The organism is Taklimakanibacter deserti, from assembly GCA_003574785.1.
On record QORU01000004.1, the window covers coordinates 1 to 228,208 of the forward strand.

A 228,208-nucleotide genomic window follows, 5' to 3' on the forward strand; every position below is an offset into this window, starting at 1 on the left:
GCTCACAAGCTTCTCGTCCGCCTCAATGCCAAAGCACGCGATGCGCGAGCGCAATATGCAAATGCAACTTGACACCCCAGATAGTCGCTCCCCGCCTCGAAGCCGTTGGGAATGGCGAGGATGACGAGGCGCGCGCCCGCGATATTGGCGGCGGCGAGCGTTTCGGCCTTGGCCGCATGGGCGGGGATGACTTCGATGCCCTTTTCCCGGAGCCCCGCCGCCCGCGGGCTTGCATCCTCGATGACAAGGAAGGCCGCCTCCTTTTGCTTGAGCGCCGCGCTCACGATGCTGCCGACGCGGCCATGCCCGATAAGCACGATATGGTCGTTGAGAGACGTGGCGGTGAGATCATCGTCCGGATCGGCGGGCGCGCTCGCAGCCCCGGCCGGCGCCTTCCGGTCGAAACGCGCCTTCCAGAGATCGAGCGCGGTGAAGGCCAGCGGATTGAGCACGATCGACAGGATCGCGCCGGCGAGGATGAGGTCGCGTGCCTCGGCCGGGATGAGCCCCAGATCGCGGCCCACATCCGCGAGGATGAAGGAGAATTCGCCGATCTGGGCGAGGCTCGCCGAGATGGTGAGCGCCGTCATTAGCGGATGACGGAATGCGAGCACGATCAGGAAGGCGGCAAGCGATTTGCCGATCACGATGACGAAGAGGGTCGCCACCATTGGCAAGGGATCGCGCAAGAGGCTCATCGGATCGAACAGCATGCCGGCCGAGACGAAGAACAGCACCGCGAAGGCATCGCGCAACGGCAGTGATTCCTCCGCCGCGCGCTGACTGAGCTGCGATTCGCTCAGGATCATGCCGGCGAAGAAGGCGCCGAGTGCCAGCGACACGCCGAAGAGCTTGGCGGCGCCGAAAGCGACGCCGAGCGCTATGGCGAGGACCGCGAGCCGGAACAGCTCGCGTGAGCCGGTATGGGCGACATAATGCAGAAGCCAGGGGATGAGCTTGCGGCCGACGATCAGCATCAGCGCCACGAACAGCGCCACCTTGACGAAGGTGAGGATGAGCACGCCCGCGAGACCGAGCCCCAGATACTCGGCGATGGGATCGGCATGCGACGCCTCGCCGCCCGATTGAATGACCTGGGCGAGCGCCGGCAGCAGGACCAGCGCCAGCACCATCGCCAGGTCTTCGACGATGAGCCAGCCGACGGCGATGCGGCCGCGCTCGGTCTCGAGGATGCGCCGTTCCTGCAGGGCCCTGAGCAGCACGACGGTGCTCGCCACCGACAAGGCAAGCCCGAAGACGAGGCCTGCCGCCGGCGCCCAGCCGAGCCACCAGGCTATGGCTGTGCCCATGGCGGTGGCGATGGCGATCTGAACGATGGCGCCCGGGACCGCTATCGCCCTGACCGACAGGAGATCCTTCAGGGAGAAATGCAAGCCCACGCCGAACATGAGCAGGATGACGCCGATCTCGGCCAGTTGCGGCGCCAGCGCCTGATCGGCCACGAAGCCCGGGGTGAACGGCCCGACCAGGATGCCGGCGACCAGGTAGCCGACGAGCGGCGGTATCTTGAACCGGTTGGCGATGGCGCCGAGGATGAAAGCGAGGCCGAGGCCGATGACGATCGTGGCGATAAGCGGCGTTTCATGCGGCATGCGGGACGAGTGGTCTCCCCTCTTGCTTGCGGGACAAAGTTGGATTATGGCCGCGCGTGCCCCGGCGGAACAAGCAAACTATGGCGTGATGACAATGAGTTGTGCGAAAAACCGCGATAGCCGCGGCGCTGCCACATTCGGTGGGTTAGACTGACGCCATACCCAAACCACCGGCTCTCTTCATGAAGCTTTCAAAGCTTATAGGCCTGCTTTGCGTGTCCTGCAGTACGGGCCTTGCCCATGCGGCCGACCTCCCCGAGGACTTGTCCGTTTATGCGGGGAAATATCCTTTTGACGTGGTGGACGGTTATTCTTTCTTCGAGAATCCAAAGGTCGTGGCGGCGCTCGACAACACGGCGGGACCCGGCACGGCGGACTGGGTCGACAATCTCGATGTCGGGACGCCGATAGCTCTACAGGAAGACGGGCTCATCGCTACGGTCTGCGAGGCGCATAATTGCGGCAACAACAATGCCGCACTGGCGATCTCGGTCGCGGGCCGGCTCATCGCCCTCTGTCTCTTCTCGAAAGAGGGCGATCTCGGCACGGTGCCGGGCCAGGTACATTGGATCGGGCTCAGCCTCGACCGTTATATCGATCCGCCCGACGAAGGCGGCGGCTGCCCGCGCGACGCCGATGAGTTCCTGGAAGCCTACAGCAAGGCGCTCCAGTAGAGCCGGCCGAAAATCTTAAGTTTAATGTCTGACGGGTGGGAAACCGGTATCCACTTTTCCCGATCAGGCGTAGAGCAAATCCCGCCAAAGTTGCAGACTTTGGCGATAAGGATCTGCTCCAACATATTAATCTGGCGCGATTCCTTTCGACGAGGTGATTCCACCTCGTCGGGAAGCGCGCTAGCTTCATTGAATCGAAATCTTAGGCATTGGCATCAAGTCTCTGATTTGACTCAAGTTCTGGACGAGGTGGGAATTGGCAGCGATGCAGTTGACCAGATGGCTTGGATGGGGCGCCGGGATCCTGTTGCTGTCCCTCGGCGCCCATGCCGAGACCACCGGGACGGAAGGCGACGCCACCTTGCTGCCCGGCTGCCAATGGAAGGACCAGACGATTCTCATCCACGGCAAGCCCAGTCAGCAGCTGAGCTTCCGCTACCAGGAATGCACAGCCAAGGACCTGCCCAAGGTCGTCTATGCGCTCAATGAGCGCGAGGAGCTGATCCAGTCCTGGGGCGGCGATCATGGCGGCCCGGTCGCGCGCTTCTGGCCCTTGAAGGGCGAGAAACCCTCCGTCTTGATCCACAATATCGCGGCCCCCTCGATCGATCCCAAGGAGATCGGACGCTGCGTCGTTCATCTCGACTTTGCGTCCAACACCTATAATTACGAGCCCAATGCGGCCTATATGGAAGAGCTGCTCGCCACCGACGAGCCCTTTGCCTCTTGCGGCGACTACGGCACGACGAATGACGCGATCCAGTATTTCGTCGTCATCGACAAAGTGCTGCTGGCCTATATGTGGCTCGGCCAGGACACGCCGTTCTTCGATCCGGCCAGCTTCAAATATGTGAATACCGAGAAGCCGGGCGTGGTGGAGTAGCCCGCATCGGCCTGGCCATCCATCCAGTCAACCGCAATAAGCCTTGCCGCTGCGCCGGTTGGCGAGATCGAGATGGAAGTGATCGTTGTGTTGCCGGTTGTAGCCCGGCCCGAGGACGGTCATGAACTCGGCGCAGGCGTCCTTGCGGATCTCGCGCAGGAAGGTTCTTTCATCGTCTTCGCCGCGCCAGCCCTGCTTGATCGTGATCTTGCGGCCGTCGGCGAGCGTGAAGCTCGATATGTCGATGGCGTTGCCGAATCCGTGCTCGCTCATGCGGGCACCGCGCTTGTTGTTGCGGGCCCGGCAGGAATAGGACCCGGCGATGTCGAGCGCGGTCACATTCTCGCCGAACGCCGCCTGCGCCGCCGGCTGGACAACGGCGCCCATCCAGTCGTGCAAGGGCTGGGTGACGCTGCAATTGAGGATGGCGGGCTGGCTGAGCGTGACGCCCGCCACCGAATACATGCGCCAGGGATTGGGCACCTGGCAGCCATTGCCTTCGTCGATCGGATCGAGCTTCTCGGCATCGCCCAGGATGCGCGGATCGGTGAGGCAGTAGATGGGAGGTGCGATGAGGCCTTCGGTCGTGAACTGTTTTGATCCATCGCCGCAGGCGGAGAGCATGGCGAGGACGGCCGTGCCGACGGAAAGCCCAACGAGCCTCTCGATACGCATGAACCAACTCCGGAACGCAACCGACCCGCCCGGAGGTTAGAATTTTAAGATTAATAGAGATTTCATGGCCGCCCTCGAGCCGGTCATCCCGTCAAAATAAGTTTAGGGGGGCCGGATCAGCCTTCCAAGGCATTCATGAGCTGCAGCAGGTCACCTCTGCGCTTGGACAGATAGGAGGTAAAGATGCTCCGCTGCATATAGATCATCGAGAAGCCGAGCACTTTCGCATCGGCGACCTTGTAGGTCTTGTTGCGCCAGACCAGCCGCCAGTTGACCGTGTAGGTCTGGCCCGACATCAGATAGATCCGGCTCGAGACCATGATATCCTTGCCGTCGGTCTCGGCCTCGCCCACCTCATATTTGGCGATCGGATATTGCCGCGACTGGTCGGCGAAATAGCGCGACATGAACACCGCCACACCGCGGAAATAGCGTGGCCGCTGGGCGGAAACGAGATTGGCCTTGTACTGGCCGAGCGAATAGAGCGCGATTTCGGGAACATCGGCATAGCGCTGGATGACGCTGAGGAAGGCGGAGACGGTTCCCTGACGGTGCGCCTCGAGCAGATCCCTGCCGACCTTCCTCATGAAGGCGACGGAAGGATGGTTCTTGTCGCCGGCAAGGGCCGTCGTTCCGGCGAGACCGGCGCATGCCAATCCGGCGCCCGCCTTGATAAAGGCGCGCCGCGAGAGGCTCTCCACCCTGCCCTTCGGAAACTCAGCCATGATTCGCCTTGATAGCCTTCTCAAGTGAAAAGACGTAACGGAATCGACTGTATTTCGTCAACTGCGGTCCTCACCAGCTTTCCGCGCTGCGCAATTCCGCGAACAGCTGCTTGAAATCGCCCTGGGAACGCTTCAGCACGTCGGTGAAGCGCTTCTTGAGCTGCAGCGACAACCACACGCCGCGGACATTGATGTCGCTCACCTGGCCCCCGCCCAGAATGCGCCAGCGCACCTGGCTCGTCGACCCGTTCTTGAAGCGCACCGAGGAGTTGACGATCGTCGTGTTGCCCTGCTTGCTGGAGGAATTGATCTCGATGCTCGAGCCTTGGAACTCGTCGACATAATAGACGAAGAAGGCCGCCATGTAGAACGACACCAACTTGACGAATTCCCCCGCCATGCTGGGCGGCAGGTCCTTGCGGTAGGGCCCGAGCGCCACGAGGCCCACCGAGCGCACATTGGTATTCTGGTTGATGAGGCTCGAGAAGCGCTGCCGCATCGCCGCCTTGCCCGCCCCGCTATTGGCGAGCCGGATGACGTTGTTGCCGACACTGGTGACATACTGCTCAGCGGGTGACAGCGCCTCAGCCTTGCGTCCGGCAAGCGTGGTCGTCGCCAGCAGCAATGCAAAGCCCATGAAGCCGCGGCGGCTCAACCGCCCGTGGAAAACCTTATCGCTCATTCCTGATCCGTCGAGTTGATGCCTCTCTCGCGCCGAGATTTCTGCCAGAAAGGACGGTCGCCAGGCAAGCCGGGACGTGATGAAGTTCCGATGACGGGGTTACTTCCGCAGATAGTCGAGGAGCGCGGAGATCTGGCCGTTGTTCTTCTTGAGAACGGAGACGAAATTCGTCTTCTGGGTCGATGCCAGCCAGATGCCGTCGACATTCACATCGAAGATGCGGAAGCCGCCGCCGCGCTTGACCAGCCGCCAGGTGACCGGCACTGAGCCGCCGCCACCGCCCATATTGAGAACACTCTTCACCAGGACGCTGTCGCCCGCATCCTTGGTGCCTTGCACTTCAAGGCCCTGGCCGGCAAGCTTCTTGGCATACTGCTGGAAGACCCTGGCGATATAGTTCTCGACCAGGCTGTAATATTCGGCCTTGACGTCATTGGTGAGGCTTTTGCGATAGGGGCCGAGCGAGTAGATCGCGATGGCCGCGATGTCGGCATTGGACCTGAGAAGCGAGCGGAACTGGCTGACCGAATTGGCCCGGGCGGCGGCGATGACGCCGTTGCCGACCTTGGAGACATAGCTTTCCGCCGACGTTGCCGCGAACACCAGCGACGGGGTCAACGCCAAGGGCAGAGCCAGAGACATGAAAAGACGACGGCTGAGGGGCCGGACGATGTCAGTCATGGTATCGATCCTCAATAGGGGTTGAGGGATTGCGGGATGGTTGATGGCGGCAGGCTGGAGGCGCCGGTACCCGGATTGTATCCGGCGGCTTCGTTGGCGATCTCGGCTTGCCGTTTCTGCGCATAGAGGTCGCGGACGCTGGCGTATAAATCGGGCGAATTTTTGCGCAGGCTGTCATAATCGTCGAGAATGGCCTCGCGCCCCGACACCACCTCGACGCCGATCGGGATCGAGCGCTCCCAGAAGGGCGCGTCATAGAGAATCCAGGTCATGGGATTGACCGCCGTGTCGGCGACCCTGCCGACCATGTCGCGCGGATTGCTGGGGCCGAGGAGCGGCAGCACGATATAGGGATTGCCATTGATGCCCCAGGTGCCGAGCGTCTGGCCGAAATCTTCGCGATGGAAAGGTTCACCAAGGCCTGTCGCATGATCGAAGATGCCGCCGATGCCCAGCGTGCTGTTGACCATGAAGCGCTTGATCGTGTTGGCTGCCGCTTCCGGATTGCCCTGCAATATGTCGTTGGTCAGCGTGACGGGTGTCGCCAGATTGTTGACGACGTTGGTCACGCCACGGCGTATCGGCGGCGGAACAATGGCGCGGTAGACCCGCGCGGCGGGCTCAAGCACCACGCGATCGACCACATCGTTGAAGCCGAACATCACGCGGTTGAAGCCTTCGAGCGGATCACTCTGCGTCGCGACGAGATCGCCGGGAACACTCTCGGGATCGCCGGTTGCGCCGCCGGTTTCATTCAGGTCCCCCGGCACCTGCACGCCATCGACGACATCGACGCCGGACACCGTGGCGGCCGGCTCGACGATCACGCGCTGCTTGGGATCGATCTCATAAACATACTGCTTGGGCTTGAGATTAATCTTGAGAACTTGCTGATCGGGATCGAACGTGAAGGCGTCCCCGGGATCGGTCTTGAAAACCTGCTCCTGGGGATCGATCTTCAAACCCGGCTGACGATCGGTCTTGGCAACCTGCTCCTTGGGATCGATCTTCAATGCCTGCTTGCTCTCGAGCTTCTTCGCCGCGAGCTGCTTTTTCTTCTTCTTGCTGCTCTGTTCATTCGACGCGAGGGAGAGGACGGTCTGGGTTATCCCAGCGCGCTCGGACTTGCGCTCCGCCGAGGCTGCAGCCGGCAGCAGCGCCAAAAGCGCAGCGCAGCAGGCGCATGTCGCCATGCGCCGCAAATGCACATTCTTCCGGTGGCTTACCGTCCGAAACATCACGACTCCCGCTTCCCCTCACCTTAGCGCATTTTTCCCAGAGCGCGACGACAATTTATGTGACTGTTCATGACTTCGATGGGACGTGAGTTAGGCCTTTTTTAGGTTAATACCATCCTAACGTTGATTTTGACATAAAGATATGTTTATGTGAGCATATTGAATGGATCGACCCATGGATGAACTTCTTGCCGGGATGCGCGCGATTGCCGAGACGACGCGGCTCAGGCTGTTATTCGTCCTTTCCCACGGTGAGTTCAATGTGAGCGAGCTGACCCAGATCCTGGGGCAGAGCCAACCGCGGGTGAGCCGCCACCTTAAGTTGATGTCCGAGGCCGGACTCCTCTCGCGGTACAAGGAGGGAAGCTGGGTGCTCTTCCGCCTGAGCGATGGGACGCGCGGCGCCGCCTTGGCGCGGGCCATCGTCGACTTGCTTCCGGGCTCCGATTCGGTGCTCGTCAGCGACATCGCCCGCATGGAGGAGATTCGCCGCCAGCGCGCCGAGAACGCCTCGGCCTATTTCAGCGCCAATGCCGCGAACTGGGAAAAGCTGCGCTCGCTGCATGTGAGCGAGGCGGCCGTCGAAGCCGCCATGGCCGAGATGGCGGGCGACGATACGCTGGGCAATTTCCTCGATCTCGGCACCGGCACCGGGCGCATCCTGTCGCTCTTCGCGCCGCAGGCGGCGCAGGCCACGGGCATCGATCAGAGCCGCGAGATGCTGATCATCGCGCGCGCCAATCTCGAGGCTTCGGGGCTGCGCCACGCCCAGGTGCGTCAAAGCGACATCTATGCCCTGCCCTTTCCAAGCGCCAGCGCCGACTTCGTGACCATCCATCAGGTGCTGCATTATCTCGACGATCCTGGCCGCGCCTTGATCGAGGCCTCGCGCATTCTCAAGCCCGGCGGTCGCCTGCTCATCGTCGATTTCGCGCCGCATGACCTCGAGCATCTGCGCGACCAGCATGCGCATCGCCGCTTGGGCATAGCGCCCGACATCATGGCCTCATGGCTGAAACGCGCCGATCTCAAGGTGATGCAGGAGAAGATCTTGCCGCCGCCCAGGAGCAACGGCTCGTCCGGGCTCACCGTTTCCCTGTGGCTGGCGAAACGCCCGGCCGAGGACATCACCAAAACCGGCCGCAGCGCCAGAAACCGAGTGGAAGGAAATCTGGCGTGAACAGCAAGCCGCGAGTGTCTTTCGAGTTCTTTCCGCCCAAGCCCGGTGAGCCTTCCGAGCAATTCTGGAAGGTCATCAAGCGGCTGGAGGAGATGAAGCCGCTTTTCGTCTCGGTCACCTATGGCGCCGGCGGCACCACGCAGGACCGCACCTTGGGCACGGTCAACGGCATCGTCGAGCGCACCTCGCTCCAGCCCGCAGCACATCTCACCTGCGTCGGCGCCACGCGCGATGAGGTGGATGAGGTTGTGCGCGGCTATTGGCAGGCGGGCATCCGCCACATCGTGGCCTTGCGCGGCGATCCGCCGGGCGGTGTCGGCGGCCGCTTCGTGCCGCATCCTGAGGGCTATCGCAATGCCGCCGATCTGGTGCGCGGCATTCGCGCGATCGCTCCCTTCGAGGTCTCGGTCTCGGCCTATCCGGAAAAGCATCCGGAGGCGGTTTCGATCGAGGAGGATCTGGCCTTTCTCGCCGACAAGGCCGAGCAAGGCGCGACGCGCGCCCTCTCCCAGTTCTTCTTCAACAATGCCGCCTTCCTGCGCTTCCGCGACCGCGTCTTTGCCCGTGGCATCAAGATCGAGCTGGTGCCGGGCATCCTGCCGATCACCAATTTCGCCAAGGTGAAGGAGTTCGCGACGAAATGCGGTGCCTTCCTGCCGCCGGCCCTCGCCCAGCGCTTCCATGGCCTCGATGCCGATCCCGAAACGCGCAATCTCGTGGCGGCCATGGTGGCCGCCGAGCAGATCGATTTCCTGCGCCGCGAGGGCGTGGAAAGCTTCCACTTCTATACGCTGAACCGCGCCGATCTCGTCTATGCGATCTGCCGCGTCGTGGGCCTGGGCGAAGAGGCCGAAGCGGCGTGAGTCCATGGCCGCCCATCGAGGCGGCCATCCAGATCAGCTCTTCAGGCAGTATTTCCAGTCTTCCATCTCATTGCGGCCCCACACCTTGGCGATGGCCGGATGCGCCGTCACGCGATTGTACATGGCGCGCAGATTGGGATGCTTCTTGAAGAAGGCGGGGACGTCGAAATTCCAGGTCGCCTGCATGGCGGCATAGATATCCGCCGCACTCATCTTGTCTCCAAGGATATAAGGCTTGTCGCCAAGCGCTTGCGCATAGATGTCCCATTCCCTGGCCATGCGGTTGAGCGCTGCCGATTTGACGCATTTGCCGCCGCTCTGGTCGCTCGTATAGCGGTCCGGATAATAAGCGGCGAGGCCAGTCATATAGACATTGGTGGCGAGATAGATCATCCAGCGCAGATAAGCGGCGCGCTCGGCCGATGTGGGCGGCGGAGCCAGGTCGGCTTCGCGGTGCGTGTCGGCGAGATAGAGCGCGATGGCCGCCGACTCGGTCATGATCGTGCCATCGGGCAGGATGAGCACCGGCACCTGACCCAGGGGATTGAGACGGGTGAGCTTCTCCGACGGTGCCTGGCCGTCGGATGACCGTTCGATGAGCTCGACTTCATAAGGCACCGCTGCTGCCTCGAGTATGGCTTCGATCGCAACTGAGCCCGATCCGGGGCGCCCATAAAGTCTGTACATGCAAGCTCCTCCCAAACCCCCGCTTATGGTGATTTTCCACAGTTCTGCGGGAAATGTCACTTGCATGTGCTGCATGGGCGTCTGAGAGTAATGCGGGGAATGGCAAAATGACGCGCAAGAGCGGACGTGGGGAAAAGAATCGGACAGCGGGCGACGCACCGGTGCGGTTTTCCTATTCGACGGCCGATCAATCCTTGCTGCAGCGCACCGTCATCCAGGCCATCGAGAAGATCGGCGGCCAAGCCAAGCTCAAGAAGCTCTATGACAACCGCAACAAGGAGCGTCTGCCGGGCGAAAGCTTCTTCGCCACCGCCTTGCGGCTGCTCCGCATCTCGATCGATACCGACCGCACCTCGCTCGATCTCTGCCCGGTGAATGGTCCCGTCGTCTTCATCGCCAATCATCCCTATGGCGTGCTGGACGGCATCAGCCTCGCCTGGCTGTCGACGCTGGTCCGGCCCGACACCAAGGTTTTGGCCAATTCGGTGCTCTGCCAGATTCCCGAGGCGCGCGACAATCTGCTGCCCGTCGATTTCGCCGGCACGCGCACCGCGCGCGAGACCAATGTGCGTTCACGCCTGACGGCGCAATCCTGGCTGCGGGCCGGCCACGCCATCGGCATCTTTCCGGGTGGCGGCGTGTCGACCAGCGAGCGGCCGCATAAGGGACCGGCTGTCGAATTGCCTTGGGCGCCGTTCACGGCGAAGCTCATCCGCGCGTCACGCGCCGTCGTCGTCCCTGTCTTCTTCGTCGGCCAGAACAGCCGGCTGTTCCAGCTCGCGAGTCACATCAGCGACACGTTGCGCCTGTCGCTCGTCTTCCGCGAGACGGCGCGGCGCATGGGCACACGCCTCACTATGCGGGTGGGTCCGCCCATCCCGTTCAGCGAGATCGCCCATATCGAGGACCGCGGCGAGCTGGTGAAAGAGTTGCGCCGGCGCACTTTCGCCTTGGCACAGCCCGGTGATATCAAGGGTGCCAAGCCCGACCACCATTTGCGCGAGATCCGCAAATGGGTGCCGAAGGAAGACGACTAGGCCCGATAGCGCAGCGCGTTCACCAGGAGGGCAAAGGCCGGCGAAGATTGCCGGCGGCTCGGATAATAGAGGTGATATCCCGACCAATAGGGGCACCAGTCTTCCAGCACCCGTTTGAGCTCGCCCTTCGCCAGATAGGGCTGCACCATTTCCTCCGGCACATAAGCGATCCCGAGGCCCGCCACCGCCGCATTGAGGATCTGGAAGATGCTGTTGAGGACGAGTTGGCCTTCCACGCGCACTTTCAGCTCGCGGCCATCTTTTTCGAACTCCCATGCATAGAGCCCGCCATAGGTGGGCAGGCGTAAATTGATGCAGGAATGTCCGATCAAGTCCTGCGGCGTCTTTGGTGGCGGGTGCCGGGCGAAGTACGATTTCGCCGCGACCGCCGCGAAGCGGACGTCGGGTCCGATACGCACGGCTATCATGTCCTTGGCGACCTGCTCACCGAAACGCACGCCGGCGTCATAACCCTGCGCAACGATATCGATCAGGCCATAGTCGACAGTGATCTCGACCTTGATGTCAGGATACTTCGGCAGGAAATCTGCCAGCTTTCGCCACAGGACTGATTGAACGGCATGATCGCCGGACGTGATCCGGATGGTCCCGGCGGGTTTCTCTCGCAACTCGCTCAAGGCTTCAAGCTCGGCCTCGATCTCATCGAACCGCGGCCCGACGCCATGAAGCAGGCGGGCACCCGCCTCCGTCGGAGAAACGCTGCGCGTCGTGCGGGTCAGCAATCGAACGCCGAGACGGGCTTCAAGCTCCCTGATGGTGTGGCTTAGCGCCGATTGCGAAACCCCGAGCTTCGCCGCAGCCCTGGTAAAACTTCGCTCCCGCGCAACGGCGAGGAAGGCGAGAAGGTCGTTGACGGTTCCGCGCGGCATTCATGAGCCTCTCTCATAAGTCCATGCGAATTATACCAGCTAATCGCAGGCCGGCCCAATTCCTAGATTTCGCCCTTGAACGATCACTCGAGTGTCGGAGACCCGATGAAAGTTTTCACTGCCATTCTCGCCGCCGTCTCGCTCGTCGCATCCGCACAGGCGCAGGAACGCAAAACTGCCGCGCAAAAAGTGGCGCCGGCCATTGTGCAGGAAATCACACCGGCGCTCGCAGCCTTTACCGATGAGATTCTCTTTGGCGATGTGTGGCGACGCCCTGAGCTCGCGCCCCGGGACCGCAGCATGGTGACCATTGCCGCTCTCATTGCCGGCGGCCATACCGCCCAGATGACCGGGCATTTCAATCGTGGCCTCGATAATGGGGTCAAGCCCGATGAGATCACGGCGACCATCACCCATCTCGCCTTCTACGCCGGCTGGCCGCGCGCGATATCGGCCGTTGATGCTGCGAAGGACGTCTTTGCCAAGCGCGGGATCGAACTCGACCAGCTTGCAGCGGAATCGAGCGAGGTTCTTTCTCTTGATGAAGCCGGCGAGGCGCAACGCGCCGTGGCCGTCGACGACCAGGTCGGCGCCATTGCGCCGGCGCTCGCCCGCTACACCAACAGTGTCTTGTTCGGCGATCTGTGGCGGCGCGCCGACCTCACGCCCCGCGACCGGAGCCTGGTGACGATCTCCGCGTTGATCGCCGCAGGCCAGAGCGAACAACTGCCGTTTCACCTCAACCGGGGCATGGACAACGGCCTGACCCAAATCCAGCTCTCTGAAGTCATCACGCATATCGCTTTCTATGCCGGCTGGCCGCGAGCGATGTCCGCACTGCCGGTGGCCAAATCAGTCTTCGCGGCGCGGACAAAGTGACTCCTGTGTCCGTAATGACGTGCAGTCCGGTTTTCATGAGCCCTGCTCATAAGAGCTATCGCGAACGGGCCACTAATTAAACCTGGAGATGAACCTCACATGTGCACGCACACTCGACGGTGAACGCGACAGGACTGATTGGCAGATGATGCAATCGGCAGGGAGAAAATTCTGTTCAACGGCGAATGTCCACGTCGTCGCCGCCTCCGCCCAAGAAGAGATTGGAAATCACGACATGCAAGAGTCTTCCGAAATCGAAATATCCCGGCGCGACCTGATGATCGGAGCCGCTGCCGCCGCGGTGACAGCAGCCGCCGCGCCCACGGCCAACGCTCAAGCCACTACTGTCGGAGCGCCCGCCATGCCGAAAGTCTCGTTCACCATAAACGGCGAGGTCCGCAGTCTGGCGCTCGACACGCGGACCACGCTGCTCGATGCATTGCGCGAGCACTTGCATCTTGCCGGCACGAAGAAAGGCTGCGATCACGGCCAGTGCGGCGCCTGCACGGTGATCGTCAATGGCCAGCGGATCAATTCCTGTCTGACGCTGGCGGTGATGCATGAAGGCGACAGCATCACCACCATCGAAGGGCTGGGCACGCCCCGCGACATGCATCCGATGCAGGCCGCATTCGTGAAGCATGACGGATTTCAATGCGGTTATTGCACACCAGGCCAAGTCTGCTCGGCGGTGGCCGTGCTTCACGAGATCGAGGCCGGCGTCCCCAGCCATGCGAGCGCCGACCTCATCGAGCGGCCGCAGGCGACGGCCGCCGAGATCCGCGAGCGCATGAGCGGCAATATCTGCCGTTGCGGCGCCTATTCCAACATCATCGATGCGATCACCGAGGTCGCCGGGAGGAAGGCATGAGACCCTTTACCTACGAGCGCGCCCACTCGCCTGCCGAAGCGGCGGCGCTGGCGTCGCGCACGGAAGGCGCCAAGTTCATTGCCGGCGGCACCAATCTGCTCGACTTGATGAAGCTCGAGATCGAGACGCCGACACATCTGATCGATGTGAACGGTCTGGCGCTCGACAAGATCGAACCGACGCCTGATGGCGGCTTGCGCATCGGCGCCTTGGTGCGCAACACCGATCTTGCCGCCGATGAACGCGTGCGGCGCGACTACGCCCTGCTCACGCGGGCCCTGCTCGCCGGCGCATCAGGCCAGCTGCGCAACAAGGCGACGACGGCCGGCAACCTGCTTCAGCGCACCCGCTGCCCCTATTTCTATGACACCAACCAGCCGTGCAACAAACGCCGTCCCGGCAGCGGCTGTGCCGCCATTGGCGGCTTCAGCCGCCAACTCGCGGTCATGGGCACCAGCGAGGCTTGCATTGCGACCCATCCGAGCGACATGGCGGTAGCGCTGCGTGCGCTCGATGCGACGGTGGAGACCGTACGGCCGGACGGCACGATGCGGTCCATTCCCATTGCCGAGTTCCACCGGCTGCCCGGCGATACGCCACATATCGAGACGGCACTCGCACCGGGTGAGCTGATCACCGCGGTCACGCTGCCCAAGCCTCTCGGCGGCACGCATGTCTACCGCAAGGTCCGCGACCGCGCGTCTTACGCCTTTGCGCTGATCTCGGTCGGCGCGATCGTGCGGCAGGATGGCTCTGGACGTGTGGCTTTGGGCGGCGTGGCGCACAAGCCCTGGCGCGTCGAGGCGGCCGAGGCCGACATGCCGCGCGGCGCCAAGGCCGTCACGGCGCAACTGCTCGCCGGCGCCAGGCCCACGCAGCAGAACGCATTCAAGCTGCGGCTGGTCGAGCGCACCCTCGATGCGGTCCTGAACGAAGCAAGGGGCTGAAGCATGAAGTTCGACACTCCCGCAATCAACAATCCGATCGACCGGCTCAAGGTCATCGGCAAGCCCACCGACAGGATCGATGGGCCGCTCAAGGCCACCGGCACGGCGCCCTATGCCTATGAGCGCCACGATGCCGTGTCCGATCCGGCCTATGGCTATGTCGTGGGCTCCGCCATCGCCAAGGGACGGATAACCGCGATCGACCTGACTGAAGCCAAGGCTGCGCCCGGAGTGCTTGCCATCGTCACGGCGGAGAACGCCGGCAGGCTCGACAAGGGCAGCTTCAACACCGCGAGGTTGCTCGGCGGTCCGGATATCGAGCATTATCACCAGGCGATCGCCCTCGTGGTCGCTGAGACCTTCGAAGACGCGCGGGCTGCGGCCCAACTGGTCCGTGTCGACTATGTCGCGGCACAAGGCGCCTTCGACCTCGCCGCGGTGAAGGATTCTGCAGCGCCTGCGCCTGGCTTTGGCGGCCCGGCCGATACCGCCACCGGCGATTTCGCCGGCGCCTTCACCTCGGCACCCGTCACGCTCGATGAGACCTACACCACGCCCGACCATGCGCATGCGATGATGGAGCCGCATGCCTCGATTGCCGCCTGGCATGGCGACAAGCTCACGCTCTGGACCTCCAACCAGATGATCGACTGGAGCACCGGAGATGTGGCGAAAACGCTCGGCATCCCTAAGGAGAATGTCCGCCTGATCTCGCCCTTCATCGGCGGCGGCTTCGGCGGAAAGCTTTTCGTGCGCGCCGATGCGATATTGGCGGCACTCGGTGCGCGCGCGGTGCGGCAGCCGGTGAAAGTAGCCTTGCCGCGGCCGTTCATGTTCAACAATACCACGCATCGGCCGGCGACGATCCAGCGCGTCCGCATCGGTGCAGGAACCGACGGCAAGATCACGGCCATAGGTCATGAAAGCTGGTCGGGTGACCTGCCGAATGGCGGACCGGAGGCGGCGGCCTATCAGACCCGCCTTCTCTATGCCGGCGCCAACCGCATGACTGCCACGCGGCTTTCGGTCCTCGATCTTCCCGAGGGCAATGCCATGCGGGCACCCGGCGAGGCACCGGGCATGATGGCGCTCGAGGTCGCCATGGACGAGATGGCCGAGAAGCTGAAGCTCGATCCAATCGAGTTTCGCATCCGCAATGACACCGAGGTCGATCCCGAAAATCCGGCGCGGCCCTTCTCGCAGCGAAATTTCGCCGAATGCCTGCGCACCGGCGCCGAGCGTTTCGGCTGGAACGGGCGCGATCCCTCGCCCAGCGCCATCCGCGACGGGCGCTGGCTGGTGGGCATGGGTGTCGCGGCTGCCTTCCGCAACAACCTGCTCACCAAATCGGCCGCGCGTGTCCGGCTCGACGAGCGCGGCATTGTGACGGTCGAGACCGACATGACCGACATCGGCACGGGCACCTACACGATCATTGCGCAAACCGCAGCCGAGATGATGGGCCTGCCGCTTGACAAGGTGGTCGTGCGCCTCGGCGACTCCACCTTTCCGGTATCGGCCGGCTCGGGCGGGCAATGGGGCGCCAACAACTCGACCGCGGGCGTCTTCGCCGCCTGTGTCAAGCTGCGCGAGGCGGTGGCGCAGAAGCTCGGTTTCAATTCCACCGATGCCGTATTCGAGGATGGTCGGGTCCGCTCCGGCAATCGCAGCGCCTCGCTCGCGGAGGCAGCGGGAAAAGACGGTCTCGTCGCCGAGGATACAATCGAATATGGCGATCTCGACAAGAAGTACCAGCAGTCGACCTTCGGCGCGCATTTCGTCGAAGTCGGCGTCGATGCTGTCACCGCGGAGATTCGTATAAGGCGCATGCTTGCGGTCTGCGCCGCCGGGCGCATCCTCAATCCCAAGGCGGCGCGAAGCCAGGTGATCGGCGCCATGACCATGGGTGCGGGCGCCGCCCTCATGGAGGAACTTGCCGTCGACAAGCGGTTGGGCTTCTTCGTCAATCATGATCTTGCCGGCTACGAGGTGCCGGTCCATGCCGACATCCCGCATCAGGAGGTCGTTTTCCTTGACGAGACCGATCCGCTTTCCTCGCCGATGAAGGCCAAGGGGGTGGGCGAGCTCGGCATATGCGGCGTCGGTGCCGCCGTCGCCAATGCCATCTACAACGCAACGGGGGTGCGCGTGCGCGACTACCCGATCACGCTCGACAAGCTCCTCGACCGCCTGCCGGGCATTGGATGAGCATATCCGCAGCGAAGGTCATGATCACTCGCAGGACCATGCTTGCCGCCGCGGGCGGACTGATGGCGGCGTCCGGAGCTGCCCATGCAATGCAACGAAGGATAGAAACCATGGAGATCAAGAGAAGCGGCTCGCAACCCTCCGCCGGCGGTCCCACGGAATACTTCACCGGCGCCGTGCGGATCGACATGCGGTTTCACCCTCCTTCGCTAAAGCTTCGGAGGGCTCCCGTCTCCAGTCCTGCGAAGCACTGGAAGGTGCGAAGCAGGAAGGCGAGCGAGCCGGGTCGTGTCGGCGGCGCCTTCGTCACCTTCGAACCGGGTGCCCGCACGGCATGGCACACGCATCCGCTTGGCCAGACGCTCATCGTCGCGTCCGGTTCCGGCTGGGTGCAGAGCGAGGGAGGTCCGAAGCAAGAGATCCGTCCCGGCGATATCGTCTGGATTCCTGCCGGTGAGAAGCATTGGCATGGCGCGACGGCCACCACGGCAATGACCCACATCGCCATCGCCGAGGCGTTGGATGGAAAGAGCGTCGACTGGCTGGAAAAGGTCAACGACGGGCAATACGGAGCTTGAGTTATTTCACGCAGACGATGAACAGTCGCGGAAAGCGCAAGAGCACCTTGCCGTCGCTCGCCGCCGGATACGCTTCGGCGATGCGCGTGCGATATCGGGCAAGATAGCCTTCGCGCTCATCCGGATCGAGCGGATCGATATAGGGCCTGAGGCCCGTGCCCTTCACCCATTCGACGATGCCGTCCGCCCCGGCGAGCGGGTGGTTGTAGATCGTGTGCCAGATATCGACCTGCGCCGCCTGCGGCTTCAGCGCGCCGTAATAGGTCGCAGGCGATGGCAGGCGATCGCGCGGCTGTCCAAGCTTCCTGAGCTTCACGGCCCACGGCCCTTCGGCGGCCGTTGCGCGCATGGCGACGTGCGAAGGCTCGTCCAGATTGTCGGGCATCTGCACCGCGAGCACACCGCCCTCCGGGAGTGTCGCAAGGAGACGGCCAAGCACCTCGAGATGGTCCGGCACCCATTGGAACACCGCATTGGCGAACAAGAGATCGGGCGCCTCCGTCGGCCGCCAGCTGGCGAGGTCGCCTTCGATGAAATGCGCATGCGGGTAGGATTGGCGCGCCTTCGCCAGCATGTCGGGCGATGAATCGAGGCCGACGATGCGAGCCTCGGGATAGCGCGCGATCAAAAGCTCGGTCGAGTTGCCCGGCCCGCAGCCGAGATCATAGACGAGGCGGGGCGCCTGCAGCGGCACTTGCGCCAGGAGATCGCGCGCCGCGCGCGTGCGCTCGTCGGCGAATTTGAGATATTGGGTGGAGGACCAGTCAGCCATGCCCTTCTATGGCATGGCTGACGGTTCGGATCACGTCGACTTTGGGCAGTCCAGCCACAAGCCCTGACTGTGATCTCTTCTCTTGACTCAGAATATCTTGTCGATCGGGAGTCCCAGCGCCATGGCGCCGGCATATTCGGCCTGCGGACCCGATTGCAGCGGGTGATAGCGGGCACCCTGGATGTCGCGGAAGTGCTTCTCGAGCTTCTGCGCCCGATAGAAGCCGGCCCCGCCCGCCGCTTCGATGGCGAGCTCCGCGACGCGCAGCACATTCTGGCCGACGAGCTGGCGGCCGATCATCACGTCATTGATCGTCTCCGCCGAAGGCGCATTGCGCCGCACCACGTCGAGCATCGACTGCCGCGCCATTTGCGCTGCCCGCAATGCGGTCTCCATCTCGCCGACAAGCGCCAGCACATGGCGGTCGGGCCGCCGCTTCTTGGCGAGGCCTATGGCGATGTCGCGCGCGCTCTCGGCGACCCCCAGATAGACGGAGTAGACGAGCGGAAAGGCGATGGTGGCGATGATCTGGAACAGCGGATGCCATTCGCCCGCCTTGCGCCGCAACGCGACCGCGGCATCGGGAACGACATGGCCTTCGATCATCACGTCATGCGAGCCGGTGCCGCGCATGCCGAGGGTGCGCCAATTGTCGAGCACCTTCACATGCGGCGAATTCATCGGGATGCCGAAATGCAGGACCTCGCCCGTCTCCGCGCAAATGGCCCCGGTCATCAGGAGATCGCCGAGGGGTGCGGCCGAGGTGAAGACCTTGCGCGCGGTGATGCGGTAACCGCCATCGACCTTCTCGGCCTTGCCGGATCCTGAGATCCAGTCGGATCCGCCGCTCGACAGCAGCATGATGCGCTCGCCTGCGATCCGCTTGAGCAGCGGCTCGACCGCCATTGCCTTCTGGTGCCGCCAGCGCCAGGCGGGGATGGCGACCTGATGCGTGTGCATGGAGAAGGCGAGAGCCGTCGAGGCGCAATGATGCGCCAGCACGCGCAGCATCTCGGCGAGCTCGTCGATCGATGCGCCGCCCCCGCCCAATTCCTGGGGGACGCCCGCTTCGACAAGCCCTGCGTCCTTGAGGGCCTTGAGATTGTCGGCGACGAACCGGTCTTCATCGGCATCGGCCGCAAAACCCTGGTCGAGCCTTTCTGCTAACTCGACAATGTCGAGCGATCTGGTGGAATGCATGGGTTGAACTTGAGCCATGATGACCTCGAACTGGGAAACGCCTCTCCGCCCATGATCATTCCATTGGCCTCCTCGCGCGGCTAGTCACGAAACTGTACTCCTTCCTCGATGGTGGGCGCTACCGGCCATCGGCGAGGTCCCAAAACTGTACTGGACACTGGCTCAGGGCCCATCGTAGCGTCCACAACCGAGGGCCCGGAGACGGGAGGACACAGGTGGAGCAAGGCAGTTACGGGCAGTTCTGCCCGGTCGCCATGGCGGCGGAGGTCTTCTGCACGCGCTGGACGGCGTTGGTTATGCGCGAGATCCTCTGCGGCAGCACGCGGTTCAACGACATCCGGCGCGGGGTGCCGCGCATGTCGCCGACCCTCCTCTCGAAGCGGCTCAAGGAGCTGCAGAAGGCGGGCATCATCCACACGCGCCGCGCCAAATCCTCAGGCAGCGTCGAATATGTGCTCACCCAGTCCGGCGAGGATTTGCGCCCGCTCGTGATGTCGCTCGGCATCTGGGGCCAGCGCTGGGTGGAATCGAAGCTGTCGCTCAAGAATCTCGATCCGACCGTCCTCATGTGGGACATGCGCCGGTTTCTCGATCCAACACCCTTGCCAGAAAGGCCTTGCACCATCCATTTCGAATATCCGGAGCTCGACGATGCACGCCGCCATTGGTGGCTGGTCATCGACAAGGGTGTCGTCGATCTGTGCCTTCTCGATCCGGGTCATGAGATCGATCTCACCGTCACCGGATCCTTAAGGGCGATGACCGCGATCTGGATGGGCGTCTCCACCGTCCAGAAGGAAGTGGAGGCTGGCGCGCTCGACCTTGTCGGCGATCCGAAGATCGCCCGCTCGATGCAGAAATGGCTGGGCCTCTCGCCTTTCGCCAAAGAGAAAAGCCGCGTCGGCGCGGATGCGGCATAGAGCATCGGCCCGAAAAGTTGCAGACTTTTCGGATAAGCCGATGCGCAAAACGACTCAACGATTCGCGAGAACGACGACGGCATAGACGCAAGGCTTGCCGCTCTCATTCTTGAACATGCAATCGGCCGGCGGGCCGAGCTCCAGGCAGTCGCCTTCGCCGAGCTCGTGGCGCGTGCCCCCCTCGACGAACACCAGCGATCCCTTCAGGACCCAGATCAATTGCCGCAGGAAGGCATAGGCCGAAGCCGGCATTGGAATTTCGGTTCTGGGCGGAAGCTCGATGCGCACGAGATCGAGCGGCATATCGGAGCGCGGCGACACATGCCGGCGCACATAGCCGCTTTGCGGATCGATCCACACCGGCTGGTCCTCCTTCCGCAGAAGCCGGCCTTCCTGCATTTCCGCCCGTGCCATCAGCGTCGACATGGTCAGACTGAAGGCCCCTGAAAGCTTGGCCAGCAGTGTCGCGGTCGGGCTGCTCTCGCCGCGCTCGATCTTGTGGACCATGGCGCGCGACACGCCGGAGCGTTCCGCAAGCTCGGTCAGCGACCAGCCCCGGCTTTCACGTTCGAGGCGGATTCTGGCGCCGATGCGGCGATCCAGACTATCCAATTTAGTAGACATATGTTATACTATAATAGACAATTCTACTGGAGAGCAAGATGCTTATCCGAGACGCCACACCTGACGACATTGCCGGCATCACCGCCATTTACAATGACGCCGTCATCCACACGACCGCCATCTGGAACGACATCAAGGTCGATGCCGCCAACCGCGCCGCCTGGCTTTCGGAGCGCCGGCGCCAGCTCTATCCGGTCCTGGTCGCCGTCGATGATCGCCAGACGGTGCTGGGCTATGCCTCCTTCGGCGACTGGCGCGCCTGGGACGGCTATCGCCACACGGTCGAGCATTCGGTCTATGTGCATAAGGACCGGCGCGGCTCAGGGATAGGCAAGGCGCTGATGGATGAGCTCATCCTTCGTGCCCGCTCCATCGGCAAGCATGTGATGGTCGCCGGCGTCGAAGGCCGCAACGAGACGTCGATCAGGCTTCATCGCAGGCTCGGTTTCGAGCAAGTCGGCCATCTCAAGGAAGTGGGCGCCAAATTCGGCGCCTGGCTCGATCTGGTCTTTCTGCAGCTCACTCTCGACACGCGGGACCGACCCGACAGGTGAGCTCTCCCGCCACCATCCTTCTTCTGATCATGGCCGGCGCCGCCCTGGTCGTGCAGAATCTCCTAATGGTCCGCATCACGCAGTCCGTCTCGACGGTTCTCATCACCCTGGTGATCAATTCGACCGTTGGCCTGACGGGCCTCGCCGCCCTGCTTCTCGCCCGCAACGGCCTGTCCGGCTTCGTCGAAGCGGCGGCCTCGCTGAAGGCTTGGGCCCTACTCCCGGGATTGCTCGGCTCGTTCTTCGTCTTTGCCGGTTTGCTCGGCTATCAGAAGATCGGCGCCGCATCGACCATCGCCATCCTCGTCTCGAGCCAGCTTGTCGCCGGACTGATCGCCGACGCGGCGGGATCAGGTGCTGGTGGTCTCAAGGCCAATATCGTCCCCATGATCGGAGCGATGTTCCTGGTCGCCGGCGTGATCCTTATCCTGCGGAAAGGCCTCTGAGCTACGATTCAACGGGGATCTGGGTCGCGACCACGCGCTCCACGGGCCGCTCGCTTTGCGCCAGCCCTTTGGCGACGCCGGCCCGGTCCGCCGCAGCTCTGTTCTGGCTGAGCTTGCGCTTGCCCTCGAGCCTCGTGATCGGCAGGCGCAAGCCGACAATGCCGCGCAGCTGCGCTTTGATGAAGGGCTCGGGCGCGTCGCTGACCGCCCAGGGTGCTGCGCGGGGCTTCTCGTGAAGCTCGGTGAGGCGCGTCACCACATCGAGCAGCCGCGCCGCATCGTCGAAGAACTCGATCGGCCCATAGGCATGGACCGCGCTGTAGTTCCAGGTCGGCACGACCTTGCCATGCTCGATCTTGGACGCATACCAGGAGGGCGTGACATAGGCGTCGGCGCCCATGAAGATGGCAAGCGCCTCGCCAATGGGCGGCATCGTCCATTGCGGATTGGCCCGGGCGACATGCCCGTAGAGAACGCCCTGCTCGCCTTCGGCCTCGACGAGGAACAGCGGCAAAGGCGTCGCGATCAGGCCCTCGGCCGTGGCGGTCACCAGATTGCTGAGGCGCGCGCCGCGCATCACCTCATGCAGGATCTGGCGATCGTCTTCGCGGAAGGCCGGCGGAACATACATGGCGGAGTCCTTTGTTTTCGCGAAGCTAGCGCGAAAGTGGACCGATATGAATCTCCAGTATTTGAAAATTTGAACAGGCCACTTTAAGGCGGCTATCTGGCGCCGGCGCCGGACGATAAGCTGGCAGCTCGACCACTTCGGGAGAACTCCATGGACAAGCCGGATGCACGGCAGGAAACCACGCTCTTTGCGCCCGGCGGCTATCGCTACATTCCGAGCGTGTTCCAATATTCCGCCGGCGTCATCGCAGCGCCCGGCTTCGACATGGTGCGCGTCAGATTGAGCGGCAATCCGCCATTAGCTCAAGGCTTCAGCCTTATCGAGCAGTTCGTCAAGCGGGAAGGCCGGCCCTTGGCCGCCTTCTGCGCCTGCGAATTGCGCTCGCCCGCACCTTTTGACGAAGCGGGTTTCCGCGCCTTCAACCGGCTCTATGTCGAGACCTTGCAGCGCTGGGGGATTTCCGATGGCGAGACCAATCCCGTGGCGCGCACCAATGTCTGTCCGGCGATCGATCCGCCCTCCGAGCCGTCATTCCATGCCTTCGCCTTTACCATCCAGCGTCCCACCGAAAGGCCGGGTTTCGTCGTCGCCGGCAGCGGCGAATCCGTCGAGGGAAAAGCGAACTACCGCGATCACATCATTCGCCTGGGCGATGTCAGCCCGGAGGCCCTGCGCGAGAAGGCGCGCTTCGTGCTGGGTGAAATGGAGCGCAGGCTCAGGCGCCTCGGCGTCGGCTGGGAAGCGACCAGCGCCGTCCAGGCCTACACCATCCACGATCTCCATCCCTTCCTGGCGGACGAGATCGTCCGCCGCGGCGCCGCGCGCTCAGGACTGACCTGGCATTTCACCCGCCCGCCGGTCGTCGATCTCGAATTCGAGATGGACTGCCGCGGCATGACCCAGGAATTGGTGATTTAGCGCGCGAACTGCTTGTACTTGATCCGCTTCGGCATGACCGAATCCTCGCCCAGCCTGCGCTTCTTGTCTTCCTCATAGTCCTGGAAGTTGCCCTCGAACCATTCGACATGGCTGTCGCCCTCGAAGGAGAGCATGTGGGTCGCGAGCCGGTCGAGGAACATGCGGTCGTGGCTGATGATGACGGCGCAGCCGGCAAAGTCTTCCAGCGCCTCTTCGAGCGCCGCCAGCGTCTCGGTGTCGAGATCGTTCGTCGGCTCGTCGAGGAGCAGCACATTGGCGCCCGATTTGAGCATCTTGGCAAGATGCACCCGGTTGCGTTGGCCGCCCGACAGCGTGCCGACCTTCTGCTGCTGGTCGCCACCCTTGAAGTTGAACGAGCCGGTATAGGCGCGCGAATTGATCTCGCGCTTGCCGAGATAGATGATGTCGTTGCCGCCCGAGATCTCTTCCCACACCGTCTTGTTGGGATCGAGCGAGTCGCGGCTCTGGTCGACATAGCCGAGCTTGACGCTTTCGCCGATCTGGACCGAGCCCTGGTCCGGCGTCTCCTGGCCGGTCAGCATGCGAAACAAGGTGGTCTTGCCGGCGCCGTTCGGCCCGATCACGCCGACAATGCCGCCGGGCGGCAGCTTGAAGGAGAGATCGTCGATGAGGAGCCGCTCGCCATAGGCCTTGGACAGGCCCTCGATGTCGATGACATTGTTGCCGAGCCTTTCGCCCGGCGGGATGATGATCTGCGCCGTCGTCGATTTGAGACGGGCGTCGTTCGCCTTGACCAGCTCATCATAGGCCTTGAAGCGGGCCTTGGATTTCGCCTGCCGCGCCTTGGGCGATGAGGCGATCCAGGCCTGCTCGCGCTCGAGCACTTTCTGGCGCGCCGCATCCTCGCGCGCTTCCTGGGCGAAGCGCTTGGCTTTCTGGCCGAGATAGGCCGAGTAGTTGCCCTCATAGGGAATGCCGCGGCCGCGGTCGAGCTCGAGAATCCAGCCCGTCACATTGTCGAGGAAGTAGCGGTCATGGGTGACGATCAGGATGGCGCCCGGATATTCGCGCAAATGATGCTCGAGCCAGTTGACGCTTTCGGCATCGAGATGGTTGGTCGGCTCGTCGAGGAGCAAAAGGTCGGGCTTGGCCAGCAGCAACTTGGTGAGGGCGACGCGGCGGCGCTCGCCGCCCGAGAGATTGTCGATCGAAGCCTCGCCCGGCGGGCAGCGCATGGCGTCCATCGCCTGCTCGACTTGGGCGTCGAGGTCCCACAGATTCTGGGCATCGATCTTGTCCTGCAGCACTGCCGCCTTTTCGGCATTCTCGTCGGAATAATCCGCCATCAAGGCATTATATTCATCGAGAATGGCCTTCTTGGCCGCAACCCCTTCCATGACATTGCCCAGCACGTTGAGCTGCGGGTCGAGCTCAGGCTCCTGCTCGAGATAGCCGACGGTGGCCCCTTCGGCCACCCAGGCCTCGCCCGAAAACTCGGTGTCGAGCCCCGCCATGACGCGCAGCAGCGTCGACTTGCCTGAGCCATTGGGCCCGAGCACGCCGATCTTGGCGTCCGGGTAGAAGGACAGGTTGATATTGTCGAGGACCTTCTTGCCGCCGGCATAGGCCTTGGAGAGGCCGTGCATATGATAGATGAACTGACGCGCCATCAGATTTCCGTTTACCGATGAATGGAGTTGGGCCGGCTTCTAACCGATGCCGGCCCCTGATGCAACGTTTACCAGGATTTAGCTAATGGTCCCCCTTCTCGGCCAAAAGCTTCTTCTGATAGCGGCTCTGGATGATGTCGACGATGACGAGAGCCACCACCACGAAATAGAAGGTGCTCTTGGCCATCGGCTCGATCGGATAGCCGAAAAAGCTGAGATGGGCGATGTGGCCGCCCTCCGACATCAGCATGACGCCGACCAGGAGGAGCACGAACAGCCCCAGGACCTCATACATCCGGTTCTTGGCGAGGAACGCCGCCACCCGCTCGGAGAGCACGACCATGAGCACGCCCGAGACGATGATGGCGAGCGTCATCACGGCGAAATTCTTCGTCAACGCCACCGCCGAGAGCACCGTGTCGAAGGAGAAGACGATGTTCATGATGAGGATCCAGACCAGCGCCGAGGCGACGCTGCGCATGGCCCGGCCATTGCTCTCGCCATGCCCCAGTTCGGGGGCGGCCAGCATGTGGTAGATCTCCTTGAGCGCGGTATAGAGCAGGAACACGCCGCCCGCGAGCACGATCACGCTGTGGCCGTTGACCGAGCCAGAGACCAGCGGCGGAATATCGATGCTGAACAGCGGATCTTGGAAGGCGCTGATCAATTGCAGCACGACGAACAGCAACGCGATGCGCAAGCCGATGGCGAGCACGATGCCGACCTGGCGCACATATTTCTGCTTGTCGGCGGCAACCCGCTTGGCCTCGATCGATATATAGAGAAGGTTGTCGAAGCCGAGGACAGTTTCGAGCGCCGTCAGCACCAGAAAGGTGACCAGGTTTTCGGCTGTGAAGAATTCGGCCATGAGTCAGCTCCCCGCTAGGCTGGCACTTTGTTGCCAGCCTAGCGGGGATGACGCAAGAGCGGAAAATCAGGCGGTGCGGCGCAGGACCGGCAGCGCAATCCAGGTGAAGAGCAGGATGGCGAGGAAGAACAGGATCGAGGAAATCGCCGTCACCGGTTCGATCGCGATATTTCCGGACAGAACGAAGAAAAGTGACACGAGCATGACGACGCCGCTGGCTGCCGTCAGCCAGAAATGGATCATCGCCAGCCGCGACCGGCCGATCTCGGGAAAGAAATGGTAGAAGAAGGCGAAGAAACCTGACATCAGCCACCCGGCCACCATCGCATGGGCATGGACCGGCATCTGGGTATGATCCTGGCGAATGGCCATGGCCAGTCCCAGAAGCATGCCACAAATGGCGTAGATGAGTGCAAGGATGAAGAAATTGCGCGCTGCGCCCGTCATGAAAAATGCCTCGTCCCTTGAGTGCCCCGATCGCGACAGGCCATAGCAGAAAACCGATTCGCCACACAGAATCTTATCCACGGAACCCGGATTCGAAATTGTTCCCGTCGCAATCGAGCATGCCCGGCATCGAGCGCAATTATCAGTATGGGAATTTAGGTTCCTCGATATCTGGCTGGCCGGTGCTATTTCAAAACTGAAAGGGAAAATACCGCTCTAAGAGCGGCGGATCATGTCGACGTACGAAAAGATCCAAGCATGCCTTGTACTGCGAGGCGTGAGAGATCTTTTGCGTCTTCATCTTCGCCTGATTCATTTGCCGTGAATGGCAAGAAGGGAGGATATTCATGTCTAACGAGGAACGTATCGCAAGTGCCTTCGCTCGCATCGGGAATCCTGTAAGCCGGCGCGTGTTCATGCAACTTGCATCGGCTGCCGGCATTAGCGTGCCGCTGGCCTCTGCAATAGGCGGGCTCGGCTCGCCGGCGTTCGCGCAGGGCAAAGGCAAGGCGGCGACCTGTGTCGCAACCCTGGCCAATGACTATTGGGCTGCTTTCATGAAAGGCTTCGGAGCAACGGTCTCGAAGCTGGGCCTCGAGAAGGTTGAGCTGTTTCACGACAACGACGCTGCGCGCGAGATCAGCCAGGTGCGAGGCCTGCCCACCCAGGGCGTGAACATGCTGATCAACACCGTCGTGGCGGCTGGCGAGGTGCCGATGATCGCCAAGCTCTGCCAGGAGAGCCAGATCTATTATTCGGCGATCTGGGAAACACCGGCCTGGTTCACTCCCTCGGACATCGGCGACTACTTCGTCGCCTATATGACCGCCAACTCGACGGAAGCCGGCTATCAGGTCGGCAAGGCGCTGTTCGAGTCGATCGGTGGCGAAGGAGAGGTTGTCCACATCAAGGGTCTTGCTACCCCCACCGATGACGCCAGAACTGCCGGGATGATGAAGGCCGCGGCGGAATTCCCGGGCATCAAGATCGTCGGCGGGCTGCGTGGTGACTGGGTGCGCGAAAAAGCCCGCACCGTCATGCTGTCCATGGTCACCGCCTATCCGAACATGAAGGGCGTGTTTGCCCAAAACGACTCCATGGCGCTCGGCGTGCTCAGCGTGCTCAAGGAACGGGGCTTGAAGCATGTAAAGGTTGCGGGCATCGATGGGCTATCGGAAGGCCTTCAGGAAGTCGCCAAGGGCGAGCAATTCGTCGCCACCAACACATCGCTGGCGCCGTACCAGGCAGGCTTCGCGACGGTCATGCTGTTCGACGCGCTGAGCGGGTGGAAGCCAAGCCTGCCCGAGCGGCTACTCTATACCGGCTCCCTGACCGCCACCGCCGAGACGGCGGCCTCGATCGACACCAAAATCTATCAGAGCGCCGAACTGCCCTTCGACTGGGCGAAGATGAGCCGCACATTGAATCCCGACAGTTGGGATCCCCAGAACAACATCTTCCCGATCGATCCCGCAACCCATTGGGCCGGGCAGGACGGGAAGGACAAGCTCAATGCCGCTTATGGCGACGCGGCCAAGTGGAAAACGGATTTCGACGCCACAGCGAAACTTTATGCCGATCGCTACAAGAGCGGACCGTTCAAGTGAACGTGCAGGAGATGGGCCGCCCGGGACACCCGGGCGGCCCTGCTACCCGAGCGCCGGCGCTTGCGCTGCGTGATATTTCAAAGACCTACCCGGGCACCAGGGCGCTTGCGGGGGTAAGCTTCACGTTGCAGCGCAACCAGATGCTTGGCCTCGTCGGCGAGAACGGTGCCGGCAAGTCGACATTGCTTTCGATCATCAACGGAACGGTCCGCCCCGATACCGGCACCATCGCCATCAACGGCGAGGCGGTCGGATTCGGCTATCCAACGGAAGCCGCCCGCAAGGGCGTCGCAACCGTCTTCCAGGAACAAGGGCTGATTCCGACCATCCCCGTCTTCGAGAATATCTTCCTTGGTCGCGAAGCCAAATTCTCCATCGCCGGCGGGCTGCGGCGCAGGGCAATGATCGCCGAGACACGTGCCGTGCTCGACGAACTCGAGGTCGACATCAGCCCGACCGTACTGACCGGCACGCTCTCTTTCGGCGAGCGCCAGCTTGTCGAGATCGCGAAAGCCTTTGCCTTGGCGCGCGTCTATCCGGTCCAGCCGATCATTCTTCTCGACGAACCGACCAGCGCGCTCTCGGACAATGAGGCGGCGAAACTGTTTGACGGTATCAAGCGCTGGCGCGCCCGCGCCTCCTTCGTGCTGGTGTCCCATCGGCTGGCCGATGTCTTCGCCGCCTGCGACGAGGTTGTTGCGCTCAAGGACGGTCAGGTCGTCGGCCAGAGGCCGATCGGCACGATCGACGAAACCGGCCTGCACGAATTGATCGTCGGACGCCAGCGCAATGCCGAATATTACCGCGAGACGATCCAGCGCGAACCGGGGGCAAAGGTGGTGCTGAAGACCACCGCCATCACCAAGCCCGGCCATCTGCGCGGCGTATCCCTGGAATTGCACGAGGGCGAGATTCTCGGCGTCGCGGGCGTGCTCGGCTCGGGAAAGTCGACGCTCGCCAAGATCGTCGCAGGCTCAGAAGCGCAAACCACGGGCGAGGTGACGGTCGGCGGCATGACCTTGAAGCGCGGCTCGCGACGCGACGCCATCCGCCACGGCATCGGCTTCGTACCCGCCGAGCGCAGCGTCGCCGGCATCATCGGCACCCATACGATCGACTGGAACCTGACGCTCCCCAATCTCAAGCGGATCGGCATCGGCCTGCTCGGATTGATCTCGCCGCGCCGCAGCCGGACGCTGACGCAGGAATGGATCCGGCGGCTGAAGATTCGCGCCCCGGGGCCATCGGTCACCTGTCGGACACTGTCCGGCGGCAACCAGCAAAAGGTCGTGTTCGCCAAATGGCTGGCGCGCGGCGTCAATATCCTCGTGCTCGACGATCCGGGCCGCGGCCTCGACGTCGGAGCCAAGGAGGACATCTACTCGCTCATGCGCGAGATCGCCGACGGCGGCGCGGCGGTGCTCCTCGTATCCGATAACCTGCCCGAACTGATCGGGCTCTCCAACCGCATCATGGTACTGCGCAACGGCATGGTCTCGGCGATGGTCGAGGCACGCAAGGAGGCCAAGCCCCGTGAGGTCGATGTCGTTTCGGCCATGCTTTGACGAAAATGGAACAGAATATCATGGTCCAGAAGCCGGCAACCACCGCCAAGGTGACCCGCGACATCGAGCTTCGCACGATAATCCTGCCGATCATCGCCATCGTGGTGCTGATCGCCTACTTCTCCTACGTCAATCCGCTGTTTTTCTCCTCAGCCAATGCGCTGAACATCGGCCGCCAATCATCGGTGCTTCTAATCGTCGCGTTGGCGGGAACGGTTGTGATCCTGATCGGCTCGATCGACCTTTCGGTCGGCGCCCTCGTGACACTTACCGGAATTCTTGCCGCACTGACCATCGACCGCTTCGGCATTGCCGGCGCAACCTTCGTTGGCCTTGGAATCGGAGCGCTGGTTGGGCTGATCAACGGCGGTCTCGTCACCATGCTGAAGGTTCCCTCCTTCCTGGTCACGCTCGGCATGCTGTCAATCCTGTCGGGCGTGGCCAACCAGATCTCCCAGGGCCAGTCGATCCTGTTCACGGACAGCCTGCTGCCGGATCTGGTCAACGGCTCCTATGTGCTCGGTATCCCGAACATCATCTGGTTCGCGCTCATCGCCACCGGGATCCTCACGGTTGTCGCCTTCCGCACCAAGCTCGGGCGCTATCTCTATGCGTTGGGTGGCGGCGAGATCGTCGCGGCCCATGCCGGCGTGCCGGTCACCTTCTACAAGATTCTCGCTTTCGTTCTGGCCGGCGCGATCTGCGGCCTGGCGGGCGTCATGCTCACCGGTCAGGTCGGCGCCGGCACGCCGACCGCCGGCAGCAGCCTGTTGCTGAACTCTATCGCCGCGGTCGTCATGGGCGGAACTGCCCTGTCGGGAGGAATCGGCGGTCCGCATCGGACGTTCCTGGGCGTGCTCGTCATCGCCATCCTGACCAACGGCATGGACGTGACCGAGGTGAACAGCTTCACCCAGGACATCGTCAAGGGCTTCGTGATCATCCTGGCGGTGTCGTTGACCATCGACCGCTCGAAATATGCTTTCATCAAGTGACGGGGAGAAAGCTCATGAAGGCGTCTGCGAAAAGAAGATTTGGCCGGTCGGGCCTCGAACTGACCGCCATGGGTTTCGGTACCGCGCCGATCGGCAATCAGTTCCGCCGGGTGCCGGAAGAAGATGCGCGCGCGGTGATCGGTGGCGCCTGGGACGCCGGCTTGCGCTATTTCGACACCGCCCCGATGTACGGACACGGCCTGTCCGAACATCGTCTCGGCGAGTCGCTGCGTGCCTATCCGCGAAATGACTACGTGCTCTCCACCAAGGTAGGCCGCAAACTAAAACCTGTGCCGGCAGGCGGGCTGACCTCGTTTTTCTGGGTCGACATGCCGCCCTTCGAGATCGAGCACGACTACAGTTACGACGGCTGCATGCGCTCCTTCGAGGACAGCCTGCAGCGCCTTGGACGGGCCCGCATCGACATCCTGTTCATCCACGACATCGATGTTTTCAGCCATGGCCCGGAACTGCAGAAGCAGCATTTCCGCACCGCCATGGACAGCGGCTGGAAGGCGCTGGAGAAGCTGCGCTCGGAAGGGCTGGTGAAAGCGATCGGCGTCGGCTGCAACGAGTGGCAGGTCTGCGAGGCGGCGCTGCGCGAGCGCGACTTCGATTGCTTCCTGCTCGCCGGCCGCTACACGCTGCTGGAGCAGGACGCACTCGACACCTTCCTGCCGCTCTGCGAAGAGCGCGACGTCTCGATTGTGCTGGGCGGCGGCTTCAACAGCGGCATTCTGGCCACCGGCCCGGTCAAGGGCGCGCACTACAACTACAGCGAGGCCGGGCCGGAAATCCTCGCGCGTGTGGCGAAGATCGAGGCGGTCTGCAAGGCGCACGATGTGCCGCTGAAGGCGGCCGCGCTGCAGTTCGTACTGGCCCATCCCGCCATCACGACCAACATTCCCGGCACCCGAACCAAGAAGCATCTCGACGAGAACATCGCCCTCATCGAGCACCCGATCCCCGGCGAATTGTGGGTGGATCTCAGGAAACAGGGCCTGGTGCGCGAAAACGCTCCGGTTCCGACCTGATGGCGAGGTTGATTTGCAAAAGGAGGATTGAACCATGGCGGAAAGACACAAAGGCGCGGTTGTCACCGGCGCCGCACGCGGCATAGGTCGCCAGATCGCAACAGGTCTGCTGCAGGACGGATTCGGCGTCGTCATTGCCGACCTCGACCCCATGGTCGGACAGGCGACGGTCGACGAACTCGCCAAGGCGCATGCCGGCCGCGTGATCTTCCACAAGGTGGACGTTTCGGATCGCGCTGAGGTCAAAGGCGCGATCGCGGCGTGCCGCAAGACGTTCGGCGGCCTCGACGTGATGATCAACAATGCCGGGTTCAACAAGCCGGAGCCGTTTCTGGAGGCGACGGAAAGCACTTGGAACGCAATCATGAACGTCAACGGTCTCGGCGTGCTGATCGGCATCCAGGAAGCCGCCAGGGCGATGATCGCCGACGGCACCAAGGGCAAGATCATCAACACCGCCTCGATCGCCGGCCGCACCGGCTTTGCCGACTTCGCCCCCTACTCGGCCAGCAAGGCGGTGGTCATCAGCCTGACCCAGGCTGGCGCTCGCGCCCTCGCCGCCAAGGGCATCACCGTCAACGCCTTCGCGCCGGGCGTGGTCGACACCCCGCTCTGGGAGAAGCTCGACAAGGATCTGATGGCGATGGGTGCGAGCTCCAAGCCAGGCGAGGCCATGAACTCGCTCGCCAGCCAGATCCTGCTCGGCCGCGTCGCCAAGCCGACCGACGTCGTCGGCACGGTTCGCTTCCTGTGGTCCGACCAGTCTGACTATATGACCGGCCAAGTCCTCCTGATCGATGGCGGGATGATCCTCCAATGAGCGGCAAGACGGGAGTTCTCACCGGCGCGGCCGGCGGCATCGGCCGCGCCACCGCCGAACGCTTCGCCAAGGAGGGTTGGTCGTTGGTGCTGGTTGACCGCACAGACGCGGTCAAGGAAGTGGCCAGGGACCTGTCCGCCGCCTCGGGCGCGAAGATCGTCGGCGTCGCCGCCGATGTCGCCAACCCCGCCGACTATGGCCTGATCGACGCCGAGATCGCGGCAATCGGCGCGCCGCTGAAGTTTCTCGGCTTGATTGCCGGCGTCCTGCAGGAGGTGGGCTCGATCGAGACGCTGGCGGTGGCGGAATGGGACCGCGTGTTCAGCATCAACACGCGCGCCAACTTCCTGCTGATCAAGCACTTCATCCCGGCGCTGCGCGCCGCGGGTGGCGCATCCATCGTCACCATCTCGAGCTGGTATGGCAAGAGCGGTCACGCATTCTTCGGTGCCTATTGCGCGTCGAAGGCGGCGCTGATCTCGCTGACGCATACGGCGGCCGCGGAGCTTGCAGGCGACAGGATTCGCGTGAATTCGGTCGCTCCGGGCAATGTCGCCACGAGCATGCATTTCGATGCGCTGCGCGAGGAAGCCGCCAAGCGCAGCATCACCTTCGAGGAGATGAAGAAAATCGAGTGGGACAAGATCCCGCTCGGCCGTGCGGCCGACCCGGCGGAGCTCGCTGCCGCGACAGCGTTCCTGGCCGGGCCGGACGGCGCCTATATCACCGGGGCGACGATCGACGTGAACGGCGGCTGCCTGTTCTCGTAAGAGGGCTCGGCGGCATCACGCCCGCCGGCACGACGAGAAGCCTCCGACGATGCGCCCCGGGTTTGAGCCGGACTGTCAGTGCGATCGTTTGCATCGCGTGGAAAGGAAACACCATGGTCAAGAGAGTAGATGTCGAATTCAAGTCGGAGGGCACGACCGTTCGCGGCTGGCTTTATCTTGGCGGCGAAGGCAAGCGCTCGCCGACCGTCGTGCTCGCCGGCGGCTGGTGCTATGTGCGCGAGATTGTGATGCCGACCTACGCCAAGGCCTTCGCCGAAGCCGGCATCAACGCTCTGATCTTCGACTATCGCAATCTCGGGGTCAGCGACGGCGACAACCGGCAGCATCTCGATCCGTGGCAGCAGATCCGGGATTACCAGAATGCCATGAGCTTCCTGGAGCGCCATGAGCTGGTCGACCCCGACCGTATCGGCGTGTGGGGTATCTCCTACTCCGGCGGCCACGCCCTGATTCTGGCCGCCATCGACCCGCGCGTTAGGTCGATCGTCAGCCAGATCCCCGTGATCGACGGCTACGAGAACATGCGCCGCGCTCACGGCACCATGGAATATCGTGCGCTTTGGGATCTCGTGCTGAAGGATCGGGCACTGCGCTACGACAAGCCCGGCCAGAGACTCTATTTGCCGCATGCGACGGAGCGCTCGGCAGAAGAGGTCTCGGCCTGGCCCTTCCCGGAGACGGTGCGCACCTTCCTTGCGATCAAGGCGTCCGAGGCGCCCCTCTACGAAAACCGCAGCACAGTGGAGTCCGTCGACCTGCTCATGAACTACGACGTCGGCCCGTTCGTAAAGCGCATCTACAACACGCCGACGCTCATGATCGTCGCGGAGGGCGATGACCTCACGCTGTGGGATCTCGAAATCGGTGCGTTCAACCAGATACCGTCGACGCGCAAGCGCCTGGAGATACTTCCCCACACCTCCCACATGACGCTTTACTCGGACAAGTCGAAGGTCGAGGTGGCAGCCGCCTTGGCGCGCGAATGGTTCGTGGAAACCCTGCAGCCCTGAAGCCCGGCGAGGCGATCACGGACCCATCAATGCCCAGGCGACGAGAAGGGCTGCGCCTGCCCCGGCGAGGCCGAAGCCCAGCACGAAGCGCATGCGATGCAGCATGATTCCTGAACGCACTCTTTCGGTATCGATTTCATCTTCCGGCATGGCGCAATCTCCGTTTCTTGGGTGGCGCGACGGAAGCCTTCTTTGGTTTCACTTGTACCGAACCCGGACAAAGGACCCAAAGAGAACTGGGACGTATTTTAGCCCTTAACGGGGTTTGTAGATAGGCCAACTCACCGTCGATCGAGACTCGCAGGCGCTTGCGTTCCGCATGGATGGCGATCTCGCGCCCCTCCAGGAAATCGAGCCGGCTGTTGCTTTCCCATTTGCCGAGGCTCGCTTGCGCCGACATGGCGAGAAGTTCCTTCCAGTCGCGCGTCTGCGCCGCGTAGATCGCGAGCTTGCCCCGCTCGGGCATTTCGCTGTGCGGTAGCCCACCCAGTCCTTCGACAAAGGGATTGTTGGCGATGATGAGCGATGTCGTCTTGAGCTTCACCTGGTCGGAATCGACCGTGAGCCTGAGCCTCATCCGCGGCGCCTGGCGCAAGAGCTTCCACCAGGTCTTGAGCCAGGCGAGTTTCTTGCCCAAGCGTGAATGGTAGCGTTGCCGCTCGCGGCCGGCGACGATGCGTGGATGCAGTCCCAGCGTGACGTGATGGACGAAAATCTCGCCATTCACCTCGCCGATATCGATAGGCCGCTTTTCACCCGTGAGCAGCATTTCCGTCGCTTCTTCGAGGTTGAGAGGAATGCCCAGCGCCCGCGCGAAAAGATTCATCGTGCCGAGTGGCAGGATGCCCAGGACCGTCTTATGGCCGGCGAAAAGGGCGGCTGCGGTGGAGACCGTCCCATCGCCGCCGCCCGCGAGCACCGTATCGCTGCTCTCGCGGGCATGCGTGAGGGCCTCCTTGATTTCAACGCCTCGGACCAACCTCACATCGACCTTGTGGCCATGAGATTTGACGATATCGACAATGGTCCGGGCCATCGCTTTGGCATCGCCGTCCCTGAGCGTGCCGCTGTCCTGGTTGAGAACCACGTCGACTTTCAGATGCCGTCCTCCGCATGTTGCGGAAAGTGAACGCCGGCAATCTGCAAAAGTTCCCTATAGGAACTACCGCGTATCGGGCCGCCCGATCGCTTCCGCCGTGACCTCGGCCTTGAGCAGACCATTGTCGTCCACGGCGTCGGGCAGATAGCTCTTCTCGATGCTGACCTTGACCTCGGCGTGGCTCGCGCCCATTTGCGCGACGGCGGCAAGCGCCTCCTGGCGCGCCAGCGTCTCGGCGGCGGCCAAGGCCTGAGCCCCCGAGCCCAGGCTCGTGGTGCCACCCGGGCCATGCAGGCGAAAGACTCCGCTGCCGTCGCCTTCGACCGTGACCGTAACATTGCGCGCCACGACGCCGGTCGCCGCCCCTACCGCATTGGCGACGTCGCAGAAATCCGGGAACACGACCTCCGCCGCGAGCCTTCGCCCTACTTCGCCGTAGTAGATCCGGACCGGCCCGCCGACGGCCACCACCGGAACTTGCGGACTGACCGCGATCCGAGTCAAGCCGAGCCCGCCCTGTCCCGAGCAGACGGCATCGAGCAAGGCATCGCCGCCGGTCTTGCGGCCGAGCGCCGTGTCGAGGATGACGCGGCCCGTGAGCCGCACCACGTCCGACCACACTTCCTCGCAAAACTCCTTCACCCGTTCGGGCGCCGGCATCTTCATCTCGCGGAAGCGCATCAGGAGCTGCGCCGCCTTCTCTGCCGCGGGTCCCGACCAGTTTGCCTGAAGGCCCAGCACATGCGCGGCATCGGAGGGCGTGAAGCCGCAAATCTGCACGAGACCCTTGCGCTTGAGCGCGGCGAGCGCCCGCTGCGCGCCCGACGACACCGCGACCTTGCGGATGGGTTTCGGGCGATCGGTGACGAGATCGAGGATCTCCTTCTCGCGCGCCGAAAGTTCCGATGTCGCCGGGGCTCCGCTCAAGCCGAAGGGATGGACCACGAAGCGGCCATGCATCGATCCGCCTTCGCTGTCGGCGATGTCGCTGTCGAGCATGGCGAGCACTTCCGGGAACCGCTCGGCGATGAGCGAGACCGGCACGATGCGCCCCGGGCCGACGATGAGCGTGCCATTCGGCCCGAAGCTGATCTCGGAATCGCCGCCGAGGCCGATGGTGCGGACATCGATGGCCTTGACCATGGTGCGCCAGCCGCCGACTTCCGCCCCCTCCTCGGTGACGCGCGGGCGACCGTTCTGCAGGACGCCGAGATCGGTGGTGGTGCCCCCCATGTCCGACATGATGAAGTCGCCGAGCCCCGACAGCCAGCGCGCCCCGACGAGGCTCGCCGCCGGCCCCGACAGCACCGTCTCGATCGGCCGCTTCGCCACCGTCTCGGCCAGCGCCAGCGTGCCGTCGCCCTTCACGATCATCAGCGGGCAGACGATCTTGAGGGAGGCCATGGCGCGTCCCACCGCCTCGATGAGGAGCGAGATGCGCGAGATGAGCCTGGCATTGAGGGCGGCGGTGAGCGCCCGGCGCGGCGCATCGAGTGCCGAGGAAAGCTCGGTCGACAGCGTCACCGGCTTGCCGGTCGAAGAGGTGATCGCCTCGCGGATCAGGTGCTCATGGGCGGGATTGCGCACGGCGAAGCTCGCGGCGACGGCGAAGGCGTCGCACTTGCCGCCGATCCGTTCGAGGGCCGCGCCGAGCGCCGCTTTGTCGAGCGCCACCCGCTCGTCGCCATTGTGGTCATGGCCGCCGGCGATGATCTCGATCGGCATGCCGGGAAAGGCCTTGGCGATGCCGGTGCGCTCGGCCATTTGCGCATCGAAGCCGGCGAGGATGACGCCGACCGAGCTGCCATGGCCTTCGACGACGGCATTGGTCGCCAAAGTCGTCGAGACCGAAACGAGCGAGATGTCTTCCGGCGCCAGCCCCTTGGGCAGGCTCGCCACCGCTTTGGTGATCGCCTCGGTGACGCCGATGGCGAGATCGCCCTTGGTGGTGATGGCCTTGGCCGAGGCGATCACCTTGTGATCGCGGGCGGCGATGACCGCGGCATCGGTATAGGTGCCGCCGGTATCGACACCAATGAAATAAGACTCTGAGGACATGAAGACAGGCCAGGCAATGAATGGAAGCTGGGCGCTAACAACCCTGCTCTCGCCTGTCAATGGCACCGGCCTCACAGGCTGGTTCAAAAAGCCCGCCTAACCGATTCAAAAACCTCAGGCATTCTCTTTGCCTGTCGCTTACTGCCGCTTTTGGGACGCTGCTGTAAGGCCATATGGCTCGGCGCGCGCTCACATTGCACCGGTGGAGGCAGCGCGATGACCGCTGGTAGCAGCAATAGACCTCGGCGCCTTGTTTCCCTGGCGCCCAATGTCTCGATGATCCTCTTCGCCCTCGGCGCCGATCATGTCGTCGTCGGACGCACGCAATATTGCGTGGCCTCCATTCGGGACTACCTCGACACATGGGGGGTTTCCGGTGAGGAGACGATTGCGCGCCTCGCTCACTGGGAGGCATTGCCGGATATGGGCGCCTGGCCCCGGGCGGATCACGAGCGCGCGGCGTCCCTTCGGCCGGACATGGTCCTCGCTTCAGGAAGCGGCCCGTTCGATACGCATGAGGCCAGTATGTTCGGTCTTCGGCCGGAGGCCCTGATCAATTTCGACACCCGCACATTGGCCGATCTCGATCGGCAGATCCTGACCATAGGCGAGATCGTCTGCAGGCCGGAAGCCGCCCGGGAACTCGTCTCGCAACTGGCGGCGCGGCGCGATGGGGTTCTGGCGCAACGGCGAATGCCGGCTGGCAGCCCGGCGATCCTCTTCGAATACTGCATCTGCATCAAATACCATCCCGATCCCGCACGGCGCCGCGCCAATCCCGGACGCTTCATCATGGTGGGCGGTTATCTGGCGGCGGAGCTGATCCGGCTCTGCGGCGGCAAGCCGCTCCTCGCGCAGCGAGGCGATGCCGTGGCCTGGGTCGATTTCAATTCCGTCCGGGATGCCAGGCCCGACATGATCCTCGCTTTCGACTGTCAGGACTGCCCCAATGCAATGTCGCATCCCGTGGCCAGGCGCCCGGGCTGGCCGGAGCTCAAAGCCGTCTCCGGCCATGCCGTCTATCGGCCGCGACGGAATATCGCCAATCCCAATCTCTGCTATCCCTCAGCGCTGGCCGAGCTCATGGAGCTGGTCACCATATGGGATGACGCACAGCCGAAGAACTTGATCAATCCGATCAACGGATCGATTTAAGCGATTCATTTGACTCGATTATCCGTGAGCCGACGATCAAGGCCGATGCGTCTTGACCGTCTCATAGATGAGCCTGAGACCCAGGCCGCCGATGACCAGCGCGGTCACCCGGTCGATCCAGGCTTTGGCTCTGACATAGGCCGAGCGTGGACGGTGCGATGAGAAGACGAAGCTGACGACCGCATACCACGACGTTTCGATGAGGAAAATCAACGGCGGCAAAGCGAGGATCATCCAGGCCGGCACGTGCGGCGGCAGCAAGGCCGCAAAGACGCTGGCATAGGCGACGGCGGTCTTGGGATTGCTGAGCTGGGTCATCAGGGCGACCGAGAAGGATCGCCGCAGCGAGTTGGACTTGAAGGCGGCCGTCTGCGGAATGGTGACGGGTTCACGCGCGCCGCGCCAGATCCGGATGGCGAGATAGATCAGATAGGCCCCACCGGCGAGCTTGAGCACCATATAGAGCCATTCGACCTGGGCGAGCAGCGCCGTCAGGCCGAGCAGCGCGATAGTGCCGAACAAGGCGCCGCCGAGCCCCATGCCGATGGCCGCGGCAAGGCCGTCGCTCCGCGACAGGGCGATCGATGTCCGCAGCACCATCACGAAGCTGGGGCCGGGGCTGATCGCCCCGATCAGCACGGCGCCGAGAATGGCCGCTATGATGCCGAGTTCGCTCATCACATTGTCGCTCCGATCTGCCAGGGCACATATTCATTGTCGCCATAGCCGAGCAGCTCCGATTTGGAGCGCTCGCCCGAGGCCACCTTCAGGATCTTCTCGAAGATCTCCCGGCCCTTCGTCTCGATCGGCACGCCGTCGAGGATGTCGCCACAATTGATGTCCATGTCGTCGATCATGCGCTCATAGATCGGCGTGTTGGTGGCGAGCTTGATCGAGGGCGTCGGCTTGCAGCCATAGGCGGAGCCCCGCCCAGTGGTGAAGCACAGGATATTGGCGCCTCCCGCCACTTGCCCCGTGGCCGAGACCGGATCGTAGCCGGGCGTGTCCATGAAGACGAAGCCCTTGGCGGTGACGGGCTCGGCATAGCGATAGACGGCGGTCATCGTCGTCGAGCCGCCCTTGGCGGCAGCGCCCAGGGACTTCTCCAGGATGGTCGTGAGTCCGCCGAGCTTGTTGCCGGGCGAGGGATTGTTGTTCATCTCCATCTGGTTGCGCTTGGTGTAGTCCTCCCACCAATGGATGATGTCGACCAGCTTTTCGCCCACCTCGCGATTGATGGCACGCCGCGTGAGGAGATGCTCGGCGCCATAGATCTCGGGCGTCTCCGACAGGATGGCGGTGCCGCCATGGCGCACCAGGATGTCGACCGCTGCTCCCAGCGCCGGATTGGCGGTGATCCCCGAATAGCCGTCGGAGCCGCCGCATTGCAGCGCCAGCAGGAGCTCCGAGGCCGGGATGGTCTCGCGTCTCACCCTATTGACGGTGGGCAGCATCTCTTTGATGGCGGCGACCCCGGCATCGACCGTCTTCTTGGTGCCGCCGGTCTCCTGGATCGTCATGGTGCGGAAGGTTTCGCTCTCGGTGACCTTATAAGCCTCCTTGAAGCGCGGGATCTGGAAGCCTTCGCAGCCGAGACCCACCATGACGACGCCACCCATATTGGGATTGGTCGCATAGCCCCAGCTGGTGCGCTTCAGAGTGTCGAAGATGACGCCGCGATAGTCGATGACGCAGCCATTGGCCTGGGTCAGCGCCACGACGCCGTCGATATTCGGATAGTCCTTGAGGATGCCTGAGCGGTTGATCTCCTCGGCCATGAATTTGGACGCCGAGGCCGAGCAGTTCACGCTGGTCAATATGCCGACATAGTTGCGCGTGCCCACCTTGCCATTGGCGCGGCGATAGCCCTGGAAGGTCGCCTGCTGCGCTGTGGGCAGGATGTCTTCCGGCTTTGCCTCGGTGCAATAAGCATAGTCGCGGGCGAAGTCATGCATCTCGACATTGTGCTCATGCACCCATTCGCCGGGCGTGATCGGGGTCTTGGCGAAGCCTATGACCTGGCCGAATTTGCGGATCGGTTCCCCTTGCGCGATCTTCTGGGTCGCCATCTTGTGGCCGCGCGGGATGCGCGCCTGGGCGACGGCGCCCGAAGTGCTGGCTCCCTTCTCGACATTGTCGACGGCAACGACGATATTGTCGACCGCGTTGAGTCGGATGACGCGGGGTTCTTTGCTGGCGGGCTCGACGATCTTCATGGGTGGCGGTTTTCTCAAGGGACAAGGGTTGAAAAGCTTTGACTTCCCCTCGGCATGTCCATACTAACATGTTAGCATGATTGCCAAAGGAAAATCCTACGATTTTCTTGAGAATATCCGGGGTGAGAAGCGCGGCGGCGCCACCGCCCGGGTGGTCGAGGCGCTCCGCAACGCCATCGTCATGCACGCTTTCGAGCCGGGCGCCGCCCTCGACAAGGCCAAGCTCTGCGAAAAGCTCGGCGTTTCGCGTTTTCCCGTATCGGAAGCGCTGGCCCGGCTCCAGGCGCAAGGCCTGGTCGAGATCCAGCCGCAGCGCGGCACCACGGTTTCCCTGATCCGCTTGTCGGACGTGCGCGAGAACATGTTCCTGCGCAAGGCGCTCGAGGCCGAGGCGGTGAGGCACCTTGCCGGCATGATCGATGGGGATACGCTTGACCGGCTGCACGCCAATCTCGCCGACCAGAAGCAAGTGGCGGCAGAGGGCGACAAGCAGGATTTCCACGCGCTCGACCTCGCCTTCCACGACACATTGCTCTCAGCCTTGGGCTTTCCGCGCGTCAAGGCGGCAGCCGAATCCGCAAGACTCGCCCTCGACCGCGTCAGGCTCCTCCTCGCCTCGCCCCGGCGCAATACCGAGACCGTGAAGGAGCATGAGCGCATCGTCGCTGGCCTCGAGCGACATGACGGCGCCCTCGCCGCTCTCGCCATGGGCGATCATCTCGATCAGGTGATGACGGAGCTCATGTCCTTCGCGCGCCGCGAGCCCGGGCTCTTCACCGATTGGCAGGACTTGGAAACGGACAGGATGTGATGCGGACAAAGACCTTCAAGGCGCCTTCGGGGGCAGCGATCAAATTCACCGAAATGGGTTTTGGCACGGCGCCGATCGGCAATCTGTTGCGCACGGTTTCCGACAAGGATGCGCAAGCCACGCTCGAGACGGCATGGCTTGCCGGCATGCGGTATTTCGATACGGCGCCTCTCTATGGAGCCGGCCTCTCCGAGACGCGCCTCAACCAGTTCCTGCGCGGCAGGAAACGCAGCGACTACATCGTCTCGACCAAGGTCGGGCGCTTGCTGCAGGTCTCACCGCCGAAAGAACGGCTGGGCATCGGCAAGTTCTTCGATATCCCGTCGCGCCGCGAGATCTACGACTACACCTATGACGGCGTCATGCGCTCGCTCGACTTCTCGCTCGAGCGGCTGGGCCTCGATTCCGTCGAGATCCTCTTCGTGCATGACATCGACATCTTCAATCACGGCACGGCCCAAGCGCGCGACGCCCATGTCGAGACGCTGATGAAGTCGGGCTACAAGGCGCTGGTCAAACTGCGCGACGAGAAAGTCATCAAGGCCTTTGGCGGCGGCATCAATGAATGGGAAGTGGCCGAGATCCTGACGCGGCGCGGCGACTTCGACATCTTCCTTCTCGCCGGGCGCTACACGCTGCTCGAGCAGAAAGCGCTCGCGAGCTTCCTGCCGCTCTGCGAGGAGCGCGGCATCGGCATCGTGCTGGGCGGGCCCTACAATTCGGGCATCCTCGCCACGGGCGCCAGGCCCGGCGCCGTCTATAATTATGCCAGGGCGCCGAAGCACATCCTCGAACGCGTGCGCCGCATCGAGGCCGTGTGCAAGCGCCACAAGGTGAAACTGCCGCAAGCCGCTCTGCGCTTCCCCCTCGCCCATCCTCGCGTCGTCTCGGTCATTCCAGGCGGCATCACGCCGGCGCAGGTCAAGCTCAATGTGAAGACCTTGGGCGCCAAGATTCCCAAGGCGCTATGGCGCGACCTCAAGGCTGAAGGCCTGATGGATCAGAGAGCGCCGGTGCCGAGGTAATGCTCTAAATCTCGCCGAAATACCGCGCCCTGGCCACATCGTCGGATGGCGCCTCGGGTCCTAACCCGGTGGCATCAGGGATGCGGCTTGGATCCTGCGCAAAGAGTGCAAATGCCCGCCTGCGGCGTTGGTCGGCCTCCTCGCCACGTTCGAACAACAAGGTTGTTTCCATGGCTTCGAGCCGCCGCATGCGTCCGTAGAAATCATCATGGTCATCCGCATAGGCTTGAGCCGCGGTCCGCCAGTTCGTGTCCGCGATCAACCGATCGCGTAGCAACCTCACATCGCGCAGGGTTCGCGACAGACCGCGTCCCCAGGTCGGATCGGTGGCCGCTGCGGCATCGCCGATCAGAACCACACCATCGCGGTAGGGCCGCCCGACCCAGCGATGCGATCCATCGAAGCTTGCAAAGGGCCCAACCTGCTGGGCGCGCTCGAACCAATGGCCTGGCGCACCCGCTCCCTGAAGCTGGCGGATCGTCTCTTCGACCGAATGTCGGCCTGACAGGCGCTTCGGCAGAGCATCTTTATGGTAGATCAGATAGATGCGATTACGCCCCGGCGCTATGCGCATCGCGATCACCATTCGTCCGCCGGCTGGATCATAAAAGAGGTTGATTGTGCTCGCTTGGGGTGGAGCGCTGCCCGCCAGAAACTCCGAACAATCGGTCTCGCCTTCCAGGATCATGCCGGCAATGATCAGTTGCTCAGGATCACGCTTGACCTCGAAACCGACAGGCGTTCGCAGCCGCGAGTCACGTCCGTCGGCGAGAACGACAAGACGTGCTGAAAGGCCGGCAGCATCGCTTCCGATGTGGACTCGGGCGGGCTCGCCGGGTGTGACGGCGGCAACCGCCTCCCCACGCCTGACCTCTGCCCCTAAAGCCGCTGCCTCGGCCAGCAGGACCTCTTGCATGGCGGGATGCGGGAAGGTCATGCAGCATGTATTGCCGGGCGTCGTCGCCACAAGATCGCGCACCAAAGCAGCGGCACCGGGTCTGAACCTCGAATAATAGGCGACCTCGATGGCGCAGCTTTTGAGGAGAAGGTTATAGATGCCGAGGCGCTTGGCCTCCAGGCTTCCCCACGGCATGAGGACTTCGCCTCGGATGCGGTCGCGAAACGGGTCCTGGTGTTCGATGATGAGTATCCGGGCCCCGAGCGGAGCCAATGCGATGGCGAGAGCTGAGCCGGCGAGGCCGCCTCCGACAATGATCAGGTCATAATTCACGCGCCCATGCCTCATCCACTCTAAAGGGATGATACACTAAAGCCGGTCCGTCCGATGATTTCCTGGGCAACCAGCTCATCGAGCGTGGTCAGATAGTCGTCAGCGATCCCGAGACCGGCTAGGCTCGTCATTGTCCGGTGAAGATAGGCGGCGCCCGATCCCCCGAAGCCGCAAGCACGCGCGAGCATGTGGGCTTGTTCTTCGATGGACTTCTCGACGAACATCCGGCTCCTGACGGGCTCCGCCCAACAGGCGAGCGCGCGCACCTTTCCCAAACTCGTGTCGGCCTCGATCCAGCGCACCGACTGGAGATCCTCATCGGTATCGACTTCGCGTCTGAGCAGCCGCACCAGTTGGCCGCGACGATCATCATGGGCGAGTTGCAGGACGACGCCTGAGCAAGTGCCACCTTTGCGCAACCCCATCATGAGTCCGGGTTGCTCGGGACTGCCTCGCCAACGTCTGATCTCCATGCAGAACTCGCGCCGCCAGCCCTTGGCCTCGGCAAGGTGCCTGGCCTCGGCATTGAAGGCCGGACTCCACAGCAGCGACCCATAGGCGAAAACCCAGAGGGGACCATCGCTCGCTTCGGCGAGAAATCTATCGGCGGCGGCCTGGTAATCGCCTTCCGAGAAATAAGCGAGCCCCGGCTCCGGACCCTGCTTCGGTTCAGGCCTCTCGCAAAAGGCAACGAGTTCGGGCGAAAGCCGTACCCGCGCTGTCGCTGAGCCATCGAGCATGATCAGTCCCTGCCCCGCCATTTTCTGAGTTCGTAGTACCACATGGCGTCGGTGTCCGAGAGGCCGATCAGATCATGTTCGATCCGGTCGAGCCGGCCTTCGGCCGGCATCGGAGCCCGCGCTGCCTCTTTCGCGAATCCGGGTCCCAGAAGGGTTGATAATAATGTCTGGATGTTCGCCATTGTCGGGGTTCTCCTGCTTGGCTAATGTTTCGCAGGGGAAGAATGCACAGGTTTCGTGAATTGCCCCGGAGTCCGAGCGTGAAACCTTGCCGCCAAAGGCCTGCTGGATGGTCGCCTTTCCGTGAATTCTTCATGAATTCCTATCCGGGCCGGGTGGTTTAGCCATGGCGATGTGGTCGTTGAGGCTCCTCGGAGGCTTCGCGGTCGAGCGGGCGGGTGAACAGGTCGAATTGCACAATCGCAAGGACCGGCTGTTGCTGGGATTTCTTGGCCTGCAATCCGGCCGGCCAGTGTCGCGCGACAGGCTTGCCGGTCTCCTATGGGCGGATCGGGCCGAGGAACAGGCTCGCGGCAGCCTACGCCAGTCCCTGGCCGCGTTGCGGGGCGCCTTTGGCAATGATGCGGACTCCGTGCTTCTCGCCGGCCGCGACAGCGTGAGCGTGAAGCCCTCAGCCTTCAACCTCGATGTCGAGGAGTTTGAACGGAGGGCAGCGGATATCTCGACCCTTGCCGCCTCTCCCATGCTCTATTCCGGTCCATTGCTCGATGGCTTCGAGGCGCCGAGCCCCGAATATGGCCAGTGGCTGTTACCGGAGCGGCAAAGGCTGGAAGACCTCGCGGCATCAGTGGTCGAGCGTCTCGCTACGACCGAAATGAGCCAGCAGGATCTGGCTTCAGCCGTCCGTCTGGCGCGCCGGCTGCTCGATCGCGACCGGCTCAGAGAACCGGTCTGCCGCGCCTTGATGCAGCTGCTGGTGAGAGATGGCAAGCGCACGGAAGCGCTCAAGCTGTTCGCTCAATGTGAAGCAGCTCTCACAGAGGAGCTTGGCGTCAAGGCGGCACCGGAAACGGAGAAAGTCTATCGCGATATCCTCGGCGCTGCGAAACCGGCTGAACCGATAGCGCTCGCCATGCCGGCCGAAGGGCGGCCGTCGATCGCGGTCATGCCCTTCCACAACATCAGTCGGGAGCCCGATCTCGATGTCCTGTGCGAAGGCCTCGCAGAAGACATCACGTCGGGTCTCGGCCGGTTCAGGCTGTTTTCCGTCATCGACCGCTTTTCCTCGGCCGAGATCGCCAAGACCACATCGGACGCTCAGGAGATCGGGAAGCGTCTCGGTGTCGATCTCGTGGTTCAAGGCAGTTTGCAGCGGCCGCAGGACTGTTTGCGCATGACGGTCAAGCTGGTCGACACCGCGACCCGCACGCAGAAATGGAGCGGCCAGTTCAACCTCAAGGCGGCCGACATCTTGTCCGCGCCGGACAAGATCATGGCGGCGGTGCTGCCAAGCATAAATGCGCAAGTCGAGAGCACATTGTTGGAGCGAAGCCGACGCAAGCCGACGCTGGCAGCCTATGAACATCTTCTCGTCGGCATCAAGCATCTCAGGGGCTATGAGCCGGATGACAATAAGCTGGCGATCGAGCATTTCGACAAGGCGCTCGCCGCCGATCCGGGCTTCGCACTCGCCATGGCCTATCGCGGCTTCGCCGACATCGTCTATCACGGTTACGAAGCGACCCCTCCTGATATCCTCGAGGCTGCTGTTGCCCTCATTCGCCGGGCCTCCGTTCTCGATCCCGACGAGCCGCGGATCTGGTGGCTGATGGGGATCGCTTTGACCTATAGCGGTGATCTCGATGGCGAAGAGCAATGCTATCGCAAGTCAGTGGAGCTCAATCCGAGCGATGCCAATGCGCTTACCGGTCTCGCCGTCCTGACGATGATGCGCGGAAAGCGAGAACTCGGATTGTCCATGTACAGAGAAGCGTTCCGGCTCAACCCCTATCACCCTGAGTGGTACTGGGTCGACTTCGGCAGCGCGCTCTATGTCTGCGAAAAATATGAAGAAGCGATCGAAGCTTTCAACCACAGGCGCAATCCGCGTGTGTGGGTGCTGTGCCGCCTCGCCGCCTGCTATGCGCAACTGGATCGGATGGACGAAGCAAGAGCCGTCGTGGAAACAATTATGAAGATGCGGCCGGGCTTCCGCTTGTTGCAAGAAAGAAAAGGCAAGTGGGGGTCCGATAACATAGCGCACTTCCGAGCAGGAATGATCAAGGCCGGCCTGCCGGAATAGGCCGGCAGCGCGTCACATCTGCCCGCTCTCGATCAGCGACTTCACCAGTACCGCTTCCATTTCATGCGACGCCGTCAGCCTGCGCCAGCGGTCGTCATCCATCGCCTCCGAACGCCAGGCGATAAAGGTCAGCACGCATTGATCATCGCCAAGTCCGACATGCCCACCGGGTACCACACGCAACTGGATGCGCGGCACGAGCTTCGAGGCTTCTGCTCCCAGATGATAGTCGATGATGAGACGCGCCTCATCCTTGTCGATGTGCACATAGATGAGGCTGCCGTCGAACAGGCTGGTGCCGAGCACGAGGTCGTCCGGCAATATCTCGGTCTTCCAGGTGCCGAAGGACCAGCGATGAAGATTGCGGACATCGCTCATGCGGGCGAAGACGCCTGCAGCCGAGCTCATCACCGTGACCGATGTGATATGCGACTGCCCGGCATTCATGTGGCGTACCCGTAATCCTGTTCGGCGGCCGCCTCGCTGACCAGGCCCGCATCGATGTCCGCCTTTATCGCCTCGGCGCCACGTTGCTGCGGCCGGCCGAAGCCGCCGCCGCCCGGCAATTCGACGACGAGGCTGTCGCCAACAGGCACGACGTGATTGCCCTTGTCCTTGAGCTTGGGTCCGCTGCCGAGATGGGCGCTGCCCTTGCGCCCGGGGCTGCCGCCTTCGCGTCCCCGGGCAGGATTGTGGATGCGGTCGAAGGTCGCCGCCGAGATGATGAACGGCGTCTTCTCGCGATTGGCGATCTCGATCACCTGGCCGAGCCCGCCGCGGAATTCGCCGGCGCCGCCGGAATCGGGCAGATACTGCTTGCGCTTGAAATAGAGCGGGCATTGCGCCTCGGTGATCTCGGCCGGTATGGCGCCGATGCCGGACGGAAAAGCGGTGGTCGAAAGCCCGTCCTTGCCGGGCCTGCCGCCGATGCCGCCCAGTCCCACATTCGTCACCTGGAAGCGCTGCGCCCCTTCCGTCTCCTTGGCGGAAACCTGCTCATGCGCGCTCGACAGCGATAGGATCCAGATGCTGCCGGCACTTTCCGCCTGCACCTTGCCCGGCAGCGCCTGCGCCAGGCAGCCGAAGGTCGCATCCGCCAGCATCTGGCCGATGACATGGCGCGCCGTGACCGGGCTCGGCCGGATCGGATCGACGCAAGTGCCGGCCTCGGTCACGAGATCGAAGCAGGAGAGCGAGCCGATATTGTTCGGCACATGGGGTGCCACTACCGCCTTGAGGCCGAAGACCGAATAGGCATGCGTATAGGTGCGCGGACTGTTGATGCCGCGCACCGAGGCGGGCGACGAGCCGGTGAAATCGATGGTGATCTTGCCCGCCTTGATGGTGAGCTTGGATTTGATCAGGATCGGCGCTTCATAGCCGTCGAGCGGCATCTCATAGGACCACTCGCCTTCCGGCAGCGCGCGGATCGCCTCGCGCGTCGCCTTCACCGATTGGGTGAGGATATGCTCGGCCAGCTTGTCGATGTCCTTGAGGCCGAATTCCGTCATCATGTCGATGAGGCGCCGTGCCCCCGTGTCATTGGCGCTGACCAGCGACAGGAGATCGCCTCGGACCTCGATCGGGTTGCGCGAATTGGCGAGGATGACTGAAAGCAATTCCTCGTTGATCTCGCCCGCCTTGCGCAGCATGAGATGCGGGATGAGGGTTCCTTCTTCGAACGATGAATACGCTCGCGCCGACATGCCGACGCCGCCGACATCGATGACATGGCAGGTCGAGGCGAAGATCGCGACCGGCTTCTTCCCCAAGAACACCGGCGTCATCACCACATAGTCGAAGAGATGGCCGGTGCCGAGCCAGGGATCGTTGGTGATATAGACGTCGCCCGGCTTCATGTCCTTGACCGGATACCACTGGAAGAAATGCTCGACCGCCGTCGCCATGGTGTTGACATGGCCAGGCGTGCCGGTCATCGCCTGCGCCAGCATGCGACCCTTGGTGTCATAGACGCCGGCCGAGAGATCGCCGGCCTCGCGCGTGATCGTGCCGAAGGCGGTGCGCAAGAGCGACTGCGCCTGCTCCTCGACGACGGCGATGAGCCGGTTCCACATGACTTGCGTGCGGATCGCGGCGAGCGCGTGCTTGGACATCAGCGGCCTCCCTTCGCCCGTTCAAGGACGATATAGCCCAGGCTGTCGATATGGGCCTTGAAATTGGACCCGACCAGCGTCGAGGTCTCGTTCTCGGCGATGATCGCAGGCCCCTTGATGCGTGCACCCGGCTTCATCTCGAAGCGCCAATAGATCGGCATGGATACGAGCTTGCCGACATCGGGATCATAGACCTGCCGCGACTTGCGGGGCTTGGGCGCCGCGGCCGCCTTCGGCCTGCCGGCGCGCTTCACCTGCGGCGGTGCCGAGGACACCGTCACCGACCAGGTCACGGCCTCGATCTCCATCTTGGGGATGATGAGGCCATAGAGCACCTTGTAGAGCTTCTCGAAGGCGGCCCTGAGCTTCGGGCCGTCGGAAGCCTTGAGCTCGCCCACTGGCAAGGGGACCCGGATCTCATGCCCCTGCCCGACATAGCGGAAGTCGGCGATGCGGAGCACCTTGAGCTTTTCACCAGCCACGGCGGGCTCCACCACGCGGCGCGCATCGCGCTCCATCGATCTGAGGAGCCGGTTGGCCGCCGCCGCGTCGAAATCATCGATCGCGATAGCCGCGCTGCGGGTGATCTCATAGGCGATCGGCGCCTGAAGGAAGCCGATGGCCGATCCGACACCGGCGCCGCTCGGCACGATGATCTGGTTGAGCCCAAGCTTTTCGGCGAGATGGCAGGCATGCAAGGGCGCCGCGCCGCCAAAGGCGATCATGGTGCATTGGCCGATGTCTTTGCCGCGCTCGATGGCATGGACGCGCGCCGCATTGGCCATGTTCTCCTCGACGATCTCGGTGACACCGGCCGCAGGCCAGATGCCGTCGAGCTTGAGGGGCACTCCGATGGCGTCCTGCAGCGCCTGCTTGGCACCCGCTTCGTCGAGCGCGATCTTGCCGCCGGCGAAGAAGGCGGGGTCGATCTTGCCGAGGACGACATTGGCATCGGTGACCGCGGGCTCGCTGCCGCCGCGGCCATAGGAGACGGGTCCGGGCGTGGAGCCGGCGCTGTCGGGCCCGACGGTGATGCGCCCGAGCTTGTCGACGCGCGCGATCGAGCCGCCGCCGGCGCCGATCTCGACCATCTCGATGACCGGGATGCGCACCGGCAGGCCCGAACCCTTCATGTCGCGATAGGCGCGCGCGATCTCGAATTTGCGCGCCCGTTCGGGCTCACCGTCGGACAGGAGGCAGATCTTGGCGGTCGTGCCGCCCATGTCGAAGGACAGAACTTCATCGAGCCCGCATTGCCGCGCGATGGTGCTGGCGAGGATGGCGCCGCCCGCCGGCCCCGATTCGACGAGGCGGATGGGAAAGCGCGCCGCGGTTTCGAGCGTGGTGAGCCCGCCGCCCGACATCATCAGGAACAAGGGCGCCTTGAAGCCGCGTCGCGAGAGCTCATCGCGCAGGCGCGCGAGATAGCCCGACATCAGCGGGCGCACATAGGCATTGGCGCAAGTGGTCGAGAAGCGCTCATATTCGCGGATCTCTGGGCTGACCTCGCTCGACAGGCAAAGGGTGACATGATCGTCCAGAAGAGGCTTGAGAATGTCGCGCACGCGTTTCTCATGTGCATCATGTGCGTAAGAATGCAGGAAGCCGATGGCAACGGCGTTGACCCGCTCTTCATTGAGCTTCCGGGCAAGCTCCGGGATGGCGGCTTCGTCGAGCGGCACCAGGACATCGCCATTGACGGCGAGCCTTTCGCGCACAGTGTAGCGCCTCGTCCGCGGCACCAGAGGTGCCGGCCGGTCGATCATCAGATCGTAATGGTCGAAGCGCTTCTCATAGCCCGTCTCCACCACGTCGCGGAAGCCTTCCGTGGTGATGAGGGCGGTCCTGGCGCCCTTGCGCTCGATCAGCGCATTGGTGGCGAGTGTCGTGCCATGGATGAAGACATCGACGTCTCGGGCGGCGACTTTCGCCTCCAGAAGCACGATCTCGATGCCTTCGAGAACGCCGAGCTCGGGTGCCGCCGTCGTCGTCAGCACCTTGCAGCTATGCCGGCGGTTGGCGGTTTCGAGAACGATGTCGGTGAACGTGCCCCCGATGTCGGCGGCAAGCTTGATAGCATGTCGTGCGGCCATGGCCTCTCCCTAGCTTGGAGCCGCGGAATTCCGCAAGAGCAAATGCCCCGTTGCCGCGATATTTTAGTTATGAAATAATATCGGGATGCTGGCCAAGCCGCTCACCCTCAAGGACGCCATTGCCCTCGATGCCGCCGATCCGCTCGCGCATTTGCGCGATCTGTTCGAGCTCAAGCCCGGCACCATCTTCATGGACGCCAATTCCATCGGCCCGATGCCGAAGGCCGTGCGGCAATCCGCCGAAGGCCTGCTCGACGACTGGGTGGCGCTCCGCCGCCGCGGCTGGAGCAACCGGCAATGGCTCGACATGCCCTCCAGGCTCGGCGATGCGATTGCGCCCATGATCGGCGCCGGTCCGGGCGAAGTGGTGGTCTGCGATTCGACCACCATCAATCAGTTCAAGGCCGTCGCCCACTGCCTGGCGATCAATCACCCGCGCTCCGTCGTCTTGAGCCAGAACGGGAATTTCCCCACTGACGTACACGTAATTCAGGGCATGATCGAAGCCTCGCGCGGGCGCCTGAGCCTGCGCTTCATCGATACCGAACAGGAAGCCATTGCCGCCATGGATGAAACCGTGGCGGTCGCCGCCTTGAGCCATGTCGACTACCGCTCCGGCGAGCGCTGGGACATGAAGCGCGTCACGGAGGCAGCCCACGCCAAGGGCGTGCTCACCGTGTGGGACACGTCGCATTCGGCGGGCGCCGTGCCAGTGGCGCTCAGGGAGAGCCGGACCGACATGGCGATCGGTTGCGGCTACAAATATCTCTGCACCGGCCCCGGCGGTCCGGCTTATATATATGCGCGTCAGGAGATCGCCGATGCCGTCTGGCCGGCGCTCGCCGGCTGGATGGGTCATGCCGACGTTTTCGGCTTCACCCGCGATTTCGCACCGCATCCGGGCGTCAAGCGCTTCATTGCCGGGACGCCGGCCGTCGCCGCCAATGAGCTGGCGAAAGCCCTCCTCGATATCTGGCCGAAGATCGATCCGCAAAAGCTCTGGGCCAGGCACAGATCGCTGACCGATCTCCTGATCCAATTGCTCGATCAGGAATGCGGATCCTTGGGCATCGAGGTCACATCGCCGCGCGATCATGACAGGCGCGGCGGCAATGTCAGCTTCCGTTCGCCGGGTGCGGGCTCGGTCGTCGAGGCGCTGATCGATCACGGTGTCGTGTCCTCCTTCCGCAAGCCCGACGCCATCCGCTTCGGCGTCAGCCCGCTCGTCATCTCGCATCAGGACATTCATGAAACCGTGGCGCGGCTCAAACGTATCCTCGTCGAAGACATCTGGAAGCAACCGAAGTACAAGAAAGTATCCGTGTGAGCGCGCGCCATCCGGTCTATGGACCCAATCCGTTCAAGCTCGGCATATTCTCGGCCAATGCCGATGGCGGGCTGACGCTGACCACGGTGCCTGAACGCTGGCAGGCGCGCTGGAGCGATATCGCGAAACTGTGCCGCATGGCCGATGCGGCGGGCATCGACTTCTTCCTGCCGATCGCGCGCTGGAAGGGTTTCGGCGGCACCACCAATTCGCGCGAGCATTCCTTCGAGACCTTCACTTTCGCCTCCGCCCTTGCCGCCGTCACCGAGAAGATCGGCATCTTCTCGACCATCCATGTGCCGATGATCCATCCCGTCTATGCCGCGAAGGCGCTGGCCACCGTCGATCACGTGAGCAACGGACGCGCCGGCCTCAATATCGTGGCGGGCTGGAATCCGGATGAGTTCGCCATGTTCGGCATCCATGCCGAGGCCGAGCGCTATGCCCAGGCGCTGGAATGGTATGAAGTGATCACCCGCATCTATAGCGAGCCGAAGCCCTTCGATTTTGCCGGAAAATACTATCAGCTCAAGAATGTCTCCGGTAAGCCGCAGCCGGTGCAGCGCCCGCGGCCCGTCACCTTCAATGCCGCCTTCGGGCCGCCGGGCCGCGATTTCGCCGCCCAGGCCAGCGACTTCCTGCTCACCACATTTTCCGAGATCGATGCCGGCAAGGCGCATATCGCGGATATCAAGGCGCGGGCCGAAAAATTCGGACGCACGCTCGGCGTCTTCGCCACGGCGCATGTCGTCTGCCGGCCCGCGCAGGCCGAGGCCGAGGCTTACTATGAGCGCTATGCGGTGACCGAAGCCGACAAGGGCGCTGTCGACTATCACATGACCCAGAAGCAGAAATTCGCCGGCTCGCATGACGAGGCGACCTTCCGCCTGCATGCCAAGCGCTTCGCCGGCGGCGCCGGCACCTATCCCCTCATCGGCACGCCGAGGAAGATCGTCGACGACATGGTGAAGATGCATCAGGCGGGCTTCGCCGGGACCACCGTGTCTTTCGTCAACTATCTCGACGAGCTTCCCTATTTCGTGAAGGAAGTGTTGCCGCTGATGCGCGACGCGGGATTGAGGGCGGCATGACGGCTGCCCTGCCTCAGGCCTATTTCAATCCGCCGCGCCGGCTGCCTTTCGTGCTGCCGACCCCGCCTCAGGGCAAGAAGCTCATTTCGCTTGCCATCAATGAAAGCCCCTATGGCTGCTCGCGCAAGGCCTGGGTCGCGGCGGAGGCGCGTTTCGGCAATCCCAACCGCTATCCCGACCCCTCGAGCGCCGATCTACGCCGGGCGATAGGCAAGCAATTCGCGCTCGACCCTGAGCGCATCGTCTGCGGCAACGGCTCGGAAGAGCTTCTCGATGTCGTGGCCCGCATGTTCGTGCGCGCGGGCGATGAGATCATCATGTCGCAGTCGGGCTTCTTCCAATTCGCCGTGGTTGCGGCAAGGCTCGGCGCCGAGCTGAAGCGGGCGCCCGAGAACGACTACATCACCGATGTCGACGGACTTCTGGCACTCCTCGGCCCCAAGACCAAGCTCGTCTTCCTTGCTGTTCCCAATAACCCGACCGGCACGCTTCTCCCGGTCGATGACGTCATCCGGCTGCATGAGAATTTGCCGCCTGAGATCGTGCTGGTGCTCGACCTGGCCTATGGCGAATATATGGAGAAGGTCGACCTCGACCGCCTGATGCGCTATGGCGGCGCAAAACCCAATGTCGTCATCACCCGCACCTTCTCGAAGGCCTATGGCCTTGCCGCCTTGCGCGTCGGCTGGGCGCTGGCGCCTGACTGGATGACGCCCGGCCTCAATCTGTTGCGCGGGGTCGGCAATATCAACGCCATCGCGCAGGCGGCGGCCGCGGCCGCCGTCGAGGACCAGGTCTTCGTCGACCGGGTCGTTGCCGAGACGACCGCCGAGAGGAGCTTCCTGGCGCGCCATTTCACGCGGCTCGGGCTCCATTTCGTGCCGGGCTACGGCAATTTCCTGCTGACCCGCTTTCCGGACGAGAAGAGGAAATCGGCGGCGAAATTCATCGATCTGGCCATGCGGGAGGAAGGCATCTGGCTGCGTCCGGTGGGCGAGCCGGGCTTTGCCAATTGGAGCCGTATCGGCCTGGGCAGCCGGGCCGAGAACGACCTTCTGGTGCGGCTGTTGGAAGAGTACCTGAAATGAGCTTAACTATGGGCAATCTAAAACCAGGGAGGAACTACATGAGGAAATCGGTTGTGACGGCGCTGCTTGCGGGTTTGCTCGCGGGCACGTCGATGGCTGAGGCCGCCGACACCAAGATCGGCGCCCTGATGGACGTGACCGGTCCATTGGCGAGCTTCATTCCGCCTTTGATGAATTCCGCCAATTTCGCCATCAAGCATGTGAATGACGGCGGCGGTCTCCTGGACGGCAAGGCCGTGCTCGTGGTCGGCGACAGCCAGGCGGCCTCGCAGCCGGCCGTGGACGCCGCGACCAAGCTCGTCAATGTCGAGAACGTTCCCATCGTCATGGGGGCGCTCGCTTCCGGCTCGACCATTGCCGCGGCGACCGCGGTGACGATTCCCGCCGGCGTCGTGCAGATCTCGCCCACCGCCACCTCGCCCTCCATGACCGACATGAAGGACGACGATCATCTTTTCCGGCTCGTGCCCAGCGACAACTATCAGGGCGACGTGCTCACCAAGATCGTGCTCGACGAGGGCATCAAGAAAGTGGCCATCACCTATGTGAACAACGATTATGGTGTCGGTATCGCCAACACCTTCAAGGCTGCCTATGAGAAGGCGGGCGGCACGGTCACGGCCTTCGAGAAGCATGAAGACAAGAAGAACTCCTATCGCTCCGAGATCGCGACCCTCGCCAAGGGCGAGCCGGAAGCGCTTGTCGTCATTGCTTACGCTTCGGGCTCCGGCTCGAAGATCGTCAAGCAGGCGATCGAAGGCGGTTTCTTCTCGCGCTTCATCGGCACCGACGGCTTGCGCGACGACCAACTCATCAAGGAAGTGGGCGCGGATGCGCTGAAGACGTCCTTCTTCTCGGCCCCGACCTCGCCCGACAAGAACGATGCTTCGGCCAAGCTGCATGAGGCTTTCAACGCCGAATATAAGGAAGGCGCCGACAAGCCCTTCGTCGACCAGACCTATGATGCGACTTTCCTGGCAGCGCTTGCGGTCGAGAAAGCGGGTTCGACCGATCGGGCCAAGATGAGCCAGGCTTTGCGCGACGTGGCGAGCGCCCCGGGCGAGGTCATTGGCCCCGGCGAATGGGCCAAGGCCAAGGAGCTGATCAAGGCCGGCAAGGACATCAATTATGAAGGTGCCGGCGGCTCTTATGAGTTCGACGCCCATGGCGATGTGACGGGCTATATCGGCAAGTTCATCGTCGATGGCGAGACTTACAAGCAGATCGCCATCTTCCAGTAGACACACCCTCACCCCCAACGGGGCAGAGGGAGGGGCCCGATGCGAAGCATCGGGAGGGTGAGGGGGAACGGACGGTGAAGTGTTCCTGCATCTGAACGAATCTTTTCACCGGATCCCCCTCACCCTAACCCTCTCCCCCGCAGGGGGAGAGGGGATTTTGGATAAAGACGGTTCGTGATCACTCTCGAAAACATCATCATGCGCTTCGGCGGCCTTCATGCCGTCGACGATGTGAGCTTTGCCATCGAAAAGGGCGTGATCACCGGTCTCATCGGTCCCAACGGCGCCGGCAAGACGACGCTTTTCAACATCATTGCCGGCCGCCTCTTCCCGACATCGGGCCGGGTGCTCCTGGAAGGCGAGGACATCACGCGCCTCGCTCCACATGAGAGGAGCCGCAAGGGCCTCGCCCGCACCTTCCAGATCCCGCATGAATTCGGCGCGCTCACCGTGATCGAGAACCTCATGGTCGCGGGAGATACAAGCCAGGGCGAGAGCGCTTTCAACGCCGTGCTGCGTCGCCGCCTGTTCCGCCGCGAAGAGCGCGCCGTCTACGAGCGTGCCCGCGACACGCTCGATTTCCTCGAGCTCAAGCATGTCACGACCGAGAAGGCCGGCAATCTGTCGGGCGGCCAGAAGAAGCTGCTCGAGCTTGGCCGCAGCTTGATGCGCGAGCCGCGTCTCATCCTGCTCGACGAGATCGGGGCCGGCATCAACAGGACACTGCTCGGCAAGATCGCCGAGAAGATCAAGCTGCTCAATGCCGAGCGCGGCTATACGTTTTGCCTCATCGAGCATGACCTCGATTATGTCTCGCGCCTGTGCGGCGATGTCATCGTGATGGCGCAAGGGTCGGTCCTGACGCGCGGCACGATCGATCAAGTGCGTCATGACGAGCGCGTCATCGAGGCTTATTTCGGCGGCGGCAAATACGAGGTGGGCACGTGAGCGCCCTCCTCTCGATCGACGGGTTGACCGCCGGCTATGGCGGCCTGCCGATCATCGACAATATCAATCTCAATGTCGCGCCCGGCGAGATCGTCCTCATCATCGGCCCGAATGGCGCCGGCAAGTCGACCGTGATCAAATCGGTCTTCGCGCTCACCAGCATCATTTCCGGATCGATCCGCTTCTCCGGGAACGATATCTCACGGCTCGAGACCCAGAAGCTGGTGCCTTTGGGCATCTCCGCCGTGCCGCAGACGCGCAACATTTTTCCCTCGCTCACCGTCAGGGAGAATCTCGACATCGGCACCTATGCATCGCCGCCGCGCAATCGCGCCGAGGTGGAAAACCGCGTGCTCAGCCTCTTTCCCGATCTCGAGCGCAAGCTCGACCAGCCGGCGGGCGAGCTCTCGGGCGGCCAGCGCCAGATGGTGACTTTGGGCCGCGCTTTGATGAGCGAGCCCTTGCTGCTCTTGCTCGACGAGCCGACCGCGGGCCTGTCGCCCGCCTATCTCGAGCGCATCTTCGATCTCATCCTCGACATCCGTAAAAGCGGCGTCACCATCCTCATGGTCGAGCAGAATGCGAGGCAGGCGCTGAGCATCGCCGACCGCGCCTATGTTCTCGTCAATGGCCGCAATTTCGCGTCCGACACCGGCTTGAACCTCCTTGCCAGTGACGAGATCCGTCGCTCCTTCCTGGGAGGCACTCGCCCCTCATGAAAATGAGCGAGCTATCTCTCGTATTCCCCCTCTCCCGTTGCGCAGCAATGGGAGAGGGTGCCCGACCTTGCTCCGCTGAAGCGAAGCAACCTTGCTGCGCCGAAACGAAGCCCCGGCTTCGCGAAGGCGAGAGGGCGGGTGAGGGCTCTTTGCTTCAGCGAGGAACGCTCATCGAGATTATCGCACACTGCGCGAAAGAGCCCTCATCCGGCCTTCGGCCACCTTCTCCCACGCTACGCGCGGGAGAAGGGAAACGACGGGGCCCCTCCTCATGATGGAGCTCATCAATTTCTATCTGATCCCCGGCCTGGCTCTGGGCTCCATCTATGCCTTGGGCGCGATCGGCATCTCGATGATTTTCGGCATATTGCGCTTTGCCCATTTCGCCCATGGCGATGTGATGACGCTCGGCGCCTATGGCACGCTCACCGCCGTGTGGCTGTCGGGCCTCCATCCCTTGCTGGCGCTACCCGTCGGCATCGTTCTCGCCGTCGCGGCGGTGCTGCTGGCCGACAAGATCTTCTACAAACCCCTGCGCGACCTGCCGACCATCTACACGGTGATCGCCTCCTTCGGCGTGGCGCTGATCTTCCGTTCGTTGATCCAGCTCATCTGGGGAAGCCAGAACCAGGTCTTCATCCGCGGCGTGCAGAAGCCGCTCGTACTCTTTGATATGATTCGCGTTTCGGTGCTTCACCTGGAATCGATCGCGATCATCGTCATCGCCGCGGTCGCGCTGCACTACTTCCTGACACGGACGAAGACCGGCCGCTCGATGCGCGCCGTCTCGGACAATCCCGAACTCGCCCGCGTCGCCGGTCTCGACACCGAGAAGGTGGTGCGCTCGACCTGGATCATCGGCGGCAGCCTAGCCGCCATTGCCGGCGTGCTCGCAGGTCTCGACACCAACATCCAGCCCAATCTCGGCTGGAACCTCATACTGCCGATGTTCGCGGCGACGATCCTGGGTGGCATCGGCAAACCCATGGGCGCGCTCTTGGGCGGCATGGTCATTGGTCTGATCGAGGAGCTTTCCGCCTATCCCTGGATCACGGATGAGCCCCTGATCAATCCGGGCTACAAGACGGCGACCGCCTTTCTGATCATGGTGATCCTGCTCATCTTCCGCCCGCAAGGCCTGCTCAAGGGGAGGCTCCTCTGATGGACCCGATAGGCCTTCTCTTTTATCTGGTCGCCTTCCTCATCGCCGGCGGCATCTATGCCATTCTCTGCCTCGCCCTCAATGTGCAATGGGGCTATGGCGGCCTGTTCAATGCCGGCATTGCGGGCTTCTTCGCGGTCGGCGCCTATACATCGGCACTCCTAACCGCCGCACCGGCGCAAACCCATCTCGGCGGCTATGAGCTGCCTGTGCCCATTGGCATCCTTGCGTCCGCTTTGATCGCCGGGATCACCGGCTGGGCGGTGGCCAAGATCTGCATCAGGCTCAAGAGCGATTATCTCGCCATGGCCTCGATCGGCATCGCCGAGATCCTGCGCATGGTGATCGTCAACGAGGACTGGCTCACCAATGGCAGCCTCGGCATCACCAATATCCCGCGCCCCTTCGACGGCCTGCTCCAGGGCCGCGACGCGGATATCCTCTATCTCGTCGTCGTTTGGCTGATCGTCGGCCTCGTCTATCTGATCTGCAACCGTCTCTATGACAGTCCCTGGGGCCGCGCCTTGCGCGCCGTGCGCGACAACGAGGACGCGGCGCGCGCCGTCGGCAAGGACGTCGATTCCTTCCGGCTGCAGACCTTCGTCATCGGCGCGGCGCTCATGGGGGTCGCGGGCGCACTCAGCGCCCATTATTTCCGCTTCCTGTCGCCCGAGGCGACCGAGCCCCTGCTCATCACCTTCCTCACCTGGGTCATGCTCATGGCGGGTGGCAGCGGCAACAACAAGGGCGCCATCATCGGCGCGCTCGCCGTCTGGGGCATCTGGTCGATGACCGAGATCCTGACCAACCGGCTCCCGGCCGAGCTCGCCACACGATCGTCCTATATCCGCATGCTGCTGATCGGTTTACTTTTGCAGTTCGTTCTGCAGAAATATCGCTCAGGCCTCATCCCCGAGCGCTCGCCGCCCGGCATCGCCTTCGACAAGGACCACGACAAGACCCATGGCTGACTGGATCAAACGCTTCTCGCTCAGCGGCAAGGCTGCTCTCGTCACCGGCGCCACCAAGGGCATCGGTCTCGACATCTGCAAGGTCCTGGCCGATGCCGGCGCCGACATCGCCGCCGTTGCGCGCGATGAGAAAGGTCTCGCCGAGGTGAAGACGGCGGTCGAGGCCCAGGGGCGCAAATGCGTGACCATTGCCGCCGATCTCGCGACTGCGGAAGGCCCGGTCGAGGCCGCGAAGACCGCGCTCAAGTCTTTCGGCACCATCGACATATTGGTGAACAATGCCGGCATCGCCTTGATCGACACGCTGCTCGAGGCCAAGGTCGAGGACTGGGACCAGACCATGGCGGTCAATCTGCGCGCCCCCTTCCTGCTCGCCAGGGAGCTGGCACCGAGGATGATCGCCCAGCGCTCGGGCAAGATCATCAATATCTCGTCTCAGGCCGGCGTCGTCGCCATTGATGGCCATGCCGCCTATTCCGCCTCCAAGGGCGGCCTCAACATGCTGACCAAGGTCATGACGTCGGAATGGGCGAAGCACAATATCCAGACCAACGCGATTTGCCCGACGATCATCTTGACCCCAATGGGCGAGCAGGTCTGGGGCGATCCGGCCAAGGGCAAGCCGATGCTCGACAAGACGCCGCTCGGCCGTTTCGGCAAGCCCCAGGAAGTGGCCGATTGCGTGCTCTATCTGGCCTCCCCCGCTGCCGATCTCGTCTGCGGCGAGACGATCCTCATCGACGGCGGGTTCACGTCGCTTTAGACGGGCGCTTCACTCACGGCCGTTCGGCTCATCGGACGAGCGAGACTCCTTCGTGAAATGATCCATCGCGGCATAGTGGGCTGCATCGTCATACTTCCGGCTGCTGTAGAAAACAGCGACCATGAGACCAATTCCGAGGGCGAAGGAGGCGATGACGCCGAAGATCAACGCTGCCGCGCCGTTACCAGTGAGGCCGTCGAAACCTCCGAGGATGTACGTCGCAAGAAGCACCAGCACGGACAGGAGCAAAGTCGCGACCACGGTGGAAGGGATCGACCGCTGCGTCAGAAAATCCCGGCTCGGTTTGTAGGGCGAGACCGGACCATGATTGAGCGTCATGGGAGGCTCCTTTATCGGTAAGAAATATCCATACAATATTGGTGCCCTTTGGCTCGTGATCAAAGGTAACCTGATAAATTGTATGGATCATCTCCATGCAATATGAGGCGCGGCAGAGACGCGGGAATCCTGAGAATTCGCATGCTATTGACCGTGCCGAGAGTTCCATAGAATACTCTGCTACTGGAGAGTTCTAGAAATTGCATGGATTGGATCCCTACAATATCGGAATGGTCAGGGCCGGTCTATCTGCGCGTCGTGGAGGCCCTCACCTCCGACATCGCCAGCGGGCGGCTGGTGCGCGGCCAGCAGTTGCCGACACATCGCGCATTGGCTGAGGCGCTCGACATTGATCTGACGACGGTCACGCGCGCCTATGGCGAAGCGCGGCGACGCGGCTTGATCGAAGCGCGCGTGGGGCAAGGCACCTTTGTGTCGGAGACCACCGCGCGCGCGGCGGCGAACATCCCGTTTCCGGTCAAGATCGATCTTTCGATGAATGTGCCGCCGCAGCCGGTCGAGGCCAATCTCGATATGCGCATTGCCAAGGGTTTTGCGTCGCTTCAGAGCAAAGCCAGCCTTTCGGCCTTCCTGAACTATCAGCGACCCGGCGGCAGCGATGAGGAACGCGACATCGCGGCCAGCTGGCTGCGCCGACGCATACCGGAGGCGAACCCAGCGCGTGTCGTCATCTATCCGGGAAACCAGGCCATCCTGTTCAACGCGCTGCTGTCGCTCACCTCCCCCGGCGACATCATCCTGACCGAGGCGCTGACCTATCCCGGGATCAAGGCGGCGGCCGCGAAACTGGGGGTCCGTCTCATCGGTGTCGCGATGGATAAGGAAGGCGTCCTGCCCGATGCGCTGATGAGCGCCTGCCGCCAACACCGGCCCAAGGCGGTCTATCTCACGCCGACCCAGCATAACCCGACGACGGCGACGCTCGGTGCCGAGCGCCGGCACGCCGTGGCTGATGTCATATCCAGGAGCGGGACGTTCCTCATCGAGGACGATGCCTATGGCCTCCTCGAGCCATCGGTAGCGCCAATCGCTACTCTGATTCCCGAGCGGACCTATCTCGCCGTTGGCCTGTCGAAGTGCATCGCACCCGCGCTTCGCGTATCGTTTCTGCTGGCGCCCGACGCGACCGGCGAGCAGACCATGCGGAGCAGCCTTCAGGCAACGGCGCAAATGCCGCCGCGATTGATGGTGGCGCTCGTCGCACACTGGTTGAAGACGGGCATTGCCGAAGAAATTGTCTCCGCGATCCGCAATGAAGCTGCCGGTCGCCAGAACCTCGCCAGGAAGATACTTAAGGGGATATCGTTCGCGAGCCGGCCAAGCGCGCATCATCTATGGCTGTCATTGCCGCGCCACTGGAATGCGTCGAGCTTCGCCTCCCACATTCTCCGGGCCGGCCTGGCCGTCGTCGCGAGTGATGCCTTCGCGGTGGAGCAACCTGCCCCGCAGGCGGTGCGCGTCTCGCTGGGTGCTGCGCGCAACCGCGCCGAACTCGCCCAGGCTCTGGAGCTTCTCGCTGCCGCGGTGACTTCGCCACCTGCAATGGATCAGATCGTATAGAGCTTAGACCGCGCCGCCGGGCCGCTTTGGCAAGCCGCGGGAGCTGGCTGGCATCGTTGCCATTGGCGGTCATGCCGGCTAGTCTATCTCGCCTCTGCCGCTTCCGATCTCGTCTGCGGCAAGACGCTCCTGATCGGCGGCAGGCTCGCCTCAGACCGCTCCTTGTGATTTTTGCGCCGGCTTCGTTCGACAACTGATTCTCAAGGGTGTTGCAATGGCCAAGAAAATCAAGCTGAACCGGCTGCGCCTCAAGGAGGCCGGCCGATCGGCCGACAAATACCTTTACTATGACAAGAAGGATATGACGGTCGCCTGGCCGACGCAGCGTGCGAAGGTCAGGCAGGATATGGTCGAGATATCGACGGCGGCCGATATCGAAGCGATGTCGAAATATGACTGGATCTGCGACAGCCAGAAAAATGGTCGCCATACCCGCTTTCGGCGGATCATAGGGAATTCCGGATATCATGGACCGCGCCTCGTCAGTGAGGGCGACTCGTGGTTCCTTCACCCGCTCCTCCTCGATGTCATCGACCATCTGCTGCGGGGCAGGAATCCGCTGGCCGTGTGGAGCACCGACTGCGCCGGGGACACGCTGAGCACCATGTGGAAGGATCGCAAGACCCGGGGCGAATATTGGAACCACATCTTCTGGAGCATTCCGCGCCCCACGATCATGCTGCTCAGTGCCGGCGGCAATGATCTTCTGGGCGGAGGCAAATTATACTTCCTGCTGAATGACTACAGGCGGGGAATGACGGCCGAGGACTTGATCAACAAAACCGAGGTTTCGAAGGTTTTGCCGCCGATCATGAACCTGTTCTCTGCGGTTCTGTCTGAGCTCGAACGGGACTTCCCGAGGATGCGCCTCATCGCACATGGCTATGACTATCCGCGACCGATGAACGACTTATGGATCGGTCAACCCATGCAGCGGCGCAGAATTCCCGCCGGCCAGTTGCAGCGCGCCGTGGTCAAGATCCTGATGGATATGTACAACACCACGCTGCAAAACACTCTAGCGAACTTCTCCCACGCCACCTACGTCAATCTGAGAGACGTGGTGCCGGCCAATGAATGGGATGATGAAATACATCCGAACGATAACGGCTTCGCAAAAGTCGCCGCGAAGATACGGACAGCCATCAACAATCTCTGATCAACGGTGATCGTCGCCAAGGCCGCCGGATACCTTGAGTTGCCGTAACCGCGCTAGTTTGTCTCTCCGGAAGGCTTGATGTCCGTGGCGATATCTCCCAGCGCGCGCTTCCGCGCCAGTCCGCGGTCGCGGTCGGAGACATGGATAAGTCCCGCGATCCGGCGCAGCAGCATGTCCTCATGGGGATCGATGACTCCGTCCGAATAAGCGACCTTCCACATCATCTCGATGATGTCGACGCGCTCGTCGCCGCTCAGGCGGTCATTGATCTGCCTGGTGAAGGAATAATACTGGGTCGATTGTTCGACCGCCCGCTCCGCTGCCTCGACCAGCGAATTGACCGCCTGAGGTGCCAGATTGAACTTGTTGGCCAGCAGGCGCTCGATGGTCGCCCGCTCGGCGGCACCGAAATTCTCATCCATGCGTGCCGCTTCGATCAGAAGGGCCGCCACCGCGTGTTCGATGTCGTCGGTGCCCCGGGCCACCGCAGGCGCTTCGCGGCCGCTGAGAAAATCAAGCAGTCGATCAATCATATGGTCTCCAATGACATGCCGGACGGTAATCCCTGATGTGGAGAAAATTGGGACGGCGGGAGGTCCGCGCAAGCTTCATTACGGATTTTTTATGGGAAAGGCCGGGTAATGTCACCCGCCCTTCACGGCGCCAGCCGTCAGTCCGGCGACGATCTGCCGCTGCGCGAACATGGTCAATACCAGGACCGGCAGCGTCACGACCAGGGCGGCGGCAGCCAGCGGCCCCCAGCTCACCTGCTCATAGGAGAGCATGTTGTAGACCGCGACTGGCAAGGTCCGCGTTTCGCGATTGGCGAGCACCACTCCGAAGACGAAATTGTTCCAGGAGAAGATGATGGCCAAGATCAGCGCCACCACGATCCCGGGCTTCGCGATTGGCAGCGCAACCAGGCGGAACACCTGCCAGCTATTGGCGCCATCGATGCTTGCGGCTTCCTCCAGTTCCATCGGCGTCGTCTCGAAATAGCCGATCATGACCCAGACGACGATGGGGACGGTCACCACCAGATGGATGATGATCTGCGGCCAGATCGTGCCGACGAGCCCTATCCACTGGAACAACAGATAGAGCGGTATGAGGTAGGACAGGCCCGGCGTCATGCGGGCGATCATCACGACGATCGCGGCCTTTTGGGCTTTCAGCCGGGCGATCCCATAGCCCGCAGGCACGCCGATCAGCAGAGCCAGAGCGGTCGCGGCCCCTGTGACGATGATGGAATTCCACAGATAGAGGAGGAAATTGTTCTCGCGGAACACTTGCGCATAATTCGACCAGGCGAAACGTTCAGGGATCAGGATCGGTGGATAAGCTCCATTGTCGATCTCGAATTTCAGCGACAGCGAGAGCATCCAGAGGAAGAACAGGACGGCCGGCGACACGACGACGAGCGCCAGGAAAAGCAGTCCGATGCGGTTGAACACGCGGTTGGTCATCTCCCTTCGGCCTCCGACCATTGCAGGCGCTGGCGCAGCATCAGGAGGATCAAGGAAAGCGCCACGATGATGACGAAGAAGATGATCGCCATCGCCGATGAGTAGCCGATGTCGTAGTAGGCAAAGGCGGTGTTGTAGAGGTAGATGTTGATCGTCTCGGACGCCGTTCCGGGGCCGCCTTGGGTCATCGCATAGATGATGTCGAAGCTCTTCAGGGCATCGATGGTGCGGATGATCGCCGCGACCATGATGAAAGGCGCGATCATCGGCAGTGTCAGGTGATAGAATTTCTGCCAGGCATTCGCGCCGTCGATTTCGGCGCTCTCGTAGGGCTCGCGCGGCAGAGAGGCAAGGCCACCCAGCACGATCAGCATGACCAGCGGCGTCCATTGCCATGTCTCCACCGCAACGAGCGAGGGGATGACGGTCGCGGGATTGAAGATCCACTCCTGCGCCGGGATGCCAACGAGCGACAGCAGGTAGTTGAGAACGCCGAGCTGGGGATGGAACATCATCGTCCAGACCAGCGCGATGGCGACGGGCGTTGCCATCATCGGCATGACGAAGATGCCGCGCAGGAAGCCGCGCCAGGGAAACTTCGCATCGAAGATGAGCGCGGCCAGCGTGCCGAGAAGCAAGGGCATGACCACCGAGAGCAGCGTGTACCATAGCGTATGGCCAAGCGACTCCCAGAACCTCGCATCACCCCAGAGGCGCAGATAGTTGATCGTCCCGACGAAGCTTCTGGGCTGGCCGAGCGTCCATTCATTGCCGCTCATCCAGATGGTGAAGGCCCACGGAAAGACGATGACCGCCAGCACCACGATCAAGGCCGGCATCACGAAGGGCCAGTAATTGGGAGCCAGCCTTGTCGGCCGGCGCCCCTGCTCGTAGGCGGCGATATCCGCCGTCCGGATGGCCCCCGCCATCAGGTCTTTTCGCTCTTCTCGAGCACCGGCTTGAACGCTTCGGTCGCCTTCTTCAGCTCCTCCGCCGGGTCTCCGCCGGCGATGAGGTTGGTCAGCGCCACGCCGAAGGTGTCGCGGAACTCGGTGACCGGCACGATGACCGGCAAGGCCAGGCGGCTGATGTCACCCGAGCCCGCGACCGCATCGACCCACTCGCCCGGCATGGTGACGCCGGAGCGAACCTTCTGATCGCCGAGGACCGACTTGCGGAAGGGAACGCCGGCGCCCGCCTGCAGGAGCCTCGCGCCCATGAGCGGCGAGACGGCCCACTGGCAGAACAGATAGGCGGCCTCCTTCTTCTCGCTGGCGGCAGTGACGGCGATGCCGTCGCCAAACGTGCCGGAAGCATGGGCCTTCGGACCCTTGGGCATGACGCCATAGCCGACCTTGCCGACCACACGCGACTTGTCCGGATTCTCGAGCGGCGGCGCAAAGCCGACACCGTCGAACCACATGCCGATCTTGCCCTGCAGAAACGCCGACTGCGATTCGGCCCAGTTGAAGCCGGCGACGCCGGGCGGTGCCGAAGTGGTCATCAACCGCTTGTAGAGTGCTGCCGCCTCGATTGCCTCGGGCGTTGTCGTCTGCAACTCACCCTTGTCGACCGCATATTTGTCGAAGCCCAGGAGAAGCGATGTCCACACCGGCACATTGGCATTCTTGAGGCCGCGCGCGACAAATCCGAAGGTGCCGGCATCCTTGTCGGTCAAGGCTTCGGCGGCCTTGGCCATGTCTTCGAAAGTTGCCGGATATGCGAGACCCTTGGCCTGGAAGAGGTCCTTGTTCCAGTAGATGATCCAGTAGTCGACCGAGAACGGCAGCGAATGCAGTGTCCCATCGGCGTTCTTGGCGAAGGCGAGGCCGGCATCGGCAAAGTCGCCCTCCGTCGTGGCCGCGTCGGTGAGCGAGGGATCCTTCAGGAAGCCACCGATATCGGCGAGCCACCCGCCCTTCTCGAACTGCCTTTTCTGCACGTGGTAGGAAAGATGGACGACGTCGAAGCTGGGCTTCCCGGAGGAGAGCTCGATGACCGTCTTCTGCCGCTGCTGTTGCTCGGGCGTAGCCTCGGCATTGACCTTGATGCCGGTCAATTCCTCGAACTCGGGCAGATATTTGAGCAGCGTGTCGCTGCGCGGACTTTTGACCAGATTGACCTCGAGCGTCTGGCCGGAGAACCTCTTCCAGTCGACTTCCGCAGAAAAGACCGGGCGAACCCCGATGACGCCGGCCGCGCCGAGGCCCGCTGCTCCGCCAAGAAAGTCGCGCCGTGTCGGCCTGAATGTTTTGATTGTCATTTTTTCCTCCATCTATCTTCGCAATTGATGTTACTGCCCCAGGAAATAGTTCGGAAGCGCCGTCGTCAGCGGCGGCCAGAGCGAAATCGCGGCAAGGACGACCAGCAGCGGGATGAGCCAGGGCACGATCGCCCGCGACATGGCCTCGAAGCTTATCCCGGCGATCTTCGAAGTGATGAAGAGCACGACCCCGACCGGCGGCGTGATGGTGCCGATCATCAGGTTGAGGACGAAAATCAGCCCGAACTGTATGGGATCGATGCCAAGCGTCGCCGCGACCGGCGTCAGGATCGGAATGAGGATCAGCATCGCCGCCAGCGCTTCCATGAAGCAGCCAATGAACAGCAGCAGCAGGTTGACGATCAGCAGGAAGAGCAGCGGATTGCCGAGATTGTCCGCGAACAATGGCGTGACCAGCTGCGGAATGCGGGCGATCGACAGGCACCAGGCCATGGCCGCCGCGGTCATCACCAGCGCCAGCACCGTCCCCGTCGTCTCGACCGTGTCGACGACGAGCTTCGGCAATTCACGGATGTCGAACTCGCGATAGACGAAAAGACCGAGGATGAGCGCGTAGACGGTGGCGACAGCGGCGGCTTCCGTCGGCGTCATGATGCCGGCCATCATGCCGCCGAACAGGATGACCGGCGTCATCAGGGCCCAATGGGCACGGCGGTAAGCGATCCAGAAGTCACGGAAACCGGGAAAGGCATGCTTGGGCATATCGCGCCTGATGGCCACGACACTCACCATTGCTGCCAGGGTGAGGGCCATTAGCAGGCCCGGAAGGACCCCGGCCAGGAACAGGCCACCAATGGAGACATCGGCGCTGACCCCATAGATGACCATAGGCAGCGACGGCGGAATGATCGGGCCGATCGTCGCCGAAGCCGCGGTAATGGCGGCCGCCGTCTCGGCGTCGTAGCCCTCGTTTTTCATCGCGCGGATCTCGAGCGAGCCCACCCCTCCCGCATCCGCTACCGCCGATCCCGACATGCCGGCGAAAATGACGCTCGCCAGGATATTGGCGTGGCACAGGCCGCCGCGCACCCAGCCGACGCAAGCCGTGGCGAAAGCAAAGATCCGGTCGGTGATGCCGGCCGAATTCATGATATTGCCCATGAGTACGAAAAGCGGTGCCGCCAGCAGCGGGAAGGAATTGACCGATTGCGCGATCTTCTGGGGCACGATGTCGACCGGCATGCCGGCGAGTGCCACGAAGGCGAAGGCCGCGAGCCCCATCGAGGCGAACATCGGCAGGCCTAGCATCAGTGCCGCGAGCCACACCACGAGGATTGTCAGCATGAGCTCCGTCATAGCGGCACCTCCGTCGCGACGACGAATCTGTGCTTGCCTTTGATCACCTCGATGATCTGCACGAGAGCCTGGAGGATGACGGCAAGACCCGCAATCGGCATGGGAATGTAGACGAGCGAGACCGACAGAGGCAGGCTCACCCATTCGACATCGATATTGCGTTGGATGAGCCCAAAACTCTTGACGAGCAGGATCATGCCCAACAGCGCCACCAGCACCTGGGCCGCGATCTCGGCCGCTTGCCGCGCGCGCCCCTTGAGACGGTCGATGATCAATCCGATGCGGATATGCGCGCGGCTGCGGCTGGCGATGATCCAGCCGACGAAGGCCGTCCAGACCAGTAGATACTGGGCAGCCTCATCCGACCAAGCGAGCGGCTCGCCGACCAGACGAAAGACCACCCCCAGAAAGACCGCGGCGAGCATGGCCAGCAGCAGCAGCACTGCTGCAGCTTCTATCACACGATCCGACCATTTCGACAAAGTGTTCAGCACCTTTCTCTCCAAGATTCCCCTTCTCCCGCGCGGCACGCGTGGGAGAAGGTGGCCGAAGGCCGGATGAGGGCTCTTTCGCGCAATGTGCTCTGATCGCGACGAGTATTCCTAGCTGAGACAAAGAGCCCTCACCCGCCCTTCGGGCACCCTCTCCCATTGCTTCGCAACGGGAGAGGGGAAATATGGGGACGGCCCTCTCGTTAAGATCGATCAGAGGGCCGCGAGGGAGTCCCAGGTGCCCTTGCCCCACTTCTCCTCGAATTTCGGCGGCAGCTGCTCGAGTACCGGCTTGCGGAAGCTTTCCACATCCGGCTCGATCACCGTCATGCCGGCATCCTTGAGCTTGCCGAGGAGCGTGCCTTCCTGGCTCGCGAGCTCCGCGTCCTGCCATTTGACGCCCTCGGCAATGGCCTCATCGAGTATGGCGCGGTCGGCCGGATCGAGCGCCGTGAGCGCCGCTTCATTCGCAATGATGAGGCGCGGCGTGATGATATGGCCGGTCAGCACCAGATATTTCTGCACCTCGTTGAGCTTGGCCGTGGCGATGGTCGGCAGCGGGTTCTCCTGGCCGTCGACGGCGCCCTGGCTCAGCGCCAGATAGAGCTCGTTGAAGTTGATGGGCGTCGCCTTGGCGCCCCAGGCTTCGGCCATGGCCCGGAAGGTGTCGACCGGCGGCACGCGTAGCTTGAAGCCTGCCATGTCGGCTGCCGTCTTCACGTCCTTCTTGCCGGTGGTGAGATGCCGCTTGCCGTAATAAGTGACGGCGAGCATCCGCAAGCCGCGCTTCTTGACGAGGTCGTCATTCATGCCGGCGAATTGCGGCGATGCGCCGACCTTGGCCATTTGCGCCGCATCTTTCCACAGATAGGGCGCCTCGATGACCGAGAGCTGGGGCAACAGCGCGCCCAAGGCAGCGGCACCGTCCGTCGTGAAGGCCAGCGCGCCCGAGACGACCGCATCCATCATGTCCTTGCCGGAGCCGAGCTGACCATTGGGGAAGGATTGGATGTCGATGCGTCCGGACGATTTTTCCTTGGCAATGGCGGCGATCTTGTCGATCATCTGCACCTGCGGATGCGTGGTGGCCAGCATGTCCCCCCAGCGGATGACCGTCTGCTGCGCCCGCAATAGGGTTGGCGCAAATACCGAGGCCGCCGCTGACACGGCCGCACCTGCCATCAATCCACGTCTTGTCGGCTTGTACATGTTGAGACTCCTCCCATTAGACTTCACGCTTTTTTTCAAATACTCAGGGCGCGCTGGCGTGCGATGCCGATATGCTCCGCCATGGCGTGCGCTGCTGCGTCTTCGTCATGGCGTTCGATCGCGTCGATGATCTTCATATGCTCGCCGATCACCTGTGGAATCATCCTCACATAGAGGCGCGTCTCCGCCAGCCGGATCAGCTTGATCTTGATCCAGTTGACCCGATAGGCATTGGAGATGATCTCATTGTTGAGATGATCGATCACCGCCTCGTGCAGCATGAGGTCGGTCGCTTCCGCCTCCTCCATCAGGCCCTGGTCTTCACCCGCATTGTGACGGGCAAGGATCGCCTCGTGCTTCAGCCTTATGTCGGCGATGAGATCGGATGAAGCGCTGCGGGCGAAAATGCGCACCGCTGATTCTTCAAGAAACAATCTGAACTGGAAGGCGTTGCGGACCAACTGGATGTCGACCTGCGGCACTTGCATGCCGCGATGCGGCGCGGTGCGGATCAGCCCTTCCGCTTCGAGCCGCGGCACCAATTCGCGAATGGCTCCGAGCGGCAACCCGGTGATGGCGACGAGTTGGCGCTGGGTGATGAACTGTCCCGGCTTGATCTTGTTGGCGAGCAGGCTCCGCGTATAGCCGACATAGGCCTGCTCGCGCAGTTTCAATGCTTCATGGCCCTCGCTCATGCGCGTCTTCGATCCTGATCCGGGGCAAGGAGCGCCTCATAGGAGCGCGTGAGCGTGCTTCGCTCAGGAGCCGAAAGATCGACCAGCGGCGCCCGCATCCGGGCATAGGCGTCATCGCCATGCATATGCGCGACGAGCGCTTTCACCGCCGGCAAAACCGGATAGGAGGTTATCAGATTGACGACCGGCACGATCAGGGGGTTGTCATTGCGGTCATGGATCACGTCGCGCAGGAGCCAGGGCGCGAGATTCGCCAGGCCGCAGATCGATCCTTGCGCTCCCTTGCGCATCGCTTCGGCGAGATATCGCTCCTCACCGACGAGGATCGCCAATTCGCCATGCGCGGCGAGGAAGGTCTCAGTCGTGGCCTTGTCGCCGGAAGAATCCTTGATCCCGGCAACCACGCCGGGAAAGGCTCGTTTCAGGCGGCCAACGAGATCGACCGACAGCGGGACGGCCGTTTGTCCTGGAATGTGATAGAGGATGATGCCGCGGGCGTCGCCGCCGATGCCCTCGATCACGCGCGAGAACCAGGCAAAAAGCCCGTCCTCGTCCGGCCCTTTGAAGTAATAAGGTGGTGCCAGCAGGAGGCCGCGCGCGCCGAAATCCAAAGCCAGCCGCGCCTGAGCGACGGCATCGACCAGCGTCGTCGCCGACACGCCGGCATAAAGCTGCTCGCCCGTCACACCGCTGCCGATCATCCCGCCCAACATGCGGGCGCGTTCATCGATGCCGATCGAGAAGCCTTCGCCGGTCGTGCCAAAGAGGGTGATGCTGTCTGAGCCCTTGGCGAGGACGTGGTGTGCATGGCGCAAGAGGCGCGCCAGGTCGACCGATCCTTCCGCGTTGAAGGGTGTGATGAGGGCGGTGGAAAGACCGAAGATGTCTTGCTTTTTCATGTGTAACTGCATAGTCATAACTTACTAACATGTTGCTCAGTTTTCTAGCTAAGGTCAAGTACCGAAACCTAAATTTGGAAGGTTTTCAACTGGACGCCTCGGGCGACCCGGTTCGGTGGTGTGCTCCGTCACGAGGCCGAGTTTACCCCTTCTGTTCAACTGCGACCTCTTCGTAGGCAGCCCCTTTGCCCACACACTGCCGAGCAGACAGGTGGGCCTGTCAGCGCCGTCCTCGAGAGCGATCAGGCCGACATGTTCGTTTCGCTTCCGTGCTGGCGACCAAGGCTTGTCATGGCAGCAGTGTCGCCGGAATATGCGATATACGGCGCCACCAATATCAATCTGCGCAACGTGGTGCCCGCTGACGATTGGCATGACGAGATACATCCCAATGACCGCGGCTTCGGAAAAACTGCCGCGAAATTGCGAGCGGCCATCTAGTATTTGCGAGTCATCGCGGGTTCGCCGCTAGCCGGCGCTCCAGGCGGCGCGACAGATCGGTCAAGGGATAGCATATGGCGAAATAGATCAGCGCCACCATCCCGTAGACCAGGAAGGGCTGGAAAGTCGCATTGGTCACGATCTGGGCGGTCCTTGTCAACTCATGGTAGCCGACAATCGAGGCAAGGGCCGTGCTCTTGACCAGTTGGACGAGGAAACCCACGGTGGGCGGTATGGCGATGCGCAGGGCTTGCGGCAGGATGACGAGGCGCAACTGCGCCAGGTAATGCAGCCCGAGGCTGGAGCTGCCGTCCCATTGGCCGCGCGGTATGGACTCGACGGCGCCGCGCCAGATGTCGGTGAGGAACGCGCTCGAATAGAAGGTCAGGCAGACCGCGGCGGCAAGCCAGGCCGAAACATCGATGCCGAGCCGCGGCAGGCCGAAATAGACCAGGAAAAGCTGCATCAGCAGCGGCGTGCTCTGGAACAGCTCGACATAGAGAGCGATGGTCCTTTGGACCCATTTGCCGAAGCCGAAGCGAAGCACGAGCAGGACCAGCGCCAGGATCCCGCCCCCGGCAAAGGCAATCGCCGAAAGCAGCAGGGTCCAGCGCCCGGCCAGCAGGAGATTGCGCGCTATGTCCCAGAGCGTGAAGTCGTTCATTGCGTCCGCCCGGCAAACAGGCTGCGTCCGGCGAGCGCCAGCAATCGCCGCAGCAGCAAGGCGAGGATCAGATAGATGACCGTGACGACGAGATAGGTCTCGAAGCTGCGGAAATTGCGCGACTGGATGAGATCGGCCACATGGGTCAGATCGACGACGGCGATCTGCGAGACCACGGCCGATTCGAGCATGGTGATGGTGATTTGCGCGACGAGAGCGGGATAGACAGTCGCCAAGGCCTGCGGCAGCACGATGAGCCCGAACACGCCGAGCCCATGCAGGCCCATGGCCCGGCCAGCCTCGGCCTGGCCGGGCGGTACCGCGTCCAATCCCGCTCTGATGATTTCGATCGCATAGGCAGTGAGATTGATGATCATCGCCAGGGCCGCGGCCGTGAGAGCGCTGAGCCTCAGGCCCAGACTCGGCAGGCCGAAGAAGATGAAGAACATCTGCACGATGAACGGCGTGTTGCGGATCAGCTCGACATAACCGGCAATCAGCCGCCGCACCCAGTCGTTCTTGCTGCGCGCGGCGGCGGCGCCGACGATGCCCAAGGCAATGCCGGCAACCGATGCAAGAGCCGTCAAGCCCAGCGTGACCGTCGTGCCTTCCAGGAATAGACCGAGATACTGGACCAGCGCTCCGAAATCGAGCTGATAGCCCATGCGCTAGCTTAAAGCTCGGGCGGCAGCGGAATGAACAGCCATTTCTTGGAAATGCCGTCGAGCGTCCCGTCCTTCTTCATCTGCGCCAGCGCTTCGTCGATTTTGGCCAGCAAGCGGTCCTCGCCCTTGTTGATGGCCATGGCCGAGGGCGAGTTCAGCAGCTGGAATTTCGATTCCGGTTGGCTGTCCGGCCGCTTGGCCAGGACCGCGGCGCCGACATCGTTGCCGACCACCATCAGCTGCACCTGGCCCGAAAGAAACGCCGAGATGACGCCATTGTAGTCGCTGAAGCGCTGGATATCGGTGCCTTGGGGCGCCACTTCGGTCAACGAAGTGTCCTCGAGCGTGCCGCGGTTGACGGCGACGGACTTGCCCACGAGATCAGGCGGCCCCTTCACCGCCAGCGCCTTGGGGCCGATGACATCGATCGAATAGGGCGCATAGGGTGCGGTGAAGGCCACCACCTTCTTGCGCTCGTCGCTCACCCCCACGCTGACCAAAAGGTTGAGCTTGTGCTCGGTGAGCGAGGGGATGCGGTTCTGCCCGGTGATGCCGGTGAGCTCAGGCGTCACGCCGAGAGCCTTCGCCAAGGCATTGATCACATCGATGTCATAGCCCTGTGGTTTGAGATCGGGGCCCGCCGAGGAGAAAGGTGGAAAGTCCTCGAATATGCCGACCTTGATGACGCCGGCCTTGGTGATGTCGTCGAGCTCGTCAGCCTGGGCGAAAGCCGCGCTCATGAACTGAACCGCAAGCGTTGCACATGCCATCAGCATGAGACGCCTGTGCAGTGACGCGATCATAAATCCCCTCCCCTGTTTGTATATTTGTTGGTTCGCCAGTCGTCGACCGGCTTACTCGACGTTACACCATTTCGGGTGGGATGTAAGTATCTCGAGCATCGGCCCGAAAAGTGCGTGCGGTTTTCGGGCAAGCCGATGCGCAAAAACAAAGAGATAGAGCGCCGGGACGATTCCTTGTGAACGTCCGGCGCTCTACGGCAACCAGCGGTTCATGAACTCGCCCGCTTGCGCCAGCGCTTTGCGTCCGTCCGCGAGCTTGGCATTCCAGAGCGGCCATGCATGGATCATCTGCGGCCAGACTTCCAAAGTGACCGCAACGTCGGCAAGGGCCAGCGCCGCCGTGAGGCGTGTCGCATCATCGAGCAGCGTCTCCGCCGAACCCACCTGGATCAGCGTCGGTGGAAAACCGCGCAGCTCCGAAAACAAGGGCGAGATTTTGGGATCGCTGCGGCTGGTCCCGGCCGGAACATAGGCCGCCGCCAATTCTTCGAGGTAACCCTTATGGATGATCGGATCGACCGCATCCTTGAGCGCAAGCGAGGGACCGGACATGGTCAGATCCGTCCAGGGCGAGATGAGCCAGGCGCATGAAGGCTGGGCCTCACCGGCGGCGCGCAGACGGTTGATCAGCGCGATCGTGAGATTGCCGCCGGCACTGTCGCCGCCGACGACGATTTGTCCGGGCGCAACGCCCTGCGCGATGAGATACCGCCAGGCCGTCATGGCGTCCTCATGGGCGGCGGGAAACGGATGGTCCGGCGCCAGCCGATAGCCGACCGCCAATGTGCGCATCCGCGCGGCCCGACCCGCTTCGGTCACCAGGCGGCGATGGCTCGAGATCGAGCCTGAGCAATAGCCGCCGCCATGGAAGAACAGGAGGACGCGGGAAGGATCGCTGCCGGGCGCCGTCGAAAACTCGCAGGCCAACCCGCCGAGGTCGACGGCCTCGAGCTTTGCGTCATCGGCGATCGGCCAGACCGAGCCGACTTCATCGAGCCTTTGCCGTCTTTCGGCCCAGCCCACCGGGCGCGGCTTCGAGCTCAGCAACGTGCGGATCGCGTCGATCTCATGATGTGCCAAAGGATTGCCGCTCCCTGCTCAGTTGCACTCAGTACGTCGCCCTTCCCCCCGAGACGTCGAATACGGCACCCGTCGAGAAGGAACATTCTTCGCTGGCGAGCCAGGTGACAAGGCTTGCCACCTCATCGACGAGGCCGAAGCGCCCCATCGGGATCTTCGACAGCATGAAGTCGATATGGGCTTGGGTCATCTGGTCGAAGATCGGCGTCTTGACCGCCGCCGGCGTCACGCAATTGGCCGTGATCCTCGTCTTCGCCAGTTCCTTGCCGAGCGATTTGGTCAAGCCGATCACTGCCGCCTTCGATGTCGAATAGGCCGGCGCATTGGGATTGCCCTCCTTGCCGGCGATGGAGGCGATGTTGACGATGCGGCCATACTTCTGTGCTTGCATATACGGCACGATGGCCCGGCAGCAATAGTAGACGCCGTTCACATTGATATCGATCACCTGGCGCCATTTCTCCGGCGGATAATCCCAGGTCGTCGCATTGGGTCCGGTGATGGCGGCACTCGTCACCAGCACGTCGATATGCCCGAAGGCCTTCACGGTCTGGGCCACGGCCTGGTTCACGCTGGTCTCGTCGCTGACATCGACTGCGACGGCAAGGGCGTTCCTGCCGAGCTTAGCTGCGGCATCCGACCCCGCTTTCGCATCCACGTCCCAGATCGCGGCCGCACCACCTTCTCCGAGGATGCGTTCGGCCACGGCGAACCCGATGCCGGAAGCACCCCCGGTGATGACGGCGACGCGCCCCTTGAATCTATCGGCAAACTGCATGCTACCCCTCGTCTTATGCAAGTGGCCGGGACAATTTCACGTGGCCGCCGGCAGTGCAAGTGATTAAACGCGTGACCGGCATTCCGGAATATGAGAAGCTGGCGATAAGTATGACAATTGGGAGGATCACATGAACAAGCCCGTTCACCCGGCACCCGCCGCCGATGCCAACGTCATCCGCGTCCAACAGTTCGAATCCCCGGCCGGCGTGCCTTTGCTTTCCACGCAGATGCTCGCCACCGCCGATGGCGAGCTCAATCGCGAGCTCAACCGCTTCCTGTTCGACCCGCCTTCCGATTCGACACTCCTCAAAGGCAAGCGGATCGCCATTTGCTGCACCAATGGGGTGGAAGAGGTCGAGATCCTGGGCGCCCACAGGTGGCTCTCCGAGCATGGCGCAACCGTCCATATCGTGGCGCCCAAGGCCGGTCCCTTGCCGCCGAGCTATGGCGTGAAGATGCCGCCCATTGCCGAGACTCATGTGCTCGCCATCCGCCTCATGGAGAATGGCGGCTGGCTCAAGATCGACCGCTATGTCAGCGAGGCCAAGGCGTCTGACTATGATGCCGTCATCCTGCCGGGCGGCTGCTGGAATCCGGACTTCCTGCGCGCCGACAAGGACGCCATCGCCTTCGTCCAGGCCATGCACGCGGCGGCGAAGCCCGTCTGCGGCATCTGCCACGGCCCCTGGGTGCTGATCAGCGCCAAGCTCCTCAAGGGCAAGAAGGCGACAGCGGTGTGGAACATCCACATTGATCTCGAGAATGCCGGCGCCACGGTGATCGACGAGCCCGTGGTCGTCGACGGCAATCTCATCACCGCACGCTTCCCCTATGACCTGCCGCGCATGGTCGATGCGCTGGTGAAGCAGCTGGTGAAGTAGTTTCCGAACGAACGTCATCCCGGCGAAAGCCGGGACCCATTGAATAAGCGCAAGCGGGCGGCGCCGATCGCGTGGATGGAATTTAGTCGGCCCCGACTTTCGTCGGGGTGACGGGATTTGCTACCTATCCCTTCACCTTCCACGTCTTCATCACGTCGAGCGTATGCGCAAAAGAGTGGATGCCGGCATCGGAGCCGAGGCCCGTGGCCACCAGCCCGGCGGCGGCCTGGGCGAACCGCAAGGCCGTCTCGAGGTCCATCTTGTGATGAAGGGCGGTGATGAAGCCCGCATCGAAGGCATCGCCGCAGCCGGTCGTATCCACTACCTTGACCTCATAGGCGGGTGATTTGAGACGTGTTCCGTCCTTATGCGCATAGAAAGCGCCGTCGCCGCCCAGCGTGAAGACGCAAGCCTCAGCCCCACGATCGAGATAGAAGCGGGCGCAGTCTTCAGCCGTAGACTGGCCCGACATGTCGTGCGCCTCTTCGATCGAAGGCATGAAATAATCGATGTAAGGCAAGAGCGGTCCGACGATGGCGAGCGTCTCAGGCGACGCCGCGATGAGATCGAAGGTGACGGTCCGCCCGCGCCTTTTCGCTTCCTTGAGCAAGGTGAGGCTCGCCGGCCCGTCGAGCTTCTTGAGGAGCCCGGTGCCGCCCAGATGGATGATCGGCGCGTCGAACACCTGGTCATAGGCTGACGCCGGGACGTCGAAATGATCGGAAGCGCCCCTCACATGGAGCGCCGGCCGCTCGCCATTCGGCCTCACATTGAGGATGGTCGCGGATGTGGGAATGCCGGGCAGCCGCTGCATGGCCGAGACATCGGCGCCATGCTTCTCGAGTGTCAGCAGCACCCAGTCGGCCTTCTCGTCGTCGCCGACGGCGCCCACCGCCAGGCTCTTGAGGCCGAGCTTCGCCGTATCGATGACCGTGCCGCCCGCGGTGCCGGCGACGGTCAGCCTGATCTCCTCGATGAAATCGACATTGCCGCGCTCGGGGATGCGGCTGACCGGGCGGCCCAATATATCGAGGATATAGAGCCCGATGACGGAGACGTCGTAGCGCATCTATTTGCGGCGGCCGAGCCAGGTGACGCCTGCGGCGAAGCACAAAGCGGCGACCGCCAGGGCCCAGACGAGCGGCTGCAAGTAGAAAGGCGGCGTCGCGAGCTGGACCTTGCCGGCGGTGGTGGCGGGATCGGGCGGCTTCAGAAAGAACACGCCATAGAGATGCGCGGCCGCAATCGAGATGAGGAGGACGATGCAGAAGATCATCGCCACCACCAGCGCCACGGTGATGATGGTCTTGATCTTCGTGCCGGGCTTCGCCAGCGGCAGCAGATTGTTGACGAGCCCGGCCAGGACAACGAGGCCCGATCCGATGGCGAAGAGTTTTAGGCTCAGCGGCTGGAAGATCAGGATCAGCGCCAATATGCCGAGCCCGATGATGAAGGCTTCGAGCCGCAAGGCGCCCGCGGGGCTCAAGATCTTGTCCGGCGTCCCGCTCATCCCCTCACCGCCTTTCCGTCTTCGCCGAAAATATGCGTCTGGCTCGGATCGGCGCGCAGATGGAGCTTCTCGCCGATCTTGAATTTGACGTCGCGCGGCACCACGACCCTTATATCGGAGGCATCCGGCGTGCGCGCATGGACGAGCGTCTCCGCCCCCATGGGCTCGATCAGCTCGGCATGGGCGATGATCGTGTCCCGGGCGCCCTGCCCCACCGGCGTGAAGGCCCGGGGCCTAATGCCCAGCGTCACTTGCGACGGCTTGAGCTTGGAAACCGCGGGATTGACTTCGAGCTCGACCCGCTCGCCGCCGAACTGGATCGTCGCCTTGGCGCCGGCGACGCCTTCGAGCTTGCCCTTGACCAGGTTCATTTGCGGCGTGCCGATGAAGCTCGCCACGAAGACATTGTTGGGCTTGGTGAACACCTGATGCGGCGTGCCGATCTGCTCGATGACCCCGTCGCGCATGATGGCGATGCGATCGGCCATGGTGAGGGCCTCGAGTTGGTCATGCGTCACGATGACGGTCGCCTTGGAGAGGCCCGACAGCACTTCCTTGATCTGGCCGCGCATCGAATGGCGCAATTCGACATCGAGCCGCGACAGGGGCTCGTCGAACAGGAAGCAGTTCGGATCGCGCACGATCGCGCGGGCCACGGCGATGCGCTGCTTCTCGCCTTCCGACACCTGCCCCGGCATACGCTCGAGAACGTCGGTCAGATGCAGGATCTCCGCCACCTTCTTGACCCGCCGGTCGCGATCGGGCTTGGCGAGTTTCTCGTAATGCAGCGGCATGGCGATGTTCTCGCCGACCGAGAGGGCCGGATAGAGCGCATAGAACTGGAAAACCATCGCGATGTCGCGCTTTTCCGGCGGCAATTCGTTCATGCGCTTGCCGGCGATGATGATGTCGCCGGCGGTCACTCTTTCGAGACCGGCGATCATGCGCAGGGTCGTCGTCTTGCCGCAGCCCGAGGGGCCGAGGAGGCAAACGACCTCACCGGCGGCGACACTGAGATCGGCATCCTTGACGGCGGTGAAATCGCCGAACCGCTTGGTGATCTTGCGGGCTTCGATGGTCGACATGCGTCTATCTCTTCACGGTGCCGAAGGTGACGCCGCGCAGCAGGTGGTTCTGCAGGAAGAAGGTCACCAGGAAGACGGGGATGAGGAACAGCGTTTCGATCGCCGCGAGTAGCCCCCACAGCACGCCGATGCCGCCGCCCGCCACCGCCTGGTTCATGGCGACCGGCACGGTGCGGGTGTCGACGCCGGTCAAGAGCAGCGCGAACAGGAACTCGTTCCAGGTGAGGATGAGGCCGAAGACGAAGGTCGCGGCGAGGCCCGCCAGCACTTGCGGCAGGCAGATCTTGAAGAACACCTTGACCTCGCTCGACCCGTCGATCCGTGCCGCATCCTCGACATCGGGCGACAATTCATCGAAGAAGCTCTTCATCATCCAGATCGTGAACGGCAGGTTGAAGGCCGTATAGAGCAGGATGATGCCGATATAGGAGCCGGCAAGGCCGGTGACCCGGAACATCAGGATGATCGGGATGATCACCACGATCGCCGGCAGCATGCGGGTGGTGAGGATGATGAAGAGATAGGTGTCGTTGCCCTTCAGCGCATAGCGCGAGAAGCCATAGGCCGCGAGCGTGCCGATCACCAAGGCGAGCAGCACCGAGGTGCCGGCGATGAAGATCGAATTGAAGAAGAACCGGTCGAAGCCGGTGCTCTCGACGGCGCCGCCCGTGGTGTAGGCGCGGGAAAAGACCGACGTGAAATTCTCCAATGTCGGCGTGAAGACATATTGCTCGGGGATGAGGCCGAAGAAGCTCGTCGGGAAGAACCGCGGCGGCACCGCCAGCGCTTCCGTCTGCAGCTTGAAGGAGGTGATGATGATGAGGAGCACGGGCAGGAAGTAGATCAGGCTGATGATCGCGGTGAGGAGCGTGTGGCCCCAGCCCGCCTCGCCCACGCCCGATGCCTTGCGGAAGCCCAGCCTTTCCCAGATCGAAGTCACATCAGCCATCGTTCAATTCCCCTGGGCGCGCCGGTTGGCGATATAGAGATAGAGATTGGTGAGCACGATCACCACGAAGAGCAGCAGATAGGAAAGTGCCGCACCCTCGCTGGTCTTGTTCTGCTCATTGGCAATGCGGATGACATGGTAGGAAATCGTCATCGTGTCATTGCCGCCCTTGGTCAGCAGGATGACGAGATCGGCGAGCTTGAAGGCCTCGATGGTGCGGAACAGCAGCGCCAGCATCAGGAGGCCGCGTATATAGGGGAAGGTGATCGTCCAGAAGCGCCGCCAGCTCGAGACCCGGTCGATGGCCGCTGCCTCATAGAGATATTTGGGCACCGAGACGAGACCGGCCAGCACCAGCAGCATGACGAAGGGCGACCACATCCAGGCATCGGCGAAGACGATGCCGGCGACGGCGCCTGCCTTGGTCGACATCAAGATGAACTGCTCGCCGTTCCAGGCCTTGATCGCCTGGCTGAGGAGGCCGAAGGTCGGGTCATAGTAATAAGAGAAGAACACGCCGACCGCGACCACCGAGAGCATCATCGGGGTGAGCACCAGGATGAGCAGGTATTTGCGCAACGGGAACTGCTTGGCGAAGAGCACGGCGAGCAGGAAGCCGACGATCATCTGGGCCGAGACGGTGAGCACCACGAACATCGCGGTATTGGTGAGATTGGCCCACAGTTCCGGCGCCTTGAGGTCGTTGGTGAGGAGCTGCTCGTAGTTCCTGAGGCCCACGAAGCGGATCGTCTGCTGGTTGCTCTGATAGGCGAAGAAGGAGAGGCCGAGCGACCACAGCAGCGGAAAGATGTTCATGACGAACAGCACCGCGATCGCCGGCGAAACCAGGAGGCCACCATAATAATGGCGGCGATAGGCATTGACGACGAAGGCGGCCGCGACCATCGCCGCCATGGCGCCCGTCACCCAGAAGGCGGCATTGGCCGGCAGGGCCAGTATGGCGAGGATGGACACGGCAAGGCCCACCGCGATCGCGAGCTTCCAATTGTCGGGAGCGATCGTCGTGAACTGCGGCGGCGGCCGGTCTATGGCAACAGTCGTCATCTAAAATTATGCCTGCTGAATCCGTGAGACAAAGAGGACGCCCGCAGTTTCCTGCGCGCGTCCCCTGAGGCGTTTCGTTACTGGATCAGGCCCGCTTCCGAGAGCAGGTTCTGCTGGAACTTCGCTATGTTGTCGAGCGTCGTCTTGGCGTCCTGCTTGCCGGTGATGGCGAGATCGAACTGGTCCTGCTGCTGGGTGAGCAGCTCGAAGAACTGCGGCACGTGCCACACGTCCTTCTGCCAGTCGAGGCTCCCCGCCCAGGCGCGGTTCCATGGCCGGAAGGTCACATAGGCCGGATCGCTATAGACCGACTTGATCGCCGACTGTCCGCCCTTCGAGGCATATTCCGTCTGCACCGGCTTCGACAGCCACCATTTCACGAAGTCGAGCGCTTCCTTGGTCTGCGTGTCGGTGTTCCAGGTCATCAGCACGAAGGGCTGGCCGCCGATATTCGACCAGCGGATGATCTTGCCGTCGGCGCCGCGGGTTCCCGGCATCAGGCCGAAAGCGATCTTGTCGGAGACTTTCGATGTCTTGGGATCGAGCGAGGCTTCGCCGAGACCGATCCAGTCGATATTGATGGCGACCTTGCCTTCGCGGAACAACTCGTCGGACTTGAAGATGTCCATCGTTCCGGTCTTGGCGACGGGCGGCATATACTGGATGAGGCGCAGATAGTGATCGAGCGCCTTGACCGCTTCCGGCGAATTGACCACGCCTTCCGCTTGGCCCTTGGGCGCCTGGGTTTCGTCCCAGACATTGCCACCCTCCTGCCAGATGAAGCCGTTGATCTGCATCGAGGAGAAGTCGTAGCCCTTGCCGGCCTGGTAGGCGATGCCGTAGAAATCGTCATCCGCCGGCTTGCCGGCTAGGTTCTCGCCCTTCTTGCGCTGGAAGAACTGGCCGATATTCTCGAACATCTCCCAGTCCATGTCGTCGAGCTCTTCCGGCGTGCACGGCAGCTTCTTGTTGAACTTCGCCTGGAAGTTCTTCTGCTCTTCCTCGTTGCACAGGATGTCCTTGCGCGCGAAGCTCACCAGCACGTCCGGGAACTGCGGGAAGCCGTAATAGTTCGGCGTCTTGTGCGGATAAGTCGAATAGGCATTGAGCGGGGCCGGATGCATGTCGTCCATCGCCGCCTTCAGGCCCGGATCGGCATCGATGAACTCGTTGAGCTTCTTGTAATAGCCGCCTTCGACGAAGGCGCCGAGCCACTGCGAGTCCGACACTGCCATGTTGTATTTCTGCTCGCCTGAGGTGAGCGAGGCGTTGAGGCGGGTGTAGTAGTCGGGCCACGGGATGAAGTCGATGTCGAGCTTCACCGTGTTGCCTGACGGCGCTTTATACTGCTTGTCGAACATGTCCTTCATGATGCGGGTCGGCGGCCAGTCCGGCACCGCCATCTTGAGCACCACTTCCTCGGCCGAGGCGGCCCCGAGGAACGTGCCGCTCATCAGGGTCGCGGCAAGCGCGGCCCCGGCAAAGGACGTCAACTTATACTGCCAACTCATGTCCAGTTCTCCTCCCTAGTGGATCTAGGCACTTCTCTTTTCTTCGCGTGCTTGGACGGCTCACCTCAAGGCGATACCGTCCTCGACGCGGAAGACATGGATTTTCCTTGCATCGACCTTGATCGGCAGGCGGTCGCCGAGCTTGATCTCGCTCGCCCGCGATTCCGGCAGAAGGATCCGCAGATTGTCGGTCTTCTCGCCGAGCGAAACGATGGTGACATCGCCCAACGGCTCGAGCAGCTGCACCGGCGCCGAAAGTTGGACCGCCTGGCCGGACGCGATTTCGAGATCGGCCGGGCGCACGCCCATGACGACCTTGTCGCCCGCTTTCGCCTTGATCTTACGGGCGAGCTCGAAGCTGCCGAAGCCGGTCTTCAGCGCTTCGCCGCTTTCGCCCACCGTCGCCTCGAGCAGGTTCATATGCGGCGCGCCGATCTTGGCCGCGACATAGACGTCGTTGGGCTGGTCATAGAGCTCGTCGGGCGATCCCTTCTGCACCACCGCACCATCGCGCATCACCGCGATGACCTCGCCCATCGACAGGGCCTCGAGCTCATCGGGCGTCGCGTAGATGATGGTCATGCCGAACTGGCGGTGCAGGCGCTTGAGCTCGGCGCGCATGTCGTGGCGGAGCTTGGCGTCGAGATTGGTCAGGGGCTCGTCGAGCAGGAGGATATTGGGGCGTCGGATCAAGGATCGTCCGAGCGCCACGCGCTGCTGCTCGCCGCCCGACAGCGTATTGGGCTTGCGCTCGAGCCGGTGCGCGAGCTTCAGCATCTCGGCCGTCTCCTTGACCCGCTTGTCGATCTCCGGCCGCGCGACATTCGCCTCGCGCAAGGGATAGGCGAAATTCTCGTAGACGGTGAGATGCGGATAGAGCGCGAAGGACTGGAACACCATCGACACGCCGCGCGACTTGATCGGCGCATGGGTCGCATCGACGCCATGCAGCGCCACCCTGCCCGTATCCGGGATCACGAGGCCGGAGATAGTGCGCATAGTCGTCGTCTTGCCGACCGAGCTCGGCCCGAACAGGGCGAAGAACTGGCCTTCGGCGACATCGAAGGTCAGCCGGTCGAGCGCTTTCACGCGGCCATAGGCTTTCGACACGCCTTCGAGGCTGACGGCGGAGGCTTTATTGGGGGACATGGCCACCTCAGCCGATATGAGTCGTGCTGGGGCAAACTGGCTTCATCGACGCGAAATCCTCCCATTTACGGCGCTGCGCTGCGCCTTTGTTATTGATCAAACTGGTAGTACCAAATTGATCCGGGCGCAAGCGTTTGTGTTGGACCTGCACGGCAAAAATGCTGCTGCACTTGCGAAATCCGCCCCTTGCGACGGATTTTGACCTGTTCTATGGCTAGGGTAACAAATTTGGTCGGACCAAAATGGTCGACCCAGATCAGTCCAGGGAGGAACCTTTCATGCATCTTTCGACACATAACTGGATGCGCGCCGAGCCGCTCGAGACCACTTTGGCTCGCATCAAGAAGTTTGGTTATGAGAGCATCGAAATCTCCGGCGAGCCCACCCAATACAATGTGAACGACACCCGCAAGCTGCTGAAGCAATATGGCATCCGCTGCTGGGGCTCGGTGACGCTCACCCTCGCCGACCGCAATCTCGCCGCCAGGGACGAAGCCCAGCGCGCCAAGACCGTCGATTACATGAAGAGCGTCGTCACCATGGTGAACGAGCTTGACGGCGAGATCATCACCCTCGTGCCGGCGACCGTCGGCAAGATCACGCCCGATGGGACGCCCGAAGAAGAGTGGCAGTGGCTCATCGAAGGCGTGACCGAGGTCTATCAGCACGGCAAGAAAAAAGGCGTGCGCATCGCCATCGAGCCGCTCAACCGTTTCGAGACCTATATCCTGAACCGCGCCGACCAGGCTTTGGCGCTGGCCGAAGCGGTCGGGCCTGATTGCGGCGTGTGCATCGACGCCTTCCATCTCAATATCGAGGACGCCGACATGTTCGCCTCGATCAAGAAGGCGGGAAAACGCCTCTATGACTTCCACATCGCCGACAACAACCGCATGGCGCCGGGCCAGGGGGCGCTCGACTGGCCGAAGATCGTGAAAACCTTGAAGGAGGCGGGCTATGACGGAGCACTGACCGTCGAGTTCGTGGCGCCGGTCGACCGGACGCCGGCCACCAAATATCCCGATGCCGTCGAGAAGAACCCGGTCGATATCTCGCCCGAGCAGTTGAAGTTTATCCAGGATCACGGCTCGAGCCTGTTGAGCGAGGAATTCTACACCATGCTCGTCAAGAAATCGGCCGAAACGATTCTGCCGTTGATCAAATGACCGGCCGAGCGGGCCCGCATCGGGCGAGCCCGCTCGTAACGGCCGGGAGAACATGATGAAGATCGAACGGATCGAAGCCACCTGGGTGTCCATACCGATCGCTCAAGATCGTCAGCACAGAAGCGATTTCGGGCAGATCAGGACGTTTGATTCGGCGATCCTGCGCATCGACACCGATGCCGGCATCACCGGCTGGGGCGAAGGCAAGAACGCCGCCGGCAGTGCCGGCACCTATGCCGGGCTCGTCACCCTCATCAACAAGGAATTCGCCCCGCGCCTGATCGGCAAGGACGCGCGGGACATTTCCGTGATCTGGGATTCGCTTTACAACGGCGTGCGCGCCCATCATGCGACGGCGCGCGGACATTCGATGCCCGACATGGCGCGGCGCGGCCAGACCATCGCCGCGATCAGCGCCATCGACATCGCCCTCTGGGACATCGCCGGAAAATCCATGAACGCCCCGGTCTGGCGCCTGCTCGGCGGACGCAAGGCCGAAGCCATGCCGGCCTATGCCTCGGGCGGCTGGGCCGATGCCCAGACCATTGGCGATCAGCTCTCGGGCTATGTGAAGCAAGGCGGCTTCAAGGCGGTGAAGATGCGCGTCGGCGCCATGGATGGGGCGCCGCAGGTCAGCGCCGAGCGCGTCAAGGCGGCGCGCGCGGCCTTAGGGCCCGACATCGAGATCATGGTCGATTCGCACGGCACCTTCACCGTGGCCGAGGCCAAGCGCTTCGCCCATCTGGTCGCCGACTGCAATCTCGCCTGGTTCGAGGAGCCGGTGACCGCCGATGACAAGGCCGGCATCGCCGAAGTGCGCGCCTCGGCCATGATCCCAATCGCCGCCGGCGAAAGCGAGTTCACCCGCTTCGATTTCCGCGACCTCATCACCCAGCGCGCCGTCGACATATTGCAGCCCGATCTCGCTATATGCGGCGGCATCACCGAGGCGCGCCGCATCGATGCGCTGGCGGCCGCGTTCAATCTGCGGCTGGCGCCGCATCTGTGGGCCGGGGCCCCCGCCTTCTTTGCCGGGCTCCATCTCGCCGCCGCGAGCCCGTCGAGCTATATTCTCGAATATTCGCTCGGCGCCAATCCGATGCTGCATGATCTCATCGAGGAGAAGGTCGAGGTGAAGGACGGCATGATCACGATCCCCGATCGGCCGGGCCTGGGAATCACGCCGCGCGAGGACATTATCGCCAAACATGCGGTGCATTTCGGATGAACGAGCATCGCGACCTGGTTTCGGAACTGGCGCTCTTCTTCCTGCAGAGGAAATACGAGCCGGGCGAGCGCGTGCCGTCGGAACGCGAGCTTGCCGAAAGGTTCAAGGCTGGCCGCGGCCTGGTGCGCGAGGCCTTGGCCTATCTCGAGGCGCTGAGGGTCATCGACCGGCGCGCCAAATCCGGCATCTATATGTCGAGCGATTCGGCGAGCGTCGAGGCCTTGGCCCTCTTCGCCCAGATCGGCGTGCCGCTGCAGGCCGAAGAGGTGCGCCAGTCGAACGAGATGCGCCGCATCCACGAGATCACCGCGGTCAGGCTCGCTTGCGAGCGCGCGACGCTGGAGAATTTCGACCGTATGCGCGCGGTCCTCGCCTCGTCCCTCAAGCGCATCGAAGCGCAAGAGCCGATCGACATCGAGGACCGCGATTTCCATCTCGAGATCGTCAATGCCACGCAGAACAATGTCTTCTACCGCATCGTGCGCATCTTCTACCTGATGACGGCCGAGCGCCGGCGCATCTATTTCCAGCGCCCCGAACGCTGCCGCGAGTCGCATAATGAGCATATCCGCATCTTCGAGGCGATCGCCAGACGCGATCCGGTGGAGGCGATGGGCCTCATGGATGCGCATCTCAAAGGTGTCGAGAGCTACTGGACCGGCCTTCTCGACAAACCGCCCTCACCCGAGAAGCCGCAGCCCGAAGCCGCCTGGCTGCGCCATATCACGAGCTGATGCCTTACTCTCGCCCCGCTTTAGCGGGGAGAGGGAGGGCCCCATTGCAAAGCAATGGGAGGGTGAGGGGCTGCCGCGGGATTCACACTGGACTTGCAACCGAGCGTCAAACGAGAGAAGCATCCGCGATACGGCCGAGAAGCGATTGATATGCCCATGCCCCTCACCCTTTCCGCCGCTTCGCGTCGGGCCCCTTCCCTCTCCCCGCTGCGCTCCGCTTGCGGGGCGAAGGCAATCGAGTTTCGTGGAGGGCGGTCATGACCAGCGACCGGCCCATCGTCTACTCGACGCATCCCTTGCATCCCAATGCCGCGAGGCTGCTCGACGGCGCGGCCGAGCTCGTCGTCGCATCCGATCTCAAAGCCGACACCCTCACCCGCGAGGCCGCGGCCGCCGACATCGTCATCGTGCGCGCCAATCTGCCGGAATCACTCTTTGCCGGCGCCAAGAAGCTCAAGGCCGCCATCCGCCACGGCGCCGGCCTCGACATGATCCCGGTCGAGGCGGCAACGGAAGCGGGCGTGCTCGTCGCCAATGTGCCGGGCGTCAATGCCCGTTCCGTCGCCGAGCATGTGATCTTCGTCGCTCTGGCGCTGGCCCGGCGTTTCCGCGCCATCGATTCCGATCTGCGCCACAAGGGCTGGCTCGCCGGCCGCGCTCATTCGCTCGCCGCCCGCGAGCTCCAGGGCGCTACGATGGGCATCATCGGCATGGGCCATCTCGGCCGCGCCATCGCCAATATCGCCGGACCGGGCTTCGGCATGCGGATCCTGGGCTCGACGCGGCGCAATGCCGGCTTTCCGGAAGGCGTCGAGCCGGTCGCCCGCGACCAGCTCCTCCGGCGCAGCGACTATGTCGTTCTCGCCTGCCCGCTCTCGCCTGAGACCCGCGGCATGATTGCCGCCCGCGAGCTCGCCCTGATGCGCAAGGGCAGCTTTCTGATCAATGTCGCGAGAGGCGCCGTCACCAATGAGGACGATGTCGTCGCGGCCCTGGAGAGCGGGCATCTCGGCGGTGCCGCGATCGACGTCTTTGCCGAGCAGCCGCTGCCGGCGGATCATCCCTTCTTCAGCCTCGGCAATGTGATCCTGACCCCGCATCTCGCCGGCATCACCGAGGAGAGCATGGAGCGGATGGGCATTGGCGCGGTCGAAGAAACCTTGCGCGTGCTCAAGGGAGATCTGCCGGTCAATCTTGTCAACCCGTCCGTCGTTGCGCAATATCGCCGGCGGTTTCTCTAATATCCTCGCCCGAAACGAGCGGCAGCGCGCTGGCATGCGGAATGTTTTCGGCCCAAAACTCCAGGTAGAGAATGCGAAAAATCCTGTTCCTGCCCGGCGCCGGCGGCTCACCCGAATTTTGGCGGCCCGTAGCGATGCTCTTGCCGACCGAGCGCGAGAAGGTGCTTTTTGGCTGGCCTGGCCTCGGCAGTCAGCCGCACGATCCCAGGATCAACGGCATCGACGATCTCGTTCGGCTCGTCGAGGACAGGATTGATGGTCCGGTCGATGTGGTGGCCCAGTCCATGGGCGGCGTCATCGCGGCGCGAATAGCTCTCGCCCGGCCAACCATGGTCCACCGGCTCGTCCTGACGGCCACCTCGGGTGGTGTGAACATGGAACGATTTGGCGCCTCCGATTGGAGAGCGGAGTACCGAAGTCAATTTCCGCAGGCAGCCGACTGGATCATGCAGCGTAGCACGGCTGCGGCGCTCCCGGTTGAGCTCATCGCGGCGCCGACGCTTTTGATTTGGGGAGACTCCGATCCGATCAGCCCAGTTTCCATCGGACTCCACCTCGAGCGCCGCATGCCGAACGCTAAGCTGCATGTCGTACCCGGTGGCGACCACAGCCTCGCATCCGACAAGGCGGAAGTCGTTGCCCCGCTCATTGCCGAGCATTTGAAATAGAGGTTGGGCCTTAAGGCACCCGATCAGCGGCGCGCCGAAGCGGCCCGTCGCTAACGGCTGCTGACACATATGGACAATAATTGGGAATATGAGGCAGACGAAGATCTCGGACCATCGAATCCGGACGCCACACGTGGATCGCCGCGAAACGCCTAGTCTGGAGCAGCTTCGCCGCTATGCGATCGCGCGCAGCCTGTTCAAACCGACCAGCCTGCCGCGGGCCATTGCGCGTTTGGGCTTTGTGCAGGCGGACCCGATGCGAGCGCCGGCTCGCGCCCAGGATCTGATCCTCGCGCAGCGCGTCAAGAACTACCGTGTCGGCGAGTTGGAACGCCGCTACCCTCGTCTGGCGATCGAAGAGGACTTCTTCATCAACTATGGTTTCGTGCAGCGCGAGACCGTGGCTTTGCTGCATCCGCGCGGGGAGCCGCCCGCCTGGGACGCCTGGGACACCGGCATGCAGGCGCGCGCCGAGGAGGTGCTGGCCTTTGCCCGCCGGCATAGACGCACCCACGGCAAGCATGTGCAGGCGCATTTCGACCATGGCCGCATGAAACGCTGGGGCTCCAATCTCAATGTCGGCGCGCATCTGCTGGACGGCCTGCATTATCGCGGGCTGCTCCGGGTGGAGCGGCGTGAGGCCGGCACCCGGATCTACCAGGCGATCGAGCATCCACCGCAGGACGACAGTCCCGCGTCCCGGCTCATGCGCGCCGGCCGGTTGCTGGACATGGTGGTGCAGCTTTACGCGCCGCTGCCCGCAACCAGCTTGCGCTATCTGTGTAGACTGCTGTCCTCTGGCGTGTCGCACCTCGCCGCCGAGATAAGGCAGCTCCACGAGCGCGCCAAATCCCGTTATGCCCATGCGGAGGTCGACGGCCTGCTGTGGTTCTGGCCGCAGGGCGAGAAGCCCGCCGCCGCGCGGCACCGGGTCGATGACAGGCTGCGCTTCCTCGCGCCTTTCGATCCGGTGGTCTGGGACCGGCGACGCTTTCAGTTGCTCTGGGGCTGGGAATACAAGCTTGAGGCCTATGTCCCCGCGCACAAGCGCCGCATGGGTCACTACGCGATGCCCATGCTCTGGGGCGAGCATATGCTGGGCTGGGCCAATTTGAAGGCGGTCGATGGCCGGCTGCAGCACGAGCTCGGCTTTGCCGGCCAACGGCCCCGCAGTCGCGCCTTCAAGCTGGCGTTGGATGAAGCGCTGCAGCAGATGCACGAGTTTCTCGACCTTTAGAGCATCAGCCCGAAAAGTGCGTGCGGTTTTCGGATAAGCCGATGCGCAAAAACAAAGAGATAGAGCGCCGGGACGATTCCATGAGAGCGTCCGGCGCTCTAGAGCATCGAGCTCGAGAAAGACCGCGTAAGCGATCCGTATGCTCACATTCGCTAGTTTCCGCGTCGCGCCTGATCGACTTTCCGATCAGGCAGTGATCTCACGGCGCCATTGCCGTCGAGAAAATGGAGGCTGCTATGTCAAGACCGCTAGTCACAAACCTGCCTAAGGATGTCCAGCACATTAGAAAAAGGTCTCGATTATCCTGGCGGACCATACTCCCGATGGCGCTCGGCCTGCTGGCGTCAAACACTGCCGGCGCTGCAGAGCCCTATTCCATCGTGAATCACTACACCGGGATGGTGGTCGACGTATGGCAAGGACAAATCGCCAACACGCATACAGTGCTCTGGCCAGATTGGGGTGGGCCGAACCAACGGTTCGACATCGTGCGCGTCGATCCGAACAACCCGCACTCTGATTTCCAGATCAAGGCGCGACATGCGGCCAAATGCCTTGATGTCAATGGTGCAAGCGGGGCAGACGGCGCCATCGTCCAGACATTCGACTGCCACGGCGGCCCCAGCCAACTCTGGTTCGCGGAATTTGTCACTGACCCTTATGTCCAGTGTCAACCCATGACGTTCTGCGACAATGCAAGAATCATAGTCCGGGCCCGGCATTCCGGAAAATGCCTGGATGCACATAACCCTGGCCCGTCCCTGGCAAATCGGCCGAAGCAGGGTGCTATCCTTCAGCAATGGAGATGCCATAACAACCTCAACCAGTTCTGGGATTTCAACGGTGGCCCTCCTCCAGTAATAAATTAGGCAGCCTAGATATTAGCTATGGTATCTCGGCGATCTGATTTTTCGAATTGCATGATACTCCCGTATCCGTACGGTCCGGGCCGCGTTGTCATCGAGGAGCTGAGCGAAGACACTGTGCGTATGAATGCTCGTACGCACAGTGCTGGACGGCCGGAGATCGTGGAGGCTGGGCCACTCCTCCGGAGCTTCAGCGAAGGAGCGCATCCTGCTTCGCTCTTCGAGCTTCGCAGGATCTGAAAAGCCCTCCGAAGCTTTAGCGAAGGAGGGTCCAAACCGAGGATCCGGGTCCAATCCCTGGTGCGGGTGCCAGCCTTTTTCGGCTTCATCTGGATGATTTCGGCAGTTCAGTTCCGCTCAGGCGGCATGAATTTTCACCTGGCTCCAATATGGAAGGAACCGCCATGCCTCTGCGTAAATAAACTTGCAGAAAGGCTCGGGCATCCATACCATCCCGTCGGGAAATCCGCTCAGGGTAGCGGCGAATACCCGCCGGATTTTGACCCCTATATGCCCAGCGCAAGACACGGAGAATGCATATGGCTTCCGAAGCTAAAGCCGACAATGGCGTCAACGTTGATGCACTGCTTGAGGCCCGCGAGGCGCTGAAGGGTGCCCCCGAGGCCGCCAACTTCAAATGGCGGGCAACCTGCAACTGGGAAAACGGCACGCACAGCCACTCGACCGTCGAGGGCTTTTATGGCCTTGGTGGAGAGCAGAAGCACAAGACCACCTTTACTTTCGATGCCGATCACCCCGAGGTCTTTGCCTCGGAAGACCATGGCGCGACACCGGTCGAAATCGTCCTCGTCGGCCTCGCCAGCTGCCTGACGGCCGGCGTCGCCGCCGTGGCCCAGAACCGGGGCATTCAGCTGCGCTCGGTCACGGCGACGCTCGAAGGTGACATGAACCTTTATGGCATCCTCGGCATCGACAAGGACGTCCGTAACGGTTTCGATGGGATCAAGGTAAACTTCAAGATCGATGCCGACGCGAGCGCAGACGACATCAAGGCGCTAGTGGCGCAATCGCAAAAGCGCTCGGCTGTCTATGACATCGTGACCAACCCGACCAATGTCACCGTCACCGTGAACTGATCGGCGCATCTCACGATCTAAAGAGTTGAATAGCCTTCGCAACATAGAAACTGTTGTGATCGGCGCCGGTCATGCTGGACTGGCGATGAGCCGCTGCCTCACCGAACGCTCTATCGACCATGTCGTGATAGAGCGCGGTGAGGTTGCCAATTCGTGGCGTACCGAACGCTGGGACTCGCTTCGCCTGCTGACACCCAACTGGCAAAGCCGCCTGCCGGGCTTCGGCTATGATGGCGATAATCCCGACGGTTACCGCACGATGCCCGAGATCATTGATTTCCTCGCTCGCTACGCAAGCGTGATCTCGGCACCCGTCGAGACCAATACGCGGGTGACATCGCTGTCCGCCGCGGACAAAGGCTTCGTCGTGGCCACGGATAGAGGCACTTGGCGCTGTCGAACCGTCGTGCTCGCGACCGGCGCCTGCAATGTGGCGCGGGTTCCTGCGGTCGCCGCGGCGGTTCCGTCGGGGATCGCAACCGTTACCTCTATGGAATATCGCAATCCAAGTCAGCTGGATGAGGGTGGCGTACTGGTCGTCGGCGCGTCTGCGACCGGAACCCAGCTGGCGGACGAGATTCACCGCTCGGGCCGACCGGTCACGCTGTCCGTCGGCGAGCATGTCCGGGCGCCGCGCGTCTACCGGGGCAAGGATATCCAGTGGTGGATGGATGTCACACGCCTTCACGACGAGCGCTATGACGAAGTCGATGACATAGACCGGGCACGCCGGGTGCCGTCGGCTCAGCTGGCGGGCTCGACCGAGCGCAAGACTCTGGACCTCAACGCCTTGACCAGCATCGGCGTCAAACTCGTCGGGCGGATCGCCGGCATCGCCGAGGGCAAGGCGCAGTTCTCGGGTTCGCTGCACAATAATTGCGCGATGGCCGATCTCAAGATGAACCGGCTGCTCGGCACGATCGACGAATGGGTGACCAGCAAAGGCCTCGACGGTCAGATCGAAGCGCCGCACCGCCCTCTTCCCACCGAGGTCGAGAAAGCGCCGCCGCTTGGCATGGATCTCAAGAACGGCAGGATCAGGACCATTCTTTGGGCGACCGGATACCGTCCGGACTATTCCTGGCTTCAAGTGCCGGTGCTCGATCGCAAGGGCCAAGTGCGTCACGATGGCGGGGTGACCGATTATCCGGGCCTCTATCTGATGGGCATGCAGTTCCTGCGCCGCCGCAAGTCGGCTTTGATCGACGGCGCCGGCGACGACGCGCGCGACCTCAGCGACCATCTGGCATGCTACCTCAAGCAGATGTCAACCTGACGGCGGCGGCTTCCCGCCTTCGCCTCATATCCCCAAATGCAATTTCGGTTTCCAGAAGGGGCGGAACAGCTCGATCTTGGGGCAGCGGTTCATCACAACCTTGAGCCCCGCATCCTCCGCCAGGCGGGCGGCGGCATCATCGCGCACGCCGATCTGGCCCCAGAGGACCTTCGCACCGATGGCGATCGCCTCCTCAGCAACCTCCATCAGGTCTTCGGAGCGGCGAAAGACCTCGACCATGTCCACCGGCCGGTCGATGGACGCCAATGAAGGATAGACCTTGAGCCCGCGAATTTCCTCGAGACCCGGCGTGGGGTTGACCGGGATCATGTCGTAGCCTGTCTCATGCAGCACTCTGAGCACGCCATAGGAGAACTTGGTCTTGTCGGGGCTGGCCCCGACCATGGCGATGGTTTTGACCGATTTCAGAATGCCTTGCAGATAGGCCTCCGGATAAGGCTCATCATGATTCATGTGGGTCATTTCGTTTTTCCAGCGGGATAGCAATATCGGCCTTCAGCTCATGCGGGGCCAGTGGGTCGAGGAAGGGGTTGCGGTAGAGCTTGTCATGGCTCTCGACGCCGACCTCGAGCGTGCAGTCGCTCATCGGGCGGGCGACGCACAATATCACGTAGCCATTGTTGATCTGGCGGTTGTTCAGCGCCACCTGCGCCCGCTGATCCACTTTTCCGCTGATCAGCCTGGCGGCACAGCTTATGCAGCCGCCATACTGGCACCCATAGGGCAGATCGACCCCCTGCTCGCGCAAGCTCGTCAGCAGCGGTTTGCGGTGATCGACCTTGAAGGCGGCACCGCCGCGATTGGCGAGAATGATGGTGTGGAGCGTCAAAGCCAGATATCGCTTGTGCAGTCGCCGCCGGGATAGCGGGTTTCGTGGCAGCGGCTCGGTCCGTTCGGCTCCTTGCCGAAATCGACGACGAAACGCGGATCGATCTCCATGCCGCCCTTTTCCGTATCGCAATTGACCATCAGCATGCATCCGCCATTGGTGCGGATCTCGGGATAGAACTGATTGTCCCACGTCGAGAACAGCGAGGTCGTCACATAGAGCCGCTTGCCGTCGAGGCTGAGCTGGATCATCTGAGGTCCGCCGGTGACCTTCACGCCATTGACCTCGGGCGCGCGGTTGAGAAGGCCCCCCATCCACACCTGACCGGTGAGCTTCGCCTTGTGCGGATCGGAGATATCGTATTGCCGGATGTCGCCATGCAGCCAGTTGCAGAGGTAGAGATACTTGTCGTCCATGCTGATGAGGATGACCGAGATGACGCCCGGTATCGGGATGGGCCACTCCGGATGCGGCTCGTTTTCGACGTCCACGATTTTCTCCCACTGCCATTCACCCGCCGCATCCTTCCACCAATGGATGATATTGGCCGAAAGGGCGGCGCCGACAAAGCCGTGGCTGCTGTCGGGATCGTGATGGAAGCGCACTTCGAGCGGGATCAAGCCGTCTTCGCCGAGATAGAATGTCTGTCTCGGCTCCTTCTTCTTGAAATCCCAGAGATGGATTTCCCTTCCGTATTTGAGATGGCCCACCTCTTCGAGATCGAAGCCCGGCATGAAGGTATTGGGCGCCGCCCATTCGGAGCTCACCATCACATTGTGGCGCGGCTGGTACCAGAAGTCGTAGCCGAACTTGATCTTGCCCATGGAGTTTTCCCAGCGGCCGATGATCTCGAAATCCTTGTCGAGATGGAGATAGCCGCCGGGCGCGTTTCCCTGGGCGTCGCCGAGCATGGAGATGATGATCTCGGAGCCCAGGCAATGCACGGTGTGCGGCGCCGAGAGGTTGGTTTTGGCCTTGATCTCCGCACCTTCGATGACCTTGAACAGCCTCGGATTGCGTGGATCGGTGCCGCAGTCGACGATATGCAGATTGGTCGAGCGCACGCCCGGCACGATCAGATACTTCCGCTCCATCCCCGGATCGCCATGGCAGGACGAGCAGGCATTCCACCCCATATGGTGCAGCTCATCGCCGATGCCCGGCACCTCCAGACGCGAGATCACCTGGCTGTAGGTCGGGCTCTCGGGATCAGCATCGATGGTGCACAGATAGTCCGGCTTTTGGATGCCCGTCCCGGTATAGATGGCAATCGTATAGAGCACCTTTTCGCGCGGCGCCCGCATCGCCTCGGCGGGAGAAGCATAGCCAGGTCCACAGCACTCATGGGTCATAGGCACTCCCTTATATGGGTAAATCAGGGAAAGGTTAAACCCTTACGCCGCTCTTGCAAACGTCACTCGCTGATATTGGTGAGACCATGACTTGGCCGCTTGTTTCGCTCCTATCCCATTCATTCTGCACCGGATGCCTGGCCGTTTACCTAATCGAAAGCATCTCCATCCATCCTCTAGAGCAGTGGACGGATGCCAGATCGTAGGGGAGTATCTCTATGGCTTCGTTCCTTGCTCGCTTCACCACCGCCAAGACCCAGCCGGTTCCCGACGTCATTCCCGAGCCCGCCGGCGCCGATGCTCGCGCGCTACAGGCGAAGCTTACCGCAGCGCTTGGTGACCTTGAGCGATCATCCGATGCCGATGCCGATGCCGATCTCCTTGCCCTCTACGGGCAATACCGGGAGGCCCGGAAGGACATGCACAAGGTGTTTGCCGAACGCGTGGATTCTGATGCCGAGGCCGATCTGATCGTGGGCCGCCGCGATGCCCTTCTGAGAGAGATCGCAAAAATGCCCGCCAAAACCCTGCGCGGCTTCGGCGCCAAGATGGAGGTCCTGCGGAGCTGCGAATGCCCGGCTTTGGAAAAAGCTTGCCCGCAGGAACCTGATGCCATCCTTCTGCAATCGATCGTGGCGGACAGTTACTGGCTGTTCAGCGCCGAAGAGACGACAAAGCCAAGGAAGGAAGCCAAGGATGACGCCTCAACGGATCATGTTGATAACAGGTCCAATGCCGTCGTCACCGGCAGATAGAGCCTGCGTGGCCGCTCGATCAGAGACACGAAGCCGAAGGCCGCATAGAATGATGCGGCCTTGTCGTCGATAGCATCGGCAAAGATGGCATGCGCTCCGACGGGCGCAGTCGCGACGGTCTTGATGGCGTCGAACAGCAAAATCTCTCCGAGTCCTTGGCCGGCATAATCGCGATGCCGGCCAAGCCAGCCGATGAGGACGGCCGGAACTGAAGGATAGCGCGGCAGTTTCTTTGCCAGCGGCTCCGGAACCTCATTTAGAGGCACATTGCTGGACGACAGGGTGTAAAAGCCGGCCACTCGATCTGTCGCGATTTCTCTCGCGACGAAGCAAGTCGCGTATTTGCGCTTCACGTCCTGCGACACAACCTCGTGGAAATAGCTGTCGATCCGGTCGTTGCCGCAGGAGAAGTCTGTCCGCCTATGTTTTTTCCCCAGAGGCTCGATGATGAAGCGGGCACTCACCGACGCTCGATCAGTTCGGCGTGCCGCTTCGCGGCGCGTCTTAGCCGCTTATTCGGCTTGGGCGGATCGATCAACGCATTGGCAAAGCGGATCTGATCGGCGCGCGCCAGGCGCATGATTTCGGCATCCTCGACAACGCGCCGTGCGTCCTCGCCAGCAGTGGCGATGAGATAGCCTGTCAGGGTCATGCCGCGCAGGCGAGCGGCGCGCTGCATCTGGTCATAGATTTGGACCGGGATGCGCGCTTCCAGCCGGGCGGTGTCGGTTTCGGCAATGGGCTTGGGCATGGGCATAACTCCTTTTGCCTCATATACGGCAAAATGCCGTATCGTTCAAGAACATGAACTTGACGCCCTTAAGAGTAATTTTCCCTGCTCCAAAAAAAGCTTGCACCTTCGCGTAAAGCCATGACGCGGCGTGAAAACCCTCGTTCTGTCGCGTTCCGAAACGGCGCTTTTCGCATTTTCCCTGCTTTTTCCCTGTATCCGCGACGCCGCCTCTATTCCAGCGCCACCCAGCTGCCGTCGGCCAGGCTGGATTTGAGCACCGCTTCGACAAAAGCCAGGGCATCGACGCCATCGGCGCCGGTGGGCGCGAGCAGGCTCAACGGATCGGGCGCCCGCTTCTCGCGCCTGGCCTCGATCTGCTCGGCATAATCGCCATAGAGATTGGCGAAGGCTTCGACAAAGCCTTCCGGCAGGCCGGTGACCAGGCGTGTCGCGCGTTTCGCCTGGGGCGAAAGCTTGCCGCCGCGATTGAGCGTCTGGTCGGTGCCGTCGAGCATCCGCAGATGAAGCTGATCGGGAAAGGCCTCGTCCCAGGCGACATGGCCCGTCTCGCCATAAACCCTGAGCCTAAAGCCGACACTCTCGCCCGCCGCCACCATGCTCGCCCACAACATGCCGCGCGCGCCATCCTTGAAGCGCAGCAGGATGTTGGCATTGTCCTCGAGCTGGCGCCCCTGAACCATGGTCGCAAGATCGGCGGCGAGCGTCTGGACCTCGAGCCCGGTGACGAAGCGCATCAGATGATAGGCATGCGTCCCGATATCGGCGACGACGCCGCTCGGTCCCGCTTCCTTGGGATCGACGCGCCAGGCCTGCTTGACGCCTTCCTGCTCGAGGGGTGCCGCAAGCCAGCCCAGCGCGAATTCGACCTGCACCAGGCGGATCTTGCCGATGACCCCCTCGGCGATCAGGCTCTTCGCATGGCGGATCATCGGATAGCCGGAATAATTGTAGGTGACGCCCAACAGCCGCTGCGCCTTGGCGGCCCGCCCGACCAGGTCCTGGCCGTCCGCGACGCTGACGGCGAGCGGCTTGTCGCAGATCACCGCAATGCCCTGATCGAGGAAGGCGGCAGCGATCGCGTGATGCGACGCATTGGGCGTGACGATGGTGACCGCTTCGATACCGTCGTTGCGGGCCGCTTCCGCCTTCGCCATCTCGCGATAGTCGGCATAGGTCCGTTCCGGTGCGATGAAGCACTGCGCTGCCGACTGCCGCGCCCGCTCCGGATCGGAGGAGAGGGCGCCGGCGATGAGGTTGAACTTGCCGTCGAGCCTCGCCGCCATGCGATGCGCCTCGCCGATGAAGCCGCCAATGCCGCCCCCCACCATGCCCCAGCGGATCGGCCGTCTGATCCTGTCGTTCATGCCGTCTTTTCCTGCGTCGCTATCCACAGATGCTGCAGCAGAATGATGGTCTTTGCATCAGCAATTTCATCGCTCGCGACGCGCCGCATCGCCTCCGCGAGCGCCATCTCCAGGACCTCGATATCCTCGTCCTCGCCGTCCTTGCCGCCGCCTTCGCCGATGCGGTCGGCCGGCGAATAATCGGCCAGGAACAGCCAGATGCTCTCGGTCACGGCACCGGGCGTTCCCCAGATGCGGCCGCAGGCTTTGAGATTGTGGATGCGATAGCCAAGCTCCTCTTCCGCCTCGCGGATCGCGCAGGCCTTCGGCTCATCGCCGTCGAGCAGGCCGGCGCAGGCCTCGATCATCATGCCGTCGGTACCGGTAAGATAGGGCGGCAAGCGGAATTGGCGGGCGAGCAGCACGGTCCCGCGCTCGGCGTCATAGGGCAGGACGGCGGCGCCATGGCCGTGGTCATGCACCTCGCGCACCGCGCTCAGCGTGCCGCCGTCACGCTTTTCGATGTCGAGGCGGTAGCGGGTGAGCGTCGCCCAGCCGGAATGGACGAGTTCGGCCGAGGTGATCACGATCTTGGGTACAAAAGTCAAAATAGGCTCCGTTCTTTGCGTAGGATATCGAGGATCGCCGTCGCCCGTGGTTCATTTAGGAGGTCGCCGACCGGGCGGGCGTTGCGCCGCCGCCAGTTCGGATATTCGCGATCGGTGCCCGGCACATTGAGCTGATCGACCTCACCGAAAAGATCGTCGACCTGGACGAAGGCGACCGCCGATCCGGTCCGCGCCAGGAAAAGATGCGCCGCCTTCATCAGATCACCGGTGCCGATTTGGGCCTTGTCGAAAGCGGCAAGCAGGGCCTTGCGCTCGATCTCGTAGTCGCGCCGCTGCTTTGCTTCGTCCGGATTGCGCTTGAGCCTGTGGTCGAGCTCGAGATGGGCGCCTTGCGCCCAGCCCGCGAAAGTCGGCAGGTCATGCGAGCCGAGGCAGGCGAGCGACAGATAGGGATAGGCTTTGGGCGCTCGGAAAGCCTGATCGTCGCGCTCGAACCACAGGACCTTGTAGGAGAGGAAATTGGCGCGGGCGAGCCGCTCGCGCAAGCCGTCGGGCACGGTGCCGAGGTCCTCGCCGACCACCATGCAGTGATGCGCCACACTCTCTTCCGCGACGAGGCGCAACAGCGCGTCCATTGGGAAGTTGACATAGGCGCCGTCCTTTCCTTCCGCCCCGCGCGGCACCCAGAATTGCCGCATGAGACCCAGCACATGATCGATCCGCAGCATGCCGGCATGGCGCATATTTGCGCTGAGGATCTGGCGATAGGGCTCGAGCCTGCGTTCGAGCAGCACATGCGGCTGGAAGGGCGCCAGGTTCCATACCTGGCCGAGAGCAGAGAACGGATCGGGCGGCGCGCCCAGCGACACTGTCGATGCAAAAAGGCCGGGATCGGCCCAGATCTCGCCGCCGTCAAAGGCCGTGCCGAGGGCGAGGTCGCCGTAGATCGGGCTGCCGCGACGTGCATTCTGCACGAGCTGGAGGTGGCAGAGCCATTGCAGCCATTTGCGGAACATCACGTCTCTTTGATGTGCATCGGCAAAGCGTGCGACCTCGGCCGAGCCCACATCACGCAGCCCTTCCGGCCATTTCTTCCGATCGACGCTGCCAGCCTGGTCCGCAATCGTTTCGAAGACGGCATGAAGATGCAGCGCCTCTCCCCCATCGGCACAGAAATCCTTGAAGGTCTGCGTATCTTTGCCGGACCGGACGGCATCGAAGGCGGCGCCAAGGGCCGTCTTGCTCGCCTGCCACGCCGCTTCATAGTCGACATGGCGAAGCTTGCTGAGCACCGTGATGGCGTCATGCGTCTTGCGATGCCCGGCTTCCTGCACGGCATCGATGTCGATATAGATCGGATCGATGAAGCGCCGGTCGGAGGGCTGATAGGGGCTGGCCCGGCTGCGATCGGTCGGGAAGAGATGATGCAGCGGGTTGATGCCGGCGAAAGCTGCGCCTGCTTCAGCCGTGGTGGCGCTGAACTCGCCGAGCGTGGCGAAATTCCCCAAGGCCGAAGGCTTGCTGCCGCGCAAGGCATAAAGGTGGGCGGCAAGGCCGAATATCTTCCTGCCTTCGTCGATAGCCGGAGAAAGGAAGCATTTCTCCTCATCGGCTCGGGCTTTCACAATCCTTTGCAGCCGGTCGAGGCTTAAAGCGACATCTCCACCCGATGAGAATCCAAGCCCCATCGCCGTGAGAAGCGCCCGCTTCGTGTCGAGGCTGACATCGTGCCTTTCCCCGGCGACCGTCCACCATACGGGCTGGATGCCGGCTGCCTCGGCGAGTTCGTTCACCAGACGGTCGTTCGGCGCAGCGCTCTGGCGCGCCTTCATCTTCTCGGCAAAGACGATGACGGAGCGTGCCGCTATCGAGGCTTCGTCACTGACGGGCAAATCGGCGGCGCCGTCGCGATCGAGCATCATCCGCCAGCTTCCACCCGCGCGCGAAGGCAGAAGCCTCACGCGCTCCGGCGCCCGTCCGGCATTGAGCCAGACGAGCGTGCGGTCGCCGCTCGCGAAATCATAGAAGGCCGCTCCCAGCAGATGTTTGTCGGGATTGTTCCAGTCCTCCTCGCGCATGGCCGCACCATCGGCCCTGAGCCAGGTCACATCGGCAAGGTCCGTTTCGTCCGCCGGCTGACCGGTCAGGAAGCGGTCGCGGCTGAGCGAGGGATGAGCGCGGCGCAAGGCTATGGCCGAGCGCACGAATTCCATCAGCGGCACGTCGGCCTTCTCCCAGTCGAGCCAGGTCAGCTCATTGTCCTGGGCATAGGCATTGTTGTTGCCCTTCTGGCTGCGGCCGAATTCATCGCCGGCGGTGAGCATGACCGTGCCGCGCGACACCAGGAGGCTTGCGAGCATCGCGCGGAGATCGCGGGCGCGCGCCGCCTCAATGGCGGGATCGTCCGTCTCTCCCTCGACGCCGTTGTTCCAGGAGAAATTATTGCCGGTGCCGTCGCGGTTGTTCTCGCCATTGGCTTCATTGTGCTTGGCCGTATAGGAGACGAGGTCGCGCAAGGTGAAGCCGTCATGGGCGGCGAGGAAGTTGACGCCGCTCGAAGGTTTGCGCCGGTCCGGCGTGAAGATGTCCGATGACCCGGCGAGCCGCGTCGCCAATGTCCCCACCATGCCGCGGTCGCCGCGCCAGAAGCGGCGCAGATCGTCGCGATAGCGGTCGTTCCATTCGCGCCAATGCGGCGGAAATTGCCCGAGCCGATAGCCTTCCGGCCCGACGTCCCAGGGCTCGGCGATCATGACGAGATCCTTGAGCAGCGGATCCCGCTCGACGCCGGCGAAGAACGGCGCATCGCGCGAGAAGCCCTGCGGGCCGCGGCCAAGGATGGTGGCGAGATCGAAACGAAAACCGTCGATGCCGGTTTCCGTGACCCACAGCCGCATGGCATCGAGAATGAGCTTCAAAGCGGGCTCGGTCTCGGCCGCGATGGTGTTGCCGCAGCCCGTGTCGTTGATGAGGCGGAAGCTGCCGTCATGTCGGTAGTAGCTCGCTTCATCGAGGCCCCGGAGCGACAAGGTCGTGCCTTGCACGTCGCTTTCGCCGGTATGGTTGTAGACGACGTCGAGGATGACATTGAGGCCGGCGGCCTGCAGGCTCTTCACCGCTGCACGGATCTCGGCAAACCCCCCGGGTGCCAGCCGCGGGTCGGGCGCCATGAAGGTGACCGGATTGTAACCCCAGGCATTATGCAAGCCGAGCGCCGGCAAATGGCGCTCATCGATCGAGGCCGCGAGCGGCATCAATTCCACCGTGTCGATGCCGAGTTCCTTGAGATGCTCGATCACCACGGGATGGCCGAGGGCGGCAACCGTGCCGCGCAGATCTTCCGGTATTTGCGGATGGCGCTTGGTGAAAGCCCTGACCGCGATCTCATAGATGATCCCGGGCGGCCTGGCGGGTCTCCATTCCCCGCCCAGGCCGCGCTTTTCGATAATCGCCTTGGGCACCAGGGCTGCCGTATCGACGCCTCTGGCCATCAGCTCAGGGCGATGGACGAAAGCCCGGTCGAGCCGGCGCGCATAAGGATCGATCAGCAGCTTTGCCGGATCAAAGCGGTGCCCATGCTCAGGCGCCCAGGGACCCTCGGCGCGCAAGCCATAGCGCTGGCCCTCGCTGACGTCCGGCAGGAAACCTTGATGCACATCGCCTTCCCGCGCCAGCGTGACGCGCCGCGTCTCCCGGTCGTTCTCGTCAAACAGGCAAACATCGATCCGCGTGGCATGACGGGAAAAGACGGCGATGGTGGCGCCGCCTTTGGCCAATGTCACACCGAGCAGGTTCGCCATTCTCAGGTGATGACCGAGGGCGCCGAGCGTCCGGTGCGCGGCTCGATCTCGGCCAGGTTGCGCGCGATCTGGATGAGATCCGAGAGCGCGGTCTGCGGATCGCCGCCCTGCTTCGCCGGATCGGGCTCATAGCGCTCGATATAGACGCGCAAGGTGGCGCCCTCGGTTCCCGTGCCCGACAGGCGGTAGATGATGCGCGATCCGTCCTTGAACAGGAACCGGATGCCCTGCCCCTTGGTGTCGGAATTGTCGACCGGATCGTGATAGGCGAAATCGTCGGAGCCCTTCAGCGCCTTGTTGCCGAGCGCCGGCAGGTTCGGCTTGCCGAGCTGGTCCTTGAGATTCTTCATGAGCCCATTGGCGCGTTCGGCGTCCACCGCCTCATAATCATGCCGGGTGTAGAAATTGCGCCCATATTCGCGCCAATGCTGGAAGACAATGTTCTCGACGCTCTCCTTGCGCCGCCCCACTATGTTGAGCCACAGGAGCACCGCCCAGAGGCCATCCTTCTCGCGCACATGATTGGAGCCGGTGCCCGCACTTTCCTCGCCGCAGATGGTGGCGAGCCCCGCATCGAGAAGATTGCCGAAGAACTTCCATCCCGTCGGCGTCTCATAGCATTTGATCTTCATCTGCTCGGCGACGCGATCGGCCGCCATGCTGGTCGGCATCGAGCGCGCGATCCCGGCGATGCCCTTGGCATAGCCGGGGGCGAGGTGAGCATTGGCGGCGAGAAGGGCCAGCGAATCCGACGGCGTGACATAGATGTTGCGGCCGATGATGAGATTGCGGTCGCCGTCGCCATCCGAGGCGGCGCCGAAATCGGGCGCATCCTTCGCCATCATCCGGTCATAGAGGTCCTTGGCATAGACCAGGTTGGGATCGGGATGGTGACCGCCGAAATCGGGCAAGGGTATCCCGTTGACCACGGTTCCTTCAGCCGCGCCCAATGTCTTTTCGAGGATCGCCTTGGCATAGGGGCCGGTTATGGCATGCATGGCATCGAAGCGCATGCGGAAGGTGCCGGCGAACATGTCGCGGATCACGTCGAAATCGAAAAGCTGCTCCATCAGCGCCTGATAGTCGGCGACCGGATCGAAGATTTGGACGCGCATGCCTTCGACTTCGCTGGTGCCGATGCGGTCGAGCGCGACATCGGGCGCATCGGCGATCAGATAGCGCTCGATCTTCTTGCTGTTCGCGAAGATGGCTTCGGTGATCTTCTCGGGCGCCGGCCCGCCATTCGAGATGTTGTACTTGATGCCGAAATCACCGTCGGGACCGCCGGGATTGTGGCTCGCCGACAGCACGATGCCGCCAAAGGCCTTGTGCTTGCGGATGACGTTCGAGGCGGCGGGCGTCGACAGGAGTCCACCCTGCCCGACCAGCACGCGCCCGAAGCCATTGGCGGCCGCCATCTTGATCGCGGTCTGGATCACCTCGCGATTATGGAAGCGGCCGTCGCCGCCGATCACCAGCGTCTTGCCTCTGTGGCCTTCGAGCGAGTCGAAGATCGACTGGATGAAATTCTCGGCATAGTTCTTCTGCTGGAAGACCGGCACTTTCTTGCGCAGACCCGAGGTGCCGGGCTTCTGGTCGGGAAAGGGTTTTGTCGGAATGGTCTTGATCATCGGGCCTCGTGTCGGTTCTCTAGAAGCTTCTTGTATAGCAGCGCATAGCGCTTGGCGCTCTTCTCCCAGGAAACGTCGGTCTTCATGCCAGCTTTCTGAATGCTATTCCATGCTTTGCGATCGGCATAGAGCCTGATCGCGCGGTCGATGGCGCGTGCCAGGGCTGACGTATCGACAGGCGCGAATTTGAGGCCGGTGGCGCTTTCCTGGTCGAGTGCGGCCTCATTGGCATCGACGATCGTGTCGGCGAGCCCGCCGACATGCGCCACCACCGGAACGCAGCCATAGCGCAGGCCATAGAGCTGGGTCAGGCCGCAAGGCTCGAAGCGTGACGGGATCAGTATCGAATCGGCACCACCTTGCAGGAGATGCGACAGGCTTTCGTCATAGCCGATGACGACGCCGATGCGCCCCGGATACATCGCCGCGGCAGCCTTGAAGTCGCTTTCGAGCGCCGCTTCGCCCGCCCCCAGCAGCGCCAGGCGGGCGCCTTGCCCGACAAGGCCGTCGAGACATTGGACCAGAAGGTCCATGCCTTTCTGCCAGGTCAGCCGGCTCACCACGCAGAAGAGCGGACCGTCACCTTCTTGAAGGCCGAGGCGCTGCTCGATGGCGCGCTTGTTCGCTTGCCGCCGCTGGATGAAATTGCGCGGCACATAAGTGAGCGCCAGATGTTGATCGCTCGCCGGTGACCAGATCGCCGTATCGATGCCATTGACGATGCCGGTCAGCACGTCGCGGCGCGCCCTGAGCAGCCCGTCGAGCCCCATGCCGTAGTCCGGCGTCGTGATTTCATCGGCATAGCTCGGGCTCACCGTGGTGATGGCGTCGGCATAATGCAGTCCGCCCTTGAGATAGCCGACGCCGCCATAATATTCGACGCCGCCGATGGCGAAGGCGGCATCCGGCAAGCCGAGAGAGGGGAATATCGTGGCAGGGAACTGCCCCTGGAAGGCGATATTGTGCACGGTAAGGATGGTCTTTGCGGCAGGACTCGGGGCGAAATTCAGATAAGCGACCGCCAGCGCCGCTTGCCAATCATGCGCCTGCACGATCTCAGGCACAAAGGCCTTGACGGCGCCCTGCCCCATATCGGCTGCGGCCCGCGACAGAGCGGCGAAGCGCTGCCAATTGTCGGGCCAGTCGGCGCCGTCGGGACCGAGATAGGGATTGCCGGGACGATCGAAGAGATGCGGCGCATCGACGATTAGGAGATCGAGACCGTGGGTGCGCCCCGCCAGGATGCGGGCAGGCCCGCCAAAAAGATCGTCATAGCGATGAACGGGCTGCGCCTCCTTGAGCGCCGCCATGATTTGTGGATAGCCCGGCACCATGACGCGCATCTCGACGCCGTGATGTGCGAGCGCGCCCGGCAAGGCGCCGACGACATCGGCGAGCCCGCCGGTCTTGACCAGCGGAAAAACTTCCGACGCCACAGCCAGGATTTTACCCCCCATGTGCCCAACTCATTTCTGCGCGACGAGCCGGTCGATCATGGGCTGGGTGATGAGGCAGATGCCGTTGTCGGTGCGCCGAAAGCGCTTGCCGTCGAGCACCGGATCCTCGCCGACCACGAGACCTTCGGGGATCTCGACGCCACGGTCGATGACGACGCGCTTGAGCCGGGCGCCGCGGCCGACATTGACATAGGGCAGTACCACGGCGTGTTCCATGCGCGAATAGGAATTGACCCTGACGCCGGTGAAGAGCAGCGAGTTCTTGACGCCGGCGCCCGAGATGATGCAGCCGCCGGCGACCAGCGAGCTCACCGCCTTGCCGCGGCGCCCGTCCTCGTCATGGACGAACTTGGCCGGCGGCACCAGTTCCGAATAGGTCCAGATCGGCCAGTTGTGATCAAAGAGATCGAGCGCCGGCACGGTGTCGGTGAGATCGATATTCGCCTCCCAATAGGCATCGACGGTGCCGACGTCGCGCCAATAGGACTGGCTTTCATTCTCCGAGCGCACGCAGGAGCGCGGGAAACGATGCGCATAGGCTTTGCCATGCTCGACGAGATAGGGAACGATGTCCTTGCCGAAGTCGCGCGCCGATCCCTTTTCCGCCGCGTCGCGCCGCAATTGCTCGAACAGGAACTTGGTCTGGAACACATAGATGCCCATCGAGGCCAGCGCCATGTCGGGCTTGTCCGGCATGCCGGGCGGATCCTTCGGCTTCTCGATGAAGCTGATGATGCGGTCCTTGTCGTCGATATGCATGACGCCGAAGCCCACCGCTTCCATGCGCGGCACTTCCAGGCATCCGACCGTCACGTCCGCACCCATATCGACATGCTGCTGCAGCATCAGCTCATAGTCCATCTTGTAGACGTGATCGCCCGCCAGGATGATCATATATTCGGGAGCATAGCTCTCGATGATATCGATGTTCTGATAGACGGCGTCCGCCGTGCCGGCATACCACTGGTCCTCGGAGACGCGCTGGCTGGCGGGCAGGATGTCGAAGCTCTCGTTGCGTTCGGGCCTGAGGAAGTTCCAGCCGCGCTGCAGATGGCGGATCAGGCTGTGCGCCTTGTATTGGGTGGCGACGCCGATGCGGCGGATGCCGGAATTGATCGCATTGGCGAGGGCGAAATCGATGATGCGCGTCTTGCCGCCGAAATAGACGGCGGGCTTCGCCCTCTTGTCGGTCAGCTCCATCAGCCGTGAGCCGCGCCCGCCGGCGAGCACATAGGCCATGGCATCGCGCGCCAGAGGTGCGTATCTGCGTCTTTCTGCCATGCTTTCCCTCCCCCTATCCCTCGTGCTCGAGGATCAGCGTCGCCAGAGGCGGCAAGGTTACGCGCGCGCTGGCAGGCTGTCCGTGCGATCCTTGTTCTTGTCCCATGATGACACCAAAATTGCCTTGCCCGCTACCGCCATAATTTGTCGCGTCGGTATTGATCCGTTCACGCCAGTGCCCGGCAAGGGGCAGCGGCAGCACATAGTCATGCCGCGGCACCGGTGTAAAATTGGAAACGGCCACCACGGGCCTATGGTTCCCGCCCGACTTGCGCATCCAGGCGAAGACGGAATTGTCCCGGTCATCGGCGATCAGCCATTCGAAGCCGTCGCCCTCGCAATCGCGCGCGTGAAGCTGCGGCAGCGCTCGGTAGAGCGCATTGAGATCGCGTACCAGGCTGCGCACGCCGCCATGCGAGGGATATTGCAACAGCTCCCAGTCGAGGCCGCGGGCCTCGCTCCATTCGTCGCGCTGGGCGAACTCCTGCCCCATGAACAAGAGCTTCTTGCCAGGATAGGCCCACATGAAGGCGTAATAGGCCCGCAAGTTCGCGAATTTCTGCCAGTCGTCGCCCGCCATCTTGGTGAGGAGCGAGCCTTTGCCATGCACCACCTCGTCATGCGACAGCGGCAGCACGAAATTCTCCGAGAAGGCATAGAGCAGCCCGAAGGTCAGGTCGTTGTGGTGATGCTTGCGGTGGATGGGCTCGTGCGACATGTAGCGCAGCGTGTCGTGCATGAAACCCATGTTCCATTTGAAGCCGAAGCCTAGGCCGCCCACATGGGTGGGCTGCGAGACGCCGGGCCAGGCGGTCGACTCTTCGGCGACCGTGACGATGCCGGGATGGGTGCCATAGGCCGTTGCATTCATGCGCTTGAGGAAGGCGATGGCTTCCTGGTTTTCGCGCCCGCCCTCCGGATTCGGGATCCATTCGCCTTCCTTGCGGGAATAATCGAGATAGAGCATCGAGGCGACGGCATCGACGCGCAAGCCGTCGGCATGGAAACGCTCCATCCAATAGAGTGCATTGTTGATGAGGAAGGTCGAAACTTCGGTGCGCCCGAAATTATAGATGGCGGTGTTCCAATCGGGATGGAAGCCGCGGCGTGGATCCTGATGCTCGTAGAGAGCCGTGCCGTCGAAATGCGCAAGCCCATGCTCATCGGTCGGGAAATGCGCCGGCACCCAGTCGAGGATGACACCGAGGCCAAGCGCATGGGCCCGGTCCATGAAATAGGCGAAATCTCGGGGGCTGCCGAAGCGGGCGGTCGGCGCGTAAAGCCCGGTCGGCTGATAGCCCCAGGACGGATCGAAGGGATGCTCGCTCACCGGCAGGAGCTCGATATGGGTGAAGCCCATATCGGCGGCATAGGGCAAGAGATCGTCCGCGAGCTCGCGATAGCTGAAGAAGCGCCCGTCGCCATGGCGCTTCCATGAGCCGAGATGCACTTCATAAATGGTCATCGGGCTGCGGCGATGGTCCTTTTGGGCTCTTGCTTTCAGATAATCCGCATCGCTCCAGGTGAAAGCTTCGGGTGCTGCGATGACGGAGGCGGTCTTGGGCCGCATCTCCGACTGGAAGGCGAGCGGATCGGCCTTGAGCGGCAGAAGTCTGTCCTGGGCGCCGATGATCTCGAATTTGTAGACCGTCTTCGGCTCGAGCTCGGGGATGAAGATTTCCCACAAGCCCGCGCCCTTGCGATGGCGCATCACATGCCGCCGTCCGTCCCAGCGGTTGAAATCGCCGACCACCGAGACGCGCTTGGCATTGGGCGCCCAGACCGCGAAGAGCACGCCGGCGATGCCCTCATGCGTGATCGCGTGGGCGCCGAGCTTGTCGTAAAGCCTCAGATGCGTGCCCTGGGCGACATAATAATCGTCCATGGGGCCGAGGATGGGACCGAAGGAGTAAGGATCGACGACCGTCCACTGTCCGGTCGCGTTCTTGGCATCGTAGAAAACCGGGGACTGGTTTTTGAGCGCGACCTTGCCTTCGAAATAGCCCGGTCCCTGCCCGGCTTCGAGCTCGCCCAGCGCCGTGCCGTCGAGGGTGAAGGCGGCCACCGTCTCGGCATCCGGAATGACGGCGCGGGCGACATAGTGGGATCCCGCTTTGTGCACACCGAGCTTCGCGAACGGATCGCCATGGGTCCCCGAAACAAGTGCGGCGATCTCCGCCGCCTCGAGTTGCCATCGCGCTTCCGTCATTCGACCTCACATGGATGGCACGGTCCAGATTTCCCGCGCATAGTCACGGATCGTCCGGTCGGCTGAGAACCACGCCATATTGGCGGTGTTGCGGATGGCCTTGTCATGCCAGCGCGGCGGCGTGCTCCACAAGGCATCGATCTCGCGCTGCGCCTTGGCGTAGGCGGCGAAATCGGCGGCCACCATGAACCAGTCGCTCGAGGTCAGGAGATCGATCAATCCCTTGTAGCGATCGGGCTCGCCCGGCGAAAACACACCTGATCCCATCATATCGAGTACATCCCGCAATTCCGGCGTCGCCTCGATGACGGCGCGCGGATCGTATCCGGACGCCCGGCGGGCCGCAACTTCCTCGGCGGTCATGCCGAAGATCACGATATTGTCGGCGCCGACCCGGTCGCGGATCTCCACATTGGCACCATCGAGCGTGCCGATGGTGAGTGCCCCATTCAACGCGAATTTCATGTTGCCGGTTCCCGACGCTTCCATGCCGGCGGTCGAGATCTGCTCGGAAAGGTCGGCCGCCGGGATGATGAGCTCGGCCAGGCTCACATTGTAATTGGGGACGAAGACGATCTTGATGAGACCGCGCACGGAAGGGTCGGAATTGACCACGCGCGCGACGTCATTGATGAGCCTTATGATCAGCTTCGCCTGCCAATAGCTCGCCGCCGACTTGCCGCCGAAGATCTTGACCCTGGGTACCCATCCCTTCTCCGGATGCGAGCGGATCTGGTTATAGACCGAGATCGCCTCCAGGATATTGAGAAGCTGGCGCTTATATTCGTGGATGCGCTTCACCTGCACGTCGAACATGGCGGCGGGATCGACCCTGACGCCCATGCGCTGGATCTCTCGCGCCAGCCTCTCCTTGTTGGCGCGCTTGATCCCGGCAAAGCGTTCCTGGAAGGCGCTGTCGCCGGCGAATTTGTTGAGATCGGCGAGCAGCTCGAGGTCATCGAGCACGTCGATGCCGATGGTGTCGCAGATGAGGCGCGTGAGGCCTTCATTGGCCTGGAACAGCCAGCGCCTTGGCGTGATGCCGTTGGTCTTGTTGGTGATGCGGCCGGGAAAGGCCTCGTTCAGGTCCTTGAAGACGGTGGTCTTCATGAGCTCCGTATGCAGGCCCGACACGCCATTGACCTTGTGGGAGCCCGCGAAAGCGAGCTGCCCCATGCGCACCCGCCGCCCATTATGCTCATCGATGAGCGAGATCGCCGATAGCACGGCATCGCTGGCCGATCGTCCACGCGCCTCCTGCAGGAGCTTGGCGTTGATCGCATAGATGATCTGCATGTGCCGCGGCAGCAGTCGCTCGAAGAGATGGAGCGGCCACGTCTCGAGCGCCTCCGGCAGGAGCGTATGGTTGGTGTAGGAAATGCAAGCGCGGGTCAGCTCCCAGGCATGGTCCCAGTCGAGATCGTGCCGGTCGACCAGGATGCGCATGAGCTCGGCCACAGCGACCGCCGGATGCGTGTCGTTGAGCTGGATCGCCACCTTGTCGGGCAGGCTTGCGAGCGAACCGAACTGCTTGATGTGGCGCCGGATGAGATCCCTGAGCGAGGCCGAGACGAAGAAATATTCCTGCCTGAGGCGCAGTTCCTGTCCGGCGAGCGTGCTGTCGGAGGGATAGAGCACTTGCGTGATGGTTTCGGCGCGCGCCTGCTCGGTAAGCGCCCCCAGATGATCGCCGCGATTGAAGGCATCGAGCCGGATCGGGTCGAGCGCCTGGGCGCCCCACAGCCGCAGCGTATTCACCCTCTTGCCGCGCCAGCCGGCGATCGGTGTGTCGAAGGCGACCGCCTGCACCGTCTCGCTCGGGATCCAGGTGTGCTTGAGCGAATTGTCCTCCATCTCCACCGTCTCGACGGTGCCGCCGAAGCCGATCTCATAGGCCGCTTCCTGGCGCTCGAACTCCCAGGGATTGCCATGGGCGAGCCAGTCTTCCGGCACTTCGATCTGCTGGCCGTCCTTGATCTTCTGCTTGAACAGGCCATGCTGGTAGCGGATGCCATAGCCATAGGCCGGGATGTCGACGCTCGCCATGCTCTCCATGAAGCAGGCGGCGAGCCTGCCGAGGCCGCCATTGCCGAGCGCCGCATCGGCTTCGAGCGCCTCGATCAGATCGAGCTCGACATTGAGGCTCTTCAGCGCCTGGGTGACGGGCTCGACGAGACCCAGATTGCTCATCGCATCGCGCAACAGGCGGCCGATGAGGAATTCGAGCGACAGATAATAGACGCGCTTGGCGTTCTTGGCATAGGCATCGCGCGTCGAATTCATCCAGTGGTCGATGATGCGGTCGCGCACCGCATGGATGGTGGCGGCGAGCCAGTCATGGTTGCGCGCGACGAGCGGGTCCTTGCCCACCGTATAAGCGAGCTTCTCCAGGATTTCGGCCCGAAGCGTTGCGGCATCGGTGCGCCTGGGCGCCGGCTTCGGCGCTTCGGGGTGGATTTGCGTGACAGTTTGAACCATGGGCCCTCGGCAAGTTTATGCTCCCGTATTATAGGGTGAACAGCAAGACTATTTGACGGGGTTAAGATGCCGCGCTTCGCTGCAAATTTGAGCATGATGTTCCCGGAAATCCCCTTTCTGGAGCGCTTCGCGGCGGCCCGCAAAGCCGGCTTTACGGGCGTGGAATTCCTCTTTCCCTACACTTTCGCCAAGGCCGACATCCTTGCCCGGCGGAAGGAGGCAGGACTTGCCCAAATTTTGTTCAATACCCCGCCGGGGAATTGGGAGGCCGGCGAGCGTGGCTTCGCCGCCCTTCCCCGCAAACAGGACGCCTTCCGGCGCACGTTCGAACAGGCGCTGGATTATGCCGTCGCTCTCGAAAATCCGCGCATTCACGTAATGGCAGGAATCCCCGCGGCCGACGATGACCTCGAGGCCTGCGCCGCCTGCTTTGTCGAGAATCTGAGCTGGGCCGCGAGCCTCGCCGGACCTCAGATCATCACCCTCCTCATCGAGCCCCTCAATCCGGTCGACATGCCAGGCTACTTCCTGAAATCGGCCGACCAGGCGGCCGAGATCCTGAAGCGCGTCGGCGCCCCGAATGTGAAACTGCAATATGACCTCTATCATCAGCAGATGAGCCGCGGCGCCGTCGCAGAGACCTTGCGCAGGCATTTGGGGATCATCGGCCATATCCAGGTCGCGGGCGTCCCCGGCCGCAACGAGCCCGATGCCGGACAGGAGCTCAATGTGTCCTATCTCTTCAAGCTCATCGACGAGCTTGGCTATGACGGCTGGATCGGTTGCGAGTATCGCCCGCGCAATGGGACCGACGCGGGCCTAACCTGGCTGCGACCCTACGGCATCGGTCAGCTGGATAGATGACGGGCGATAACCGGCGCGTTGCTATTGTCGGCGCCGGCCCCGCGGGCCTCGTCGGCGCGCGCTTCCTCAAGTCCCGAGGATTCGAACCGGTCCTGTTCGACCGGGGCCGGCGGGTCGGCGGTCAATGGGATCACACCGCGCCGATGAGTGGCGTCTGGCCGGACATGCGGGCCAATACGAGCCTGATCCTGACCCGCTTCAGCGATCTCGACTACGCTCGGGGCACCGCCGCATTTCCGCATAATGAACAGGTCCGCGCCTATCTCGAAGCCTATGCGGCGCGGTTCGACCTCTTGCCCGCGATCCGGCTCGCCACGATCGTCGATGAGATTGCTCGCGCGCCGGATGGCGGATACAGGCTCACGGCGACTGACGCCAACGGAGCTGAGATCGTAGAGACCTTCCCTCGCGTCGTGATCGCATCGGGCCGCTACAACCTTCCGGCGACGCCGGATATCGAGGGACTCTCCTCCTTTGCGGGTCGGGCCGGCCTGCGTCACGCCTTCGACTATGACGGACCGGATGAATTTCAGGGCGCCAGGGTGCTCGTCGCCGGCGGCAGCAACAGCGCCCTCGAGATCGCCTGCGACCTGGCGCGTCTCGGCGCAGCCAGCGTCACGATTGCGATGCGACGGCAGCGCTATGTCGTCCCGAAGCTCATCGCCGGCGTGCCTGTCGACAATATCGGCCTGACGCGCTTTGCGGCACTCGCCGCCGAGACCTTCCCGCCCGAGGTCACCGCGGCGGCGCTCAAGGCCTTCATCCTCGAAGCCTCGGGCAATCCCGCCATCTACGGCGCCCCGCCCCCGGCAGAGAACCTGCTTGAGGCAAGGGTCGCTCTGAATCAGGACTACGTGCCCCTCCTCGCCGAGGGCCGGCTCACGACGCGACCGTGGATCACGCGCATGGAAGGCCGGACCGTGTGGTTCGAGGACGGCACGTCGGCGGCGTTCGACGCGGTCGTCATGTGCACCGGCTACAAGCTGTCGCTGCCCTTTCTGTCCCGGGAGATCAGGGAAATCCTCGCCACCGACGATACCCATATCGACCTCGCGGATTCCACCTTCCATCCTGATCTCGACGGTTTGGCCTTTCTCGGCCTCTATCCGCTCATCGGTCCCTACTTTCCCGTCCTTGAGCTCCAGGCGCGCTATCTCGCCTATGCCTGGAACGGGGCGATACCTCGCCCGGCACGCGCGCAGCTCATGGCGGAAGTCGCGGCCTATCGAAAGAGGCGCGGAGGACCGCAGGGGCGAATGATGCATGCCATGGCGATCCGTTTCGCACGGCTCGCGGGCGTCGAGCCTCAACCGGCGGAGACGCCTCAAATCGCCCGCGCCCTGATGTTCGGACCATTGACGGCTAACTCGTTCCGTCTCGTCGGGCCCGACGCGCTTGACGGCGCAGCCGGCATCATCGCCGGTGACGCTGCCCGATATGGCGCTGTGTCTGAGCCGGACTTCACGGATTCAGAGCGCGACCGCCTCGCTGGGCTGGCTGGCACGCGAAACGATTCCGGGCTGGCACGCCTCGCTCAAAAAGCGGGAGTCCCGAAAGGACTCCCGAAGTAACGCACGAGACTAACCCCGGCGCAGCTCAAGGCTCCGGCGCGACCACGATATAATCGCCATCGTCATCATAATCGTCATAATCACGGTCACGGACGACATAGTCATCCTCATAAACGTGATAGGTGCGACGGACACGAGGATAGGCATAGGCATCATACCATCCATAGTCCTCGTAATAGCGATAACGCGGACTGACCTGATACGTGTAGAACGGAACGCCGAAATGGACCTCGACATCCGTGTCGGCCGCTGCCGGCATTGTTCCGATCAGGCCGATCGGAAGAGCGATGGAACATGCAAATAATGCTTTCCTGAACATATTCACCTCCGTGATGAATCTGTGATGGGAAAACGATGCGTATCTGCCGCTGTTCCTACACGATAGATTACCGTTTGTTACGGGATGCGGCGATCGCGTCACGCTTCTGCCGCTATTTGCCCGTCAGCAGGTCGAGATCGACGGCATCGGCCATCGCCTTGTATCCGGCATCATTGGGATGGAGATGGTCGCCGCAATCATAGTCCGCCCGGATATGGCCGGGCTTGGCCGGATCCTCGGTCGCCTTATCGAAATCGATGACGCCGTCGAAGGCCCCGCTCGAGCGGATCCACGCATTGACCGCCTGCCTGACCTTCTCTTTCTCCGGCGTGTAGTAGCCTTCCATGGGCGTGCCCTTGAACGTGTCGGTGAAGGGTGTCAGCGTCGCACCCACCACGCGGATTCCCTGCGCCTGGGCGCGGTCGATGATCTGCTTGTAGCCGAGGATGATCTCGTCCTGCGCGCGCTGTTTTTCCTCCGGTGTGACACTTTTCTCGCCCGGCCAGCCGATATCGTTGATCCCTTCCATAATCACCAGCGTGGCGACGCGCGGATGGCTCAGCACATCGGCGTTGAGACGGGAGAGCGCATTGATGCCCATGCCGTCGCTCAAGATCCTGTTGCCCGAGATCGCTTCATTGACGACTGCGATATTGGCATGGCCCGCGGCCTGCAGCCGCTCGGCGATATGGTCCGGCCAGCGATTGTTCTGATCCGGCGTCGAGCAGTTGCCGTCGGTGATCGAGTCGCCGAAGAACACGATGGCCTTGGCATCGCTTGGCGCATCGACCAGTATCCGTGTGAGGAACAGGCGCGACTTGAGCGTGCTCTCGGGCTTGAAGCCGGGGTCCTTGGTGAAATCGCCCGGGCCCGAGATATAGGCCGTCTGCACGCCGTCCCAATGAACCGTGGACAGCGCCGTCTTCTTCGGGAGATAGATGCTGACCGACAGGCTCGCCAGCGCATTGACCGGAAGCTCGACCGGATCGCTGACGATCGGCGCCTTGGGCGGCACGCTGACGGAGCTCTGCCCGTTCCAGGTAAGCGCCTTTGCGCTGCCTTTCTCGACCGCCCCGTCTTCCGCTGCAATGGCGATCGTCGCTGCACCGATGGTGAGCGGCCTCGCGCCATATTCATTGGAGAGCACGACCCGGATGCGGTTGCCGCCAATACTGACCCGCGCCGTCTGGCGGATTGTCTGATTGTCCACGGCTTCCGCGATGCCCATGGGCGCCGGCAGCTCGTCATTCCAGCGCGCTTGCGGACTTGCCGCCCAGCTGGTGATCCAGCTTCCGGCATCCGCAGCACGGCTCGGACCGGCGGATATATTCACAACTATGATGGCGAAAAGGGCGGAAGCAGCGGCACGCAGGCTGAAGAGCTGAGACATCGTGACACCCGGTTGGCACAGAGGTTCAGTGCTCTAACAGACTATTGACCATGCGCTTCAGGCACAATTCAACTTGCGTAGCACCGCTCTTCCCTTTGGTCACACCAAGGAGTGTCACTGACGAGAGATCCATGAGGGAGCTTGTGTGAGCTCCCTCATGTTTGTCGCTAGGTCATCCGCGCGTGATGCGCCCACTTTCTCGGTCGACGCGCAAATGGACCCTGTGGCCATTGCGGTCGGCGCGGAACGAATAGGTCTCGCCGTTGCAATCGCGGGCCTTGACGTCTTGATAACCCTCCTCGCGCACGATCTTGCGCGCGGTGACGCAGTCCAGCGGACCATGATGGACGACGCCGGCCTTGTCGATGGGAATGGCATGTTTTGGAACATAGTCCTGCTCCGTCGCCGGCATCGCCGCCGACGCGGACAGGATCGGCAGGCCGAAGGGCAGCGCCACTGCGCTTGCCAGGATCACTTGACGCAACATGGCACACCTCCATGATGTTGTTGCGTATCCACAACCATGGATCGGGCCAATTGTTCTCGTTACGGCAGATTAAACTTTGTTCATCGCCCCGGCGCCTTGCCCAAAGTCATGTCATGTACTTTCGGCAATTCTTTCGGCGGGTGCGCTGATCATCCCCCCACTTGCGCCTTGATCAGCGCATTGACCTTGCCTGCCTGCTCCATTTGCGGCATGTGGCCGGCACCCTCGATCACCTCGACCTTGGCGCCCGTCACGCCCTTCGCGTGCGCCAGGGGAATGATCTTGTCCTCGGCGCCGGCGATGACCAGCACCGGCACGCCGGCCGATTTGAGCGCATTGCTCAAATTCGTCGCCTGCTTGCCGTTGGTGAAGATTCCCTCGCGCAAGGCGGTGAGCGCATCGCCGACGCCGTCGAGTCGCTTGTATTTCAAGAGATCGTCGACCATCTGCCGGCTCACCAGCGATCCGTCGGCGAACAGGTTCTCGAGTGCCGGCTTCAAGTCGCGCCGCGACGTCGAGGAGATAAAGCCGTCGATATAGTCCATATTGATGTCGGGTCCGAGGCCGGCGGAATTGATCAAGGTGAGCGACTTCACCCTGCCCTTGGCCTCGCGTGCGACCTCGATCGCGACGCCACCGCCCAGCGAATGGCCGACCAGATGCGCCTTGTCGATCTTGACCGTGTCCATGAAGGCGAGGACCGCTTTGGCGAGGCCGGCGACCGTCGGCTCCGGGACCGATTTCGTCGACTGCCCATGGCCCGGAAGATCGAGCGCATAGACCGTCGCATTTTCGCTGAGCGCCTCGGCGTTGAACAGCCAGTTGTCGAGATCGCCGCCAAAGCCATGGATGAGCAGCACGGCATTGTCCGCCGTGCCGCGCTTGGTGTAGCGCAGGCGCCCCACCGCGGTGTCGGCGAACTCATAGCGCGGGCCCGCCTCCTCCTCGCCCTCTTCCGCCGCGGGCACGACATAGGAGCTGACAAAGACATCGATATCGGCATCCGGCACATCGGGGTCGGCAACGACACCGATCAAAGTCTTGATCGGATAGACCGTATCCTCCTGTCCGATGCGCCGGCGCAGGATGCCGGCATCGCTGGCTTCCACCGTGCCGGCGATCTTGTCGGTTTCCACCTCCAGAATCTGATCGCCGATTGTGACCTTGTCGCCGTCCTTCATCAGCCATGACGTCAGTTTGCCCTCGGACATCGAGAGGCCCCACTTCGGCATGACGATGGGAATGATCCTGTTGTCCGACATCATCCCTCCTCAATTGGCCATGGTCTTGCGCACGGCGGCGGCGATCTTGTCGGCGCTCGGCAGATAGAGATCCTCGAGTGCGGACGAGAACGGCACCGGCGTGTGCGGCGCGGTCACCATCTGGATGCCCGCCTTCAGCGCCTTGAACGCGTCCTGCGAGACTTTCGCCGCAACATCGCTTGCGATCGAGCAGCGCGGATGCGCCTCATCGACACAGACGAGCCGCCCGGTGTTCTCGACGCTTTCCAGCACCGTGTCCCAATCGATCGGCGACAGCGTTCTGAGATCGATCACCTCGCAGTCGACCTTGTCCTTGGCGAGCGCTGCCGCGGCATCCATGGCGCGATGCACCATCATGCCATAGGTCACAATGGTCACATTCTTGCCTTCGCGCACCACATTCGCCTCCCCGAACGGGATCGCATAGGATTCCTGCGGCACGTCCGTTTCCAGGCCATAGAGGTTCTTGTGCTCGCAGAAGATCACCGGATCATTGTCGCGGATCGACTGGATGAGCAGCCCCTTGGCGTCATAGGCATTGGAGGGGCAGACGACCTTGAGCCCCGGAATATGGGTGAAGAGCGGGGTCAGGATCTGCGAATGCTGGGCCGCCGCCCGGAACCCGCCGCCGATCATGGTGCGGATGACCACCGGCGTCTGCGCCTTGCCGCCGAACATGTAGCGGAATTTCGCCGCCTGGTTGAAGATCTCGTCGAAGCACACCCCCATGAAGTCGATGAACATGAGCTCGGCTACCGGGCGCATGCCGCAGGCCGCCGCCCCCACCGCGGCGCCGATATAGGCCGACTCCGAGAGCGGCGTGTCGAGCAGCCGCTCGCCATATTTCGAATAGAGGCCCTTGGTGACGCCGAGCACCCCGCCCCAGGCGTCCTTCTCGCCCTCGCCCCCCATGCCCCCCACGATGTCCTCGCCCATGACGATCACCGAAGGATCGCGTGCCATCTCCTGGTCGAGCGCCTCGTTCAAGGCCTGCCGCATGCTGATCTTGCGTGCCATGTTCTGTCCCCTCTCAATAAGTCACATAGACGTCGGTCAACAGGTCCTTGGCGGTCGGCAGCGGTGCCGCCTTCGCCGCCGCCACCGCGGCATCGATCTCGGCCAGCACTTCCTTGTCGATGGCCTCGAGCTCCGCCTTCTTGACCACGCCCGCATCCAGGATCTTCGCGCTGTAGAGTTTGATGCAATCGCGATGCGCCCGGATCTGCTCGACCTCGCCCTTGCCGCGATAGGTTTGCTGGTCGCCTTCGAAATGGCCGAAGAAGCGGATCATCTTGCATTCGAGCAAGGCCGGGCCGCCGCCTTCGCGCGCCCGCTTGATGATCTCGCCCGCCGCCTCATAGACGGCGAAGAAGTCGGTGCCGTCGACGGTGACGCCCGGCAGGCCGAAGCCCGCCGCGCGGTCGACATAGGAATCGACCGCCACCGCATAGTCGCGCGAGGTCGATTCGGCATAGCCGTTGTTCTCGACCACGAAGATCGCCGGCAGGTTCCACACCGCCGCGAGATTGAGGCTTTCCAGGAACATGCCCTGGTTCGAGGCGCCATCGCCCACGAAGCTGATGCCGACCCCGCCGTCGCCGCGATACTTGGCGGCGAGCGCCGCACCGCAGGCGAGCGGCGCTCCCGCACCCAGGATGCCATTGGCCCCCATCATGCCCTTGGAGAGATCGGCGATATGCATCGACCCGCCCTTGCCGCGGCACGATCCCATCGCCTTGCCATAGATCTCGCCCATCATCTCCTTCACATCGACGCCCTTGGCGATGCAATGGCCGTGGCCGCGATGGGTCGAGGCGATACGGTCGCGGTCGTTGAGATGCATCATGATGCCGGTGCCCGAGGCTTCTTCGCCGGCATAGAGATGGACGAAGCCCGGTATGTCGCCCTTGGCGAACTCATTGTGCAGCCGCTCCTCGAATTCGCGGATCGTGCGCATCGTGCGGTAGGCCTCGAGCAGGCCTTGCTTGCCCAGCGGAAACGGATTCTTGCTCATCGTCTATCCTCCCATCGAAACTTTCTTCTCAACGATACCGGCCCGCCGCATCAGCCCGTGGCACGCTGCGTAGTTCATGACGGCGGCGACATTGACGGTGCGGAACGCATTCTCCTCGAGCGCAACGGACACGCGGTCGTGCTCGGAAAAGGAGAGTTCGCGCTCGCCGTCGAGCGCGATGGTGCCGGCCTGGATTTGAGGCCCATAGGCCTTGCCGGGCTTGAGCCTTTGCCATGAGACGATGCCGATCTCCCGCATATAGCCGGGCGCGATCGGCACGCTGAGCTTGAGCTCGGCCTCATCGGGTGGGGCAAGCAGCACATGCAGGCCTTGCGGCTCGCTGCGCTTGACCGGCTCGAGGAGGCCAGCAATCGCCGACATGCCGATGCATTCAGGGTCGGCGAAGGTGACGAACAGCTCGCGGAAGGTCTCGGTGCGCCACAAAGCCCTGGCCCCCACCACGCGCTCGGTGACCAGCGCCACATCGACAAGCGCGATCTCGGCGGCATTGTCATTGATGCGCACGCTGAGCTTCTTGTTGGGCGAGAAGGCGATCGCCGGCGGCACCTTGCCCGTGACCGCAAGGCCTACGGCAAGGCCGGTGATCGTCGGCTCACGATGTTCGGGGAAGGCATTATTGGTGCCGGTCGAGATGCCGGCGATCGGCACATCGCCCGAGCGCGACACGACGGCGCGATGCGTGCCGTCGCCACCCAGCACGACAATGGCATCGATCTTTTTCTGGCGCATGAGATCGGCCGCCCGGATCGTGTCGTCGACCGTGCCGGTGATGGCCATGTCGAGATAGGCGAGGTCGGGGAACTCATGCTCGCCCAGATTGCGCGAGCGCTCGAGCCCCCGGTGCACATGGTGCCGGATTCCGCCGTTTTCCGGCATCATCACCACCTGGCCGACGCCCGCAGCCTTGAGGCAGGCCAGCACTCTCAGCACGATATTGGCCCGGTCGGTGATCTGCAGGGCGGTCGCATTGGCGATGACGCGGCGGATGTCGCGCGCCGAGACGGGATTGGCAATGATGCCCACGGTCGGAGCCAAACGGGTTCCTCCTCCAGCGTTCCCTGCATGTTTTACTTGGTCTCGCGCCGTAGTAGCGACAGTGGATAACGCTCTTGCGTCACGATGACTCGCAAGGTTTGTTTCGACAAGGGGGAAGCCTAATTACCGCCGCGTCATGGGACCATCGTCGTAAGTCATGGCAAAGTCATAAGAAATTTATCCTCCCGTGATATGGGTGCCCCTTGCCGTCAGCCGCCCCGCCCCTTGCCGTCAGCCGCCCCTCTGACCGCTAGACCGGCTTCTTCAATTATTTCCGGGGCTTCCCCTTGACGGTCCGGACGGCCTGCCCTATCTCAACCGCCAACTGCTGGCACTCCTGATAAATGAGTGCTAACAGGCGCCGGAAGGGGGTTGGGAGGCCTCGCTCTCCCCGCACCATGCTCCGGCATCCCCATAATCGAACAATGCGACCAACGAAGGAGACATCGCATGAAGTTCCGTCCTCTGCACGACCGCGTGGTCGTGCGCCGGGTTGAGGAAGACACCAAGACGAAGGGTGGCATTATCATCCCCGAAACCGCCCAGGAAAAGCCCATGCAGGGCGAAATCATCGCTGTCGGCCCTGGCGGGCGCGACGAAGCGGGCAAGCTGATCCCGATCGACGTCAAGGCCGGCGACATCGTGCTCTTCGGCAAGTGGTCGGGCACCGAAGTCAAGATCGACGGCACCGAATATCTGATCATGAAAGAGTCGGACATCATGGGCGTTCTCGAAGGCAAGTCGTCTTCGAAGAAGGCGGCCTGATCAGTTCCGGTCTGTAGCTCAACAATTTAGGTCAAAGGAAGAACAACATGGCAGCGAAAGAAGTCCGCTTCGGTGGCGAAGCCCGCGAGCGCATGCTCCGCGGCGTCGACATTCTCGCCAATGCGGTGAAGGTCACTTTGGGCCCCAAGGGCCGCAATGTCGTCATCGACAAGTCGTTCGGCGCGCCGCGCACCACCAAGGACGGTGTGACGGTCGCCAAGGAAATCGAGCTCGACGACAAGTTCGAGAATATGGGCGCCCAGATGGTGCGCGAAGTCGCCTCCAAGACCAATGACGTCGCGGGCGACGGCACCACCACCGCTTGCGTGCTCGCCCAGGCGATCGTGCGCGAAGGTGCGAAGGCGGTTGCCGCCGGCATGAACCCGATGGATCTGAAGCGTGGCGTCGATCAGGCCGTGCGCACCGCCATCGAGGACATCAAGAAGCGCTCGAAGAAGGTCAAGGGCTCTGAGGAAGTCAGCCAGGTCGGCACCATCTCCGCCAATGGCGAGAAGGACATTGGCGAGATGATCGCCAAGGCCATGCAGAAGGTCGGCAACGAGGGCGTCATCACGGTTGAGGAAGCCAAGTCGCTCGACACCGAGCTCGACGTCGTCGAGGGCATGCAGTTCGACCGCGGCTATCTCTCCCCCTACTTCATCACCAATGCCGATAAGATGATCGCCGAGCTCGAGGACGTCTATATCCTCCTGCACGAGAAGAAGCTGTCGGGCCTTCAGGCCATGCTCCCGGTTCTCGAAGCCGTGGTGCAGACCGGCCGTCCGCTGCTCATCGTCGCTGAGGACGTCGAAGGCGAAGCTCTCGCCACCCTCGTCGTCAACAAGCTCCGTGGCGGCCTCAAGGTCGCGGCCGTCAAGGCCCCGGGCTTCGGCGATCGCCGCAAGGCCATGCTCGAGGACATCGCCGTCCTCACCGGCGGCCAGGTGATCTCGGAAGATCTCGGCATCAAGCTCGAGAACGTCACGGTGGAGATGCTCGGCCGCGCCAAGCGCGTGCGCGTCGAGAAGGAGAACACCACCATCGTCGACGGACATGGCAAGAAGAACGACATCCAGGGCCGTGTCGCCCAGATCAAGCAGCAGATCGAAGAGACGACGTCGGACTACGACCGTGAGAAGCTCCAGGAGCGCCTGGCCAAGCTCGCAGGCGGCGTCGCCGTCATCAAGGTCGGCGGCTCGACGGAAGTCGAAGTGAAGGAGCGCAAGGACCGCGTCGACGACGCGCTCAATGCCACCCGCGCTGCGGTCGAAGAAGGCATCGTGCCGGGCGGCGGCGTCGCTCTGCTGCGCGCCAAGAAGGCTGTCGACGCCCTGAAGTCGGACAATGCCGACATCCAGGCCGGCATCAAGATCGTGTCGAAGGCGCTTGAGTCCCCGATCCGCCAGATCGCCGAGAATTCCGGCGTCGAAGGCTCGATCGTGGTCGGCAAGGTGCTCGAGAAGTCGGGCAATTACGGCTTCGACGCGCAGACCGAGGAATATGGCGATCTCGTCGAGAAGGGCATCATCGACCCGACCAAGGTCGTGCGCACCGCTCTTCAGGATGCAGCCTCGGTCGCGTCCCTCCTGATCACGACCGAAGCCATGGTCGCCGAGAAGCCGAAGGACAAGCCGGCGGCCCCGGCGATGCCGGGCGGCGGCGGCATGGGCGGCATGGACTTCTAATCCAGCCGACCAGGCGAACCAATCAAGAGCCGTCCCGGGAAACCGGGGCGGCTTTTTCTTTGCCATGAGGCTGCCACCAGCGAGCCATGGACTCGGCCGGATTTTCCGGCAAAGTGACGTAATGGCAAGGACGGCGCCCGTGTCTTCCCGCATCCGCAGCGGACTGCACAGTCTTGCTTTGTGCGTTCTTATGATCTGGGCCGCTCAGGCCAAGGCCCAGGACACCAAGCCCCCCGTCCAGATCATGCCGCAGCTCGGCCATGCCAATCTCGTGCGCGCGGTCGCCTTTTCGCCCGATGGCCGGCTGGTCCTGTCCGGCGGCTATGGCACGATCAAGCTCTGGGACAAGGAGACGGGCCGGCTGCTTCGGGTGTTCAGAGGCCATTCGAACTGGGTCACCCACCTTCTGGTCTCGCCCGATGGATCAAGGATCCTGTCGGGCAGCGCCGACAACACCGTCAAATTGTGGGACGCGGCGTCGGGCCTCCTTCTCAGGGACTTCCGCGGGCACCAGGGTTGGATCAACGCCGTGGCGATGTCGCCCGATGGCCGCAAGATCTTGTCGACCGCCAACGACCGGACGGCGCGACTGTGGGATGCCGAGACGGGCGGCACGATCAACACCATCACCAACGACATCTTCAGTTTTTCGTCTGCCGCCTTTTCCTCCGATGGCCGCTTGTTCCTCTTGAAGGGCGCGTCGGTCACGCTGTGGGACACCAACGCCGTCCAGATCCTGAAGAACATTCCGGCCCCGCAATTCAACCCCTATTTCGGCAAGGTCGGCTTCTCCGCGGATGATCGTCAGATCCTGGCGACCGACGGCGTCCAGGTGGTGTCACAATGGGAGGCGGCCTCAGGTAGCCTGCTCAATACCACAAGCCTCGATGGCCCTCCGGATGAGACTCGCACCACGATTCTGTCGCCGGACAGCCGCCAGGTTCTGTCGGGGCGGACAAATGGCGTCATCAGTCTCTGGGACTCATCGAGCGGCAAGCCGGTACAGGTCATTTCCGCCCATTCAGGCGCGGTCGCCGCTTTGGCCTTTTCGCCCGATGGCAGGCAGATCCTGACCGGCGGTGAGGATCGCGCCATCATCCTCTGGGATGCCGGCACCGGCCAACGGTTGAAGAGCTTTGACGAGCATGCGCGCCAGGTGAGATCGATCGCCCTTTCACCCGATGGCACGGTTTTGATTTCGGGCAGCCATGACGCGACTCTCAAATCCTGGGACACGGCTTCGGGCAAGCTGCTCAACGTCTTCAAAGGCCACACCGATGCGGTCCTCTCGGTCGCTTATTCGCCCGATGGCGGCCATGCCGCTTCGGGCGGCAGGGACCACAACGTCATTCTCTGGGATATTCCTTCGGCCACGCCATCCTGGACTTTCACCGGCCACCCGGGTGCCGTAAACGCCGTCGCCTTCTCGCCCGACGGTCGCTACATCCTGTCGGGCGGCGATGGCGGGGTCATCATGCTGTGGGACGCGGCCACCGGCAGCCTGCTGCGCGACTTCCAGAGATTCCCGGGCAATGTCAACGCGGTCGCCTTCTCGCCCGACGGCCAAAGGATCCTGACGGGAAATTCCGGCACCGTTCATCTGAGACTATGGGACACCGCCTCGGGCACCCTCCTCAGTGAACGTGGCCTTCATCTCGATGGCGTCGAGTCCGTCGCCTTTTCCGCCGACGGAAGGCAGATCCTGTCGGGTGGCGAAGACGGCAAGATCATGATCTGGGATATTGCCTTGATGAAGCCCAGCACGGTCTTCCAGGGAAACAAGGAAGACCCGGTCTTTCAGTATTTTCCCGGCGCCGATGAAGCCGCCAAGACCGCGGAAGGACATTATGGACCGGTCTATTCCGTAACCTTCTCGCCCGATGGCCGGCATGTTCTCTCGGGCGGTGGCGACGGCGAGGTCATTCTCTGGGACATCGCTTCTGCCAAACCCGTGCAGACTTTCAGAGGCCATATGGGTCCGGTTAACGGCGTCGCCTTCTCGGGCGAGCGGATCTTTTCCGGCGGCGGCGACACCACCATTAGGGAATGGCGCGCGGATGGCGAGCAGACGGTCCTGCTTGCCGCGGCCGAAGGCAGTGATGATGACTGGCTGGCGCTGACACCCGCCGGCTTCTTCAATGGGCCGGCGCAAGGGACCGATCTCATCGCCGTCGTCGATACCTTCACGCCCTACGGCATTCATCAGTTCTTTCAGGCGCTCTATCGCCCCGACCTGGTGGAGGAGTGGCTCAAGGGCGATCCCTTCGGTCGCTATGCCAAGGCAAAGGAAAAGCTCGATCTGCGCAAGCTCATCGACACCGGCCCGCCGCCCCGCATCATCATCAAGAAAGCGGAGCGGTCGGGTGATGAAGTCGAGGTCACCGCGACAATAGAGGATCAGGGCGGCGGCATCGGCAAGATCGAATGGCGCATCGACGGGCGCACCCAGGCGCTCGCCCGCGAGCGCAGTGCCGAGATCCTGACGCCCGACACGGACACCACGCTGACGCGCCGTTTTGCGCTCAAGCAAGGGCGGAACGTCATCTCCGTAACCGCATACAACGCGCAGAACCTCGTTGCCTCGCCGCCGAGCGACGTCATGATCGATGCCGCCGGCATCAGCACCGAGAAGCGCGGCAATCTCTACGTGTTGGTCATCGGCGTCGACCAATATGCCGATCCAGCGCTTCGGCTCGGCAACGCGGCCGCCGATGCCGACGCCTTAGGTCAGGCGCTGACCGCGGTGGGCCGGAATGTCTATGACGACGTCAAGGTCGTGCCGGTGCTCGACCGGGACGTGACCGACGAGGGGCTGGATCGCGCCTTCACCGCGCTTGCGAGCGAGATCAAGCCGGAAGACAAATTCGTCTTCTTCATCGCCGGCCATGGGCTCACCGTCGACGGCAAATATTATTTCCTGCCGCAGAATTTTGCGCCCGCTTCCGGCGACACCTATGCCAGCAAGGGCATCAGCCAGGATCGCTGGCAGGAATGGTTCGCCCGTATCGCCGCCCGGTCGAGCGTTCTTCTCTATGACACCTGCGAGTCGGGCTCGGTGGCGCGCAGCGCCTCGACCGAAAAAGCCGCGGCCATGGACCGGCTGACCCAGGCCGTCGGCATCAATGTGATCGCCGCCTCCGACGCCGATCAGCCGGCGCGCGAAGGCTATCGCGGACACGGCCTCTTCACCTGGGCGCTGCTCGACGCTCTCGCCAATGGCGATGAGAACAAGGACAGCTTCATCGAGATCTTCGAGCTCGCCAATCATGTCGGCGCCGTCGTGCCGAAGATCAGCCGGCAGGAATTCGGTTTTGAGCAACGTCCGCGGACCAAAACCCTGTCGAACTTCCCGCTCGGGCTGCAGGTCGCCGATATTGCGCCGGGCGAAAGCATCCCGGGAGAGCCCAACCGCATCATAACGCGTGCCGTGAGCGTGGAATTGACGAAAGGAAGGGCTGACGACCGCGAGCAGAAGGCGTTCACCCTCGTCCGCTTGCTCAAGCTGGACGGCGCCCGCGCATTGATCGCCCGTGACGGGCATGAGCTCGGCTATGTGCCTGCCGACGCCCTGGCGGAGTTTCAATGAGGCGCCATCCCCGCCAATCGCCTCATGCGCGGATAAGCTCGATGCCCGTCCTGGCAAAGCCCTTGAGATCGGCCTCGCGCGGCACCACGGCCGAGGCGAGGTCCTTGACCGAAGAGACCATATAGGCCGAGACCGCGCCGAGCTTCTCCTGGGTCATGAGCGCCACCGTCTCCGCCGCGCGCGCGATGACCGCCCGTTTGATCGCCGCCTCTTCATAATCACCCGTCGTCCCGCCCTCTTTGGGATGGAGGCCGGTGAGGCCGATGAACGCGACATCGATATGGAGGCGCTGGATCTGGTCGAGCGCCGCCGCTCCGACCGCCACCATGGAATGGCGGAACAGCGTACCGCCGATCAGGATGACATCGACCGCCTGATGCGGCTCGAGTGCCGCCGCGATGGTCGGGCTGTGGGTGATGACGGTGAGGCTGAGTTCGAGCGGCAGCGCGCGCACCAGCTCGAGATGGGTGGTGCCGCCATCGATGAAGACCCGTTGCTGGCGGGAAATCAGTGTCGCGGCCTTGCGGCCGAGGCGCTGCTTTTCTTCCCTCGCCATGGAGCGGCGGGCGGCAAGGTTGGCGACCGTCGGCGAGGCCGGAAGAGCTCCACCGTGGACGCGCTGCAACAGGCCATCGGCGGCAAGCTCGCGCAGGTCGCGGCGGATCGTATCCTCGGAAAGTGCCAGCTCCCGGCTCACATCCTTGGCGATGATCCGCCCGTCCGTGGCGAGGCGGTCGAGCAGAAGCTTCTTTCTCTGTTGGGTCAGCATTGCACGAATTTACACGACATTGCACGAAATGTCACGATATGTCATGGTGACCCGAGTGAGTGGAACGAGGAGTATTCCCATGTCGAAGAAACCCATGATGATCCTGATCGCCGGCCCCTATCGCTCCGGCACCGGCGATGATCCGGCCAAGATGGCAGCCAATCTGAAAAGGCTGGAGGAAGCGTCCTGGCCGATCTTCGAGAAAGGCCATGTGCCGATGATCGGCGAATGGGTGGCCCTTCCCATCTGGCATATGGCCGGCGGCAAATCCGTGGGCGACAAGCTTTATGACCGGATCCTTCATCCGACCGCGGGCCGCCTGCTTCAGCATTGCGACGCGGTGCTGAGGCTGCCCGGCGAATCCAAGGGCGCCGAGAACGACGTGCGCATTGCGCGTGAGCGCGGCATCCCGGTCTATTTCGATATATCGGAAATTCCGGTGAACCTAACGTAATCAGGAACAAAAGGCGGGATGAAAAGTCCTGCCGTCCTGTGTTAAAGGCCGGTGCCCAACCGGAGTCTTTCTCATGCGAATTAGATCACTTGTCTTGTTCGGCGCAGTGGCTGCTGCCGTCGTCGTCTCGGTCCCCTTCCTGGCCCAGGCCCAGGACGAAATCCCCCTCGAATTCGGCACCTATGCGCAGAACAAGGACTGGTGCAAGATGAGCCGAACCGATCAGGACGGTCCCGACTACAAGGAAAAGCGCGCTTACATCAACCTCTCCGCAACCGAGATGAACTGGCAGGATACCGTCGGCCGGATCACCAATGTCGGCGTCGAGGGCAGCAAGATCAATCTGGGTCTCGAATTGACGACGCAGGGCAAGACCGAGACGAAGACTCTGCAACTCATCCGGAAGAACAAGAAGCTCTTCGTGCTGACGGGGGTCAATTTCTTTTACTGCTCGGATTACCAGCCCAATCCCCGCCTAGGTCGTTAGCATATAGGCTCTCACCACAAGCTCGGCCGCGCAATCATCAGCCAGAAGACGACGATGAGGCCGAGGAAGGCCGGCCAGCCGAGGATGAACCACAGGCGCATCGTGCGGCGATAATCGGCGCCAAGCGGCTTTCCTTCGCGCCAGGCCGTCTCGGCAAGCCTTTGCGCCTTGATCTGCAGGGCGACGACCGGAAGCCAGCAGGCGAGCGCCAGCGCATAGAGGTGATAGGTCGCGACGAGCCATGATTCCGTGAGATCTAGGCCCGAGAGATGCGCGAGCAGAAGGCCGGTCACCGGCTGCACCACCCCGCTCGTCCCGGTGAAGATCCAGTCCGCTTTCACCACCATGCGCCCGACCGAGGCGATCACGCGAGCATCCCCGGTCCGGTGCGCTGCCCAAAAATAATAAGCGGTGCCGGCGCCGAAGCCGAACAAGATCGTGGAGCTTACGATATGCAGCCATTTGATGAGGAGATAGGGATCGATCATCGGGGATCGCTCACGGCGCCGTGGCAGAGAACGGCGGCAAGAATAGGCAGATTCTTGAGCAGCGGTCCCAGGGGATCGAGCCAGAGCTCAGGCCGGACGATCGTCAAGGCGATCGTATAGAAGGCAATGACCGCGAGCTGGGCGACCGTGGCTCTGGTCCCGCGCCGATCGAAGAGGATGAGGGCCGCGACGGCAAGATCGAGGAGGCATGTCGCCCAGACGATCGGCATCGTCCATCCGCTTCCAAGTCCGACGGCCGCGAGGGCTGGCTCTGCGACCGCGGGCCCGGCGAAGAAGCCGACAAGACCTGAAACGAACCACATCAGCACCAGCACCGCCTTCAGCAACGGCGCCAGGAAGAACAACCGCGCATGCCAGCGGTCCTGCACCTCTGCCGGCTCTTGTGCCATCAGCGCGGAAAGCGCCTGCGGCTTGAAGCCGATCGCTGAGGCGAAGGTTTCGCCGTCGCCTTCATTTCCGGCGGTGAGTTGCGCCAGCGTGTTGCTGGAGATGGGACCGCTGCCCGTCCAGTCGCCGAGCTTCGCCAGCATGCGCATGACGCTCAAGGGAATGGGAAGAAACGGCGCCGGCGGAAAGCCCAGCCAGCTGCGGTAGCGGGTCAGGATTTGGCGCAGCGACAGCACCTCGGGACCTGCCGGCTCGAGGACCTTCCGGCCATAGCGCTCCGTTTGGCAGGCGATGCGCACCGCGCGCGCCAGGTCATTGGCGTGAAGCGGCGAGAAGGCATGGGAACCGTCGCCGGCGAGGGGCATCATGAGCGGGAATCCGGCAAGGCCGCGCAGCAGCGAGGTTCCGCCATAGGAGCCTTTGGCGACGATGAGCGAAGGCCTGAGGATCACCCAGTCGAGCCCGCTCTCCTCCAGCACTTTTTCGCCGGCGAGCTTCGTGCGCGCGTAATCGGTGTCGACGTCGGGCCTGGCGCTGATCGCCGAGATCAGCACGACGCGCTTCACGCCTTTCCGGGCACAGGCCTCATAGAGGGCCTTGGGCGCCGACACATGGACGGCTTCCATGCCGTCACCGCGCAGAAGGCCCGCGGCATTCACCACCGCATCGATGCGGTCGAGGCGCGGCAGCCAGTCCGCAACCGAAAGGTCGCGCGCCAGATCGCAGCCGACGGTCTCGACCGAGGGAAAAGCGTTGGAGAATTCCCTTGGCCGGCGCACCGCGGCCACGGGCTCGTCTCCGGCAGAAATGAGCTCGGAGACGATATGGCGGCCGATGAAGCCGGCAGCACCGAGGACCAGGATGCGCATCGCCCGAAACGTAAAGGGGATTGACGATGATTCGCAGACCCCTGACGATGGACCTTCCCAAAGGGTGAGGCACCAGATGACCGACTATTACGATCTCGGCTCCTATAGCCGGCGCATTTCCACATCCTCGGCCGAGGCGCAAGCCTGGTTCGATCGTGGCCTTGCCTGGTGCTACGGCTACAATCACGACGAGGCGGTGCGCTGTTTCGAGAAGGCGGCGAAAGCCGATCCCTCCTGCGCCATGGCCTGGTGGGGCATCGCCTATGCCGCCGGACCGAACTACAACAAGCAGTGGAAGGCCTTCGACACGGTCGATCTCGAACGCTCGCTCAAGACCGCCTATGGGGCGACCGCCGAGGCTTTGAAACATGCCGCTTCCGCGAGCCCGGTCGAAAAGGCGCTGATCCAGCCTTTGGCGCTGCGCTATCCCTTGAACGACCCGGGCCTGGTGACGCCGATCTGGAATGACGACTATGCCGCGGCGATGCGCGAGGTCTTCGAGGCGCACAGCCGGGACCTCGACGTCGCCGCCCTTTTCGCCGAGGCGATCATGAACCGCACCCCCTGGCAGCTCTGGGACATCGCGACCGGCAAGCCTGCCGAAGGCGCCGATACGCTGGAAGCGATCGACGTGTTGGAGAAATCGATGCGCCTTCCCGGCGGCGACACCCATCCGGGACTTCTTCATATGTATGTCCATCTGATGGAGATGTCGCCCACCCCGGAGCGCGCGCTCAAGGCGGGCGATCGGCTGCGCCAGGCCGTTCCCGATGCCGGCCATCTCCTCCATATGCCGACCCATATCGATGTGCTGTGCGGCGACTATCAGAATGTCGTCGAATGGAACGACCGCGCCATCAAGGCCGACCGCAAATATCTGGCGAAGGAAGGCGCTCTCAATTTCTACTCGCTCTATCGCTGCCACGATTTCCATTTCAAGATCTATGGCGCGATGTTCATGGGCCGGCTGGCGCCGGCGCTCGAGGCGGCGGAGGAAATGGCGGCGACGCTGACCGAGAACCTCCTTACCATCGAGGTGCCGCCGATGGCGGACTGGCTCGAAAGCTTCGTGCCCATGAAGCTGCATGTGCTCATCCGCTTCGGCAAATGGCAGGACATCATCGCGATGAAGCTGCCGCAGAACCAGGCGCTCTATTGCGTGACGACGGCGATGATCCGCTATGCCAGAGCGGTGGCGTTTGCAGCGACGGGCAATGTGACGGCGGCCGAGGCGGAAGCGAAGCACTTTGTGGCCGTGGCCAAAGTGCCGCCGACCCGCTATCTCTTCAACAACACCTGTCTCGACATATTGGCGATCGCGGCCGAGATGATGAAAGGCGAGATTGCCTATCGCAAGGGGCGCCATGCGGAAGCCTTCGCGCATTTGCGCAAGTCGGTCGAGCTCGACGACAATCTTCCCTATGACGAGCCCTGGGGATGGATGCAGCCGACCCGCCATGCGCTGGGCGCCTTGCTTCTCGAGCAGGGCAAGGTGGAAGAGGCCGAAGCGATCTATCGCGCCGATCTCGGCCTCGACTCGACGCTGCGCCGCGCCTGCCAGCATCCCGACAATGTGTGGAGCCTGCACGGCTTCCACGAATGCCTGACGAAGCTCGGCAAGACGGCCGAGGCGGCGCTCATCAAGCCCCGGCTCGACATCGCAATCGCCCGAGCCGATGTGCCGGTGAAGGCCTCCTGCTTCTGCCGGCTCAAGGCTGTGGCGTGATTTTTACGGCAGGGATGTATCGGAGCAAAGGCGGCTATCTATCGCGCCAGCCTTCGACGAGCCCCTCGGGAGAATGGTCCAGCACGAAGCGGGGTTCGATGCCGTGCTCGAGCCAGATTTTCGCGCCGCCCAGCAGGAAGGTGAAACCCTGAGTCGAGTCGAGCGCCTCCTTCATTTGCGCCTCCGGCGTACCGGAAAAGCCCCGATTTTCAACCGTCACCCAAGTCCTGTCGCCACGAGATTCGAATGTCCATTCCACTTCCGAAGGGTTTTCCGGACCGTTCCATTCGATAAGAATTCGGCGGTTGACGTCAATCGCCTTTACCGTGACGTTGGTGCCAACGCCGTACATTTCCCACTCCCAGCGCACTTTCTCGCCAGGCTTCAGGCGTCCACTGCCTTTGGAGTACCAGAAGTGACAGGTGACTTTCGGATCTATGAACGCCTCGAACACTTGGGCAATCGGCCGGCGGATCAACGTTGCGCTTTTGGCGATGGGGATCATGAATGGTCCCTCCTTGCTTCGGCAGATCGGGATGATCGATCAGGAGCTCCCAGCGGTCGAGATTCACCTTGAGAACTCGCAGGGCAAGTTCAGGTTCCTTTGCTGGCATAGACGGGCATGTCTAGCGAGTCGGCTTGTAGACCTTGAGGAAGAAGATCACCGCGCGCGCGACCTGCAGCGCGATCTCGCTCTCGCTTGGCGTCGATGTCGCATTGAACAGGAGCTTGCGCAGGATGCCCGCCTGTGAAAGGTCCATGAATTGCTGCGCCGCCAGCAAGGGGTCTTCGATCTCGACGACGCCCGCTTCCGCCTGCGCCGCGAGATATTGGGCGAGCTTCTCCATGCAGACTTGCGGCCCCCGCGAATAATAATCGGCGCCGACCTCGGGCATGCGCTCGACGATCGAGAATACCGTGCGCATCGCTGTGATGTAATAGGGCCGGGTCAGGAGTTTCAGGAATTCCTGGCCGAAGCGGTTGAGCACCGCGCTGATGTCATGGTCCTCCGGGTCGAGCGACATGATCGGCCAGAGATCCGCCCGCTTCTCCTCGGCGATAAGCTCGAGGAAGAGCCGTTCCTTGTTCTCGAAATAGACATAGAGCGTGCCTTTCGACACGCCGGCTACCCGGGCGATGTCGTTCATGCTGGCCCCGTCGAAGCCATTGGCATGGAAGACCTTGCTGGCGCCCTCGAGGATCTGCTGGCGCTTTCGGGCGTCCTGCCCCGCTGCCGACTCCACCCTCTGCTCGACCAAGGTCACGTCACTCTCCATCTTATAAAATCGTCCAGTTTCAATGAGTTACACCGCTCGTTCAGGCGCCGCGCGAAGGCCCTGCCGGCCTCAACCCATGATTCCGCTGAGGCCAGAATACCGCAACGGAATGATGGCCGCATCATTAAATTAGACCGAACCGTTCGGTTCGATCTTGATTTATGCCCTGCCAGGGCCTAGTTCAAGCAGTCATTGACCGAACAGTTCGGTCAATACCTCCTCCAGCCTCGTTGGAGACAAAAGTGAACAAGATCGCCCTTGTGAAACGGAAGATGCGGTTCCGGCGCCGGACGCTCTCCTGCTCAAGGAGAGAGCCGAGGCCCCGGAACGCCCGATGCCCGCGCCCCTCGAAAAGCCCCCTTCTACCGTCGTCGTGGCGCAAAAGCCCGCTGGTGCGCCGCCGACTGCCCCGCCGAAGCGCAAGGGCGGCCGCCGCGTGGCCCTTCTGCTGGCCGCCGCCATCGCCGTCACCGCCGGATCGTGGTTCGGCTATCACTGGTGGACGATGGGCCGCTTCATCGTCTCGACCGATGACGCCTATGTCGGTGCCGACTTCACCGCGATTTCGCCGCGCATATCGGGCTATGTCACCGCAGTTGAGGCCGAGACGAACAAGGAGGTGAAGGCCGGCGATCCCCTTGTCACCCTCGATGATTCCGACGAGCGCCTGGCCGTCACCGCGGCCGAGACGCAAATCTCCTCCCAGCTTGCCGCCATCGACCGGATCGATCGCCAGATCGATGCCGCGAAGACCGCGGTCATCCAGGCCCAGGCCTCGATCAGCTCGGCCCAGGCCGATCTCGATCTGGCCGGCGCCGATTTGAAGCGCGCCCAGCGCCTCAAGCAGAGCGATTTCGTCAGCGCCCAGGCCCTCGAGCAGGCCAATGCCACGCAGGAAAAAGCGCAGGCCTCGGTGGAGACGGCCAAGGCCGGCCTCACTTCGGCGCAAGCGAATGTCGCCGTCCTCGCCGCCCAGCGCGTCGAGGCCGAGCGCGCGCTCGATCAAGACCGCAACACGCTCCAACAGAAGAAGCTCGATCTCGACCGCACCGTGATCCGTGCGCCCTTCGACGGCGTCATCGGCAATCGCAATGTCCAGGCCGGGCAGTTCGTGTCGCCGGGCCAGCGCCTGCTCGCTTTGGTGCCGCTGTCCCAGATCTATGTCGATGCCAATTACAAGGAAACCCAGCTCGCCGACATCCATGTCGGTGCCCCCGCCGAGATTTCGGTCGATGCCTATGACGACAAGCCGGTGACCGGCACGGTCGAGAGCATCGCCCCCGCTTCGGGCGCCGTGTTCAGCCTGCTGCCGCCCGACAATGCCACCGGCAACTTCACCAAGGTCACGCAGCGTCTTGCGGTGCGCATTGTCGTCCCAGCGAAGGTCGCGGCCGAAAGCCTGTTGCGGCCGGGCATGTCGGTCGTCGTGTCAATCGACAGTCGTGCTGATGAAAACGGCAAGAAGGTCGCTGCAAACCAATAGGTTCAACCATGGACGCCCAGACCGAGATCATGCCGAGGCGGCGCGTCTTCGCCTTCATCGCCATGGCGGTCGGCATGTTCATGGCGATCCTCGACATCCAGATCGTCTCATCCTCGCTGAATGAGATTCAGGCGGGCCTAGCCGCGGGCGCCTCCGAGATCTCCTGGGTGCAGACCTCCTATCTCATCGCCGAAGTGGTGATGATCCCGCTGTCGGGCTTTCTCGGAAGGGCTCTGTCGACACGCTACCTCTTCGCGATTGCCGCCGGCGGCTTCACCATCACCAGCGCGCTCTGCGCCACGGCCACGTCCATCGACCAGATGATGATCTACCGGGCGCTGCAGGGCTTCATCGGCGGCGCCATGATCCCGTCGGTCTTCGCCGCCGCCTTCACCATCTTCCCGCCGCAGCGCCGCGGCTCGATCTCGGCCGTCGTCGGCCTCATCGCCACCATGGCGCCGACCATTGGCCCGACGGTCGGCGGCTATCTCACCAACCTCTTCTCCTGGCACTGGCTGTTCCTCATCAATGTCGTTCCGGGCATCGCGGTGACGGCCGCCGCCTACTTACTCATCGATTTCGACAAGCCCGATTTCAAGCTGCTGCGCAAATTCGATTATGTCGGCCTCATCACCCTGGCGGCCTTTCTCGGCGGGCTCGAATATGTGCTCGAGGAAGGTCCGCAGAACGATTGGTTCGGCGACGAGACGGTCCGCAATCTCGCCGTCGTATCGGCGGTGGGCTGCGTGCTCTTCTTCTGGCGCGCTTTCACCGCCGAGGAGCCGGTCGTCGATCTGAAAACCTTCACCGACCGTAATTTCGCGACCGGTTCGCTGTTCTCCTTCATCGTCGGCGTCGGGCTCTATGGTCTCGTCTATCTCTATCCGGTGTTCCTGGCGCGTGTGCGCGGATATGATTCGCTCCAGATCGGCGAGACCATGTTCGTCACCGGCATGTTCCAGATGATGACGGCACCTTTCGCCGGCCAGCTGGCGCAGCGTTTCGACGCGCGCTGGATCGTCGGCTTCGGCATGGGCCTGTTCGGCATCTCCTGCCTGGAGCTCGTGCCGATCACCAAGGACTGGGCCTTTGCCGAATTGTTCATCCCGCAAGCCATGCGCGGCGTGGCGCTCATGCTCGCGATGGTGCCCATCTCCATGCTGGCGCTCGGCACGCTGCCGCCGGCGCTCATCAAGAACGCCTCCGGGCTCTTCAACCTCACCCGCAATCTCGGTGGCGCGGTGGGCCTCGCCCTCATCACCACCATGCTCAATGACCGCACCGATCTTCATATCGTCAGGCTGCACGAGGCCGTCACCTGGGGCCGCGAGGCCGCCGTCGAGCACCTTCAGACCATGACCCAGGCGCTTACCCCGAGCCTCGGCAGCGACAGCGAGCTTGCCGCCATCAAGCTGATGACCCAGACGGCGCATCGCGAAAGCCTGGTGATGGCCTTCTCCGACGTCTTCCTGGCGCTGGCCGTGATCTTTCTGGCCATGGTGCTGCTGGTGCCCTTCATCCGCAAGCCCGTGCCGCGCGCCGCCCCTGCCGGCGGCGGGCATTGACGGAGCGACGTGCTCTCCGTCAGTAGACGGCGCTGCCGGTGTCTTTCGAGAAAGCATGCCACTTGTCGCGATTGACCGTCATATAGCAGGTCTCGCCCTCGAGCCCCTCGAACTCGGTCGAGGTCTTGACCCGGATACGGCTGTCCTCGAGATCCACATCGACGATCATGTCGCCGCCCAGAAGCTCAGTCACGAAAATCTTGCCGGTGATATGATCGCCCTTGGGCCGCGTCATCGAGATCGACATTGCGTCAGGACGAATGCCCATGCGCAGCGCATTCGGCCACGTGCCCGCAGTGAGAAGGCGCTGCTGCTCCTCCGTCACCGCGATGGAGAAGTTCGGGTGGGTGAAGTGGATCTTGTCAGCCTTGTGCTGCAGGCCGACGTCCACGAAGTTCATCGCGGGCTCGCCGACGAAACCCGCAACCCAGGCATTCACCGGCTTGTTATAGACCTCGCGCGGCGTGCCGAGCTGCTGAAGTTCGCCCTCATGCATGACGGCGATCTGGTCGGCCATCGACATAGCCTCGAGCTGATCATGCGTCACATAGATCATCGTCGTACCCAGTGTACGCTGAAGATGCTTGATCTCGCCACGCATGTGGGCCCTAAGCTTGGCGTCGAGATGGGCGATGGGCTCGTCGAACAGGAAGAGGTTCGGCTCACGGACGATGGCGCGTCCGATGGCCACACGCTGCTTCTGGCCGCCCGAGAGCTCCTGAGGACGACGCTGCAGCAGCTCGCTGATCTCGAGGAGGTTGGCCGCGGCCGTCACGCGTTCCTTGATCCTGTCCGGGTCCTGACCTCTCAGCTTCAGCGGATTGGCCATGTTCTCGAACACGCTTTTATGCGGATAGAGCGCATAGTTTTCGAACACCATGGCGACGTCGCGATCCTTCGGCGCCAGGTTGTTGATCGGCCTTTCGTCGAAAAGTATCTGCCCCGCGGTGATGTGCTCGAGCCCCGCCACCATGCGCATCGTCGACGACTTGCCGCAGCCCGAGGGACCGAGGATCGACAGGAAGGAACCATCGGGACATTCGATATTGAGATCCTTCACGGCAGGAAGATCGCCGTACTTCTTCCAAACGTTGCGGAACGAGACTTTGGCCATGGTGACCCCTGCTATTCCTTTACCGCGCCCATGGTGAGGCCCGTCACGAGATATCTGCGGATGACGAGGCCCAGGAACATCATCGGCAGCGTCGTGACCACACCCGCCGCCATGATTTGACCCCATTGGATATTCTGCGGCTGCACCAGCTCGCGGGTGGCCGCGGGAAGCGTCTTGGCACCGCCCGAGCCGATGATGGCCGCAAAGAGATAGTCGTTCCATGCAAACAGGACGCACAGCACCACGAAGGCGCCGATGCCCGGCGCGACCAGCGGCAGAATGGCGCGAAATGCCTGGAACCTCGTCGCGCCGTCGACCATTTGCGCCTCTTCGATGGCATAGGGCACATTGTCGAAGAAGCCCTTTAGAATCCAAATGGCGAAAGGCAGATTGAACGTGGTGTAGGCGAGAATGAGGCCGGGCAGCGTTCCCACAAGCTCCAACTCGCGGAAGATCCAATAGAGCGGCACCATGACGGCCACCACAGGCGCCATGCGGGTGGAAATGATCCAGAAAAACAGATCTTTCTTGCCCTTGAAGTCGATTCGCGACAGCGAATAGGCGCACATCGACCCCAGCACCACCGACACCACTGCCGAACCGACGGCCGCCACCAGCGAATTGAAGAGGTAGGTGGTGAATCCCAGATTCGCGAAGAGCTCGTAATAATGCTTGGAGGTAGGCGTGAACTCGAAGAAGACGCGGATGCCGGCCCAATCACCTACCGCCGGAAGATTGAAGGCTTCCAGCAGATCCTTGAACGACGATATGAACATGATGAAGATAGGCAGCACCGTCCACACCACATAGAAGGCGACGAAAACCCCGGCGCACCAGTTGACGGCCTTCGACAGCGGCGTCTCGTACCGAACGATTTCGCGCGAAGCCATCGTTACACCTTAGACGGTTGCTGGCGATCGAAAACGCGGACCAGGAGCATGCCGAGAATGATGGTCACGATGAGCAGGATAAGGGCGATGGCGGCGCCGCGCCCGAGTTTGAAGAATTTGAACGACACCTCGAAAAGATAGATGGGAAGGATCTTGGTCGCATTGCCGGGTCCGCCTCCGGTGAGCACCAGCACCGAGTCGATGAAGCGGAAATTGTCCATGAACCGCAGCATTATGGCGATGAGCAGCACCGGGTAGAGATTGGGCAGTGTCACCATCACGAAATTGCGGAAGGGTGAAGCGCCGTCGACCATATTGGCTTCGAGCTGGTCCTGCGGCACGCGCTTGAGACCCGCCAGCGTGATCAGCGTGATGAGCGGCGTCCACTGCCAGACATCGACCAGCACAATCCCGATCATCGCGGTGTTTGAGCTGGCCAGAATGGATTTTGGCCCCAATATGCCGAGGCTCTGCAGCAGCCAGTGATACCAGCCGAAGGTGCCATTGTAGAGGAAATACCACACCATGCCGGCGATCAGCGGAGCCATCATCATCGGCATCAGCAAGGTGGTCACGAGTACTTTCTCGTAGCGTGAACCGTTCAAGGCCACCGCCAGAAAAACGCCGATCGCGATCTGCAGGAACAGGCACATGGCGCTGTATTGGATCAAGAGCCACCAGCCCATCAGGAAGCGCGTGTCGCCGGCGAGCCTGGTAAAGTTGGCAAAATCATTCCACCGGACATTGCCGATGTCGACCTCGTGCAGGCTCATATAGATCATCCAGAAAAACGGATAGATTGATATGAAAGCCAGCACCAGAATGGCCGGCGCCATGAGCCAGAAGTAATAGCGTCTGGAGGCGGGCGGGTTGAGCGACGCCGGTTCGGCCGCGACTTGGGAGACCGGGCGGGATTCGACGCTGTCGGGAATATGACGCACCCGGAACAGCTCGATTCCGGAGTGGCGCTTGCCTGACCCTTTCGGCATTCCGGCTGTTGAAGTCATGGAGACGTCGGTCATGGGATCACTTCTTAAGGCACTCTAGAGCATCGGCCCGAAAAGTGTACGCGGTTTTCGGACAGGCTGATGCGTAGGAACGAGGAGATGGGGCGCCGAGCCGATTCTCTGGGAATGCCCGGCGCTCCAGCGTGGCGTCCGGCGGCTGGCGAGGCCACCGGACGTTCGTCGGCCCGATCAGCCGGCGCCGTTCAGCTCGTCCAGCTGAGACTGGATCGATTTGCAGGCCTCTTCCGCCGATTGCTCGTTGGACAGGCACTTCTGCGTCTCCGCCGCGAGGATCGAATGATACTCGTTGGCATTCGGTATCTTGGGTCCAAGGACGAAGTTTGGGTTTTTGATGCCGTATTCGTACACCGCGTCGAAAGTGAGCGCGTTCGGCATGGTGGTCGGACGCTGCTTGGCCTTTTGCACCTCTTCCATCGCCAGAACGGACTTGCGGGTCGGCGTGCCGCCAAGGCCCTTCAGCACGTTGAATTGGTTTTCCCGGCTTACCGACCAGATGGCGAAGATATAGGCCGCACGCTTGAGATCATCGGAGGCGTTGCCGTTGATGCCGATTCCGCCGATGCCGCAGTTCGTGCCGTTCACCGCCTCGCCGCCATTCTTGATCCATGACGGATCTCCCTTCGGGCACGGCGCATAGGCGGTCTTGCCGCCCGCGGCGCGCGAGGTCTTCTCGTCCTCGATCGAGGCAGCGAACTCATGATACTGAGTCTGCATCGCGATGTTTCCGGCTTGGTAGACGGTGTTGAGCTCGAGTGTGCCATTGGCCAGGTTGTCCGGATGGCAGACATCCGCAAGCTCCTTGAACTTCGTCATCATCAGGATCGACTGCTCGTCGCCCCAATTGGTCTTGCCGGGCTCCTTGGAACCGTAAACGTCGTCGATTTTCCAGTCCATCCAGCGGCCGTTGGCGAAGAGGAAGCGCTGGATGTCGAGCTGCGTTGTCCAGGCAAAGGAGCCTTGGTGCTGGGCATAGCCGTAAGGCACATCCTTTCCGCTTTCCTTGGCCTTCCTGAAGAAGGCGGCCATGTCGGTGACGTTCTTCCAGGTCGAGTCCTTGTTGAATTCGAGCCGGTAGCCATATTCCGCTTCGAAGTCCTTCGAGTTCGCCTCGAACAGATCCTGGCGGTAGAAGGTGCAGGCGACGGCGCAGTCATAAGGCAGTGCCACGATCTTGCCCTCGGTATAGAAGCGGCCGCAGGCCGAGAGGAAGTTCTCGAACCACGCCTCGTCGCCATAGCCGTCCGGATCCTGCGGCAAGGTGCTGTCTCCGAACATCGGCGACATGTCGGCGTAGAACTCGCCGAAGGGGGCGCCGATCGGCTTGTCCTGCACGTAGTTCAGGTGATAGTCGGACTTTCCGCTGCGCAGGTCGATGCCGACCTTCTGCTGCACGACGGGCAGGTCATCCGTGAGAATGGTCACGTCGATGCCCGTCAGATCGGTAAAGGCCTTGATGTTGTCGCGGATGGCGAAGGACGGCGGCGTATTCTCCGACATGAAGACCAGCTTCGAGCCGGCATACTGCTTCCATTTTGCGTCGTCGGAGGAGGCTGCCTGGACCCTGCTGCGGGTTATGGTTGAGCCGAGGCCGAGGGTCATAGAGCCCACACCCAGTGCCGAAGCCGCGCCGCCGCCCAGTTCCAGGAACTTGCGCCGACTGATACGTTTGTAGACAGCATTCTTCGGAATTGAAAACATGAGCGTTCTCCCATTTTGGTTTTATTCTCAGTTAAAGCGGCAGACGCAGAGCCGTCCTATGTGGCCTCGCGTCTCTCGGACAGCTCTAAGCTCCCGCTCTCTGGTACCCTCCTTTCTCTGGCCGTTTCGGCGCTCTGTAGTATGCTGATCACGAACCGGTGATGTGCGCCTTGATCAGCGCATTGACCTTGCCTGCCTGCTCCATTTGCGGCATGTGGCCGGCACCCTCGATCACCTCGACCTTGGCGCCCGTCACGCCCTTCGCGTGCGCCAGGGGAATGATCTTGTCCTCGGCGCCGGCGATGACCAGCACCGGCACGCCGGCCGATTTGAGCGCATTGCTCAAATTCGTCGCCTGCTTGCCGTTGGTGAAGATTCCCTCGCGCAAGGCGGTGAGCGCATCGCCGACGCCGTCGAGTCGCTTGTATTTCAAGAGATCGTCGACCATCTGCCGGCTCACCAGCGATCCGTCGGCGAACAGGTTCTCGAGTGCCGGCTTCAAGTCGCGCCGCGACGTCGAGGAGATAAAGCCGTCGATATAGTCCATATTGATGTCGGGTCCGAGGCCGGCGGAATTGATCAAGGTGAGCGACTTCACCCTGCCCTTGGCCTCGCGTGCGACCTCGATCGCGACGCCACCGCCCAGCGAATGGCCGACCAGATGCGCCTTGTCGATCTTGACCGTGTCCATGAAGGCGAGGACCGCTTTGGCGAGGCCGGCGACCGTCGGCTCCGGGACCGATTTCGTCGACTGCCCATGGCCCGGAAGATCGAGCGCATAGACCGTCGCATTTTCGCTGAGCGCCTCGGCGTTGAACAGCCAGTTGTCGAGATCGCCGCCAAAGCCATGGATGAGCAGCACGGCATTGTCCGCCGTGCCGCGCTTGGTGTAGCGCAGGCGCCCCACCGCGGTGTCGGCGAACTCATAGCGCGGGCCCGCCTCCTCCTCGCCCTCTTCCGCCGCGGGCACGACATAGGAGCTGACAAAGACATCGATATCGGCATCCGGCACATCGGGGTCGGCAACGACACCGATCAAAGTCTTGATCGGATAGACCGTATCCTCCTGTCCGATGCGCCGGCGCAGGATGCCGGCATCGCTGGCTTCCACCGTGCCGGCGATCTTGTCGGTTTCCACCTCCAGAATCTGATCGCCGATTGTGACCTTGTCGCCGTCCTTCATCAGCCATGACGTCAGTTTGCCCTCGGACATCGAGAGGCCCCACTTCGGCATGACGATGGGAATGATCCTGTTGTCCGACATCATCCCTCCTCAATTGGCCATGGTCTTGCGCACGGCGGCGGCGATCTTGTCGGCGCTCGGCAGATAGAGATCCTCGAGTGCGGACGAGAACGGCACCGGCGTGTGCGGCGCGGTCACCATCTGGATGCCCGCCTTCAGCGCCTTGAACGCGTCCTGCGAGACTTTCGCCGCAACATCGCTTGCGATCGAGCAGCGCGGATGCGCCTCATCGACACAGACGAGCCGCCCGGTGTTCTCGACGCTTTCCAGCACCGTGTCCCAATCGATCGGCGACAGCGTTCTGAGATCGATCACCTCGCAGTCGACCTTGTCCTTGGCGAGCGCTGCCGCGGCATCCATGGCGCGATGCACCATCATGCCATAGGTCACAATGGTCACATTCTTGCCTTCGCGCACCACATTCGCCTCCCCGAACGGGATCGCATAGGATTCCTGCGGCACGTCCGTTTCCAGGCCATAGAGGTTCTTGTGCTCGCAGAAGATCACCGGATCATTGTCGCGGATCGACTGGATGAGCAGCCCCTTGGCGTCATAGGCATTGGAGGGGCAGACGACCTTGAGCCCCGGAATATGGGTGAAGAGCGGGGTCAGGATCTGCGAATGCTGGGCCGCCGCCCGGAACCCGCCGCCGATCATGGTGCGGATGACCACCGGCGTCTGCGCCTTGCCGCCGAACATGTAGCGGAATTTCGCCGCCTGGTTGAAGATCTCGTCGAAGCACACCCCCATGAAGTCGATGAACATGAGCTCGGCTACCGGGCGCATGCCGCAGGCCGCCGCCCCCACCGCGGCGCCGATATAGGCCGACTCCGAGAGCGGCGTGTCGAGCAGCCGCTCGCCATATTTCGAATAGAGGCCCTTGGTGACGCCGAGCACCCCGCCCCAGGCGTCCTTCTCGCCCTCGCCCCCCATGCCCCCCACGATGTCCTCGCCCATGACGATCACCGAAGGATCGCGTGCCATCTCCTGGTCGAGCGCCTCGTTCAAGGCCTGCCGCATGCTGATCTTGCGTGCCATGTTCTGTCCCCTCTCAATAAGTCACATAGACGTCGGTCAACAGGTCCTTGGCGGTCGGCAGCGGTGCCGCCTTCGCCGCCGCCACCGCGGCATCGATCTCGGCCAGCACTTCCTTGTCGATGGCCTCGAGCTCCGCCTTCTTGACCACGCCCGCATCCAGGATCTTCGCGCTGTAGAGTTTGATGCAATCGCGATGCGCCCGGATCTGCTCGACCTCGCCCTTGCCGCGATAGGTTTGCTGGTCGCCTTCGAAATGGCCGAAGAAGCGGATCATCTTGCATTCGAGCAAGGCCGGGCCGCCGCCTTCGCGCGCCCGCTTGATGATCTCGCCCGCCGCCTCATAGACGGCGAAGAAGTCGGTGCCGTCGACGGTGACGCCCGGCAGGCCGAAGCCCGCCGCGCGGTCGACATAGGAATCGACCGCCACCGCATAGTCGCGCGAGGTCGATTCGGCATAGCCGTTGTTCTCGACCACGAAGATCGCCGGCAGGTTCCACACCGCCGCGAGATTGAGGCTTTCCAGGAACATGCCCTGGTTCGAGGCGCCATCGCCCACGAAGCTGATGCCGACCCCGCCGTCGCCGCGATACTTGGCGGCGAGCGCCGCACCGCAGGCGAGCGGCGCTCCCGCACCCAGGATGCCATTGGCCCCCATCATGCCCTTGGAGAGATCGGCGATATGCATCGACCCGCCCTTGCCGCGGCACGATCCCATCGCCTTGCCATAGATCTCGCCCATCATCTCCTTCACATCGACGCCCTTGGCGATGCAATGGCCGTGGCCGCGATGGGTCGAGGCGATACGGTCGCGGTCGTTGAGATGCATCATGATGCCGGTGCCCGAGGCTTCTTCGCCGGCATAGAGATGGACGAAGCCCGGTATGTCGCCCTTGGCGAACTCATTGTGCAGCCGCTCCTCGAATTCGCGGATCGTGCGCATCGTGCGGTAGGCCTCGAGCAGGCCTTGCTTGCCCAGCGGAAACGGATTCTTGCTCATCGTCTATCCTCCCATCGAAACTTTCTTCTCAACGATACCGGCCCGCCGCATCAGCCCGTGGCACGCTGCGTAGTTCATGACGGCGGCGACATTGACGGTGCGGAACGCATTCTCCTCGAGCGCAACGGACACGCGGTCGTGCTCGGAAAAGGAGAGTTCGCGCTCGCCGTCGAGCGCGATGGTGCCGGCCTGGATTTGAGGCCCATAGGCCTTGCCGGGCTTGAGCCTTTGCCATGAGACGATGCCGATCTCCCGCATATAGCCGGGCGCGATCGGCACGCTGAGCTTGAGCTCGGCCTCATCGGGTGGGGCAAGCAGCACATGCAGGCCTTGCGGCTCGCTGCGCTTGACCGGCTCGAGGAGGCCAGCAATCGCCGACATGCCGATGCATTCAGGGTCGGCGAAGGTGACGAACAGCTCGCGGAAGGTCTCGGTGCGCCACAAAGCCCTGGCCCCCACCACGCGCTCGGTGACCAGCGCCACATCGACAAGCGCGATCTCGGCGGCATTGTCATTGATGCGCACGCTGAGCTTCTTGTTGGGCGAGAAGGCGATCGCCGGCGGCACCTTGCCCGTGACCGCAAGGCCTACGGCAAGGCCGGTGATCGTCGGCTCACGATGTTCGGGGAAGGCATTATTGGTGCCGGTCGAGATGCCGGCGATCGGCACATCGCCCGAGCGCGACACGACGGCGCGATGCGTGCCGTCACCGCCCAGCACGACAATGGCATCGATCTTTTTCTGGCGCATGAGATCGGCCGCCCGGATCGTGTCGTCGACCGTGCCGGTCACTGGCATATCGAGATAGCGGACAACCGGAAAATCATGCCCACCCGCTTTGCGCGAGCGCTCGACGCTGCGATGCACATGGTGCCTGATGCCGCCATTCTCCGGCATCACCACCACCTCGCTCACACCGCACGCCCTGAGACAGGCAAGCAGCCTGAGCACGATATTCGCCCGGTCGGTGATCTGCAGGCTCGTCGCATTGGCGATCACGCGACGGATGTCGCGCGCCGATACCGGATTGGCGATGATACCAATGGCCCTTCCCATCTAAACCCTAGGCGCTGTTCTGTTGTTGTGCCGGCAAGGAGCAATAGGCATGCCACTTAGCAGTCGCAAAACTGATCTCACGAGTTTTGAGCAAAACCATGCGAATTCCATGTTGCGGTGCGAATAAACCTGCCTGGCCGCGCGCCGCCGTTGCGCTGGCCTGTGGCGCGACGCCACAGGTGTGGCGTCGATCGCAGACCAGATGTAGAGCCTCAACAGCTAGGTGGCGCGCGGAGGAAGCGACACGCCGAAGCGGCGCATCCGGCGGTGAAGCGTGGTGCGGTCGATGCCGAGGCGGCGCGCGGCGGCCGAGACATTCCAGCCGGACCGTTTGAGATCGTCCAGAAGAATGGCGGCCTCGTCGCGGTTATCACCGGCGAACCTCGCCTCCTGCGCAGCCGCCGCCTTTTTCTCGAAGACCTGATCGGGAAGATCCTCCATCCCGATCTCGGGATCGCTCGCCATGGCACAAGCGAAGTCGATGACATTGACAAGTTCACGGATGTTGCCGGGCCAGGAATAGGCCGAAAGCGCGTCCAGGGCGGACTGCGAAATCGTTCTGCGTGGCTCGTCGGGCTTGCAGCGCCTGGCAAGAAGCTCGTTGACCATCCATGCCAGATCCGACCGCTCTCGCAGCGCCGGTAGCGCGATGGTTGCCCCATTGAGCCTGAAAAACAGATCTTCGCGGAACTTCCCCTGCCTGACGAGCTCCAGGAGGTCGCAGTGCGTTGCGGAAACCACCCGCATATCGACGGCCGTAGGCTTGAGCCCTCCGATGGGCGTCACCTCTCGTTCGGCGAGTACCCTGAGCAGGCGCGTCTGTGAGCTGAGGGGCATATCGCCGATTTCGTCGAGGAACAGCGTTCCGCCATGCGCTTCGCGGATGAGCCCCTTTTTCCCTTTCGAGAGCGCACCGGTGAATGAGCCGCCCTCATAGCCGAACAATTCGCTCTCAATGAGATTCTCGGGAAGTGCCGCGCAATTCACCGGCACGAAGGGGCCCTGTGCGCGAGCACTCGAAGTATGAATGGCCTTGGCGAGGAATTCCTTGCCAGTACCCGTCTCCCCCCGAATGAGAATGCTCATGCTGGTATTCAGAAGCCTTGCGAGCTTGCCCAGACTCTTCTGAACCGACGGCTCCTCGCCGGCGACGGCCCTCAGAGGCTGGGGCAACTTGTATTCGTCATGTGCCGCCGGCGCGCGCTGCAGAATCCGGACTGTCGAGGGCGGCACGACCTGGATGAAAAGACGCCGGCCGCTGGCCGTAAGCCTGATCACATTCCACTCGATGGACCGCGACGCTGCGAAACGTGGCAGGCTGTCGATCTCGCAGTCGAAAAAGTCGGTGATCGGTCGGCCCAGCAGCAGATGCTTCGCGCGCCAGTCGATCTTCAGCTCCAGGGCGAGCAGTTGCCGTCCGTAATGGTTGAAGCCGAGGATCCGGCCGGAAGAGTCGAGCACGAACACGAATTCGGTATCGACTTCGGCAAGCCCCTGGTTGGATGTCAGCTTCAGGATCCAGTTGCGCGAGCAGGACCTGATCAGGTTTGCCGTCTCGATGCGGTGGGCAAAGTTCTTGACGATCTGCAGCGCCAGATACTGGCTCGACTTTTGCTTTGGCGAGCTGAGCGCCGAGATGTCGAGGACAGCCGCGAGATTGCCGGTCGAATCGTAGATCGGCGCCACCGTGCAGGACAAGGGAATGTGCGTGGCGTCGAAATGCTCCGTCTGGTGGACCGTCAGGGCCTCACCCGTAAAGATGCAGGTGCCGGTTCCGTTGGTGCCGGCGCGGGCCTCGTTCCAGTCCGCTCCCAGATAGAGCCCGGCAGCCCGGAGATAATCAGTAGTTGCTTCGTCGCCGATGTAATCGACGGTGATGCCCTGATCGTCGGTCAGCAGAAGGACATAGCCAAGGCCCGCGACCTGCCGGTAGAGCGCCTCCACGCCGAAGCGCGCCGTCCGCAACAGATCGTCCATGGCCTCGCGGTGCTCGCGCAGGCAGCGGTCCTCGACGATCACCGCGGGTCGCATGACCGCAGGGTCGAGCTTGTGATGGGAGACGCAGCGCTTCCAGGAATTCAGGATCAACGGATCTCTGTCAGAGGGCCTGCCTTCGGCCACCCGGATCAATTCATCGATATGCTCGTGCGCTGCACTGGAAATCGTCGTCACCTCCACCCGGCGCAACTATCCGAACCCAACTGCGGGTTGTCAAGCAATGCGCAGCGAAGACGGCATCGCCATTGTGCAACGCAACGTGGCATCGCGATGCAAGAGAAACGACAGTCAGGCTCGAAGAGAGCTGTCGCCTGAGATTGATGGCACGGACGAGCCGGGATGCGAGCTGACCCTTCATTCGCACATCAGTTGCGATGCCCTCTCGGCAATCATTACGACGGGGGCATGCGTGTTGCCGGAGACGATTGTGGGCATGATCGAAGCATCGACGACGCGCAAGGCATCGATGCCATGAACGCGCAAAGACGGATCAACGACGCTTTGCCGGTCGCTGCCCATCTTCGCCGTGCCGACCGGATGGAAGATCGTCGTAGCGATATCACCTGCCGCCTGGGCCAGCTCTTCCGGCGCCTGGATGTCGGCGCCGGGCTTGAATTCCTCCGGATGATATCGCGCGAGACGCTTCGTTTGCATCAGGCGGCGCGCGATGGTAATCGACTGCACCGCGACTTCGCGGTCGCCGGCGGTCGAGAGATAATTCGGGGCGATCTCGGGATGATCCGCGGGATCGGCAGAAACGATGCGCACCGACCCGCGCGATTCGGGGCGCAAATTGCACACTGATACCGTGATCGCCGGAAATGCATGCAGCGGCTCGCCGAAGCGCTCGAGCGACAGAGGCTGGACATGGAACTCGATGTTGGGCGTCGCAAAGCGCTCATTCGAGCGCATGAAGATGCCGAGCTGGCTCGGCGCCATTGCCATCGGCCCAGTGCGGCGGAACGCATATTCGAGCGCGATGCCGAGCTTGCCGGAGAGCCGCGCCTGCCGCTCATTCAGCGTCGCCGCCCCCGTTATCCTGAAGGCCGTGCGGATCTGCAGGTGGTCCTGGAGATTTTCACCCACCCCCGGCAGCTCATGCAGCACCGGGATGCCATGGCGGCCGAGTAGTGCGGCAGGCCCGATGCCCGACAGCTGCAAAAGCTGCGGCGAGCCGATGGCGCCCGCCGACAGGATCAACTCCTTGCCGATGCCGACACACACAGTCTCACCCTTGAGCGTGAGCTCGAGCCCCATAGCGCGCTTGCCTTCGAACAGGAGCCTCAGCGCCTGCGTATGGCAGAGCACCGTCAGGTTGGAACGATGCCGCACCGGCTTAATGAAAGCGCGCACCGAATTGAAGCGGAAGCCGGCCTTCTGGTTGACCTCGAAATAGGACGAGCCAAAATTGTCGCCGGCATTGAGGTCGTCGACCTTCGGCACACCCAGCTCTTCCGCGGCTTCCCGCACCGCATCGAGAATCGGCCAGGACAATCGCTGCCGCTCCACCCGCAACTCGCCGTCCTGGCCGTGAAAAGGTTTGGCGAGACTGTGATGACGCTCCGACTTACGGAACAGCGGCAGCACAGTCTCCCAGTCCCAGCCCGGATTGCCGAGCTGCTGCCAGTGATCGTAGTCGGCGGCCTGGCCGCGCATATAGATCATGCCGTTGATCGAGGAGCAGCCGCCCATCACCTTGCCGCGCGGGTAAGCGAGGCGCCGCCCGTTCAATCCCGCTTCCGCCACCGTGTGATAGCCCCAATCGGTGCGCGGATTGCCCATGCAATGGAGGTAGCCGATGGGAATGTGGATCCAGTGATAATTGTCGGAGCCGCCCGCCTCGAGCAGCAGCACGCGGTTGCCCGATCTGGCGCTCAAGCGATTGGCCAGCACGCAGCCCGCCGAGCCCGCGCCGACGATCACATAATCCCACGTCCCGATGGACCGGCGCTCCGTCACATCACCTCGGCTCGATATGCCGCCCAGTGCCGCGGCAGCATTTCGGCGAGATCGAGATAGAGCTTGTACCGTGCCAAGCCAAGCCTCCGGTCCACACTCCGCGGTGCATAAGACTTTTTTGCCCGCACCATCGCCGCCACACCCGCTTCCAGGCTTTCGAACTCTCCACCCGCCACCCCGGCCGCGATGGCCGCCCCAAGTGCGCCCGTCTCTTCACATTCGGCAACGGTGACCGGAACTCCAATTCCATCGGCGAACATCTGGCACCAGACTTCACTACACGATCCGCCGCCCGAAAGCGTTGCCTGGTCAAACGATCCCCCGGCTGCACGCAGACGGTCGATGTGACGGCGATGCTCGAAGACCACTCCTTCATAGAGCGCATGCAGCATATGGGCCTTGCCGTGCCACCCGGCGAGGCCGAGAAAGGCACCCCGCGCATCAGCGGTCGTGGCCGAGCCATAGAGGAAGGGATGGAAGAACGGCAAGTCCGGCTGAAGAGCGACCGACGCCACCAGTTCGTTGCAGCGCGCGAAGATTGGCCCGTCGTGACCTCCCATGATCTCGCGCGCAAACCATTCGAGATTGACCGCCGATGTGGCGCTCGATTCGACCGCCACATAGCGGTCCGGCCGCCAGGTTGCGGCATGGAATATCCGCTCATCGATCAGCGGCTGCTCCAGGATGATCTGATTGATGCCCCAGCTTCCCGCCACGATCGCCGCCTGGCCCGGCATGGCGGCGCCGGCGCCAAGCGCGCTCGCAATGATATCGAAGAAGCCAGCCGCGACCGGCGTCCCGGCGGCGAGCCCGGTGACCTCCGCCGCTTCGGCGCTTATCCGTCCGGCGATCTGGTCGGAGGCGACAGGCGGCGGCAGGAATGCCATCGCGTCATCGAGACCATAGGCCGCCAGCAAGTCCGCATCATAGCGCCGTTCTGGAAGGCGCATCAGGCCGCAGCCGCTCATATCCGAGAAATCCGTCACCCGCTGCCCGGTCAGCATGAAGGCGAGTACATCCTTGCACAGGAAGGCCGTTCCTATCGATCGATAGAGGTCCGGACGGTTGCGCTTCACCCAGGCAAGCAGGGTCGCGGTCTGTGCCGGCCATGGTTTTTGCAGGGAGCGCGCATAGATCTGTCGCGCCGCCGCATTGGCGGCAAGCTCACGTGCCAGATCGGCCGCGCGTGTATCGAGGGATTGGATGCCAAGCAGCGGCCGGTTCTCTCGGTCGAGCAGATAGAGACCATTGCCATGACCGGAAATTCCAATCGCTCCGATGTCGCCACCGCGCGCCTTTGCCTGGGCGAGGCATTGCGCGACCACCTCGGCCGTGTTGCGCCACAGCTCGGCGATATCGCGCTCGACCTGGCCGGGCTCAGGCTGGCTTGACCGCCCATCGCGCGAGGCCTTGCTTTGCACGTGGCCGCCGCGGTCGAAGAGGACCGCCTTGACGACTGTGTTGCCCGCATCGATGCCGAGAAGCAGCTCGCTCATGTACCGGTCTCATAGAGGCGCCAGGCTTGGCCGGCATTGGCGCCCTCATGGATCATCGCCATCAGCGCGCGCACGACGCGTGCCGGCTCGCCATGCTGATAGATGTTGCGCCCATAGACCATGCCATGCGCCCCTTGCTGCATGAGCTCGTAGGAATTGGCGAAGACCTGGCGGAGATCCGCCTTGCCGCCGCCCCGCACCAGCACCGGACAGCGGGCCGCCGTGATGACCCGATGGAATTCACGCGGGTCGCTGGTCGGATCGGCCTTGATGATATCAGCCCCCATCTCGCGGGCAAGCCGCACCAGTGTTACGATCTTTTCCGCATCGCCATCCACGAGGTAACCGCCGCGCTCGCTGTTCGGCTGCATCACCAGCGGCTCGATCATCAGCGGCATGCCGTATCTCTCGCAATCCTGCCGCACCTGCGAAATGTTCGCGACGCACTGGCGGAACAGGCCGGGCTCATCCGGCAGCATGAACAGGTTCACCACGACACAGGCCGCATCGAGCTTTACCGCCGGCAACACCGGATCCGCTTCATTCTGCAGGATCGCCCACATCTCGCGGTGCCGCGTCCGGTTATAGGGATTGCCCATGTCGATGCGCATGACCAGCGCCGGCTTGGCTTTGCCCGGAATCTCCTGCAGGAGATCGGCCTGGCCCAAATTCATCTGGATCGCATCGGGACCGGCATTGGCCAGCATCGCGACCACGCGCCCCATGTCCTCGAGCCCCTCCAGAAAAGAGGGCTCGTTGCACACGCCGTGGTCGATCGCTACATCAAGGCACTTGCCGGCTCGAAACAGCCGGTTCATGCGCACTTTCTTGCTGTCGTACATAGGGTATTCCTTCTCTCGGATTCCGCTGACGGAGCATCTCCGCCGTGAGGCCATGATCGCGCGCGAGGCGGGCCAATAGCGCCGTGGTCTCGGCCGTGCGACGCGTTTCGTCCCACCCGAGCACCGCAGCGACAATGATGGATATCTCCGTGATTCCGGCGAGTGAGAGCTCCCCGGTCATGGCGAGGGCCATACGGCGCAGGATGAGGTCAGAGAGCGTCGCCACCTGCTCGTTCTCGACCAGCCATTCGATCTCGCGGCGGCTATAGTGCGGCAAGGAAGCGAACCCGTCGTCCGGCTTGAGCTCGGCGTAAAGTGCTTGCGCGCGTGTGCCATAGCGATCGAGGAGGCGCCCCACACATTCTGCCGAGAGACCGTTTGCGGCGGCGGTCTTCGCGATCCATTCCGTCCGGCTTTCCTCGTCGGCGGGAAATCCCCTGCCCCCGCCAATTGCGAGTGTCTCGGTCGTCCGCTGACGGTCAGTGTCGAGCCGGGCGAGGACGGCATCCGCGGCTTCGGCGCCGAAGGCACGGAAGGTCGTCCATTTGCCGCCGATCAGGTTGAGCACGGGGATCGCGGCGCCGGCATCAGGGCTCAGCCATTCACAGCGATGGTCGCGCGAGATTTCGGCATTCACTTCCGTCGTGCTGGCGGGCAACGGCCGCACGCCGGAAAAGCGGTAGATGATGTCGGCCTCGCCGATTTCAATGGCGGGAAAGATCTCGCGCAGCGATTGCAGGATATAATCGCTCTCCACCGCCTCGCAGCTTACACCCTCGGGCGTGTCGACACGGATATCGGTCGACCCCGCAAGCACATGGCCCAGATGCTGGAAGGCAATGCAGATGCGGCCGTCGCGATTGGCGTAATAGACCATGGCATCGCCCAGCGCCCGGCGCAGCCGGGTATTGTCGATCACCAGATGCGAGCCTTTCGTGCCGCCGATCAGCCGAGGCGGACTCTGAGCCAAGGCATCGTTGGTCATGTCGATCCAGGCGCCAGTTGCGTTGACGACGATCCGCGGCGCCAAAATGAGCTCGGCTTTCGTCAGGCTGTCCGACAGGACCACCTTTTCGCCGGCCCTTGCCGCCAGGCCGACATGATTGAGAGCGAGCGCCTTGGGGGCGGCCGCTTCCGTGTCGAGGATGAGCTCGAGGCCGAGTCGTTCCGGATAGGTGATGCGGGCATCGTAATAGACCGCACCGCAGGCAATATCGGATCTGAGTGCCGGCCACTGCGCGCGCAATTCCGGCCCGCTGAGGAAGCGGTGCCGCGGCAGCACGCGCCGGGCGCCGGCATAGAGGTCATAGAGTGTCAGGCCGAGCTTGACGATCACCGAGCCGCGTGGCCCGGGCTTGGGCTGGCCGCCGAGAAAACGCCTGACTGCTGCGGAAACACCGGAGAAATGATCGGCGATGGGGATCAGCGTCGGCAGCGGCCTGACATAATGCGACGCATTGGCGAGAAGCGCATTGCGTTCGCGTAGCGATTCCCTGACCAGCCCGAACTCGCCGTTTTCCATGTAGCGAAGGCCGCCATGGATCATGCGTGACGGCGCCGCGCTCGCGCCGCTCATGAAGTCGCCGCGATCGACCAGCACGACATCCACACCCTGCAGCGCAAGCTCGCGGAAGGTGCTGATGCCGTTGATGCCGCCGCCCACGATCAGCACGTCGGCACGCTCCTTGCGGCGCAGCTTTTCCAGCCTGCGGATACGATCCTGGGTCATGCCGATCGAACAACAAGGCTCAGGCGGCTGCGGCGACCGGCGCCAGATGACGGCCGATGGCCGCATCGATGCGCGCCAGCTCTGCAGCTGTGAGCGTGATCGTCGCCGCACCGGCATTCTCACCGGCCTGGTCACCGTCGCGCGCACCACACAGCGCATAGGTGATGCCCGGTTGCGCGATGGTCCAGGCGATCACGATCTGCGCACGCGTTGCGCGATGTACTTTCGCCAACGGCTCGATCTCGGCCATAAAGGACGCGACGCGCTTGAGATTGTCGGGCGCGAAACGCGGGTTGCCCTTGCGCAGATCATCGCCCGCAAAGCTCCGGTCGGGCCCGATCTTGCCCGAGAGCAGCCCGAGCGCCAGGGACGAATAGCTTAAGCTCGCCACGCCATGCTGGCGGCAGATGGGCAGCAGCGTGCTCTCGATCTGGCGATCGATCATGCTGTAGCGTTCCTGAATGGCATCGACCTGACCCGCCGCCAGATAGGCTTCGAGCTCCTGCGGGCTGACATTGCTGACGCCGATGGCGCGGATCTTGCCCTGTTGCTTGAGATCGAGGAGAGTCGCCATGGTCTCCGCCACCGGCGTCGTCGGATCCTGCCAATGGGTGATGTAAAGATCGATATAGTCGGTGCCAAGCCGGCGCAGGCTCTGCTCGACCTCGTGCAGGATGGAAGAGCGCCCGAGATGGCGATGTACCCGCTTGCCATACTCATCGAAGAAGTGATTGCCTTTGTCGGTATGCCAGACCAGGCCGCATTTGGTGGCGATCACGACATCGGCGCGCCGTCCGGCAATCGCCTTGCCGACGATCTCCTCGGCCTTGCCAAGCCCATAGGCCGGCGCGGTGTCGATCAGGGTGATGCCGCGGTCGATCGACTCACGGATCGCCGCGATCGACTTCTGCTCGTCAGTACCGCCCCACATCCATCCGCCCATGGCCCAGGTGCCAAGACCAATGGCGCTGCCGGTGACGCCCGCTTTCCCCATCGCGCGGGGCGAGATGCTGCTTGTCATGCTTTTACCCTTTCAAGATATCGATGATCAGACTGCCGGTTGCCTCGTCGGTGGCGAGCACGTTGAGGAAACCACCGCGCAGCACGCTCGCAATGGGCGCCGCCTTGCGCGCCCCCGCCGATATACCGATCGTCAGGGGCACGGCCCTGAACTCATCGAGCGTCAGACCGATCACGCAGTCATTGAGCTTGTAGGCGCAGGGTTTCCCCTGGCCATCGATGAGATGGGCGACAAGTTCGCCGGCGGCGCCGACGCGTGTCAGATCTTTCTTCGATTGCGGGCCCTGCGGCAGCAGGCTGCGATAGGTCGACTCTTCCGGCAGAACGGATCCGATGCCGACCATGGCGACCGTCGCGGCCCGGGCTCGAGCCAGGACCTCGCGCACCGATTGGACCGAAAGCAGCACGTCACGTTCAGCGCGCGAGGTGGCGAAGACCGGGGCATGGATCTGGTAAGCATGCCCCTGCAGCTTGCGCGCCAGTTGTGCTGCCAGGTGGTTGACATCGGTGAAGTGCTTGCCCTGCACACCACCGGTCGCCGGCACCACCGTCACGTCATAGCCGCGGCTGGGCGCGAGCGCGGCAACCACCGCGCTCACGCCCTGTCCGCCGGATACGCAGATCGTGTCGCCGTCCTTGAGCTTGGAGAGCAGGAAGTCGGCGGCGGCGCGGCCGGCATTGGCGAGATTGACATCCTCCTGATCGGAGGCCGACGAGGTCACGATCGCTTCGTCAAGGCCGCTCATGCCGACCAGCTGCTGCTCGATCTCGAACAAAGGCTGGACCGGCGAGGACACCTTGATCTGCACGAAACCCCGGTCATGGCCTTCCCTGACCAGCCGGTTGACGGTCGGGTGCGAGAGGCCGGTGCGCTTGGCGATCTCGGCCTGGCTCACGCCTTCGACATAATGCATCACCAGCACGCGATGGATCTTGCGCAACCGGTCGAAATCGTCAGCCTGGTCGTTGCCTGCCATATGGCGTCCTATTGCCCGGCCGGGCGCGGGGCGCCCGCCTTCTTGCGATTGTGCAGAATGTGGTCGAACGACACGGCAGCGAGCAGGATCAGGCCGCGAATCGTATCCTGCCAGTAAGGCGAGACGTCGAGCAGGATGAGCGAGCTCGACACGACCGACAAGAGCGCCATGCCCAATATTGCGCCGAGGATCGAGCCCGAGCCTCCCTTTAGGCTGGCGCCGCCAATGACCGCCGCCGCAATGATGTTGAGCTCCATGCCGAGGCCGAAGGTCGGGGTCGCTGCCCCGAAGCGCGCCATATAGATGACCCCGGCGACGCCAGCCAGGGTAGAGCACAGCACGATGCAGAAGAACTTGACCCGGTTGGTGCGGATCCCGGAATATTCCGCCGCCTTCTCGTTGCTCCCGGTATAGAAGACCTTGCGGAAAACCGTCGCCTTACGCAGCAGGAAATCGAAGATGGTAACCACGATGGCGAAGATGATGATGACCACCGGGATACCGTAAATATTTCCCTGGCCGATGAACTTGAAGCTTGCCGGCAGCGAGAACAGCGACAAAGGCGTTCCGCCGGTGATGGCAAGGCATAGTCCCCGCACGATGACCATGAAGGCCAGCGACACGATGAAGGAATGGAGCCCGATGCGGGTGACGCACAAGGCCATCATGACGCCGATCATGGCGCTCGCGGCAACGGCGAGCAGACTTGAGCTCCACGGATCGAGCCCGGCCAGGAAGAAGAAGCCACCGACCACCATCGAGAAGCACACCACGGAGCCTACCGACAGGTCGATGGCCCCGACGATGAGCAGGACTGTCATGCCAACGACGACGATCCCTTCGATCGAGAAGGAGAGCAGCATGGCGCGGAAATTGGTCCAGGTCAGGAAATAGGGCGAGGCGAAGGTCATCATCACGCACAAAGCGAGGATGACGAGGACAAGCCCGAATTCCCGCATATTGCCGAGGCTCCGCCATCCGCCATTGCGGCTTTGCCGGATATCAGGTGCGGCTCCCCTGGTCTCTTCCATAACGCTCATATTCCTCTGCCCTCTTTCCGCTCCACCCCCGAAGCAAGACGGATGATCTCCTCCTCGCTCATGTCATCGCCCTTAACCTCGCCGGCGACACGGCCCTCGCGGATGACGATCGCGCGGTCGCACAGGCCGATGAGCTCGGGAAGCTCCGAGGAGATCACGATGATGCCGGTACCCTGCTCAGCCAGATCGCGCAGGATGCGGTGGATCTCGGCCTTGGCGCCGACATCGACGCCGCGCGTGGGCTCGTCGAGCACGATCACCTTCGGATTAACCGACAGCATCTTGGCGATGGCGACCTTCTGCTGGTTGCCGCCCGACAAGGTGGCGACCACGTCATCGAGCGAGCCGCGCTTGAGATTGAGTGCCGAGCCGAGCCTTTCCGCCTGCGCGTGCTCGCGCATCCGGCTGACGAGGCATGGCCGGCGCGACACCTGCTCGACGGCGAGTGCCGATATATTGACGGCGATCGGCAGATCGACGAAGACGCCGGCACCCTTGCGGTCTTCCGACAGATAGACGATGCCTTGGACGATGCTCTGCGGGTAATTCGCCGGTGTCACGTCGAGCCCGTCAAGCACGACAGTGCCGGAGATGGTCGGCCGCAATCCGGTAAGACCGAGGGCGATCTCGGTGCGCCCAGCGCCGATCAGACCGGCGATGCCCAGGATCTCCCCCTTGCGCAACGCGAAGTTCACATCGAAGAAACTCTCACCATCGCTCAGCCCCGCGACCGAAAGCAGGACGTCGGCGGAGGCACTCGCCTTGTTCTTCGTGGGGTAGAGATCGCCCAGATGGCGCCCCACCATGCGGCGGACGATGTCGGCGGGATCCGTCTCCTCGACATCCTGCGTGCACACATAGCGCCCGTCGCGCAGAACGGTGATGCGATCGCAATGCGCGAAGATCTCGGCCATGCGGTGGCTGATATAGATGATGCTGATACCTTGCGCCCTGAGTCTCCTCACGATCTGGAATAGCTTCGCCGCCTCGCGCTCGGTCAAGGCGGCGGTCGGCTCATCGAGGATCAGGATGGAGCAGTCGAGAGTGAGGGCCTTGGCAATTTCGACGATCTGCTGCTCAGAAATGGAGAGATCGCCGACCTTGCTGTCCGGATCGACGTCGCCAAGGCCGGCCAGCGCCGTTGCGGCACGTTGGCGCGTCTCCGCATAGCTCATCAGGAAGGCGCGACGGCGGTTGGTCGCCGCCATCGAAATGTTCTCGGCGACCGTGATGTCGGGACAGAGCGCGATCTCCTGGTGGACGAAGCCGATGCCTAGGCGCTGCGCCTTCTCGGGCGAGGAAATGTCGACCTTGCTGCCGTTGATCAGGATCTCCCCCTTGTCGGGCCTGAGGATGCCGTCGATGATGTTCATCAAGGTCGACTTGCCGGCACCGTTCTCGCCGACGAGCGCATGGATCTCACCCTTGCGCAGGGTGAAGCTAACATCGCTCAAGGCCTGGACCGGGCCGAAGGCCTTGCTGATGTTGTGGGCTTCAAGGGCAAGAGATTCTGACATGGCAGCGCCGATTACAAAACGGAAGAGATGGCGGGACGCTGGAGCGCCCCGCCTCAGTCTTGCTATTCTTCGATGCCCTTGGTGCCGCGCCGCTTCAGATAGGCGTCCCAATAGAAGTCGTCGGCATTGTCCTTGGTAACGACGGCAAATCCGTTGTCGACGACCGGCAGCCCCATGGGATTGTAGCCGGCGCGCTTATAGTCGTTCATCGGATCGATCAGGTCCGGATGTGCTGCCATGAACAGCAGCATGAAGCCCATATAGCCCTGCATGCCCTGGTTGGGATTGATCGCGCCGAAGACCTCGCCTTGCTTGATCATGTCAAGGATCTTGCCATTGACGTCGGCATTCATGACCTTGATCTTGCCGCCGAGTTCCTGCGCGGCCTGGGCAGCGCCAAGGGCCGAATTGGCCTCCGGCATGAACAAGGCACCGAGGTCAGGATGCGCCTGCGCCATGGTGAGCACCGCATTGTAGGCCTTGGTCGGGTCCTGGTTCGAGGCGGCGCGCGCCACGAGCTTGATGTCCGGATAATTCGTCTCCATGCGCTTGATGAAGGCGGCAACGCGCTTGTCGTGATTGTCCTGTCCCGGATTCTCCAGGATGCCATACTCGCCCTTGCCGCCCAGCGCTTTGGCGATCACATCGGCGGCATAGGAGCCCTCGCGGTCATTGTCGGAGGTGACATAGGAGATGCGCTTGCTGTTGGGCGAGTCCGCCGCGAAGGTCACCACCGGCACGCCGGAGTCGATCGCGCGGTTGATCGGCTCGATGAAGGGATCGGAATTCATCGGATGAACGAGGATTCCGGCCGGCTTCTTGGCGAGCACCTGATCGAAGCTCGCAATCTGCTTGTTCACGTCGTATTCGGGGGTGCCGGTATAAGCGGTCTTGCAGCCCATCGAATGAGCCGCCTGCTTGAACATCTCATAGACCGGGAACCAGTACTCGACCCCCGAAACCATGACATTCATGTAGTAGGTTTCACCGTCCTTGCAGCGAAACGCACTGGCGTCCTCAGCCTTGACGGCTGTGGTCGAGAGCGCCACGCCAGCCGCGAGCGCAACGATAAGCGACTTGATCTGCATGTTTTCCTCCCAGAAAGACCCTTGTTTGTTGGCGGATCGCAGTTCGTCCGCCGATCTGAAATAAATTTCATGATGTGATATTTATTTCTTATACCAAATAAGGGGCTTTTTCTGACTAGTCAAGCCACTCATGACCTGGATTGGCGGACTACGCGCCTAAATCTACGCACAATATGAGGGTGGCCCGCCAATTGCACCCCACCGTCCTCCGCAGGCCGGCCATTCTCCTCGCGGGGCTCTAACTTCCATCAAATGACGGAAGCGATTTGCTCGACGCCGTTGCTGCGAGAGGTCACAAACCTTCAAGACGAATTGCTGTTGATGCACCATCCTCCCTGCTTGCGAGAAGGAGGCTCAAATGATCCCGGTTGAACGCAAGCCAATCTTTCTAAGGCCCAAGCAAGGACGAGGCTATGACTGCGGCACGATGCGCGCCGTGTTCAAGGCGGATGGCATCGAAACCGGTGACCGCTACTCGGTTTCGGAATGGTGGCTTGAGCCGAATTCCAAAGGGCCAGGCGCGCACTCTCATGACGGGAACGACGAACTGTTCCTCGTCATCGAAGGTCGTCCGAGCATTCTAGTCGATAGGACCTGGCACGAATTGCCGGCTGGCTCGTTTCTGATGATCCCCGCCGGGACGTTCCATGATTTCGCGAACCGCACCATTGCGCCCGCCGGACTCTTCAACGTTTTCATTCCCGGTGGTTTCGAAAGGAGCATGTCGAGTATCGTGGAGTGGTTTCGGAAAGAGCGCAGCGGGCAGCCAGGCTCTTGATACCTGCAAGCATATCATTGCATCAATGCTTGCACATGACGGGATCAAATTCCATGCTAATCTTCAGGCTGACGTTAATAGCCACTGCTTGACCATGTGGCTGGGGCATTGCCGCTTGCTCCCATCTCCAATGGATTTCATTGGCCTAAGTTGAGTTCATTAAGGTCTGTTTCGCCGAAGTCAGATGCGCCCGGCAAGCGAGGTCGACCATGGAGACGTTACGGCTGAGCAATGCATCGATGTAGGTCAGATGCTCGTGGATCGCCACCTCGTTGCGCTGTCTCTCGTCGTGCTTGTTCCACTGATAATGATAGTGAAAGATCAGCGATATGATGTCGTAGAAGTCGTCAATGAACCGGTTGGGCGCGGCCTTGTTGATCAAGCGGTGAAACCGGCTGTCGAGATCCGAAAAATCATGAAAGCGGTGCTCGATTTCGCCGAGCAGAGACAGATGCTCGTCGCGCAAGCTTCTCATCTGTTGCCAATGCGGTGATCCGTCCGGCAGGGCGGCAAAGGCCCGCGCCGAGCGCAGTTCGAACATTTCGCGAATTTCGAAGAGCTCGAGCGCGAAGCTCGCGGTGAATCCTTTGAACACCCAGCCGGAGTTCGGTCGTTTCTCGATCAACCTGAAGCGCTGGAAGCGGTTCAGAAACTCCCGGATGCTCGCGGTGGCGACGCCGAACTCCCGGGCCAGTTCGACTTCGTTGATCATCGTTCCCGGCCGCGCATTGTCGCGCAACATCCATTCCATGAAGCGCTTCTCGATATGCGCTCCCATCGGAACCGTTTCGACCGCCGGAAAGCGCACGGGTTCAGGGATCGCACGAACCACGCGGCGCCCGGCCACGCCATCGACCACGCCCTGTTCAGCCAGCATCGATAGAACCTTGCGCACTGTCGTCCGGCTGACCCTTAGCCGTGCACTCAGGGCGTTTTCGGATGGCAATGCACCATCCCCTGGCAGGTTGGCCGCCAAATCCAGGGCCTCGTTATAGGCACGTTTGAAAACATTGTCGGTTTTCATGCCTCGCCTCCGATATGTTTCTTAACCCATAAAAAACAGTTTGACGAGCCAGTATCTATGTCTTTTCTTCTATAAGAAACCGTACATTAGGTAATCCGACGTCTATGACCTCTCAGCCCGAGATTGCCTCTCCGATGCCAAAGGACGACCGTACGATCGGCAAAGCCTTCGCCGTCTCCCTGGGGCTCCGCCTGCTGAGTATTGGACCGCTTCTCATCCTCATTGCCCTTGCCGCGGTGATTGGTCTCATCACCCCCAATTTCCTCACCCCCGGCAATATCGGCAACATTGCCGCGCAGACGGCGGTCATCGCCATCGTCGCCATAGGACAGCATCTCGTCATACTCACCCGCGGCATCGATCTCTCGGTCGGGGCCAATCTCGCGCTGGCGACCGTCATCGGCGGTCTCGTTTTCCGCGGCGCCGATTCCGGATTGCTCGTGGTGCTAACCATGCTTGTCGCCGGAACCGCCGTTGGCGTCATCAACGGCATCGTCTATGTCTATGGCCGGCTGCCGCATCCTTTCATCATCACGCTGGCATCGCTCAGCATCTGCAGGGGCCTCGCCCTCGAACTGGCCATCGGCCACACCACGATGCGCGGGATGCCGGATGTCATCACGACGATCGGCGGATCGTCGACCTTCGGGATTCCGCATTCCTTCTTTGTCGTACTTGCCGTGGCCGCATTGGCGTTGCTGGTCATGAAGGCGATGGTCTGGGGACGCTGGATCTATGCCGTCGGTGGCGCGCCGGAGGCGGCCCTCGAAATGGGAATTCCCGTGAAGGGCGTCCTGATTTCGACCTATGCCATTTGCGGCCTGTGCGCGGGGATTGGTGCCGTCGTGCTTGCCGGACGCACCGCGGCAAGCTCACCGCTCTATGGCAATCTGCTCGAACTTGACACGATCGCTGCCGTGATCATCGGCGGAGCAAGCTTTCTCGGCGGACGCGGACACATTGGCCATGCGCTGGTCGGTGCCGTCATGATCGGAGTGATCCGAAATGCGCTCAATCTGCTCGGCGTCAACGTCTTCTTCCAGATGATCGCGATCGGACTCATCATCGTGGCCGCGGTCGAAGCAGATGTGCTGCGCAATCACCTCGAAGCGCGGGCCAGAAACATTCAGGCAGCGGGGCCGCAATGACCGCAATTGCCGCAACGCCGGTCCTCACTGTCCGCCACGCCCAGAAGCGCTTCGGCGCGGTTCATGCTCTGCGCGATGTGAGTCTCGAAGCCCATCGCGGTGAAGTCGTGGCTCTGCTCGGAGACAATGGTGCCGGCAAATCGACTCTGGTAAAATGCATCAGTGGCGTGCATGCCCTCGATGAGGGACAAATCCTGCTTGACGGAGTGGCGGCTTCGCTCCAATCACCGGCTGCGGCGCAGCGCGCGGGCATCGAGACCGTCTATCAGGATCTCGCTCTCTTCGACAATCTGACGCCGGCGCAGAACTTCTATTGCGGGCGCGAAATCGCGTTCCCCTCCTGGCTGCCCGTGGGCTTGCGGTTTCTCAGCGGCCGGACGATGGATCGCGAGGCAGCAGCGGTCCTCGATCGACTGAAGGTCAAATTGCCCAAATTCGATGCGCCGGTCGCCTTGATGTCGGGTGGCCAGCGCCAAGCGATCGCGGTCGCGCGCGCAACCGTGTTCGCACGCAAGCTTGTGATCCTGGATGAGCCCACCGCGGCACTGGGGGTGCGCGAGTCCCGCAAGGTCCTCGATCTGATCGCGCAGCTGCGCGCCGAAGGCAATGCCGTGATCCTCATCACCCACAACATGGAACACGTGATCGAGCTCGCCGACCGCGCCGTGGTGCTGCGCCAGGGCCGCAAGGTCGGGGAGCTCAAGCCGGACCGCGCCAATCAGAAAGACTTGGTCGCCATGATCGTCGGTGCGGAGGCTTAACGAATTCGCCCTCATCAGAGTGGTGAAGAACAGGGTCGGTTCACTTCAAGACCGATCCAGATATGGGAGGTAAGAATGAAACTGCGACGACTACTTGGCTCGATGCTCATCGCATCGGCAATCGCCGGCCCGGCTCTTGCCGATGACACGATCAAGATCGGCTTCATAACGAAATTCCCGGTGCCTTTTTCGCCACGATGGAGGATGCTGCCAAGGCTTATGCGGCAGCGCATCCGGGTGTCGAGATCGAGTTCGGCCAGGGTACATCCGCCACGGACATCGAAGGCCAGATCGCGCTCATCGAATCCATGGTCACCAAGGGTGTGAAAGGCATTGCCATAACGCCGGTCGATCCAACCGTGGCGCCGGCGCTCGATAAGGCGATTGCGGCGGGTGTGAAGGTGGTCCTGATGGACAACAACATCCCCGACTGGAACGGCCGCACGGCACTCGCCACCACGGACAACTACAATGCCGGCAAGATCGCCGGAGAATACCTGAAATCCGTGCTCAAGAGCGGCGATACGATCGGCATTCTCGAGGGCGTGCCCGGTGTGCCAGCGCTCGATGACCGGGTGAACGGCATGCTCGAAGGCCTGAAGGGCGTCGATGTCAAGATCGTCGGTCGCGGCGCCACAAAATGCACCGAAGAGCTTGGCATCAGCGTCGCCGAGGATCTGCTGACGGCGAACCCGCATCTCAAGTCCATCTACGCCGCTTGTGGCCCGCCGGCCGCGGGCGCTGCGCAGGCGATCAAGAATGCAGGCATCGCCAATGACGCCATCGTGCTGGTCGGCTTCGACTTCTGCTGCGGCGAGAAGGAAGCCTTGACGGCGGGGATTGAAGACGCAACCGTCGCGCAATTCCCCACCAAGATGGCCGAGCTCGGCGTCGATGCCCTGGTAAAGGCAATCAAGGGAGAAAAGGTCGAATCTCTCATCGACTCCGGCGCTGCTTTGGTGACAAAGGAGAACATGGACAGTTTCAAATAACCCCTTGGAGGGCCGGTGCCTTGCCGACCCTCCATCCTTTGCAGGCGCGGAAGCAATCAAGAGGAAACAACGTGAATATCGTGAATGCCTTAGTTTGTGTCGAACCCGGCAGATTGGAGCTGGTAGAGCGTCCTGCTCCCCAAATAGAGCGCGAAGCCGCGCTGGTACGTCCGCGCAAAGTCGGAATTTGTGGCACCGACTATCATATTTTTGAAGGCAAGCATCCTTTTCTCAGATATCCGCGGATCATGGGGCATGAACTGGCCGTGGAAGTCTTGCAGGCACCGGCGGCCTCGCCGGTCCCCGTGGGCGAAGTCTGCGTCGTCAATCCTTACCTTTCATGCGGCCGCTGCATCGCTTGTCGAGGCGGAAAGCCCAATTGCTGCACGACGCTGTCGGTGCTGGGCGTTCATCAGGATGGCGGCATGACGGGACTCTTGTCGGTTCCGATGACAAACCTTGTACGCGCCGAGGGGCTGAGCGCAGATGAATGCGCGACGGTAGAGTTTCTGGCAATTGGAGCACATGCGGTGAGACGCGGCTCGGTCGCACGCAAGGACAATGTGCTCGTCGTCGGAACCGGCCCCATCGGTCTGGGCGTTGCCATCTTTGCGCGCCTCACGGGTGCGAATGTCGCAGTTCTCGACAATGACGCGGAACGCTCTGCCGTCGCCAGCTCGATCACCGATGTGAGCACTCTTCGGGCCGGAAGCGACGGTTGGCGTGAATACACGGGCGAAAGTGGCTTCGATGTCGTTTTCGATGCGACAGGCAACCAGCAGGCGATGGAGAAAAGCTTCGACTTCGTCGCGCATGGCGGCCGGTGCGTGTTCGTCAGCGTGGTCAAGGGTGCAATTGCGTTCAAGGACCCGGACTTTCACCGCAAGGAAATGACCCTTTTGGGAAGCCGCAATGCAACCTCGGAGGACTTCGAACGGGTCATTGCTGCCTTGCGCACTGGCAAGGTTCCTGTCGACAAGCTGATCACCCACCGCACCAGCCTTGCCGATGCGGTGCGCGACATACCCGTCTGGGCAACCCAGAAAGCCGGTCTCATCAAGGCGGTGATCGAAATTGAGTGACAGCAGTCTTGCGCCACGCCTCTCGGCCGCTCACCACCGGGTTCGGTTGCCCTATGATCGATCGCGGATAACACCGGGTATCGTGCATCTTGGCATCGGCGCATTCTGCCGTGCGCATATGGCAGCCTATGTGGACGGTGTGCTGGCATCCGATCCGTCCTGGGGGATCATCGGCGCCTCGCTCAAGCGGCCCGACACGCGCAATGCCCTGGCGCCGCAGGACTTCCTCTATACACTGGCCGTGCGCAGCGGTGCCGGCACCACAACACGATTCATCGGCTCGCTTCTCGACGTGCTTGACGCGACAAGACAACGCGATGAATTGCTGGCCGCGATGATCGACCCGCATATCCGCATCGTCTCGCTGACTGTCACCGAGAAGGGCTATTGCCACGACCCAGCGACGGGGCAACTCGATCCGGAACATCCTGACATTCTCCACGACCTGGCGCATCCTGATTCGCCGGTGACTGCACCCGGGCTGATCGCGAGGGCTCTGCAGCTGCGTCGTACCGCCGGCATTTGCCCGTTCACCGTGCTCTCTTGCGACAATCTTCCGGCGAATGGCGAAACGACGGCTCGTATCATCACCGGCTATGCCGCATTGCAGAGCGGAGCCCTCGCCAACCACATTGCAAGTGAGGTCGCCTTTCCTTCCACGATGGTCGACAGGATCGTCCCGGCCACAACCGATGATGACCGCAAGCTCGTTTGCGAGGCAAGCGGCCTGTGGGATTCCTGGCCGGTCATGACCGAGCCCTTCACCCAATGGGTGGTGGAGGATCACTTTCCGAACGGCCGACCGGCGCTCGAACCCGCCGGCGTCGAATTCGTGAACGATGTCCGGCCATTCGAACTCATGAAACTTCGCATGCTCAACGGAAGCCATTCAAGCCTCGCCTATCTCGGCTACCTGGCGGGATACGAATTCGTCAGCGAGGCGATCTCTGATCCGGCCTTCGGCGCCTTCATTCACGATTTGATGACCGAGGAAGTGATGAGCACGCTGCCGGGAGATGTCGGCAAGCTCGCCGTCTATCGCGACGCCCTGCTGGAGAGATTTCGCAACCCTGCCCTCAGGCACCGCACCTGGCAGATCGCCATGGACGGCAGTCAGAAACTGCCTCAGCGGCTCTTGGGAACGATTCGAGACCGTCTCGCTCGAAACGCTTCCATCACTCGCGCCGGACTCGGTGTCGCTGCATGGATGCGCTACGTCACCGGCACCGATGAGCACGGGCGCAAGATCGATGTCCGCGACCCGCTCGCTTTGCGGTTGCGCGCCATCGCCGAGGCGGCCGGAGATGAGCCGGCGAAGCTCGTCGATGGACTCCTGAATGTAAGGGATGTCTTTGGCGATGACTTGCCTCGAAATGACCAGCTGAGAACCGTGCTGACTGATCATCTCCTCTCCCTGTTCGGCCTTGGGGCACGGGAGACGGCACGGCGAGCCAACTTGGCGCCGGCCCTCTAGCCCCTCACATTTCTTCGATATCTGGAACGGCGCGGCGAGAGCCGTGCCGAGATCAAGGGTGCAGCCGAGAGTACCGGCGAGCTTGAGGATGGCCGCGCTGGTGAAGGCCTATCCCGGAGTTTCACCAGTGAAAGCTGGAAAACCAGACCCGCGCCGGGCGCACCGCCGGAATTCCGACGCAGAGCCGTCTTATAAACCGGACGCACGCCTTTCTGGAGCTTAACAAAAGTTAATCCCATGAATATGCAAAGCCAGATCACGCCTGAGGATATCAGCGAAGCCTTGGAGATGGATCCCAGTGCCCGGAAGAAGCGCTGGGTCCGGCGTCTCTTCTATGCGGCCACGGCGGTCCTCCTCCTGGGCCTCGCCGGCTACTGGTATCATTCATCGGAAGCGACGGCCAATGCGGTCGCCTATGACACGGCCCCTGCCGTCCAGACCCCCCTGACCGTTACCGTGACCGCCACCGGCACCGTCCAGCCCACCACCCAGGTCGATGTATCGAGCGAGATTTCGGGCGTCATCCGCACCGTCAATGTCGATGCCAACAGCGTCGTCAAGAAGGGCGACGTGCTGGCCGCCCTCGATGTGAAGCGCCTCACCGCCCAGCTCGCCCGCGCCAAGGCGACCTTGGCCGCGAATGAAGCGAAGCTCGCCGATGCCAAGGCCACGCTGAACCAGCGTGGGCTCGTGCTCGACCGGCAGACCGCCTTGACCAAGAAGGGTTTTGCCGCCACCCAGGCGCTCGACGATGCCGTCGCCGCGCGCGCCTCGGCCGCTGCCGCCGTTGCCGCGGCCGAAGCGGATATCGAGGTCGCCAAAGCTGATATCGCGCTGCAGGAGATCGACATCGCCAAATCGAGCATCCGCTCGCCCGTCGACGGGATCGTGCTCAAGCGTACCGCCGAGCCCGGCCAGACGGTCGCCTCCTCACTTCAGGCCCCGGTGCTCTTCACCCTGGCCGAGGACCTGACCCGCATGCAGGTCGAGGCCAATATCGACGAAGCCGATATCGGCACGGTGAAGACCGGCCAGGATGCCCAATTCACTGTCGATGCCTATCCGGGCCGGCCCTTCCCGGCCAAGATCGAGACGCTCGAATTCTCATCCCTCACCACCGACGGCGTCGTCACGTACAAGGCCATTCTCACCGTGGACAATGCCGATCTCCTCTTGCGTCCCGGCATGACCGCGACGGCGCAGATCACCGTCGAGAAGGTCGCCGACACGCTGACGGTTCCCAATGCTGCCCTGCGCTACGCACCGCCTCAGCCCAAGGCGCAGACGGGCTTCGACTTGAGCCGCATCTTCTTCCCGAGGCCGCGCGGGCGCGGCCAGGCGAAACGCGATGTGCCGGCCGATACGCGCTCCGTCTGGGTGCTCAAAGCTGGGCGTCCGCACGAGGTCGCCGTAACCACGGGCGCCACCGACGGCAAACTGACCCAGATCCTGAAAGGTGATCTCAAAGCCGATGATCAGATCATCACCGGATCGCGCCAGGCCGCACAATGAACCCCACTCCCTTCATCGCCTTCGAGAAGGTGCAAAAACTCTATGGCGAGGGCCAGGGCCTGGTGCGCGCTCTGGCGGGGGTCGACCTCGCGATCGCCCGCGGCGAGTTCGTCGCCATCATGGGCCCGTCGGGCTCGGGTAAATCGACCGCCATGAACATCCTGGGATGCCTCGATACGCCTTCCGCCGGACGCTACATCTTCGGCGGCGCCGATGTGACCTCGCTCACCCGCGACCAGCGCGCTTTACTCCGGCGGAATTTCTTGGGCTTCGTCTTCCAGGGCTACAATCTCCTCGCGCGCACGACCGCGATCGAGAATGTCGAATTGCCGCTCATATATCGTGGCACGCCGCGGCGCGAGCGCCATGAGCGCGCCGTCGAAGCCTTGCATCTCGTCGGCCTTAAGGGCCGCGAGCACCACACACCGGCGCAGCTTTCGGGCGGCCAGCAGCAGCGCGTCGCCATCGCGCGCGCCATCGTCACCGATCCCCTGGTGCTGCTCGCCGACGAGCCGACCGGCAATCTCGACACCGCACGCAGTCACGAGATCATGGAACTCCTGATCCGGCTCAATGACGAGCGCGGCCTCACCATCATCATGGTGACGCATGAGCCCGACATGGCGGCCTTCGCCCACCGCACCATCCGTTTCCTCGACGGCCGCATCGACAGCGACCTCACGCGCGAGGCCGCCTGATGCTGTGGGAAGCCTTCAAGCTCGCAGTCCTGTCGGTGAGGCGCAATGTGCTCCGCTCGATCCTGACGCTGCTCGGCATCGTGATCGGCGTCGGTGCGGTCATCGCCATGGTCACGATCGGCGACGGCACAACGCAGAAGGTGACGAACGACCTTTCGAAGCTCGGCACCAATCTTCTGACCGTGCAGCCGGGACGCAGCATGTTCGGTCCGGGTGGGGCCGGCCAGGAGAACCGCTCCTTCGACGACCGCACCATCGCCAAATTGAGGAGCGAGCTCAGAGGCGTGCGCGCCATCGCCCCGGCAGCGAACCGTGCCGCGACCGTGATCTTTGGCGCGCTCAATTATGCGACGACGGTTACGGGCACCGATTCCGAATTCTTCACGGCGCAGGACTGGACTTTCGCCGAGGGGCGGCCCTTCAGCGATGGCGAGGTCAGGTCCGGCAGCGCGGCTTGCGTCATCGGCAAGAGCGTCAATGACGCGCTCTTTGCGCCCGACAGCGCGGTCGGCAAGCGCATGCGCGTCGGAAATGTGTCCTGCGACGTCATTGGTCTTTTGGCGCCCAAGGGCCAGGGCGCTTTCGGCAACGATCAGGACAACACGGTCATCATGCCGCTGCGCGCCTTCCAGCGCCGCATCGCTGGCAATACGCGGATTTCGACGATCTATGTTTCCGCGCAGGACGGCGCCGACACGCAGCTGGTCATGGCCAATATCGAGCAGATCCTGCGCGAGGTGCGCCGCGTCGGCCCCGGCCAGGACGACACCTTCACGGTGCGCGACATGAGCCAGATCATCTCGACCATGACCTCGACCTCGACGCTCTTGACCGGCCTCTTGAGCGCGGTGGCGGGCGTCAGCCTGCTCGTCGGCGGCATCGGCATCATGAACATTATGCTGGTCTCGGTCACCGAGCGCACGCGCGAGATCGGCATCCGTCTCGCCATCGGCGCGCTCGAGCGCCAGGTGCTGACCCAGTTCCTGGTCGAGGCGCTGGTGCTCGCTCTGATGGGCGGCGTCATCGGCATCCTCTTGGGGCTCGCTCTCGCCGGCATGGCGGTGCAGTTCATGGCCATACCCTTCGTGCCGAACCCCTCGATCATCGCTTTGGCCTTCCTGTTCTCGGGCGCCATCGGCCTCGGCTTCGGCTTCTTCCCGGCCCGCCGCGCCGCTAGGCTCGATCCCATCGATGCGCTAAGGCACGAGTAGATAAGCCTTTGGGAAGAGAAGTCCATCGTGATATTCGGGGAAAAGTTGGGTTGGGCGGCGATGAAGAATCAAACCATTGCCACGCGTCTTGGATTGCGACTGGGCCTCACAATAGGAGCGATGTTTGTCTCCTTTGGGGTCTTTGCAGTCGTGTTTTATCTTCTTGGTGAGCCAAAGTGGCTCATCCTTTTCGTATTTCTAATTCCAATAGGATTTTGGATCCTGATCCACATGATCATTGTCTGCCCGTATTGCCGGGCATTTGATCCGGTGGGTTGGATGACTAGTGACCTCACATGGCCAATGGGCTGGCGAGAAACCTGCCCAATCTGTCAGGCCCGTGTGGATAAGCCCTTCGGCCACGAAAAGCAGCAGAATCCCCACCCTCCGCGGTAGGGAAGCTAGTGGCTTGAAACAGTTTACTTCACCTCGCAAAATCGTGAATGATGGCTGAAACGCAGGCCCCCTCGGCGGCGTATAACTGCTGTCATGCACTATCGGAAGCTTCTCAGCCCCTGGACCGACCGGACCGGTCGCCTTTCGTTCCTGAAGACGGGAAGCTTCATTCTTGTCTGCATTCCCGCCACTCTCGTGGCGATAGCCCTGTGGCGCAACGAGCTCGGCCCCTTGCCCTACAAGGAGGCGCTGCACCAGATCGGCGACTGGACGGTGCGCTTCCTCATCGCCACTTTGGCGTTGACGCCGCTGCAGCGCATCCTGATGTGGCCCAAGCTCGCTTTGATCCGCCGCATGCTGGGCGTCACCGCCTTCACCTATGCGCTCACCCATTTCTCGCTCTATATCGTGAACGAGAAATTCGATCTGCTCTTCGTCGCCTCCGAGATCGTCAAGCGCATCTATCTCACCATCGGCTTCACGGCTCTCATCGGACTGTCCCTGCTCGCTGCCACGTCGACGGACAGCGCCTTGCGCAAGCTCGGCCGCAACTGGAAGCGCCTGCATTTGATCGTCTACGGCATCGCCGTCCTGGCGCTCCTGCACTATTTCATGCAGTCCAAGATCGACGTCAGCCAGGCGACCATGTGGTCGGGCTTCTTCCTGTTGCTGATGATCTATCGCGTCGCGGTGAAGCTGCGCTTCGCCTTGACGCCCGTGACGCTCGCCGCCTGCGCCATTGCCGGCGGACTTCTCACCGCGCTCATCGAATTCGCCTGGTATGGGCTTGCGACCGGCGTCGATCCCTTCCGCGTGCTCAAGGCCAATCTGGTCTTCGCCTATGGCCTGCGCCCGGCCTGGATCGTCGTCGTGGTCGGGCTTGCCATAGCGCTCATCCCGTGGATCAAGCAGGCCTATGGGCTGGCGAGCGCCCGGCTGAGCCCGGCCCGCAATGCCGCAACCCGCTGATCGCTTTTGAGCTTTCCCTGCATGGCAAGCACCGCTTGCGATTTGAGGATCACGCCGTCATCGAGAATTTTCAGGTGATTGGCGGCGAGCGTGGCGCCGGTCGTCGTGATGTCGACGATCGCTTCCGCCGTCCCGGCCGCAGGCGCCCCTTCCGTGGCGCCCAAACTTTCGACGATGCGATAGCCGGTTACGCCCTTCGAGGCGAAGAAGCGCCGGGTGAGGTTGAGATATTTGGTGGCGACCCGCAGCCGCCTGCCATGGCGCTGATAGAAGCCTTCCGACACCTCATCGAGATCGCTCATGCGCGCGACGTCGAACCAGGCTTCCGGCACCGCGACCACGACGTCGGCCGGCCCGAAGCCCAAATGCTGCAGCACATCGACGCGCTCGTCGTCGGGTTTCAGCGTTTCGCGCAGCAGGTCCTCGCCGGTGACGCCGAGATCGATCTTGCCGTCCTTGAGGGCGCCGGCGATTTCCGATGCCGACAGGAAGGCGACATCGATGCCTTCGACGCCGCTCAACCGTCCGCGATAGAGACGGTCCGATCCGCTGCGCTTGAGCCCAAAGCCGGCCTTGCCGAACAGCGCCTCCGTCGCCTCCATCAGGCGGCCCTTGGAAGGCATGCCGAGAATGAGCGGTGTCATACGTGCGCTCCTGCGGCGAGGAGCAGCTTCTCCGTGCCGATGGCGCAGCCGACCGCCGAGACCGGAACGGGCGAGCCGATATCGGACAAGAGGTCGTCATAGCGTCCGCCGCCCGCGACCTGCAGCGTGCCTTGCGGTGCGTCCGCTTCGATCTGGAAGACGAAGCCCGTGTAATATTCGAGATTGCGGCCGAAAGTGGCGGCGAAGGAAAATTCTTCAGGCGCAAGGCCCAGCGCCGTCATCGCCGCGATGCGCCGGCGAAACTGGTCGAGCGCCTGGGCGTAGGCTTCACCCTTGGCCACCGCGTCGAGGTCCTTCAGCACCGCGACGGGATCGCCCTCGATCGCGAGATAGGCATCGATCGCGTTGACGGCCTCGGGCGCCAGCGGACGGGCCGACCGGTCGGCCGCCTTCTCGGTGAGCCGTGCGGCGATCTCCGCCGTCGAGCGGGCGCCATTGAGAGATATCTTGCGGCGGGCGAGTTCACCTTCGACCCAACTCTGCGCAGCACCCGCATCTCTTCCCATGACGGCATCGACATGGCCCGAGATGCTGGTCCGGCTCTGCTCCTCACGGGCGGCGAAGCGGTCGAGCGTCTCGCGGAAGGCCTGCGGCCGCCAGAAATGATGGATCAGCCGGCGGCGCCAGCGCTTCGGCATTTCGAGCCCGTCGAGCAGCGCATGGAAAAGCTGGAGATCGCCGAGCCTGACGCGGTAGCGCTCGAGGCCCGCCGCTCTGACCGCGGCGATGGTGAGCGCCAGGACTTGCGCTTCCGACCCTTCCGCGTCAGAAGCCGCCAGCCACTCGATGCCGGCCTGACCGAATTCGCTGGGCGCACGTTGATCGGTAGCGAAGCGGAAAGCCGGTCCGCAATAGCAATAGCGCGCTTCGCTGTCGGGCTTCGCGGCATGGGTCAGGTGATAGCGGCAGGCCGGCACCGTAAGATCGGGCCTCAGACACATCTCACGGCCTTCGGGATCCGTGAAGACATAGGAATTGGCGCGGATGTCCTCGCCCGAGCGTTCGAGGAAGATGTCGGCCGGCTGCAGAATGTCGGGCGCGATGTGATCGAAGCCCGCATCTTCAAACACCCTCATGATGCGCGCATTCTGCGCCTCGAGCGCCTGGCGCTCGGCCGAGGATTTACCGGGCATTGAGGGCGCCCCCGATCATCTTTTCGCCAGCGCCTCGCGCACCGCCTTCACCAGGTCGGCTTCCTTGACCGAGAATTGCGCCAGCCGCGCCTCCTTGTAGTCCTCGCGGCTTTCGACGCCGCCCGCGAGTTCGGCGCCGAGCGCCAGATCCTTGATCTGGACTTCACCCTTCGCCTTCTCATCGCCGCCCTGGATGACGACCAGCGGGCTTTGCCGCTTGTCGGCATATTTCATCTGCGCCTTCATGCCGGACGTGCCGACATACATTTCGGCGCGAATGCCGGCGGCACGCAGCGCCGCAACCATGCGCTGATAGTCGCCGAGGCGGTCGCGGTCCATGACCAGCACGACGACGGGAGCCAGCGCCGTTCCTTCCTCGGCGCGGCCAAGAAGCTTGAGCGCCGAATAGAGTCGCGACACGCCGATGGAGAAGCCGGTCGCCGGCACTTGCTGGCCGGTGAAGCGCGCGACGAGATCATCATAGCGCCCGCCGCCGCCGACCGAGCCAAAGCGCACGAGCTGGCCCTCTTCATTGCGCGCTTCCAACAGCAATTCGCATTCGAAGACGGGCCCCGTGTAATAGCCGAGGCCGCGCACCACCGCCGGATCGATCTTGATGCGGTCTTCTCCATAGCCTGCCGCGGCAAAGAGGCGCGACATTTCTTCGAGCTCGGCGACGCCCGAGCGCCCGCGCTCGCTCTCGCCGACGAGCCCGGCCAGACGCTTCAACGTCTCCTCGCGCGTCGGGGCTGCGGCATCGACGAAGCCGGCGACCCGGTCGATGGCGGCGCTGTCGAGCTCCGCACCCTTGGTGAAATCGCCCGATTCATCCTTGCGGCCCTTGCCGAGAAGATCGCGCACGCCGGCGACGCCGAGCCGGTCGAGCTTGTCGATGGCCCGCAGGACCGTCAAGCGCCGTGCCTCGCTTTCGGGCCCCGCCACGCCAATGGCCTCGAGCACGCCGTCGAGCACCTTGCGGTTGTTGACCTTCATCACATAGTCGGAGCGCCTGATGCCGAGCTTCTCCATCGTGTCGGCGATCATCATGCAGATTTCCGCATCGGCCGCGGGCGAGGCCGAGCCGACGGTATCGGCATCGAATTGCATGAACTGGCGGAACCGCCCCGGTCCCGGCTTCTCGTTGCGAAACACCCAGCCCTGGCGATAGCCGCGATAGGGTGTGGGCAACGCCTGCTGGTTCTCGGCCACATAGCGTGCGAGCGGCGCGGTCAGGTCGTAGCGCAGCGACAGCCACTGCTCGTCATCGTCCTGGAAGGAGAACACGCCTTCATTCGGCCGGTCCTGGTCGGGCAGGAATTTGCCGAGCGCATCGGTATATTCGATGAAGGGCAATTCGAGCGGCTCGAAGCCATAGGCCTCATAGACCTCCTCGATCACCCGCATCATGCGCTTGACGCCCCTGACCTCGTCGGCACCGACATCGCGGAAACCCTTGGCCAGGCGCGCTTTCGGGCGCTGCTGTTTCGTCTTGGCGGACATGCCCGCTCCTTGAGGAAAGAAAAGTCGAGCGGGCTTGTAACGGATGACCGGCGCTTCAGCAACAGTGCTGAATTCATTGGCGTTTTCGGTACGCGATACAGTCACTGGCCTGTCATTAACGAAAATTAATGTTGCCTCGCGTGTCTCGCAATCTGCCGGCAAGCGGCAATGGGACATCTCGGGGAGCCCTTATGAAGTCTTTTCTGCTTGCTTTCCTCACGGCCACTCTCCTGGCCTTCTCCGGCGGTGCGGCCGTCGGTGAGCCGATCCATGGCGCGGGCTCGACCTTCGCCTATCCGGTAATCGCCAAATGGTCGGAAGGCTACCTGGCGGACCGCGCTGGGGGGAACGACATCACCTTCATGGGTTCAGGGATAGACTATGAGCCGGTAGGCTCGCTCGCCGGCATCCTCCGCCTGAGCCAGCCGGAAATGGATTTCGCCGCGAGCGACATGCCCTTGCCGCCCGAGGAGCTCAAGAAATTCGGCTATGTCCAATTTCCTTTGGTGATGGGCGGCATCGTACCGGTCGTCAATCTCGACGGTCTGGCACCGGGCGCTCTGCAATTATCGGGCGAGGTCCTCGCCGACATCTATCTCGGCAAGATCCAGAACTGGTCGGATCCCGCGGTCACCGCTCTGAATTCCGGCCTCAAGCTTCCGGATCTGCGGATCACCGTCATCCACCGTGCCGACGGCTCGGGCTCGACCTTCAACTGGACGAGCTTCCTGTCGAGCGTCAGCGCCGAATGGAAATCCAAATATGGTGCCGATACGCTCGTCACCTGGCCATTGGGCACGAGCGTCGAGCGCAGCTCCGGCGTGGTTAGCGCCGTCAAGGAAACGAAGGGCGCCATTGGCTATGTCGAATATGGCCAGGTGGTGCGCGCCGAGCTGAACTATGCCGCGGTGAAGAACCGCGCCGGGCAATTCGTTCGCCCCGAGCCCGCCGCTTTCGCCACCGCCGTCGCCAAGGCGAAATGGTCGCCCGACAACGGCTTCTATCTTTCACTGGTCGATAGTACCGAAAGCGGCGCCTATCCGATCACCGCCGCGACCTTCATCCTGATGCGCCGCGATCCGGATTCGACATCGCGCGCCCGCCAGGCGCTGTGGTTCTTCAACTATGCGCTGACCCAAGGCGCAGGCGCGGCCGAGGCACTGAGCTATGTGCCGCTGCCGGCCGGCCTCGTGCAGCAGATCAAAGCCTATTGGGCACATGAGCTCAGCTTCGGGAGCTGAGACTTGCGGCCGGACTTGCGCAACATAACAGAGGACTAAGGGCGCCATGGAAGCAGATATCTTCAAGGACATCATCGTGCCCGTCATCGGCGGCCTCGGCATCTTCATGCTCGGCCTCGAATTCATGGCCAATGGCATTCAGGCCCTCTCCGTCAACCGCATGCGCGAATGGCTGGCCAAGATCGCCGGCACCCCTGCCAAGGGCGTCATTGCCGGAACCCTGATCACCGGCGTCATCCAGTCCTCGACCGCGATGACCGTCATGGTCGTCGGCCTCGTCAATGCCGGCGTCATTGCGCTCAGACCCGCGATCAGCGTCATCATGGGCGCCAATATCGGGACGACGCTCGGCAACGGCCTCATCGCGCTGCCTTTGGGGCCGCTTGGCCTTCTCTTCGGCGGCATCTTCGGCCTTGTCTATGTCTTCGCCAAGAACGAGAAGGTTCGCAACATCGCGCTCGCCTGCTTGGGCTTCGCGCTCATCTTTTACGGTCTCAACTTGATGACCGGCGGCTTGCGGCCCCTGCGCGGCATGCCGGAAGTCATGTCGATCATCTCGGGCCTCCATGCCGAGAGCTTTGTCGGCCTCGTCGTCTGCATTCTCATTGCCGCACTGATCACCGCTCTCATCCACTCGTCATCGGCCACCATCGGCATCGTGATGGGACTGGGCGCGGCAGGCGTGCTCGACTGGCAGACCGCCGTCGCCTTCTCGCTCGGCGCCGATCTCGGCACCACCATCACCTCCTGGATGGCCTCGCTCAATCTGTCGAAGAACGCCAAGCGTGCCGCCTATGCCCATATGTCGTTCAATTTCATCGGCGTCGCCGTGATGATCCTGTTGTTCTTCCCGGCCATCGAACTGCTCAAATGGGGCATGGGCTGGTTCGGCGGCGATCCGGGCGTGCCGGTCATGGTCAATGGCAAGGAGACCTTCCCTCTCGTGCCGGTGGCCGTCGGCCTGTTCTCGACCGCCTTCAACATTTTCAATACGGTGCTGCTCTTCCCCTTTGTCGGCATCTTCGAGCGCGTGCTGTCGCGCATCGGCCGCACCGCGGCGGAGGACATCGAAGACTATTCGGTGCCGAAATATCTCAAGCGCGAGATGTCGAGCGACTTCACCAACGCGGTCAACGCCGTCCAGCAGGAAACCCAGCGCCATCTCAATGCCGGTTCCCTGTTCCTCGGCATCGCGCGCGGCCTGAAGACGGCGCCGAGCGATCCCGGCGAGCATTATGTGGCGACCGACATATTGAACCGCGACATCCGCTCCTTCTCGGCGAGCTTGTTCACGGACAGCATGCCCTATGAGCAGCAGGACCTGGTGGCGAGCCTTATCGAGGAGGCTGACTTCTCGGCGAGCCTCGCCGAAACGCTGCATCAGGTGGCGCGCCGGGTGAAGCGCGAGAAGGTCGGTCCCGACGCGCAAGGCGTGGTGACCGAGGCCCTGACGAGGCTCGAGGTCAAGCTGCGCGACATTCTGCCGGACTACGGCGTTCCGAACGCCCCGGTGCCCGCGGGCCACGTGAAATTCGCAACCGTCGAAGATTTGCGCGAGAAGACGCTGCTTCTCGGGAAAGGCGTGTCGTCGGGCGAGCGCGGCGCCATCCTCGCTCTGCTCGGCAGCATCGAGCGGGCGGAACTGCTGATCGAGCGCATCGATGCCGAGCGCAAATCGGTCAACCGCGCCGAGGTCATCGCCCACGCCCAGGCGGCCAAGGCGAAGGCCGGCTACCGCCCGGATATGGGCGGCGGCCTCAGCCCGCAGCCGGCGGAGTAGCTAATACCCTCGCCCCGCTTTAGCGGGGAGAGGTAGTCCTTATTTATCCCTGACCACCTTCTGCTGCTGGATGCCGAGGCCCTCGATGCCGACGCGCATGACATCGCCGGGCTTGAGGAAGCGTTGCGGCTTCATGCCCATGCCGACGCCGGGCGGCGTGCCGGTGGTGATGATGTCGCCCGGCATGAGGGTGAAGAATTGCGAGAGATAGGCGACGATATGGGCGACGCCGAACACCATGGTCTGGGTGGTCCCGTCCTGCACCTTCTTGCCGTTGAGCTCGAGCCATAGTTTGAGCTTCTGCGGGTCCCTGACCTCGTCGGTGGTGACGAGCCACGGGCCGACCGGCCCGAAGGTGTCGTAGGACTTGCCCTTGGTCCATTGCCCGGCACGCTCGATCTGGAATTCGCGCTCCGAGAGGTCGTTGACGGTGCAATAGCCCGCGACATGGGCCATCGCGTCCTTCTTCTTGATATTCTTGGCGCGCGTGCCGATGACGACGCCGAGCTCGACCTCCCAGTCCGATTTCTTCGACTTGGGCGGCAGCGTCACATCGTCATTGGGGCCCGAGATACAAGTCACATGCTTGGTGAAGACGACGGGCTCGGGCGGCACCGGCAGGTTCGATTCCGCCGCATGATCCGAATAATTGAGACCAATGGCGATGAATTTCTGCGGATTGGCGACCGGGGGTCCGATGCGCGGATTGCCGCGCACCAGCGGCAGCGATTCAGGCTTGATCTTGCCGAGGCGCGCCAGCCCTTTGGGGCTGATCGTCTCGCCATCGACATCGGCAATGACGCCGGAGAGATCGCGGATGCGTCCATCCTTGTCGAGAAGGCCTGGCTTCTCTTTGCCCTTCGTCCCATAACGCAACAGCTTCATTGTAACCCCTTCCCCAAAGTTTGAGCTGACTTGTGCCAGCGCGGCTGAAAACCGCGCGCGAGAATGCCGACATAGAGCGCAGGTGTCAAAAGCCTTGCCTTCATGACTGACCTGCGCGGTCGGGCCCCGCTATATCCCTCGAACGACCATCGAAGCAGCCGATCGCCCTTGACCGCCAGGGGACCTTCCCCGGCATCGATCATGGCGCCGTCCGGCAGACCTCCGACATCGACTTCCGGTCTGGGCCCGCGCCGCTCCTTGTCCACGATCCGGTCGGCTTCGTCCGCCATCAGAGGCGGCGAAGCGAGCGACAGGAAGCGCTGCGCCTCCTTGCGCCGGCAATAGAAGCAGGGCCGATGCCCCGCCGCGATCGCCGTCACCTCGTCGAGGAAGAAGAGCGACGTATAGCCTTTGCCCATCGGCTCGTGATGGACGCCCTTCCAATAGAGATCGCAGCAGATCCAGTGCCTTGTGGCCCAACGCCTCTTGCCGAGCGTCCGGTCGTCGCGATGGAATTTCCCGCCGCGATTGCCCATCATGGTGCCGCGCGCCGGATCGGCCACGATCTCGCCATAGGGATTGACCCGGTTCTGCAGGGGCATCGTCAAGCCACCCGCCGGAAGAGGCCGGGATAGTCGGTCACCAGCCCATATTCGTCGAATTCGATATCGGCCGCGAAGGAGCCGTCGGTCGCTTCATAGTGGAAGCTCTTGCCGAACCTGGTGCAGGTATAACGCTGCCCGTCGACAAAAGGATCGAGCGTGTCGGACGGCATCCACAGCATGGCGAATTCGCGCGCCTGGCCCTCGATGAAGGCTGTCCGGCGAACCGGAAGGCTGTTGGTGAAGCAGGTGAAGGAAAGATCGATATCGAGGCAGCCGTCGAATTTGGCGAGCGGCTTGCCGCCGCCGTCGAGCCAGCGGCCTTCGGACGGCGAGCGGTAATAGCGCTTGCGCCCGTCGACGGAATCGATGGCGAAGGCGAGCACGCGCCATGTCTTGTCGAGGTCGATCTTGTAGGAGAAGGCGAAGGGCCGCCCGTCATTCTCGCCGATCACCCGGCTGCGCACGCTGTAGCCTTCAGGCCGCGCCCTGAGCACGAGATGCTCGAGCCCCTCGCCCTCGACCGGGCGCCAGCGCGCGACAATCTCGTCCACGGGCTTCCACATCAGAGACTCCTGACGATGATGACATGCATGTCCTTGGGCCCATGCGCCGGCCGGACGATCGTCTGCTCGATATCGGCGGTGCGCGAGGGCCCGGAGATCATATTCACGGTGCGCGGCATCTGGCCAGGCCCATAGATCTCGCGCAAGCGCCCCCAGACCTCCTCATAGCTGCCATGGAGGTCCTTCGCCTCCAGCAGCACGATATGCGCCTCGGGCAGGAAATTGAGGGTCGTCGGATTGGCGGCGCCCGAGAGCTGGACGATGGTGCCCGTCTCGGCGACGCCCGCGAAAGCATGGGTGAGCGAGGCGGTGTCGGCATCGAGTGCCCGGCCCTCTTCCACCTCGAGCGTCTGCGCCCGGTGCCAGGGCAAACTGGTGAGGCGCTCGTCGCTGCCGTGCCGGATGCGCGCCGGTCGGTTGGTGTTGCGCAGATAGGTGGCGACCGAGGCCGGCACGTCATTGACATCCTCGAGGATCTCGACCGTGCCGCCGACCGCTTCCATCATGCGCTGGAAGACGGCGATGCGATGCGCCTCATCGCCCTCGCCGCGATCGGGCACGATATTGCGCCGCGGATGAGTGAGGCGCTCGTCCACCGCCCGACGACGTGCCACCACATCGCCTTGAGGCATAGAGCGTCGAATCCGGGAAAGAATACGGACGCGGGCATTATCCACGGGCGCGCTCCTTCCACATCGCCTGGAAGGTCTTGCCTTGCGGCGCCGGCATGTCGCGATATTGCGTCCAGCCCTGCGCCAGCGGCAGGCTGGTGAACCGGCCCTTGCGGCGGCCCATCACATGGAGAAGCCGCGCCGCGATTCGCGTGCCGAACTGATAGAGCTTCGGCCGCTTGGCGAAATAGGCCCAGACACCGAGCCCCCAGCGCACAGCGCCTGGCGTCAGATGCTTCTCGAATTCCTTCTCGCGCCAGTGCCGCAGAAGCCTGGGCAGTGGAATGCGCATCGGGCAGACTTCCTCGCAGCGTCCGCAGAAGGTCGAGGCATTGGGCAGGTGCTTCGCCTTCTCGATGCCGATGAGCGCCGGCGTCACCACCGAGCCGATCGGTCCCGGATAGACCCAGCCATAGGCATGGCCGCCGACCGCCTGATAGACCGGGCAGTGATTGAGGCAGGCGCCGCAGCGGATGCAGCGCAGCATGTCCTGGAACTCGGTGCCGAGCACGTTGGAGCGGCCATTGTCGAGGATGACGACGTGATATTCGAGGGGACCGTCGGGGTCGTCGGCGCGCCTGGGGCCCGTCGAGAAAGTCGTGTAGTTGGAGAAATCCTGGCCCGTCGCCGAGCGCGCCAGCACACGCAGGATGGTCGTCGCATCTTCGAGCGTCGGCACCACCTTCTCGATCGAGGCGATGACGATATGCGCTCTGGGCAAGGTCTGGGTCAGATCGCCATTGCCCTCATTGGTGACGATGATCGAGGTGCCGGTCTCACTGATCAGGAAATTGGCGCCGGTGATGCCGACATCGGCATCGAGATATTTCTGGCGCAAGACCTGGCGCGCCTCCTCGACCAGCGTCGGGATCTCGGTCAGGTCGCGATTGGGGTCGAGATGGGTATGGGCTTTGCGGAAATCGGCCTCGATCTGGTCGCGGGTGAGATGGACCGCGGGTGCTATGATATGGCTCGGCGCCTCGCCCCTGATCTGGATCAGATATTCACCGAGATCGGTCTCGACCGGCGTGACATGGGCTGCCTCCAGCGCCGGGTTGAGGCCGATCTCTTCCGAGATCATCGACTTGCCCTTGGTGGCGAGCTTGGCGTCGAGACGCTTGCAGATCGAAAGGATGGCCGCGCGGGCCTCCTCGGCGGTCTCGGCCCAATGGACATGCCCGCCGGTTTCGACGACCTTCGCCTCATAGCGTTCGAGATAGAGGTCGAGATGCGCAAGGACATGGTCCTTGATGTCGCGCGCCTGATCGCGCAACGCGTCGAATTCCGGCAGATTGGCACGGGCCTTGGCGCGCTTCTCGATGAAGCGCGGACCGGTCTCGGTCATCGTCGACTGCAATTGGCTGTCGGCGATCGCCCGCTTCACATTGGCGGGAAACTCTGAGGCGTGCTGCTCCATCACTCCGCCTCCATTTGCCCTCGCCCCGCTTCAGCGGGGAGAGGGAGGGGACCCATGCGCAGCATGGGGAGGGTGAGGGGCTTCTTTCCGATGGCTTGCGAAACGAAGAGGCCCCTCACCCTTCCCGCCGCTGCGCGTCGGGTCCCTTCCCTCTCCCCGCCGCGCTTCGCTTGCGGGGCGAGGGTAATTAGGTCTGTCGACCGAATTCGCTCCATCACTCGGCCTCCGCGATGGGCGGTGTCGCCGTGTCGCCGGCCAGGATCTCGGCCACATGCCGTGCCTTGAGCGCAGATCCTTCGCGCTTGAGCTTGCCGGCCATGTTCATGAGGCAGCCGAGATCGCCGGCGAGCAGCAGATCGGCCTTGGTGGCGCCGATCTTGTTCGCTTTCTTGGCGACCATGACATTGGAGATGTCGGGATATTTCACGCAGAAAGTGCCACCGAAGCCGCAGCATACTTCCGCATCCTCGAGCTCGACCAGATCGAGCCCTTGCACCGTGCGCAGCAATTTGCGCGGCTCGCTCTTGACGCCGAGCTCGCGCAGGCCCGAACAGGAATCGTGATAGGTAACGGTGCCGTTGAACTGTGCGGTGACCTTCTCCTGCTTCATCACCCGGACCAGGAAGGAGACGAGTTCATAGGTCTTGGCCGCCAGCGCATCGGCCGCCTTGCGATCGGTGGAGCCTTGCGGGAAGAGCTCGGGATAATGCGCCTTGATCATGCCGGCGCAGGAGCCTGAGGGAGCCACCACATAATCATAGGGCAGGAAGCTGCGGATGACGGCGCGGGCGATATCGGCCGTGTCCTTGCGGTCGCCCGAATTGAAGGCGGGCTGGCCGCAGCAGGTCTGGCTTTCCGGCACCTCGACGATGCAGCCCGCGTCCTCCAGAAGCTTCACGGTGGCGAAACCGACGGAGGGCCGGAACAGGTCGACGAGGCAGGTCACGAAAAGGCCGACACGCGGCCGGGTCAGCTCCATGCGGGGTGCATCCCATTGATAACCGGACAGTCTTATGGCGCGGTGCAACCCTGCCCCGCAAGCTCTTATATGACAAATTGATTGAGCATTAGGCCGCAGTATGGGACTAAAGTGCCCCCATGGTTGCCATGCCGATCCCCGACAAAGCCACCCTCGCCAGAAGGCGCGAGATCGCCCAGGCGTTGCGTCAACTTGTGCCGGGCGAAGGCGTCATCGAGACGCCGGTCGAGATGCGGGCCTATGAGACGGACGGGCTCACCGCCTATCGCCAGATGCCCCTGGTCGTCGTGCTGCCCGAGACCACCGCCCAGGTCTCGGCCGTGCTCAAATACTGTCATCAGCACAGGATCAAGATCGTGCCGCGCGGTGCCGGGACATCGCTCTCGGGCGGCGCTTTGCCCCTCGCCGACGGCGTGCTTCTCGGCCTCGGCAAATTCAACCGCATCCTCGAGATCGACTATGCCAATCGCTGCGTCGTCACCCAGCCCGGTGTCACCAATCTCGCCATCACCCAGGCGGTGCAGCACAAGGGCTTCTATTACGCGCCCGATCCGTCTTCTCAGATCGCCTGCACCATCGGCGGTAATGTGGCGGAGAATTCGGGCGGCGTGCACTGCCTGAAATACGGCCTCACCACCAATAATGTGCTGGGGCTGGAGATGGTGCTGATCACGGGCGAGGTGATCCGGCTCGGCGGCAAGCATCTCGACAGCGAGGCCTATGACCTTTTGGGCGTCATGACCGGCTCGGAAGGCCTGCTCGGCGTCGTCACCGAGGTCACCGTCCGCATCCTGCAGAAGCCGGAGACGGCGCGCGCCGTGCTGGTCGGCTTTCCCTCCAATGAGAATGCCGGCAAATGCGTCGCCGACATCATCCAGGCCGGCATCATCCCCGGCGGCATGGAGATGATGGACCGCCCCGCCATCCATGCGGCGGAAGAATTCGTGCAGGCGGGCTATCCGCTCGAAGCCGAGGCCCTTCTCATCATCGAGCTCGATGGCCCGGCTGTCGAGGTCGATCACCTCATCGAGCGCGTCGTCGAGATTTCCAACGCCAACCGTGCCAATTCCTGCCGCGTGTCGCAATCGGAAGAAGAGCGCCTCGTCTTCTGGGCCGGCCGCAAGGCGGCCTTCCCGGCGGTCGGGCGCATCTCGCCCGATTATCTGTGCATGGACGGCACCATCCCGCGCAAGAGGCTGCCCGAGGTCCTGAATGGCATGGCGGAGCTCTCGCGCCATTATGGTCTGCGCGTCGCCAATGTCTTCCATGCCGGCGACGGCAATCTCCACCCGCTCATCCTGTTCGACGCCAATGATCCCGATGAGCTGGCGCGGGCGGAGAAATTCGGCGCCGACATATTGAAGCTCTGCGTGAAAGTGGGCGGCGTGCTCACCGGCGAGCATGGTGTCGGCATCGAGAAGCGCGACCTGATGCCGGAAATGTTCTCCGAGGCCGATCTCAACCAGCAGCAGCGGCTCAAATGCGCTTTCGACGCCGAGGGGCTGCTCAATCCCGGCAAGGTCTTTCCAGTCCTTCACCGCTGCGCCGAGCTCGGCCGCATGGTGGTGCGGGGCGGGAAGCTGCCGCATGCCGACCTGCCGAGGTTCTGACTTGACGAGCCTCAGACCGGAAACCGAGACGGATCTCGTCGATGTGGTGCAGAACGCCCTCGCCGAGAAGACACCGCTCGAGCTCATCGGCACGGGCACGAAGAAAAGGCTTGGACGGCCGATGCAGACCGCCGCCACGCTCGATCTCTCAGGCTTCGATACCGTATCGCTGTATGAGCCCGAGGAGCTCGTCATCACCGCGGGCGCCGGCGCCAGGCTCGCGGAAATCAGAGAGCTCGTTTCCGCCAAGGGCCAGGAATTCGCCTTCGAGCCGCCGGATCTGTCACGGCTTCTGGGCTCGGAGCACTCAGGCACATTGGGCGGCATGCTCGCCTGCAATCTCTCAGGCCCGCGCCGGCTGAAGGCGGGCGCGGCGCGCGATCACATTCTGGGGGTTGCCGGCGTGTCGGGACGCGGCGAGGCTTTCAAGGCCGGCGGCCGCGTGGTGAAGAATGTGACGGGCTATGATGTGCCCAAGCTGATGGCGGGCTCCTTCGGCACCTTGGCGGCGCTCACCACCGTCACCTTCAAGGTGCTGCCCAAGGCCGAAAGCGAAGAGACGCTGGTCATCGAAGGCCTCGGCGATGACGAGGCCGTCGCCGCCATGAGCCTCGCGATGCAGTCCTCTTGCGAAGTGTCGGGGGCGGCTCATCTGCCGTCCGGGCTCGCGGGCGGGACGGCGAAAACCTTGCTGCGCCTCGAAGGCGTTCCGCCATCGATTGCCTACCGCCGCGACAAGCTCATCGGGATCCTGGGCAAAGCCCAACACGTGATCGGATCCGAGGACTCGCGCGCCCAATGGATCGCCATTCGCGATGTCCATCCTCTGGCCGACGGGCGGGACCGGTCTGTCTGGCGTCTCTCCGTACCGCCCGCCGAAGGAGCGCGGGTCACGGCGAGGCTCGCTTTGGAGCTCGATGCACGCTGGTTCTATGACTGGGCGGGCGGGCTCATCTGGGTCGACGTGCCGGCCGGCGCCGATGCGGCGGCATCCGCCATTCGCGCAAGCCTCCACGAAGGCCATGCCACACTGATCCGCGGCTCCGAGGCGGTGCGGGCCGCGGTGCCGGTGCTGCAGCCACAAGGTCCGGCCCTCGCCGCTTTGGGCCGTCGCGTCAAGGCGGCCTTCGATCCGATGGGTATCTTCAATCCCGGCCGCATGCAGGAAGGCGTTTAGATGCAGACGAACTTCACGCAAGAGCAGTTGCAGGACCCGCATATCCAGGTCGCCAACCAGATCCTGCGCAAATGCGTGCATTGCGGCTTCTGCACCGCCACCTGCCCGACCTATGTGCTTCTGGGCGATGAGCTCGACAGTCCGCGCGGCCGCATCTATCTCATCAAGAACATGCTGGAGCATGGCGAAGCGGCAACGCCCGAAACGGTGAAGCACATCGACCGTTGCCTGTCCTGCCTCTCCTGCATGACCACTTGCCCGTCGGGCGTGCACTACATGCATCTGGTCGACGATGCCCGCGTCCATATCGAGAAGACCTATCGCCGCCCGCTTTTCGAGCGCGGCTTGCGCAGCCTGCTCGCTTTCCTGATGCCGCGTCCGGGGCCTTTCAAGGCAGCGCTGATCCTGTCGCAACTCGTCCGGCCGCTGGCGCCCGTCATCGAGAAGCTGGGCGACAAGCGCCTTTCCTCGCTCCTCGCCCTTGTGCCCAAGGACACGCCGCCGCCGGAGATGGTCGGCCAGCCCGGCACTTACGTGGCGGAAGGAGCTACCCGCATGCGGGTGGCGCTGCTGCGCGGCTGCGTGCAGAGCGTTCTCGATCCCGCCATCAACGAGGCGGCCATCCGCCTCATGAACCGCCATGGGATAGAGGTCGTGGTCACCGAGGGCGAGGCCTGCTGCGGATCGCTGACTCATCATATGGGCAAGGAGAAGGATGCGCTCGCCCGCGCCCGCCGCATGATCGATGCCTGGGACAAGGAGCGGATCGACCGCATCGTCATCACGGCCTCGGGCTGCGGCACGACCATCAAGGACTATGGCCATATGCTGCGGCTCGATCCCGCCTATGCCGAGAAGGCGAAAGCGGTATCGGCGATGACCCGCGACATCAGCGAATTCCTGACCGAGATCGATCTGCCCCAAGCCGCGCCGCCCAGGCCCTTGCGCGTCGCTTATCATTCGGCCTGCTCCATGCAGCACGGCCAGAAGATAAAGACAGCACCGCGCCAGCTCCTGGAAAAGGCGGGCTTCGAGGTGGCCGAGATTCCGGAGGGCCATTTGTGCTGCGGCTCGGCCGGCACCTACAATATCCTGCAGCCGGAGATCGCGACGCGGCTGCGCGACCGCAAGGTGGCGAACATCAAGTCGGTCGCGCCCGACATCATCGCCACCGGCAATATCGGCTGCATCACCCAGATCGGCCAGGCGAGCGATATTCCCGTTCTCCACACTGTCGAGTTGCTCAACTGGGCGCATGGCGGTTATGAACCCAGAGTCTTAAGAGAATCATCTAAGAGGTAGAAATTCATGGCGAAATTCCCGAAAGGCGTGAGTTTTACCGAAAAGCTCAAGAAGGGCTATGACCAGGTGTTGACCGGGGATGCGGTGGCTTTCGTCGCCAGACTCCACCGCAATTTCGAGGAGCGCCGCCGCGCGCTGATCAAGGCCCGGGCCGAGCGCCAGAAGCTCTTCGACAAAGGCGTTCTGCCCGATTTCCTGCCCGAGACACGCGCCATCCGCGAGGGCAAATGGACGGTGGCGCCGATCCCCGCCGATCTCCAGGACCGGCGCGTCGAAATCACCGGCCCCACCGACCGCAAGATGGTCATCAACGCTCTCAATTCTGGCGCCAAGGTCTTCATGACCGATTTCGAGGATTCGAACTCGCCGACCTTCGACAACATGATCCAGGGCCAGATCAACCTGATGGACCGCTGGGCGGGTAAGATCGATTACACCGATCCGCAGAGCGGCAAATCCTACAAGCTCGGCAAGAAGCCGGCGGTGTTGCTGGTGCGCCCGCGCGGCTGGCACCTGCTCGAAGAACATATGGAAGTGGACGACGCCCCCGTCTCGGGCGCTCTGTTCGATTTCGGCCTGTATTTTTTCCACAATGCCAAGGCCGCGCTCGCCAACAAATCCGGTCCCTATTTCTATCTGCCGAAGATGGAGAGCCATCGCGAGGCGAGGCTGTGGAACGACGTCTTCATCCAGGCCGAGAGCGAGCTGGACTTGCCGCTCGGCACCATCAAGGCGACGGTGCTGATCGAGACCTTGCCGGCCGCTTTCGAGATGGACGAGATCCTGTTCGAATTGCGCGACCACATAGTCGGCCTCAATTGCGGGCGCTGGGACTATATCTTCTCCTTCATCAAGACCTTCGCCAACAACAAGCGCTTCGTATTGCCGGACCGCGCGCAGGTGGTCATGTCGAAGGCCTTCCTCGCCAATTACTCCGCCCTCCTCATCCAGACCTGTCACAAGCGCCGCGCCTTCGCCATGGGCGGCATGGCGGCACAGATCCCCAACCGCAAGGACGAGGAAGCCAACCGCGCCGCCTTTGGGAAGGTCCGCGCCGACAAGGAACGCGAGGCCAAGAACGGCCATGACGGCACCTGGGTGGCGCATCCCGATCTGGTGCCGCTGGCGCGCGAGGTGTTCGACGCGCTGATGCCGACGGCGAACCAGCTCTATGCCAAGCGCGAGGATGTACATGTCGGGCAGAAGGAATTGCTCGAGGTTCACGAGGGCACCAAGACCGAGGCGGGATTCCGCGAGAATATCCGTGTGGGCGTGCAGTATATCGAAGCCTGGCTCAGGGGCCGCGGCGCCGTGCCGATCTACAACCTCATGGAGGATGCCGCGACCGCCGAGATCTCACGCTCGCAGATCTGGCAATGGCTCAAATTCGGCGCCCGGCTCGAAGGCGGCCAGAAGGTGACGAAGCCTTTCTTCGAGAAATGCCTCAAGGAGGAGATGGCGCAGGTCGCCAAGGAAGTGGGCGCCGAGGCCTTTAAGAAAGGCCGCTTCCGCGAGGCGATCGACATCTTCCGCAAGATGTCGACATCGCCCCATTTCGAGACCTTCCTCACTCTGCCGGCCTACCGGAAGATCGTGTGAGCCCTAAATCTCACGACCGTCTGGACAGACTTCTTAGGACGCTTCGCTCTTATGAAGAGGCTTGGTTCTGCTGTAGTCCCGGCGCAGTTCCAATCTTGAAATTTTCCAATCCCACCGTTTGGCCCACGATGTCAAGCGCTCGTCGCCGAGGAAGTTGGGGCGCTGAGACCCTCTTCACGTTGCCCGCTTACCGGAAGATCGCCTGAGCCGTTTTCCTCAGCCCGAACCACAAGGCGACAGGGCGTCGGTCATCTTCTTTTGCACCTTGGCTTCCTCCGAGGAGTGAAAGGCGATGCGGGTGATCGCGCCGGCGATCCTTTCCAGGCGGACATAATGGTCCTCGTCGGCCACGGCGTGGTCCCTTACCGGGCGGATCTCGACGACTTCCCTGGGCACAAGGGTCTTGGCCACGTGCCTGACGCTCGGCGATATCCTGGAATAGGTGCGCTCATGGGCATCGAGCGCCTTGACGATGCAGGCTTGGACGGTGGTGAGCGGCTTCGGTGCCACCCAGACATGCACCAGCGGCTCCGGGGCGAGACGGGCATGGGCGCTGGCTGCAAGGCACATGGACACGCCAACAACAAGGCTTCTCGCCACGCACTTCGCGGAACCAAAAAACATCCACGAATCTTAGCCGAAGTCCTTCACGCCATCAGCTTAACTTTTCGACAAGAATGCCAGAAGGATTACGAAGTTTGCTGAGCGACTTGCCTCTATTCTTGTACGGGCGGCCACTGTTGCGCGGCGTGAAGCACGCGCAGGATGGTCACCGCCCCGGGCATTCTCGGCGTAGATCACCAGATAGTTCGCCCGAACAACCATTTCCCGCGTTCCGGCGACGCGACCGGGCCGACAGAGTTTCGGATGCTCCAGCAACTTCGCGGCCTTTGTCTCAATCTCATCCTTTAGCCGCTGCGCGGCGTCGGGGTTGTCGTCCGAGATGTAATCGACGATCGCCAGCAGATCAGCGCGAGCCGCTTCCCGCCATTCAAGAATGGGCACGGCGCTTCTTGTCAATCAATGCTTGCGTCTCATCCATGACCTTGCGATGCGGGACCGACGGCCGCTTATCGTCCAGCGCTTCCTGCACCTTGGCCCGGAACCACGCGTCATAGGCTTCCGGATCCGTCGTCAGGCCGGCCGGCAAGCCGCCTTCCTTCGCAATACGGGTGAGCAGGATGCGTACGGCATCCGAGACGGTTAGCCCAAAATTCGCGAGCTTTGCCGCCGCGGCGATCTTCAGCTTATCGTCCACTCGCACATGGAGCATCGAGGTTTGAGGCATCGGGGTTCCTTAGGTTGTTCCAACAATGTATCTCATTTGAGATACATATGCAATCCTCACATGCTGATCGATGAGTATGGCGCGGAAGTCGTTCACATTCGTGCGTGTCGGCCCGGTGACGACGAGGTCGCCGAGGCATCGCGAGCGCGTCCTGGGCGCGTGGTCGGATCGGGCACGGAGAGCCCACGATCGCCAACGATCTCGATCTTCCGGCAGGGACTCCCAGGTGTTGCAAAAAGGTCACATGTTACAAAATTCTGATCATTCCTGACGTGGCGGATTGCCGGTAGCTGGCTTCCAGCCGATAATCAGAGTCGGGAAAGAGGGGGTTTTTTCAGATGAAAAGGCCGCTTCTGGCTTTAATGAAGACAATTGCGGGGGAGCTCCTATGGCAGATTTGTTGAATTTCGAGGAAATTCCGAACCTTCTGGAACTGGCCCAAGCGTATGGCAACGATCCCACAGGGTCGGAAGGTGCAGCACCGAGTTTGACTGGACTGTCTGTTTGTGCGGACGAAGGCCCCCTGCAGCAGTCCGTTTGCGCCGATGAAGGGCCGAGCGGCAACACCCTCTCCGTTTGCGCCGATGAAGGACCGCCGGCTCTCGAGCAGGTCGGCACCATCTTGTCCGTTTGCGCCGATGAAGGAGGAGCAGTACCGCAGCCCGGTGTTGGCCCCGAGACGGACATCGAGCAGGTCGGCACCATCTTCTCCGTTTGCGCCGATGAAGGACCGATCAACAACATCTTCTCCGTTTGCGCCGACGAAGGAACGCAGCCGACCGGTGTTGGCCTTGAGACGGGCATCGAGCGGGTCGGCACTATTTTCTCCGTTTGCGCCGATGAGGCGATGAACCGGGTCTGAGCACAACGACAGCATTCAGCACTCAAGGGGCGGTCTTCCGCCCCTTCTTATTTGGAGCGGGGCATTGACGGATGGCGGGACTGGACATCGCCGAGGCCTATCTGGAAAGCCTGCTGCGGAGCGAACGCATGACGCGGCAGGAACTCTCGGCCTATCAGGCAAAACTGCTCCGCGCCCTCGTAAAGCCCGCCTCGGGCGAGACGCCATATTACAGCGACCGCGCCGCGCCGCCGGATGATCTTGCGCCGGATTCACCCTATTGGCTGGCCCAGCCTTTCGTCACCCGCAAGGACCTCGTGGAGAACTTCGATGCATTCCGGCCTCGCAGTTTCGCGAGGTTGCACGGAACGATCACGCCGCTCTCCACGGGCGGAAGCACTGGCCCGGCCGCGCGCAGGGACGTGTCCTCCCTGGAGTCGGTCGCGAGGCTCTTGGCAAGCTATCGCATGTACCACAATTGGAAGCTTGACCAGTCGCGCCCGCTTTTCGTGTTGCGCAAGACGAGGCGTGAAGAACAGATGCGCCAGGAGCGATGGGGCTTTCCGTGGCGCGACGAGAAGAGCTGCGGCAAGCGGACCTGGATAGATATTGCAACGCCACCGCGCGAGCAATTGCAGGCGATGGCCGGTGAGGGCCCCGTCTACGTCAACACGCTTCCCTCGAACATCCTGCGTCTGTCGCTCGAGGCGATCCGCGCCGATATCCGGCTCAGCCTCCCCTACATCATCAGCGTCGGAGAGTATCTGGCGCCCGAGGTGCGGACGGCTGCGGCGCGCGCCTTCGGGAGCACGATCATCGACTCCTTCGCCTCGGCCGAAGCCGGCATTATAGCAATACAGTGCCCGGAAACAGGGCTCTACCACATTCAGAGCGAACAGGTTCTCGCCGAGATCGTGTCGCCTCAGGGCCGGCTCTGCGCCGTGGGCGAAACCGGCGAAGTCGTTGTCACCCCGCTTTACGGCTACGCCACACCGCTTCTCAGATACCGTTCCGGGGATTATGCGGAAGCAGGGCCGCCCTGCCCGTGCGGCCGGATTCTTCCCACGATCTCCCGCATCGCCGGCCGCCTGGAGCATATGTTTGACCTGCCCGGCGAAGCAACGCGACTGCCGAAGATCGACCGCGTCCTCATCACGGGGGCGCTCGAGCACGATCAGTGGGTGCTGGCGCAGTCTTCAGAAACCGAGGTCACGTTCCGCCATGTCGGCGCGCTGAGTGTCTCCGGCAAGGAGAAGGTGAGGGAGAACCTCGACCAAGCCTTGGGAAATCGCGTCCGCTGCACCTTCTCCGAGGTCGCCGAACTGCCATTGACATCCGGCGGCAAGCGGCACTTCACGACGAACGAGATGTCGGCGCGGTCATCTTAAGCCGCAAGCTCATTCGTTTTCTTGACCAGCACCTCTGCTGCGCGATCAAATGCGCCAAACTGGTCGATCATCATCTGGCGACCGATGAGTTCGGCCTTCTTTGCGCCGACAAGGCTCAGGCCACCCATCTGCTGTCTGACCACGATCGTGCTTCGGTTCGAGAAATGCCAGGTAGCCCCGCGGGGATTACATTCGAGAACGAACAGGTTCCCGGTTCTCTCTTCCCGGATGATGTCCGTACCGAGAAGGGGTATGTCTGGAAATGCCTTGCCCACACGCACGCCCAACGCCAGCACGTCGGCGTCAGAACAGAGCAAGCGCATGCGGAAGTTACCAGTATTGCTGGTGACGCGGAGGCTCTCAATTTCCTTCTCGGTACTACCCGGCGTCGGCTGCGGCACCCTGTCTTTTGCCAACAAGCAGTAGAGAGGAACCCCAAACAGTGTCAGAACCCGATAGACCGCGAGAAAAGGCCCGGTGTCGATAAATCGCTGCACGATGTAGCCGTAGCGGTCGCGGTGGATGAGATGATCGCGCGGGAAGTCCTTGATCGTCATTGTCTCCAGCTTCCTGCGCCGGAACAGCTGGATGCCGCGGCCCCGGTCGGCAAGGTTGGGATCGCTCGGCTTGATCACCACGTACTCGCCGAACATGATGGGATCGAACTTCATGCCCGGAAAGAAGCGCATGGTCGGTGGTGTCGGCAGCCCTGCATCCACAAAGGCCTTGTGTTGCCCTGACTTGGCTATCGGCCGGTTCGTGAGAATGAGGCCCCGCTTGATGTTCGCCTTGAACTTGTCCAGCAAGGCCACGGTCAGCGTCGGACGCTTCCAGGCATCGTCCGGCATGACGCGCGCGGTTTGCCGGTCAATGCAGAAAACGGAGATTGCAGGATCGATAGCGGAAATCTTCTGCGCGATCTCGTCGAAATCCCGCACATAGTCAGGGCCACGATGAATGATGATCAGGTTGCGTTCCGACATTGAAAGTCAATCCATTGAGCCGGTCAGCACGGTTCGCATGCTCCAACTACGGCCGAAGCCCTACTGCCAGCAAGTGATCAGTCTCCGTGGCTGTGGATCGAACGCAACCGACACATTCAAGTGCGGATTCTCACCCGCAACAACACTGGTCAATGGACACTGGACCCGACGCAAGTACCGCCAGGAACTGATAATACATGGGATATTGCAACACAAGGTCAGAAGCTCAATCCGTCGATCTTGATCGCCCGGAAATCATTGACATTGGTGCGCGTCGGTCCAGTGACGACGAGATCGCCGAGCTCGGCGAAGAAGCTATAGGCGTCATTGTTAGCGAGAAACGCCGTGGCGTCGAGCCCCTTGGCCCGGGCGCGCGCGAGCGTGTCCGCCGTCACCACGGCACCGGCATTGTCTTCCGATCCGTCGATCCCGTCCGTATCGCCGGCAATGGCCGAGATGTTCGCTCTGCCGTCGAGCGCTATGGCGAGCGCCAGCGCGAATTCGGCATTGCGGCCGCCGCGTCCCTTGCCTTTGAGCGTCACCGTCGTCTCACCGCCCGACAGGATGACGGCCGGCCCCTTTGTGCTGAGCGCCTGGGCCGCCTGCGCGCGCGCCACCTCGCGGGCCTCGCCTTCGATCCGGTCGCCGAGATCGATCACCTGGTAGCCCGCCTCGCGCGCCAGCTTCGCCGCGGCGGCGATGGATTGCTTAGGGGCGGCGATCATCTCCGTCTTGACGCGGGCGAAGCGCGGGTCGCCGGGCTTCGGCGTCTCCGCCGCAGGTGTCTCGAGGAAGGCCCAGACATGCGCCGGCAGGTCGATCTTGTATTTGCGCAGGATCTTGAGCGCGTCCTGGCGCGTTGTCGGATCGGGCACGGTGGGACCCGAGGCCACGATCGCCGGGTCATCGCCCGGCACATCCGAGATGATGAGCGAGACGACCTCGGCCGGAAACGCCGCGGCCGCGAGCCTGCCGCCCTTGAGGGCCGAGAGATGCTTGCGCACGCAGTTCATCTCCGAGATCGGAGCGCCGCAGCTGAGGAGCTGGCGGTTGACACTCTGCTTGTCGGCGAGGGTCAAGCCGGGTGCGGGGGCGGCAAGCAGCGCCGATCCCCCACCCGAGATGAGACACAGCACCAGATCGTCTTTGCTGAGGTCCTTGACCAGCTCGCCCATGCGCAATGCCGCATCGCGCCCATTGGCGTCGGGCACCGGATGCGAGGCCTCGACGATCTCGATCTTCTTGCACGGCGCGCCATGGCCATAGCGGGTGATGACGAGGCCGGAAAGCGGAGCTTTCCAATGCTGCTCGACCGCCAGCGCCATGGCGGCCGAGGCCTTGCCGGCGCCCACCACGATGGTGCGGCCCTTGGGCGGCTTGGGAAGATATGGCGGCACCCGCAGGTGCGGATCGGCGGCGGCGATGGCGGCGGAAAAGAGGTCTTTGAGCAGCATGGCGTCTCGAACGTCCTGGGGCTTTACGGGATTTGTCATCGCCCGGGTGATCGACTATAGGGCGCCCTTATTGTCAACCACATATGCAAATTGAATGTCCTCACCGCGCATCTGGCTTCTGACGGGAGCGAAGCAAGGCGACAACGCGCAGGCCTTGCGCCTAGCGGATGCCTCAGGCCTTCCCTATGAGCGCCGGCGCATCATGCTCAAGCCCGGCTTCGACCTCGCCAAGCCGCGGGTCGAGGCCTCGCTTCATCATGTCGACCTCGCCGCTTCCGACAAGCTCGAACCGCCCTGGCCCGACCTCGTCCTCACCATTGGCCGGCGCATGGCCATGGTCGCCTTATGGATCAAGGAGCAGTCGCAAGGCCGCACCAAGCTCGCACTGATCGGCCCGCCCAAGCGCGAGGCCGACAAGTTCGACCTCATCGTCGTGCCGTTCCATTACCGCACCGAAGAGGCCGCCAATATCTGCCGCATCGGCCTGCCGCTTCTCGGCATCGACCCCAAGCGTGTTGCGGCCGAAAGCGAGCGCTGGCGCGAGAAATTCGCCGGCCTGCCGCGTCCGTTCACCGTCTTCCTATGCGGTGGCAATATCGGCACCCACTGTTTGGACCCCGCCACGGCGCGCTCCATCCTCGCTACCATTGAAAGCATGCGCGACGGTGGCAGCCTGCATGTGGTGACCTCGAGGCGTACTCCGCCCGAGACCGTCGATGCGATGGCGAAAGCTTTGCCCCCGGATGCCGTCCTCCATCGCTGGGAGACGGCGAGCGGCAATGACAATCCCTATGTCGGTCTCTTGAGCTTCGGCGACCGCTTCGTGGTCACCGGCGACAGCGTCTCGATGCTGGTCGAAGTGGCCAGGCTCGGCAAGCCGCTGGCCATCGCCCCGTTGCGCCAGGCCAACCGCAGCGTGGTGAACAGCCTGCGCCGCCTGAATCTGCCCAATGAACCGGCCTACGCGATTGCTGCTGCCGCACAGCGCGCCATGGACCGCTTCCTGCCGCGGATCGGCCTCGAAGCTTCGACGCGCGATTTCGCTTTGCTGCACGAATTTCTTTACCAGAAAGGCTGGGCGGTACCCCTGGGGGCGCCCTTCGTAACACCAATTGATCCGCCGGGCGACGACACGGCGATCGCGGCGGCGAGGCTGAGAACTCTGCTAAACCTCTAGCTCAATGAAAAACCCCGTAACGAGGCGTATCGCCGGCTGGAGGTCGCGGGGTTGAACCGCAAGCGCGGGCGCAAGCCGAGGGACTTCGGGGAGAACCAGCATCGATCCATCCTGAAAGCGCGCCGGCGCAGGCTCGGACCCGGACTGCCGAGCTGGAGCGCCCGTCGGTCGCCAGCATCGCCGTTCATTGTTCATGGAATGTACGCGTCCCGGTCCCGTTTGCCAGTCCGGATTTGCCGGGCTATAAGCCCGCACCTCTCTCAACATTGACGGATTCTGATCGACTAATGTCAATCGGCCATAAAGTTCGTGTGGTGCTTCGACGGGCCCTCGTTATGGCGAGCACGCCCGCCCTGCCCCGTGAAAAAAGCCTCAAGCTCGAGCGCTATCTGCGCGGCCAGGAAGAAAGCCGGATGCTCCGGCAATCCGATGTCGTCATCGTATCCTTCGGCAAGAGCGGCCGCACCTGGCTTCGCGTCCTGCTGTCACGCTATTTTCAGCTCCATTACAAGGTCAAGTCCAACCGGCTGCTGGCACATGACAATATGCATGTGCTGAACCGGGCAATACCGCGTGTCTTCTTCACACATGACAACTATCTGGAAGACTTCACCGGCACGCACAGGTCCAAAGAACCCTATGCCAACAGCCGGGTCGTCCTTCTCGTCCGTCATCCGGCCGATACCGCCGTCTCGCAGTTCTTTCAGTGGAAGCATCGCATGCGGGGCCGCAAGAAGTTCATCAACGCCTATCCGGACGCGAATGGCGAGCTCTCGCCATTCGCGTTCCTGCGCGATGACACGTCCGGCATCCCCAAGGTGGTCCGCTTCATGAACCTGTGGGCGTCGGAGCTCGATAGCGTGAAGGACATCATGGTCGTCCGCTATGAAACGCTGCGCCAGGACACGGCCGGAACCTTCGGCCGGATCCTGCGCTTCATCGGCGAGGCCCCGAAACCAGAGGAAATCGCGCAATCGGTCGAGTTCGCATCGATCGAGAACATGCGGGCACTCGAGGCGGGAACTTTCTACAAACGCACCGGCAACCGCATGAAACCCGGCGATGCCGCCAACCCCGAAAGCTACAAGGTACGGCGCGCCAAGGTCGGCGGCTACCGTGACTACTTTACCGACGACCAGAATGCCGAGATCGAACGGCTTGTCGCAACGACGCTGTCGCCGGCCTTCGGATACAATGGAACCGGGACCGACCCCCGGGTAATATGATGCAGCAGCCCGCCCTCGAACCGGGCTTGCCCGACAGGGACAGATTGGGCAATGTCGCCACCAAAGGGGACCACAAGCATGAAGCCTTGCATTTTCATCCACACCAACGAGAAGCAGATCATCGGCGCGCTCGTTTCGAAATATTCCTTCGAGCGCTTCGCCTCGAAGCAGGGCGCCTTCGACGTCAAGCTGATCGACACGCGCGATTTCACCTTCTTCAAGGACTATGAAGGCAAGAAGTATCTGCGCGATGGCCTCCATCGCGAATGGCTGAACGAGGACCTGCAGTCCTTCACCGTGCTGCGCTTCGCGCCGCCCGAGCTCATGAACTATGAGGGCCGTTCCGTCGTCGTCGATCCGGACGTGTTCTGCGTCTCCGACGTCATTCCGCTCCTCGAGCGCGACATGGGCGGCAAGGCGGTCATGGCGCGCAAGCGCAAGGGCGGCTCCAAGGACAGCGATTTCGCCTCGAGCGTGATGCTGCTCGACAATGCCAAGCTCAAGCACTGGCAGATGGAGAAGAATTTCGCCGAGATGTTCGCCTTCAAGCGCGACTATGCCGACTGGATCGCGCTCAAGCTCGAGGCCGAAAGCACGATCGGCGTCCTCGAACCGACATGGAACGACTTCGATCGCCTGGCGCCGGATACCCGGCTCATCCACAATACCCACCGCAAGACGCAGCCCTGGAAGACCGGCCTCCCCGTCGACTATCGTCCGCCCGAGAAGGCCGGCTCCTTAGCGCCTGAGAACCTCTGGCACCGCCTGCGCCGCTCGCTCTTCGGCGAATATGGCTTCCTCGGCCAGTACAAGAAGCATCCTGATTCCAACCAGGAGCGGCTGTTCTTCGCGCTTCTCAAGGAATGCGTGGAAAAAGGCATCGTCACGAAGGACATGATCAAGGACCAGATGACGAAGAACCACGTCCGGCACGATGCCCTCGACGTCGTCGCCCGCACGCCGACGCTGGCCGAGCGCCCTCTCTTCGCCGCTTGAGAGCCTGAAGCCGATGTCCGCCTCGCATGAGCGAATTCCAACCGAAGACGATGCCCGCGCCGGATCGGATCGGTCGTTCGGCATAGTCTTTGCCGTGGTCTTTGCCCTGATCGGTTTGTTTCCGCTTACCCATGGCGGCGACATTCGCCTGTGGGCGCTGGCGGGCACCTTGGTCTTTGGCGGCCTCGCCTTCTTGTGGCCTTCGCTCCTCGCGCCCCTCAACCGGCTGTGGTTCCGCTTCGGCATGCTGCTGCACAAGATCGTCAACCCGCTCGTGCTGGGCTTGATGTTTTTCGTCATCATCACGCCGGTCGCGGCCATCGTCCGCCTGTTCGGCGGCAAGCTCCTGTCGCTCGGCTTCGACAAGGAAGCCAGGAGCTACTGGCACCGGCGCACGCCGCCCGGGCCCGCACCCGAAACGATCCGCAATCAATTTTGAACAGGACGGTCTCAATGTCATTCCTCATGGAACTCTTCGCCTTTGCCAGGGCGCGAAAGAAGTACTGGCTGCTGCCCCTGTTGATGCTGCTGACGCTGTTCGGCGGTCTCCTGATCCTCGCCAAGGGCAGCGCGGTGGCGCCCTTCATCTATACGATCTTCTGACGGAGAGCATCCTTGCATGTTCTGGGCCTCTCCGCCTTCTACCACGACAGCGCTGCGGCGATCGTCGCTGACGGGCGAATCATCGCAGCGGCACAGGAAGAACGCTTCACCCGCAAGAAGCACGATTCAAACTTCCCTTTGCAGGCCATTTCCTATTGCCTGAAGGCCGCCGGCCGCAGCCTCGATGAGATCGATCATATCGTCTTCTATGACAAACCGTTCCTCAAATTCGAGCGGCTGCTCGAGACCTATATGGCCTTCGCGCCCAGGGGCTTCGCTTCGTTCCGCATGGCGATGCCGATCTGGCTCAAGGAGAAGCTGTTCCAGAAGAGCCTGCTCGGCAAGGAGCTGCGCAAGATCGATGAGAAGTGGAAGGCGCCGGAGAAGCTCCTCTTCGCCGAGCACCATCTGAGCCACGCGGCGAGCGCCTTCTATCCCTCCCCCTTCGAGGAGGCCGTGGTGCTGACGATGGACGGTGTCGGTGAATGGGCGACGACCTCCGTCGCCATCGGCCGCGGCGCTGAGCTCACTGTCGAACGCGAGATACACTTCCCTCATTCGCTAGGGCTCCTCTATTCCGCCTTCACCTATTTCACCGGCTTCAAGGTGAATTCGGGCGAGTACAAGCTCATGGGCCTCGCCCCCTATGGCGAGCCGCGCTATGCGAAAATCATTCGCGACAATCTCATCGACCTGAAACCCGACGGCTCCTTCCGTCTCAATCTCGACTATTTCGACTATTGCACGGGCCTCACCATGACCAACAGCCGGTTCGACGAGCTCTTCGGTGGTCCGCCGCGCCGGGCCGATCAGCTCTTGACCCAGCGCGAGATGGACATCGCCGCCTCGATCCAACTCGTGCTCGAAGAGGCCGTGCTCACCCTTACCCGCTCGCTCGCCAAGGAGACCGGCTTGGCCAATCTTTGCCTTGCCGGCGGGGTGGCGCTCAACTGCGTGGCGAACGGCAAGGTCCTGCGCGACAAAACTTTCGCCAATATCTGGGTCCAGCCGGCAGCCGGAGACGCGGGCGGCGCGGTCGGCGCCGCGCTCACGGCCTATCACGGCCTGTGCGGTGGCGCGCGCAAGGTGCCGGCATCGGGCGATGCCATGGCGGGCGCCTATCTAGGCCCCAGCTACGACCAGGCCGACATCGAGGCGAGGCTTAGCCAGGCGGGCGCCAAATTCGAGGTCGTCGACGATGTCACATTGCTTTCACGCTCCGCCGATGCGCTGGCCGATGGTAAGGCGGTCGGCTGGCATCAGGGGCGCATGGAATTCGGACCGCGGGCACTCGGCAACCGGTCGATCCTGGGCGATCCCCGCTCGCCCAAGATGCAGTCGGTGCTCAATCTCAAGGTCAAGTTCCGCGAATCCTTCCGACCCTTCGCGCCTTCGGTGCTGCGCGAGCATGTCGCCGAGTGGTTCGAGCTCGACACCGACAGCCCCTATATGCTGATGGTCGCCGATGTCGTGCAGGACCGCCGCAAGACGATGAGCGAAGAAGAGCAGAAGCTCTTCGGCATAGACAAGCTCAACATACCGCGCTCCGACATCCCGGCCGTGACCCATGTCGATTATTCGGCGCGCATCCAGACGGTCAGCGCCGACACCAACCCGCGCTACCATGCGCTGATCAGCGCCTTCAAGGAGCGCACCGGCTGCCCTGTCCTGGTGAATACGAGCTTCAATGTGCGGGGCGAGCCCTTAGTCTGCACGCCCGAGGACGCGTTCCGCTGCTTTATGGGCACCGACATCGAAGTCCTGGCGGTCGGCAACTGCTATCTGCGCAAGGAAGAGCAGGATCCGAGCCTCAAGCGCTCCTATGAAGATCAGTTCGAGCTGGATTGACGACAATGACAACCGAAGGACATCACCTGCTCGTTGCGGCCAATACGTGGCAGTTCCTCAAGACACTCGGAATCGCCGGCACCACCGCGGCACCCCGGTGAACTGCCTGCGAGCGTCGCTATCGACAGGCGGATATAGGCAATGGTACACAAGCACCAGTCTACAGCGCTCGCCAACTATAGTTGGGAAACCCCACAGCTTGCGGTGTTCACCTCCATAACACACAATCCCCGAGCCGGTCGCCGGCTCCACGAGAACCCCACGCAATGAAGCAAGTGTTCCGCATCTTCCTCTCCGCCAGGGATGCAAATCCCTGGTTGGTCCTGATGTGCTTTCTCCTTTCCGGCGTCGCAGAGGCCATGAGCGTAACGGCGCTCCTGCCGACCATCCAAGTATTGGCCAATGGCGATTCCGCGCAGCCGCAATCGTTCGCCGTAACTCTGATCCATGACTTCCTGGCGCGGATCGGCCTGGCGCCGACGCTCGCCAACCTGATCCTGGTGGTCGGCACCTTCTTCGCGCTCAAGACGCTCTTGTCCTTCGCAGCCTTGTCCTATGCCGGGATCGCAGTGGCGCGCGTTATCACGGCCATCAGGAAGCAGCTGCTTCATGCCGTCTTTGACGCGCGCTGGAGCTTCTACACGCAAATGCAGACCGGGCGCCTGGCGAATACCATGAGCGCCGATGCGACCGCCTGCGGCAACGCATATTTGCTTGCCGCCCAGATCGTGACCTACACCATACAGGCGATCATCTACTTGCTTGTCGCCCTCCTGGTCAATTGGAAGGTCGCACTCTTTGGCCTTGTCGTCGGCGTCGGCATCACCGGCGCGTTGAACTGGATCCTCACCATATCAAAGCGTGCGGGATACAAGCGAACCGACCGCACCGCCAATATCACGACATTCACGACCGATGTCATCAGCAACATCAAGCCGCTGAAGTCGATGGAGCGCTACGACACGCTCGTCGCACAGCTAGACGCATTGCTCAGGCGTCTGCGAAAGGCTTTGATCACGCGCGAGGTCGCCCGTCAGGGCCTTACTCAAGGCAGCGAGCTGCTGATGACGGTGGCCCTCGGGATCGGCGTCTATCTGGCGACCACGATCGGAAAGCTCACGCTATCGGAGCTCGTGGTCTTCGGCGTGATCTTCTTCCAAGTCGTCTCGATCGTCAGTAAGCTGCAAAAGCTCCTTCAGCAGGCCGCGGAAAACGAGGCTGCGTATGTCCGCACCGAGCAGTTCATTGCCAAGGCCGCCGCCCAGCATGAGACCCACACCGGCACGCTCACGCCGACCTTGGAGAAGGAGTGTCGCTTTGACAAGATTCGCTTCTCGCATGGGACCACGACCGTCGTCAAAGACGTTGACTTGAGCATCGAGGCAGGCTCGATCACCGTGCTGCAAGGGCCTTCGGGCGCCGGAAAGACCACGATCGTCGATCTGCTCATCGGGCTGCACACGCCCGACAGCGGGTCAATTACGCTCGATGGCGTTTTGCTCGATGACATCGACATCAGGCAGTGGCGACGTTCGATCGGCTATGTGCCGCAGGAATTGAGCCTGCTGCATTCGACCGTGAGGCAAAATCTCACGCTGGGCAATCCAGCGATAAGCGATGATTTGATTCTCTCCGCACTCGACCAGGCCGGCGCCCGCGACTTCGTCATGGCGATGCCGAAGGGCCTCGACACGGAAGTCGGATCGATGGGCCAGAAGCTTTCCGGCGGCGAGCGTCAACGCATCGCTTTGGCACGGGCACTCGTGACGAAGCCGAAGCTTCTCATCCTGGACGAAGTGACCAGCGCACTCGATCCCAAGACAGAGGAGTCCATCTGCAACAACATACTTTCACTGCGCGGCAAATATACCGTGGTCGCCATCACTCACCGCCCTGCCTGGGCGCATATCGCGACTCATCTCTACAAAGTCGAGCATGGAACTGTAGCAAAGGTCACGAGATCGGATCTGAGCCCGGCAAAGAGCCCAGCTGCCAACAAGATCGTTCAGTTCGACAGAGATCATCGATAGAACGATCGGGTGGTGAACCCGGATGGATTCGAACGATCGACCCCTGATTGGAGGTCGTCGCAGCCAGTTTCCACTGGTTCGATCCGCTTCGCGATATCGCTCTAAAGACTTGATTTTACGTGCTTATTTGATGCTTGCAGTTTCGCTTACCCCATGCTTAACCTGACGCTTACCTGGAGCGGAGACATGGAATGAAGACCGTCATTGAAGGGCGCGAGGCGGAGTCGGGCGGCCACATCGCCCATGCCGGGGCCCCCCTCGTAGTCTTGTTCGCAGCATCCCCTCACGGTGCCGCCAATGTCTCCAGTGTGGTGCTCGGTCAGCATCCCCGGGTGTTCCCCACCGGTGAACTCAAGGAATTCCCGTATGGCCGGCAAATAAATGAAGGCAAGCTCTGCTCATGCAAATCCGACTCGACAGCATGCAGCTTTTGGCGGGCTGTGCAGGACCGGTATGCGCCGTTCGTCGGACTGCCCCGCGACGAGAAGGTGCCGCATCTCTATCGCATTATCGCGGAGGAATCAGGCCGGGACATCATAGCCGACGTCGCTCACGATCCCGATCGGGCCGAGCAACTAAGCCGAAATCCGCGTCTGAACCTTCGGTTGGTCCACGTCCTCAAGGACGGGCAGGCTATTGTCAACGCCCGGCTTCGTCATCGGAACCTAGGGCTGCAATATGCTGGTTGGCGGCGATTGGACAGGACCGTCAAAGCCACCCGACGCTGGCGACAACATGTAAGTCGGCTGAGGGACCTCGAAGCCGAACTCGGTCCTCGTGCAATGTCCCTCGACTACAAGCTCCTATGTGAAAACCCGGCAGAGTCTCTCGCCAAGCTTGGCACGTTCCTATCTCTCGATCTCACGCCAATTGCCGCCAAGATAGCGAGCGGCGAGCCACTATCGAGTGCGCCCCATCAGCTGCGCGGGAGCGACAAGCTCATGGGCAACGTCATGATCCGCTATGACGATCGCTATCGACGCCAAATGTCCTATCTGGAAGCACTGGCTTTCCGATTGACGATGGCGCTCACATAAAATCGACAACGCAAACGGAGAGCCGGGCCGCGGCATGGGAATCTGACTCTCATGGGCCACGTCATGAGAGCCAGCAAGCTTGCGCCGATACGCTGAAAGACTCCGCCTCCTTGGCCTTATCGATGTACCGGTTGACTATTCGCTCGAAGGCTTGGCAGCGCTTCGGTTCGGCAAGTTTATTTTGGCGAGTACGCCGCTCGCAACCCCATGCCGAGCACCGGCGCGACAGCTTTCGAAAGGCTGCTCGCCTTCCACGTCCTGATATAGGCCTTGCCGCTTGACACGGTGATCAGCTCGGCGTCGGGAAAAAGCTCACCTATTCGCCCCAGCCACCACTCGGCGGGGCGCACCGTGGCATGGGCATTCTCGCCGTTTGGCAGGATCGTCTTGGCCTGGCGCGTGTCGACCAAGAACAGGGCGTCCTTGCAGTGGGAATGGATGTCGGCGAGAACCGTGCCGATCTCGTCCTCGTCCAGATGCTCCAAGACATCTGTATTGAGGATCAGATCGTAGCGCGGCAAAGGTATCGTCGCGATCTCCGGCACGGCAGGATCGAAGCGGTGCCTGATCGATGCGCCCGGAGCAATGAAGCGTTCGACCATGCGGTTCTTGCCAGACCCATAATCGAGAATCGACCTAGGGCGGCGTAAAAACACCCAGGGTGCCAACAGCTTGTGATTGCTGATCCTGCCGTCGTGGTACCGCTTGCCGGCCGCGTGGATCTCGATGTACTGACTTAAATTGCGCGTCTCGACCATCTGCGCGACCTACCATGACTCTCCGACCGCCTGCAACCTGTTCTTTGCGCCGTTCCCGCAGCACCCGCATGGTCGCGCCTCAAGTCGTCACGAAGGGCGAAATCCGAGGCGCGAGAGCCTTCCCTGCCCCCGAATGTCCCGCGCTCCCTTGCGAAGGTCCAGATTCTCGGAGTTCTTTGGGGGACGCGTCTGCGATGAAATCCGTCCACCGCCTTTTGCAAAAATGAAACCTCACTTCGGACCGGTGCGGACACAACCGCGTCCGGGTGGGCCTGCCGGTGGCCTATAACACTGGACCGCGAGCCATTTCGCAGGCGCCGTCCCGGTAGCGCGTCATCCTCTCAAGAATCGGGTCCCGGTTCATGAGGCACTCCTCCACAAGCGCTGTACTCAACTTATTGATGTCAGCCGCGCTATAAGGCACTTGAGTATCGATCACGAACGCTTCGACCTTTTTGCGGTTAGTCACCGGCAAGACCGCTGTCCCCGCCAAAGAACTCAGGATGAGACCGTGCAGCCTGTTGGTCACGACGAGCGAACTTGCTTTTATTTCGGCGACGGTTTCTTGCCAGCTCTTCGGGGCGTAAAAAGGGATTCCAAACTCATTCGAAAGAGCTTCATAAATTTTCCCGTCTTCAGGCGTGGATGTCGTCAGAAGCGCCAGTCTGCCGGCTAAAGAGTTGAGCCGCTGCAAAGCAGATCGCAAGTCGGCCTCCAGTTTTTTTTCCTTGCCGGTGCAAACTATGAGGACTCTCGTTCGATCCCTTCCAACTGCTGGCTCAACATCACTAGCAAGGCTCTGTAGGGAGAATACGCAATCTGCGCCTGAAATCGAAGCTACGCCGATCTTATCGAGAACCGACTTTGATATTTCATCGCGCGTTACCAATGGTTTGCGAATCTTTCCAAGATATCGTTGGAGATTGCGTTTCGAACTATATCCGAATATTTTTGGATTGATCGAAAAGGGATATGCATAGATTTGATCATTATGCTCGTGTATCGCGGTCAATGTCGCGAACATCGATATGCCGACGTCAACGCCGCACCACATATCTCCGCCACAGAGGAAAATCGCCTCGTACTCACGAAAGCGCGCCGCATTCGCGGCCGAGCGCGCCGCGAGTGATCGAATGAAGAGAGGTTGAGCAAGCGGCCATATGCCTAATTTGCTGATGAGCCGCCTTAGCTTCGGGCTAACATTGCGGGAATAAGTCGAGCCGAGATGCTCGAACTCCGGGGCATTTGACGCTCTCAAGGCCATAAGCCTTTCCTTGTCGACGTCACGAAAGCCGTGAGAGAAGACGTGCACTGGATTTTCAGGAAACCTTCTTCTCACTTCTAAGAGCATGGCATGCAGAATTGCAAAGTCCCCGAGATTGCCCTTCAAATTCGCGAAGACAACGGCGATCGGTGCTTTCATGGGCAATCTCGCATGTAATGTTTTCCCTCGGCTTCAACGAGGCGCAAACGACTAGAGTCCAGACTCATAAAATCCACCATACAGTGCGGCGAGACAGACAGAGGCCGGGTAGTTCGCGGCAGCCTGTCCGTAACGGGTAGCGATGCGCCTGAAGTCCTTCACCCCGTCAAGGCGGCCTCGATGCGCCACCGAACCTAATGGAGACTATGCACTTGTATTTTATGAGCTGTTTGGCCTGTTGTCCGGTTGCGCAATCGCATATAGATGCGTCATGGTATCCGTACAAACCCTGCCGTAGTCAACCGGAAATTCGGGTTTCCGCGGGCGAGCTTGGGAAGGATAGCATGACGACTTTGCTCGTACTTGGTTCGAAGCCGGAACCGATACTTCCCGGGAGTGCCGCCTACGATGAGGTTGCCTGTGCCAACGCCTCCGGCAGGTCTGCCCGGCGCCATGGGCTGCCGATCCCGCGGTTCACGGTCGTGTCCGCCATCGTGACCTCGGGCCGAAAGCCGGCCAATGATCTTGCGGTCGAGGCTCTACGCGGACTTCAAACCGGTCGGCTCGTGATCTATCCGCGTCCGCGTCCGCGCGGGCCGATGGTCGATCGCGCTTTGAAGTACCTCAGGAACTACCGCGTGAACCCCCAGTACGTTCGCTGGAAGCTGCGTCGGATCGGCTACGAGTTCGGGGAGTTCGCGGCGCCGTCACCGGAGTTTTTCAGGCGCACCTTCGAGACGCTGTGCGAGCACGATCCCGAATTGATCGGCCTCATGCGGAAGAAGCAGCCCTCGACGGGCCTGGCGACCTTGGCCCTGGGGATTGTCGCGGGCGGCTACTCGCGCTTCATCCTGGCCGGCTTCAGCTTCGAGATCACGCATGATTACGCGCGCAATCCCCTGGTCGACGAGCGCGGGCCCGTCAGCGCCCATGCCGAAACCGACCAGGCGATTCTGCGGCATCTTTCGCGCCGGCTCGGCACGATATTTACCACCGAGCCTGCAGTCCACGAGGCAACTGGGGTTCCTTACCTCTAGCCCGCAGCGTTACACCAAACTCGCCATCCAGCGCTTTTAGTCATCCCGTTCGATCACGATCGTCACCGTCTTGCGCAGGGCTTTTGAACCCTCCTGTGTCATCCTGCGCACCGAGTGAAGCGAGTTGAATGTCTTGACGAATACGGTGCACTGATTTGGAACGAAGGGAATGGTGTCGATGACTTCGATCTTGTCCCAGGGCACCGCATTGTTCTTCCAGTTGAAAGCGTATTTCGCGTCGGTTGCCCGGTTGACATCGAGGCCGCCGCCGATCGCCGGATCCCACTCCCCGTCCTTGATCATGGTCTGAACCAGGGTGATGATTTTCTTCGGCGTGTCGGTGTGCGGCGCGACCTCGCCGCCATCGGCTTTGAGCACGGAGAACTCGAAGCGGCTGCGAAGCTTGGGCGCTCTCATGATCTTGCCGCCGCTCACCATGCGGCGGACCCGCTGGGACGTCGTCTCGAAGCACTTGTCGATATCGAGGTCGATGTATTTCTGCTTGAGGAACTCGACCGTCGCCTTGATGAAGTCGTCGCTCTTCAGCCAGCCGTGAAACCTGTTCCAGGGCTTATTCTCACGGATGAATTTGTGATAGTTGTCGGGCGCGAATTTTTCCGAAAGGCTGAGCTTGTAGTCATAGCCGCGAATGGGGCCAAACAGGGAAATATCGGGAAAGTTGTCGCAGAGCTCGTTATAGTCCTTGGCGTCAAGCGCCGGCCGCAGGACCACCAGCGGATAGGGCTCATACCTCGTTTCTGCTGCGGAAAAGTTCAACATTCGGTAATCCATGATGTTTGTCGCTCAAGCGCAGGATGCCTACACCAAACCTCCTATATATGAAAGGGGCGAGCTCTAACCCCTCCCATACGCCAAGAGCGGGCTCGCCTGGCCCCGTCCTGTCGGCTATAACCCGAGGCGCATAGGAAACCCGCAAGCCATGAAACCTACCGTATTCATCCACACCAACGACAAGCAGATGGTCGGCGCCGTTGTCGGCCGCCATTCGCTCAAGCGCAATTCGGCGAAGCCCGATGCTTTCGATGTGCGCATCACCCGCCGGGAAGATTTTCCTTTCTTCGACGAGTTCGAGGGCCGGAAGTTCCTGCGCTCCGGCGGCTGGCGCACCTGGCGCAATGACGACCTGCAGTCCTTCACCCCGGTGCGTTTCATGCCGCCCGAGCTCATGGGCTACCAGGGCCGCGCCATCGTGATCGATCCGGACGTGTTCGCGGCGGGCGACATCAACGGCCTGTTCGAGCGCGACATGGAGGGCAAGGCCGTGATGGCTCGGCCGCGCGGCGGCCACAATGGCCGCAACGACTATATCGCGTCGAGCGTCATGCTGCTCGACTGCGCCAAGCTAACCCATTGGAATGTCCGCAAGCAATTCGAGGATCTCTTCGCCGGCAAGCTCGATTACGAGGACTGGGTCATCCTCGCCAGGGAACCGAAAGGCTCGGTCGGCTTCCTCGAGAATGAATGGAACGATTTCGATCGGCTATCGCACAAGACCAGGCTGCTCCATAACACCAAGCGGCTCACCCAGCCATGGAAGACCGGCCTGCCGATCGACTTTACCAGCCGCATTCCCTTGGTCTCGAAGTTTTTGCCCGAGAACGGCATCAGGCTCTGGGGCAAATACAAGAAGCATCCAGACCCTCGTCAGGAGGCGTTCTTCTTTGCCCTGCTCAAGGAATGCGTAGAGACGGGCCAGATCTCACGCCAGGAAATCGAGACCGAAATGCGCCACAATCATGTACGTCACGACGCATTGGACGTGATAGCGCGTGCTCCATCTCTCGATAGATTGATGGTCGATGTTCGGGCGGCCTAGTGCCGAAGGTGGACGGTAAATCCCTCCGACTTCGAACCGCTATGAAGTGCGTCAGTCGGGGCCCATCAGCTGGTCCACCAATTTCCGGGTACCATATGCCGACAAGTGCACGGTATCTGTGAAATAGGCCAGGGTCGCCCAAACGCTCTTCGCCGCTTGTTCTTCGGATCGCGCCAGCACGCCCGCGTCAGCCCATCGAAACCCCGCGGCCTCGACCAATTCCTTTAGTTCGGCCCTTTGCTTTTCCCGTCTCTGGCTGGGGGTCCACTCGGAGTCCTCGACGCGGGTCATCTCTGGCACCACCATGTAGATGGAAGGTGCAAAGACCACAGTGACTTTGCCGATCTTCTCGCGCGCCACGATGCTCTTGAGGGCCTCTATGACTTCCGGTGGCGATCCATAGGGATCCTCCGGTTGAAGATCGTTTTCACAATAGACATAGATGAGCTCGTCGATCCGCCCCTTGTAACGCTGTGTGGCGGCTTCGAGGCGGCAGTGGTTTTCCTCGGCTGAATTGCCGGGGACGCCAAGATTGACATAGCGGCGCGTGCCGTCGCGTGCCTGCATTTGCGAAGCGATCGTCACTTCATCATCGATCATCGCGCCAAAGGCGACCGAATCGCCGGCTACGAGGACAACGCGATCCGCCGCCACGTCGGGTACTGTGACGCGCTCTCCCTGGCTGTTCGTCGATATTGCAATATGCGGCCCGCCGTAACGACGGAAGAATTCTTCCACCCGTGGATCGAGCTTCTCATCCACCTTGTAGAAAGCTGTGGGGAACGCGTACGGACCAAAAGCCGATGCATGCAGGAAAAACGTGGTCGTGCGCAGATTGGGCTTCAAGGTCGGGCAGCCATTGTCCTTTGTCTTGATGGCCGCATCCTCATTGCGGGGAAATGGCGTGTGTCCGATGCCGATATCCGTCTCATTGATGAGCGGAAGGAGATCGGCCAGCTCCTGTGGATTGGAAAAATAGGGTGCATAGGCGGATTCATTGCTGCGAGGCTTGGAGAACCCGACCAGGGCACTGAGTTGGTAAACCACGCTGCGATGAGGTTTACGCCATTTGTAGAGGGAATAGACGCCTTCGAAGGCCGCCAGGGTGAGAGCCGAGAGCAACACGGATATCACTGCCGCAAATGCGAACTTTTTCAAGGCTTACAGCTCCTGGGCTTGTGTTCCCGCGGGGTTATTTGCGCACAAAAATATACAAAATAATAGGTGAGGCAAGGAACGCGAATGGCGTTGGTGGAAGAATGGTACAGCTGCCTGGCCTCGAACCAGGGACCTTCGGATCCACAATCCGACGCTCTAACCAACTGAGCTACAGCTGCACAGGTCCTTGAACGGCGCGCAAACTAGAGCATCGGACCGAAAAGTGCAACGCGGTTTTCGGATGAATCCGATGCGCAAAAACCAAGAAGCTCGGGCCATTTCAAGACGTGAAAAAGGCCCGTCTTTGCGAAACGGGCCTTGCTTGAAAATCCCAGTCCGAGAATCAGGCGACCGCCTTGGAGAGATTGCCGAAGGATTTCAGCACGCCGTCCTGCACCGGCTTCACCGTCTCCTGGGCGAGGAGCACGCCGAGCTCGTTGAGCTCGCTCGCCTGGCGCGAGAATGCGGCGAACTGGTCGCGCGTAAATTCCTGATGGAGTGCGGCAAATTCGGTCGGGTCCTTCACCGCGAAAGCCTTGCGCACGAAGGTGAAGGCGGAATTCATGTTGATCTGGGCGATTTCCATCGCCTTGAGCTGGATGTCGGCGGCGCGCGCCTTGAAGGCGCCGGCGGCGGCATCGAAATACTGCATGTTGGAATGGGCGAGGTCGCTCGCCTTGTCGAAAGCGGCCTGCGCCTGGTCGACCGACTTCTGGGCGAAATCAGCAACCTCGGGCGGAACCTCGACCGAAGGCGTCTCGACGATTTTCAGTTTCTTGCTCATGTGTCACGCTCTCCTTGTCCGCAGGCCCCAATCGAGCCGCGAGTGACCGTCATTCTCCTAGATAGGGACTATTTTTGTGCGATGCAACATATTTTGCAATGCAGCAGGAGCCTGTGGAGAACAGGCACGGAGGACATGATCCTCGCTGCGACTCCCGTTAGACTTGAGGCAGGCCGTTAAGCTTAATAAAAGATTGATGAATTGTAACCAATTAGCGATCGATTATAAACAAATTGCCAGGGCCGCGATTCTGCGGAGGTGGGTTTCAAGCAAGGGGTCATGGGTGCCAATGCCCATGACAGGGTAAGTGGGTCAGGCCGGTTTGCCAACGCTCGAGGATTTGCGGGACCTGCCCCAGCCATCCTGGCTGTGGGACAGCGAGCGGGCGCGCATCGTCTGGGCCAACAAGGCGAGCATTGCCTATTTCGGCGGCGAGACCTTATTCGACCTCCTCGACCGGCTGTTCGACCCGGCCGAGCCTGGCGTCGAAAATCTGGGGGCACTGGCGAAGCGCTTGCGGCGCGGCGAGGCGCGCAAGGCGCTTCTGCATTTCCCCTCGACCGGCGCCCTGACCCCGCTCTCCTGTCAATGCGGCCTTCATACCTTGCCGGACGGCCGCACCGGCCTCCTGGTGGTCAGCCTTGCCGAGACTGCCGAAACCCAAGGCCAGTCCGGCGACCTGGCACGTGCGTTCAGCGACCTGCCCTTCCCGGCCTTGCTGCTCTCGCAAGGCACGGTGACCTTCGCCAACGCCGCCGCCGAGCGCCTGTTCACGGCCGAGCAGCGCGGCTCCGTCTCACGGCTCCTCGGCGGCCCCGATGCGGCGCAGGATTTCCTGCATCGGGTCACTGCCTCGGGCACGCTCGGGCAGACGCGCAAGCTCGACACGGTGTTCGGCGAGCGCGAGATCCGATTGACCGCCAAATTCCTGCCCGTCGACAAAGGCGCCGAAGCCGTCATCCTGCTGATCTGCGAGGACGTCACCGACCGGCGCGCCCTCGAACGCAGTTTCGGCGTGGCGGCGGCCTCGCCGCCCGCCCCGGTCAAGAGCGAAGCTCAGCTTTCGCCCGCGGATGTCCAGGCTTTCGAAGCTCTCGGCAAGTCGCTCAGGGCGGAGAAGGCGCAATCGGCGCCCCCCGCCCCGATGAAGATCCAGGCCGTGCCGGTGCGCATGCCAGGCCTGCCGCCGGTCGTCACCCGCAAGATCGACAGCTTCCCTCATCCCGTCATCATCGTACAGGACGAGAAGATCCATTACGCTAATCCCGCCGCTCTCAAGCTTTTGCGCTTCGAGACGCTGGAGGGCCTGCAGGAGAAGATGGTCTTTTCCGGCGGGCCGCCGCGCGGCGTCTCGACCGCGCGGCTCGCGACCGGCGATGGCGGCGCCCTGGCGGTGGACCTGGCGGCGCTTCCCATCGCTTGGCGCAACGGACCGGCCCTGCAGATAACCCTGACCGAGGCCGCCTCCGCGTCGCCGGTCGAACAAGCCCCCGCGGCGCCACCGCCCCAGCCCAAAGCGGATGTCATCGACTTCCGGGACGCCCCCGCCCCGCGGCCGAGGGCCGAGCAGGTGAGCGAGCGGCCAAAAACCGAGCCGCCCAAGGCCGAGATCATTGTCGAGCCGCCCAAGGAGGAGCCGCGGCCGCAACCGCCGGCAGGAGCACCGCGGCCCGCCAAGGCGGAAGCCGCTCCGGCGAAGGCGCCACTCGAGATCGCCCGGCAAAGCGAGATCGCCGAGGACGAGGAGTTGCGCAACATCCTCGACACCGCGGCCGACGGCATCATCACGCTCGATGCCGCGGGCAACATCCGCACCTTCAGCGCCGGCGCCGAGGCGATTTTCGGCTATCGCATCGCCGAGGTCGTGGAAAAGCCTTTGGCGACCCTGCTTGCGCCGGACAGCCGCCGGATCCTGCGCGACTATTTGTCGGCCCTCCAGGGACCAGGGCTTGCGACGGTTTTCAATGACGGACGCGAAGTGACGGCGGTCGTCAAGCAAGGCGGCGTGGTGCCGTTGTTCCTCACCATCGGGCGATTGCATCCGACCACCCAGAAGGGTGCAGCCTTCTGCGCGGTCTTGCGCGACATCACCCAATGGAAGCGCACCGAGGCGGAATTGCGCGAAGCCAAGGACGCCGCCGAACAGGCGAGCCGGCAGAAATCCGAGTTCCTCGCCAAGATCAGCCACGAATTGCGCACGCCGCTCAATGCCATATTGGGCTTCTCCGAGGTCATGCGCATGGAGCGTTTCGGCGAGATCCAGAACGACAAGTATCGCGGCTATGTGAACGACATTCATTCGAGCGGCGCCCACCTCCTCTCGCTCATCAACGATCTGCTCGATCTGTCGAAGGTCGAGGCCGGCAAGCTCGAGCTCAACTTCACCGCGGTGGCGCTCACCGAGGTCATCGAGCATGCCGTCAAGATGGTGCAGGAACAGGCGACGGCGGGGCGCGTCATCCTGCGCCGCACGATCCCGGCGGACCTGCCCAATGTCGTCGCCGACTATCGCTCGATGAGCCAGATCATGCTCAATCTCCTGACCAATGCGATCAAGTTCACCGATCCGGGCGGCCAGGTCATCATCTCGGGCCAGCTGACGAAGGCGGGCGAGCTCAAGCTCAGGGTGAAGGATACCGGCCTCGGCATGACCGAGGCCGAGATCAAGGAGGCGCTCGAGCCCTTCCGCCGCATCACCACCGACGGCCGCGACGTGCCGGGCACGGGCCTCGGCCTCCCCCTGACCAAGGCGCTCGCCGAGGCCAACCGCGCCAGCTTCGAGATCTCGAGCGAGCCACGCAAGGGCACTCTCGTCGAGATCACCTTCCCGACCACACGGGTATTGGCAGTGTGAAATCCCCTCGCCCCGCGCGAGCGGGAGAGTGTGTGGAAGCTCAGCTCTTGAGCTCGGCCAGGTCCTTGTAGAGGTCGAGCGCTTCCGGATTGGCGAGCGCTTCCTTGTTCTTGACCACGCGGCCATGCACGACATCGCGCACCGCGAGCTCGGTGATCTTGCCGGACTTGGTGCGCGGTATGTCGGCGACCTGGACGATCTTCGCCGGCACATGGCGCGGCGATGCGCCCTGGCGGACCTGCTGCTTGATGCGGTTGACCAGGGCCTCGTCGAGCTTCGCTCCCTCGCTGAGCCGCACGAAGAGCACGATGCGCACGTCATTGTCCCAGTCCTGGCCGATCGCCAGGGCTTCGACGACTTCGGGGATGCGCTCGACCTGGGCATAGATCTCGGCGGTGCCGATGCGCACGCCCCCTGGATTGAGCGTCGCATCGGAGCGGCCATGGATGATGATGCCGCCATGCGGGGTCCATTCGGCGAAATCGCCGTGGCACCAGATATTGGGAAAGCGCGCGAAATAGGCGTTGTGATATTTCTCGCCATTCTCGTCGTTCCAGAACCTCACCGGCATGGACGGGAAGGGCACGGTGCAGACGAGTTCGCCCTTCTCGCCCCGCAAGGGCTTCGCTTCGTCGTCATAGACATCGACCGCCATGCCGAGCATCGGCCCCTGGATCTCGCCGCGCCACACCGGCGACAACGGGTTGCCGCCGACGAAGCAGCCGCAGATATCGGTGCCGCCCGAGATCGAAGCGAGATGCAGGTCGCGCTTGATGTCGCGATAGACGAAATCGAAGCTTTCGGCCGCGAGCGGCGAGCCGGTCGAGAACATCGTGCGCACGGTCGCGAGCTTGTGGGTCTCGCGCGGCTTGAGGCCCGATTTCTTCACCGCATCGATATATTTGGCCGACGTGCCGAAGAGCGTCATGCCCTCCTGATCGGCATAGTCGAAGAGCACTTTCTCGCTGGGGGCGAAGGGCGAGCCGTCATAGAGCAGCAATGTCGCGCCGGTCGCAAGCCCGCTCACCAGCCAGTTCCACATCATCCAGCCGCAGGTGGTGAAGTAGAACAGGCGGTCGCTGGATTTGACGTCGGAATTGAGCAGAAGCTCGCACAAATGCTTGAGAAGCGCGCCACCCGCGCCATGGACGATGCATTTGGGAATGCCCGTGGTCCCTGAGGAATAGAGGATATAGAGCGGATGGTCGAAGGGCAGCTGCGCGAATGTGATCGGTTCGGGCTGCTTGCGCGAGATATAGTCCTCATAGGCGACAGCGCGTGGAATCGTCCGCGATATATCCGTCGCCGTGCCGATATAGTCGATGATGACGGTCTCCTCGACGCAGGTGAGTTCCTTCAGCACCGCGGCCACCTTGTTGGCGATCGGGATGGTCTTGCCGTTGTAGTAATAGCCGTCGCAGGTGACGAGGAAGCGCGGCTTGATCTGGCCGAAGCGGTCGAGGATGCCGCGCTCGCCGAAATCGGGCGAGCAGGACGACCAGATGCCGCCGAGCGAGGTGACCGCGAGGAAGGCGACGATGGTCTCCGGCATGTTGGGCACGATGGCGGCGACGCGATCGCCAGGCTTCAAGCCGGCCGTGGCGAAGGCGTGGTGCAGCCGCGCCACCGCGTTGTTGAGCTCGCGCCAGCTCATCGACTTCTTCACCTTGTCCTCGCCGCGGAAGATCAGGGCGGTTGAATCGTCGGATTTGACCAGCAGGTTCTCGGCATAATTGAGCCTGGCGTCGGGAAAGAATTTGGCACCCGGCATCTTGTCGCCGTCGGCGAGCACGCGCTTTCCGCGCGCCGAAGCCTTGACCTTGGCGAAATCCCATAGACCGGCCCAGAAGAGTTCGGGATACCGCACGGAAAACTCATGAATGTCGCCATAGGTGGTGAACGGACCATGGCCATAGGCCTCGGTCAGATGCGTTCGGAAGGCGGCCAGGTTGGATCCGGCCTTGCGCTCGGCGTCGGGCGCCCACAATGGCTCGGCAGTCGACATCGCAATCCTCCCTCTCGATCGTCACTCGCTTTCCGATTGCACAATCTCTTGTGATCGGCGTGAATTACCCAAGCGGCACGATCATGCCGCATTTCCGTGCTCCCAAGGCCCCGAATAAGGGCTTGAAGTCAACCCTTGACTTCGTCGCCGGAATTGCCTTGCAAGGAGCCTAATGCGCAAACTCTTACTGGCCATCCTCGCTGTTGCCGCTGTCGTCATTGTCGCAGCCGGTATCTTGCTGACCACCCGCATCCGGGCGGTTTCGGCGGATCTTGCCCAACGCGTCGAGCGCCAGACCGGCATGCAGGTGACGTCGTCGGGCCTGCCCGGCATATCCTTCTGGCCGCGTTTTTCGGTATCCTTCGGCAATGTCGTCATCCCGGCGCCCAAGGGCTTTACCTCGGCACCGCTCGCCACCATCGAAACGATACGGATCATGCCCGCGGACGGCCTTCTGGGCCTCGGTGAAGCGGGCATCGACGAGGTCGTCCTCGAGCGGCCCAATATCAACCTGGTGGTGAGCGCCGACGGGCGTGCCAACTGGAACTATGCCGCGCAGCCGCAAGCCGGCGAGCCGCCGGGACTGCCGGTGCGCATCGCCGAGGGCCGCATCGCCTTTCTCGACGAGCGCAGCGGAGCGGCGGCCCAGATCACCAATGTGGAATCGCTGGCCTCGCTTGCCGGCCCAGCCGATGAATTCAACGCCAAGGGCTCACTTGTCTGGAACGAGCGGCGCGCCACCTTCACGCTCTTCCTCAAATCGCCGCAACGCGTCGCCGAGGACGGATCGCCAGCCGATCTCACGCTCGAGGCGCCGGGTCTTGCCTTCCAGTTCTCCGGCCGCGCCGCCCTCGCCCGCGGCTTCGAGCTCGACGGCCAAAGCGAGATCAAGGGAACCGATCTCGGCCTTGCGGCATCGTGGTTCGGGGCCGCCTTGCCCTCTGGCCTGACCGGCGCCCGCTTCGAGCTCGCCGGCGCGGTCGAAACCTCGAACAAGGGTCTCGCCTTCAACAATACGCAGTTCGTGCTCGACGATATGCGCGGTGAAGGCGACATCGCCATGGCGCTGGGCAAAGGGCGGCCGATGATCGAAGCCACGGTCGAAGCCCAGACGATCGACCTGACGCGCTACAGCGGTGCTGCGCCGTCGTCGGCGGCATCCTTTCTCACAAGCCCCTGGTCGTCGAAGCCTATCGACCTTTCGGCCCTCAAGACCCTTGATGCCGATCTCGACGTTTCGGCCAAGGCCTTCGCCTATGGTGCGCTCCGCACCGGGCCGGCACGCCTTACCGCCGATTTGCGTGACGGCAAGCTCGATCTCAAGCTCGCCAAGGCCGCCTATGTCGAGGGCACGCTCGATCTCGCTCTCACCGTCGACGGGAAGGCGGAGCAGCCGACGCTCCAGTTCAGCGTCAATGGCGAGAACCTCGCCGCCGACAAGGCATTGCTCGCCGCCGTGGGCTTGGGCGATGTGTCGGGGAAGCTCTCGCCCAGCCTCTCGGTCAATGCCACCGGCCGGACGCTCGCCGAGCTGATATCGACCTTGAAAGGCCAGGCGTCGGTGCGCATCGTCTCGGGCGCCATCAAGGGCGTCGATCTCAAGGCGGCCTTCGGCAAGGTCGCCAATACGATCCTCGAGGGCTGGGGCAGCGACCAGCGCGCCAGCACGTCTTTCGATGCCTTGTCGGCGACGTTCATCATTGCCGATGGCATAGCCGAGACCGGCAATCTGATCCTGACCAGTCCCGCTTTGAGCTTCACCGGCAAGGGCGAAGCGGATCTGCTGCGCCAGGCCATCGATCTCAAGGTCGATCCGCAGCTCGTGGTCTCGGGCACGGACGCCACGGCGCCGCAATTCGCCACCTTCCCGGTCGCCATCCAGGTCAAGGGGCCATGGGGTGCGCCGCGGATCTATCCGGACATGCCGGGCATCCTCGAAGATCCGGCCGCCGCCTATGCGGCGCTCAAGAAGCTGGGTCTCGGCACGTCGGATTGATCGGTCGCGCCATTATTGGCAAGATGCCTGCATGATCCGCGTTCAAGAGAAAGCCTTCGATGCCGCAGCGGAACTCGAGCAGTTCCGACACGCCAATCGCGCCAGCGGTGCGACCTGCATGTTCATCGGCACGGTGCGCGAGATGAGCGAGGGAGTGCCTATCGAGGGCATGACGCTCGAGCATTATCCGGGCATGACCGAGAAGGCGCTGGCCGAAATCGAGAAGGAAGCGCTGGCGCGCTGGCCTCTCGAAGCGAGCCTGATCATTCATCGCCATGGCCGGCTCGAGCCCGGCGACGACATCGTGCTGGTGATCACCGCTTCGGCGCACCGCCAGGCGGCCTTCGCCGCTTGCGAGTTCCTCATGGACTGGCTCAAGACCAAGGCCCCGTTCTGGAAGCTCGAGGAGAGCCAAGGCACGTCCCGCTGGGTCGATGCCAAGGACCATGACGATGAAGCGGCACGGCGATGGGATCGCCGCCGGTCGTAGGATATCCACGCTATCGCAGGCGGTGGCGCCGCGGTCCGCCGCGTCCGCCACGGCCTTGGTGGCGAAGCCTGCTCGACATCGCGATTTTCACCGCGGCCGCGGCGCTCATTCTCCTCGCTGTCCGCGTCTTCAACCAGGTGACGGTGACGCCCGGCAATGTCGATGTCATCGACGGCGATTCCTTCAGGCGCGGCAAGGACGAGATCAGGCTCAACGGCATCGATGCGCCCGAATATCGCCAGACCTGCCGCGACGCGGCCGGGCGCGACTGGGATTGCGGGAAGGAGGCGGCGCGCGCCTTGCGCCATCTCGTGGCCGGCCGCATGGTCGAATGCACCGGCCTCGATGCCGACCGCTATGGCCGTCTCGTCTCGCGCTGCACGGTGGGCGATGTGGTGATCAATTCGGAGATGGTCCGTCTCGGCTGGGCCATCGCCTATACGCGCCATGGCACGCTTTATGTGCGCGAAGAGGACGAGGCGCGCCGCGACAAGCGCGGCATCTGGCGCGGCACTTTCGATCTGCCGGAGGACTGGCGCGAGATCCACCGCTCCGACATGAACGATTGAGCGAGTTACAGCATTTTGCGGAACAGGACGATGGTTCTGAGGGCATAGACCAAGAGGATGGCGAGCGTCGGCCATTGGAACCAGAGCTCGCCGCCGGACAGTATGTTGATGAAGAACAGGAAGACGATCAGCGTCGCGGCATAGGCGGTGCTCATCATGAAGCGGTGCATGCGCTCCCGGCGCTGGATTTGCCTGGCATCGTGCGGCGGATCGACCGGCTCGTGCGCCGGCGCCGCCGCCGCGGCTGTCGCAGCACCTCCCGGCTCCAACACCACCCGATAGACCGGGACTTGCGCCGATATGTTCTTGATCGCCTTGCTGCCCAGCGCATCGAAGCTTACCGCGAGCTTGTCCTTCACATGATCGAAGACCGTGCCTGAGATGAGGATGCCGCCCGGATCGGCCAGCGCCTGGAGCCGCGCCGCCACATTCACGCCGTCGCCGAACAGATCGTCATTGTCGACCATGACGTCGCCGAGATTGACGCCGACGCGGAACCACATCTGCTTTTCCTTGGCGAGAGCGGCATTGCGCTCGGCAATCGTCCGCTGGATCTCGACGGCGCATTCGACGGCTTTCACGACACTCGGAAACTCGGCGAGGATGCTGTCGCCGGCGGTATTCACCACTCGTCCGCGATGCTCGGCGATCCGCTCCGCCGTCAGCTCGCGATAGGCCTTGAGCGTTGCGAAGGTGCCTGTTTCGTCCTGGCCCATCAGCCGGCTGTAGCCGACGGCATCGGCCGAGAGGATGGTGGTCAGCTTGCGCTCGGTGGATGGGGTCATGGACGGCCCTTACCACATCATCAAGACACCCAAAACCGGCGCTTCCATCGATTGACGCAACGGCATATTCGCCGCAATATTGGCGCGTAGAAGAAACAAGAAGTTCAAGGTTTCAGGAGATGAAACTGTTCAAACACACGATCGCCGATTGGCGGCGAGAGGCCGTAAAGACGGACCAGACGAATTCCGGCTCCGTCTATCACAAGATCAAGAGCGAATTTGAAACCTACATGATCTATTCGTTCAACAAGGACGATATACGCTGGCAAGCCATACTTCAGGTGGCGCAAAAGAAAATGAGCGATGCCGTCGATGCTGCCGACTGGAAGACCGCGACCACAGCGCAGGAGCTTCTGAATTATCAGAGCGCCCTGGATGAGTGCCGGAAAATGCTGGTTGCAGCCGGCTGGACGCCGCCACCGCCAAACGGGGCCGCTGTCGACTGATCGACAGCACGCAAGGAGGGTACGGCAATGAAAAACGTCTTCATTATCGCCGGGCTGATTGGCGCAAGCTTGATTTCGGCAGCGCATCCCGCCAGCGCTAGGTTTTGCGGCTGCCACTCCAGCTACGGTCGGTGGAAGTGCACTCCTTCAATCACATACTGCGCAAATGAATGCCGGGACACATACAAGCTTTATCCTGATCGAGCGTCATGCCTCAAAGGTCGAAACCAGTCTCAGAAGCCCGCTCAAAAAACGACCCAGACTAAGAAGAAACCTCGGTGAACAAGCAAATCGAGGCTAGCGGCAAAAGGCTCACCCATAAAGCGTACGCGCGAGCGATTTTTCTTCCCCTGCCCGCCGCTGCCGAATAGTGCTTCTGATCTGGGCAGCGCCAAATTTGACTCTACGTGAGACCCGCCTTTATTACTGTTTTGTGGCGACAGGGAAGAAAGACGGCCGCCGCGAGGCCGAGCTTGAGGCGGCAATCGAGCGGATCAGGCACGAGACTTGGAAGACCGGGCAGACATTGCCCAAGCTGCGCCGGGTCATTGCCCTTATCCTGCAGGAGTCGAAGCACGAATGATTTGGAAAGACATTATCCAGATCACTGACACGCCGTGGAACGTGGACGACAGACCGCGGTATATGAACAGGATCGTGCGCTGAATGTGGCAACGGATCCGAACGAGGGTAGAAAGAATGAGACTCGCGCTGTTGGTTACGATGATCGTCGCTATTCTCGCGGGGGTGGCCGGCACGTCGGCGCCGCGCGCCCAAGTGACAGCCGATTCGGCGTTCGTCATTCATGCGGCGACCATGCTCGACGGGCGCGGCGGCTCGACGCGTAATGCCTACGTCGTCGTGCGCGGCGGACGGATCGAGCGCGTCGCGACATCGCCCGTCAGCGTCCCCGACGCGCGCGTCATCGAGCTCGGCTCGGCGACTCTGCTTCCGGGAATCATTGATGCCCACGTCCATCCGGGCTGGTACGTCGATCGCAACGGGAAGCGAAACTCACAGGACAGCGGCGACTCGCCGGTTCAAGCGGTGCTCGCGCGCGCGGGAAATCTCTACGCCACTTTGATGGCCGGCGTTACGACCATTCAAAGTGTCGGAGGCGGAGGCCTGCAAGACATCGATCTCCGCGACGCCGTCGCACGCGGATGGATTCCCGGCCCGCGCATTCTCACATCGATCACGCAAATCGGTCGGGCACATATGTCTATGTCCGCTGACTCGCTTCGCATTAGCGTCCGCGAGCTCAAGGCACACGGTGCCGACATCATCAAGCTGATCGCATCATCGGAGAGCGCGCTCCTCTCGGAGGCATCATTCTCCGATGAGCAACTCTCGGCCATCTGCGGCGAGGCAAAGGCGCAAGGAATGCGCTCGCTCGTCCACGCGATCAGCGCGCAGAGCGTTCGCGCCGCGACACTCGCCGGCTGCACGCAGATAGAGCACGGAAGGTTTGCGACCGATGCGGAGCTCCGCCTCATGGCCGAACGCGGGACAATCTTCGATCCGCAGGTCTGTCTCGTCTTTCAGAACTACATCGATAATGCCGGCGCGTACAATTTTACAGACTCGTCGCTCGCGGATTACAAGGCCCGAATGGCAGCGGCGTCGGAGGCGTTCGGTCGCGCGATTCGAACGCCGGGCCTCAAGATCGTGTTCGGCACCGATGCCGTCGCGCTAGCGCACGGCCGCAACGCCGAGGAGCTCGTGTGTCGCGTGAAGTCGGGTCAGTCGCCGATGGAAGCGATCGTCTCCGCAACGTCGGCCGGTGCGGCGGTACTCGGGCTCGGCGACAAGATCGGAACAATCGCTGCCGGCTACGATGCCGATCTCATCGCGGTCGACGGCGATCCGTCGCGCGACATCGCCGCGATGCGGCGCGTGGTCTTCGTGATGCGAAGCGGGCGGCAGTATCGATAGGCGAACTCGCTGAAAAACAAGAAATCAGACAACCGCCGGGAATTCCTGAAGACCGTTCTTCCACGGTCGGCAAAGTGACGGTGAAGGTCAGGGGCTCGGGCGCTATCAGCGGAACCAGGATTCGCGCTCCGTTCGCACTTCAAAGGCGGGGGACAAGGGAACGCGCTCAACGAAAAAGCGCTGATTTGCTTGGGAAATGATGGTGCTGCCAGACAGGATCGAACTGTCGACCTCTCCCTTACCAAGGGAGTGCTCTACCACTGAGCTACGGCAGCGCCGGGGGAGGCTTATGACGCCTAAAGCGGGTCGGATCAAGGGGTTTTGGGAACCCTTTGCTTTCCCGGGCCATTATCCCGTCCAAGGGGCGGAAAAACGAGGTGTGTCATGGCCAAATGCGATGTCTGCGGCAATGATTACGATAAATCCTTCAAGGTCACGCAAGCCGGCCGCAGCATGACCTTCGACAGCTTCGAATGCGCCATTCAGGCCATGGCGCCGCATTGCGATCATTGCGACTGCCGCATCATCGGCCACGGTCTGGAGACCGGCGACGGCCGGATGTTCTGCTGCGCCCATTGTGCCAAGGAAGCCGGCATCACCGCCCTCAAGGACCGCACCGCCGAGACCGTGGCGGCCGGTCCCTGACCCCACGGAGAAGTATCTTCCTAGACCGGGTTCGGCCAATGGCCGCTTTCGCGCAAGACGCGCTCCAGAGCCGGCTTGATGTCCGATGTACCGGCAATGGCCGCCGATTCGAGGATCTTGGAGATGCTGGGCGCCGCCTCGCCGCCATGCACGCGCTGGACCGGCTGGTCGAGCCAGTCGAAATAGCGCCGATGAATTTCATCGGCCAGCAGCCCGCCATAGGAGGTTCCGAGCGCCCCCTGCTCGACGATCAGGACCTTGTTGGTCTTCCTGACCGACATGCCGATCGTCTCCCAATCGATGCTGGCCCGATCGAGGCTGCGCAGATCGATGACCTCGGCATCGATGGCGAGCTCGCTCACGAGATCGACGGTTTTCCTCACCATGGCCGAGTAGGTGAGAACCGTCATCATCTCGCCGGCGCGAATCACCTTGGCCTTGCCGAAAGGAATGAAATAATCGAGATCGTCGGCCGGCGCCGGGCCTTTGCTGCCATAGAGATCGACATGCTCGATCACCAGCACCGGATCCCGGCTCAGAAGCGCCGTGTTCATCAGGCCGACATAGTCGAAGGGCGTCGCGGGTGCCACGATCCGCCATCCGGGCGAGGTCGCGAATATGCCGGCCGGATCCATGGAATGCTGCGAGCCATAGCCGGTGCCCATGGCGATCTTCGTCCGCAAGACCAAGGGCACGGCGATATTGCCGCCAAACATATGGCGGGCCTTGCCGATCTGGTTGAACACCTGGTCGGCGGCGACCCAGACGAAATCGGGATACATGAATTCGACGATAGGCCTGAAGCGTCCATCCATCGCCATGCCGCCGGCAAGGCCGGCAAAGGCCGCTTCGCAAATAGGCGTGCCCAGCACACGGCCGGGGAACTCGTCCGCCAGCCCCTTGGTGGCACCATTGGTGCCGCCTCTCAGCCGGTGGATATCCTCGCCGAGAAGGATGATGCCCTTGTCGCTCTGCATGCGCGCGCCGAGTGTCCGGGCGATCACATCGACGAACTTCGCTTCCACGTCGATCGCACCCTGGAACGTCTCGAGCTCCTCGGTTCGCATACCCTCGAGCTCGCTCTGGTCGCTCCTGATCCCGACATCGCGAAATGCCTTGTCCGGCCATAGGCCTGAGCGGATGCTGCGCTTGCCCGCTGCTTCCTCGGTCAGCTCATCGGCGATCTCAGCCATCAGAACCTGGCATTGCCGGCGCAGCGTTTCGACCGCAGCTTCGCCGATCAACTGCCGCCTCTGCATTTCCTCGGCCACCCGATGCAAGGGGTCGCGCTCGCGCCACTGCGCCTCCTCGTCCTTGCTGCGATAGCCGAAGGCGCTGCCCGGCAGGGGCCCGTTCTGGTGGAAATAGCGATAGACCTCGACCTCGATGATGGTCGGGCCTTCACCCCGCCGCATGATCGAAGCCGCCTCCTCCGTCGCCAGATAGACCGCCAGAGGATCCATCCCGTCGACGCGGAAGGACGGTATCGCGAAGGCCGCACCCCGCGACGACAGCCTGGGCTCGGCGGTCACCTCGGCAACCTTGGTCGCGACCGCATAGCCGTTGTTTTCGATGAAGAAGCACACCGGCAGCTTCCACGCCGCCGCCAGGTTCATCGATTCGAGGACCGAGCCGATATTGATCGCGCCGTCGCCGAAATGCGTAAAAGCCACATTGTCGGTTCCGGCCATCTTATGGGCGAAGGCGGCACCGAGAGCGAGCGGCGCGCCGCCGCCGACGATGGCGTTGGTGCCGAGATTGCCGGCAGCTTCCCAGCGCAGATGCATCGAGCCGCCGCGGCCGCCGCAGAAGCCGATCGAAAGCCCGAGAATTTCACCCAGGCTCTTGCGCACAAGACCGCGGACGTCTTCGGAAAAGGCGCTCGTGGTCGCAAAGCCCTCGGGCTGCAGATAGCTCAGCGCCTTGAGCAGGAATTGATGATGGCCACGATGCGAGCCATTGATCTGATCGCCGGACTTGAGCGCCCACATGGCGCCGGCCGCACCGCCTTCCTGGCCAATGGCCGAATGCGCCGGCCCATGGACAAGGCCGAGCCCGGCGAGATCAAGCACCTTCTCCTCGAAGGCCCGAACCAGATGCATCGAGACCAGCATGCTGGCGAGGAGCTGGGGCGAGGCCGCCGCCCAGTCCGCTGGTTCCGTGCGGATTTCCTGCCAGGCGCTTCTGGGGAGGAGAACGTCAAAGATCGCCATGGTTGCCGACCGCTCTAGGCCGCGAGGAAGCCGCCATCGACCGGCAGCACGGTGCCGGTGATGAAGCTGGACATCTCGGAAGAGAGGAAGACGACGGGTCCGACGATCTCGTTCACTTCGCCGATCCGTTTCATCATCACCCGGTTGAGGAACCAGTCTGCGCCATTGGGGCGGGACAACTGCGCCCGCGCCATGTCGGTCATCATGATCCCGGGCGCGACCGCATTGACCCTGACGCCATGCTCGGCAAGATCGCGCGCCAGCACCTGGGTCAGGGAGCGGATGGCGCCCTTGGAGACCACATAGCCCGCGGTCGATGCGCCGCTGACGAAGGCGACGACGGAAGCGATGTTCACGACCGCTCCCCTCGACGATTTCAACGCCGGAACGAAGGCGCGCACCACATTGAAGGCGCCGTTGAGATTGACCGCCATGACGCGGTCCCAGACATCGTCGACCGCCGGATCGTCGATCGCCGCCCGGCCCGCAATACCGGCATTGTTGATGAGGATATCGAGATTGCCGTAGCGCGCCGTGATCTCGTCGGCCGCCGCATAAGCGGCCTTGCGGTCGGTCACGTCGATTTGCGCCGCATGCGCCTCGCCGCCGCGGCTCCTGATCTCATGGGCTATGGTCTCGGCGGCCTCGGCATTGCGGTCGCTGCAGATCACCTTAGCACCTTCGCGGGCAAGCCCATGCGCGATCGCCGCGCCAAGCCCGTGCGCCGATCCGGTCACCAAGGCGAGCTTCGTCGTCAGAAGTCCCATCGCGATCCCGCTTCCGTCATTGGCCCCTCTCGACTCAAGCGGCACGGATGAGCTTCGCGTCATTTGGGCTCCATCCGACGAACACTTCCGCGCCTCTTTCGATGTTGCTGTATTGGCCTGAGACTTCGCGGGCGATCAGGTCGTCGCCGCCTTGCAGCGTCTTCAGGATGACCTTCCGGGACGATCCCAGATAGACGATGTCGGTGACGGTGGCGGCGAGGCCATTGCCGGAGGCTGTCCCGTTCCTGCCCGACAGGCGCATGCTTTCCGGCCGCACCAGGAGCGCGATCTCCATCTCCCCCGGCAGGCCGGTCGATTGCACATCGAGCACCTGATCATGGCGCGAGACGAAGGCGCCCGATCGTCTTTGCCCGTGAATGATGTTCGATTCGCCAAGAAACCGCGCCACGAACAGATTGGCGGGATCGGAATAGAGCACCTCGGGCGTGCCGACTTGCTCGATCCGGCCGTCGCGGAAAACCGCGATCTGGTCGGAGAGCGCCAAGGCCTCCTCCTGGTCATGAGTGACATAGATGAACGTGCTGCCGACATCACGATGCAGACGGCTCAGCTCGAGCTGGAGCTCTTCCCTGAGCTTTCGGTCGAGCGCGCCCAGCGGCTCGTCCATGAGCAGCACGGGCGGCTCATAGACGATGGCGCGCGCCACCGCGACGCGCTGCTGCTGCCCGCCGCTGAGCTGTTGCGGATGCTTCTTCTCGAAGCCCTCGAGATGCACCCGCTTGATCGTGTTCCCGACCTTTATCTTGACCTGGTCTTCCGACATCCGCCGGCGGCGCAAGGGATAGGCGATGTTCTCGAAGACGCTGAGATGGGGAAACAAGGCATAATGCTGAAAGACCATGCCGAGCTGGCGCTTGTTGGGCGGCAGATCGGAAACGTCCTTGGTGTCAATCCGCACTGACCCGACGGTCTGCCGGATGAAGCCGGCGATCATGTTCAAGGTCGTCGTCTTGCCCGAGCCGCTGGGCCCGAGGAACGTCATGAAGCAGCCCGCTTTGATGTTCAAATTCACGTCGAGGACGGCCGCCTCGCCATCATGGAAGCGCTTGGTGAGGTTGCCGAGATCGACACGGGCTCCGTGCTGGCTGGATGTCATGGCGAGCGCCTCAGGAAATAGGTGGAACAGAACAGCGCCGTGGTGACGAAGACGACCACGGTCGATGCCGCCGCGATCGTGGGATCGACCTCGGCGGTGACGGAAAGATACATCTGCACCGGGAGCGTCCGAGTGTCGGGCCCCTGCAGGAAGAGCGTGTAGACGATCTCGTCGAAAGAAGTGACGAAGGCGAACACCATGCCGGTGATCACGCCGGGCAGGATGAGCGGCAAGGTCACGGTCCTGATCGTCTCGGCGCTGGAGGCGCCGAGCGATGACGCCGCCATTTCGAGCCTTGTGTCGAAGCTCTTGAGCACCGAGCTGACGGTGATCAGCACGAAAGGCAGCCCCAGCACCGCATGCGCGAGGATGAGGCCGGTGAACGTCTCGGAGAGACTGAGCCTGAGGAAGAAGACATAGGCGGCGACGGCGCCGACGATGCCGGGCAGCACGATCGGCGTCAAAAGGACGGCATAGGCCGCCTGACACCAGCGGGACGTGGAACGCGTCAGCCCATAGGCGGCGGCACTGCCGAAGACGGCGGCGAGCGTCGCCGAGCAGATGCCGATGACGAGCGAATTGCGCAGGCTCGCCGACCACACCGGATCGGTGAAGAAGTGGATGAAATAACGCAAGGAGTATTCGCTGGGCGGGAATTCGAAGCTCGGCCGCCCGGTGAAGGCCAGCAAGGTGACGACCGGAACGGGCAGAAAGAGGATGAGTCCAACCACCGCGGTGTGCAGCCGCAACGGCCATGGCAGTTTCTGCCCGGCGCGCGAGCCGGTTTCGGCGCCATAGCCGCCGATCATGTTGCCCGAGGACAGGAACCGCGCGGTCAGAACGAGGATGATGGCGACGGCGAAAGCCAGAATGAAGCTGCCGGCGCCGGCGAGGTTGAACGCGAGAAGGCGGTTCACCTGCACACCGATATAGGGTGCGATCATGGCTTCGCGCGGCGAACCGAGGAGCATCGGCGTGACATAGAAGCCGAGCGACATGATGAAGACGATGGTCGCCCCGCCGATGATGCCGGGAAGCGTCAAAGGCAGATAGACCGAGCGCAGCGCGGTCAAGCGCGAGGCGCCGAGCGATTCCGCGGCAAGCACCAGGCGACGATCGACACCGATCATCGAATTGTAGAGCGGCAGGACCATGAACGGCAGGAGCAGTTGCGTCATCCCGATGGTGACGCCAAGCTCGGTGCGGATCAGGGGCAGCCGCCCCAGGCCGAGCGCGTCCAGCATGTTGTTGATGACGCCATTGTCCGACAGCAGGATGACCCAGGCGAAGGTCCGTGCCATCAGGCTGGTCCACAAGGGCAACAGGACCAGGATGGTGAGCAGCAGCCATGTGTGGCGCTTAGCGAGCGTCATGGCATAGGCGTAAGGGTAACCCAAGAGCAAGGTCACGCCGGTGACGATCGTCGCCATCTTGAGCGTGCGCAGGAAAGCGCGCTGGAATCCCGCCCGCGACAGGAGCTCCGCATAATTGCCGAAGCCCGGCACGGGATCGGTAAGGCTCATGAACAGGAGCCAGCCGAGCGGCAGGATGGTCACCAGCAGGAGCAGAAGGAAGGCCGGCAGCGCCAGGACCTCGCGCCCGGCGGTCAGCCGGGTCTTCCACCTGGTGCGGCGCCTCGACCAATCCCCTGCTCCCACCAGACTCTGCTCCACGGCCAACCTCATTCAAGGCGCCATCGGCGTTTGCACCGATGACGCTTCTGTCTCTGCTATTTGGAGGACACCCAATCGGTGAAGCGCTTCGTCGCTTCCTCCTGGTTCTTGGCATACCAGGCCTGGTCGACGACGATCAGCTCA

Annotated in this window: 210 protein-coding genes, 2 tRNA genes and 2 pseudogenes (1 of these 214 cut by a window edge); 94 read left to right on the forward strand and 120 right to left on the reverse strand. The window is 62.5% G+C overall.

The window, feature by feature from the left end; translation table 11 throughout:
• Window positions 1-2 precede the first annotated feature (2 nt).
• A complete protein-coding gene (locus DS839_RS08745; protein WP_119269942.1) occupies window positions 3-1,613 on the reverse strand; it encodes a cation:proton antiporter domain-containing protein in 1,611 nt (536 codons plus the stop codon).
• 182 nt (window positions 1,614-1,795) lie between these two features.
• On the opposite strand from DS839_RS08745, the gene DS839_RS08750 reads away from it, so the two are divergent.
• Together DS839_RS08750 and DS839_RS08755 are read left to right on the forward strand one after the other, a co-directional pair.
• Window positions 1,796-2,287: an Ivy family c-type lysozyme inhibitor gene (locus tag DS839_RS08750; RefSeq protein ID WP_162918401.1), complete on the forward strand. Its 492-nt coding sequence runs from the start codon at window positions 1,796-1,798 to the stop codon at window positions 2,285-2,287.
• A 265-nt stretch (window positions 2,288-2,552) separates the two neighbouring features.
• On the forward strand, window positions 2,553-3,170 hold the full coding sequence (locus DS839_RS08755; RefSeq protein WP_119269944.1) for a hypothetical protein: 618 nt from the start codon (window positions 2,553-2,555) through the stop codon (window positions 3,168-3,170).
• 27 nt (window positions 3,171-3,197) lie between these two features.
• Here the strand turns inward: DS839_RS08755 and DS839_RS08760 are convergent, their stop codons facing one another.
• The 5 genes from DS839_RS08760 to DS839_RS08780 form a co-directional block, all read right to left on the reverse strand.
• Window positions 3,198-3,845: an extensin-like domain-containing protein gene (locus tag DS839_RS08760; protein ID WP_368911385.1), complete on the reverse strand. Its 648-nt coding sequence runs from the start codon at window positions 3,843-3,845 to the stop codon at window positions 3,198-3,200.
• Window positions 3,846-3,961: 116 nt separating this feature from the next.
• Complete coding sequence (locus DS839_RS08765; protein ID WP_119269945.1) at window positions 3,962-4,570, reverse strand: ABC transporter substrate-binding protein; 609 nt, start codon at window positions 4,568-4,570, stop codon at window positions 3,962-3,964.
• Between the two features lie 70 nt (window positions 4,571-4,640).
• Window positions 4,641-5,252 (reverse strand): ABC transporter substrate-binding protein, encoded by a 612-nt coding sequence (locus tag DS839_RS08770; protein WP_119269946.1) that lies wholly within the window; start codon window positions 5,250-5,252, stop codon window positions 4,641-4,643.
• 99 nt (window positions 5,253-5,351) lie between these two features.
• Complete coding sequence (locus DS839_RS08775) at window positions 5,352-5,933, reverse strand: MlaC/ttg2D family ABC transporter substrate-binding protein (protein WP_119269947.1); 582 nt, start codon at window positions 5,931-5,933, stop codon at window positions 5,352-5,354.
• Window positions 5,934-5,944: 11 nt separating this feature from the next.
• The gene (locus tag DS839_RS08780) at window positions 5,945-7,171 is read right to left on the reverse strand and encodes an MlaA family lipoprotein (protein WP_119269948.1); all 1,227 of its coding nucleotides are present in this window, start codon (window positions 7,169-7,171) and stop codon (window positions 5,945-5,947) included.
• A 175-nt stretch (window positions 7,172-7,346) separates the two neighbouring features.
• On the opposite strand from DS839_RS08780, the gene DS839_RS08785 reads away from it, so the two are divergent.
• Both DS839_RS08785 and metF read left to right on the forward strand, forming a co-directional pair.
• Complete coding sequence (locus DS839_RS08785) at window positions 7,347-8,351, forward strand: ArsR/SmtB family transcription factor (RefSeq protein ID WP_119269949.1); 1,005 nt, start codon at window positions 7,347-7,349, stop codon at window positions 8,349-8,351.
• On the forward strand, window positions 8,348-9,214 hold the full coding sequence (metF, locus tag DS839_RS08790; RefSeq protein ID WP_119269950.1) for a methylenetetrahydrofolate reductase [NAD(P)H]: 867 nt from the start codon (window positions 8,348-8,350) through the stop codon (window positions 9,212-9,214). The genes DS839_RS08785 and metF overlap by 4 nt, the downstream gene beginning before the upstream one ends.
• Window positions 9,215-9,247: 33 nt before the next feature.
• Here metF and DS839_RS08795 read toward each other — a convergent pair whose 3' ends face one another.
• Window positions 9,248-9,901 carry a glutathione S-transferase family protein gene (locus DS839_RS08795; RefSeq protein WP_162918402.1) on the reverse strand — a complete coding sequence of 218 codons (654 nt, stop codon included), beginning with the start codon at window positions 9,899-9,901 and terminating at the stop codon, window positions 9,248-9,250.
• A gap of 107 nt (window positions 9,902-10,008) precedes the next feature.
• On the opposite strand from DS839_RS08795, the gene DS839_RS08800 reads away from it, so the two are divergent.
• Window positions 10,009-10,938 (forward strand): lysophospholipid acyltransferase family protein, encoded by a 930-nt coding sequence (locus DS839_RS08800; RefSeq protein ID WP_162918403.1) that lies wholly within the window; start codon window positions 10,009-10,011, stop codon window positions 10,936-10,938.
• On the opposite strand, the gene DS839_RS08805 is transcribed toward DS839_RS08800, so the two are convergent.
• Complete coding sequence (locus DS839_RS08805) at window positions 10,935-11,828, reverse strand: LysR family transcriptional regulator (RefSeq protein ID WP_119269952.1); 894 nt, start codon at window positions 11,826-11,828, stop codon at window positions 10,935-10,937. The genes DS839_RS08800 and DS839_RS08805 overlap by 4 nt on opposite strands.
• Before the next feature lie 75 nt (window positions 11,829-11,903).
• Between DS839_RS08805 and DS839_RS08810 the strand changes: the two genes are divergently transcribed.
• From DS839_RS08810 to DS839_RS08830, 5 genes are all read left to right on the forward strand, one after another.
• On the forward strand, window positions 11,904-12,707 hold the full coding sequence (locus tag DS839_RS08810; RefSeq protein WP_368911386.1) for a carboxymuconolactone decarboxylase family protein: 804 nt from the start codon (window positions 11,904-11,906) through the stop codon (window positions 12,705-12,707).
• Window positions 12,708-12,942: 235 nt separating this feature from the next.
• Entirely contained in the window at window positions 12,943-13,578 is a 636-nt protein-coding gene (gene paoA, locus DS839_RS08815; protein WP_119269954.1) for an aldehyde dehydrogenase iron-sulfur subunit PaoA, read from the forward strand.
• On the forward strand, window positions 13,575-14,525 hold the full coding sequence (locus tag DS839_RS08820) for an FAD binding domain-containing protein (protein WP_119269955.1): 951 nt from the start codon (window positions 13,575-13,577) through the stop codon (window positions 14,523-14,525). Before paoA ends, DS839_RS08820 begins: the two co-directional genes overlap by 4 nt.
• A 3-nt stretch (window positions 14,526-14,528) precedes the next feature.
• The gene (paoC, locus tag DS839_RS08825; protein ID WP_119269956.1) at window positions 14,529-16,733 is read left to right on the forward strand and encodes an aldehyde oxidoreductase molybdenum-binding subunit PaoC; all 2,205 of its coding nucleotides are present in this window, start codon (window positions 14,529-14,531) and stop codon (window positions 16,731-16,733) included.
• Between the two features lie 110 nt (window positions 16,734-16,843).
• Window positions 16,844-17,311 (forward strand): (R)-mandelonitrile lyase, encoded by a 468-nt coding sequence (locus DS839_RS08830; protein WP_119269957.1) that lies wholly within the window; start codon window positions 16,844-16,846, stop codon window positions 17,309-17,311.
• Window position 17,312: 1 nt separating this feature from the next.
• Here DS839_RS08830 and tam read toward each other — a convergent pair whose 3' ends face one another.
• Both tam and DS839_RS08840 read right to left on the reverse strand, forming a co-directional pair.
• Window positions 17,313-18,083: a trans-aconitate 2-methyltransferase gene (tam, locus tag DS839_RS08835; protein WP_119269958.1), complete on the reverse strand. Its 771-nt coding sequence runs from the start codon at window positions 18,081-18,083 to the stop codon at window positions 17,313-17,315.
• 87 nt (window positions 18,084-18,170) lie between these two features.
• Entirely contained in the window at window positions 18,171-19,283 is a 1,113-nt protein-coding gene (locus DS839_RS08840) for an acyl-CoA dehydrogenase family protein (RefSeq protein ID WP_368911483.1), read from the reverse strand.
• 254 nt (window positions 19,284-19,537) lie between these two features.
• On the opposite strand from DS839_RS08840, the gene DS839_RS08845 reads away from it, so the two are divergent.
• Complete coding sequence (locus tag DS839_RS08845; RefSeq protein ID WP_119269960.1) at window positions 19,538-20,203, forward strand: winged helix-turn-helix transcriptional regulator; 666 nt, start codon at window positions 19,538-19,540, stop codon at window positions 20,201-20,203.
• A gap of 54 nt (window positions 20,204-20,257) precedes the next feature.
• Here DS839_RS08845 and DS839_RS08850 read toward each other — a convergent pair whose 3' ends face one another.
• Window positions 20,258-20,827, reverse strand: a complete 570-nt coding sequence (locus DS839_RS08850; RefSeq protein WP_119269961.1) for a helix-turn-helix domain-containing protein — start codon at window positions 20,825-20,827, stop codon at window positions 20,258-20,260.
• A gap of 38 nt (window positions 20,828-20,865) precedes the next feature.
• Between DS839_RS08850 and DS839_RS08855 the strand changes: the two genes are divergently transcribed.
• The gene (locus DS839_RS08855; RefSeq protein ID WP_119269962.1) at window positions 20,866-21,381 is read left to right on the forward strand and encodes a GNAT family N-acetyltransferase; all 516 of its coding nucleotides are present in this window, start codon (window positions 20,866-20,868) and stop codon (window positions 21,379-21,381) included.
• Window positions 21,378-21,827 (forward strand): DMT family transporter, encoded by a 450-nt coding sequence (locus DS839_RS08860; protein ID WP_368911389.1) that lies wholly within the window; start codon window positions 21,378-21,380, stop codon window positions 21,825-21,827. The genes DS839_RS08855 and DS839_RS08860 overlap by 4 nt, the downstream gene beginning before the upstream one ends.
• A gap of 1 nt (window position 21,828) precedes the next feature.
• Here DS839_RS08860 and DS839_RS08865 read toward each other — a convergent pair whose 3' ends face one another.
• On the reverse strand, window positions 21,829-22,458 hold the full coding sequence (locus tag DS839_RS08865) for an FMN-binding negative transcriptional regulator (protein ID WP_119269963.1): 630 nt from the start codon (window positions 22,456-22,458) through the stop codon (window positions 21,829-21,831).
• Between the two features lie 150 nt (window positions 22,459-22,608).
• On the opposite strand from DS839_RS08865, the gene cnbZ reads away from it, so the two are divergent.
• Window positions 22,609-23,376 (forward strand): 2-amino-5-chloromuconate deaminase CnbZ, encoded by a 768-nt coding sequence (cnbZ, locus tag DS839_RS08870; protein ID WP_119269964.1) that lies wholly within the window; start codon window positions 22,609-22,611, stop codon window positions 23,374-23,376.
• On the opposite strand, the gene ettA is transcribed toward cnbZ, so the two are convergent.
• From ettA to DS839_RS08885, 3 genes are all read right to left on the reverse strand, one after another.
• On the reverse strand, window positions 23,373-25,028 hold the full coding sequence (gene ettA / locus DS839_RS08875) for an energy-dependent translational throttle protein EttA (protein ID WP_119269965.1): 1,656 nt from the start codon (window positions 25,026-25,028) through the stop codon (window positions 23,373-23,375). The two genes, cnbZ and ettA, sit on opposite strands and share 4 nt — an antisense overlap.
• An 82-nt stretch (window positions 25,029-25,110) precedes the next feature.
• Window positions 25,111-25,896 (reverse strand): TerC family protein, encoded by a 786-nt coding sequence (locus DS839_RS08880; RefSeq protein ID WP_119269966.1) that lies wholly within the window; start codon window positions 25,894-25,896, stop codon window positions 25,111-25,113.
• 66 nt (window positions 25,897-25,962) lie between these two features.
• Window positions 25,963-26,343 carry a hypothetical protein gene (locus tag DS839_RS08885; protein WP_119270342.1) on the reverse strand — a complete coding sequence of 127 codons (381 nt, stop codon included), beginning with the start codon at window positions 26,341-26,343 and terminating at the stop codon, window positions 25,963-25,965.
• 416 nt (window positions 26,344-26,759) lie between these two features.
• Here DS839_RS08885 and DS839_RS08890 point away from each other — a divergent pair, with 416 nt between their 5' ends.
• From DS839_RS08890 to DS839_RS08920, 7 genes are all read left to right on the forward strand, one after another.
• The gene (locus DS839_RS08890) at window positions 26,760-27,950 is read left to right on the forward strand and encodes a sugar ABC transporter substrate-binding protein (RefSeq protein ID WP_162918404.1); all 1,191 of its coding nucleotides are present in this window, start codon (window positions 26,760-26,762) and stop codon (window positions 27,948-27,950) included.
• An 11-nt stretch (window positions 27,951-27,961) separates the two neighbouring features.
• Window positions 27,962-29,515 (forward strand): sugar ABC transporter ATP-binding protein, encoded by a 1,554-nt coding sequence (locus tag DS839_RS08895; RefSeq protein WP_119269968.1) that lies wholly within the window; start codon window positions 27,962-27,964, stop codon window positions 29,513-29,515.
• A gap of 20 nt (window positions 29,516-29,535) precedes the next feature.
• Window positions 29,536-30,510, forward strand: a complete 975-nt coding sequence (locus tag DS839_RS08900) for an ABC transporter permease (protein WP_368911393.1) — start codon at window positions 29,536-29,538, stop codon at window positions 30,508-30,510.
• A 14-nt stretch (window positions 30,511-30,524) separates the two neighbouring features.
• On the forward strand, window positions 30,525-31,544 hold the full coding sequence (locus DS839_RS08905) for an aldo/keto reductase (protein WP_119269969.1): 1,020 nt from the start codon (window positions 30,525-30,527) through the stop codon (window positions 31,542-31,544).
• 34 nt (window positions 31,545-31,578) lie between these two features.
• Window positions 31,579-32,364 carry an SDR family oxidoreductase gene (locus DS839_RS08910; RefSeq protein ID WP_119269970.1) on the forward strand — a complete coding sequence of 262 codons (786 nt, stop codon included), beginning with the start codon at window positions 31,579-31,581 and terminating at the stop codon, window positions 32,362-32,364.
• Complete coding sequence (locus DS839_RS08915) at window positions 32,361-33,134, forward strand: SDR family NAD(P)-dependent oxidoreductase (RefSeq protein WP_119269971.1); 774 nt, start codon at window positions 32,361-32,363, stop codon at window positions 33,132-33,134. Before DS839_RS08910 ends, DS839_RS08915 begins: the two co-directional genes overlap by 4 nt.
• Before the next feature lie 113 nt (window positions 33,135-33,247).
• Window positions 33,248-34,165 carry an alpha/beta hydrolase gene (locus DS839_RS08920; RefSeq protein WP_119269972.1) on the forward strand — a complete coding sequence of 306 codons (918 nt, stop codon included), beginning with the start codon at window positions 33,248-33,250 and terminating at the stop codon, window positions 34,163-34,165.
• Window positions 34,166-34,180: 15 nt separating this feature from the next.
• On the opposite strand, the gene DS839_RS36890 is transcribed toward DS839_RS08920, so the two are convergent.
• The 3 genes from DS839_RS36890 to DS839_RS08930 all read right to left on the reverse strand — a co-directional run bounded on the left by DS839_RS36890 (window position 34,181) and on the right by DS839_RS08930 (window position 37,322).
• Window positions 34,181-34,315, reverse strand: coding sequence for a hypothetical protein (locus DS839_RS36890; protein ID WP_368911395.1), 135 nt, complete (start codon window positions 34,313-34,315; stop codon window positions 34,181-34,183).
• Window positions 34,302-35,252, reverse strand: a complete 951-nt coding sequence (locus tag DS839_RS08925; protein WP_162918406.1) for a diacylglycerol/lipid kinase family protein — start codon at window positions 35,250-35,252, stop codon at window positions 34,302-34,304. Before DS839_RS08925 ends, DS839_RS36890 begins: the two co-directional genes overlap by 14 nt.
• A 75-nt stretch (window positions 35,253-35,327) precedes the next feature.
• Window positions 35,328-37,322 carry a hydantoinase/oxoprolinase family protein gene (locus DS839_RS08930; protein ID WP_119269974.1) on the reverse strand — a complete coding sequence of 665 codons (1,995 nt, stop codon included), beginning with the start codon at window positions 37,320-37,322 and terminating at the stop codon, window positions 35,328-35,330.
• A gap of 216 nt (window positions 37,323-37,538) precedes the next feature.
• Between DS839_RS08930 and DS839_RS08935 the strand changes: the two genes are divergently transcribed.
• Entirely contained in the window at window positions 37,539-38,477 is a 939-nt protein-coding gene (locus DS839_RS08935; protein WP_119269975.1) for an ABC transporter substrate-binding protein, read from the forward strand.
• 36 nt (window positions 38,478-38,513) lie between these two features.
• Here the strand turns inward: DS839_RS08935 and DS839_RS08940 are convergent, their stop codons facing one another.
• Both DS839_RS08940 and DS839_RS08945 read right to left on the reverse strand, forming a co-directional pair.
• Complete coding sequence (locus DS839_RS08940; protein WP_119269976.1) at window positions 38,514-39,155, reverse strand: LysE family translocator; 642 nt, start codon at window positions 39,153-39,155, stop codon at window positions 38,514-38,516.
• Window positions 39,155-40,693 carry a UxaA family hydrolase gene (locus DS839_RS08945; protein ID WP_119269977.1) on the reverse strand — a complete coding sequence of 513 codons (1,539 nt, stop codon included), beginning with the start codon at window positions 40,691-40,693 and terminating at the stop codon, window positions 39,155-39,157. The genes DS839_RS08940 and DS839_RS08945 overlap by 1 nt, the downstream gene beginning before the upstream one ends.
• Window positions 40,694-40,769: 76 nt before the next feature.
• Between DS839_RS08945 and DS839_RS08950 the strand changes: the two genes are divergently transcribed.
• Together DS839_RS08950 and DS839_RS08955 are read left to right on the forward strand one after the other, a co-directional pair.
• Entirely contained in the window at window positions 40,770-41,504 is a 735-nt protein-coding gene (locus DS839_RS08950; protein ID WP_119269978.1) for a GntR family transcriptional regulator, read from the forward strand.
• Complete coding sequence (locus tag DS839_RS08955; RefSeq protein WP_119269979.1) at window positions 41,504-42,529, forward strand: aldo/keto reductase; 1,026 nt, start codon at window positions 41,504-41,506, stop codon at window positions 42,527-42,529. The genes DS839_RS08950 and DS839_RS08955 overlap by 1 nt, the downstream gene beginning before the upstream one ends.
• A 4-nt stretch (window positions 42,530-42,533) precedes the next feature.
• On the opposite strand, the gene DS839_RS08960 is transcribed toward DS839_RS08955, so the two are convergent.
• From DS839_RS08960 to DS839_RS08970, 3 genes are read right to left on the reverse strand one after another with little or no spacing between them, the layout of a single operon-like run.
• Window positions 42,534-43,760 (reverse strand): FAD-dependent oxidoreductase, encoded by a 1,227-nt coding sequence (locus tag DS839_RS08960; RefSeq protein WP_162918407.1) that lies wholly within the window; start codon window positions 43,758-43,760, stop codon window positions 42,534-42,536.
• Window positions 43,761-43,780: 20 nt separating this feature from the next.
• Complete coding sequence (locus DS839_RS08965) at window positions 43,781-44,500, reverse strand: gamma-glutamylcyclotransferase (RefSeq protein ID WP_162918408.1); 720 nt, start codon at window positions 44,498-44,500, stop codon at window positions 43,781-43,783.
• Window positions 44,501-44,502: 2 nt separating this feature from the next.
• Window positions 44,503-44,682, reverse strand: coding sequence for a hypothetical protein (locus DS839_RS08970; protein WP_119269982.1), 180 nt, complete (start codon window positions 44,680-44,682; stop codon window positions 44,503-44,505).
• Between the two features lie 164 nt (window positions 44,683-44,846).
• Between DS839_RS08970 and DS839_RS08975 the strand changes: the two genes are divergently transcribed.
• Window positions 44,847-46,763, forward strand: a complete 1,917-nt coding sequence (locus DS839_RS08975; RefSeq protein ID WP_119269983.1) for a BTAD domain-containing putative transcriptional regulator — start codon at window positions 44,847-44,849, stop codon at window positions 46,761-46,763.
• 12 nt (window positions 46,764-46,775) lie between these two features.
• Here the strand turns inward: DS839_RS08975 and DS839_RS08980 are convergent, their stop codons facing one another.
• From DS839_RS08980 to DS839_RS08990, 3 genes are read right to left on the reverse strand one after another with little or no spacing between them, the layout of a single operon-like run.
• Entirely contained in the window at window positions 46,776-47,210 is a 435-nt protein-coding gene (locus DS839_RS08980; RefSeq protein WP_119269984.1) for a hypothetical protein, read from the reverse strand.
• Window positions 47,207-48,877 (reverse strand): hydantoinase B/oxoprolinase family protein, encoded by a 1,671-nt coding sequence (locus tag DS839_RS08985; protein ID WP_119269985.1) that lies wholly within the window; start codon window positions 48,875-48,877, stop codon window positions 47,207-47,209. The genes DS839_RS08980 and DS839_RS08985 overlap by 4 nt, the downstream gene beginning before the upstream one ends.
• Complete coding sequence (locus tag DS839_RS08990; protein WP_119269986.1) at window positions 48,877-50,970, reverse strand: hydantoinase/oxoprolinase family protein; 2,094 nt, start codon at window positions 50,968-50,970, stop codon at window positions 48,877-48,879. The genes DS839_RS08985 and DS839_RS08990 overlap by 1 nt, the downstream gene beginning before the upstream one ends.
• 85 nt (window positions 50,971-51,055) lie before the next feature.
• Here DS839_RS08990 and DS839_RS08995 point away from each other — a divergent pair, with 85 nt between their 5' ends.
• The 9 genes from DS839_RS08995 (at window position 51,056) to DS839_RS09035 (ending at window position 60,280) form a co-directional block, all read left to right on the forward strand.
• Window positions 51,056-52,297, forward strand: a complete 1,242-nt coding sequence (locus tag DS839_RS08995; protein ID WP_119269987.1) for a kynureninase — start codon at window positions 51,056-51,058, stop codon at window positions 52,295-52,297.
• Window positions 52,294-53,388: an LLM class flavin-dependent oxidoreductase gene (locus DS839_RS09000; RefSeq protein ID WP_119269988.1), complete on the forward strand. Its 1,095-nt coding sequence runs from the start codon at window positions 52,294-52,296 to the stop codon at window positions 53,386-53,388. Before DS839_RS08995 ends, DS839_RS09000 begins: the two co-directional genes overlap by 4 nt.
• The gene (locus tag DS839_RS09005; RefSeq protein WP_119269989.1) at window positions 53,385-54,476 is read left to right on the forward strand and encodes a pyridoxal phosphate-dependent aminotransferase; all 1,092 of its coding nucleotides are present in this window, start codon (window positions 53,385-53,387) and stop codon (window positions 54,474-54,476) included. Before DS839_RS09000 ends, DS839_RS09005 begins: the two co-directional genes overlap by 4 nt.
• 38 nt (window positions 54,477-54,514) lie before the next feature.
• Window positions 54,515-55,717: an ABC transporter substrate-binding protein gene (locus DS839_RS09010; RefSeq protein WP_119269990.1), complete on the forward strand. Its 1,203-nt coding sequence runs from the start codon at window positions 54,515-54,517 to the stop codon at window positions 55,715-55,717.
• Window positions 55,718-55,891: 174 nt separating this feature from the next.
• Complete coding sequence (locus tag DS839_RS09015; RefSeq protein ID WP_119269991.1) at window positions 55,892-56,665, forward strand: ABC transporter ATP-binding protein; 774 nt, start codon at window positions 55,892-55,894, stop codon at window positions 56,663-56,665.
• The gene (locus DS839_RS09020; protein ID WP_119269992.1) at window positions 56,662-57,384 is read left to right on the forward strand and encodes an ABC transporter ATP-binding protein; all 723 of its coding nucleotides are present in this window, start codon (window positions 56,662-56,664) and stop codon (window positions 57,382-57,384) included. The genes DS839_RS09015 and DS839_RS09020 overlap by 4 nt, the downstream gene beginning before the upstream one ends.
• A 271-nt stretch (window positions 57,385-57,655) precedes the next feature.
• Window positions 57,656-58,546 carry a branched-chain amino acid ABC transporter permease gene (locus DS839_RS09025; protein ID WP_119269993.1) on the forward strand — a complete coding sequence of 297 codons (891 nt, stop codon included), beginning with the start codon at window positions 57,656-57,658 and terminating at the stop codon, window positions 58,544-58,546.
• The gene (locus tag DS839_RS09030; protein WP_119269994.1) at window positions 58,546-59,517 is read left to right on the forward strand and encodes a branched-chain amino acid ABC transporter permease; all 972 of its coding nucleotides are present in this window, start codon (window positions 58,546-58,548) and stop codon (window positions 59,515-59,517) included. Before DS839_RS09025 ends, DS839_RS09030 begins: the two co-directional genes overlap by 1 nt.
• The gene (locus DS839_RS09035; RefSeq protein WP_119269995.1) at window positions 59,510-60,280 is read left to right on the forward strand and encodes an SDR family NAD(P)-dependent oxidoreductase; all 771 of its coding nucleotides are present in this window, start codon (window positions 59,510-59,512) and stop codon (window positions 60,278-60,280) included. Before DS839_RS09030 ends, DS839_RS09035 begins: the two co-directional genes overlap by 8 nt.
• Window positions 60,281-60,289: 9 nt before the next feature.
• Here DS839_RS09035 and DS839_RS09040 read toward each other — a convergent pair whose 3' ends face one another.
• Window positions 60,290-60,619 (reverse strand): hypothetical protein, encoded by a 330-nt coding sequence (locus DS839_RS09040; protein ID WP_119269996.1) that lies wholly within the window; start codon window positions 60,617-60,619, stop codon window positions 60,290-60,292.
• Window positions 60,620-60,823: 204 nt separating this feature from the next.
• On the opposite strand from DS839_RS09040, the gene DS839_RS09045 reads away from it, so the two are divergent.
• Together DS839_RS09045 and DS839_RS09050 are read left to right on the forward strand one after the other, a co-directional pair.
• Window positions 60,824-62,200 carry an aminotransferase-like domain-containing protein gene (locus tag DS839_RS09045; protein WP_119269997.1) on the forward strand — a complete coding sequence of 459 codons (1,377 nt, stop codon included), beginning with the start codon at window positions 60,824-60,826 and terminating at the stop codon, window positions 62,198-62,200.
• 214 nt (window positions 62,201-62,414) lie between these two features.
• Window positions 62,415-63,359, forward strand: coding sequence for an SGNH/GDSL hydrolase family protein (locus tag DS839_RS09050; RefSeq protein ID WP_119269998.1), 945 nt, complete (start codon window positions 62,415-62,417; stop codon window positions 63,357-63,359).
• 53 nt (window positions 63,360-63,412) lie between these two features.
• Here DS839_RS09050 and DS839_RS09055 read toward each other — a convergent pair whose 3' ends face one another.
• The 9 genes from DS839_RS09055 to DS839_RS09095 form a co-directional block, all read right to left on the reverse strand.
• The gene (locus DS839_RS09055; protein WP_119269999.1) at window positions 63,413-63,892 is read right to left on the reverse strand and encodes a tellurite resistance TerB family protein; all 480 of its coding nucleotides are present in this window, start codon (window positions 63,890-63,892) and stop codon (window positions 63,413-63,415) included.
• 111 nt (window positions 63,893-64,003) lie between these two features.
• A complete protein-coding gene (locus DS839_RS09060; protein ID WP_119270000.1) occupies window positions 64,004-64,825 on the reverse strand; it encodes a carbohydrate ABC transporter permease in 822 nt (273 codons plus the stop codon).
• On the reverse strand, window positions 64,822-65,754 hold the full coding sequence (locus DS839_RS09065; protein WP_119270001.1) for a carbohydrate ABC transporter permease: 933 nt from the start codon (window positions 65,752-65,754) through the stop codon (window positions 64,822-64,824). The genes DS839_RS09060 and DS839_RS09065 overlap by 4 nt, the downstream gene beginning before the upstream one ends.
• Entirely contained in the window at window positions 65,754-67,088 is a 1,335-nt protein-coding gene (locus DS839_RS09070) for an ABC transporter substrate-binding protein (protein ID WP_119270002.1), read from the reverse strand. The genes DS839_RS09065 and DS839_RS09070 overlap by 1 nt, the downstream gene beginning before the upstream one ends.
• A gap of 30 nt (window positions 67,089-67,118) precedes the next feature.
• Window positions 67,119-68,405 (reverse strand): TRAP transporter large permease, encoded by a 1,287-nt coding sequence (locus DS839_RS09075; RefSeq protein WP_119270003.1) that lies wholly within the window; start codon window positions 68,403-68,405, stop codon window positions 67,119-67,121.
• Window positions 68,402-68,899: a TRAP transporter small permease gene (locus tag DS839_RS09080; protein WP_368911401.1), complete on the reverse strand. Its 498-nt coding sequence runs from the start codon at window positions 68,897-68,899 to the stop codon at window positions 68,402-68,404. Before DS839_RS09080 ends, DS839_RS09075 begins: the two co-directional genes overlap by 4 nt.
• Before the next feature lie 210 nt (window positions 68,900-69,109).
• Window positions 69,110-70,105: a sialic acid TRAP transporter substrate-binding protein SiaP gene (locus tag DS839_RS09085; RefSeq protein ID WP_119270004.1), complete on the reverse strand. Its 996-nt coding sequence runs from the start codon at window positions 70,103-70,105 to the stop codon at window positions 69,110-69,112.
• Between the two features lie 35 nt (window positions 70,106-70,140).
• The gene (locus DS839_RS09090) at window positions 70,141-70,800 is read right to left on the reverse strand and encodes a GntR family transcriptional regulator (protein ID WP_119270005.1); all 660 of its coding nucleotides are present in this window, start codon (window positions 70,798-70,800) and stop codon (window positions 70,141-70,143) included.
• Window positions 70,797-71,699, reverse strand: coding sequence for a dihydrodipicolinate synthase family protein (locus DS839_RS09095; protein ID WP_119270006.1), 903 nt, complete (start codon window positions 71,697-71,699; stop codon window positions 70,797-70,799). The genes DS839_RS09090 and DS839_RS09095 overlap by 4 nt, the downstream gene beginning before the upstream one ends.
• 291 nt (window positions 71,700-71,990) lie before the next feature.
• Here DS839_RS09095 and DS839_RS36370 point away from each other — a divergent pair, with 291 nt between their 5' ends.
• On the forward strand, window positions 71,991-72,140 hold the full coding sequence (locus tag DS839_RS36370) for a hypothetical protein (RefSeq protein ID WP_162918409.1): 150 nt from the start codon (window positions 71,991-71,993) through the stop codon (window positions 72,138-72,140).
• Window positions 72,141-72,150: 10 nt separating this feature from the next.
• Here the strand turns inward: DS839_RS36370 and DS839_RS09100 are convergent, their stop codons facing one another.
• The 5 genes from DS839_RS09100 to DS839_RS09120 all read right to left on the reverse strand — a co-directional run bounded on the left by DS839_RS09100 (window position 72,151) and on the right by DS839_RS09120 (window position 76,130).
• Entirely contained in the window at window positions 72,151-72,804 is a 654-nt protein-coding gene (locus tag DS839_RS09100; protein ID WP_119270007.1) for an amino acid ABC transporter permease, read from the reverse strand.
• Window positions 72,801-73,469, reverse strand: a complete 669-nt coding sequence (locus DS839_RS09105) for an amino acid ABC transporter permease (protein ID WP_119270008.1) — start codon at window positions 73,467-73,469, stop codon at window positions 72,801-72,803. Before DS839_RS09105 ends, DS839_RS09100 begins: the two co-directional genes overlap by 4 nt.
• Before the next feature lie 8 nt (window positions 73,470-73,477).
• A complete protein-coding gene (locus DS839_RS09110; protein WP_119270009.1) occupies window positions 73,478-74,272 on the reverse strand; it encodes a transporter substrate-binding domain-containing protein in 795 nt (264 codons plus the stop codon).
• Between the two features lie 192 nt (window positions 74,273-74,464).
• The gene (locus tag DS839_RS09115) at window positions 74,465-75,352 is read right to left on the reverse strand and encodes an alpha/beta hydrolase (protein ID WP_119270010.1); all 888 of its coding nucleotides are present in this window, start codon (window positions 75,350-75,352) and stop codon (window positions 74,465-74,467) included.
• A 28-nt stretch (window positions 75,353-75,380) separates the two neighbouring features.
• Window positions 75,381-76,130 (reverse strand): SDR family NAD(P)-dependent oxidoreductase, encoded by a 750-nt coding sequence (locus tag DS839_RS09120; RefSeq protein ID WP_119270011.1) that lies wholly within the window; start codon window positions 76,128-76,130, stop codon window positions 75,381-75,383.
• A 130-nt stretch (window positions 76,131-76,260) separates the two neighbouring features.
• Between DS839_RS09120 and DS839_RS09125 the strand changes: the two genes are divergently transcribed.
• Entirely contained in the window at window positions 76,261-77,013 is a 753-nt protein-coding gene (locus DS839_RS09125; protein ID WP_368911403.1) for a DJ-1/PfpI family protein, read from the forward strand.
• A 124-nt stretch (window positions 77,014-77,137) separates the two neighbouring features.
• Here the strand turns inward: DS839_RS09125 and DS839_RS09130 are convergent, their stop codons facing one another.
• The 7 genes from DS839_RS09130 to DS839_RS09160 form a co-directional block, all read right to left on the reverse strand.
• Complete coding sequence (locus tag DS839_RS09130) at window positions 77,138-78,082, reverse strand: carbohydrate kinase family protein (protein ID WP_119270012.1); 945 nt, start codon at window positions 78,080-78,082, stop codon at window positions 77,138-77,140.
• Entirely contained in the window at window positions 78,083-78,523 is a 441-nt protein-coding gene (locus tag DS839_RS09135; protein ID WP_119270013.1) for a hypothetical protein, read from the reverse strand. It abuts the gene before it with no gap.
• On the reverse strand, window positions 78,520-79,608 hold the full coding sequence (locus DS839_RS09140) for an ABC transporter ATP-binding protein (protein ID WP_119270014.1): 1,089 nt from the start codon (window positions 79,606-79,608) through the stop codon (window positions 78,520-78,522). The genes DS839_RS09135 and DS839_RS09140 overlap by 4 nt, the downstream gene beginning before the upstream one ends.
• A 4-nt stretch (window positions 79,609-79,612) precedes the next feature.
• The gene (locus DS839_RS09145; RefSeq protein ID WP_119270015.1) at window positions 79,613-80,557 is read right to left on the reverse strand and encodes a carbohydrate ABC transporter permease; all 945 of its coding nucleotides are present in this window, start codon (window positions 80,555-80,557) and stop codon (window positions 79,613-79,615) included.
• Between the two features lie 3 nt (window positions 80,558-80,560).
• Complete coding sequence (locus tag DS839_RS09150) at window positions 80,561-81,622, reverse strand: carbohydrate ABC transporter permease (RefSeq protein WP_119270016.1); 1,062 nt, start codon at window positions 81,620-81,622, stop codon at window positions 80,561-80,563.
• 77 nt (window positions 81,623-81,699) lie between these two features.
• Window positions 81,700-83,133 (reverse strand): ABC transporter substrate-binding protein, encoded by a 1,434-nt coding sequence (locus DS839_RS09155; protein ID WP_119270017.1) that lies wholly within the window; start codon window positions 83,131-83,133, stop codon window positions 81,700-81,702.
• Between the two features lie 60 nt (window positions 83,134-83,193).
• The gene (locus DS839_RS09160; protein ID WP_119270018.1) at window positions 83,194-84,282 is read right to left on the reverse strand and encodes an ABC transporter ATP-binding protein; all 1,089 of its coding nucleotides are present in this window, start codon (window positions 84,280-84,282) and stop codon (window positions 83,194-83,196) included.
• On the opposite strand from DS839_RS09160, the gene DS839_RS36375 reads away from it, so the two are divergent.
• The 10 genes from DS839_RS36375 to DS839_RS09205 all read left to right on the forward strand — a co-directional run bounded on the left by DS839_RS36375 (window position 84,281) and on the right by DS839_RS09205 (window position 93,795).
• Window positions 84,281-84,484 carry a hypothetical protein gene (locus DS839_RS36375; protein ID WP_162918410.1) on the forward strand — a complete coding sequence of 68 codons (204 nt, stop codon included), beginning with the start codon at window positions 84,281-84,283 and terminating at the stop codon, window positions 84,482-84,484. The two genes, DS839_RS09160 and DS839_RS36375, sit on opposite strands and share 2 nt — an antisense overlap.
• A gap of 76 nt (window positions 84,485-84,560) precedes the next feature.
• Complete coding sequence (locus tag DS839_RS09165) at window positions 84,561-85,448, forward strand: sugar phosphate isomerase/epimerase family protein (protein WP_119270019.1); 888 nt, start codon at window positions 84,561-84,563, stop codon at window positions 85,446-85,448.
• A 55-nt stretch (window positions 85,449-85,503) separates the two neighbouring features.
• Entirely contained in the window at window positions 85,504-86,676 is a 1,173-nt protein-coding gene (locus tag DS839_RS09170) for a mandelate racemase/muconate lactonizing enzyme family protein (protein WP_119270020.1), read from the forward strand.
• Window positions 86,673-87,410 carry a FadR/GntR family transcriptional regulator gene (locus tag DS839_RS09175; protein WP_119270021.1) on the forward strand — a complete coding sequence of 246 codons (738 nt, stop codon included), beginning with the start codon at window positions 86,673-86,675 and terminating at the stop codon, window positions 87,408-87,410. Before DS839_RS09170 ends, DS839_RS09175 begins: the two co-directional genes overlap by 4 nt.
• Before the next feature lie 257 nt (window positions 87,411-87,667).
• Window positions 87,668-88,651 carry a hydroxyacid dehydrogenase gene (locus DS839_RS09180; protein ID WP_119270022.1) on the forward strand — a complete coding sequence of 328 codons (984 nt, stop codon included), beginning with the start codon at window positions 87,668-87,670 and terminating at the stop codon, window positions 88,649-88,651.
• Window positions 88,652-88,722: 71 nt separating this feature from the next.
• Window positions 88,723-89,319 (forward strand): alpha/beta fold hydrolase, encoded by a 597-nt coding sequence (locus DS839_RS09185; RefSeq protein ID WP_119270023.1) that lies wholly within the window; start codon window positions 88,723-88,725, stop codon window positions 89,317-89,319.
• A 133-nt stretch (window positions 89,320-89,452) separates the two neighbouring features.
• Entirely contained in the window at window positions 89,453-90,556 is a 1,104-nt protein-coding gene (locus tag DS839_RS09190) for a DNA glycosylase AlkZ-like family protein (RefSeq protein ID WP_368911406.1), read from the forward strand.
• 323 nt (window positions 90,557-90,879) lie between these two features.
• Complete coding sequence (locus tag DS839_RS09195) at window positions 90,880-91,425, forward strand: RICIN domain-containing protein (RefSeq protein ID WP_162918411.1); 546 nt, start codon at window positions 90,880-90,882, stop codon at window positions 91,423-91,425.
• Window positions 91,426-91,961: 536 nt separating this feature from the next.
• Window positions 91,962-92,519, forward strand: coding sequence for an OsmC family protein (locus tag DS839_RS09200; RefSeq protein WP_119270026.1), 558 nt, complete (start codon window positions 91,962-91,964; stop codon window positions 92,517-92,519).
• Window positions 92,520-92,574: 55 nt separating this feature from the next.
• Window positions 92,575-93,795, forward strand: coding sequence for an NAD(P)-binding domain-containing protein (locus DS839_RS09205; RefSeq protein ID WP_368911407.1), 1,221 nt, complete (start codon window positions 92,575-92,577; stop codon window positions 93,793-93,795).
• A 24-nt stretch (window positions 93,796-93,819) separates the two neighbouring features.
• Here the strand turns inward: DS839_RS09205 and DS839_RS09210 are convergent, their stop codons facing one another.
• Genes DS839_RS09210 through DS839_RS09220 form a run of 3 tightly spaced genes read right to left on the reverse strand, consistent with a single transcriptional unit; the run spans window position 93,820 to window position 95,997 of the window.
• Complete coding sequence (locus DS839_RS09210) at window positions 93,820-94,269, reverse strand: CoA-binding protein (RefSeq protein WP_368911485.1); 450 nt, start codon at window positions 94,267-94,269, stop codon at window positions 93,820-93,822.
• Window positions 94,259-94,645 carry a 2Fe-2S iron-sulfur cluster-binding protein gene (locus tag DS839_RS09215; RefSeq protein WP_119270028.1) on the reverse strand — a complete coding sequence of 129 codons (387 nt, stop codon included), beginning with the start codon at window positions 94,643-94,645 and terminating at the stop codon, window positions 94,259-94,261. The genes DS839_RS09210 and DS839_RS09215 overlap by 11 nt, the downstream gene beginning before the upstream one ends.
• Window positions 94,642-95,997 carry a selenium-binding family protein gene (locus DS839_RS09220; protein ID WP_119270029.1) on the reverse strand — a complete coding sequence of 452 codons (1,356 nt, stop codon included), beginning with the start codon at window positions 95,995-95,997 and terminating at the stop codon, window positions 94,642-94,644. Before DS839_RS09220 ends, DS839_RS09215 begins: the two co-directional genes overlap by 4 nt.
• A gap of 218 nt (window positions 95,998-96,215) precedes the next feature.
• On the opposite strand from DS839_RS09220, the gene DS839_RS09225 reads away from it, so the two are divergent.
• A complete protein-coding gene (locus tag DS839_RS09225) occupies window positions 96,216-96,752 on the forward strand; it encodes a hypothetical protein (protein ID WP_119270030.1) in 537 nt (178 codons plus the stop codon).
• Here the strand turns inward: DS839_RS09225 and DS839_RS09230 are convergent.
• From DS839_RS09230 to DS839_RS09275, 10 genes are all read right to left on the reverse strand, one after another.
• On the reverse strand, window positions 96,710-97,216 hold the full coding sequence (locus DS839_RS09230) for a GNAT family N-acetyltransferase (RefSeq protein ID WP_119270031.1): 507 nt from the start codon (window positions 97,214-97,216) through the stop codon (window positions 96,710-96,712). The genes DS839_RS09225 and DS839_RS09230 overlap by 43 nt on opposite strands.
• The gene (locus DS839_RS09235) at window positions 97,213-97,503 is read right to left on the reverse strand and encodes a type II toxin-antitoxin system TacA family antitoxin (protein ID WP_119270347.1); all 291 of its coding nucleotides are present in this window, start codon (window positions 97,501-97,503) and stop codon (window positions 97,213-97,215) included. Before DS839_RS09235 ends, DS839_RS09230 begins: the two co-directional genes overlap by 4 nt.
• Window positions 97,504-97,715: 212 nt before the next feature.
• Complete coding sequence (locus DS839_RS09240) at window positions 97,716-98,870, reverse strand: Gfo/Idh/MocA family protein (protein ID WP_368911409.1); 1,155 nt, start codon at window positions 98,868-98,870, stop codon at window positions 97,716-97,718.
• Window positions 98,867-99,457, reverse strand: a complete 591-nt coding sequence (locus DS839_RS09245) for an NUDIX domain-containing protein (RefSeq protein WP_119270032.1) — start codon at window positions 99,455-99,457, stop codon at window positions 98,867-98,869. The genes DS839_RS09240 and DS839_RS09245 overlap by 4 nt, the downstream gene beginning before the upstream one ends.
• Entirely contained in the window at window positions 99,454-103,218 is a 3,765-nt protein-coding gene (glgX, locus tag DS839_RS09250; RefSeq protein WP_119270033.1) for a glycogen debranching protein GlgX, read from the reverse strand. The genes DS839_RS09245 and glgX overlap by 4 nt, the downstream gene beginning before the upstream one ends.
• Window positions 103,219-103,220: 2 nt before the next feature.
• Entirely contained in the window at window positions 103,221-104,849 is a 1,629-nt protein-coding gene (locus DS839_RS09255) for an alpha-D-glucose phosphate-specific phosphoglucomutase (protein WP_119270034.1), read from the reverse strand.
• Window positions 104,846-106,306 carry a glycogen synthase GlgA gene (gene glgA, locus DS839_RS09260; RefSeq protein ID WP_119270035.1) on the reverse strand — a complete coding sequence of 487 codons (1,461 nt, stop codon included), beginning with the start codon at window positions 106,304-106,306 and terminating at the stop codon, window positions 104,846-104,848. Before glgA ends, DS839_RS09255 begins: the two co-directional genes overlap by 4 nt.
• 9 nt (window positions 106,307-106,315) lie before the next feature.
• Window positions 106,316-107,587: a glucose-1-phosphate adenylyltransferase gene (glgC, locus tag DS839_RS09265; RefSeq protein ID WP_119270036.1), complete on the reverse strand. Its 1,272-nt coding sequence runs from the start codon at window positions 107,585-107,587 to the stop codon at window positions 106,316-106,318.
• 13 nt (window positions 107,588-107,600) lie between these two features.
• The gene (glgB, locus tag DS839_RS09270; protein ID WP_119270037.1) at window positions 107,601-109,796 is read right to left on the reverse strand and encodes a 1,4-alpha-glucan branching protein GlgB; all 2,196 of its coding nucleotides are present in this window, start codon (window positions 109,794-109,796) and stop codon (window positions 107,601-107,603) included.
• Window positions 109,797-109,802: 6 nt separating this feature from the next.
• On the reverse strand, window positions 109,803-112,274 hold the full coding sequence (locus tag DS839_RS09275; RefSeq protein WP_119270038.1) for a glycogen/starch/alpha-glucan phosphorylase: 2,472 nt from the start codon (window positions 112,272-112,274) through the stop codon (window positions 109,803-109,805).
• Between the two features lie 66 nt (window positions 112,275-112,340).
• Here DS839_RS09275 and otnI point away from each other — a divergent pair, with 66 nt between their 5' ends.
• Together otnI and DS839_RS09285 are read left to right on the forward strand one after the other, a co-directional pair.
• Entirely contained in the window at window positions 112,341-113,138 is a 798-nt protein-coding gene (otnI, locus tag DS839_RS09280; protein ID WP_119270039.1) for a 2-oxo-tetronate isomerase, read from the forward strand.
• A complete protein-coding gene (locus tag DS839_RS09285; RefSeq protein WP_119270040.1) occupies window positions 113,135-114,709 on the forward strand; it encodes a flavin-containing monooxygenase in 1,575 nt (524 codons plus the stop codon). The genes otnI and DS839_RS09285 overlap by 4 nt, the downstream gene beginning before the upstream one ends.
• A 25-nt stretch (window positions 114,710-114,734) precedes the next feature.
• Here DS839_RS09285 and DS839_RS09290 read toward each other — a convergent pair whose 3' ends face one another.
• From DS839_RS09290 to DS839_RS09320, 7 genes are all read right to left on the reverse strand, one after another.
• A complete protein-coding gene (locus tag DS839_RS09290; RefSeq protein ID WP_162918412.1) occupies window positions 114,735-114,968 on the reverse strand; it encodes a hypothetical protein in 234 nt (77 codons plus the stop codon).
• 172 nt (window positions 114,969-115,140) lie between these two features.
• A complete protein-coding gene (locus DS839_RS09295) occupies window positions 115,141-116,418 on the reverse strand; it encodes an SGNH/GDSL hydrolase family protein (RefSeq protein WP_119270042.1) in 1,278 nt (425 codons plus the stop codon).
• Window positions 116,419-116,590: 172 nt separating this feature from the next.
• Window positions 116,591-116,905 carry a PepSY domain-containing protein gene (locus DS839_RS09300; RefSeq protein ID WP_119270043.1) on the reverse strand — a complete coding sequence of 105 codons (315 nt, stop codon included), beginning with the start codon at window positions 116,903-116,905 and terminating at the stop codon, window positions 116,591-116,593.
• A 149-nt stretch (window positions 116,906-117,054) separates the two neighbouring features.
• The gene (locus DS839_RS09305; protein ID WP_119270349.1) at window positions 117,055-118,167 is read right to left on the reverse strand and encodes an acetoin dehydrogenase dihydrolipoyllysine-residue acetyltransferase subunit; all 1,113 of its coding nucleotides are present in this window, start codon (window positions 118,165-118,167) and stop codon (window positions 117,055-117,057) included.
• A 9-nt stretch (window positions 118,168-118,176) separates the two neighbouring features.
• Window positions 118,177-119,184 (reverse strand): alpha-ketoacid dehydrogenase subunit beta, encoded by a 1,008-nt coding sequence (locus DS839_RS09310; protein ID WP_119270044.1) that lies wholly within the window; start codon window positions 119,182-119,184, stop codon window positions 118,177-118,179.
• A gap of 13 nt (window positions 119,185-119,197) precedes the next feature.
• Window positions 119,198-120,181, reverse strand: a complete 984-nt coding sequence (locus tag DS839_RS09315; protein WP_119270045.1) for a thiamine pyrophosphate-dependent dehydrogenase E1 component subunit alpha — start codon at window positions 120,179-120,181, stop codon at window positions 119,198-119,200.
• Between the two features lie 3 nt (window positions 120,182-120,184).
• Window positions 120,185-121,237: an ATP-NAD kinase family protein gene (locus tag DS839_RS09320; RefSeq protein WP_119270046.1), complete on the reverse strand. Its 1,053-nt coding sequence runs from the start codon at window positions 121,235-121,237 to the stop codon at window positions 120,185-120,187.
• 450 nt (window positions 121,238-121,687) lie between these two features.
• Between DS839_RS09320 and DS839_RS09325 the strand changes: the two genes are divergently transcribed.
• The 3 genes from DS839_RS09325 (at window position 121,688) to DS839_RS09335 (ending at window position 127,273) form a co-directional block, all read left to right on the forward strand.
• The gene (locus DS839_RS09325; RefSeq protein WP_119270047.1) at window positions 121,688-122,002 is read left to right on the forward strand and encodes a co-chaperone GroES; all 315 of its coding nucleotides are present in this window, start codon (window positions 121,688-121,690) and stop codon (window positions 122,000-122,002) included.
• Window positions 122,003-122,049: 47 nt separating this feature from the next.
• Window positions 122,050-123,687 carry a chaperonin GroEL gene (gene groL, locus DS839_RS09330; protein WP_119270048.1) on the forward strand — a complete coding sequence of 546 codons (1,638 nt, stop codon included), beginning with the start codon at window positions 122,050-122,052 and terminating at the stop codon, window positions 123,685-123,687.
• A gap of 139 nt (window positions 123,688-123,826) precedes the next feature.
• Window positions 123,827-127,273 (forward strand): caspase family protein, encoded by a 3,447-nt coding sequence (locus DS839_RS09335; protein ID WP_162918413.1) that lies wholly within the window; start codon window positions 123,827-123,829, stop codon window positions 127,271-127,273.
• Between the two features lie 22 nt (window positions 127,274-127,295).
• On the opposite strand, the gene DS839_RS09340 is transcribed toward DS839_RS09335, so the two are convergent.
• Window positions 127,296-128,042 (reverse strand): DeoR/GlpR family DNA-binding transcription regulator, encoded by a 747-nt coding sequence (locus DS839_RS09340; RefSeq protein WP_119270050.1) that lies wholly within the window; start codon window positions 128,040-128,042, stop codon window positions 127,296-127,298.
• Window positions 128,043-128,136: 94 nt separating this feature from the next.
• Between DS839_RS09340 and DS839_RS09345 the strand changes: the two genes are divergently transcribed.
• Window positions 128,137-128,496 carry a DUF4406 domain-containing protein gene (locus DS839_RS09345; RefSeq protein ID WP_119270350.1) on the forward strand — a complete coding sequence of 120 codons (360 nt, stop codon included), beginning with the start codon at window positions 128,137-128,139 and terminating at the stop codon, window positions 128,494-128,496.
• Window positions 128,497-128,569: 73 nt separating this feature from the next.
• Window positions 128,570-128,983 (forward strand): hypothetical protein, encoded by a 414-nt coding sequence (locus tag DS839_RS09350; protein ID WP_162918414.1) that lies wholly within the window; start codon window positions 128,570-128,572, stop codon window positions 128,981-128,983.
• A gap of 11 nt (window positions 128,984-128,994) precedes the next feature.
• Here DS839_RS09350 and DS839_RS09355 read toward each other — a convergent pair whose 3' ends face one another.
• Together DS839_RS09355 and DS839_RS09360 are read right to left on the reverse strand one after the other, a co-directional pair.
• Window positions 128,995-129,471: a DUF2269 family protein gene (locus DS839_RS09355; protein WP_368911413.1), complete on the reverse strand. Its 477-nt coding sequence runs from the start codon at window positions 129,469-129,471 to the stop codon at window positions 128,995-128,997.
• Complete coding sequence (locus DS839_RS09360; protein WP_119270052.1) at window positions 129,468-130,748, reverse strand: SDR family oxidoreductase; 1,281 nt, start codon at window positions 130,746-130,748, stop codon at window positions 129,468-129,470. Before DS839_RS09360 ends, DS839_RS09355 begins: the two co-directional genes overlap by 4 nt.
• Before the next feature lie 76 nt (window positions 130,749-130,824).
• Between DS839_RS09360 and DS839_RS09365 the strand changes: the two genes are divergently transcribed.
• Window positions 130,825-132,474: a tetratricopeptide repeat protein gene (locus tag DS839_RS09365; RefSeq protein ID WP_119270053.1), complete on the forward strand. Its 1,650-nt coding sequence runs from the start codon at window positions 130,825-130,827 to the stop codon at window positions 132,472-132,474.
• Between the two features lie 34 nt (window positions 132,475-132,508).
• On the opposite strand, the gene DS839_RS09370 is transcribed toward DS839_RS09365, so the two are convergent.
• Both DS839_RS09370 and DS839_RS09375 read right to left on the reverse strand, forming a co-directional pair.
• On the reverse strand, window positions 132,509-132,979 hold the full coding sequence (locus DS839_RS09370; RefSeq protein ID WP_119270054.1) for an SRPBCC family protein: 471 nt from the start codon (window positions 132,977-132,979) through the stop codon (window positions 132,509-132,511).
• A 121-nt stretch (window positions 132,980-133,100) separates the two neighbouring features.
• Window positions 133,101-133,739, reverse strand: coding sequence for a TetR/AcrR family transcriptional regulator (locus tag DS839_RS09375; protein ID WP_368911416.1), 639 nt, complete (start codon window positions 133,737-133,739; stop codon window positions 133,101-133,103).
• A gap of 346 nt (window positions 133,740-134,085) precedes the next feature.
• On the opposite strand from DS839_RS09375, the gene DS839_RS09380 reads away from it, so the two are divergent.
• Together DS839_RS09380 and DS839_RS09385 are read left to right on the forward strand one after the other, a co-directional pair.
• Window positions 134,086-135,234, forward strand: a complete 1,149-nt coding sequence (locus DS839_RS09380) for an HlyD family secretion protein (RefSeq protein WP_119270056.1) — start codon at window positions 134,086-134,088, stop codon at window positions 135,232-135,234.
• Window positions 135,235-135,242: 8 nt separating this feature from the next.
• On the forward strand, window positions 135,243-136,799 hold the full coding sequence (locus DS839_RS09385; RefSeq protein WP_119270057.1) for a DHA2 family efflux MFS transporter permease subunit: 1,557 nt from the start codon (window positions 135,243-135,245) through the stop codon (window positions 136,797-136,799).
• A 19-nt stretch (window positions 136,800-136,818) separates the two neighbouring features.
• Here DS839_RS09385 and DS839_RS09390 read toward each other — a convergent pair whose 3' ends face one another.
• From DS839_RS09390 to DS839_RS09475, 18 genes are all read right to left on the reverse strand, one after another.
• The gene (locus tag DS839_RS09390; protein ID WP_119270058.1) at window positions 136,819-137,913 is read right to left on the reverse strand and encodes an ABC transporter ATP-binding protein; all 1,095 of its coding nucleotides are present in this window, start codon (window positions 137,911-137,913) and stop codon (window positions 136,819-136,821) included.
• Window positions 137,914-137,924: 11 nt separating this feature from the next.
• Window positions 137,925-138,803, reverse strand: a complete 879-nt coding sequence (locus DS839_RS09395) for a carbohydrate ABC transporter permease (RefSeq protein ID WP_119270059.1) — start codon at window positions 138,801-138,803, stop codon at window positions 137,925-137,927.
• Window positions 138,804-138,805: 2 nt separating this feature from the next.
• Window positions 138,806-139,825 (reverse strand): carbohydrate ABC transporter permease, encoded by a 1,020-nt coding sequence (locus DS839_RS09400; protein WP_119270060.1) that lies wholly within the window; start codon window positions 139,823-139,825, stop codon window positions 138,806-138,808.
• Window positions 139,826-139,999: 174 nt separating this feature from the next.
• Window positions 140,000-141,529, reverse strand: coding sequence for an extracellular solute-binding protein (locus DS839_RS09405; RefSeq protein ID WP_119270061.1), 1,530 nt, complete (start codon window positions 141,527-141,529; stop codon window positions 140,000-140,002).
• A gap of 148 nt (window positions 141,530-141,677) precedes the next feature.
• Window positions 141,678-142,793 (reverse strand): acetoin dehydrogenase dihydrolipoyllysine-residue acetyltransferase subunit, encoded by a 1,116-nt coding sequence (locus DS839_RS09410; RefSeq protein WP_119270352.1) that lies wholly within the window; start codon window positions 142,791-142,793, stop codon window positions 141,678-141,680.
• 9 nt (window positions 142,794-142,802) lie between these two features.
• Window positions 142,803-143,810, reverse strand: coding sequence for an alpha-ketoacid dehydrogenase subunit beta (locus DS839_RS09415; RefSeq protein ID WP_119270044.1), 1,008 nt, complete (start codon window positions 143,808-143,810; stop codon window positions 142,803-142,805).
• Between the two features lie 13 nt (window positions 143,811-143,823).
• A complete protein-coding gene (locus DS839_RS09420; RefSeq protein ID WP_119270045.1) occupies window positions 143,824-144,807 on the reverse strand; it encodes a thiamine pyrophosphate-dependent dehydrogenase E1 component subunit alpha in 984 nt (327 codons plus the stop codon).
• A 3-nt stretch (window positions 144,808-144,810) separates the two neighbouring features.
• Complete coding sequence (locus DS839_RS09425; protein ID WP_119270062.1) at window positions 144,811-145,863, reverse strand: ATP-NAD kinase family protein; 1,053 nt, start codon at window positions 145,861-145,863, stop codon at window positions 144,811-144,813.
• A 219-nt stretch (window positions 145,864-146,082) separates the two neighbouring features.
• Window positions 146,083-147,951: a sigma-54-dependent Fis family transcriptional regulator gene (locus DS839_RS09430; protein ID WP_368911419.1), complete on the reverse strand. Its 1,869-nt coding sequence runs from the start codon at window positions 147,949-147,951 to the stop codon at window positions 146,083-146,085.
• A 264-nt stretch (window positions 147,952-148,215) separates the two neighbouring features.
• A complete protein-coding gene (locus tag DS839_RS09435) occupies window positions 148,216-149,820 on the reverse strand; it encodes a GMC family oxidoreductase (protein ID WP_119270063.1) in 1,605 nt (534 codons plus the stop codon).
• The gene (locus DS839_RS09440) at window positions 149,817-151,316 is read right to left on the reverse strand and encodes an FGGY-family carbohydrate kinase (protein WP_119270064.1); all 1,500 of its coding nucleotides are present in this window, start codon (window positions 151,314-151,316) and stop codon (window positions 149,817-149,819) included. Before DS839_RS09440 ends, DS839_RS09435 begins: the two co-directional genes overlap by 4 nt.
• A complete protein-coding gene (locus DS839_RS09445; RefSeq protein ID WP_119270065.1) occupies window positions 151,313-152,158 on the reverse strand; it encodes a class I fructose-bisphosphate aldolase in 846 nt (281 codons plus the stop codon). The genes DS839_RS09440 and DS839_RS09445 overlap by 4 nt, the downstream gene beginning before the upstream one ends.
• A complete protein-coding gene (locus DS839_RS09450; RefSeq protein ID WP_119270354.1) occupies window positions 152,100-153,887 on the reverse strand; it encodes a glycerol-3-phosphate dehydrogenase/oxidase in 1,788 nt (595 codons plus the stop codon). Before DS839_RS09450 ends, DS839_RS09445 begins: the two co-directional genes overlap by 59 nt.
• Before the next feature lie 19 nt (window positions 153,888-153,906).
• Window positions 153,907-154,908 carry an aldo/keto reductase gene (locus DS839_RS09455; protein WP_119270066.1) on the reverse strand — a complete coding sequence of 334 codons (1,002 nt, stop codon included), beginning with the start codon at window positions 154,906-154,908 and terminating at the stop codon, window positions 153,907-153,909.
• A gap of 4 nt (window positions 154,909-154,912) precedes the next feature.
• Window positions 154,913-155,884 carry a sugar-binding transcriptional regulator gene (locus DS839_RS09460; RefSeq protein WP_119270067.1) on the reverse strand — a complete coding sequence of 324 codons (972 nt, stop codon included), beginning with the start codon at window positions 155,882-155,884 and terminating at the stop codon, window positions 154,913-154,915.
• Window positions 155,885-155,892: 8 nt separating this feature from the next.
• Complete coding sequence (locus DS839_RS09465; protein ID WP_438816509.1) at window positions 155,893-156,843, reverse strand: ABC transporter permease; 951 nt, start codon at window positions 156,841-156,843, stop codon at window positions 155,893-155,895.
• 77 nt (window positions 156,844-156,920) lie between these two features.
• On the reverse strand, window positions 156,921-158,441 hold the full coding sequence (locus DS839_RS09470) for a sugar ABC transporter ATP-binding protein (protein ID WP_119270069.1): 1,521 nt from the start codon (window positions 158,439-158,441) through the stop codon (window positions 156,921-156,923).
• Window positions 158,442-158,503: 62 nt separating this feature from the next.
• Complete coding sequence (locus DS839_RS09475) at window positions 158,504-159,529, reverse strand: substrate-binding domain-containing protein (protein ID WP_119270070.1); 1,026 nt, start codon at window positions 159,527-159,529, stop codon at window positions 158,504-158,506.
• Between the two features lie 358 nt (window positions 159,530-159,887).
• Between DS839_RS09475 and DS839_RS09480 the strand changes: the two genes are divergently transcribed.
• On the forward strand, window positions 159,888-160,307 hold the full coding sequence (locus DS839_RS09480) for a cupin domain-containing protein (protein WP_119270071.1): 420 nt from the start codon (window positions 159,888-159,890) through the stop codon (window positions 160,305-160,307).
• Between the two features lie 145 nt (window positions 160,308-160,452).
• Here DS839_RS09480 and DS839_RS09485 read toward each other — a convergent pair whose 3' ends face one another.
• A complete protein-coding gene (locus tag DS839_RS09485) occupies window positions 160,453-161,331 on the reverse strand; it encodes a GntR family transcriptional regulator (protein WP_119270072.1) in 879 nt (292 codons plus the stop codon).
• 134 nt (window positions 161,332-161,465) lie between these two features.
• Here DS839_RS09485 and DS839_RS09490 point away from each other — a divergent pair, with 134 nt between their 5' ends.
• The 9 genes and pseudogenes from DS839_RS09490 (at window position 161,466) to msrQ (ending at window position 171,574) form a co-directional block, all read left to right on the forward strand.
• Window positions 161,466-162,479, forward strand: coding sequence for an ABC transporter permease (locus DS839_RS09490; RefSeq protein ID WP_119270073.1), 1,014 nt, complete (start codon window positions 161,466-161,468; stop codon window positions 162,477-162,479).
• A complete protein-coding gene (locus DS839_RS09495) occupies window positions 162,476-163,240 on the forward strand; it encodes an ATP-binding cassette domain-containing protein (RefSeq protein WP_119270074.1) in 765 nt (254 codons plus the stop codon). Before DS839_RS09490 ends, DS839_RS09495 begins: the two co-directional genes overlap by 4 nt.
• 75 nt (window positions 163,241-163,315) lie before the next feature.
• A pseudogene (locus tag DS839_RS09500) lies at window positions 163,316-164,232 on the forward strand (sugar ABC transporter substrate-binding protein).
• An 80-nt stretch (window positions 164,233-164,312) separates the two neighbouring features.
• Window positions 164,313-165,314, forward strand: coding sequence for a zinc-binding alcohol dehydrogenase family protein (locus DS839_RS09505; protein WP_119270355.1), 1,002 nt, complete (start codon window positions 164,313-164,315; stop codon window positions 165,312-165,314).
• Entirely contained in the window at window positions 165,307-166,788 is a 1,482-nt protein-coding gene (locus DS839_RS09510) for a mannitol dehydrogenase family protein (protein WP_119270075.1), read from the forward strand. The genes DS839_RS09505 and DS839_RS09510 overlap by 8 nt, the downstream gene beginning before the upstream one ends.
• A gap of 237 nt (window positions 166,789-167,025) precedes the next feature.
• Window positions 167,026-168,300 carry an efflux RND transporter periplasmic adaptor subunit gene (locus DS839_RS09515; RefSeq protein ID WP_119270076.1) on the forward strand — a complete coding sequence of 425 codons (1,275 nt, stop codon included), beginning with the start codon at window positions 167,026-167,028 and terminating at the stop codon, window positions 168,298-168,300.
• Complete coding sequence (locus DS839_RS09520) at window positions 168,297-168,998, forward strand: ABC transporter ATP-binding protein (RefSeq protein ID WP_119270077.1); 702 nt, start codon at window positions 168,297-168,299, stop codon at window positions 168,996-168,998. The genes DS839_RS09515 and DS839_RS09520 overlap by 4 nt, the downstream gene beginning before the upstream one ends.
• Complete coding sequence (locus DS839_RS09525; protein WP_119270078.1) at window positions 168,998-170,209, forward strand: ABC transporter permease; 1,212 nt, start codon at window positions 168,998-169,000, stop codon at window positions 170,207-170,209. Before DS839_RS09520 ends, DS839_RS09525 begins: the two co-directional genes overlap by 1 nt.
• Before the next feature lie 489 nt (window positions 170,210-170,698).
• On the forward strand, window positions 170,699-171,574 hold the full coding sequence (msrQ, locus tag DS839_RS09535) for a protein-methionine-sulfoxide reductase heme-binding subunit MsrQ (RefSeq protein WP_119270080.1): 876 nt from the start codon (window positions 170,699-170,701) through the stop codon (window positions 171,572-171,574).
• A 26-nt stretch (window positions 171,575-171,600) separates the two neighbouring features.
• Here the strand turns inward: msrQ and hisG are convergent.
• From hisG to hisS, 3 genes and pseudogenes are all read right to left on the reverse strand, one after another.
• Window positions 171,601-172,218: pseudogene (gene hisG, locus DS839_RS09540) on the reverse strand (ATP phosphoribosyltransferase); the annotation flags it as partial.
• Entirely contained in the window at window positions 172,215-173,372 is a 1,158-nt protein-coding gene (locus DS839_RS09545) for an ATP phosphoribosyltransferase regulatory subunit (protein WP_119270082.1), read from the reverse strand. The pseudogene hisG and the gene DS839_RS09545, both read right to left, overlap by 4 nt.
• A gap of 15 nt (window positions 173,373-173,387) precedes the next feature.
• Entirely contained in the window at window positions 173,388-174,872 is a 1,485-nt protein-coding gene (hisS, locus tag DS839_RS09550) for a histidine--tRNA ligase (protein WP_119270083.1), read from the reverse strand.
• A gap of 191 nt (window positions 174,873-175,063) precedes the next feature.
• On the opposite strand from hisS, the gene pstS reads away from it, so the two are divergent.
• Entirely contained in the window at window positions 175,064-176,113 is a 1,050-nt protein-coding gene (gene pstS, locus DS839_RS09555) for a phosphate ABC transporter substrate-binding protein PstS (protein ID WP_119270084.1), read from the forward strand.
• A 46-nt stretch (window positions 176,114-176,159) separates the two neighbouring features.
• Window positions 176,160-177,893 (forward strand): Na/Pi cotransporter family protein, encoded by a 1,734-nt coding sequence (locus tag DS839_RS09560; protein ID WP_119270085.1) that lies wholly within the window; start codon window positions 176,160-176,162, stop codon window positions 177,891-177,893.
• 39 nt (window positions 177,894-177,932) lie between these two features.
• On the opposite strand, the gene DS839_RS09565 is transcribed toward DS839_RS09560, so the two are convergent.
• The 6 genes from DS839_RS09565 to DS839_RS09595 all read right to left on the reverse strand — a co-directional run bounded on the left by DS839_RS09565 (window position 177,933) and on the right by DS839_RS09595 (window position 183,013).
• A complete protein-coding gene (locus DS839_RS09565) occupies window positions 177,933-178,778 on the reverse strand; it encodes a fumarylacetoacetate hydrolase family protein (RefSeq protein WP_119270086.1) in 846 nt (281 codons plus the stop codon).
• Complete coding sequence (locus DS839_RS09570) at window positions 178,775-179,380, reverse strand: hypothetical protein (protein WP_119270087.1); 606 nt, start codon at window positions 179,378-179,380, stop codon at window positions 178,775-178,777. Before DS839_RS09570 ends, DS839_RS09565 begins: the two co-directional genes overlap by 4 nt.
• A gap of 2 nt (window positions 179,381-179,382) precedes the next feature.
• Complete coding sequence (locus tag DS839_RS09575) at window positions 179,383-179,946, reverse strand: putative glycolipid-binding domain-containing protein (RefSeq protein WP_119270088.1); 564 nt, start codon at window positions 179,944-179,946, stop codon at window positions 179,383-179,385.
• On the reverse strand, window positions 179,946-180,560 hold the full coding sequence (locus DS839_RS09580; protein WP_368911420.1) for a LutC/YkgG family protein: 615 nt from the start codon (window positions 180,558-180,560) through the stop codon (window positions 179,946-179,948). Before DS839_RS09580 ends, DS839_RS09575 begins: the two co-directional genes overlap by 1 nt.
• Window positions 180,561-180,615: 55 nt before the next feature.
• The gene (locus DS839_RS09585) at window positions 180,616-182,034 is read right to left on the reverse strand and encodes a LutB/LldF family L-lactate oxidation iron-sulfur protein (RefSeq protein WP_119270090.1); all 1,419 of its coding nucleotides are present in this window, start codon (window positions 182,032-182,034) and stop codon (window positions 180,616-180,618) included.
• 214 nt (window positions 182,035-182,248) lie between these two features.
• Window positions 182,249-183,013 (reverse strand): (Fe-S)-binding protein, encoded by a 765-nt coding sequence (locus DS839_RS09595; RefSeq protein WP_119270092.1) that lies wholly within the window; start codon window positions 183,011-183,013, stop codon window positions 182,249-182,251.
• A gap of 119 nt (window positions 183,014-183,132) precedes the next feature.
• Between DS839_RS09595 and DS839_RS09600 the strand changes: the two genes are divergently transcribed.
• Genes DS839_RS09600 through aceB form a run of 4 tightly spaced genes read left to right on the forward strand, consistent with a single transcriptional unit; the run spans window position 183,133 to window position 188,701 of the window.
• Window positions 183,133-184,623: an FAD-linked oxidase C-terminal domain-containing protein gene (locus DS839_RS09600; protein ID WP_368911422.1), complete on the forward strand. Its 1,491-nt coding sequence runs from the start codon at window positions 183,133-183,135 to the stop codon at window positions 184,621-184,623.
• Between the two features lies 1 nt (window position 184,624).
• Entirely contained in the window at window positions 184,625-185,800 is a 1,176-nt protein-coding gene (glcE, locus tag DS839_RS09605; RefSeq protein ID WP_368911424.1) for a glycolate oxidase subunit GlcE, read from the forward strand.
• Window positions 185,801-187,102: a glycolate oxidase subunit GlcF gene (gene glcF / locus DS839_RS09610; protein ID WP_119270094.1), complete on the forward strand. Its 1,302-nt coding sequence runs from the start codon at window positions 185,801-185,803 to the stop codon at window positions 187,100-187,102. It abuts the gene before it with no gap.
• A gap of 6 nt (window positions 187,103-187,108) precedes the next feature.
• Window positions 187,109-188,701 carry a malate synthase A gene (gene aceB, locus DS839_RS09615; protein ID WP_119270095.1) on the forward strand — a complete coding sequence of 531 codons (1,593 nt, stop codon included), beginning with the start codon at window positions 187,109-187,111 and terminating at the stop codon, window positions 188,699-188,701.
• A 216-nt stretch (window positions 188,702-188,917) separates the two neighbouring features.
• Here the strand turns inward: aceB and DS839_RS09620 are convergent, their stop codons facing one another.
• The 3 genes from DS839_RS09620 to relB form a co-directional block, all read right to left on the reverse strand.
• Entirely contained in the window at window positions 188,918-189,271 is a 354-nt protein-coding gene (locus DS839_RS09620) for a hypothetical protein (protein WP_119270096.1), read from the reverse strand.
• A gap of 90 nt (window positions 189,272-189,361) precedes the next feature.
• The gene (locus DS839_RS09625) at window positions 189,362-189,706 is read right to left on the reverse strand and encodes a type II toxin-antitoxin system RelE/ParE family toxin (protein WP_368911426.1); all 345 of its coding nucleotides are present in this window, start codon (window positions 189,704-189,706) and stop codon (window positions 189,362-189,364) included.
• Window positions 189,693-189,989 (reverse strand): type II toxin-antitoxin system RelB family antitoxin, encoded by a 297-nt coding sequence (relB, locus tag DS839_RS09630; protein ID WP_119270097.1) that lies wholly within the window; start codon window positions 189,987-189,989, stop codon window positions 189,693-189,695. Before relB ends, DS839_RS09625 begins: the two co-directional genes overlap by 14 nt.
• A gap of 388 nt (window positions 189,990-190,377) precedes the next feature.
• Here relB and DS839_RS09635 point away from each other — a divergent pair, with 388 nt between their 5' ends.
• Together DS839_RS09635 and DS839_RS09640 are read left to right on the forward strand one after the other, a co-directional pair.
• Complete coding sequence (locus tag DS839_RS09635) at window positions 190,378-190,851, forward strand: hypothetical protein (RefSeq protein ID WP_119270098.1); 474 nt, start codon at window positions 190,378-190,380, stop codon at window positions 190,849-190,851.
• 71 nt (window positions 190,852-190,922) lie between these two features.
• Window positions 190,923-192,218, forward strand: coding sequence for a phenylacetate--CoA ligase family protein (locus DS839_RS09640; protein WP_119270099.1), 1,296 nt, complete (start codon window positions 190,923-190,925; stop codon window positions 192,216-192,218).
• Here DS839_RS09640 and DS839_RS09645 read toward each other — a convergent pair.
• Both DS839_RS09645 and DS839_RS09650 read right to left on the reverse strand, forming a co-directional pair.
• The gene (locus tag DS839_RS09645; RefSeq protein WP_119270100.1) at window positions 192,215-193,201 is read right to left on the reverse strand and encodes an ATP-grasp domain-containing protein; all 987 of its coding nucleotides are present in this window, start codon (window positions 193,199-193,201) and stop codon (window positions 192,215-192,217) included. The genes DS839_RS09640 and DS839_RS09645 overlap by 4 nt on opposite strands.
• A 218-nt stretch (window positions 193,202-193,419) precedes the next feature.
• Window positions 193,420-194,655, reverse strand: coding sequence for a glycerate kinase type-2 family protein (locus DS839_RS09650; protein ID WP_368911429.1), 1,236 nt, complete (start codon window positions 194,653-194,655; stop codon window positions 193,420-193,422).
• Window positions 194,656-194,749: 94 nt separating this feature from the next.
• Here DS839_RS09650 and DS839_RS09655 point away from each other — a divergent pair, with 94 nt between their 5' ends.
• The 8 genes from DS839_RS09655 (at window position 194,750) to DS839_RS09685 (ending at window position 203,572) form a co-directional block, all read left to right on the forward strand.
• The gene (locus tag DS839_RS09655) at window positions 194,750-195,832 is read left to right on the forward strand and encodes a mitochondrial fission ELM1 family protein (RefSeq protein ID WP_119270102.1); all 1,083 of its coding nucleotides are present in this window, start codon (window positions 194,750-194,752) and stop codon (window positions 195,830-195,832) included.
• Between the two features lie 335 nt (window positions 195,833-196,167).
• Window positions 196,168-197,058 carry a sulfotransferase domain-containing protein gene (locus tag DS839_RS09660; protein ID WP_162918415.1) on the forward strand — a complete coding sequence of 297 codons (891 nt, stop codon included), beginning with the start codon at window positions 196,168-196,170 and terminating at the stop codon, window positions 197,056-197,058.
• Window positions 197,059-197,136: 78 nt separating this feature from the next.
• Window positions 197,137-198,054 (forward strand): glycosyltransferase family protein, encoded by a 918-nt coding sequence (locus DS839_RS09665; protein WP_119270104.1) that lies wholly within the window; start codon window positions 197,137-197,139, stop codon window positions 198,052-198,054.
• A gap of 13 nt (window positions 198,055-198,067) precedes the next feature.
• Window positions 198,068-198,493, forward strand: coding sequence for an SxtJ family membrane protein (locus DS839_RS09670; protein WP_119270105.1), 426 nt, complete (start codon window positions 198,068-198,070; stop codon window positions 198,491-198,493).
• Between the two features lie 14 nt (window positions 198,494-198,507).
• The gene (locus DS839_RS36380) at window positions 198,508-198,657 is read left to right on the forward strand and encodes a DUF5989 family protein (RefSeq protein WP_162918416.1); all 150 of its coding nucleotides are present in this window, start codon (window positions 198,508-198,510) and stop codon (window positions 198,655-198,657) included.
• A gap of 12 nt (window positions 198,658-198,669) precedes the next feature.
• Window positions 198,670-200,505 (forward strand): carbamoyltransferase family protein, encoded by a 1,836-nt coding sequence (locus DS839_RS09675; RefSeq protein WP_119270106.1) that lies wholly within the window; start codon window positions 198,670-198,672, stop codon window positions 200,503-200,505.
• Window positions 200,506-200,771: 266 nt separating this feature from the next.
• The gene (locus tag DS839_RS09680; protein ID WP_119270107.1) at window positions 200,772-202,535 is read left to right on the forward strand and encodes an ABC transporter ATP-binding protein; all 1,764 of its coding nucleotides are present in this window, start codon (window positions 200,772-200,774) and stop codon (window positions 202,533-202,535) included.
• 191 nt (window positions 202,536-202,726) lie between these two features.
• Window positions 202,727-203,572 carry a hypothetical protein gene (locus DS839_RS09685; protein ID WP_119270108.1) on the forward strand — a complete coding sequence of 282 codons (846 nt, stop codon included), beginning with the start codon at window positions 202,727-202,729 and terminating at the stop codon, window positions 203,570-203,572.
• 176 nt (window positions 203,573-203,748) lie between these two features.
• Here the strand turns inward: DS839_RS09685 and DS839_RS09690 are convergent, their stop codons facing one another.
• Both DS839_RS09690 and DS839_RS09695 read right to left on the reverse strand, forming a co-directional pair.
• On the reverse strand, window positions 203,749-204,330 hold the full coding sequence (locus DS839_RS09690; protein WP_119270109.1) for a class I SAM-dependent methyltransferase: 582 nt from the start codon (window positions 204,328-204,330) through the stop codon (window positions 203,749-203,751).
• A 283-nt stretch (window positions 204,331-204,613) separates the two neighbouring features.
• Window positions 204,614-205,753, reverse strand: a complete 1,140-nt coding sequence (locus DS839_RS09695) for a polysaccharide pyruvyl transferase family protein (RefSeq protein ID WP_119270110.1) — start codon at window positions 205,751-205,753, stop codon at window positions 204,614-204,616.
• Between the two features lie 344 nt (window positions 205,754-206,097).
• On the opposite strand from DS839_RS09695, the gene DS839_RS09700 reads away from it, so the two are divergent.
• A complete protein-coding gene (locus DS839_RS09700) occupies window positions 206,098-206,790 on the forward strand; it encodes a hypothetical protein (protein WP_119270111.1) in 693 nt (230 codons plus the stop codon).
• A gap of 36 nt (window positions 206,791-206,826) precedes the next feature.
• Here DS839_RS09700 and DS839_RS09705 read toward each other — a convergent pair whose 3' ends face one another.
• The gene (locus DS839_RS09705) at window positions 206,827-207,570 is read right to left on the reverse strand and encodes a hypothetical protein (RefSeq protein WP_119270112.1); all 744 of its coding nucleotides are present in this window, start codon (window positions 207,568-207,570) and stop codon (window positions 206,827-206,829) included.
• Window positions 207,571-207,730: 160 nt separating this feature from the next.
• Between DS839_RS09705 and DS839_RS09710 the strand changes: the two genes are divergently transcribed.
• Entirely contained in the window at window positions 207,731-208,627 is an 897-nt protein-coding gene (locus tag DS839_RS09710; RefSeq protein ID WP_119270113.1) for a hypothetical protein, read from the forward strand.
• A gap of 51 nt (window positions 208,628-208,678) precedes the next feature.
• On the opposite strand, the gene DS839_RS09715 is transcribed toward DS839_RS09710, so the two are convergent.
• From DS839_RS09715 to DS839_RS09725, 3 genes are all read right to left on the reverse strand, one after another.
• A complete protein-coding gene (locus tag DS839_RS09715) occupies window positions 208,679-209,785 on the reverse strand; it encodes an SGNH/GDSL hydrolase family protein (RefSeq protein ID WP_162918417.1) in 1,107 nt (368 codons plus the stop codon).
• A gap of 102 nt (window positions 209,786-209,887) precedes the next feature.
• Window positions 209,888-209,964 (reverse strand) — tRNA-His (locus DS839_RS09720).
• Window positions 209,965-210,128: 164 nt separating this feature from the next.
• Window positions 210,129-210,569, reverse strand: coding sequence for a phasin family protein (locus DS839_RS09725; protein WP_119270115.1), 441 nt, complete (start codon window positions 210,567-210,569; stop codon window positions 210,129-210,131).
• Between the two features lie 307 nt (window positions 210,570-210,876).
• Between DS839_RS09725 and DS839_RS09730 the strand changes: the two genes are divergently transcribed.
• Window positions 210,877-213,423 carry a sensor histidine kinase gene (locus tag DS839_RS09730; RefSeq protein WP_119270116.1) on the forward strand — a complete coding sequence of 849 codons (2,547 nt, stop codon included), beginning with the start codon at window positions 210,877-210,879 and terminating at the stop codon, window positions 213,421-213,423.
• A gap of 40 nt (window positions 213,424-213,463) precedes the next feature.
• On the opposite strand, the gene DS839_RS09735 is transcribed toward DS839_RS09730, so the two are convergent.
• A complete protein-coding gene (locus DS839_RS09735; protein WP_119270117.1) occupies window positions 213,464-215,428 on the reverse strand; it encodes an acetoacetate--CoA ligase in 1,965 nt (654 codons plus the stop codon).
• Between the two features lie 172 nt (window positions 215,429-215,600).
• Here DS839_RS09735 and DS839_RS09740 point away from each other — a divergent pair, with 172 nt between their 5' ends.
• The 3 genes from DS839_RS09740 to DS839_RS09750 are packed head-to-tail and all read left to right on the forward strand — an operon-like array spanning window position 215,601 to window position 218,483.
• Entirely contained in the window at window positions 215,601-217,424 is a 1,824-nt protein-coding gene (locus DS839_RS09740; protein ID WP_119270118.1) for an AsmA family protein, read from the forward strand.
• Window positions 217,425-217,455: 31 nt separating this feature from the next.
• Window positions 217,456-217,914: a molybdenum cofactor biosynthesis protein MoaE gene (locus DS839_RS09745; protein ID WP_119270119.1), complete on the forward strand. Its 459-nt coding sequence runs from the start codon at window positions 217,456-217,458 to the stop codon at window positions 217,912-217,914.
• Window positions 217,893-218,483, forward strand: a complete 591-nt coding sequence (locus tag DS839_RS09750; protein WP_119270120.1) for a thermonuclease family protein — start codon at window positions 217,893-217,895, stop codon at window positions 218,481-218,483. Before DS839_RS09745 ends, DS839_RS09750 begins: the two co-directional genes overlap by 22 nt.
• 5 nt (window positions 218,484-218,488) lie before the next feature.
• Here DS839_RS09750 and DS839_RS09755 read toward each other — a convergent pair whose 3' ends face one another.
• Entirely contained in the window at window positions 218,489-219,268 is a 780-nt protein-coding gene (locus DS839_RS09755; RefSeq protein ID WP_119270121.1) for an adenylate/guanylate cyclase domain-containing protein, read from the reverse strand.
• Between DS839_RS09755 and DS839_RS09760 the strand changes: the two genes are divergently transcribed.
• Window positions 219,259-219,714: a hypothetical protein gene (locus DS839_RS09760; RefSeq protein WP_162918418.1), complete on the forward strand. Its 456-nt coding sequence runs from the start codon at window positions 219,259-219,261 to the stop codon at window positions 219,712-219,714. The genes DS839_RS09755 and DS839_RS09760 overlap by 10 nt on opposite strands.
• 699 nt (window positions 219,715-220,413) lie before the next feature.
• The gene (locus DS839_RS09765; protein WP_162918419.1) at window positions 220,414-221,649 is read left to right on the forward strand and encodes an amidohydrolase family protein; all 1,236 of its coding nucleotides are present in this window, start codon (window positions 220,414-220,416) and stop codon (window positions 221,647-221,649) included.
• A 200-nt stretch (window positions 221,650-221,849) separates the two neighbouring features.
• On the opposite strand, the gene DS839_RS09770 is transcribed toward DS839_RS09765, so the two are convergent.
• A tRNA-Thr gene (locus DS839_RS09770) sits at window positions 221,850-221,924 on the reverse strand.
• Between the two features lie 109 nt (window positions 221,925-222,033).
• On the opposite strand from DS839_RS09770, the gene DS839_RS09775 reads away from it, so the two are divergent.
• Window positions 222,034-222,294: a metallothionein gene (locus tag DS839_RS09775; protein WP_119270124.1), complete on the forward strand. Its 261-nt coding sequence runs from the start codon at window positions 222,034-222,036 to the stop codon at window positions 222,292-222,294.
• Between the two features lie 20 nt (window positions 222,295-222,314).
• On the opposite strand, the gene DS839_RS09780 is transcribed toward DS839_RS09775, so the two are convergent.
• The 5 genes in view from DS839_RS09780 to DS839_RS09800 are tightly spaced (at most 44 nt apart) and all read right to left on the reverse strand, a layout consistent with a single transcriptional unit that may run on beyond the window.
• Entirely contained in the window at window positions 222,315-224,507 is a 2,193-nt protein-coding gene (locus DS839_RS09780) for an alpha-ketoacid dehydrogenase subunit alpha/beta (protein WP_119270125.1), read from the reverse strand.
• Window positions 224,508-224,521: 14 nt separating this feature from the next.
• Window positions 224,522-225,274, reverse strand: coding sequence for an SDR family NAD(P)-dependent oxidoreductase (locus DS839_RS09785; RefSeq protein ID WP_119270126.1), 753 nt, complete (start codon window positions 225,272-225,274; stop codon window positions 224,522-224,524).
• Between the two features lie 34 nt (window positions 225,275-225,308).
• Window positions 225,309-226,391, reverse strand: a complete 1,083-nt coding sequence (locus DS839_RS09790; RefSeq protein ID WP_119270127.1) for an ABC transporter ATP-binding protein — start codon at window positions 226,389-226,391, stop codon at window positions 225,309-225,311.
• A complete protein-coding gene (locus tag DS839_RS09795; protein WP_119270128.1) occupies window positions 226,388-228,076 on the reverse strand; it encodes an ABC transporter permease subunit in 1,689 nt (562 codons plus the stop codon). Before DS839_RS09795 ends, DS839_RS09790 begins: the two co-directional genes overlap by 4 nt.
• A gap of 44 nt (window positions 228,077-228,120) precedes the next feature.
• Window positions 228,121-228,208, reverse strand: the 3' end of a protein-coding gene (locus DS839_RS09800) for an ABC transporter substrate-binding protein (RefSeq protein ID WP_119270129.1). The gene runs 941 nt beyond the window's last position; only the last 88 of its 1,029 coding nucleotides appear in the window; its start codon lies beyond the right edge, outside the window — the gene reads right to left on this strand; its stop codon occupies window positions 228,121-228,123.

Excerpts from the sequence above, each read along its gene's own strand:
- DS839_RS08745 (WP_119269942.1), bottom strand. The coding sequence starts at position 1,613 with ATGCCGCATGAAACGCCGCTTATCGCCACGATCGTCATCGGCCTCGGC.
- DS839_RS08750 (WP_162918401.1), top strand. The coding sequence starts at position 1,796 with ATGAAGCTTTCAAAGCTTATAGGCCTGCTTTGCGTGTCCTGCAGTACG.
- DS839_RS08755 (WP_119269944.1), top strand. The coding sequence starts at position 2,553 with ATGCAGTTGACCAGATGGCTTGGATGGGGCGCCGGGATCCTGTTGCTG.
- DS839_RS08760 (WP_368911385.1), bottom strand. The coding sequence starts at position 3,845 with ATGCGTATCGAGAGGCTCGTTGGGCTTTCCGTCGGCACGGCCGTCCTC.
- DS839_RS08765 (WP_119269945.1), bottom strand. The coding sequence starts at position 4,570 with ATGGCTGAGTTTCCGAAGGGCAGGGTGGAGAGCCTCTCGCGGCGCGCC.
- DS839_RS08770 (WP_119269946.1), bottom strand. The coding sequence starts at position 5,252 with ATGAGCGATAAGGTTTTCCACGGGCGGTTGAGCCGCCGCGGCTTCATG.
- DS839_RS08775 (WP_119269947.1), bottom strand. The coding sequence starts at position 5,933 with ATGACTGACATCGTCCGGCCCCTCAGCCGTCGTCTTTTCATGTCTCTG.
- DS839_RS08780 (WP_119269948.1), bottom strand. The coding sequence starts at position 7,171 with ATGTTTCGGACGGTAAGCCACCGGAAGAATGTGCATTTGCGGCGCATG.
- DS839_RS08785 (WP_119269949.1), top strand. The coding sequence starts at position 7,347 with ATGGATGAACTTCTTGCCGGGATGCGCGCGATTGCCGAGACGACGCGG.
- DS839_RS08795 (WP_162918402.1), bottom strand. The coding sequence starts at position 9,901 with ATGTACAGACTTTATGGGCGCCCCGGATCGGGCTCAGTTGCGATCGAA.
- DS839_RS08800 (WP_162918403.1), top strand. The coding sequence starts at position 10,009 with ATGACGCGCAAGAGCGGACGTGGGGAAAAGAATCGGACAGCGGGCGAC.
- DS839_RS08805 (WP_119269952.1), bottom strand. The coding sequence starts at position 11,828 with ATGCCGCGCGGAACCGTCAACGACCTTCTCGCCTTCCTCGCCGTTGCG.
- paoA (WP_119269954.1), top strand. The coding sequence starts at position 12,943 with ATGCAAGAGTCTTCCGAAATCGAAATATCCCGGCGCGACCTGATGATC.
- DS839_RS08820 (WP_119269955.1), top strand. The coding sequence starts at position 13,575 with ATGAGACCCTTTACCTACGAGCGCGCCCACTCGCCTGCCGAAGCGGCG.
- paoC (WP_119269956.1), top strand. The coding sequence starts at position 14,529 with ATGAAGTTCGACACTCCCGCAATCAACAATCCGATCGACCGGCTCAAG.
- DS839_RS08830 (WP_119269957.1), top strand. The coding sequence starts at position 16,844 with ATGGAGATCAAGAGAAGCGGCTCGCAACCCTCCGCCGGCGGTCCCACG.
- tam (WP_119269958.1), bottom strand. The coding sequence starts at position 18,083 with ATGGCTGACTGGTCCTCCACCCAATATCTCAAATTCGCCGACGAGCGC.
- DS839_RS08840 (WP_368911483.1), bottom strand. The coding sequence starts at position 19,283 with ATGCATTCCACCAGATCGCTCGACATTGTCGAGTTAGCAGAAAGGCTC.
- DS839_RS08845 (WP_119269960.1), top strand. The coding sequence starts at position 19,538 with ATGGCGGCGGAGGTCTTCTGCACGCGCTGGACGGCGTTGGTTATGCGC.
- DS839_RS08850 (WP_119269961.1), bottom strand. The coding sequence starts at position 20,827 with ATGTCTACTAAATTGGATAGTCTGGATCGCCGCATCGGCGCCAGAATC.
- DS839_RS08855 (WP_119269962.1), top strand. The coding sequence starts at position 20,866 with ATGCTTATCCGAGACGCCACACCTGACGACATTGCCGGCATCACCGCC.
- DS839_RS08865 (WP_119269963.1), bottom strand. The coding sequence starts at position 22,458 with ATGTATGTTCCGCCGGCCTTCCGCGAAGACGATCGCCAGATCCTGCAT.
- cnbZ (WP_119269964.1), top strand. The coding sequence starts at position 22,609 with ATGGACAAGCCGGATGCACGGCAGGAAACCACGCTCTTTGCGCCCGGC.
- ettA (WP_119269965.1), bottom strand. The coding sequence starts at position 25,028 with ATGGCGCGTCAGTTCATCTATCATATGCACGGCCTCTCCAAGGCCTAT.
- DS839_RS08880 (WP_119269966.1), bottom strand. The coding sequence starts at position 25,896 with ATGGCCGAATTCTTCACAGCCGAAAACCTGGTCACCTTTCTGGTGCTG.
- DS839_RS08885 (WP_119270342.1), bottom strand. The coding sequence starts at position 26,343 with ATGACGGGCGCAGCGCGCAATTTCTTCATCCTTGCACTCATCTACGCC.
- DS839_RS08890 (WP_162918404.1), top strand. The coding sequence starts at position 26,760 with ATGCAACTTGCATCGGCTGCCGGCATTAGCGTGCCGCTGGCCTCTGCA.
- DS839_RS08895 (WP_119269968.1), top strand. The coding sequence starts at position 27,962 with ATGGGCCGCCCGGGACACCCGGGCGGCCCTGCTACCCGAGCGCCGGCG.
- DS839_RS08900 (WP_368911393.1), top strand. The coding sequence starts at position 29,536 with ATGGTCCAGAAGCCGGCAACCACCGCCAAGGTGACCCGCGACATCGAG.
- DS839_RS08905 (WP_119269969.1), top strand. The coding sequence starts at position 30,525 with ATGAAGGCGTCTGCGAAAAGAAGATTTGGCCGGTCGGGCCTCGAACTG.
- DS839_RS08910 (WP_119269970.1), top strand. The coding sequence starts at position 31,579 with ATGGCGGAAAGACACAAAGGCGCGGTTGTCACCGGCGCCGCACGCGGC.
- DS839_RS08915 (WP_119269971.1), top strand. The coding sequence starts at position 32,361 with ATGAGCGGCAAGACGGGAGTTCTCACCGGCGCGGCCGGCGGCATCGGC.
- DS839_RS08920 (WP_119269972.1), top strand. The coding sequence starts at position 33,248 with ATGGTCAAGAGAGTAGATGTCGAATTCAAGTCGGAGGGCACGACCGTT.
- DS839_RS36890 (WP_368911395.1), bottom strand. The coding sequence starts at position 34,315 with ATGCCGGAAGATGAAATCGATACCGAAAGAGTGCGTTCAGGAATCATG.
- DS839_RS08930 (WP_119269974.1), bottom strand. The coding sequence starts at position 37,322 with ATGTCCTCAGAGTCTTATTTCATTGGTGTCGATACCGGCGGCACCTAT.
- DS839_RS08935 (WP_119269975.1), top strand. The coding sequence starts at position 37,539 with ATGACCGCTGGTAGCAGCAATAGACCTCGGCGCCTTGTTTCCCTGGCG.
- DS839_RS08940 (WP_119269976.1), bottom strand. The coding sequence starts at position 39,155 with ATGAGCGAACTCGGCATCATAGCGGCCATTCTCGGCGCCGTGCTGATC.
- DS839_RS08945 (WP_119269977.1), bottom strand. The coding sequence starts at position 40,693 with ATGAAGATCGTCGAGCCCGCCAGCAAAGAACCCCGCGTCATCCGACTC.
- DS839_RS08950 (WP_119269978.1), top strand. The coding sequence starts at position 40,770 with ATGATTGCCAAAGGAAAATCCTACGATTTTCTTGAGAATATCCGGGGT.
- DS839_RS08955 (WP_119269979.1), top strand. The coding sequence starts at position 41,504 with ATGCGGACAAAGACCTTCAAGGCGCCTTCGGGGGCAGCGATCAAATTC.
- DS839_RS08965 (WP_162918408.1), bottom strand. The coding sequence starts at position 44,500 with ATGCTCGATGGCTCAGCGACAGCGCGGGTACGGCTTTCGCCCGAACTC.
- DS839_RS08970 (WP_119269982.1), bottom strand. The coding sequence starts at position 44,682 with ATGGCGAACATCCAGACATTATTATCAACCCTTCTGGGACCCGGATTC.
- DS839_RS08975 (WP_119269983.1), top strand. The coding sequence starts at position 44,847 with ATGGCGATGTGGTCGTTGAGGCTCCTCGGAGGCTTCGCGGTCGAGCGG.
- DS839_RS08980 (WP_119269984.1), bottom strand. The coding sequence starts at position 47,210 with ATGAATGCCGGGCAGTCGCATATCACATCGGTCACGGTGATGAGCTCG.
- DS839_RS08985 (WP_119269985.1), bottom strand. The coding sequence starts at position 48,877 with ATGTCCAAGCACGCGCTCGCCGCGATCCGCACGCAAGTCATGTGGAAC.
- DS839_RS08990 (WP_119269986.1), bottom strand. The coding sequence starts at position 50,970 with ATGGCCGCACGACATGCTATCAAGCTTGCCGCCGACATCGGGGGCACG.
- DS839_RS08995 (WP_119269987.1), top strand. The coding sequence starts at position 51,056 with ATGCTGGCCAAGCCGCTCACCCTCAAGGACGCCATTGCCCTCGATGCC.
- DS839_RS09005 (WP_119269989.1), top strand. The coding sequence starts at position 53,385 with ATGACGGCTGCCCTGCCTCAGGCCTATTTCAATCCGCCGCGCCGGCTG.
- DS839_RS09010 (WP_119269990.1), top strand. The coding sequence starts at position 54,515 with ATGAGGAAATCGGTTGTGACGGCGCTGCTTGCGGGTTTGCTCGCGGGC.
- DS839_RS09025 (WP_119269993.1), top strand. The coding sequence starts at position 57,656 with ATGATGGAGCTCATCAATTTCTATCTGATCCCCGGCCTGGCTCTGGGC.
- DS839_RS09030 (WP_119269994.1), top strand. The coding sequence starts at position 58,546 with ATGGACCCGATAGGCCTTCTCTTTTATCTGGTCGCCTTCCTCATCGCC.
- DS839_RS09035 (WP_119269995.1), top strand. The coding sequence starts at position 59,510 with ATGGCTGACTGGATCAAACGCTTCTCGCTCAGCGGCAAGGCTGCTCTC.
- DS839_RS09040 (WP_119269996.1), bottom strand. The coding sequence starts at position 60,619 with ATGACGCTCAATCATGGTCCGGTCTCGCCCTACAAACCGAGCCGGGAT.
- DS839_RS09045 (WP_119269997.1), top strand. The coding sequence starts at position 60,824 with ATGGATTGGATCCCTACAATATCGGAATGGTCAGGGCCGGTCTATCTG.
- DS839_RS09050 (WP_119269998.1), top strand. The coding sequence starts at position 62,415 with ATGGCCAAGAAAATCAAGCTGAACCGGCTGCGCCTCAAGGAGGCCGGC.
- DS839_RS09055 (WP_119269999.1), bottom strand. The coding sequence starts at position 63,892 with ATGATTGATCGACTGCTTGATTTTCTCAGCGGCCGCGAAGCGCCTGCG.
- DS839_RS09060 (WP_119270000.1), bottom strand. The coding sequence starts at position 64,825 with ATGACCAACCGCGTGTTCAACCGCATCGGACTGCTTTTCCTGGCGCTC.
- DS839_RS09065 (WP_119270001.1), bottom strand. The coding sequence starts at position 65,754 with ATGGCGGGGGCCATCCGGACGGCGGATATCGCCGCCTACGAGCAGGGG.
- DS839_RS09070 (WP_119270002.1), bottom strand. The coding sequence starts at position 67,088 with ATGACAATCAAAACATTCAGGCCGACACGGCGCGACTTTCTTGGCGGA.
- DS839_RS09075 (WP_119270003.1), bottom strand. The coding sequence starts at position 68,405 with ATGACGGAGCTCATGCTGACAATCCTCGTGGTGTGGCTCGCGGCACTG.
- DS839_RS09085 (WP_119270004.1), bottom strand. The coding sequence starts at position 70,105 with ATGTACAAGCCGACAAGACGTGGATTGATGGCAGGTGCGGCCGTGTCA.
- DS839_RS09090 (WP_119270005.1), bottom strand. The coding sequence starts at position 70,800 with ATGAGCGAGGGCCATGAAGCATTGAAACTGCGCGAGCAGGCCTATGTC.
- DS839_RS09095 (WP_119270006.1), bottom strand. The coding sequence starts at position 71,699 with ATGAAAAAGCAAGACATCTTCGGTCTTTCCACCGCCCTCATCACACCC.
- DS839_RS36370 (WP_162918409.1), top strand. The coding sequence starts at position 71,991 with ATGGCAGCAGTGTCGCCGGAATATGCGATATACGGCGCCACCAATATC.
- DS839_RS09100 (WP_119270007.1), bottom strand. The coding sequence starts at position 72,804 with ATGAACGACTTCACGCTCTGGGACATAGCGCGCAATCTCCTGCTGGCC.
- DS839_RS09105 (WP_119270008.1), bottom strand. The coding sequence starts at position 73,469 with ATGGGCTATCAGCTCGATTTCGGAGCGCTGGTCCAGTATCTCGGTCTA.
- DS839_RS09110 (WP_119270009.1), bottom strand. The coding sequence starts at position 74,272 with ATGATCGCGTCACTGCACAGGCGTCTCATGCTGATGGCATGTGCAACG.
- DS839_RS09120 (WP_119270011.1), bottom strand. The coding sequence starts at position 76,130 with ATGCAGTTTGCCGATAGATTCAAGGGGCGCGTCGCCGTCATCACCGGG.
- DS839_RS09125 (WP_368911403.1), top strand. The coding sequence starts at position 76,261 with ATGAACAAGCCCGTTCACCCGGCACCCGCCGCCGATGCCAACGTCATC.
- DS839_RS09130 (WP_119270012.1), bottom strand. The coding sequence starts at position 78,082 with ATGCGCTACGACGTCTCCGTCATCGGGCTCTATATCCTCGATATATTG.
- DS839_RS09135 (WP_119270013.1), bottom strand. The coding sequence starts at position 78,523 with ATGAGCGGGACGCCGGACAAGATCTTGAGCCCCGCGGGCGCCTTGCGG.
- DS839_RS09140 (WP_119270014.1), bottom strand. The coding sequence starts at position 79,608 with ATGTCGACCATCGAAGCCCGCAAGATCACCAAGCGGTTCGGCGATTTC.
- DS839_RS09145 (WP_119270015.1), bottom strand. The coding sequence starts at position 80,557 with ATGGCTGATGTGACTTCGATCTGGGAAAGGCTGGGCTTCCGCAAGGCA.
- DS839_RS09150 (WP_119270016.1), bottom strand. The coding sequence starts at position 81,622 with ATGACGACTGTTGCCATAGACCGGCCGCCGCCGCAGTTCACGACGATC.
- DS839_RS09155 (WP_119270017.1), bottom strand. The coding sequence starts at position 83,133 with ATGAGTTGGCAGTATAAGTTGACGTCCTTTGCCGGGGCCGCGCTTGCC.
- DS839_RS36375 (WP_162918410.1), top strand. The coding sequence starts at position 84,281 with ATGGCCACCTCAGCCGATATGAGTCGTGCTGGGGCAAACTGGCTTCAT.
- DS839_RS09160 (WP_119270018.1), bottom strand. The coding sequence starts at position 84,282 with ATGTCCCCCAATAAAGCCTCCGCCGTCAGCCTCGAAGGCGTGTCGAAA.
- DS839_RS09165 (WP_119270019.1), top strand. The coding sequence starts at position 84,561 with ATGCATCTTTCGACACATAACTGGATGCGCGCCGAGCCGCTCGAGACC.
- DS839_RS09170 (WP_119270020.1), top strand. The coding sequence starts at position 85,504 with ATGAAGATCGAACGGATCGAAGCCACCTGGGTGTCCATACCGATCGCT.
- DS839_RS09175 (WP_119270021.1), top strand. The coding sequence starts at position 86,673 with ATGAACGAGCATCGCGACCTGGTTTCGGAACTGGCGCTCTTCTTCCTG.
- DS839_RS09180 (WP_119270022.1), top strand. The coding sequence starts at position 87,668 with ATGACCAGCGACCGGCCCATCGTCTACTCGACGCATCCCTTGCATCCC.
- DS839_RS09185 (WP_119270023.1), top strand. The coding sequence starts at position 88,723 with ATGCGAAAAATCCTGTTCCTGCCCGGCGCCGGCGGCTCACCCGAATTT.
- DS839_RS09195 (WP_162918411.1), top strand. The coding sequence starts at position 90,880 with ATGGCGCTCGGCCTGCTGGCGTCAAACACTGCCGGCGCTGCAGAGCCC.
- DS839_RS09200 (WP_119270026.1), top strand. The coding sequence starts at position 91,962 with ATGGCTTCCGAAGCTAAAGCCGACAATGGCGTCAACGTTGATGCACTG.
- DS839_RS09210 (WP_368911485.1), bottom strand. The coding sequence starts at position 94,269 with ATGAATCATGATGAGCCTTATCCGGAGGCCTATCTGCAAGGCATTCTG.
- DS839_RS09220 (WP_119270029.1), bottom strand. The coding sequence starts at position 95,997 with ATGACCCATGAGTGCTGTGGACCTGGCTATGCTTCTCCCGCCGAGGCG.
- DS839_RS09225 (WP_119270030.1), top strand. The coding sequence starts at position 96,216 with ATGGCTTCGTTCCTTGCTCGCTTCACCACCGCCAAGACCCAGCCGGTT.
- DS839_RS09235 (WP_119270347.1), bottom strand. The coding sequence starts at position 97,503 with ATGCCCAAGCCCATTGCCGAAACCGACACCGCCCGGCTGGAAGCGCGC.
- DS839_RS09240 (WP_368911409.1), bottom strand. The coding sequence starts at position 98,870 with ATGAACGACAGGATCAGACGGCCGATCCGCTGGGGCATGGTGGGGGGC.
- glgX (WP_119270033.1), bottom strand. The coding sequence starts at position 103,218 with ATGGCGAACCTGCTCGGTGTGACATTGGCCAAAGGCGGCGCCACCATC.
- DS839_RS09255 (WP_119270034.1), bottom strand. The coding sequence starts at position 104,849 with ATGATCAAGACCATTCCGACAAAACCCTTTCCCGACCAGAAGCCCGGC.
- glgA (WP_119270035.1), bottom strand. The coding sequence starts at position 106,306 with ATGGGGGGTAAAATCCTGGCTGTGGCGTCGGAAGTTTTTCCGCTGGTC.
- glgC (WP_119270036.1), bottom strand. The coding sequence starts at position 107,587 with ATGGCAGAAAGACGCAGATACGCACCTCTGGCGCGCGATGCCATGGCC.
- glgB (WP_119270037.1), bottom strand. The coding sequence starts at position 109,796 with ATGACGGAAGCGCGATGGCAACTCGAGGCGGCGGAGATCGCCGCACTT.
- DS839_RS09275 (WP_119270038.1), bottom strand. The coding sequence starts at position 112,274 with ATGGTTCAAACTGTCACGCAAATCCACCCCGAAGCGCCGAAGCCGGCG.
- otnI (WP_119270039.1), top strand. The coding sequence starts at position 112,341 with ATGCCGCGCTTCGCTGCAAATTTGAGCATGATGTTCCCGGAAATCCCC.
- DS839_RS09285 (WP_119270040.1), top strand. The coding sequence starts at position 113,135 with ATGACGGGCGATAACCGGCGCGTTGCTATTGTCGGCGCCGGCCCCGCG.
- DS839_RS09290 (WP_162918412.1), bottom strand. The coding sequence starts at position 114,968 with ATGCCGGCAGCGGCCGACACGGATGTCGAGGTCCATTTCGGCGTTCCG.
- DS839_RS09295 (WP_119270042.1), bottom strand. The coding sequence starts at position 116,418 with ATGTCTCAGCTCTTCAGCCTGCGTGCCGCTGCTTCCGCCCTTTTCGCC.
- DS839_RS09300 (WP_119270043.1), bottom strand. The coding sequence starts at position 116,905 with ATGTTGCGTCAAGTGATCCTGGCAAGCGCAGTGGCGCTGCCCTTCGGC.
- DS839_RS09305 (WP_119270349.1), bottom strand. The coding sequence starts at position 118,167 with ATGTCGGACAACAGGATCATTCCCATCGTCATGCCGAAGTGGGGCCTC.
- DS839_RS09310 (WP_119270044.1), bottom strand. The coding sequence starts at position 119,184 with ATGGCACGCAAGATCAGCATGCGGCAGGCCTTGAACGAGGCGCTCGAC.
- DS839_RS09315 (WP_119270045.1), bottom strand. The coding sequence starts at position 120,181 with ATGAGCAAGAATCCGTTTCCGCTGGGCAAGCAAGGCCTGCTCGAGGCC.
- DS839_RS09325 (WP_119270047.1), top strand. The coding sequence starts at position 121,688 with ATGAAGTTCCGTCCTCTGCACGACCGCGTGGTCGTGCGCCGGGTTGAG.
- groL (WP_119270048.1), top strand. The coding sequence starts at position 122,050 with ATGGCAGCGAAAGAAGTCCGCTTCGGTGGCGAAGCCCGCGAGCGCATG.
- DS839_RS09340 (WP_119270050.1), bottom strand. The coding sequence starts at position 128,042 with ATGCTGACCCAACAGAGAAAGAAGCTTCTGCTCGACCGCCTCGCCACG.
- DS839_RS09345 (WP_119270350.1), top strand. The coding sequence starts at position 128,137 with ATGATGATCCTGATCGCCGGCCCCTATCGCTCCGGCACCGGCGATGAT.
- DS839_RS09350 (WP_162918414.1), top strand. The coding sequence starts at position 128,570 with ATGCGAATTAGATCACTTGTCTTGTTCGGCGCAGTGGCTGCTGCCGTC.
- DS839_RS09355 (WP_368911413.1), bottom strand. The coding sequence starts at position 129,471 with ATGATCGATCCCTATCTCCTCATCAAATGGCTGCATATCGTAAGCTCC.
- DS839_RS09360 (WP_119270052.1), bottom strand. The coding sequence starts at position 130,748 with ATGCGCATCCTGGTCCTCGGTGCTGCCGGCTTCATCGGCCGCCATATC.
- DS839_RS09365 (WP_119270053.1), top strand. The coding sequence starts at position 130,825 with ATGACCGACTATTACGATCTCGGCTCCTATAGCCGGCGCATTTCCACA.
- DS839_RS09370 (WP_119270054.1), bottom strand. The coding sequence starts at position 132,979 with ATGATCCCCATCGCCAAAAGCGCAACGTTGATCCGCCGGCCGATTGCC.
- DS839_RS09380 (WP_119270056.1), top strand. The coding sequence starts at position 134,086 with ATGCCCGCGCCCCTCGAAAAGCCCCCTTCTACCGTCGTCGTGGCGCAA.
- DS839_RS09385 (WP_119270057.1), top strand. The coding sequence starts at position 135,243 with ATGGACGCCCAGACCGAGATCATGCCGAGGCGGCGCGTCTTCGCCTTC.
- DS839_RS09390 (WP_119270058.1), bottom strand. The coding sequence starts at position 137,913 with ATGGCCAAAGTCTCGTTCCGCAACGTTTGGAAGAAGTACGGCGATCTT.
- DS839_RS09395 (WP_119270059.1), bottom strand. The coding sequence starts at position 138,803 with ATGGCTTCGCGCGAAATCGTTCGGTACGAGACGCCGCTGTCGAAGGCC.
- DS839_RS09400 (WP_119270060.1), bottom strand. The coding sequence starts at position 139,825 with ATGACCGACGTCTCCATGACTTCAACAGCCGGAATGCCGAAAGGGTCA.
- DS839_RS09405 (WP_119270061.1), bottom strand. The coding sequence starts at position 141,529 with ATGTTTTCAATTCCGAAGAATGCTGTCTACAAACGTATCAGTCGGCGC.
- DS839_RS09410 (WP_119270352.1), bottom strand. The coding sequence starts at position 142,793 with ATGTCGGACAACAGGATCATTCCCATCGTCATGCCGAAGTGGGGCCTC.
- DS839_RS09415 (WP_119270044.1), bottom strand. The coding sequence starts at position 143,810 with ATGGCACGCAAGATCAGCATGCGGCAGGCCTTGAACGAGGCGCTCGAC.
- DS839_RS09420 (WP_119270045.1), bottom strand. The coding sequence starts at position 144,807 with ATGAGCAAGAATCCGTTTCCGCTGGGCAAGCAAGGCCTGCTCGAGGCC.
- DS839_RS09425 (WP_119270062.1), bottom strand. The coding sequence starts at position 145,863 with ATGGGAAGGGCCATTGGTATCATCGCCAATCCGGTATCGGCGCGCGAC.
- DS839_RS09440 (WP_119270064.1), bottom strand. The coding sequence starts at position 151,316 with ATGAGCGAGCTGCTTCTCGGCATCGATGCGGGCAACACAGTCGTCAAG.
- DS839_RS09445 (WP_119270065.1), bottom strand. The coding sequence starts at position 152,158 with ATGTACGACAGCAAGAAAGTGCGCATGAACCGGCTGTTTCGAGCCGGC.
- DS839_RS09450 (WP_119270354.1), bottom strand. The coding sequence starts at position 153,887 with ATGACCCAGGATCGTATCCGCAGGCTGGAAAAGCTGCGCCGCAAGGAG.
- DS839_RS09455 (WP_119270066.1), bottom strand. The coding sequence starts at position 154,908 with ATGACAAGCAGCATCTCGCCCCGCGCGATGGGGAAAGCGGGCGTCACC.
- DS839_RS09460 (WP_119270067.1), bottom strand. The coding sequence starts at position 155,884 with ATGGCAGGCAACGACCAGGCTGACGATTTCGACCGGTTGCGCAAGATC.
- DS839_RS09465 (WP_438816509.1), bottom strand. The coding sequence starts at position 156,843 with ATGCGGGAATTCGGGCTTGTCCTCGTCATCCTCGCTTTGTGCGTGATG.
- DS839_RS09470 (WP_119270069.1), bottom strand. The coding sequence starts at position 158,441 with ATGTCAGAATCTCTTGCCCTTGAAGCCCACAACATCAGCAAGGCCTTC.
- DS839_RS09475 (WP_119270070.1), bottom strand. The coding sequence starts at position 159,529 with ATGCAGATCAAGTCGCTTATCGTTGCGCTCGCGGCTGGCGTGGCGCTC.
- DS839_RS09480 (WP_119270071.1), top strand. The coding sequence starts at position 159,888 with ATGATCCCGGTTGAACGCAAGCCAATCTTTCTAAGGCCCAAGCAAGGA.
- DS839_RS09485 (WP_119270072.1), bottom strand. The coding sequence starts at position 161,331 with ATGAAAACCGACAATGTTTTCAAACGTGCCTATAACGAGGCCCTGGAT.
- DS839_RS09490 (WP_119270073.1), top strand. The coding sequence starts at position 161,466 with ATGCCAAAGGACGACCGTACGATCGGCAAAGCCTTCGCCGTCTCCCTG.
- DS839_RS09495 (WP_119270074.1), top strand. The coding sequence starts at position 162,476 with ATGACCGCAATTGCCGCAACGCCGGTCCTCACTGTCCGCCACGCCCAG.
- DS839_RS09515 (WP_119270076.1), top strand. The coding sequence starts at position 167,026 with ATGAATATGCAAAGCCAGATCACGCCTGAGGATATCAGCGAAGCCTTG.
- DS839_RS09520 (WP_119270077.1), top strand. The coding sequence starts at position 168,297 with ATGAACCCCACTCCCTTCATCGCCTTCGAGAAGGTGCAAAAACTCTAT.
- DS839_RS09525 (WP_119270078.1), top strand. The coding sequence starts at position 168,998 with ATGCTGTGGGAAGCCTTCAAGCTCGCAGTCCTGTCGGTGAGGCGCAAT.
- msrQ (WP_119270080.1), top strand. The coding sequence starts at position 170,699 with ATGCACTATCGGAAGCTTCTCAGCCCCTGGACCGACCGGACCGGTCGC.
- DS839_RS09545 (WP_119270082.1), bottom strand. The coding sequence starts at position 173,372 with ATGCCCGGTAAATCCTCGGCCGAGCGCCAGGCGCTCGAGGCGCAGAAT.
- hisS (WP_119270083.1), bottom strand. The coding sequence starts at position 174,872 with ATGTCCGCCAAGACGAAACAGCAGCGCCCGAAAGCGCGCCTGGCCAAG.
- pstS (WP_119270084.1), top strand. The coding sequence starts at position 175,064 with ATGAAGTCTTTTCTGCTTGCTTTCCTCACGGCCACTCTCCTGGCCTTC.
- DS839_RS09560 (WP_119270085.1), top strand. The coding sequence starts at position 176,160 with ATGGAAGCAGATATCTTCAAGGACATCATCGTGCCCGTCATCGGCGGC.
- DS839_RS09565 (WP_119270086.1), bottom strand. The coding sequence starts at position 178,778 with ATGAAGCTGTTGCGTTATGGGACGAAGGGCAAAGAGAAGCCAGGCCTT.
- DS839_RS09570 (WP_119270087.1), bottom strand. The coding sequence starts at position 179,380 with ATGCCCCTGCAGAACCGGGTCAATCCCTATGGCGAGATCGTGGCCGAT.
- DS839_RS09575 (WP_119270088.1), bottom strand. The coding sequence starts at position 179,946 with ATGTGGAAGCCCGTGGACGAGATTGTCGCGCGCTGGCGCCCGGTCGAG.
- DS839_RS09585 (WP_119270090.1), bottom strand. The coding sequence starts at position 182,034 with ATGGAGCAGCACGCCTCAGAGTTTCCCGCCAATGTGAAGCGGGCGATC.
- DS839_RS09595 (WP_119270092.1), bottom strand. The coding sequence starts at position 183,013 with ATGGAGCTGACCCGGCCGCGTGTCGGCCTTTTCGTGACCTGCCTCGTC.
- DS839_RS09600 (WP_368911422.1), top strand. The coding sequence starts at position 183,133 with ATGGTTGCCATGCCGATCCCCGACAAAGCCACCCTCGCCAGAAGGCGC.
- glcF (WP_119270094.1), top strand. The coding sequence starts at position 185,801 with ATGCAGACGAACTTCACGCAAGAGCAGTTGCAGGACCCGCATATCCAG.
- aceB (WP_119270095.1), top strand. The coding sequence starts at position 187,109 with ATGGCGAAATTCCCGAAAGGCGTGAGTTTTACCGAAAAGCTCAAGAAG.
- DS839_RS09620 (WP_119270096.1), bottom strand. The coding sequence starts at position 189,271 with ATGTGCCTTGCAGCCAGCGCCCATGCCCGTCTCGCCCCGGAGCCGCTG.
- relB (WP_119270097.1), bottom strand. The coding sequence starts at position 189,989 with ATGCCTCAAACCTCGATGCTCCATGTGCGAGTGGACGATAAGCTGAAG.
- DS839_RS09635 (WP_119270098.1), top strand. The coding sequence starts at position 190,378 with ATGGCAGATTTGTTGAATTTCGAGGAAATTCCGAACCTTCTGGAACTG.
- DS839_RS09640 (WP_119270099.1), top strand. The coding sequence starts at position 190,923 with ATGGCGGGACTGGACATCGCCGAGGCCTATCTGGAAAGCCTGCTGCGG.
- DS839_RS09645 (WP_119270100.1), bottom strand. The coding sequence starts at position 193,201 with ATGTCGGAACGCAACCTGATCATCATTCATCGTGGCCCTGACTATGTG.
- DS839_RS09650 (WP_368911429.1), bottom strand. The coding sequence starts at position 194,655 with ATGCTGCTCAAAGACCTCTTTTCCGCCGCCATCGCCGCCGCCGATCCG.
- DS839_RS09655 (WP_119270102.1), top strand. The coding sequence starts at position 194,750 with ATGTCCTCACCGCGCATCTGGCTTCTGACGGGAGCGAAGCAAGGCGAC.
- DS839_RS09660 (WP_162918415.1), top strand. The coding sequence starts at position 196,168 with ATGGCGAGCACGCCCGCCCTGCCCCGTGAAAAAAGCCTCAAGCTCGAG.
- DS839_RS09665 (WP_119270104.1), top strand. The coding sequence starts at position 197,137 with ATGAAGCCTTGCATTTTCATCCACACCAACGAGAAGCAGATCATCGGC.
- DS839_RS09670 (WP_119270105.1), top strand. The coding sequence starts at position 198,068 with ATGTCCGCCTCGCATGAGCGAATTCCAACCGAAGACGATGCCCGCGCC.
- DS839_RS36380 (WP_162918416.1), top strand. The coding sequence starts at position 198,508 with ATGTCATTCCTCATGGAACTCTTCGCCTTTGCCAGGGCGCGAAAGAAG.
- DS839_RS09680 (WP_119270107.1), top strand. The coding sequence starts at position 200,772 with ATGAAGCAAGTGTTCCGCATCTTCCTCTCCGCCAGGGATGCAAATCCC.
- DS839_RS09685 (WP_119270108.1), top strand. The coding sequence starts at position 202,727 with ATGAAGACCGTCATTGAAGGGCGCGAGGCGGAGTCGGGCGGCCACATC.
- DS839_RS09690 (WP_119270109.1), bottom strand. The coding sequence starts at position 204,330 with ATGGTCGAGACGCGCAATTTAAGTCAGTACATCGAGATCCACGCGGCC.
- DS839_RS09695 (WP_119270110.1), bottom strand. The coding sequence starts at position 205,753 with ATGAAAGCACCGATCGCCGTTGTCTTCGCGAATTTGAAGGGCAATCTC.
- DS839_RS09700 (WP_119270111.1), top strand. The coding sequence starts at position 206,098 with ATGACGACTTTGCTCGTACTTGGTTCGAAGCCGGAACCGATACTTCCC.
- DS839_RS09705 (WP_119270112.1), bottom strand. The coding sequence starts at position 207,570 with ATGTTGAACTTTTCCGCAGCAGAAACGAGGTATGAGCCCTATCCGCTG.
- DS839_RS09710 (WP_119270113.1), top strand. The coding sequence starts at position 207,731 with ATGAAACCTACCGTATTCATCCACACCAACGACAAGCAGATGGTCGGC.
- DS839_RS09725 (WP_119270115.1), bottom strand. The coding sequence starts at position 210,569 with ATGAGCAAGAAACTGAAAATCGTCGAGACGCCTTCGGTCGAGGTTCCG.
- DS839_RS09735 (WP_119270117.1), bottom strand. The coding sequence starts at position 215,428 with ATGTCGACTGCCGAGCCATTGTGGGCGCCCGACGCCGAGCGCAAGGCC.
- DS839_RS09740 (WP_119270118.1), top strand. The coding sequence starts at position 215,601 with ATGCGCAAACTCTTACTGGCCATCCTCGCTGTTGCCGCTGTCGTCATT.
- DS839_RS09745 (WP_119270119.1), top strand. The coding sequence starts at position 217,456 with ATGATCCGCGTTCAAGAGAAAGCCTTCGATGCCGCAGCGGAACTCGAG.
- DS839_RS09750 (WP_119270120.1), top strand. The coding sequence starts at position 217,893 with ATGGGATCGCCGCCGGTCGTAGGATATCCACGCTATCGCAGGCGGTGG.
- DS839_RS09760 (WP_162918418.1), top strand. The coding sequence starts at position 219,259 with ATGGGGTCATGGACGGCCCTTACCACATCATCAAGACACCCAAAACCG.
- DS839_RS09755 (WP_119270121.1), bottom strand. The coding sequence starts at position 219,268 with ATGACCCCATCCACCGAGCGCAAGCTGACCACCATCCTCTCGGCCGAT.
- DS839_RS09765 (WP_162918419.1), top strand. The coding sequence starts at position 220,414 with ATGAGACTCGCGCTGTTGGTTACGATGATCGTCGCTATTCTCGCGGGG.
- DS839_RS09775 (WP_119270124.1), top strand. The coding sequence starts at position 222,034 with ATGGCCAAATGCGATGTCTGCGGCAATGATTACGATAAATCCTTCAAG.
- DS839_RS09780 (WP_119270125.1), bottom strand. The coding sequence starts at position 224,507 with ATGGCGATCTTTGACGTTCTCCTCCCCAGAAGCGCCTGGCAGGAAATC.
- DS839_RS09785 (WP_119270126.1), bottom strand. The coding sequence starts at position 225,274 with ATGGGACTTCTGACGACGAAGCTCGCCTTGGTGACCGGATCGGCGCAC.
- DS839_RS09790 (WP_119270127.1), bottom strand. The coding sequence starts at position 226,391 with ATGACATCCAGCCAGCACGGAGCCCGTGTCGATCTCGGCAACCTCACC.
- DS839_RS09795 (WP_119270128.1), bottom strand. The coding sequence starts at position 228,076 with ATGAGGTTGGCCGTGGAGCAGAGTCTGGTGGGAGCAGGGGATTGGTCG.